At 47.2% G+C, this 230,686-nt stretch carries 181 protein-coding genes, 2 tRNA genes and 3 pseudogenes (2 of these 186 only partly in view); 76 read left to right on the top strand and 110 right to left on the bottom strand.

All coding sequences use genetic code 11. The features are described 5' to 3' along the window. Together gcvP and FHS56_RS01160 are read right to left on the bottom strand one after the other, a co-directional pair. Positions 1-1,554: the 5' portion of an aminomethyl-transferring glycine dehydrogenase gene (gene gcvP / locus FHS56_RS01165; RefSeq protein ID WP_166918055.1), read on the bottom strand. It extends 1,317 nt beyond the left edge of the window; the window shows 1,554 of its 2,871 coding nt (coding positions 1-1,554); the start codon lies at positions 1,552-1,554; the stop codon falls past the left edge of the window. Between the two features lie 141 nt (positions 1,555-1,695). Then, positions 1,696-2,367 (bottom strand): hypothetical protein, encoded by a 672-nt coding sequence (locus FHS56_RS01160; protein ID WP_166918054.1) that lies wholly within the window; start codon positions 2,365-2,367, stop codon positions 1,696-1,698. Positions 2,368-2,734: 367 nt separating this feature from the next. Between FHS56_RS01160 and uvrA the strand changes: the two genes are divergently transcribed. Then, entirely contained in the window at positions 2,735-5,554 is a 2,820-nt protein-coding gene (gene uvrA / locus FHS56_RS01155; protein ID WP_166918053.1) for an excinuclease ABC subunit UvrA, read from the top strand. Between the two features lie 263 nt (positions 5,555-5,817). Here the strand turns inward: uvrA and FHS56_RS01150 are convergent, their stop codons facing one another. After that, positions 5,818-6,702 (bottom strand): cell division protein FtsX, encoded by an 885-nt coding sequence (locus tag FHS56_RS01150; RefSeq protein ID WP_166918052.1) that lies wholly within the window; start codon positions 6,700-6,702, stop codon positions 5,818-5,820. A gap of 197 nt (positions 6,703-6,899) precedes the next feature. Here FHS56_RS01150 and FHS56_RS01145 point away from each other — a divergent pair. Together FHS56_RS01145 and FHS56_RS01140 are read left to right on the top strand one after the other, a co-directional pair. Then, a tRNA-Asp gene (locus FHS56_RS01145) sits at positions 6,900-6,976 on the top strand. 440 nt (positions 6,977-7,416) lie between these two features. Further along, positions 7,417-7,493: transfer RNA gene (locus FHS56_RS01140), tRNA-Asp, on the top strand. 36 nt (positions 7,494-7,529) lie between these two features. Here FHS56_RS01140 and FHS56_RS01135 read toward each other — a convergent pair. From FHS56_RS01135 to FHS56_RS01125, 3 genes are read right to left on the bottom strand one after another with little or no spacing between them, the layout of a single operon-like run. Further along, positions 7,530-8,018 carry a DUF2214 family protein gene (locus FHS56_RS01135; protein ID WP_243844119.1) on the bottom strand — a complete coding sequence of 163 codons (489 nt, stop codon included), beginning with the start codon at positions 8,016-8,018 and terminating at the stop codon, positions 7,530-7,532. Further along, complete coding sequence (locus tag FHS56_RS01130) at positions 7,996-8,754, bottom strand: SDR family NAD(P)-dependent oxidoreductase (protein ID WP_166918051.1); 759 nt, start codon at positions 8,752-8,754, stop codon at positions 7,996-7,998. The genes FHS56_RS01135 and FHS56_RS01130 overlap by 23 nt, the downstream gene beginning before the upstream one ends. A 16-nt stretch (positions 8,755-8,770) precedes the next feature. Continuing rightward, positions 8,771-9,547 carry a hypothetical protein gene (locus tag FHS56_RS01125; RefSeq protein WP_166918050.1) on the bottom strand — a complete coding sequence of 259 codons (777 nt, stop codon included), beginning with the start codon at positions 9,545-9,547 and terminating at the stop codon, positions 8,771-8,773. Between the two features lie 58 nt (positions 9,548-9,605). On the opposite strand from FHS56_RS01125, the gene murI reads away from it, so the two are divergent. After that, a complete protein-coding gene (gene murI, locus FHS56_RS01120; protein ID WP_166918049.1) occupies positions 9,606-10,415 on the top strand; it encodes a glutamate racemase in 810 nt (269 codons plus the stop codon). Positions 10,416-10,432: 17 nt separating this feature from the next. Here the strand turns inward: murI and FHS56_RS01115 are convergent, their stop codons facing one another. The 3 genes from FHS56_RS01115 to FHS56_RS01105 all read right to left on the bottom strand — a co-directional run bounded on the left by FHS56_RS01115 (position 10,433) and on the right by FHS56_RS01105 (position 16,661). Continuing rightward, positions 10,433-11,242, bottom strand: a complete 810-nt coding sequence (locus FHS56_RS01115) for a hypothetical protein (protein WP_166918048.1) — start codon at positions 11,240-11,242, stop codon at positions 10,433-10,435. Between the two features lie 17 nt (positions 11,243-11,259). After that, the gene (locus FHS56_RS01110) at positions 11,260-13,233 is read right to left on the bottom strand and encodes a coiled-coil domain-containing protein (RefSeq protein ID WP_208409606.1); all 1,974 of its coding nucleotides are present in this window, start codon (positions 13,231-13,233) and stop codon (positions 11,260-11,262) included. Between the two features lie 62 nt (positions 13,234-13,295). Further along, positions 13,296-16,661, bottom strand: coding sequence for a PD-(D/E)XK nuclease family protein (locus FHS56_RS01105; protein ID WP_166918046.1), 3,366 nt, complete (start codon positions 16,659-16,661; stop codon positions 13,296-13,298). A gap of 76 nt (positions 16,662-16,737) precedes the next feature. Here FHS56_RS01105 and FHS56_RS01100 point away from each other — a divergent pair, with 76 nt between their 5' ends. Genes FHS56_RS01100 through FHS56_RS01090 form a run of 3 tightly spaced genes read left to right on the top strand, consistent with a single transcriptional unit; the run spans position 16,738 to position 21,663 of the window. After that, positions 16,738-17,799, top strand: coding sequence for an NAD(P)/FAD-dependent oxidoreductase (locus FHS56_RS01100; RefSeq protein ID WP_166918045.1), 1,062 nt, complete (start codon positions 16,738-16,740; stop codon positions 17,797-17,799). Further along, positions 17,796-21,065, top strand: a complete 3,270-nt coding sequence (locus FHS56_RS01095) for a hypothetical protein (protein WP_166918044.1) — start codon at positions 17,796-17,798, stop codon at positions 21,063-21,065. Before FHS56_RS01100 ends, FHS56_RS01095 begins: the two co-directional genes overlap by 4 nt. A gap of 28 nt (positions 21,066-21,093) precedes the next feature. Then, positions 21,094-21,663, top strand: a complete 570-nt coding sequence (locus FHS56_RS01090; RefSeq protein WP_166918043.1) for a hypothetical protein — start codon at positions 21,094-21,096, stop codon at positions 21,661-21,663. Here the strand turns inward: FHS56_RS01090 and yidD are convergent. From yidD to FHS56_RS01070, 4 genes are all read right to left on the bottom strand, one after another. Beyond that, positions 21,660-21,902 carry a membrane protein insertion efficiency factor YidD gene (gene yidD, locus FHS56_RS01085; protein WP_166918042.1) on the bottom strand — a complete coding sequence of 81 codons (243 nt, stop codon included), beginning with the start codon at positions 21,900-21,902 and terminating at the stop codon, positions 21,660-21,662. The two genes, FHS56_RS01090 and yidD, sit on opposite strands and share 4 nt — an antisense overlap. Before the next feature lie 188 nt (positions 21,903-22,090). Then, positions 22,091-22,729: an HmuY family protein gene (locus FHS56_RS01080; RefSeq protein ID WP_166918041.1), complete on the bottom strand. Its 639-nt coding sequence runs from the start codon at positions 22,727-22,729 to the stop codon at positions 22,091-22,093. A gap of 36 nt (positions 22,730-22,765) precedes the next feature. Then, entirely contained in the window at positions 22,766-23,257 is a 492-nt protein-coding gene (locus tag FHS56_RS01075) for a DoxX family membrane protein (RefSeq protein ID WP_208409605.1), read from the bottom strand. Positions 23,258-23,263: 6 nt separating this feature from the next. Continuing rightward, a complete protein-coding gene (locus FHS56_RS01070; protein WP_166918040.1) occupies positions 23,264-25,333 on the bottom strand; it encodes a TonB-dependent receptor plug domain-containing protein in 2,070 nt (689 codons plus the stop codon). Between the two features lie 156 nt (positions 25,334-25,489). On the opposite strand from FHS56_RS01070, the gene FHS56_RS01065 reads away from it, so the two are divergent. Beyond that, a complete protein-coding gene (locus FHS56_RS01065; protein ID WP_166918039.1) occupies positions 25,490-26,407 on the top strand; it encodes a DUF6607 family protein in 918 nt (305 codons plus the stop codon). Positions 26,408-26,515: 108 nt separating this feature from the next. Here FHS56_RS01065 and FHS56_RS01060 read toward each other — a convergent pair whose 3' ends face one another. Beyond that, positions 26,516-27,613, bottom strand: coding sequence for a hypothetical protein (locus FHS56_RS01060; RefSeq protein ID WP_166918038.1), 1,098 nt, complete (start codon positions 27,611-27,613; stop codon positions 26,516-26,518). Between the two features lie 46 nt (positions 27,614-27,659). On the opposite strand from FHS56_RS01060, the gene FHS56_RS01055 reads away from it, so the two are divergent. The 3 genes from FHS56_RS01055 (at position 27,660) to FHS56_RS01045 (ending at position 29,079) form a co-directional block, all read left to right on the top strand. Then, on the top strand, positions 27,660-27,989 hold the full coding sequence (locus FHS56_RS01055; protein ID WP_166918037.1) for a 2Fe-2S iron-sulfur cluster-binding protein: 330 nt from the start codon (positions 27,660-27,662) through the stop codon (positions 27,987-27,989). A 105-nt stretch (positions 27,990-28,094) separates the two neighbouring features. After that, positions 28,095-28,643: a SiaB family protein kinase gene (locus FHS56_RS01050; protein WP_166918036.1), complete on the top strand. Its 549-nt coding sequence runs from the start codon at positions 28,095-28,097 to the stop codon at positions 28,641-28,643. A 43-nt stretch (positions 28,644-28,686) separates the two neighbouring features. After that, positions 28,687-29,079, top strand: a complete 393-nt coding sequence (locus tag FHS56_RS01045; RefSeq protein ID WP_166918035.1) for a DUF1987 domain-containing protein — start codon at positions 28,687-28,689, stop codon at positions 29,077-29,079. On the opposite strand, the gene FHS56_RS01040 is transcribed toward FHS56_RS01045, so the two are convergent. The 3 genes from FHS56_RS01040 to tsaD are packed head-to-tail and all read right to left on the bottom strand — an operon-like array spanning position 29,057 to position 31,938. Then, positions 29,057-29,929: an MBL fold metallo-hydrolase gene (locus tag FHS56_RS01040; protein WP_166918034.1), complete on the bottom strand. Its 873-nt coding sequence runs from the start codon at positions 29,927-29,929 to the stop codon at positions 29,057-29,059. The genes FHS56_RS01045 and FHS56_RS01040 overlap by 23 nt on opposite strands. A gap of 12 nt (positions 29,930-29,941) precedes the next feature. Continuing rightward, positions 29,942-30,904 (bottom strand): AAA family ATPase, encoded by a 963-nt coding sequence (locus tag FHS56_RS01035; RefSeq protein WP_166918033.1) that lies wholly within the window; start codon positions 30,902-30,904, stop codon positions 29,942-29,944. A gap of 26 nt (positions 30,905-30,930) precedes the next feature. After that, positions 30,931-31,938 carry a tRNA (adenosine(37)-N6)-threonylcarbamoyltransferase complex transferase subunit TsaD gene (tsaD, locus tag FHS56_RS01030; protein ID WP_208409604.1) on the bottom strand — a complete coding sequence of 336 codons (1,008 nt, stop codon included), beginning with the start codon at positions 31,936-31,938 and terminating at the stop codon, positions 30,931-30,933. A gap of 5 nt (positions 31,939-31,943) precedes the next feature. On the opposite strand from tsaD, the gene FHS56_RS01025 reads away from it, so the two are divergent. Beyond that, on the top strand, positions 31,944-36,575 hold the full coding sequence (locus FHS56_RS01025) for a translocation/assembly module TamB domain-containing protein (RefSeq protein WP_166918032.1): 4,632 nt from the start codon (positions 31,944-31,946) through the stop codon (positions 36,573-36,575). A gap of 68 nt (positions 36,576-36,643) precedes the next feature. Here the strand turns inward: FHS56_RS01025 and fahA are convergent, their stop codons facing one another. After that, positions 36,644-37,918 carry a fumarylacetoacetase gene (gene fahA / locus FHS56_RS01020; protein WP_166918031.1) on the bottom strand — a complete coding sequence of 425 codons (1,275 nt, stop codon included), beginning with the start codon at positions 37,916-37,918 and terminating at the stop codon, positions 36,644-36,646. A 146-nt stretch (positions 37,919-38,064) separates the two neighbouring features. On the opposite strand from fahA, the gene FHS56_RS01015 reads away from it, so the two are divergent. From FHS56_RS01015 to FHS56_RS01010, 3 genes and pseudogenes are all read left to right on the top strand, one after another. After that, positions 38,065-39,210 (top strand): FtsW/RodA/SpoVE family cell cycle protein, encoded by a 1,146-nt coding sequence (locus FHS56_RS01015; RefSeq protein ID WP_166918030.1) that lies wholly within the window; start codon positions 38,065-38,067, stop codon positions 39,208-39,210. Positions 39,211-39,214: 4 nt separating this feature from the next. Continuing rightward, entirely contained in the window at positions 39,215-39,376 is a 162-nt protein-coding gene (locus tag FHS56_RS11910) for a hypothetical protein (protein WP_243844118.1), read from the top strand. Positions 39,377-39,393: 17 nt separating this feature from the next. Next, positions 39,394-39,897: pseudogene (locus FHS56_RS01010) on the top strand (YceI family protein); the annotation flags it as partial. Positions 39,898-39,974: 77 nt separating this feature from the next. Here the strand turns inward: FHS56_RS01010 and FHS56_RS01005 are convergent. Next, positions 39,975-40,730, bottom strand: a complete 756-nt coding sequence (locus FHS56_RS01005; RefSeq protein WP_166918029.1) for a 5'-nucleotidase C-terminal domain-containing protein — start codon at positions 40,728-40,730, stop codon at positions 39,975-39,977. Positions 40,731-41,084: 354 nt separating this feature from the next. Between FHS56_RS01005 and FHS56_RS01000 the strand changes: the two genes are divergently transcribed. Then, positions 41,085-41,405 (top strand): zinc finger Ran-binding domain-containing protein, encoded by a 321-nt coding sequence (locus tag FHS56_RS01000; protein WP_166918028.1) that lies wholly within the window; start codon positions 41,085-41,087, stop codon positions 41,403-41,405. A 10-nt stretch (positions 41,406-41,415) separates the two neighbouring features. Here FHS56_RS01000 and FHS56_RS00995 read toward each other — a convergent pair whose 3' ends face one another. The 5 genes from FHS56_RS00995 to FHS56_RS00975 all read right to left on the bottom strand — a co-directional run bounded on the left by FHS56_RS00995 (position 41,416) and on the right by FHS56_RS00975 (position 49,560). Continuing rightward, the gene (locus tag FHS56_RS00995) at positions 41,416-43,089 is read right to left on the bottom strand and encodes an amidohydrolase (protein WP_166918027.1); all 1,674 of its coding nucleotides are present in this window, start codon (positions 43,087-43,089) and stop codon (positions 41,416-41,418) included. 146 nt (positions 43,090-43,235) lie between these two features. Then, a complete protein-coding gene (locus FHS56_RS00990; RefSeq protein WP_166918026.1) occupies positions 43,236-44,669 on the bottom strand; it encodes an MATE family efflux transporter in 1,434 nt (477 codons plus the stop codon). Then, complete coding sequence (locus FHS56_RS00985) at positions 44,666-45,154, bottom strand: hypothetical protein (RefSeq protein WP_166918025.1); 489 nt, start codon at positions 45,152-45,154, stop codon at positions 44,666-44,668. The genes FHS56_RS00990 and FHS56_RS00985 overlap by 4 nt, the downstream gene beginning before the upstream one ends. A gap of 19 nt (positions 45,155-45,173) precedes the next feature. Then, positions 45,174-47,372 (bottom strand): reprolysin-like metallopeptidase, encoded by a 2,199-nt coding sequence (locus FHS56_RS00980; RefSeq protein WP_166918024.1) that lies wholly within the window; start codon positions 47,370-47,372, stop codon positions 45,174-45,176. Positions 47,373-47,430: 58 nt separating this feature from the next. Beyond that, positions 47,431-49,560 carry an OmpA family protein gene (locus FHS56_RS00975; RefSeq protein WP_166918023.1) on the bottom strand — a complete coding sequence of 710 codons (2,130 nt, stop codon included), beginning with the start codon at positions 49,558-49,560 and terminating at the stop codon, positions 47,431-47,433. A 98-nt stretch (positions 49,561-49,658) separates the two neighbouring features. Between FHS56_RS00975 and aat the strand changes: the two genes are divergently transcribed. Together aat and FHS56_RS00965 are read left to right on the top strand one after the other, a co-directional pair. Next, the gene (gene aat / locus FHS56_RS00970; RefSeq protein ID WP_166918022.1) at positions 49,659-50,360 is read left to right on the top strand and encodes a leucyl/phenylalanyl-tRNA--protein transferase; all 702 of its coding nucleotides are present in this window, start codon (positions 49,659-49,661) and stop codon (positions 50,358-50,360) included. Between the two features lie 97 nt (positions 50,361-50,457). Continuing rightward, the gene (locus tag FHS56_RS00965) at positions 50,458-51,816 is read left to right on the top strand and encodes a PD40 domain-containing protein (protein ID WP_166918021.1); all 1,359 of its coding nucleotides are present in this window, start codon (positions 50,458-50,460) and stop codon (positions 51,814-51,816) included. Here the strand turns inward: FHS56_RS00965 and FHS56_RS00960 are convergent. The 12 genes from FHS56_RS00960 to FHS56_RS00905 form a co-directional block, all read right to left on the bottom strand. Continuing rightward, positions 51,809-54,730 carry a DEAD/DEAH box helicase gene (locus FHS56_RS00960; RefSeq protein WP_166918020.1) on the bottom strand — a complete coding sequence of 974 codons (2,922 nt, stop codon included), beginning with the start codon at positions 54,728-54,730 and terminating at the stop codon, positions 51,809-51,811. The genes FHS56_RS00965 and FHS56_RS00960 overlap by 8 nt on opposite strands. Positions 54,731-54,855: 125 nt before the next feature. Further along, positions 54,856-55,113, bottom strand: a complete 258-nt coding sequence (locus FHS56_RS00955) for a hypothetical protein (protein ID WP_166918019.1) — start codon at positions 55,111-55,113, stop codon at positions 54,856-54,858. Positions 55,114-55,189: 76 nt separating this feature from the next. After that, positions 55,190-56,086 (bottom strand): hypothetical protein, encoded by an 897-nt coding sequence (locus FHS56_RS00950; protein ID WP_166918018.1) that lies wholly within the window; start codon positions 56,084-56,086, stop codon positions 55,190-55,192. Beyond that, positions 56,083-56,511, bottom strand: coding sequence for a hypothetical protein (locus tag FHS56_RS00945; RefSeq protein ID WP_166918017.1), 429 nt, complete (start codon positions 56,509-56,511; stop codon positions 56,083-56,085). Before FHS56_RS00945 ends, FHS56_RS00950 begins: the two co-directional genes overlap by 4 nt. Positions 56,512-56,568: 57 nt before the next feature. Beyond that, a complete protein-coding gene (locus tag FHS56_RS12060) occupies positions 56,569-56,910 on the bottom strand; it encodes an IS1 family transposase (RefSeq protein WP_394352665.1) in 342 nt (113 codons plus the stop codon). Next, the gene (locus FHS56_RS11905) at positions 56,820-57,035 is read right to left on the bottom strand and encodes a hypothetical protein (protein ID WP_166918016.1); all 216 of its coding nucleotides are present in this window, start codon (positions 57,033-57,035) and stop codon (positions 56,820-56,822) included. Before FHS56_RS11905 ends, FHS56_RS12060 begins: the two co-directional genes overlap by 91 nt. A gap of 61 nt (positions 57,036-57,096) precedes the next feature. Next, a complete protein-coding gene (locus FHS56_RS00930) occupies positions 57,097-58,035 on the bottom strand; it encodes a glycosyltransferase family 8 protein (protein WP_166918015.1) in 939 nt (312 codons plus the stop codon). Positions 58,036-58,049: 14 nt separating this feature from the next. Then, positions 58,050-58,928: a glycosyltransferase family 2 protein gene (locus tag FHS56_RS00925; RefSeq protein WP_166918014.1), complete on the bottom strand. Its 879-nt coding sequence runs from the start codon at positions 58,926-58,928 to the stop codon at positions 58,050-58,052. Beyond that, the gene (locus FHS56_RS00920) at positions 58,925-60,208 is read right to left on the bottom strand and encodes a glycosyltransferase (protein WP_166918013.1); all 1,284 of its coding nucleotides are present in this window, start codon (positions 60,206-60,208) and stop codon (positions 58,925-58,927) included. Before FHS56_RS00920 ends, FHS56_RS00925 begins: the two co-directional genes overlap by 4 nt. Next, positions 60,205-61,080: a class I SAM-dependent methyltransferase gene (locus FHS56_RS00915; RefSeq protein ID WP_166918012.1), complete on the bottom strand. Its 876-nt coding sequence runs from the start codon at positions 61,078-61,080 to the stop codon at positions 60,205-60,207. Before FHS56_RS00915 ends, FHS56_RS00920 begins: the two co-directional genes overlap by 4 nt. A gap of 9 nt (positions 61,081-61,089) precedes the next feature. Beyond that, positions 61,090-62,034: a class I SAM-dependent methyltransferase gene (locus FHS56_RS00910; protein WP_166918011.1), complete on the bottom strand. Its 945-nt coding sequence runs from the start codon at positions 62,032-62,034 to the stop codon at positions 61,090-61,092. A 339-nt stretch (positions 62,035-62,373) separates the two neighbouring features. Beyond that, entirely contained in the window at positions 62,374-63,066 is a 693-nt protein-coding gene (locus FHS56_RS00905) for a hypothetical protein (protein WP_166918010.1), read from the bottom strand. A gap of 77 nt (positions 63,067-63,143) precedes the next feature. Between FHS56_RS00905 and FHS56_RS00900 the strand changes: the two genes are divergently transcribed. The 4 genes from FHS56_RS00900 to hpf all read left to right on the top strand — a co-directional run bounded on the left by FHS56_RS00900 (position 63,144) and on the right by hpf (position 65,239). Continuing rightward, complete coding sequence (locus FHS56_RS00900) at positions 63,144-63,617, top strand: DUF4293 domain-containing protein (RefSeq protein WP_166918009.1); 474 nt, start codon at positions 63,144-63,146, stop codon at positions 63,615-63,617. A gap of 104 nt (positions 63,618-63,721) precedes the next feature. Beyond that, positions 63,722-63,919 (top strand): 30S ribosomal protein S21, encoded by a 198-nt coding sequence (gene rpsU, locus FHS56_RS00895; protein ID WP_166918008.1) that lies wholly within the window; start codon positions 63,722-63,724, stop codon positions 63,917-63,919. Positions 63,920-64,009: 90 nt separating this feature from the next. Further along, positions 64,010-64,894 carry a tyrosine-type recombinase/integrase gene (locus FHS56_RS00890; RefSeq protein WP_208409603.1) on the top strand — a complete coding sequence of 295 codons (885 nt, stop codon included), beginning with the start codon at positions 64,010-64,012 and terminating at the stop codon, positions 64,892-64,894. A gap of 42 nt (positions 64,895-64,936) precedes the next feature. After that, entirely contained in the window at positions 64,937-65,239 is a 303-nt protein-coding gene (hpf, locus tag FHS56_RS00885) for a ribosome hibernation-promoting factor, HPF/YfiA family (protein WP_166918007.1), read from the top strand. 92 nt (positions 65,240-65,331) lie between these two features. On the opposite strand, the gene FHS56_RS00880 is transcribed toward hpf, so the two are convergent. The 3 genes from FHS56_RS00880 to FHS56_RS00870 form a co-directional block, all read right to left on the bottom strand. Next, positions 65,332-66,795 (bottom strand): UDP-N-acetylmuramoyl-L-alanyl-D-glutamate--2,6-diaminopimelate ligase, encoded by a 1,464-nt coding sequence (locus FHS56_RS00880; RefSeq protein WP_166918006.1) that lies wholly within the window; start codon positions 66,793-66,795, stop codon positions 65,332-65,334. A gap of 99 nt (positions 66,796-66,894) precedes the next feature. Then, positions 66,895-69,861 (bottom strand): T9SS-dependent M36 family metallopeptidase, encoded by a 2,967-nt coding sequence (locus FHS56_RS00875; protein ID WP_166918005.1) that lies wholly within the window; start codon positions 69,859-69,861, stop codon positions 66,895-66,897. A gap of 70 nt (positions 69,862-69,931) precedes the next feature. Beyond that, positions 69,932-72,277, bottom strand: coding sequence for an ADOP family protein (locus tag FHS56_RS00870; RefSeq protein ID WP_166918004.1), 2,346 nt, complete (start codon positions 72,275-72,277; stop codon positions 69,932-69,934). A 98-nt stretch (positions 72,278-72,375) separates the two neighbouring features. On the opposite strand from FHS56_RS00870, the gene FHS56_RS00865 reads away from it, so the two are divergent. The 4 genes from FHS56_RS00865 to FHS56_RS00850 all read left to right on the top strand — a co-directional run bounded on the left by FHS56_RS00865 (position 72,376) and on the right by FHS56_RS00850 (position 76,774). Next, a complete protein-coding gene (locus FHS56_RS00865) occupies positions 72,376-73,668 on the top strand; it encodes a M16 family metallopeptidase (RefSeq protein WP_166918003.1) in 1,293 nt (430 codons plus the stop codon). A 48-nt stretch (positions 73,669-73,716) separates the two neighbouring features. After that, positions 73,717-75,024 (top strand): LysM peptidoglycan-binding domain-containing protein, encoded by a 1,308-nt coding sequence (locus tag FHS56_RS00860; protein ID WP_166918002.1) that lies wholly within the window; start codon positions 73,717-73,719, stop codon positions 75,022-75,024. 135 nt (positions 75,025-75,159) lie between these two features. Beyond that, positions 75,160-75,786, top strand: coding sequence for a hypothetical protein (locus tag FHS56_RS00855; RefSeq protein ID WP_166918001.1), 627 nt, complete (start codon positions 75,160-75,162; stop codon positions 75,784-75,786). Between the two features lie 100 nt (positions 75,787-75,886). After that, positions 75,887-76,774 (top strand): DUF3822 family protein, encoded by an 888-nt coding sequence (locus FHS56_RS00850; RefSeq protein WP_166918000.1) that lies wholly within the window; start codon positions 75,887-75,889, stop codon positions 76,772-76,774. Positions 76,775-76,781: 7 nt separating this feature from the next. Here FHS56_RS00850 and hemN read toward each other — a convergent pair whose 3' ends face one another. Further along, positions 76,782-78,161: an oxygen-independent coproporphyrinogen III oxidase gene (hemN, locus tag FHS56_RS00845; protein ID WP_166917999.1), complete on the bottom strand. Its 1,380-nt coding sequence runs from the start codon at positions 78,159-78,161 to the stop codon at positions 76,782-76,784. 110 nt (positions 78,162-78,271) lie between these two features. Here hemN and ispF point away from each other — a divergent pair, with 110 nt between their 5' ends. Beyond that, positions 78,272-78,760, top strand: coding sequence for a 2-C-methyl-D-erythritol 2,4-cyclodiphosphate synthase (gene ispF / locus FHS56_RS00840; protein ID WP_166917998.1), 489 nt, complete (start codon positions 78,272-78,274; stop codon positions 78,758-78,760). Continuing rightward, on the top strand, positions 78,757-79,758 hold the full coding sequence (locus tag FHS56_RS00835) for an ABC transporter ATP-binding protein (RefSeq protein ID WP_166917997.1): 1,002 nt from the start codon (positions 78,757-78,759) through the stop codon (positions 79,756-79,758). The genes ispF and FHS56_RS00835 overlap by 4 nt, the downstream gene beginning before the upstream one ends. Here the strand turns inward: FHS56_RS00835 and FHS56_RS00830 are convergent. Continuing rightward, on the bottom strand, positions 79,755-80,633 hold the full coding sequence (locus FHS56_RS00830; RefSeq protein WP_166917996.1) for a DUF2279 domain-containing protein: 879 nt from the start codon (positions 80,631-80,633) through the stop codon (positions 79,755-79,757). The genes FHS56_RS00835 and FHS56_RS00830 overlap by 4 nt on opposite strands. A 100-nt stretch (positions 80,634-80,733) precedes the next feature. Here FHS56_RS00830 and FHS56_RS00825 point away from each other — a divergent pair, with 100 nt between their 5' ends. The 4 genes from FHS56_RS00825 (at position 80,734) to FHS56_RS00810 (ending at position 86,647) form a co-directional block, all read left to right on the top strand. Continuing rightward, entirely contained in the window at positions 80,734-81,879 is a 1,146-nt protein-coding gene (locus tag FHS56_RS00825) for a hypothetical protein (RefSeq protein ID WP_166917995.1), read from the top strand. Between the two features lie 94 nt (positions 81,880-81,973). Further along, positions 81,974-82,882: a hypothetical protein gene (locus FHS56_RS00820; protein WP_166917994.1), complete on the top strand. Its 909-nt coding sequence runs from the start codon at positions 81,974-81,976 to the stop codon at positions 82,880-82,882. Beyond that, entirely contained in the window at positions 82,879-86,034 is a 3,156-nt protein-coding gene (locus tag FHS56_RS00815; RefSeq protein ID WP_166917993.1) for a two-component regulator propeller domain-containing protein, read from the top strand. Before FHS56_RS00820 ends, FHS56_RS00815 begins: the two co-directional genes overlap by 4 nt. A gap of 19 nt (positions 86,035-86,053) precedes the next feature. Next, positions 86,054-86,647: an IMPACT family protein gene (locus FHS56_RS00810; protein WP_166917992.1), complete on the top strand. Its 594-nt coding sequence runs from the start codon at positions 86,054-86,056 to the stop codon at positions 86,645-86,647. Here the strand turns inward: FHS56_RS00810 and cyoE are convergent. From cyoE to FHS56_RS00760, 10 genes are all read right to left on the bottom strand, one after another. Further along, a complete protein-coding gene (cyoE, locus tag FHS56_RS00805; RefSeq protein WP_166917991.1) occupies positions 86,640-87,539 on the bottom strand; it encodes a heme o synthase in 900 nt (299 codons plus the stop codon). The genes FHS56_RS00810 and cyoE overlap by 8 nt on opposite strands. Positions 87,540-87,561: 22 nt before the next feature. After that, the gene (locus tag FHS56_RS00800; RefSeq protein WP_166917990.1) at positions 87,562-88,635 is read right to left on the bottom strand and encodes a COX15/CtaA family protein; all 1,074 of its coding nucleotides are present in this window, start codon (positions 88,633-88,635) and stop codon (positions 87,562-87,564) included. A 106-nt stretch (positions 88,636-88,741) separates the two neighbouring features. Continuing rightward, positions 88,742-90,634, bottom strand: a complete 1,893-nt coding sequence (locus FHS56_RS00795; protein WP_166917989.1) for a cytochrome c oxidase subunit I — start codon at positions 90,632-90,634, stop codon at positions 88,742-88,744. Between the two features lie 37 nt (positions 90,635-90,671). Continuing rightward, a complete protein-coding gene (locus FHS56_RS00790) occupies positions 90,672-91,826 on the bottom strand; it encodes a cytochrome c oxidase subunit II (protein ID WP_166917988.1) in 1,155 nt (384 codons plus the stop codon). 125 nt (positions 91,827-91,951) lie between these two features. Then, entirely contained in the window at positions 91,952-93,292 is a 1,341-nt protein-coding gene (locus FHS56_RS00785; protein WP_166917987.1) for a quinol:cytochrome C oxidoreductase, read from the bottom strand. A 20-nt stretch (positions 93,293-93,312) separates the two neighbouring features. Then, complete coding sequence (locus FHS56_RS00780) at positions 93,313-93,984, bottom strand: c-type cytochrome (protein WP_317165648.1); 672 nt, start codon at positions 93,982-93,984, stop codon at positions 93,313-93,315. A 16-nt stretch (positions 93,985-94,000) separates the two neighbouring features. Beyond that, complete coding sequence (locus FHS56_RS00775) at positions 94,001-94,552, bottom strand: DUF3341 domain-containing protein (RefSeq protein WP_166917986.1); 552 nt, start codon at positions 94,550-94,552, stop codon at positions 94,001-94,003. 11 nt (positions 94,553-94,563) lie between these two features. Then, positions 94,564-96,075 carry an NrfD/PsrC family molybdoenzyme membrane anchor subunit gene (gene nrfD, locus FHS56_RS00770; RefSeq protein ID WP_166917985.1) on the bottom strand — a complete coding sequence of 504 codons (1,512 nt, stop codon included), beginning with the start codon at positions 96,073-96,075 and terminating at the stop codon, positions 94,564-94,566. An 18-nt stretch (positions 96,076-96,093) separates the two neighbouring features. After that, entirely contained in the window at positions 96,094-99,222 is a 3,129-nt protein-coding gene (locus tag FHS56_RS00765) for a TAT-variant-translocated molybdopterin oxidoreductase (RefSeq protein WP_166917984.1), read from the bottom strand. Positions 99,223-99,264: 42 nt separating this feature from the next. Then, positions 99,265-100,566: a c-type cytochrome gene (locus tag FHS56_RS00760; RefSeq protein WP_243844117.1), complete on the bottom strand. Its 1,302-nt coding sequence runs from the start codon at positions 100,564-100,566 to the stop codon at positions 99,265-99,267. A gap of 319 nt (positions 100,567-100,885) precedes the next feature. Here FHS56_RS00760 and FHS56_RS00755 point away from each other — a divergent pair, with 319 nt between their 5' ends. Continuing rightward, positions 100,886-102,520: a complex I subunit 4 family protein gene (locus tag FHS56_RS00755; protein ID WP_166917982.1), complete on the top strand. Its 1,635-nt coding sequence runs from the start codon at positions 100,886-100,888 to the stop codon at positions 102,518-102,520. 116 nt (positions 102,521-102,636) lie between these two features. Here FHS56_RS00755 and FHS56_RS00750 read toward each other — a convergent pair whose 3' ends face one another. From FHS56_RS00750 to FHS56_RS00740, 3 genes are all read right to left on the bottom strand, one after another. Further along, the gene (locus FHS56_RS00750; protein WP_208409602.1) at positions 102,637-102,828 is read right to left on the bottom strand and encodes a DUF6728 family protein; all 192 of its coding nucleotides are present in this window, start codon (positions 102,826-102,828) and stop codon (positions 102,637-102,639) included. Positions 102,829-102,891: 63 nt separating this feature from the next. Continuing rightward, positions 102,892-104,880, bottom strand: coding sequence for a (E)-4-hydroxy-3-methylbut-2-enyl-diphosphate synthase (gene ispG, locus FHS56_RS00745; RefSeq protein WP_208409601.1), 1,989 nt, complete (start codon positions 104,878-104,880; stop codon positions 102,892-102,894). 78 nt (positions 104,881-104,958) lie between these two features. Further along, entirely contained in the window at positions 104,959-106,761 is a 1,803-nt protein-coding gene (locus FHS56_RS00740) for a chloride channel protein (protein ID WP_166917981.1), read from the bottom strand. Positions 106,762-106,863: 102 nt separating this feature from the next. Between FHS56_RS00740 and FHS56_RS00735 the strand changes: the two genes are divergently transcribed. After that, complete coding sequence (locus FHS56_RS00735; protein WP_166917980.1) at positions 106,864-107,247, top strand: co-chaperone GroES; 384 nt, start codon at positions 106,864-106,866, stop codon at positions 107,245-107,247. Positions 107,248-107,350: 103 nt separating this feature from the next. After that, a complete protein-coding gene (gene fbp, locus FHS56_RS00730; RefSeq protein ID WP_166917979.1) occupies positions 107,351-108,364 on the top strand; it encodes a class 1 fructose-bisphosphatase in 1,014 nt (337 codons plus the stop codon). Between the two features lie 335 nt (positions 108,365-108,699). Here the strand turns inward: fbp and FHS56_RS00725 are convergent, their stop codons facing one another. Next, positions 108,700-109,473, bottom strand: coding sequence for an NRDE family protein (locus FHS56_RS00725; protein ID WP_166917978.1), 774 nt, complete (start codon positions 109,471-109,473; stop codon positions 108,700-108,702). Between the two features lie 125 nt (positions 109,474-109,598). Here FHS56_RS00725 and FHS56_RS00720 point away from each other — a divergent pair, with 125 nt between their 5' ends. Together FHS56_RS00720 and FHS56_RS00715 are read left to right on the top strand one after the other, a co-directional pair. Beyond that, complete coding sequence (locus FHS56_RS00720) at positions 109,599-110,657, top strand: peroxiredoxin family protein (protein ID WP_166917977.1); 1,059 nt, start codon at positions 109,599-109,601, stop codon at positions 110,655-110,657. Then, positions 110,654-111,883, top strand: coding sequence for a PP2C family protein-serine/threonine phosphatase (locus FHS56_RS00715; RefSeq protein ID WP_166917976.1), 1,230 nt, complete (start codon positions 110,654-110,656; stop codon positions 111,881-111,883). Before FHS56_RS00720 ends, FHS56_RS00715 begins: the two co-directional genes overlap by 4 nt. Before the next feature lie 72 nt (positions 111,884-111,955). On the opposite strand, the gene FHS56_RS00710 is transcribed toward FHS56_RS00715, so the two are convergent. The 3 genes from FHS56_RS00710 to cmk form a co-directional block, all read right to left on the bottom strand. Then, positions 111,956-112,363 carry a hypothetical protein gene (locus tag FHS56_RS00710; RefSeq protein WP_166917975.1) on the bottom strand — a complete coding sequence of 136 codons (408 nt, stop codon included), beginning with the start codon at positions 112,361-112,363 and terminating at the stop codon, positions 111,956-111,958. Beyond that, positions 112,347-113,246: a 4-hydroxy-3-methylbut-2-enyl diphosphate reductase gene (locus FHS56_RS00705; RefSeq protein WP_166917974.1), complete on the bottom strand. Its 900-nt coding sequence runs from the start codon at positions 113,244-113,246 to the stop codon at positions 112,347-112,349. The genes FHS56_RS00710 and FHS56_RS00705 overlap by 17 nt, the downstream gene beginning before the upstream one ends. 61 nt (positions 113,247-113,307) lie before the next feature. After that, on the bottom strand, positions 113,308-114,015 hold the full coding sequence (cmk, locus tag FHS56_RS00700; RefSeq protein ID WP_166917973.1) for a (d)CMP kinase: 708 nt from the start codon (positions 114,013-114,015) through the stop codon (positions 113,308-113,310). A 547-nt stretch (positions 114,016-114,562) separates the two neighbouring features. Here cmk and FHS56_RS00695 point away from each other — a divergent pair. From FHS56_RS00695 to FHS56_RS00685, 3 genes are all read left to right on the top strand, one after another. Next, on the top strand, positions 114,563-115,705 hold the full coding sequence (locus FHS56_RS00695) for a CaiB/BaiF CoA transferase family protein (RefSeq protein WP_166917972.1): 1,143 nt from the start codon (positions 114,563-114,565) through the stop codon (positions 115,703-115,705). 78 nt (positions 115,706-115,783) lie between these two features. Further along, positions 115,784-118,204, top strand: a complete 2,421-nt coding sequence (locus tag FHS56_RS00690) for a caspase family protein (protein ID WP_166917971.1) — start codon at positions 115,784-115,786, stop codon at positions 118,202-118,204. A 9-nt stretch (positions 118,205-118,213) separates the two neighbouring features. After that, a complete protein-coding gene (locus tag FHS56_RS00685) occupies positions 118,214-120,217 on the top strand; it encodes a sensor histidine kinase (RefSeq protein ID WP_166917970.1) in 2,004 nt (667 codons plus the stop codon). Here FHS56_RS00685 and FHS56_RS00680 read toward each other — a convergent pair. Further along, positions 120,174-121,379, bottom strand: a complete 1,206-nt coding sequence (locus FHS56_RS00680; protein ID WP_166917969.1) for a hybrid sensor histidine kinase/response regulator — start codon at positions 121,377-121,379, stop codon at positions 120,174-120,176. The genes FHS56_RS00685 and FHS56_RS00680 overlap by 44 nt on opposite strands. A gap of 63 nt (positions 121,380-121,442) precedes the next feature. Continuing rightward, the gene (locus tag FHS56_RS00675) at positions 121,443-122,834 is read right to left on the bottom strand and encodes an amidohydrolase family protein (RefSeq protein WP_166917968.1); all 1,392 of its coding nucleotides are present in this window, start codon (positions 122,832-122,834) and stop codon (positions 121,443-121,445) included. Positions 122,835-122,992: 158 nt separating this feature from the next. Between FHS56_RS00675 and FHS56_RS00670 the strand changes: the two genes are divergently transcribed. From FHS56_RS00670 to FHS56_RS00655, 4 genes are all read left to right on the top strand, one after another. Next, a complete protein-coding gene (locus FHS56_RS00670; protein WP_166917967.1) occupies positions 122,993-123,418 on the top strand; it encodes a Fur family transcriptional regulator in 426 nt (141 codons plus the stop codon). A 493-nt stretch (positions 123,419-123,911) separates the two neighbouring features. Continuing rightward, complete coding sequence (locus FHS56_RS00665) at positions 123,912-124,661, top strand: glycosyltransferase family 2 protein (RefSeq protein ID WP_166917966.1); 750 nt, start codon at positions 123,912-123,914, stop codon at positions 124,659-124,661. A 28-nt stretch (positions 124,662-124,689) separates the two neighbouring features. Then, positions 124,690-124,935 (top strand): hypothetical protein, encoded by a 246-nt coding sequence (locus tag FHS56_RS00660; RefSeq protein ID WP_166917965.1) that lies wholly within the window; start codon positions 124,690-124,692, stop codon positions 124,933-124,935. 25 nt (positions 124,936-124,960) lie between these two features. Continuing rightward, complete coding sequence (locus FHS56_RS00655) at positions 124,961-126,085, top strand: hypothetical protein (RefSeq protein WP_166917964.1); 1,125 nt, start codon at positions 124,961-124,963, stop codon at positions 126,083-126,085. Here FHS56_RS00655 and FHS56_RS00650 read toward each other — a convergent pair. Both FHS56_RS00650 and FHS56_RS00645 read right to left on the bottom strand, forming a co-directional pair. After that, on the bottom strand, positions 126,054-127,130 hold the full coding sequence (locus tag FHS56_RS00650; RefSeq protein ID WP_166917963.1) for a VWA domain-containing protein: 1,077 nt from the start codon (positions 127,128-127,130) through the stop codon (positions 126,054-126,056). The genes FHS56_RS00655 and FHS56_RS00650 overlap by 32 nt on opposite strands. Beyond that, positions 127,093-128,055, bottom strand: coding sequence for a hypothetical protein (locus tag FHS56_RS00645; protein ID WP_166917962.1), 963 nt, complete (start codon positions 128,053-128,055; stop codon positions 127,093-127,095). Before FHS56_RS00645 ends, FHS56_RS00650 begins: the two co-directional genes overlap by 38 nt. A 176-nt stretch (positions 128,056-128,231) precedes the next feature. Between FHS56_RS00645 and FHS56_RS00640 the strand changes: the two genes are divergently transcribed. Then, positions 128,232-128,561: a hypothetical protein gene (locus FHS56_RS00640; protein ID WP_166917961.1), complete on the top strand. Its 330-nt coding sequence runs from the start codon at positions 128,232-128,234 to the stop codon at positions 128,559-128,561. Positions 128,562-128,916: 355 nt separating this feature from the next. Here FHS56_RS00640 and metF read toward each other — a convergent pair whose 3' ends face one another. Beyond that, positions 128,917-129,870 (bottom strand): methylenetetrahydrofolate reductase [NAD(P)H], encoded by a 954-nt coding sequence (gene metF, locus FHS56_RS00635; RefSeq protein WP_166917960.1) that lies wholly within the window; start codon positions 129,868-129,870, stop codon positions 128,917-128,919. A gap of 109 nt (positions 129,871-129,979) precedes the next feature. On the opposite strand from metF, the gene ychF reads away from it, so the two are divergent. After that, entirely contained in the window at positions 129,980-131,080 is a 1,101-nt protein-coding gene (ychF, locus tag FHS56_RS00630; RefSeq protein WP_166917959.1) for a redox-regulated ATPase YchF, read from the top strand. A 164-nt stretch (positions 131,081-131,244) separates the two neighbouring features. After that, positions 131,245-132,027 carry a CRISPR-associated endoribonuclease Cas6 gene (locus FHS56_RS00625; RefSeq protein WP_166917958.1) on the top strand — a complete coding sequence of 261 codons (783 nt, stop codon included), beginning with the start codon at positions 131,245-131,247 and terminating at the stop codon, positions 132,025-132,027. 277 nt (positions 132,028-132,304) lie between these two features. On the opposite strand, the gene FHS56_RS00620 is transcribed toward FHS56_RS00625, so the two are convergent. After that, on the bottom strand, positions 132,305-133,159 hold the full coding sequence (locus tag FHS56_RS00620) for an anti-sigma factor family protein (protein WP_166917957.1): 855 nt from the start codon (positions 133,157-133,159) through the stop codon (positions 132,305-132,307). Positions 133,160-133,173: 14 nt separating this feature from the next. Next, entirely contained in the window at positions 133,174-133,710 is a 537-nt protein-coding gene (locus FHS56_RS00615) for an RNA polymerase sigma factor (protein WP_166917956.1), read from the bottom strand. A 285-nt stretch (positions 133,711-133,995) separates the two neighbouring features. On the opposite strand from FHS56_RS00615, the gene FHS56_RS00610 reads away from it, so the two are divergent. Together FHS56_RS00610 and FHS56_RS00605 are read left to right on the top strand one after the other, a co-directional pair. Continuing rightward, a complete protein-coding gene (locus FHS56_RS00610; RefSeq protein ID WP_166917955.1) occupies positions 133,996-134,862 on the top strand; it encodes a lysophospholipid acyltransferase family protein in 867 nt (288 codons plus the stop codon). 73 nt (positions 134,863-134,935) lie between these two features. Next, a complete protein-coding gene (locus tag FHS56_RS00605; protein WP_166917954.1) occupies positions 134,936-135,328 on the top strand; it encodes a DUF1573 domain-containing protein in 393 nt (130 codons plus the stop codon). 14 nt (positions 135,329-135,342) lie between these two features. On the opposite strand, the gene FHS56_RS00600 is transcribed toward FHS56_RS00605, so the two are convergent. Then, positions 135,343-136,194: a hypothetical protein gene (locus tag FHS56_RS00600; protein ID WP_166917953.1), complete on the bottom strand. Its 852-nt coding sequence runs from the start codon at positions 136,192-136,194 to the stop codon at positions 135,343-135,345. Between the two features lie 13 nt (positions 136,195-136,207). Then, positions 136,208-137,401 carry a tetratricopeptide repeat protein gene (locus FHS56_RS00595; RefSeq protein ID WP_166917952.1) on the bottom strand — a complete coding sequence of 398 codons (1,194 nt, stop codon included), beginning with the start codon at positions 137,399-137,401 and terminating at the stop codon, positions 136,208-136,210. 141 nt (positions 137,402-137,542) lie between these two features. Between FHS56_RS00595 and nadE the strand changes: the two genes are divergently transcribed. Then, entirely contained in the window at positions 137,543-139,522 is a 1,980-nt protein-coding gene (gene nadE, locus FHS56_RS00590; RefSeq protein WP_166917951.1) for an NAD(+) synthase, read from the top strand. A gap of 206 nt (positions 139,523-139,728) precedes the next feature. Here nadE and FHS56_RS00585 read toward each other — a convergent pair whose 3' ends face one another. Continuing rightward, a complete protein-coding gene (locus FHS56_RS00585) occupies positions 139,729-141,612 on the bottom strand; it encodes a putative porin (protein WP_166917950.1) in 1,884 nt (627 codons plus the stop codon). Between the two features lie 105 nt (positions 141,613-141,717). On the opposite strand from FHS56_RS00585, the gene FHS56_RS00580 reads away from it, so the two are divergent. Both FHS56_RS00580 and FHS56_RS00575 read left to right on the top strand, forming a co-directional pair. Further along, positions 141,718-144,177: a PAS domain S-box protein gene (locus FHS56_RS00580; RefSeq protein WP_166917949.1), complete on the top strand. Its 2,460-nt coding sequence runs from the start codon at positions 141,718-141,720 to the stop codon at positions 144,175-144,177. Continuing rightward, complete coding sequence (locus FHS56_RS00575) at positions 144,155-145,591, top strand: pyridoxal phosphate-dependent decarboxylase family protein (protein WP_166917948.1); 1,437 nt, start codon at positions 144,155-144,157, stop codon at positions 145,589-145,591. Before FHS56_RS00580 ends, FHS56_RS00575 begins: the two co-directional genes overlap by 23 nt. Before the next feature lie 18 nt (positions 145,592-145,609). On the opposite strand, the gene murB is transcribed toward FHS56_RS00575, so the two are convergent. Beyond that, positions 145,610-146,653, bottom strand: coding sequence for a UDP-N-acetylmuramate dehydrogenase (gene murB / locus FHS56_RS00570; RefSeq protein WP_166917947.1), 1,044 nt, complete (start codon positions 146,651-146,653; stop codon positions 145,610-145,612). Between the two features lie 4 nt (positions 146,654-146,657). Then, positions 146,658-149,297 carry a putative LPS assembly protein LptD gene (locus FHS56_RS00565; protein WP_166917946.1) on the bottom strand — a complete coding sequence of 880 codons (2,640 nt, stop codon included), beginning with the start codon at positions 149,295-149,297 and terminating at the stop codon, positions 146,658-146,660. 75 nt (positions 149,298-149,372) lie between these two features. Between FHS56_RS00565 and FHS56_RS00560 the strand changes: the two genes are divergently transcribed. The 6 genes from FHS56_RS00560 (at position 149,373) to FHS56_RS00535 (ending at position 156,562) form a co-directional block, all read left to right on the top strand. After that, on the top strand, positions 149,373-150,182 hold the full coding sequence (locus FHS56_RS00560) for an N-acetylmuramoyl-L-alanine amidase family protein (protein ID WP_166917945.1): 810 nt from the start codon (positions 149,373-149,375) through the stop codon (positions 150,180-150,182). Between the two features lie 35 nt (positions 150,183-150,217). After that, complete coding sequence (locus tag FHS56_RS00555; RefSeq protein ID WP_166917944.1) at positions 150,218-151,132, top strand: MlaD family protein; 915 nt, start codon at positions 150,218-150,220, stop codon at positions 151,130-151,132. A gap of 165 nt (positions 151,133-151,297) precedes the next feature. Then, a complete protein-coding gene (locus FHS56_RS00550) occupies positions 151,298-152,947 on the top strand; it encodes a peptide MFS transporter (protein ID WP_166917943.1) in 1,650 nt (549 codons plus the stop codon). Positions 152,948-153,160: 213 nt separating this feature from the next. Continuing rightward, entirely contained in the window at positions 153,161-154,687 is a 1,527-nt protein-coding gene (locus FHS56_RS00545; protein WP_166917942.1) for a peptide MFS transporter, read from the top strand. A 105-nt stretch (positions 154,688-154,792) separates the two neighbouring features. Beyond that, positions 154,793-155,299 (top strand): DUF4199 domain-containing protein, encoded by a 507-nt coding sequence (locus FHS56_RS00540; RefSeq protein ID WP_166917941.1) that lies wholly within the window; start codon positions 154,793-154,795, stop codon positions 155,297-155,299. A 288-nt stretch (positions 155,300-155,587) separates the two neighbouring features. Beyond that, the gene (locus FHS56_RS00535; protein ID WP_166917940.1) at positions 155,588-156,562 is read left to right on the top strand and encodes a glycosyltransferase family 2 protein; all 975 of its coding nucleotides are present in this window, start codon (positions 155,588-155,590) and stop codon (positions 156,560-156,562) included. A 162-nt stretch (positions 156,563-156,724) separates the two neighbouring features. Here the strand turns inward: FHS56_RS00535 and scpB are convergent, their stop codons facing one another. From scpB to FHS56_RS00510, 5 genes are all read right to left on the bottom strand, one after another. Further along, positions 156,725-157,297, bottom strand: coding sequence for an SMC-Scp complex subunit ScpB (gene scpB / locus FHS56_RS00530; protein WP_166917939.1), 573 nt, complete (start codon positions 157,295-157,297; stop codon positions 156,725-156,727). A 122-nt stretch (positions 157,298-157,419) separates the two neighbouring features. Further along, positions 157,420-157,809 carry a TraR/DksA family transcriptional regulator gene (locus FHS56_RS00525; protein WP_166917938.1) on the bottom strand — a complete coding sequence of 130 codons (390 nt, stop codon included), beginning with the start codon at positions 157,807-157,809 and terminating at the stop codon, positions 157,420-157,422. A 433-nt stretch (positions 157,810-158,242) separates the two neighbouring features. After that, a complete protein-coding gene (gene rpmA / locus FHS56_RS00520) occupies positions 158,243-158,515 on the bottom strand; it encodes a 50S ribosomal protein L27 (RefSeq protein ID WP_166917937.1) in 273 nt (90 codons plus the stop codon). Positions 158,516-158,533: 18 nt separating this feature from the next. Next, entirely contained in the window at positions 158,534-158,845 is a 312-nt protein-coding gene (rplU, locus tag FHS56_RS00515; protein WP_166917936.1) for a 50S ribosomal protein L21, read from the bottom strand. A 122-nt stretch (positions 158,846-158,967) separates the two neighbouring features. Next, the gene (locus FHS56_RS00510; RefSeq protein WP_317165647.1) at positions 158,968-162,483 is read right to left on the bottom strand and encodes a methylmalonyl-CoA mutase family protein; all 3,516 of its coding nucleotides are present in this window, start codon (positions 162,481-162,483) and stop codon (positions 158,968-158,970) included. A 176-nt stretch (positions 162,484-162,659) separates the two neighbouring features. On the opposite strand from FHS56_RS00510, the gene FHS56_RS00505 reads away from it, so the two are divergent. The 3 genes from FHS56_RS00505 (at position 162,660) to FHS56_RS00495 (ending at position 166,701) form a co-directional block, all read left to right on the top strand. Beyond that, positions 162,660-163,655: a sugar phosphate nucleotidyltransferase gene (locus FHS56_RS00505; protein ID WP_166917935.1), complete on the top strand. Its 996-nt coding sequence runs from the start codon at positions 162,660-162,662 to the stop codon at positions 163,653-163,655. Between the two features lie 31 nt (positions 163,656-163,686). Beyond that, a complete protein-coding gene (locus tag FHS56_RS00500) occupies positions 163,687-165,363 on the top strand; it encodes a M3 family oligoendopeptidase (protein ID WP_166917934.1) in 1,677 nt (558 codons plus the stop codon). A 441-nt stretch (positions 165,364-165,804) separates the two neighbouring features. Then, positions 165,805-166,701: a DNA-methyltransferase gene (locus tag FHS56_RS00495; RefSeq protein WP_166917933.1), complete on the top strand. Its 897-nt coding sequence runs from the start codon at positions 165,805-165,807 to the stop codon at positions 166,699-166,701. Between the two features lie 117 nt (positions 166,702-166,818). Here the strand turns inward: FHS56_RS00495 and FHS56_RS00490 are convergent, their stop codons facing one another. The 4 genes from FHS56_RS00490 to FHS56_RS00475 all read right to left on the bottom strand — a co-directional run bounded on the left by FHS56_RS00490 (position 166,819) and on the right by FHS56_RS00475 (position 173,245). Beyond that, entirely contained in the window at positions 166,819-168,150 is a 1,332-nt protein-coding gene (locus tag FHS56_RS00490) for a bifunctional folylpolyglutamate synthase/dihydrofolate synthase (protein WP_166917932.1), read from the bottom strand. Beyond that, entirely contained in the window at positions 168,138-169,499 is a 1,362-nt protein-coding gene (locus FHS56_RS00485) for an NAD-dependent succinate-semialdehyde dehydrogenase (protein WP_166917931.1), read from the bottom strand. The genes FHS56_RS00490 and FHS56_RS00485 overlap by 13 nt, the downstream gene beginning before the upstream one ends. Positions 169,500-169,647: 148 nt before the next feature. Beyond that, on the bottom strand, positions 169,648-172,680 hold the full coding sequence (locus tag FHS56_RS00480) for an amidohydrolase family protein (protein ID WP_166917930.1): 3,033 nt from the start codon (positions 172,678-172,680) through the stop codon (positions 169,648-169,650). Positions 172,681-172,711: 31 nt separating this feature from the next. Then, positions 172,712-173,245 (bottom strand): DinB family protein, encoded by a 534-nt coding sequence (locus FHS56_RS00475; RefSeq protein WP_166917929.1) that lies wholly within the window; start codon positions 173,243-173,245, stop codon positions 172,712-172,714. A 343-nt stretch (positions 173,246-173,588) separates the two neighbouring features. Here FHS56_RS00475 and dnaE point away from each other — a divergent pair, with 343 nt between their 5' ends. The 3 genes from dnaE to FHS56_RS00460 all read left to right on the top strand — a co-directional run bounded on the left by dnaE (position 173,589) and on the right by FHS56_RS00460 (position 177,929). After that, entirely contained in the window at positions 173,589-177,110 is a 3,522-nt protein-coding gene (gene dnaE / locus FHS56_RS00470) for a DNA polymerase III subunit alpha (RefSeq protein ID WP_166917928.1), read from the top strand. 133 nt (positions 177,111-177,243) lie between these two features. Then, the gene (gene trxA / locus FHS56_RS00465; RefSeq protein ID WP_166917927.1) at positions 177,244-177,573 is read left to right on the top strand and encodes a thioredoxin; all 330 of its coding nucleotides are present in this window, start codon (positions 177,244-177,246) and stop codon (positions 177,571-177,573) included. 164 nt (positions 177,574-177,737) lie between these two features. Continuing rightward, a complete protein-coding gene (locus FHS56_RS00460) occupies positions 177,738-177,929 on the top strand; it encodes a cold-shock protein (protein WP_166917926.1) in 192 nt (63 codons plus the stop codon). Between the two features lie 420 nt (positions 177,930-178,349). Here FHS56_RS00460 and acpP read toward each other — a convergent pair whose 3' ends face one another. Continuing rightward, the gene (gene acpP, locus FHS56_RS00455; protein WP_166917925.1) at positions 178,350-178,598 is read right to left on the bottom strand and encodes an acyl carrier protein; all 249 of its coding nucleotides are present in this window, start codon (positions 178,596-178,598) and stop codon (positions 178,350-178,352) included. A 116-nt stretch (positions 178,599-178,714) separates the two neighbouring features. Between acpP and FHS56_RS00450 the strand changes: the two genes are divergently transcribed. Both FHS56_RS00450 and FHS56_RS00445 read left to right on the top strand, forming a co-directional pair. Further along, positions 178,715-179,092: a response regulator gene (locus FHS56_RS00450; RefSeq protein ID WP_208409600.1), complete on the top strand. Its 378-nt coding sequence runs from the start codon at positions 178,715-178,717 to the stop codon at positions 179,090-179,092. 4 nt (positions 179,093-179,096) lie between these two features. Continuing rightward, positions 179,097-179,369 (top strand): hypothetical protein, encoded by a 273-nt coding sequence (locus FHS56_RS00445; RefSeq protein WP_166917924.1) that lies wholly within the window; start codon positions 179,097-179,099, stop codon positions 179,367-179,369. On the opposite strand, the gene FHS56_RS00440 is transcribed toward FHS56_RS00445, so the two are convergent. Next, entirely contained in the window at positions 179,356-180,105 is a 750-nt protein-coding gene (locus tag FHS56_RS00440) for an anti-sigma factor (RefSeq protein WP_166917923.1), read from the bottom strand. The genes FHS56_RS00445 and FHS56_RS00440 overlap by 14 nt on opposite strands. Before the next feature lie 178 nt (positions 180,106-180,283). Here FHS56_RS00440 and FHS56_RS00435 point away from each other — a divergent pair, with 178 nt between their 5' ends. Next, complete coding sequence (locus FHS56_RS00435; protein ID WP_166917922.1) at positions 180,284-181,693, top strand: tetratricopeptide repeat protein; 1,410 nt, start codon at positions 180,284-180,286, stop codon at positions 181,691-181,693. Between the two features lie 4 nt (positions 181,694-181,697). Here the strand turns inward: FHS56_RS00435 and FHS56_RS00430 are convergent, their stop codons facing one another. Continuing rightward, on the bottom strand, positions 181,698-182,447 hold the full coding sequence (locus FHS56_RS00430; RefSeq protein WP_166917921.1) for a shikimate dehydrogenase family protein: 750 nt from the start codon (positions 182,445-182,447) through the stop codon (positions 181,698-181,700). A gap of 78 nt (positions 182,448-182,525) precedes the next feature. Between FHS56_RS00430 and FHS56_RS00425 the strand changes: the two genes are divergently transcribed. Beyond that, positions 182,526-183,473, top strand: a complete 948-nt coding sequence (locus tag FHS56_RS00425) for an alpha/beta hydrolase (RefSeq protein WP_166917920.1) — start codon at positions 182,526-182,528, stop codon at positions 183,471-183,473. Between the two features lie 82 nt (positions 183,474-183,555). Further along, positions 183,556-185,724: a protein-disulfide reductase DsbD family protein gene (locus FHS56_RS00420; protein WP_166917919.1), complete on the top strand. Its 2,169-nt coding sequence runs from the start codon at positions 183,556-183,558 to the stop codon at positions 185,722-185,724. 167 nt (positions 185,725-185,891) lie between these two features. Here FHS56_RS00420 and FHS56_RS00415 read toward each other — a convergent pair whose 3' ends face one another. The 3 genes from FHS56_RS00415 to FHS56_RS00405 are packed head-to-tail and all read right to left on the bottom strand — an operon-like array spanning position 185,892 to position 189,317. Next, a complete protein-coding gene (locus FHS56_RS00415) occupies positions 185,892-188,012 on the bottom strand; it encodes a helix-hairpin-helix domain-containing protein (RefSeq protein ID WP_166917918.1) in 2,121 nt (706 codons plus the stop codon). Then, complete coding sequence (locus FHS56_RS00410) at positions 187,999-188,835, bottom strand: PorV/PorQ family protein (protein ID WP_166917917.1); 837 nt, start codon at positions 188,833-188,835, stop codon at positions 187,999-188,001. The genes FHS56_RS00415 and FHS56_RS00410 overlap by 14 nt, the downstream gene beginning before the upstream one ends. A gap of 56 nt (positions 188,836-188,891) precedes the next feature. Further along, the gene (locus tag FHS56_RS00405; protein ID WP_166917916.1) at positions 188,892-189,317 is read right to left on the bottom strand and encodes a hypothetical protein; all 426 of its coding nucleotides are present in this window, start codon (positions 189,315-189,317) and stop codon (positions 188,892-188,894) included. A 241-nt stretch (positions 189,318-189,558) separates the two neighbouring features. Between FHS56_RS00405 and FHS56_RS00400 the strand changes: the two genes are divergently transcribed. Continuing rightward, the gene (locus FHS56_RS00400) at positions 189,559-192,504 is read left to right on the top strand and encodes a M16 family metallopeptidase (RefSeq protein ID WP_166917915.1); all 2,946 of its coding nucleotides are present in this window, start codon (positions 189,559-189,561) and stop codon (positions 192,502-192,504) included. A 333-nt stretch (positions 192,505-192,837) separates the two neighbouring features. On the opposite strand, the gene lpdA is transcribed toward FHS56_RS00400, so the two are convergent. Then, complete coding sequence (lpdA, locus tag FHS56_RS00395; protein ID WP_166917914.1) at positions 192,838-194,232, bottom strand: dihydrolipoyl dehydrogenase; 1,395 nt, start codon at positions 194,230-194,232, stop codon at positions 192,838-192,840. A gap of 99 nt (positions 194,233-194,331) precedes the next feature. On the opposite strand from lpdA, the gene FHS56_RS00390 reads away from it, so the two are divergent. Together FHS56_RS00390 and FHS56_RS00385 are read left to right on the top strand one after the other, a co-directional pair. Further along, complete coding sequence (locus FHS56_RS00390; RefSeq protein ID WP_166917913.1) at positions 194,332-195,621, top strand: DUF2851 family protein; 1,290 nt, start codon at positions 194,332-194,334, stop codon at positions 195,619-195,621. After that, complete coding sequence (locus tag FHS56_RS00385; RefSeq protein WP_166917912.1) at positions 195,570-196,769, top strand: hypothetical protein; 1,200 nt, start codon at positions 195,570-195,572, stop codon at positions 196,767-196,769. The genes FHS56_RS00390 and FHS56_RS00385 overlap by 52 nt, the downstream gene beginning before the upstream one ends. Here FHS56_RS00385 and ytxJ read toward each other — a convergent pair. The 12 genes and pseudogenes from ytxJ to FHS56_RS00325 form a co-directional block, all read right to left on the bottom strand. Then, positions 196,753-197,151 (bottom strand): bacillithiol system redox-active protein YtxJ, encoded by a 399-nt coding sequence (gene ytxJ / locus FHS56_RS00380; RefSeq protein ID WP_166917911.1) that lies wholly within the window; start codon positions 197,149-197,151, stop codon positions 196,753-196,755. The two genes, FHS56_RS00385 and ytxJ, sit on opposite strands and share 17 nt — an antisense overlap. 332 nt (positions 197,152-197,483) lie before the next feature. Then, the gene (locus FHS56_RS00375; RefSeq protein WP_166917910.1) at positions 197,484-198,182 is read right to left on the bottom strand and encodes a hypothetical protein; all 699 of its coding nucleotides are present in this window, start codon (positions 198,180-198,182) and stop codon (positions 197,484-197,486) included. A gap of 3 nt (positions 198,183-198,185) precedes the next feature. Then, positions 198,186-198,569, bottom strand: coding sequence for a hypothetical protein (locus tag FHS56_RS00370; RefSeq protein WP_166917909.1), 384 nt, complete (start codon positions 198,567-198,569; stop codon positions 198,186-198,188). A gap of 19 nt (positions 198,570-198,588) precedes the next feature. Beyond that, the gene (locus tag FHS56_RS00365) at positions 198,589-200,598 is read right to left on the bottom strand and encodes an alpha-ketoacid dehydrogenase subunit alpha/beta (protein WP_166917908.1); all 2,010 of its coding nucleotides are present in this window, start codon (positions 200,596-200,598) and stop codon (positions 198,589-198,591) included. Positions 200,599-200,707: 109 nt separating this feature from the next. After that, entirely contained in the window at positions 200,708-203,278 is a 2,571-nt protein-coding gene (locus FHS56_RS00360) for an OmpA family protein (protein WP_166917907.1), read from the bottom strand. Positions 203,279-203,373: 95 nt separating this feature from the next. Next, a pseudogene (locus FHS56_RS11900) lies at positions 203,374-203,544 on the bottom strand (YeeE/YedE family protein); the annotation flags it as partial. Positions 203,545-203,614: 70 nt separating this feature from the next. Continuing rightward, positions 203,615-205,012, bottom strand: a complete 1,398-nt coding sequence (locus FHS56_RS00350; protein WP_166917906.1) for an OprD family outer membrane porin — start codon at positions 205,010-205,012, stop codon at positions 203,615-203,617. 21 nt (positions 205,013-205,033) lie between these two features. Then, on the bottom strand, positions 205,034-205,459 hold the full coding sequence (locus FHS56_RS00345; protein WP_166917905.1) for a DsrE family protein: 426 nt from the start codon (positions 205,457-205,459) through the stop codon (positions 205,034-205,036). 84 nt (positions 205,460-205,543) lie between these two features. Then, positions 205,544-207,244, bottom strand: a complete 1,701-nt coding sequence (locus FHS56_RS00340; protein WP_166917904.1) for a bifunctional metallophosphatase/5'-nucleotidase — start codon at positions 207,242-207,244, stop codon at positions 205,544-205,546. A gap of 78 nt (positions 207,245-207,322) precedes the next feature. Then, positions 207,323-208,300, bottom strand: a pseudogene (locus FHS56_RS00335) (IS30 family transposase). Between the two features lie 210 nt (positions 208,301-208,510). Continuing rightward, complete coding sequence (locus FHS56_RS00330) at positions 208,511-209,098, bottom strand: TlpA family protein disulfide reductase (RefSeq protein ID WP_166917903.1); 588 nt, start codon at positions 209,096-209,098, stop codon at positions 208,511-208,513. After that, positions 209,082-209,906 carry an SDR family NAD(P)-dependent oxidoreductase gene (locus FHS56_RS00325; RefSeq protein WP_166917902.1) on the bottom strand — a complete coding sequence of 275 codons (825 nt, stop codon included), beginning with the start codon at positions 209,904-209,906 and terminating at the stop codon, positions 209,082-209,084. Before FHS56_RS00325 ends, FHS56_RS00330 begins: the two co-directional genes overlap by 17 nt. A 44-nt stretch (positions 209,907-209,950) precedes the next feature. Here FHS56_RS00325 and FHS56_RS00320 point away from each other — a divergent pair, with 44 nt between their 5' ends. Beyond that, the gene (locus tag FHS56_RS00320; protein WP_166917901.1) at positions 209,951-211,174 is read left to right on the top strand and encodes an RsmB/NOP family class I SAM-dependent RNA methyltransferase; all 1,224 of its coding nucleotides are present in this window, start codon (positions 209,951-209,953) and stop codon (positions 211,172-211,174) included. Positions 211,175-211,184: 10 nt separating this feature from the next. On the opposite strand, the gene dnaG is transcribed toward FHS56_RS00320, so the two are convergent. The 3 genes from dnaG to FHS56_RS00305 form a co-directional block, all read right to left on the bottom strand. Next, positions 211,185-213,128, bottom strand: a complete 1,944-nt coding sequence (gene dnaG, locus FHS56_RS00315) for a DNA primase (protein WP_166917900.1) — start codon at positions 213,126-213,128, stop codon at positions 211,185-211,187. Positions 213,129-213,230: 102 nt separating this feature from the next. Then, the gene (locus tag FHS56_RS00310; RefSeq protein WP_166917899.1) at positions 213,231-214,028 is read right to left on the bottom strand and encodes a hypothetical protein; all 798 of its coding nucleotides are present in this window, start codon (positions 214,026-214,028) and stop codon (positions 213,231-213,233) included. 21 nt (positions 214,029-214,049) lie between these two features. Next, positions 214,050-214,421 carry a DUF423 domain-containing protein gene (locus FHS56_RS00305; RefSeq protein ID WP_166917898.1) on the bottom strand — a complete coding sequence of 124 codons (372 nt, stop codon included), beginning with the start codon at positions 214,419-214,421 and terminating at the stop codon, positions 214,050-214,052. 106 nt (positions 214,422-214,527) lie between these two features. Here FHS56_RS00305 and FHS56_RS00300 point away from each other — a divergent pair, with 106 nt between their 5' ends. Both FHS56_RS00300 and FHS56_RS00295 read left to right on the top strand, forming a co-directional pair. Continuing rightward, positions 214,528-218,319 (top strand): sensor histidine kinase, encoded by a 3,792-nt coding sequence (locus FHS56_RS00300; RefSeq protein ID WP_208409598.1) that lies wholly within the window; start codon positions 214,528-214,530, stop codon positions 218,317-218,319. Next, the gene (locus FHS56_RS00295) at positions 218,286-221,711 is read left to right on the top strand and encodes a hypothetical protein (protein WP_166917896.1); all 3,426 of its coding nucleotides are present in this window, start codon (positions 218,286-218,288) and stop codon (positions 221,709-221,711) included. The genes FHS56_RS00300 and FHS56_RS00295 overlap by 34 nt, the downstream gene beginning before the upstream one ends. On the opposite strand, the gene FHS56_RS00290 is transcribed toward FHS56_RS00295, so the two are convergent. From FHS56_RS00290 to FHS56_RS00270, 5 genes are all read right to left on the bottom strand, one after another. Further along, entirely contained in the window at positions 221,700-222,188 is a 489-nt protein-coding gene (locus FHS56_RS00290; RefSeq protein ID WP_166917895.1) for a sterol desaturase family protein, read from the bottom strand. The two genes, FHS56_RS00295 and FHS56_RS00290, sit on opposite strands and share 12 nt — an antisense overlap. Before the next feature lie 35 nt (positions 222,189-222,223). Next, positions 222,224-223,072 (bottom strand): 4-hydroxy-3-methylbut-2-enyl diphosphate reductase, encoded by an 849-nt coding sequence (locus tag FHS56_RS00285; protein ID WP_166917894.1) that lies wholly within the window; start codon positions 223,070-223,072, stop codon positions 222,224-222,226. A 201-nt stretch (positions 223,073-223,273) separates the two neighbouring features. Next, positions 223,274-225,979, bottom strand: coding sequence for a valine--tRNA ligase (locus FHS56_RS00280; protein WP_166917893.1), 2,706 nt, complete (start codon positions 225,977-225,979; stop codon positions 223,274-223,276). A 118-nt stretch (positions 225,980-226,097) separates the two neighbouring features. After that, the gene (locus FHS56_RS00275; RefSeq protein ID WP_166917892.1) at positions 226,098-226,508 is read right to left on the bottom strand and encodes a hypothetical protein; all 411 of its coding nucleotides are present in this window, start codon (positions 226,506-226,508) and stop codon (positions 226,098-226,100) included. Positions 226,509-226,526: 18 nt separating this feature from the next. Further along, positions 226,527-227,303 (bottom strand): Rossmann-like and DUF2520 domain-containing protein, encoded by a 777-nt coding sequence (locus FHS56_RS00270; protein WP_166917891.1) that lies wholly within the window; start codon positions 227,301-227,303, stop codon positions 226,527-226,529. A gap of 56 nt (positions 227,304-227,359) precedes the next feature. On the opposite strand from FHS56_RS00270, the gene FHS56_RS00265 reads away from it, so the two are divergent. Further along, on the top strand, positions 227,360-228,271 hold the full coding sequence (locus FHS56_RS00265) for a CorA family divalent cation transporter (RefSeq protein ID WP_166917890.1): 912 nt from the start codon (positions 227,360-227,362) through the stop codon (positions 228,269-228,271). 4 nt (positions 228,272-228,275) lie between these two features. Here FHS56_RS00265 and FHS56_RS00260 read toward each other — a convergent pair whose 3' ends face one another. From FHS56_RS00260 to rfaE2, 4 genes are all read right to left on the bottom strand, one after another. Then, a complete protein-coding gene (locus FHS56_RS00260) occupies positions 228,276-228,695 on the bottom strand; it encodes a hypothetical protein (protein ID WP_166917889.1) in 420 nt (139 codons plus the stop codon). A 32-nt stretch (positions 228,696-228,727) separates the two neighbouring features. Then, positions 228,728-229,507 carry a cyclase family protein gene (locus FHS56_RS00255; RefSeq protein WP_243844116.1) on the bottom strand — a complete coding sequence of 260 codons (780 nt, stop codon included), beginning with the start codon at positions 229,505-229,507 and terminating at the stop codon, positions 228,728-228,730. Positions 229,508-229,592: 85 nt separating this feature from the next. Further along, complete coding sequence (locus FHS56_RS00250; protein ID WP_166917888.1) at positions 229,593-230,291, bottom strand: zinc metallopeptidase; 699 nt, start codon at positions 230,289-230,291, stop codon at positions 229,593-229,595. 3 nt (positions 230,292-230,294) lie between these two features. Beyond that, positions 230,295-230,686 carry the 3' portion of a D-glycero-beta-D-manno-heptose 1-phosphate adenylyltransferase gene (rfaE2, locus tag FHS56_RS00245; protein ID WP_166917887.1) on the bottom strand. The gene runs 109 nt beyond the window's last position, so the window shows 392 of its 501 coding nt (coding positions 110-501); its start codon lies off the right edge, out of view — the gene reads right to left on this strand; the stop codon is at positions 230,295-230,297.

Here is a 230,686-nt window from a genome sequence, read left to right as displayed (position 1 = left end):
CATCTCGGTAGTGGCATTCAGCTTCATGGTACAACTGCCCAGCGAAATCATGGAATGCACTAAAGAGAGGTCTTTTTCTTCAAGAGAGCGGATATAACGCAGCATCTCATGCTCGGTATGGTGAGTATTGAATACCGGATGCTGAAGGTAATCTACCGAACGCAGCAGAGCGGGGGGCACAGTACAAGGGGGCGTGTCGGGTAAAGACAAAGCCAGCGAGGCTGCACCTGCCTCAGCAAACACAGCCAGCAAGTCTTCAAGGTCTTGTGGTCTTACGGTTTCATCTATCGACAAACGGACGTAATCTTCTCCGTAATACAAGTTGATTTGACGTTTCTCGGCGGCAGCACGTACCGCATCGGGATTGTTGCAAGCGATGGTCAGCGTGTCGAAATAGGTTTTGTTGCGCAAGCTGAAGCCCGCTTTTTGTAAGGTATCTGCCAAAAGCGCCGTCATACCATGCACACGCTCTGCTATGCGACGCAAGCCCTGTGGTCCATGATAAACGGCATACATGCTTGCCATGACTGCCAGCAGTACCTGCGATGTGCAGATGTTGGAAGTAGCGCGCTCGCGGCGAATGTGCTGCTCACGGGTTTGCAATGCCATACGCAGGGCAGGTTTGCCCTCGGCATCTTTCGAAACGCCAATGATGCGCCCCGGAATGTGGCGCTTATACTCCTCTTTCGTGGCAAAATAAGCTGCATGAGGTCCGCCAAAGCCCATAGGCACCCCAAAACGCTGAGTGGAACCCACAGCTACTTCAGCACCCATGGCAGCAGGCGACTTTAGCAGGCACAAACTCAAGAGGTCGGCAGCTACCACGCAACGAGTGCCTCGGGCATGGGCTTTTTCAAAGAGAGCGGTATAGTCTATCACCTCTCCTTCCACGTTCGGGTACTGCACCAGCACGCCAAAAAAGGACTCTTGTTCCCAATTGATGCTATTTTCATCCCCTACCACAAGCTCTATTCCTAAAGGTTCAGCACGGGTAAGCAGCACATCTATAGTTTGCGGAAAACAATATTTCGACACAAAAAAGCGGTGGCAGTCTTCTTGCTCTTTGGGGCGAGTCTGATAAAGCATGTTCATGGCTTCTGCTGCTGCAGTAGCTTCATCGAGCAGCGAAGCGTTTGCCAGCTCCATGCCGGTGAGGTCGGCAATCATGGTTTGGAAATTCAGCAAAGCCTCGAGGCGTCCTTGAGCAATTTCCGCTTGGTAGGGCGTATAAGCCGTGTACCAAGCGGGATTTTCAAGTATATTTCGCAGGATAACCGACGGGGTTACTGTGCCATAATACCCCATGCCGATGTAGGAGCGATATACCTTGTTTTTTTGCGCCAGTGCTTTGAACTCTTCCAAGAAGTGGCGCTCATCCACAGCATCGGGCAATGCCATGGGCTGTTGCAAACGTATCGAGGCGGGAATGGTTTGGGCAATCAGCTCTTCGATGGATTCTACTCCGATGGTACGAAGCATCTCCTTTTGCTCTGCCGCGTCGGAGCCTATATGGCGCTCCACAAAGGGGACAGGGCGGTACCAGTCTTGTTTCATATTCTTTGGATTATAAAAAAGCTTTTTGGCAAATATGACCCAAAGTTAAGGAGTTTTGTTCAAAAAAAAGATGTGCATTCCTATGGATTGTTTCCTTTTGCCCTGTCCATATTAAAGACCAAGCAGCTGTGTTTATTGCACCTAAAAATGGAGTTCTTTTTGCGGTAAACCGGATGGAATTTGAAATAAATCGGCAGCTAAGTTACGCTCCTCCACCTCTTCTGCTTCCATAATGACCCGGTAATGGCGCTGAAGCACCACCACACGCAGGGGAATCGCCTGCATGATAGACATCACGCGGTCCTGTGAGTTGGTTTTATGGTGCGCAAAAGCAGCCGCATTAACTTTCAACTCCGGTGCAAAGAAATACATCTTGCCCAAAATTTCGGGATGGCTGCCCTTTGTTTTTACTTTCATCATCAATAAGTGGCAAGTATAACCCAACAGATAATCTTTCTCTTTTTTCACCGGATAGACTTCTACGACTTCTTCGGTAGGTATGGTAGCAGAGTGCCAATAGATGGTGTCGCGCTTAGTGAACTTAAAATAAATACGAGCTTTTGCAGGGTCATATATCTGCCACTCCACAGGGGTGCCTTTAGGCTCTATGCGATACGCCCCGTTTTTGTTTATGTAGAAATCGGCGCCTGAACCATAAAGGTTCATCGCTTCCCACTCATTGGCTAAGCTGTCTTTCACCTCAATAAAATGACGATAGCGAACGAGACCTTCAAAAAAATCGCTTTGAGCCCAAGCAGGCGCACAAGCAAGGCTAACAAACACAAAAATCAATAAAATCAGCGTTCTCTTCATAATACAAGCAGTTTTTACACAGTACGCAAGATAAGTATATGAAGTTATTTGTCTGCACTGTATTAAAATGTTTGCTGCACCGTGTAATGATTTCTGTTTCTGCCGCAGCATGTACCACCTCATGCTGTTCTCGGACATATATATGCCTTCCCGCGCAAAAAAGCGGGAGTTGTCTATGGTAGGGGCTACTACCTTGCGCTCCTTGCCAATACCGATGAATGAGTAAGAGTTTTGATGAAGGGCTCTGTCTTCATTTTTGCATGAATACATCCTGAAAGGCAGCAAAAAAAGCGCCGATGGCATGCCTATCGTTCAACATTCGATATCTTTGTTTAGTTAAATACCATGAACTGCTTAGAAAAAAGGTATGGACGTTTTAGAAAAACATTTGCAACAAGATATCATTGTAAAAGGGGCTGCCGAACATAACCTCAAAAGCGTTGACGTACGCATTCCGCGCAACAGCTTCACCGTCATCAGTGGCTTGTCGGGCTCGGGCAAATCGTCGCTTGCTTTCGATACGCTTTTTGCCGAAGGGCAACGCATGTACGTAGAAAGTCTAAGCGCTTATGTGCGTCAATTTTTAGGACGTATGGAAAAACCACAAGTGGAAGCCATTTACGGCTTATCGCCAGCTATTGCTATAGAACAAAAAACCGGCAGCCGCAACAGCCGCTCCACGGTGGGTACCGTCACCGAAATTTACGATTACCTCAAGCTGCTCTTTGCTCGCATCGGACGCACCTTCTCCCCTATTTCGGGGCGTGAGGTCAAACGTCATACTGTACAAGATGTGGTGGACTTTATTTTGAGCCAAGCAGAAGGCACTAAGCTATGCATACTGGCACCCATCCACAAAGCCAATGAGCGCAGCTGGGAAGAAGAACTGCGTATTATTCTTCAGAAGGGCTTCTCCCGCATTTTCTATGAAAACGAAATCAAAGATATCAGCCAGTTGCTGGAGGACCCAAAGAAAATCAAGTTCAAAAAAAGCCATCTGGTGTATTTGCTCATCGACCGATTGGCACTGCGCAATCGCGACGACGAAACACTCTATTACAGGCTCAGCGACTCGGTACAAACTGCCTTTTTTGAAGGGCACGATGAGTGTTATGTCTTGCTCCTGCCCGATGACATGCACCACTTTTCTGACAAATTCGAACTGGATGGCATGACTTTCGAAGAACCGAGCGTGGCTTTGTTCAGCTTCAACAATCCTTACGGTGCCTGCCCTACCTGCGAAGGCTTTGGCACTACACTGGGCATTTCCGAAGAGTTGGTCATCCCCGACCCCTCGCTTTCGGTCTATTCCGATGCCGTAGCTCCTTGGCGCACGCCCCGCATGAACGAATGGAAGCAAGCTTTTATCAAACAGGCGCACCGCTACGGTTTCCCCATTCACAAACCATATGAAGACCTCTCTGCACAAGAAAAAGAGCTGCTGTGGTATGGCAAGGAGGAGCTGCAAGGCATCTACGCCTTCTTTGACTACATCGCTTCCCAAGCGCACAAGATACAATACCGCGTGTTTTTGTCGCGCTATCGCGGGCGCACGCTTTGCCCCGACTGCCGAGGCACGCGCATCCGCAAGGAAGCAAGCTATGTAAAAATACAAGGAGTTTCCATCCAAGAACTAGTGCTGATGCCCATAGACAAATTAGCCGCTTTCTTCGGCTCGCTGCAGCTCAATGAACACGAACAACAAGTGGCACGACGGCTGCTCATAGAAATCAAAAACCGTCTGCACTACATGCAGGAAGTAGGCTTAGGTTACCTGACCCTCAACCGTGCCGCCAATACCCTTTCAGGGGGCGAGTATCAGCGCATGCGCCTGACTACTTCACTGGGTAGTGCTTTGGTAGGCTCCATGTATATACTCGACGAGCCAAGCATTGGGCTTCACCCGCGAGACACTCACCGTCTGGTGAGCGTGCTCAAGAAACTGCGCGACATAGGCAATACGGTCATTGTGGTAGAGCATGAAGAAGAAGTGATTCGCTCTGCCGATTACCTCATTGACATAGGACCTGAAGCCGGCAGTGGCGGTGGCGAAATAGTCTTTCAAGGTAAAATAGAAGAAGCAGATGAAGCCGCCATAGCGCGTTCTTACACCCTACGCTACCTCAACGGACAACTGCAAATACCTACCCCCACCCTACGACGCCCATGGACCCAAAAGCTGCGCATTACGGGAGCTGCCCAACACAACCTCAAAAAAATCGACGTTACCATCCCCTTGGGTGTGCTCACGGTCATTGCAGGTGTTTCCGGCTCGGGAAAATCGACCTTGGTCAAGCGCATTTTGTACCCTGCCTTGGCACGTCGCCTCGACATAAAAGTGGAGGAAGAAAGCGGTAAGTTCAAAGCCTTGGAAGGAGATGTAGCCGTAATCAAAGACGTACAATTCATAGACCAACGTCCTATGGGGCGCTCTTCGCGTTCCAATCCCGTAACCTACATCAAAGCGTACGACGCCATCCGTGAGTTGTATGCCTCACAGCCTTTGGCAAAAGCAAGGGGCTACAAACCGGGCACTTTTTCTTTCAACATAGAGGGCGGGCGCTGCGAAAACTGTCAGGGCGAAGGCGAAATATGCATTGAAATGCAATTTATGGCAGATATACACATCACCTGTGAGGTATGTGGCGGGAAGCGCTTCAAGCCCGAGGTGCTCGAAGTAGAATATAAAGGCAAGAGCATCGCCGATGTGCTCGACATGACCGTGGAGGAAGCCCTGCGTTTCTTTGAGGAAGAAAAGAAAATAGCACAGAAGCTGCAGCTGCTTCATGAAGTAGGCTTAGGGTATGTGCGTTTGGGGCAGTCGGCATCTACCCTGTCGGGCGGTGAAGCACAGCGCCTCAAGCTGGCTACTTTCCTCGATGGTGGCGGCAGCCATAAAGGGCACACGCTGTTTATTTTTGACGAACCCACCACAGGACTGCACATACACGACATACACAAGCTGCTCAAAGCACTGCAGGCGCTCATTGAGCAAGGCAACAGCGTTTTGATTATAGAACACAACGTAGAAGTCATCAAATCGGCAGACTGGCTCATAGAGCTGGGTCCCGAAGGAGGCGAAGCGGGTGGCTACCTGCTCTACGAAGGCATTCCCGAAGGGCTTTTGCAAGTAAAGGAAAGCCCCACCGCTCCCTTTTTGAAAAATCATCTATCAAATGCAAAATGAGTAGTCCTCACAGCATCTACCTCTCGGGGCTCCCCTGTCAGGAAGCCCCTACTTTTTCAATCAATCCGATATTTCGGCATTTATGCTTTGTGAAACGGTGTTGCCGATAGCTCGGAAGCCGCTCTCTGCGGCATGGAAGCAAGCAAGCTACAAGCCCAAGAAATTACCCATCTGAAAGCAGCTCCAGAAAAAAGTGCTTGGGCACCACTGGCAGCAGGCTTTGGAGCGGGACTCCCTCGTTGAAAGCGCCTTTTGCGGCTGCTTTAATACAACTCATCCAAAGTGCTGTAGAGGTATTTGTTTACGGCATGATAACAACTGAAACCACACAAGAGCGCACCGAAAAGCACAATGCTGCCCCCGAGAATCCCTAAGAGGCGATAATCCATGAGCATTTCTATTTCCGGCACTTGACCTATGAAATATTGCAAAAGGGCATAAACCAAAGCGCAGGCAAGCACTCCGCCTACTGCCCCTATGAGCATGGCATTGCGCACAAAAGGACGGCGTACGAAGGCGTCGGTGGCGCCTACCAGTTGCATGCTGCGAATCAGCAAGCGCTGCGAAAACAAAGCCAAACGAATGGTGCTGTGTATCAATATCACTACTGTGATAGTCAGAAAAAGCGCCAGCGAGGAGAGTACAAAACTGATGGTGGCAATATTACGGTTGATGATAGCAGCAATGGACTGTGGATACGATACGTCAAATACCCCGTTTATTTTCTTGAGGTCTTCGGCTATCTTTTTAAGCTTTCGCTCGTCGTAAAAGCCAGACTTGATGCGAAGCGCATAGGAGTCTTTCAGTGGATTTTCGCCCAGTATTTCCGTAAAGTCTTCCCCCAGCTCTTTGATAAGCTCTTTGGCAGCTTCTTCTTTGGAAATAAAACGAAGGCTATTGGCATCTACATAATTTTTTGCTGCAATGATTTTTTCTATTTTTTGCCTTTCTGCCTCATCCACACCACTGTTCAAAAACACCTGCACCTCTATGTTTTGTGCTACCAGTTCAGCCAAGCGTTTTGCCTGCAAAATAAGTGCCCCCAGCAGCCCCAAAACAAAAAGAGCAATGGTAACACTCAACAGCACATTGAGGAAAGGAAAGCTTCCCAAGCGCTTCTTTTTGTATTTTATTTCCTTTACTGCCATAGAGCAATCAAATATGTCCTCAAAGATAAAAATATATTGCTTTGTACAGACCTTCTGCCTGCAAGGCACACAAAATATTTCACCCTTCAACTTCTTTTTGTTTAAAAATCAAGGGCTTGGAGAATTATTTTATTTTTTAGCTTTCAAAAATTTGCAGAGCTCAAAACACCATTCTATATTTGCATCGCCAAAACGGAGGAGCGGTAGTTCAGCTGGTTAGAACGCCGGCCTGTCACGCCGGAGGTCGCGGGTTCGAGTCCCGTCCGTTCCGCCAAAATACCAAAGCCGGACTTTTGTCCGGCTTTTTTTTTTAACTGCCTGTAGGTGCGCCATCTTTCATGGTCTCAAAACATAGCAGCACTTTTAAGTTAGCCTTCCAATATCGTGGAAAAACTTGCTACATGCTTGCCTGTGCTTTTGGGTAATTTCCTGTCAACGGCAAGCGTAAGACCGCTCCGAGCACAAAACGCACAAGGCAGACACTGCCTGCATGTCGTCTGCTTCGGAAACTGCTCTACCCTTTCCGTTCCTACCTAAACGGCATTCGTTCGTTTTCCAGAGCTTGGCGAGCAACTGCATTCGCCATCTTAGCCCAATAAAAAACGCTAACCAATAGCACTCATAATCAAGGCACTGAATCGGGCGACACAAAAAAGTGCTTCATCGTTTTGGTGGTATCAAAGAAATGCTGTTATTTTGCATCACCCAAACGGAGGAGCGGTAGTTCAGTTGGTTAGAACGCCGGCCTGTCACGCCGGAGGTCGCGGGTTCGAGCCCCGTCCGTTCCGCCAAAATACCAAAGCCGGACTTTTGTCCGGCTTTTTTGTTTATGGGACAAGGTAGCCAATGCCCTGCGCCATCAGCACCGCCAGCAAAGGAATCACCAACAAAAGAAGCAGCTCCATATAAACACACCAACGCAGCGCTCGGGGAACAACAACCTCCTCCTCTTGTGCACCTTTGCGCTGTTTTATGAAAAACACGGTGGGATATAAGGAAAGCACCCCCATAAGCGCAAACAAGCCTATTTTGAGCAGAAACAAATAATTGTTACTGTAATAGGCAGCCGGCTTGCCCACCTTCCACCAGAGCATCATGCCAGCAAAAAGCAATAAGATGGCACCTGCGCCGTAGATGGCATCTATAAGAGCCAAGCGGCGCAAACAGGCACGTGTCATGACGGCTTTCACCGCAAAAGCTTCTATGCCCAAGGCTGCCACTATCATAAATACTGCCACAAAGTGCAGGTATTTGTAAAGTAAGTATTCGTATATCATCACCGTAAAGTCATCATTAGCGAATATAACTGCCTGCATTCACGTCGATGGTGGCGCCGGTGGCGTGGTCGGCATGACCGCTAAGCAGCCACGGCACCCACAGCGCCACATCCCGCGGCTGTGTGATGTGCTCCAAAGCAATGTCGTTTTTCACATAATCTTCACCATAGGCGTCTATAAAGTCTTGCGCCATGTCGGTCATGGTGAAGCCAGGCGCCAAAGCAAAAGAGCGTATGCCCTCTTTACCATGAAAACGGGCAATAGAGCGACTCACGCCCAACATAGCGCTTTTAGAAGCTGCATAAGCCCAGTATTCGGGTGTATCGCCACGGAAAGCAGCACGCGAAGCAATCCACACAAAACGCCCTTTGCGCTGCAGACGGAAATAGGCTAAAACCTCTTTTGCCAAAGCAGCCGCTGCAGTTACATTCACCCGCAAGGTTTGCTGCCAAGCATCGAGCCACTGCCCATAGGGCATGTCCAGCGGGGCACTCAAAGCCACCGCAGCATTCAACACAAGCCCTTGTATGGAAGGCATGCGGTGTTGTTGCTGCAGCTCGAGACAGGCATTCCAGAAAGCTGGGATTTCTTCTATCTGGTTTAGGTTAAAAGATAAGGTACAGAGTTTGGGGTGTTCAAAGTCAATGGGGGTGCGGTGGTAGTGAGCAATTACCCAAGCACCAGCATCAAGCAGTGCATCCACGATAGCCCTGCCGATGCCACGCCCCGCACCGGTAAGCAGCACTGTTTGTGTGGACAAATCTATGGTAAACATAGCGCCATCGGTTGTTTTATTCTGCCCTTTGCAGGCGTAAACCTACCACAAAGGTTTGGACTTCGGGCGCTCCGTGTCCGGACTCAAATACTGGCTGCAGATGATAACGGGCAAACAGCTGCCAATCGCCTTTGCCGAAGGATGCAGCCACTCCATAACGCAACGCCTTGGTAAAATATTCGCCCGTACGCTTCTCTTTCCGTTTGTAACCGTTGGTGTCTTCATATACTACTTTGGTGTAGTCGGCAAGCCCATAGCCTACGAAGCCCCCCACAGAAAAATTCCATCCCCGGCGGTTATTGTTTTTGTCTATACCATGCCACTGATAACTGAAAGGAAGGCTTCCTTGAAACATGGTAAACTTGCTGCGTTTCAGAGGCAAACCCAAGGGCTGCATGAGCAGCGTTTCGTTTTGCACTTCCATGCGCAGGTCTTTCTCAAAGACATGATTGTACCAAGCCGCTTCTATGCCCAGTGAAACCATATGATGAGCCTCTTCGCCGCCCAAGCGCCAACGGCTATGCCAGCCTAGGGCATAAAAGCCCGAATTGAGCGGCTTAATTGAGAAGTCGGCAGGAAGCGAAGCGCCTGTCCAAGCGATTGCGCCTACGTCGAAAGTGAGATAAAATTCTTGTTTTGGGATACGAAAAGGTTCACCGGCATAAAACTCGCAAACTACACTGTCTTTACTGTATTTGCGCCATATGGTATCGGCGGGCATTTTTTGGGCAGCAACATGCCCCCCGCACAAAGTGCTTATGAACAAACACACAGCCCATGCGTTTTTTAACATATTTTTGCTTAGTTTACGTCCTGTTATTTTATTAGCATAAAGGTAAGCTTAAATCTACATGCAAGCAAACGCACCCATTGGCATTTTTGACAGCGGCATTGGCGGTTTAACGGTTACCCGTGCCATCCGTCGCCTGCTGCCCCAAGAAGATATTATTTACTTCGGCGACACTGCGCATATGCCCTATGGGGACAAGTCCACCGAAGCCATTCAAGCATATTCCATCAAAATAGTCAACTTTTTGTTGAGTCAAGAGTGCAAAGCCATAGTAATTGCCTGCAATTCGGCTTCTTCGGCAGCATATAAACTCCTTCGCGAATATGTGGGCAATCGGGCATTGGTAATCAACGTGATTGACCCCATGGTAGAGTATGTGGCAACGCATTATGCAGGAAAAAAAGTAGGGCTCATAGGCACCAAACAGACGGTGCGCTCCAACGTGTACAAAAAGAAAATAGACGACCTGCGCAAAGGCATTCAACTGCAGGCTATGGCAACCCCGCTGTTGGCACCCATGATAGAAGAAGGCTACGCAGGGCACCCCATCATGGCACAAGTCATTGGCGATTATCTACAAAAAGCTGCTTTTGAAGACATCGAAGCCCTCATCTTAGGATGCACGCATTATCCGCTCATCAAAGAGATGATAAGCAACTATTTTGAAAACAAAGTAGCCATCTTGGACTCTTCGGAAATCGTAGCCAAGACCGTAAAGCAGAAGCTCGCCAGCTTCGGTCTGGAGAAAACAGGGGCTTTGAGCGGAGAAGCGCAATTTTTTGTATCGGACTATACGCCTGCCTTCGAAGAGATGACCGACATTTTCTTTGGCGAGCATGCCAAGCTCAAGCTTTATCCGCTGTGGGAATAGTGCAAAATCATTTTTGATTACGGCAGCTGCGCTTCTTCTTCCAGTTCGGCAAATTCCTCTACATCCAAGCCCTGAAAGATGGTCTCCCAGTAGGCTATCATCCATGGGTTGCTTTGTGTAGCCGATGTAGTAGGTGAAAAGGGAAGTACATAGTACACTTCTACACCAGAGAGGTCTAAATCGGCAAAGTGCTGCAAGTCCTCTTTTGCATACTGAATGGCTTGCATTTGTGAGTACGGTGGCTTTTTGAAGAAGTCGCGACGCCCATTCCCCGGCATGCTTTCCACCATATCGCTTAAATAACAGACGCGCACGCGGGCATCGTGTGGCAGGCGCGCACGCCGCTTGTCTATGATATGCAGGCTTGTCCACAAATCGGTGTATAACTTGCTGTAATTCTCGTTGGGCGTAGCCAAGGCTTCTAAGCAGCGCTTCAGTACTTTATCTTGCTCCTTACGCAACAGAAGGTGGTAGTTGGTCTTTGCCATTGCAGCGTCGGTGGGGTTCATAGTGGTGGTATCGGGCATGGCTGTCCGGCAGGTGTAAGAAAAGACTTTCCCACGGATGGTATTTTCATGCAGGAAATAGACATCTATCTTGTCGCCCTGCTTCTGTATGCCGCGACGAACCAGCAACTCCAATGCTTTTTCATACTTATTTTTCACGAAGTCGTCGTCGGTATTGACCGATACAGTCTTATCGATAAACACCAGGGTATAGTTCACTGGTGGCGGCGAAGGGGGGGTTTGCGGGGCTTGCGCACCGCCACAAGCCGCAAGCAAGTACAACAACACGCCAAAGATATAAGCATCGCAAAGATTCCTCATAAATGCAGTTTGTTTTTCTAATTGGTTTCTTCGTTAGTCAAGTCCGGGTTCTGCTCTGCTGTATTGGGTGTTTTTTTAATGTTCCGGCGTTTGCGAGTTGTTTTCTTTTCCGGGACTTCTTTCGTTTCTTGTTGTGCTGCCGGCGGTTCTTGTGTAACCTGTGTTTGCAGTTTGTTTTTACGGCTGCGCTGGCTTGGTTTTTTAGGTGTTTGGGGCTGCTGTCCGTTTTGCAGGCGTTCTGCGTCTTCTCTTGCCTTCTCGGCAACGGCATGGGCATAGCGCAACTCTTTTCGCATACTGTTCAGTTGCTCTTCCAGCCTGTAGATTGTTTCCTCACGTGTTGTAAGAGAAGCTTCCAAGATTTGCTTTTTTTCTTCCATAGCAAACAGCGCGGTTTCCAACTGCTTGATACGTGCTTTGAGAGCCTCGCTTTCCTCCTGGTGTTGCCGGTCGGCTGCTTCCCATGCTTGCTCTTTTTGCTCCCACTGACGCAAAAGCGCTTGGGTATTGCGTAGCTCCTGCTCGCGCTGTTTTATTTTATCTTCCAGCTCAGCGATTTGCTTATGCAGGTGGTTTATTTTGAATTGAACACGCTGATTATCTTGCTTCAACGACACCTGCCCCTGCTCATAGCCATGCCCCAAACGATAGATGCGCTCTTCGAGGCGGTGGCGGTGTAGTTCTTCTTCGATAAGCGCCAAACGCCCTTCTATATCCTTGATTTCCTTTAACAGTTGTTCGGGGCGGTCAGTCATTTGTAGCTGTTGCTGCAAAGCATCCAACTGAGAACGGGTTTGGCTCACGGTCTGTTCCATCTGCTCTACTACTGCCTGCTTTTCTTGTTTGGCTTTTTGCAACTTTTTCAAACGCCATGGAATCTGAAACCAAAGGCGTGCATAACCTACCAAGACCGGGAAGCTAATACCTAAACACACCGCAGCGGCAATAGCAAAAAGTACTCCCGAGAAGACGAAAGACAAAAGCCCCATTTCGCTGTTTACCAGCCGGTTGTCCAGCTCGCCGGCTTGTGCCGACAAGGCGTCGAGCGCTTGCAGCTGCTCGGGTGTCAACTCATCCGAGGCTTGCAGTTGCAGGATGCGCTGTGCTAAACTTTGTTTTAGGCGGTCGGTTTTGTAGGCTTCGTAACGAAAGAAGCCCAATACAAGCAGGGTAACCACCGTAAAAGCTACCATCAACAGTTTGAATACTACATAAATGGTTTTGGCGCTTTTGCTTTTGCTTTGGTTGTAGGGGATTTCAATCAAGCGGTCGTAGGCGGGCTTCAACAGCACAGAAACCATAGCCAAGCCTACAGCAAAGCTCCATGCTTCCAGACTGTTTTTGATGTTGAGCGCATAGGCTACAATCTCGTGCGAAATGATGAGGTCGCCGGCAATGAATATGAAACCGGCAATAAAAAACAGGATGCCAGCAAGTAAAGAATATCTATGGCGTAAGCTTGCCCGTTCCTTCAGATACTCTTCTTCTTCTTCGCACACACGCTCATAGGCTTGCTTACGGCGCTCAAACTGCTTTTGCTCGTACTCCAGCCGGTGTTTTATTCCGTTTATTTCTGTTTGCAGCTTCAGGCAAGCCTCTTTGGCTTGTGGCAGCTGTTGCTGCAGTTGTTGTAGGCGTTGCTGCAGTTGTTCTTGCTCTTTTTCAAGGGCGGCGATGCGCATCTGCTCAGTAAACCACCCCTCGTAGTTCTGCTTGTCGAGCTGCAAATAGCCTATCCAAAAACCTTGTTTGTATTCGTCGGTGGCAGGCAAGGGGGATTGCTCCGGTACCTCCATAGGCGGAAAACCGGGCACGGGCTCCGAAGGTTCATCGCCGATTCCGGTTGCATGTGTGTTTGATGCTTCTTTTTCCAACCAAGGGTCCTCTTCCATGAAGGGCTCCACATTTTCTACATGGGCATTCTCTGCTACGGTATCTGCCCCTCCAGACAGCTTCTCAACGGGCAATTGAGCCCCTTCTTTTTCTTTCATGTCCATTTTGCACTCATCTTAACACTTTGCAAAATAAGAACAAAGACCAAACATGACAACGGCTAATAACTGCTTTCTTTTATCTTTCTTTGACAGATTACCTTGTAGTCGCAGTATTTGCAATGACGCTCGTCCTCTACTTTCTTAATTTTTTTACTCGTATCCAACATGTCTTTAACTACTGCCTCAAGAGACTCTTTGAGCTCTTTTTCTTCTTGCTGTATATCCCAGACAGATTGCTTTTTCAGCAGCAGCAGTCCTTCTGTCATATTTCGGAATGAGTAAATACCGGCATATACTCGTGCAGGTAGTTCTTCCCTCCCCTCGTGGTTGCGCAAGTGATGAAGGTAAAGATAGGTATAGATGAGTAGTTGACGGATTTTAGAGTAGTCAATGTTTGACTTTTCCTCTTGATAGGAAAAAATATCTCTTAATGACAATGGCTTGTTCTTGGGAATTTCTAACTTCTCAGCTTTTACCTGTCCTGACTTGTAATCTATCACGTAGTAAGCATCTTCTTTGGTGAGAAGGTCGGTGCGCTTGTCCACTCGGTCTATGGTTCCCTTGATGCGCGCCTTTACATGCCCCACACCCGGTACATCTACCGGCAACACAATGCTATTTTCATTCTCCATGCTTACTTCCAGCGCCTCTATCTTCCACTGTTGGTTGTTCATCTCCTGTATTTGCAGTTTCAAGAAACGCTCAATCAAAGCTTCCAGTGCCACCTTTGCCAATAAGCCACTGCCTTCGTTGTTTTGCCCTCTTTTGTGTAGTTCCTCTTCAACGAAGCTGGCGATGATAGGCTTTCCTTTACCACCTTCTGACTCGTCTTCTATTGTCGGGCTTAGCCATTTGTGCAGCTCTGCCTGAGTTACTTCTTTGCCTTTGTAGTAGCCAAAAATGCGCTCAAGCACAGCGTGCAATACCGTTCCGAATTCGTTGTCTTCCAGCTCATCGTTTATTTCCTCTTCCCTGCGAAAACCTAAAACATAAGAAAAGTAAAAACGAAGATTGCAAGACAAATAAGCATCGAGCGCTGTAGGCGAAAGCCCCTTGTTTTCGAGGTAGTTTTTGATGCTGTGGATGATAGCCTCATGCTTCTCGATGATTAGCTGTTCTTCAGGCTTTGCCTTGGCAACAGGTGGCGCAACTCTTATTTTGGTCAACTGAATATTCTTGTTATAGACCTGCAGTTCGTCTTCTATCTGATAGAGGTAGCGGCTGGGTTCATAGTTTTCGTCATCTACATATATCATAACCACTTTGCGCGCATGGTGCAGCAAGCGATAGGTATCTTGTGTAGTTTTAAGGATTTGCTCTTCGGGAAGGGGCAAAGCGCTGCTTGCATGAAAACTATAAGGCAGCAGAGAATGGAATTTTGTCTCTGCCGGCAGGTAACCTTCATTGGCAGTTACAAATATCAACTGGTCGAAACTGAGCAGGCGAGATTCAGATAAGCCCAGCAAATGGATTTTGGTGTTGCTATCGGGCGAAATATCGGAATAAATGAAACGGTCATAAGTCATTTGTTGAAACAAACCACGGAAGAAGCCCAGCGAGACGGCTACCGTATCTTCAGGTACCTCTTCGAGAAGGTATTCCATTTCTTCCAATATCTTTTGTATTTCTTCGAGGTGGCTTGCATTCAATTGAGCCAAGGTGCTTTCCTCCTGTTTCATCACCTCAAGCAGCTGTGTTGTCAGCGACTTGAGCATTTGCAGTGCCCGTTCGGTGCCTGTGCCTTGTTTCCAATAGTCGAACAATTCGTTGATAAGCGTAGTAAATATGTCTTTTGTTTTTTCGCACTCTGCGTCAGACAGCTGTTGTTTATTTGCCTTGACAGCTTCAATGGCTGCCTCTGCAAACCTCGTCAGCTCGGTTTTGCTGATATAGGCATGGCGCGCGGCTGTCATTTGTTTCAAAAACAGCTGTATGAGGTCTTGCGCATGAACATGAGTGCTTACCCCTTCGGTTGCGAGGCGTGTATTCAAAAGGCTGTATATGTAGGGATGCGTGAGCACAGCGCTGACGTCGGCATAGTAATAGCAGAGCACACGGCGCTCTTTTGGTTCTTTGGCGTTCATCTCTTCTGCTCCGATGTCTGACACTGCTGACGACGCTTGGCTGCTCAGTGGCTGCTGGCTTTCGTCGGTTTGCTTTTGCATTTCTATTTTGTGTACTCGCCACTGCTCGTTGAAATGCAGCTGAAATATCGCCTGCATAAGCTGGTAGGCGGGGGTACTGGTAAGGGCTATCCCCATCGATATCGAAGGATTTTCTTGTGCCAAAGCTCTGGCAAAAACAGGCAGTAAATAGGTATCGACCAACACAATGCCCGTTGTCAGGGAAGGGTCCAAGCCCAAGGCGTGGGCAATTTCATCTTTTCCCCGCAAACAATTGCACACCAAATGGGCTTGCATAGAAGCCATAGGCACAGACACAAAGTAAAAGTCTTTGGTACCTTGTGCCAAGCTGTTGCCGAGGATGAGAGCTTCTTCACCGGCGCCGGTGCTGTTGCAGAAGTGCCTCAGACGCTCACCAATCGGATGCCAATCTTTGTAGGCAGGTAGTTTTCTTTCTGGCTCGGGCTCGTGATAATAGACGTCCGACTCCCAGTATATCTGCAATTTTTGGGCTTTTTGCAGCTTTCTCAACACCTCTATTTCTGCGCGGCTCAATTCACTCAAGCCGGCTACTATCCAGTAATCGCCGGGGGCAGCCTCGAACCATTCCAAGGCATTTTCTGCCCATGCACGCCACAGCTGCCCTTTATGGGCGATTTTTCTTGCTTCACACTGCTTGCGAAATTGTTCATATACCTCAGGCAAGCTACGATAGAGCAGTACTTGCCGCCGCACCGAAGGGGGCGCCTCTTTCAACTTGGCGGGGTCGTTCCATGCAAGCGACAAATATTCGAGGTTTTTAATATCTTTCAGATTGTCCAAGACGGAATGGACATCCATCAGGGCTTCGTCGAGTGCGATGAGGTCTTTCAAGAGAAGCGCAAGGAAAGCCGCAATACGCTCGTTCAAAACCTGTTGCACTTCTTGCTGCGCTTCTTCTTCGGTTGCCTGTGTCTTTTCCTCCTCGTCATGCCATAGTTCAGACACCTGCTCTTTCAGCTGATTTTTTAGACAACTATACAGCAAAATGAGCAGTTGCGGCTCTGGGGCAGGTCCCGGCACACCGCCTGCCTGTGTGGTTTTTACGCCCAACTTTTTGGCGGCTTGTTGCAACATAAAATCTTCCCATGCATAGGCTTCTATGTCGTCGCCTGCTATTTTTTTCATTTCAATCACGGCGCGCTTGGTAGGCAGCAAGAAAATCACCTCATCCCCTTTGGCTTTTTGTTGGGCTTGTTTCTCCAAAAGTTTTTTAACCAGTGCCTTGTCAAGGCAGTTATCAATAGCAGCTATTTGTTTCATCACGAATCCATGCTTTGCTTGAATATAAGACAAGAAAGTAAAATTTGTAACTTCACCTTCGAAAAAGCAGCGCTTTATGGCAAATGCATACGACTTTCTGATTGTAGGGCAAGGGATTGCAGGCACGGTACTTTCTTACACACTCCTCCAAAAAGGCAAACGCGTGTTGGTCATAGCAAGCCCCCGGCATTCGGCTGCCACACGAGTAGCGGCAGGTTTGTTCAATCCTATTACGGGCAAACAACTCAAAAAAACATGGCTAGCAGAAGAGCTATTTCCTTTTTTACAGCGTTTTTATCCGGAAATGGAAAAAACCTTAGGCATGCGCTTCTTCTATCCTACGGTGATTTACCGTCCCTACCGCAGCGTGCAGGAACAAAACGACTGGATGGCACGCAGCACGACTCTGGAAACGTGGCTGCGCACCGATACGGATGATACTTTTTACCGTCGTTATACGCCGGCGCCTTACGGTGGGCTCGAGACCCTGCACGCTGGCTACGTAGATACCAATTTATTGCTTGACCGTTATGCCGACTATCTGCGCCAAAGGGAAGCGCTGCGCGACGAGGTGTTCGATTATAGCCGCTTGGAAATCTTAGCTGAAGGGCAAGGGGTGCGTTATGGGCAGTACCGAGCGCGCTACCTTATCTTTTGCGAAGGAGCACACGGACGGTTCAATCCTTTCTTCCAAAAGCTGCCTTTCAATTGCGTGAAAGGCGAAATTTTGGACATCGCCTTAGCCGAACCCCTACCTTTCATCATCAACCAAGGGGTGTCGGTGATTCCTGCTGCCAAAGAAGGGCACGCCCGCGTAGCAGCTACCTATCAATGGAACCCTCTGGATGAAATACCTACCGCACAAGCACGCGAAGAGCTATGTCAAAAGACGCAAAATCTGCTTACTGTATCCTTTCAAATCACAGGGCAGAAAGCCGGCATACGCCCAGCGACACGTCCCCGCCGCCCTTTTGTGGGGCTGCATCCGCAATATCCTGCCTTGGGCATTTTCAATGGCATGGGCAGCAAAGGAATTTCACTTGCACCTTTTTTTGCTCAAAAATTTTATGAGTATATTGAAAATCGAAAACCTTTGCACGAAGAAGTAAACATATCCAAATATTTTTCAAAGCAATGAAGCGTACAAGCATCACTTATCCTTTGCTTATCATTTGCCTTACCCTTTGTTTGTTTTGCCCAATGTGGCACAGCCAAGCGCAGTTTATCGAAGGCATGACCCAACGCCCTTTCAATAAAAATCGTGTGCAGTTCAAGGACTTCGAATGGCGCTTCAAGACCTCGCCCAATCTCGAGTTTTATTATTACGAATATGGCAGCCGTCTTTCCGACTTCGCCATTCTATACGCAGAGGAAGAGTTCAATCGCATTGCCGACCTAATAGGCTATAGTCCCACGCAAAAAATACGGCTCTTTATCTACAACTCGGTTACCGACCTGATGCAAAGCAATGTGGGACTGAATACCGAGCTGCTGTCTATAGGTGGGCAAGTCAATTTTATACGTCCTATCATAGAAGTACCCTTTACGGGCAGTCTCTACGCTTTCAAACAAGAGATATCGAAGGGCATCGCCCAAGTGCTGCTCAATGAGATGATGTACGGCACCGGTTTCCGCGAAATGCTGCAATCGGCACAGATTTTCAACCTGCCCGAATGGTATTTGAGCGGCATGAGTGCCTATGCTGCCTACGGCTGGAGTCAAGAAATGGATGATTACATGCGTACGGCTATCCGCAGCAACAAAATAAGGCACCCCAACCGCAGCGTGGGCGATGACGCTACCTTGGTGGGGCAGTCGTTTTGGAATTTTATAGCACAAAAATACGGCGAGCACCACATCGCAAGCATCTTAAACCTGACACGCATCACTCGCGACGAGGAACTGGCGTTTCAAAACACTTTGGGCAAACCCTTTCGCGACTTGGTCAAAGAGTGGCGCAACTTCTACACCGAAATAAGCGACAAAGCCCGCAAGCAATACGAGCCCATAAAATACGATAAGGTGCTCAATGGCAACCGCAACAACAAATATGCCTTATGGCAAGTGAAACTTAGCCCCGACGGGCGCTATGTAGCCTACACACTCAACCAACGCGGACGCTATAAGGTAGTGGTGCGCGACCTGCGCCGCCAACGCAAAAAAGTAATCATGCGGGGTGGTTTTCAAGTATATACTCAACGTTTCAACAAACAAATCCCCCTCATTGCGTGGTCCGACAACCACAAGCTGGGAGTGGCTTTCATGAAAAAAGGCAAGTCGCGTATTGAGGTCTTTCATTTAGACAAACGCCGCAAAAAGAAACCCGTGTATGCGCAAACGTTCGAGTTCTTCAACCAAATCGTGGGCTTTGACATCTCTGCCGATGCCACCCACTTTGCCATCAGCGCCGACCGCCGCGGGGTTGCCAACATAGAATCGGGGGTAAACGACGTGTATATTTACAACACTAAGGAACAGTTTTTGAAAAAAGTAACTCCAAGCGACCTTTACGACGACCGTGACCCCGTATTTGTAGGCAACTCCAACGACATCATCATCTTTTCTTCGAACCGCCCCAACGATACGCTCAATCTGCCGCCCGCTACTTACAAAGACCTAAACGACGACTACAATCTTTTCCTCTACAACCCCAAGATATCGGAAGAACTGCTTACGCAACTTACCTATTCCAATGCCCAAGAAACACAACCAGAATGCCACGACTTGGAATGGGTATATTATTTAAGCAATGAGAATGGCATCAACAATCTGTACAGGCTCAATCTGCAAAATGGCAAACAAGAAATATTGACCAACAGCCTGCACGACCTGCGTGCTTTCAGTGTGGCGCAAGGCAATCTTGCTATCCGCTATTTCGGCAGTCGTAAACTCAAAGAGCGCTTGGTGTTGGACCGTAATGCCGAACTCTCGCCCAAAGCAGCTGCTCCCGAGACCTACCGCCTACAGTTGCTCCGAAGCAAAGGCTACCGTGCCAGCACGCCCCAAAAGAAAAAAGACGCGCCCCCTGTCAATAACTTCTCCGCCGATAGTCTTCAAAAAATCGCGCAAGACACGCTACCTGCTTATGACCCAGAAAACTGGTCCTTCGACAATTATGTGTTTGACCCACAGATTGTCAAAGAATTCAAACAAAGCAACCGTCAAAATGAACAAAATCAAATCAGCCGCCTCATAAAGAAAGCACAAAGCTCCAAAAAAGAGGTTACCATTAAAGGGGTATTTCCCTATGAGCCACGCTTTACGGCAGAACAAACCGTAACCACCCCTCTTATAGACCCTCTGCGGGGCTTCGGGCTGTTGTTTGAGGTGCGCCTTGCCGATATGCTCGAAAACCACAACTTCCACGCGGGCATTCTGGGCATCACCGACCTGAAAAGCAGCAACTATTTTGCTGAATACAACTATTTGGGCAAACGCATAGATGTAGGCGCCCGCTACGACAGAAAAAGCATTTTTGTATCGAACAGCGACCTGATTCACCGCTATTCTTTAAATAAAATCGTGGGACGCATCGCCCTACCCTTTACCAATGCGCTGCGCATGGAAGGTTTTGCCGGATACATGAACACGCGTTTTACCGACATAGGCGTATTGTCTAACCCCGATGTGCGCGACGATTACGTACACCTGAAAGGACAATTGGTGTTCGACAATACCGTTTCATCCGGCATGAACATGTTGCAAGGAAGCCGCGCCATGGTAAGCTACGAGCAGAACTTGGGTATGGGAGGCAACATAGAAAAAAGCTTCGATAAGTTGTTTGTAGACCTGCGCCACTATCAGTCTCTGGACCGTGAAATTGTCTTGGCTACCCGCTTTGCTTATGGGCATTTTGGCGGCAAAGCACCGAAACAATTCATGCTGGGCGGCATGGACAACTGGATGGGAGCACAAACCGGTGGCGGTAGCCTAAGCGGCAACCCACTAAGGGTCGAACCCGGCATAGGCAATTCCGACCTGCTTTTCCATGAGTTCGCTACCAACCTGCGCGGTTTCGACTATAACGCCGCCTCTGGCAGGCAGTTCTTCGTATTCAATGCTGAGTTGCGCCTGCCTTTGATAAAATATATCTTCCGCGAAACGGTGAAGTCCAGATTTTTCCGCAACCTGCAGTTCATAGGCTTTTATGATGCTGGTGCCACATGGAACGACAGAGGTCCATGGGAGCGCAACAACGACATCAACACCTATATTGTACGCGACGGACAAACCTTTGAGGTCATTGTACGCAACTACAAAAACCCCTATCTCATGGGCTTCGGCTGGGGAGTGCGCACCTATTTACTGGGATACTATTTAAAAGTAGATGCCGCGTGGAGTGTAAACGATTTCATTGTATCGGATAAGCCTCGCTATTATTTCACTTTGGGCTATGATTTTTAAACCTTTATTTATATAAGGTATTAAGGCTATGCAAAAAAGTGCCCTCGGATACTATGCGCTGAACATATTTTTATTCGCTGTCGCCTATTTGTTTTTGCGCTATGGCTACACACACATAACCAATCCATTCTTGCAGGAGTTCATCCTCATCATTTTGGGCACACTGGCAACAGTTTCCATCACGGCACTGCTGTTAAACAAACAAACAGAGCTTGAGTTGTCCAAAGAGCAGCAGACAAAATACCTGGAGATGAAGTCGGAGGTGTATAAAGAAATCATCCACACACTGGAAAAGTACTCTATACAAGAGCATCTTTCTGCTCAAGACTTAAAACGCCTCGAGTTCATTACTCATAAGTTATCTATTGTTGCCTCTTTGCCTGTACTGAAGGCTTACAATTCTTTTCTAAAAAATGTAGCCTTTATATTCAAAGACCAAAACATAAGCAGCATAGAGGCAGACAAGCTATCAGAAGAGCTGGCAAAACTCACTATATCCATGCGACAAGACTTATTGGGCAACACTGATAAGGGTACTAGTCCTGATATCGCATTTTATATTGATGACAACAGCCGGCACTCCATCCAAAACTTTTAGCCTTTTCCGCTGCCTGTCTTGTCTTCTTTTTCGGGCACAGGGTCATAACCATACCCTCCCCAAGGATGGCAGCGCCCGATGCGCTTCAACCCAAGCCATACGCCACGCCATGCACCATGTTTTTGAATTGCTTCTACCATGTATTGTGAACAGGTGGGCGTATAGCGGCATGCCGCCGGGAACCAAGGCGAAATAGCCACCTGATAAAAACGGACTATCCCAATCAACAGTGTGCGCATAACTATTAAGTAGCTTTCTTGAGGAAAAATATCAGCCATTCAATATACATAACTTCCAAAAAATGACCAACCAAGAGCATGTGGCGTGGGGTGAAATGAAGTGTATTTGTACAGCATACAGCATAAAGGATAAAAAAGAGCAGCCCAAGAGGCTGCCCCTTTTGTATTTACTTCTTCATCATTAAGCCTTATTCAAACTGTACCCCTGCAGGCTGATATACATATCTGAATGTATAATAAGCCGACTCGTTTTGGAAAGGGTTAGGATTGGCAGGCGCATCTTTGTAGTAACTCAAAATCTCCACCTTGGCATATCCTTTGCCCGCCGCATCTCTAAACAATAAGACACGCCCAGGGATAGGGCTAATCACATAGGTTTGGGGGTTATAGTTATACCAACCGTTGCCACCCCCCCTGGGTATGGCGTAATTCTCATTGCTGTCTTGCTTCCACTCAGTCGCTTCGGGTACTGCTTTCACCTCATCGAAGACAGCGGTTAATATAGCGGCAGCAGCTTGCCCGTTTCTTGTTACCTCATCCAAGGTGGTGCTGCCACCATTTACGATGATGGTGGTTCCCTTAAAAGCAATATCCCATGCCTCACCGTCGGCAACGGCTTGCCCTTTGGCAAAAGAGAACTTTACAAAGGGCTTCTTCTCTACCACCTGCCCCGTCTGGCGATCTATCACGTCATTGGGGGCATGTAAATTGGTAATGGTCTTTGCCTCGGCTTTGCTGACAGGTGCCGGGGCGTCGTCTTTTTTGCAGGCAGTGAGCGCAACGGCTACCAGCACAATCCCTGCAATTTTTGTGATGTTTGTAGTCATAGTACTTACGTTTATTTTTGGTTGAAATTCAAAAGCCTAAACTTTTACCTCCTGCTTTTCATTTGCTGACTTCCATGGCTTAATCCAAAGCAAGTGCTTCCACTGCTTGTAATGTATGCCTATAAACAGGAGGTTTGCTAAGAAGTAAAGCCCGGACATCAGCACCTCACCCGGCTCATCTGGCTCCAGGAACAGATGGAACAAAAAGATATGCAAGGTAATAGGCAAGAGCACGGCACTCCCCAACAAAGCGGTGCCTTGCAAGCAAAGCAGGACGCCCCCTATAAGTTCAGCCAACCCCAAAAGTTGCCAAGCAAAGCCGCTTTGCTTCATGCCATAGATATAAAGCATCAGTGAGCTTTTGTCCGGATGCTTTTGGCTTACTTCCATGATACGCTGCAAAGCTTCCTGAGCGGTAGGCTGTGGCTCAAACTTATGCAAGCCGCCCCAAATCATCAGGGCACCTAGGGCAAAGCGCGCCCCCCACAATAAAAGCGTGGGCAAATCGAAACGTTGTTTTAACATCATAGAGAACTACTTTTTATGGTTGGTAATGTCAAATTGAAAAGCAAACCAGAAAGTGCGTGGTGCTAAGGCAGGCACAAAAGCCTCATTACGGAAATCAGTAGCATTGTCTATTCCTGCCTGCAAAGTATAGCGCCGCAGGTGGTACATAAAACTCATGTTGCAAAGCACATAAGCATCTACATACTCCGACTTGTCGTCCAAAATCAAATTGCCGTTGGCATCGCCCCAGCCGTAGCGCCCGCGGTAAATCAAACGCATAGTAGCCTCCCACCGAGGATGCGTGTAAAACACTTTTAAATTGGCACTGTGCCGTGAACGATTGAACAAACCCCCATACTCTTCGGGTTTTACGCGTCGTGAAACCAGCGTTTGAGCATCACGCTTATATATCTCGCCGGCACGAATGCGCTCCTTTACCGAAGGCTCAAAAGCATCGAGATACTGATAGCCTGCACTCAAGCGCCAATAGGTGCTTAGTTTATATGTAACGTTGAGTTCCACGCCTTGTGTGATTACCTCTTGCAAATTGCGGTAGCTGTAAACGAACTGCCCATTATTTCTTCTTGCCACAGGCTGCGTGTCTATCATGTCTTGTAACATGTTTCGGAAAAGATTGACATCCACTTTCATCTTTTGCAGAGGTCTCCACTCCCCTCCTACATTCAACGCCCAAGAGCGCTCGGGCTTCAAGCTTGCCACCTGTGAAGGAGGCAATAGTATTTCAGCAATCAAGCCTTGCGCCAATAGTCGCTCCATTCCTTGGCGCACCTCTTCGGTGCCCAACACCGTGTAACCGGCTGCATTATTTGTAAAGTTCAAATACAGCTGCCTGAAATCAGGTGCTTTATAGCCCCGCCCCACAGACGCACGCAGGCTCCAGCGGTCTTGATTGTAGCGAATCCCCCACTTGGGCGACAACTGCCCTGCATAAATGCTATGATGGTCGAAGCGCGCCCCCGTATGCATATGCCACCGACCTCGGCTCCATTCGTGCTGTGCATAAGCGTAGAGGTTATACAAACGACGAGTTCCCTCGTAACGCGTGGCACTTACCTGCTCACGGTTGGTACCTACCCCACCGGAAAGCGTGTGCTCCTGTGCTAAGTCGTATTTAGCAAACAGCTCAGGACGCCAATACAGCTGTCGAAAGAAAGAATGGTCTGTTTCCTCCCCACTGTCTTTCTGCCAATATGAGGCGCTGGTGTGGTAGGTCGTAAAATAGTTTCTGAATTGCCAAAAGGCGCGCCCGGTAGGCGTCCACTCTACGGCAGTATATACATTTTTATCTGCCACGTAACCCTTGCCATCGAAGCGCTCTCCGAAAGACTCGTAAGCGTCTTTTACAAAGTCTTCGTAGAGACGCACCCGCGTGTGCACACGCCATGCCGGCGAAAGGTCGTAAGCTACTCCGCCCCTAAGCGTATAGTTCATGAAAGGGGGGGCGGTTTGTCCATAAGTTTCCGGCGTAAAGTCATAACCAGCACTACCGTAGTAGTTGGCAGACCATGAAGTACTCAGCTTGGTGGATGTAGTGGTAGCTTTCAGCTGAAAATTGCTTGTATTTCGACTGCCATAACGAGCCATACCCGACAATCGCCAAGGCAGCGCTTCCTCTTCTTCCGTAATGATGTTAATCACACCCGCTAATGCCTCCGAGCCATAAACTGCCGACGAAGGTCCACGCATGATTTCTATGCGTTTGATGTCGGTAATATTCAAGCGCGAGAGGTCGAAGGTGCCGGCGGTACGTCCAATCAGAGGCTCGCCATCTATCATAATGAGCGTATAATCGGCATCCAAGCCTTGCATTTGCAAGCCTACCCCATGGTCGTAAACAAGCTGTAAGCCGGTTTGCTCCTGCAGGGCATCTTGCAAGCGCAAATAGCCCGCACGAAGAATATCTTCTGCGTTTATAGTTTGTATGGGTACCGATACAGTGTGAAGCTCTCGCTGCAAACGACTAGCAGAAACTACCACTTCTTGCAGCTCATATTCTTTTATGAGAGAATCGAGCTGCTGCGCTTGCGTAACATGAGTAGCTACAAGCATGCCTACCACCCATAATCTTTCTTTCATCTTTTTACAGTTAAGTTGAGCGATGTTTGTGTCGTGAGTGACGATGCAAAGATAAGACTATTTTTATTTAGTCCAAATAAATTTTAAAAATTATTTGGATTAAGTCTAAATTAAGATTAACTTTGCCTTTGTAAACCCATCAAAAACAATAGGACTATGCTAAAATCATGGCTACAAACATCACTAGCGGCTGCCTGTGTATTGTATGGCAGCAGCGCGCTCGCACAAAAAAAAGAAGACATCGAAGCTATCAAAAGCATGTGCGGCTGCTATGAAGTAACCTTCAATTTTGCAGAAACCTTTTCTCCTGACAAAAACTATCAGTTCCACGACAACTATCAAAGTGGTGGTTTAGAATGGGTGCAGGTCATAGAAGAAAGCAAAGGCAAGATAGTACTGCAGCATCTGCTCATTGTCGGCGATAGCATGATTGTCAAACACTGGCGGCAAGACTGGCTCTACGAACCTTCGGAGCTTCTCAGTTATGAAGGCGCACAGCAGTTCCGCAAACAAAACATAAGCCCTCTCAAAGGGCAGTGGGTACAGTTGGTGACACAAATCGACGACGCCCCCCGCTACGCAGGTATTGCCAGCTGGGTACATCTTGACGGGCGTCACTATTGGGAAAGCCAAGCCTACGCTCCCTTACCACGCCGCGAGTTCACCAAGCGCAAGGATTACAATATCATGTTGCGACGCAATCGCCACGAAATTACCCCCTATGGCTGGGTACATGAACAAGACAACCACAAAATTTTGCGCACCGAAGCCGGCGACCGCCTCATTGCCCAAGAAAAAGGATGGAACGAATACAGAAAGGTGAGCGATGAACGCTGCCGCCTTGCCCAAGAGTGGTGGAAAAAGCACCAAGCGTACTGGCAGATGGTGCGCCAAAGCTGGGAACGGCACCTCAAAGACAAAAGGGTGTTTAAAATAGTAGAAACACATCAAGGTGAGCCCTTGTATAAACATTTTCTCGAGATAGAGAAAGCATACACTACCGGCGAAATAGACTTTGACACTGCCCGACAGCGCGCAGATGGTCTCATTCTTGCCGTTGTAAAAGCTCTTTAAGCCAGCTAATGAACTCTGCCAACGTTCATTCAGAAACAGCAAAGACGGGTAAAGGCTTCCTTTGCCCGTCTTTTTATTTGAGGAGCACCACTTGCCCAATGGCGACATTCACCCAAAAGCCCGCTTCACTGCCGCTTCCAGCGCATCGAGGGCTTCGGATGGCTTCCAGTTTTTTTCTTGAGCACAGCGGCGCAGTAGCTTCATGGCAGACTGCAAGTCATCTACCTTTTCTATCTCTTGAATCAATTGTTGATAAGCATGGTAACTTCCTGCAAACAACTGCTCGACAAACATAAAGCGCTCGTGGAGGCTGATGATGTCGCGAAGGCTGCGGTGCTGCGTCTGAGGTAGTTTCAAATTGATGTTATGCGAAACCCTTTGTTTGAAGCGCTCATTCAGACCGCCATAATAATCATCTTCCTCTTCTGCTCCGGCATCATGCTGCTCATCTTCGTTTAGTTGTATGGGTGCTGGCTCTTCCTGCCTCTCTTTTACGGCTTCTCGGTCTGCCTCCATTGTCTGCTTTGTCTCCGGACTGTATAGTTTTTCAGTTGTAGGCTGCTCCATGCCGGGTTTTTCTTGTAGTGCTTGTTCGTCGGTATATCCTATCATATCCAAAAAGGCGGCTATAGCTTCGGAATCTAAGACTAGCCGGTTGCCCAATTGTTCATACACCACTTTGAACAAGCCCAAAAGGGCGATGGGAGGCAATGCCTGCATACGCTGCTGCTCCATGCGCTCGATGAGTGCCTGCAACAAAAAATCATAGTGTTTGATATACTTCAGCTGCTTTTTCAGTTCTTCTACCCCCAGAATAGGCACGGGGTTGTGTTCGAAGAAGTGGACAAAGAAATGGTAGGGCGAAAACAAAAGCATCACATAGAGCGGCAGTGTGCGGTGCAAGAGGCGACGCATGGCTTCCGCATCTATTTTGATATGGTAAGACAGTACATTGGCATACTCTTGCAGAGCAGCTTTTACTCTTGGGTGTTCATAGTCGAAATAAGCACTTTTGCTTTGCTCTATGGCTTGGCGCCACTCGTCAAACAGTTGCTTGATGAGCAGCTTATTGAGTGCTTCTATGGGGGTGAGCCGCAGCAACTCTTCTCCCTCCACGTACTCTTTGCGGCTATAAACCTCTTTTATAAAGGATGCTATCCATGCCTCCCAGTAAGGCTGTAGTTGTTTTACACGCTCCTCGCTCATAACTTTGTTTGAGTTCTTAAAATTTGTTTTTAAAGATAAAAAATTCATGCCAAAACTGGTGATAGAAAACTTGGGCGGCTTGAGTGTAGAAATACAAGAAGGCAAAACACTTTTGCAGAACATACAAGCCGCCTACGTCGATTGGATGCACCCTTGTGGTGGAAAGGGGCGATGCACCGGCTGTAAAATACAAATTGTGTCAGGAGGCGAACAGCTGAGCCCACCCAGCCCACAGGAACAGCGCTTTATGACTCAAGGACGCCTGCGCAGCAACGAACGGCTGGCTTGTCAGTGCATACTGACCCAAGGAGAGCTGCGCGTGCTTGTTCCCCATGAATGCCAGCTACCTCATTTGCACTACCATTTCAAAAAATAAACATTTGGCTTGAAATTTTATATTTTTTTTTAAATTGCTTACAAACAATTAACCACCATGCAAGCTGTTTCGTAAAAGCAGCCAAGAATATTTCGAAAAAGGATTATGAATTGTGCATCCATGACATTCCCCGAACATCAAACGTTGTTTTGCTTTGAAGGGCAAATCGATGAAGAAACCATCGACCAGATATTGGAAACTGTTGAAAAGAAGCTCAGCGAAGTAGAGCTCAACAAAAAAATAAGAAAGCGCATTTTCTCCATATTCGTGGAGTGTTTGCAAAACATTTACTTGCACGCCTACCGCAATAGCCTCAACCCTGCCGAAGAGGAGCAAGAGGTTCAACACAAGATGCGCCTTGTTCGCTTGCAGGAAGGCTATCTGATTGAAACAACCAACCCTATAAACCGCATGAAGGTGGCACGCATCAAAGATCAAATAGAACGCATCAATAGTTTATCGAAAATTGACTTAGATGCACTATATTTGCAAGCGTGGCAGCGCGCCCGCTTCATGCCCGACAAAGGCGCTGGCTTGGGTTTTATAGATATAGCCCGCCGTTCAGGTGCTAAACTAGAATGCGACTTCAAACCTTTGAACAGTAAAAGTGCTTTTTTTACATTAAAGGTAAAAGTCTTAGAACAAGCTGTCTGATTTTGTTGTTTTGCTTCAAAGTTCCCATTTATGAAAACGACCTATGGAAAACCTCAGTATTGAACGTACCAACCGCACCCCAAAAGTTTACTTTGATGCCCGTACCGGCGTGCTCGAAATAGCCGGACGTTCCATTCCGGAAAACTCTGCTGAATTTTACCAACCTATCTTGGATTGGCTGGATAAAGCTGCCAATTCCGACATTTTGACATTCAACCTGATACTAAAGCTTGAATACTTTAATACCAGTTCTTCCAAATTTATTCTTGACATATTGAAAAAGCTCGAAAAGATTCACCAAGACACGGGCAAACCCGTGTTTGTCAAGTGGTATTACGATGAAAAAGATGAGGACATGGAAGAGGCGGGGCACGACTTCCGCGACATCATCAAGCTCGATTTCGAACTGATACCTACGCAGTTATCGACTCGCTAAGCTCCTTTTTCCGTTCGTTTCGAATCACAGAGCGAACCATATATACCAAACCCACATCGCCAAAGGTTACGAGACGGATGAAAGCGCTCTCTTCGAGCGGCAACCGTCTTATGATTTCTTTTTCGTCCAAGCCTTTATGATACCATGCAGCCACCTTCCCATAGAAATCTTCTAAGTATTGTAATTTGCGCAGTATAGCCTGCTTCCCATGGGTAAACTGCGGGTTGTGGGCACAAAACAAAGTATCAAAATCTAAGGTAGCCACCTTGCGCAAAGAATCTATTTGTTGAGCTATGTCTTCGCCGTGGTGAAAAAATTTAATTTTCTCTGCAACGAACAAATCACCCGAAAACAGCCAACCACGCTCCGGCACATAGTAGGCAGTGTGGTCGTCGCTGTGCCCGGGAGTATGCATCGGTAAAAAGGTCAAGCGGCGCGAGGGGATTTTATCAGGCAATGGCAATATTTCTTTTTTAAAGGGGGTTGTATTGCCCAGCATCAAATATTCGTACGGTAGAATGGAAAACCCCCGACGTACAATACGCGCAGTCAGCGGATGGGCATAAACAGCTTGTGGGCGGTGCTGTTTGTAAATGGCAACCAAGTTGCCACTATGGTCTTCGTGCCAGTGTGTCAACAGCACTTTTTCTATATCATAAGGGCGCAAGGTACGCAACACCAAACTTTCTGCATTGCTTTGTGCCGTATCTATCAACACCCCATCTACATAAAACAGGTGGACAGTCAAAAATGTGCGTCCAATCAGGCGAAAATCAAACTCATAAGCTGTTACTTCTTCGTGCGTTTTCTTTTTTACAAACGGCTTTCCTACTAAGGACAACACGCTCATGACCTTTCCCTTTTACGAAATGGGTACTTGATTGAGAATAGCCCGAATCACCTCATAAGCAGACACACGGTCCGCTTCGGCTTCATAGTTCAATATCAGGCGATGATTAAGCACATCCGGGGCAATCGCCTTGATATCGTCGGGCAGCACAAAATTACGTTTTTGAAGAAAAGCATAAGCACGTGCTGCCACATTGAGCGCAATGGTAGCGCGCGGTGAAGCTCCGTACTCTATGTATTTCCCTTCTTCTATGCCGTAATCTTTGGGATAACGCGTAGCAAAGACCAACTCTACGATATAACGCTCCAGGCTTTCGGAAAGTGTCACTTCATTGAGCAGCTCTCTTATGGCAAAGATATCTTCCGGACCCAAAACGCTCTCGGGTGAGGGCAGTGGGCGAAACGAAGCCATCCGGCGCATGACCTCCAACTCCTCTTCTTTTGACAAGTAGCCCACTTGCACACGCATCATAAAGCGGTCTAATTGCGCTTCGGGCAAAGGGTAGGTGCCTTCATGCTCCAAAGGGTTTTGGGTTGCCAAGACGAAAAAAGGACGCTCCAAAGGAAATGACTCTTCGCCTATGGTTACCTGTTTCTCCTGCATGGCTTCGAGCAAGGCAGATTGTACTTTAGCCGGTGCCCGGTTGATTTCATCAGCCAATATCACATTGGCAAACACAGGTCCCTTGCGCACAAAGAACTGTGCTTCTTTTTGGTTATATACCATGGTACCTATGATGTCGGCAGGCAGCAAGTCGGGCGTAAACTGAATGCGATGAAAACGCAACCGCAAAGTAGATGCCAATACGCTGATAGTTTTGGTCTTGGCAAGCCCGGGGCTTCCTTCCAGCAGGATATGCCCACCGGTGAAAATACCAATCAACAGGCGGTTGATAAGCAGGCGCTGCCCCACTATCACCTTGCCTACCTCTTCATAGAGTCGTTCTATTTTCTCGTGATATTCCTCTGGATTCATAAATAAGTTTGTTACTTAGGCATAACTCAGGAAATACTCCAACGTGCCGTGGCATGCATCTGCAATGAAGCGAATTTGCCTTCCATATATTGATAATGAGCCGCCATGGCAATCATAGCAGCGTTGTCGGTGCAGTACTGCATAGCCGGAATAAAAACACGCCACCCGGCTTGTTCTGCTTTTTGCTGCAGGGCGGCACGCAAAGCACTGTTGGCAGACACCCCACCGGCAATGCCAACCTCTGTGATGCCCGTTTGCTTTACGGCTTGTTCCAACTTTTGTATAAGTATCTGCACAAAAGTATGCTGTACGCTGGCACAAATATCTGGCAGGTGTTTTTCAATAAATTGTCTGTCCTGTCGGCTCTGCTTCTGCAGAAAATGCAGGATAGAAGTTTTCAATCCACTGAAAGAGAAATGCAGCCCTTCTACCTGTGGTATGGGAAAACTAAACGCCTGTGGATTGCCTTGGCGGGCATAGCGGTCAATGAGCGGACCACCCGGATAAGGCAAGCCCAACAGCTTGGCAGTTTTGTCGAATGCCTCCCCCACAGCATCGTCAAGCGTTTCACCCAAGACGGTCATTTGCAAGGGAGCATCTACCCGCAGCAGCTGAGTATGCCCCCCACTCACCGTCAGGCATAAAAAGGGAAATGAAGGCACAGGGGGCTCAATAAAATGTGCCAAGATATGGGCTTTCATGTGGTGAACGTCTATGAGCGGTATATCCAACGCCAACGCCATGGCTTTGGCAAAAGAAACTCCCACCAACAGCGAGCCCAGCAAACCGGGTCCGCGGGTGCAGGCGATGGCACTCAACTCATCAGGACGCACCCCTGCCACCTTCAGAGCTTGGTCCACCACCGGTATAATATGCTGCTGATGGGCTCGCGATGCCAACTCGGGCACCACCCCCCCATATTCTTTGTGAACCTCTTGATTGGCAACTATATTTGAACGAATTTTGCTATCTTGAATAACGGCTGCCGATGTATCGTCGCAAGAAGACTCAATGGCTAAAATCGTAATCTGCATACGCCTTGGCATTCAATAAGAGAGAAAAAGTAGAAAAAGAATACGTTTCAGAAAACGAAAGTACGCCTTTTTCGAGGATTTTCAAAAGGCTACTGCATCGGTGGTTTACTCTTCCTCTTTTTTATGCTTTGCTTTTTTTCTTTACACTGGCAGCAGTCTTGGCATTGCCCATAGTGCAAAGTTTCTTGGCAAAGCAGGCAGTCAACTATCTCTTCCAAGACAGCCACTATAACGCCGAAATCGAGCGACTGCTTATCAACCTGCCAAACCAAAGCGTACATTTGCGCAAGCTACACGTATATGACGAACACTTCGTAGATTTAGTGGAAGTTGAAGAACTACGACTCACCTTCAGCCTGCCTCATCTGCTTGAAGGCGAGGTGCGTATCAAAGAAGCCTACTTGGCAAACGGCTTTTTCAATATGCACTACGACATTCAGCATGAAGATTTCAATATCAATTTACTCGTCGCAGAAATCAACGAGCGCTTCGGCGGACAGAGTAGTAGCCAACAACCAGCTCCCTTCGTCATCGACAAAGCCTACTTGAACAACATGCAGTTCCTTTATCATGACGACAGGCAAGCCCCCTTACCCAAAGGACTCTTTGACTACGCCCACTTCCAGCTGCACAACATCTACGGCACGGTGCTGAATTTCCGCGCCATTGCCGACACCATACAACTCAGCACCCAGCAACTTCAGTTTCACGAACCCAAGAGTGCACTGCATGTAAAAAGCCTCGACACCGACTTCCACCTCGATGCCCAGCACATGTATTTTGACCGCCTGCATCTTTATTTAAACAATTCTTATGTGGGCAACCAAGTGCGCTTTTCCTATGAAAGCATAGACGCTATGAGCGCATTTGTTGATTCTGTGCTGCTTGATATACACTTCGAAGACACGCGCATCCACCCCGCCGATTTGGCTGCATTCGACGAGGCTTTTGCCCAATGGCAAGATGAGTGGCAAATCAACGGACAAATCAGTGGCACTGTCAGAGAGCTATTGTGGGAAGACGCTCATCTACGCTTCGGAAACGACAGCTACTTACAAGGAGTCATCAGCATACAGGGACTGCCCGACATAGAAGAGGCTGTTGTAGAAGCAGACCTCCCCTCGCTCTCGATTAAAACACAAGACCTCCTGCAGTATGTGCCGCCATCCTTGCATCCATGGCTCTCAAAGATAGATTTTATCGACGGCGAACTGCGCCTCGACGGCTACGTCAAAGACTTCAGCTACAGCACCCACCTTTATACAGGCTTGGGCGAAATAAAAAGTCAAGGAAATTATTTCTACAAAGAAGAAGCGCCTGATGTACCACACTATAACTTTCAAGTTGACTTGTCGGGCTTTCGCTTAGGTTATCTTTTGGAGCAAAGTATACTGGGGTACCTGACAGGCAGCATGAAGCTGGCAGGTCAGGGCTTGGAACTGTACCGGCACGACCTTAGTTTCTCTGCTAAGATTAAAGAACTTGTCATCAACCAATACCCTTACCGCCAACTGACGCTTTCAAGCAATTCCACCAATGCCCTACTCAACTGCACCTTGCATTCCGAAGACCCCAATGCCCAACTGCATCTGCTTTTAGAAGGCACTTTTGGGGAAGATAGCTTGCGCTTTGCCAAGTTGAAAGGGAGCATTGACTATATAGACCTTCAAGCAACCTACTGGACAGACACCACCGCCCGACTGTCTACACAGATAGAAGGTGAATACACAGAATACCAAAGTACAGACGCACGTCTGGATTTTCGCAAAATCTATTTTTTATACGGAACACATACTCTAACCCCTCAAACCCTCGGCATTTCTTACCAACAGCAAGAAACCGGCGGCGAAGAAAAAATACATCTTACTTCCGATTATGTAGATGTAACCCTTTCTGGGCACTATAGCAGTGCTCAACTGATTCGTTATTTGCAAGAAGTGCCCTATGAACTATGGCTTGCATTGAGCAAACAACCACAAGAACAAAAAGAGTATTATGCCAATAAAAAACAACAAGCCAGCGCCGACAGCCTGCACATACAAATAGCTGCGGTGTTCACCAATCTAAACCCTTTATTGCAGCTATTTGCCCCCAATGCTTACCTAAGCCACAACACCCGTCTTAAGGGGAATTTTATGCAGTCTATCGACTCTACTGTGTGTAAAATAGAAACCCAAACTCCCATAGACACTCTACTATGGGGCAGCGAGCGATTCTATGAATCCGCTTTGGATATAGAAATACACAAAGCCCGTTATGAACCGGAGGTACTGGCACAGCTCGACTTCGCCTCTGCGCGGCAAGAGATAGTCGGCATCCCTACCCGAAAACTACAAATCCATGCCTCTTGGTATAATGATGCCATAGAATTCACCCAGTACTTGCAAGCAGACAACGATACGCTACTTTCGGAATTGAAGTTGCAAGGAGCATTGGAACTAGACGAAGCCCAGCAGAAACTTTACTTCTATGATTCGCATATTACCTTAGGCGGGGCTGAGTGGAATATTGAACCCTTCCGCCAAATACTGTTCGATACGGGCAACAGCCGACAAATCAGCTTCGACCGATTCATGCTCTCTCATCGCGGGCAATCTATTGTCATTGATGGCAATATGACGGAGGCTACCTACCCACACCAACTACTGGTAGACTTCAACATGGTTGACTTACGCCCACTCACGGCTTTGGCAAGCGTACCTATAGGAGGCACCCTCGTGGGAAGCTTCGCTTTGCGTAATCTCTATACAGACTTGCCCATTATTGAAGGCGAAGCTGAAATCGAAGACCTTACCTTTCAGAATATATATGTGGGATACCTGAGTAGTATGGTTGGGTGGGACGCCCAAACAGAGAGTGTCCTCTTCAACCTCGACCTATACAACCGCGTAGATTATGTGTTCTTCGCCAGTGGACACTACCGGTACCGCACGGAGCAGGTGCATGTGGTAGCAGAAATGAAAGAAACAGAGTTAAAAGTACTTACCCCCTTTTTACAGGATTATTTGTCGAACATCGGTGGAACAGTATCCGGCAAGCTGGCGCTGCGGGGCAGTCTCGGAAAACCACTCCTTGCCGGCATCCTTGATTTCAAACAAGCAAGTTTCAAGGTCAACTACTTAGGCACAACCTACAGTTTCAGCGACAAGCTGTATATCACCCCCGATGCCATCCGCATGCGGCGCCTGCACCTGACTGACGACCGCAAAGGAAATGCTGTCTTTACCGGCGACATTTATCATCGCTACTTTCAAGATTTTTATTTAGACATACAAGGCGAGCTTAAAAATTTTTTGGTGCTGAATGTGCCCCCACGGGAAGGCGAACTCTACTATGGCGATGCCTTGGTAAGCGGCAATGCCCGCATCAGTGGCACCCCAGAAAATCTATACCTGCAAGCCAATGCACGCACAGCGTACGGTACCAAGCTCTACATCCCTCTTTATGGTAGTCAGCAGGTAGCCCAAAAAGATTATATCGTTTTCAAGGACTTCGACAAAGAAGCAGGCAACAAGAGTGAAGTAAAGGAAGTGAAGCTGCAAAACCTGCGCATGGACTTCAACTTGGAAATCACCCCCGATGCCTACTTTGAAATCATCTTTGACCCGCGGGCAGGCGACATTATGCGAGGAAACGGGGAAGGAAAAGTACAGATGAACATCGACTCCCGCGGCGAGTTTAGTATATGGGGCGATTTCTATATCAAAGAAGGAAGCTATAACTTCACCATGATGAACCTCGTAAACAAGCAGTTCAAAGTGCGGCAAGGCAGCGCCATTTACTTCATCGGTGATGTGTACAGTGCAGAATTGGATATCAAAGCCTACTACGAAACCATCACCCCTTTGCTGCCCCTCCTCAGCAGCAGCAATCAAGAGCTGAACTCTCCGGAATACACGCGCCGCTATCCGGTGCAAGTATTGTTGCACCTGACCGGTCCCATGCTTGCCCCGGACATTCGCTTCGACATTGACTTCAGCGAAGTGGAGCGCAGCATTACCAACCCCACCCTGCGTTCTGTTTTATATAGTTTCAAAGGACGCATTGCAGGCGACGAGCAAGAGCGTAACCGCCAAGTATTCAGCTTGATTTTATTCAAGAAATTTTCTGCCGAAAACTCATTCAGCGGCATCAGCGGTGCCGGTGGCAACACGGTGAGTGAATTGCTTTCCAATCAATTGAGCCATTGGATGTCGCAAGTGGACGAAAACCTTCAAATAGACGTTGACCTGTCCGGATGGGACCGGCAAACCAACAATGTATTTCATGTAAGACTAAGTTACACCTTCATGAACGGGCGTCTGCGTGTGACGCGCAACGGGCTGATAGATACCCAAAATCAAAGTGCCACTGCCAATATTGTAGGTGAATGGACAGTAGAATACATACTCACGCCCGACGGACGTTATCGCTTGAAGATGTACAATAAAAATCTGAACAACGGAGTGGTTACAGCGCTCAGCAACAGTACCAACACTGCCGCGGGCTTCAGCATCCTATACACCCGGGATTTCAGCTCATTTTTAGAGTTGTTTTCCCGCAAGAAAAAGAGCAAATCAAAACCAAAGGACCCTACCGTAATTGAAGAACAAGAGCCCACACAACAAGAGGAAGCATCCGACGAGAAGGAGCTATAAAATAAAAATAAGCCAAAAGGCGGAGAGTTGCCTCTCTCCGCCCATGAAGTTTTTATTTTGTCTCTGCTTTACAGCTTAGCAGGCAGTACTTGCCCGACGCATTCGCCGAAGCCTACCCGGTAGCCTTCGCCTTGTGCATATCCCTTCATAATCACAGTATCGTAGTCTTCAATAAATTTGCGCTCAATGCCCCCTTGGAGCTTCACCGCATTTTTGCCACCCCAACTCAGTTCAAGCATAGAACCGAAGCTGTCGGGGGTAGGTCCACTGATGGTTCCCGACGCACACATGTCGCCCACTCGCATGGGGCAACCGTTCACTGTATGATGTGCCAACTGTTGGCTCATGTTCCAATACATGTATTTGAAGTTGCTGCGGCACACCAAAGAGGCTTCGGCATCTTTGGGTTGAATATATACCTCCAAGTGTATGTCAAAGCTTTTCTTTCCTTCAAACTTGAGGTAATCGAGTACCTCGGGGTCTTGTTTGGGCGACTCCACACGGAAAGGCTCCAAGGCATCGAGGGTAACTATCCATGGAGAGATGGTAGAAGCGAAATTTTTACCTAAGAACGGTCCCAAAGGCACGTACTCCCACTGCTGTATATCACGCGCCGACCAATCATTGAAGAGCACCAAACCAAAGATATAATCTTCGGCTTGGGCAGTGCTGATGCTATCTCCCATTTGGGTGTCTTTGCCTACAATAAAGGCTACTTCCAGTTCAAAGTCGAGGCGCTGGGTAGCAGAGAAAATGGGCTTGTCGGCACCCGCAGGCATAATTTGCCCTTTGGGACGGATGACCGGATGACCGGAAACTACAATGGAAGACGAACGCCCATGATACCCAACAGGCAGGTGTTTCCAATTGGGCAGCAGAGGGTTGTCAGGACGAAACATCTTACCCACATTGGTGGCGTGCTCTAAGCTGGAGTAAAAGTCGGTGTAGTCGCCTACCTCTACAGGCATGTGCATATACACACGGCGAGCATCAAAGAGCACCTGCTCTTTGTGCTCTGTTTGCTCACGCAAAGTGGGATTATCGGCAGCGAAAAGCTCGGCAAGGCGGTTACGTACCTGACGGGTGGTCTCCTTTCCCAAACGGATGAAGTCGTTCAGTGTATCGTTGTAAAAAACCGAGAGGTCAGGAATCTGCAGATTATCGAAATAACCCAGCTCTGCCAGCGCACTCAGGTCTATCACATAGTCCCCGATGCGGCTGGCAGCGCGTTTGGTACGTCCGTCGTGAGAAAAAATGCCAAAAGGTATGTTTTGAATGGGAAAGTCGCTATCGGCAGGAATGTCTATCCACGAACGGAGTTTCGGGTCGTTGGCTTGTATCATTGGTTTAAGTGTTTTTGGTTTCTGCCACGAAATTATGGGATATTTCTAAAAACACAAGTATTGTTTGCCGCAAACTCCTCTGTGTTTTCGTTTGTTTGTATCCATGCCACAGGATTTTTTATCTTTGATACAAAGAAATCAGGATTATGAGTTTTTTGAATTCTCAAGCAGATGCATTAAACAAAAAAGAGCACCCTCTTTTTAAAGGTGACCCAGTCATATGGTATATTGTGGCTGCCCTCTCACTCATCAGTATTTTGGTAGTGTATAGCGCCACGCAGTCATTGGCATTTAAGTACTTGGAAGGAGATACGGAGTATTATCTACTCAAGCATGCCCGTTTGGTTTTGTTGGCACTATTGGTCATGTGGATAGCCCACCGCATCGACTACCGCTATTATGCGCGTCTGTCGTTGTTTGCTTTGTGGGTATCGGTGCCCTTACTCCTCATTGCGCAACTGTATGGCACCAGCATCAACGAAGCCAGCCGGTGGATTACCATCCCTTTCATTAATCAATCCTTTCAGCCATCCGACTTGGCTAAGTTGGCACTCATTTCGCATTTGGCTGCCATGCTTTCTAAACGGCAACATCGCATCGACGATATCCAAGAGGGATTATTGCCCATGCTTTTTTGGGTAGGCTTAATCTGCGGGCTCATAGGGCTCAGCAATTTCTCCAACGCCTTGATTTTGTTCATGACCAGCCTGCTCATTATGTTCATCGGGCGGGTGCCCTTACGTTACTTCTTCACCGTTTTGCTGATTGGTGCCGCAGCTTTGTTTATAGCCCTTTCCTTCGGTGAGCGAGCCGCTACCGTAAAGAGTCGTATAGAAAGCTATTTAAATAAAGAAGAGGTGCCCTTTCAGGCGGAGCAATCTTATATAGCCATTGCCACGGGAGGGCTTACCGGCAAAGGACCCGGCAACAGCACGCAGCGTAACATATTGCCCAACCCCTTCTCTGATTTCATCTTTGCCATCATTGTAGAAGAATATGGTTTAGTGGGCGGGGCTTTCGTTGTATTTCTGTACTTGGGTCTCCTTTATCGTGGTATGATGATTCTTTCGCGCAGTCATCGGGCTTTTGGCGGGCTGCTCGCTGCCGGGCTTTCTTTTAGCTTGGTAGTACAAGCCATGGCAAACATGGCGGTAGCCGTAGGCTTGGTGCCAATTACCGGCTTGCCGCTTCCATTGGTAAGCATGGGGGGAACCTCCCTCCTTTTTACCGGCTTGGCAATAGGCATTATACTAAGTGTCAGCCGGGGCGATATTGTCGAACAAAACAATTAATCAAATGTTTTTTCAATCAAAAAAACAAACCTATGAAAAGTCATCTTATCCATTGGACTGCTTGGGCTGTTATGGAGCTGCGGTTCGCAAGAAGAAAAACAAGAAAGCAGCACCACCGACAGCACTCAAACCACCCAAACAGCCACTGATTGCCGCTACAGCTTAGGCGAGACTACCCTCACATGGACTGCCTATAAGTTCACCGAGAAAGCCGCTGTAAGTGGCAGCTTCAAAAAATATACGGTGCAGTTGGCACAAGAAAAAGCGTCTTCTCTGCAAGCATTGTTGAAAGGAGCGAGCATAAGCATCCCAACCAATAGCGTAGATACCCAAAATCCTGAACGTGACGCCAAGATAGCCCAGTACTTCTTTGGCTCTTTTGCCAAGACGGAAGGCGATCAGGTAGTGCTGAAAGCCCGCGTGGACTCTATCATCAATGACAGCCAAGCCCTGTTGAGCATAGAAATGAACGGTATCACCAAGCAAGTCCCTGTTAACCTTTCTCTAAGCGAAGAGAAGGTAAGCCTCCATGCCACGATCAACGTGGAAGAATGGAATGCAGGCAGCGGCATCAAAGCGCTCAATGAAGTCTGCAAAGAGCTGCATACTGGTCCCGACGGCAAGTCGGTGCTGTGGTCCGAGGTGAGCCTGTATGCCGAAGCAAGCGTCAACAAAGATTGCCAATAAAAACGTAGGCATCACTCAAAAAGCAAAGGCTACCTGCAAAAGGCAGCCTTTTTTGGCAATAAACTTTTGCGACGGCACTACTCCAGCAACTTCACTCGACCATCCAGATGTAGATGAATGGCATTGTGCTTACCTGCTTTTTCTACTCCTTCGATAAGTATATCCCTGATTTTCAAGCCCGTTTCTTCACGCTTCTTGGCTTCTTTCCAGAAGTCCATCTCATCGCCACCGTTTGCCAGATAGTCAGAAATAGCCACCAGATAGGTATGCTTGGGATTCCATGCTTCTCCGGCAATCCATGCATTGCGCACCTTGCCGTCAGCTATTTCAAGGCGTATGCCCCCCAAAGCTGTATTTTTTTTACGAATCATATAATCAAAAAGCTTGGCAAGGGTTTTACCCTCGACGGTAAGTATCACCAGCTCGTTCTCAAAAGGCATCAGTTCAAACATATCGCCCACGGTAACAGCCCCTGCCGGAAAGCCCGTGCGTAATCCTCCGAAGGTGATGACACTGATAGATGCTTGTGGCTGCAGTGCCTGCGCTTTTTGTAACATCAGGTCGGCAGTAAAATTTCCTAAGGGGTGCTCGTAGCTGCTTTTGGGTCTGTCCACCGCTGTATCTGAATAAGCAAGGACACGACTAATCTCTGCTGTCAATCGCTGCTTATAGGGTGCTATGATGCTATCGATATGCGCATCGGCAAGCAGTTCGCTGTTTATAGGTATAAATTCTACTTTGCTTTGATACTGCAAGCGCTTTTGACAAGCCCCCAACAACAAAGCCACGACCATGGCATAAGCCATGTAGCGAACCATCGCATACTTTTTCATGATTGAGATAGTTTTACTTACGTAGGGTGCAAAAATATAAACTTTTCGACAACTGCTGGTACTCCACCTTGTAGTTAGCGCTATTGTCAAATATTTGTATTTCAAGCTCCTTGACTACCTCACCGCCATGTGGCATGTCCTACGGTTGAGCTGTTGCAGTTGATTTCATCAGCAGCAACAAAAGTCTTTTGGCGTATATTATTGACTACATACACTTTATGAAGTTTTTCGTTTAGTCAAGCTATCATTTATCAGAACAAGGCTCTCCCGAAAGTTTGCGACAAACGGCAAGCATATCTGTTTCCATGCAAGAAAATATTTATTGTATTTTTGATGTCAGGCGTAATCATGCTTATGGGTTGGATTTGCATTCACTGTGAAACGTATAACTTCGACAACGACCAGCGTTGTATCGTATGCAACGAAGAGCGCTACTATTCGCATAGCGCCTTTATGGCTGCTGTAAAAGAAGCTACCGATGCTCATGAGTGGGAAGCCCTTTACCGACGCAGCGAAGCCAAATATAAACGTCTTAAAACACGCCACGAAAAGCTGAAGGAAGAACACAAAGCCCTGTTGGCAGAGGTGGAAGAAATGCGCCTGCTGCTGTCTCGTCAAACACAACATGCGCCATTCAAACGGTGGTGGCAACGCTTGCGGTCTTTACTCTCCTGACTACAAGTCTTTATTTTTTTCCCTTAGCATCATACACTTGCTCACCGGCAATAAAAGTAGCCAGCACCTTTGCTTCCGGGATAGCCGCTACTTCTACCTTCATCAAATCACGGTCCACCACGATAAAATCGGCTTGTTTTCCGGCTTCCAAACTCCCTCTTTCTTTCTCTTCAAAATTGGCATAGGCAGCCCAGATGGTCATTCCTTTCAGTATGTCGCGACGGCTCAATGCCTGCTCGGGCAAAAAGCCTTCGGGCGGGAAGCCGTTCAAGTCTTTACGACTCAAAGCCGCGTAAAAAGTCAAGAAAGGGCTGATTTGCTCAACGGGGAAGTCGGTGCCCAGTGCCAGCAAACCGGCGGCTTCGAGCAGGTTCTTATAGGCGTAGGCATAGGCAATTCGCTCTTTTCCGAGGCGATTCTCTGCCCAATACATATCGGAAGTGGCATGCGTAGGCTGCACCGAAGGGATGATGCCATGGGTACGAAAATAAGACAGGTCTTGGGGCTGCACCACTTGGGCATGTTCTATGCGCCAGCGTTCCCCCCCTTTCAAATATTTGGCATACAGGCGCAAGACCGTACGGTTGGCAGCATCGCCAATGCAGTGTGTGTTGGCTTGGAAGTCCATAGCTGCTATCTGGGAATAGAGGCTGTCGAGTGCCGCCTCGCTCTTTAGTAAAAAGCCCCGTTCGGTAGGTGCATCGTGGTAAGGCTCCAACAAAAAGGCGCCCCGCGAGCCCAAAGCACCGTCTGCATAAATCTTAAAACTACGCACATGCAGGCGGTCCGTCTTTATGCGTCCGTTTTTTTGAAAGAAAGCCAAGTTTTCTGGCGTGGCACTTGCCATCACATACAAACGCATACGCAGGCTACCTGCCTTATGCAGGCTGTCTAACAGAAGAATATGCTCCAAAGGCAAACCGGCATCACTCAGAGTAGTAAGTCCTACCGAAAAGCAATTTTGCTCTGCCTTCATAAGCAACTTAGTAAGCGACTCGCGGCTCATGGGGGGAATTTGGCGCTTTACCAAGTCCATGGCATTGTCTATCAAAATGCCGGATGGGCTGCCATCGGGGCGTAAGCGCACACTTCCCCCTTCCACTTTCTTGGCTTGCAGCAAACCAGCTTCTTGCAGCGCTTTGGTATTGACCCAAGCCGCATGCCCGTCAATACGGGTCAGAAATACAGGTATATCTGGAAAAGCCTCATCCAACAAACGACGGTCGGGAAAAGCTTTGCTTTCCCAATCGTTTTGGTCCCAGCCCCGCCCCAGCAACCAAGACAAACCGGAGTTTTGCTCTCTGAAGGCTTTCAGGCGTGCAATGACCTCGTCCGGCGAAGTGGTACCTACCAAGTCGGCTTGTGCAAGTGTTTGAGCATAGCCTACAAAATGACAGTGGGCATCATAAAAGCCCGGAAAGATAAAATGTCCTCCAGCATCATAAACATTTTGCGCATCATAGCGTTGCTCCAAATCTTTTCGGCTGCCCGTAGCCACAATCAAACCGTTTTTAACAGCCATCGCCTCTGCCACTGCAAAAGCCGAATCGACCGTGTAAATAGTGGCATTCACCACCAGCATATCTACCTTCTCACGACGTGTGTCTTGATGTTTTTTTTCACAAGACATCATCACCATGGCAACAAGCAACAATAAGGGCAAAAGAAGTAAACGATGTATCATAAGCGCAGCTTTTGTATGTGCATTTTGTGTGATGCCATAATTTCTAAAAAAAGCAAGCAGGAATCAAGCCGCGCCAAAGACAATAGTGTAAGATTTTATGGCATAACTAAAAATCAAGGTTCTCGGGTTGCTTACTTCCGATGCATTCAAACGGTCTTTTTTTCTATCAACGGTAGGTAATCTTCACGCGTCAGCAGATAAAAGCGGGCGGTCAGTAGAGTAGCCGAAACCCCCAAGCCGGCGGTAAGCCCAATCCAAAGCCCCATCAGGCGGTACTTATTGACCTCAGCAGGTGGAAGGATTTCGCCCGCCCATGAAAGCACTGTTATCCAATCTATTTTATTGGCTAACAAGCAAGCTACCGGCAAGCAAACTACCCAATAAGCAAAAATAGTAATAAAAGTAGGCACATTTACATCAAAAATTCCCCGTAAAATGCCGACCCCTACCGCCTGAATGCCATCGAACAGCTGATAAAACATAAATATGAAAATAACAGCCGAAGCAAACTCTACTACTTCTTGCTCATGCGTGTAGAGTCTGATGACTGGTTCTGCAAACAATATAAGCAGTGAAGCACTCACCAGCATCAGTATACTCACCAGCAATATGCTGGCAAAGCCGGCAACCCGTACTTTATAATAGGATTGTTTTCCTGCCTGAATGCCCACACGTATGGCACCGGCAAACGAAACTCCTGCAGCCACCATATAAGTAAAGGTAGCGATGCTAAAAATTACGTTATGGGCAGCCAAAGAGGTAACCCCAATCCAGCCGGCTAAGATGGCAGCACCGGTAAAAGCTCCCAATTCAAAGAAATATTGCATGCCGCTGGGCAAGCCCAAGCGCAAAATACGACGGCTCCACTCGCGGGTGGGCACGGGCTTCAATATATTGGGTATATAGTCGCGGAAGTGTTTTGATTCAAGTACATACACTATCATGAGGCAAGCCATGAGTACCCGCGCTATAAGGGTGGACAAGCCCGAACCATACAAGCCCATAGGCGAGAAACCCAAGTTGCCATAAATAAGCACCCAATTGCCAAATACGTTGGCTACCAACCCCACAATGGTAATAATCATGGCAGGCCATACAATGGAAAGCCCGTCGCTAAAATGCTTTACTGCCAAAAAGAACATCATGGGTACTGCAGAGGTAGCTATCACCTGCAGGTAAGGGCGAGCTTCTATCTCTACCTCTTTACTTTGACGGAAAATATCGAAGTTGGCAGCAATCAGCAGCAGAGCAGCAGTAATCAATGCCCCCACCACAATAGACAACTTCATGCCGGCAAAAAGGATATACCCACATTTCTTTTTGCTGCCGGTTTCGCTGTATTCCTTCGCTACCAAAGGCGAAATGGCAGAAAAAATGCCGATACCTATGCTGGCAAGCAAGAAAAAAATAGGATTGGCTACTCCGGCGGCTGCTAATGGCACTTCCCCCAAGTCACCAACCATCATATTGTCAATGATGCCCATAAACACACTGCCTATTTGCGCAATGATGATGGGCATACTCAATGAAACCATCTTGCGAAGTTCGACGAGTAACTCTTGCCAAGTGTTACGGTTCAAAGCAAATCCAATTTTTTTGCATTTATTTTATCATTTAAGGAAGGTAAAACGTGGTGGAAATCATATACAACAAATCCTTTGTCGCTTACTTTTATCTCATTGAAGCCCTTGCTGTGCAATTTCATCAAACGCTCTTCGGCTTCTTCTACAGTCAGCGAGGTTTCCAAGGCAAGCTCGGCAGGTGTAATTACGCCTCCCTTTATACGGGCAAAGCGCACAATTTGTTCATCGGAAAGTACTCCTTTTTTCAATTTATTGAGGTTAAAGCCCAAATCACGGCGCTGCTTCTTCACCCAGCGAAAGCGTCTTTTTATGAGCCCTCCCACAATAAGCATTGAAATCCATATACCCGGGTAAGAGCTAAGCAAAAATATGCTACAAATGCCGGCAATGAGCAGTGCGTTGCCAAGTTCGTACTTAGTTTCGGGCGAAAGCCTTTTTAAGCCTTGAAAAAAGTTCTCCGTTTTGTCTATCCAACTTGCCATAGATTTAGCTGTTAATTTTTTAACGTTCTTTAATCAAGCGTTTTTGTATTTGTGCGCGCTCTGTTTGAATAGTTAGCACATATACCCCCGCCGGCAAGTGTTGCAAATCAAGTTCCACGCTTTCTTGGGCTATCACCGAAACTGTTACCTCCTTGCCCAGAGCACTAAACACACGCGCCCGGGCGCCTTTTAATTCTGCCGGCACTTTGATAACATAAATTCCATGGCTTGGATTCGGATAAACGGCTATTTCCTCTTGCAGTTTTTCATCTGGCGCCGTCACCACATTCGAAAATATGGTAAAGTTGTTATCGCTTATGTCGAAAAAGATATTGTCGGCTGCCACCACCATGATGCGCGCTTGCGACGTGCTTACTGCAGGGCAAGTAAAGGTATAACTACCTGTATTGGGCACAGCAGATGCCAACTTCAAGGTGCTGGGGAAGGTAGCCCCTCCATCTTTAGACAAATAGATATCTACGGCTTGACAATTCACCGGGCTAAGGTTAGTATTGGCAACGTCCCAAGTAACCGTTACCGCTTGCCCTTCGTTCCAAGTAACAGAAGCAGAATTGGGGTAAGTAACGCGAAAAGGACCCGCAGTAGCGGTTACATTCACCCTCAGGTCTTTATAGCTAACCCCACCAGCCCCAGGATGATTGTCGCGCACAGTGAGGCGGAAGTTCATGGCTCTGCTTGTTGAAGGCAGCAGCTCTGGCTCTTGGTTTGTGTTACTTAAAATGCGATTCCAAGCCGGAAACACACGGGCGCCAACGGTAGTGGGCGGGTAGCTTCTAAACAAAGGTGGAAGTCCGTTTTTTTCAAGGTCGTATTCCTCCCAGCAGTAAGTCAAACCTCTGTCTTCGTTGTCGGTAGCAGTACCAGTCAAAAAGAAAGGAGTAGAACGGGGTATGGTGTAGGTAATGGTGGACACACTCACTACCGGGGCTGTGTTGTTCACCGTTTGGACAGTAGCACAAGAAGAACTTGCAATGGTTGATTGAATCTCTTGTATGCTGTGCACATGGAAGTACGGGTCAGAGTTGGGTTGAATGTTGAAGGGGGCACAAATACCCGCATAAGCCATGATGGTAGAACCACTCCAAGGCTCATAAGCAGCATTATCGACCTTGTTACCTGCACAGGAGCCCACCTCTGCATTGAAAGTATGGTTTGCCCCGAACTGGTGTCCAATCTCATGGCATACGTAGTCTATATCAAAAGGGTCTCCTTGGGGCGGAAAGCTGCCGGTTACGCCACGGGCTTTTCGTCCAGAACGGCAAATGACTCCCAAGCCGGCAATGCCTCCCCCGCCGGTGCTAAACACATGCCCTATGTCGTAGTTGGCATTGCCTATGACAGCATCTATGTTGCTTTGGTTTTGACTAAGCATTGCCAATCCGTCATCGTTAGAGTAAGGGTCGGTGTTTGGGTTGGTATAAATCAGCTGGTCGGTATTTCCAATCAACACCAAACGTACTGCTAAGTCTTGCTCATAAATTTCGTTGACTCGGTTGATGGTAGTAACCATAGCATCGAGGGCTCCCTGCACACTTCCTCCATGGTGTTGTGTGTATTCGCCAGTGGCTGCCAAGGCCAAACGATAGGTGCGCAATTTATCGCCGGACACCAGCCGCTCTGCACGCTCCTGCTGTAGGTCTTCCGTATGTTTTTTAAAACCTTCCACTTCACAAGAGAAGTTCTTAGTAAGAAGCAGCTTGCTACGATAATAAGCCATGTAGTACTCTTTCTGCCCTTGCGCATAAGGGTCAATATAAACAGTTCCCTTTGCCGAGCGAATAATGGCATGAAAGCCTTTGGTAGGAGTCCAGCCCAAACGAGCGGTGGCAGTGGGGTCATCTATTCCTTTTGCTACGTAGGTTTTAATAGCAGGATATTTGTTAGCCAAAGCAGGCTCCATCACTGGCGACTCATATACACGGAAGCGTTGCAGACTCCCGTCGGGCATGGGTAAAACAAGGATAGCCCCCTGCGATGCCGTCCGGGCTACCTCTTGAGGCACTTTTTGGGCTTCGTTCAAGAAACGAGATGTATCCAGTTTGAACAGGGCGTACTCTTCGGGGTAAAGCACGCGCTGCGCCGAAGCGGGCAAATCAAGTGTTCTCGCCTGTATCTGATGCCAATAGGGCGTTTGTGCATAAGCAGCGCCGACACTCATGCATAGTATCCCAAACAGAAGCTTTACAATATTTTTCATAACATTTTTGATTCATATCCTAAATCACTTGGTATTCTACATCAAAAATGATACCCAGCTACTGTCTGACATTGATAACCCCCGTGATAATGATTTCAGTGCGGCGGTTCAGCTGATGCAGCAGCTCCCGTGTTTCTTCATCGGGGAAGCTGTAAATGAATTCATCGTTCAGTACATCCCCTTCTTTAAGGAAAGGATAACGTGCTGCCAAGTCTGCATCTATCACACGGGGTTCCCGCTCTCCATAACCACTGGGTTTGAGGCGCTCTCGGTCTATGCCCTTCGATACGATATAATCCACAGCAGCCTGTGCACGGTTTTGTGCCAATATTTCATTGTCGGCATAGGTGCCACGCGAGTCGGTGTGCGAGCGTAGTTCTACGGTTACGTCGGGGTTGTCGCGCAAGAAGGTAACGATGCGGTCCAATACAGCTGCAGCATCGGGACGTATGTTCCATTTGTTATAGTCGTACAGGATATTGTACACAAAACGGGTTTTGTTTATCTCGAAAGCTTTGAGCCTCACCTCGAAGACCAGAACGGTATCGGTTTCGGGTTTTTCGAGCAGTTCTTGGGGTATTTTCCGCCCTGCCATGGTGAAAAATTCCCGTGCGGTGAGGTATTGCTTTTTGCTTTCCAACTGGTCTGCCAATACAATAAATTCAGCATTTTCGGGGATGGGCAGGGTGTCGGTCCAGCCCTTGCTGTTGGTGTACATCTGGCGAATCAACTGCTCGTTTTTGTCGAGCAGACGCAGACGTGTATTGGGCAGGGGGATTTCGGTGCCGTTGAGCTCAACGCCCAAAGTGCGTATTGCCAAATAGTAACGTACTATTTTGGTTTTTGGGGTGCGGTCTATAAAGCGATAGATGTCATCACTGCCTTTGCCTTCTGGGCGGTTCGAGCTAAAGTAGCCGGTAGTATCGGTATCGAAAACCATTCCAAAGTCATCGTAGGGCGAATTGATTGGCGTTCCCAAGTTGCGCACCGTAATTTTACCTTTTGAGCGGGTAGCTACAAATACATCGAGTTGTCCAAAGCCGGGTTGCCCGTCAGAGGCGAAATAAAGTTTTCCATCGGCAGAAACCATAGGAAACATCTCATTGCCGGGCGTATTGATTTCATCACCCAGATGGCGTACTTTACCCCAACTGCCATCGGGCAGGCGAACAGCATAAAACAGGTCGCTACCACCTAAGTTGCGGTTGCCGAAATCGTCGTATTCGCGAGTGGAAGCAAAGTAGAGGCGTTCACCATCGGGCGAGAAAGCCGGGGACGAGTCCCACGCATAAGCCTGGGGCTTGGAATCTGGCAGCTGCTTGCCATAGTAGCGTTCTTCGTCGTTGCTGCTGACCCCTTCCAGCAGGCGCGGGGTAGTCCACTCGCCATTCACTTTTTCCGATATAAACAGTTTGACATTCTTTTGCCCTTTGGCATTCTTTTTTTGCTGCGGGTTACCCCGTGCAAAAATCAGGGTTTTGCCATCGGGTGAAAGAGTGGCTGTAGCCTCATTGATGCCCTCGGTAAATAAATTAGGACTAAACACTTGATACTCGCCTTGACAGGTATCGGTCAACACCACCTTGTATAAGCCGGTAAAAGGCTGCCCATTGGCAGCATAGATATTTTTTTTGCGTGCGGCACTCACAAGCAATTCCCGGCTTGCGAGCGGCAAAACCGAGAACTCGGCAGCTGGCGAATTCAAGCCACTGCAGTTCTCTATTTCGTAATACGATTTTTCCTTCATGAGGCGCTGCAGACGCTCTATATTTGCTATTTCAGTCTGTGCACGCTTTACATATTCTACTTTCTTGCCTTTGCGCACATAAGATTCAAATTGCCGCTTGGCTTCTTCGTACTTACCTGCATTTTTCAGCGCCAAGGCATAGTAAAAAATGGGGTCGTCGGGGTGGTCATCAGGGTCTATGAGCTTGGGAATATCTTTGCTGTATATCTTTTCGTAGTAGGGCAAGGCTTCATGCAGGCGGTTGGATTTGCGGTAAGACTGTGCCAAGTAGAAATTGCGTAGGACTGCCTTCTTACCGTCAATTGCCTTTGTTTTCTTCAGTTGCTCAATAGCTGGCTCATACTGCCCCTTTACATATAGGCTTTCAGCTTTTTTTAGTGAGCTACAAGCTGTCATGAAAAACACAGCTAATAAGCATAAACTTACAAGGTATTTCATCATATATTTTCCTTTATACAGCGAATTTAGTATTTTCAGCGGAAAAAAAACACTTACAGAAAAGTAAGGTAACAGAAAGCAGAAGCACTGGAAAGCAGAAGATGAAAAAAATATATTTTTTGGACGAACGTTTGTGTTTCCCTCCGGTAGAATATGCAAGCGAAGAAGGCATTGTTGCTCTTGGAGGGGATTTGTCGCCCGAAAGGTTGCTTTTGGCTTATCGTAGCGGTATTTTTCCTTGGTATAATCCGGGGGAGCCCATCATTTGGTGGTCGCCCGACCCTCGTTTTGTGCTGTATCCGTCGAAGCTCAAGGTATCGAAAAGCAGCCGTCAGATACTCAAAAAAGGGCTTTTTGAAGTCAGCTACGACAGGGCATTCGAAGAGGTCATAGCACACTGCCAGCAGGTACCACGCAAAGGGCAACACGGCACATGGATTACCAACGAGATGCGGGAGGCTTATGTTCAAATGCACCACATAGGATACGCCCATTCGGTAGAGGTTTGGCAAGAAGGCAAGCTGGTAGGTGGCTTATACGGCTTATCGTTGGGGCGCGTCTTTTTTGGTGAATCGATGTTTTCGCTTGTAAGCAATGCTTCCAAGATAGGCTTTATTACTTTGTGCCGGCGCTTGGAAAACGAAGGCTTCTACCTCATCGACTGCCAAGTATATACACAGTACTTGGAAAGTTTAGGCGCCGAACTCATCCCTCGCAAACAGTTCATAAGCGAGCTGCAAGAAGCACTCAAGCATCCCACGTTAAAAGGCAACTGGGGTGAATTCTTCAAAAATTCAATTTAAAAGGCTCCCATTGGCAGCCCTTCTGTTGTTTAAACCCTCTTTTTTTTGTAACTTCTTAATCAAAAGGCTTAAAATCAACCTCAAGCTGTTTACACCGATGAAACGTCTGTCATCTGCATGTAGCCTTTCTTTGTTTTTGTTGCTATGCGTTACTTTTTATGGCATGGCGCAAAAACCTGCGCGTATTCTCTCCCACCCGCAGCACGTGCGTATAGAACGCCTGTATCGGCTCAATTCTCCCTTCCGAGAAACCAACCCGAGCATCACCCCAGACGGGCGTTATCTCTATTTCATGTCCACTCGAGGTGGGAAACCGTGGTCTGAGGCTCGTCGCCGCCCAGATGGCAGCTATGAATACGACGGCGATATTTATTATTCGCTCAAAGAAAATGGCACTTGGAGCGCGCCGGTTTGTCTTCCTCCTCCTATCAATACATGGAATGGAGAAGATGAACCAGTGGTAACGCCCGACGGCAACAGTGTGTATTTTCAAAGCTGGGAAGGGTGGGAAATCAAGAAAGGTCCTTACCAAATGGCACAAATCATCAATGGCAAATGGATAAACCCCGTAGGGCTTGGCGATGGCATAACAAAGTATTTTTTAGACCAAGCAGCCATGGGACGAGAGCTGGCTACCGACGGCATGACCGTCTCGCCTGATGGCAATCTGTTCATCGTTGCCACGGGTCCTTATTATGGCAACATGGACCTGTATTACAGCCGGCGCGACGCCCGCGGTAAGTGGTCTTACCTGCGTAAGCTGCCCATCAGCACACCGGGCAACGACAGACACCCCTTTATTGCCGGCGATGGTAAAACCCTCTTTTTCTCTTCGGACGGTTATGGCGGTTTTGGCGGGCTCGATATATTCAAGGTGGTTATGTACAGCGAAGAGCAATTTGGTGAAGTAGTCAATATAGGAAGTCCTTTCAACACCGCCGGCGATGATGAATGTTTTATCATCACTGCTGATGGCACAGAAGCTTATTTCACGCGCAATGGCGATTTGTTCTATGCCAATGTAGAGAAAGCCAATCCGGCACTAAAACCCCAACCCACGGTGCTGCTTGCCGGTAAGCTCATAGACGCACACACGCAGGCAGCCATTGAGGGCAGTGTGGTGGTAACCAATGCCAAAGGGGAAGTACTTGCCCAAGGACGCTCTACAAACAAAGGAGAGTTCAGTTTGGTAATCAATGACTTATCGGGAAGCTATTTTGTAAAAGGTACAGCAACGAATTATCAGCCCAACTCGATACGCATAGAGGTGGGAGCAATTAAAAGCACCGTCCGTTTGAATGCAATAGTCCCCTTGACATCGAAGGCAAGGCTTGCCCAGATAGAGGAAGAAAGGCGTCGTATTGAAGAAGAAGAGCGCCTCCGCATTTGGAAGATGTATGAAGAGGCGCAGGCAGCAGTTACCACCGGCATTATGGCTCTCGAACGCATCAATTGAGCAACATCATAATGTCTTCGGGAGAAAGCGATTTCATAAAGCCTTCTTCCACAGTAATTAGCTCTTCGGCAAGCCGGCTCTTGGATTGTTGAAGAGCCAGTATTTTTTCTTCTACGGTGTTTTTAGATATGAAGCGATAGGTAATGACGGTGCTTTTCTGCCCGATACGATGAGCCCGGTCTATGGCTTGGGCTTCCACAGCGGGATTCCACCAAGGGTCTAAAAGCAAGACATACTCTGCTGCCGTGAGGTTCAGCCCCAAGCCTCCAGCCTTCAATGAGATAAGAAACAGCTTCACCTGCTCATCATTCTGGAAGCGTTCTACCTCTGCCTGCCGGTCTTTGGTTTCCCCATCGAGGTAAGCATAATCCCACTCTACCAAATCCAGATATTCTTTCACTATTTGCAGATGGCTTACAAATTGGCTAAACACCAACACCTTTGCGCCTTCTTGCACAATCATCGCCAACTTATCGAGCACTTCTTCCAATTTGCCCGAATTGCCGCGGTAGTCCGGGAAAGCCAAACGGGGATGGTTGGCTATTTGTCGCAGTCTTGTAAGTCCTTGCAGCAGGAAGAACTGGGTTTTTCCTAAACCTTCTTTTTCAAGGCGCTTTAGAATTTCATTTCTGTATTTCGACTTTTCCTGCTCATAGACCTTAGCTTGCATTTCGCTCATGTCGCAATAAATAATTTGCTCTATTTTTTCGGGTAATTCTTTGGCTACTTGTGCTTTGTTGCGGCGCAGCACAAAAGGCTTAATGAGGTAGTAGAGCTTTTCTTTCTTGGCTTCATTGCCATCCCTCTCGATGGGGTAAAGGAAATGGCGTTTAAAGTAGGCTTGGTTGCCCAGCAAGCCGGGGTTCACGAAGTTCATCTGTGACCACAGGTCAAGAATAGAGTTTTCGATGGGCGTGCCTGTCAAAATAAGACGGTGCTTGGCTTTCAGTTTATTGACTGCCTTCGATATGTTGGATGAAGGGTTTTTGATAGCTTGTGCTTCATCTAAAATCACGTAATGAAAAGGGAAGTCTTTGAGCAGGTCGATGTCGAGGCGCACAATGCCATAAGAGGTAAGTATGACGTCATATCCCTGAAACTGAGCGGTATCCTTGTTGCGATAGGTACCTGTGTAAACGAATATTTTCAAGTCAGGGGTAAATTTCTCTGCTTCCAGCTGCCAGTTGTAAATCAAAGAAGTGGGCACGACCACCAGGGAAGGCATATTAGCCCCTTTTTCTTTTTCGGCTTGCAACAGTGCCAGCGTCTGAATGGTTTTGCCCAAGCCCATATGGTCAGCCAAGCAGCCGCCCAGCTGATAATCGTTCAAAAAGCGCAGCCAGTTGTAACCCGCTTTCTGGTAAGGGCGTAGCTCGCCACGAAAGCCTTTAGGCAGTGGGTAGTCCTCTATTCTTTCGAAAGAGCGCAGGCGCTCCAGCCGCTCTGACAAGCGCACTTCTGCCAGGCGGTGTTTATGCAGGTGTTCTATCAGTTGCACGTGATGAGCTCGCAAAGCGGCGGCATCGCCTTTGGGTTGTGCATAGTGAAACAGGTCATAGTAACGCTCAAACCACTCTTCGGGAATTACGGCTATTTGCCCATTGGGCAAAAGAAATTCCCGTTTCCCGGATAGTATGTACTCTCGAAGTTTAAGGAAAGGAATTTCGTACTCGCCAAAAAACACTTTTGCCTTCACATCGAACCAGTCGTGTGCCTCTTCTATGGCAATGGAAATGGAAGGCTTTCCTAAGAAGTAGGCTTTTCCTTCGCCTGTCTTTTGCTCCAGCACAAAGCCTTCGTCAAGCAATGCTTCGCGGTGGGTGTCTATCCAAGCGAGGGCAGCTCCCGCCTCCCAAATAGCCCTGCCTTTTTTGAGCACTAAGCCCTTTTCGCGTAAACTACGGAGTATGGCTTCCTCTTTTGCCAAGTTGCGTATGGTCTTGTAAAAGGTGTAATTGTCGTTGTGGCGTCTTAGCTCTACCAACGTACTGCCTTCCTCATGAGGGGCACAGCGTTGCCTTCCGTAGTCAAACTGCAGCTGAAAGAGTATCTGCCCGCTTTGTTCGGACAATTCTTCTTGTCCTGCCGGTATTAAGCTGGCTTGTGCCGCTACGCTGCTGAACCACAAAAGAGGACGTGGCTCTGGGCGTTCTTCTACAATATCGAAGCCTTTGGCAACCACGTGATAGCGGGCAATCAGCGGTGCCACGAATTTGCGATAATAGGTTTCCTCTATCTCTTTTTTGACAGCTATAAAAGGGCGTTTTAAAAAAGGGCTTAACTTCTGCCCTTCTACCTCATCAGCAAAGTGATATAATTTATCTTCGACCAAAAGCCACGCAGGTTGGCGGCATATTAAGATGCTTTCTTTTTTACAAAAATGCACTTTTTGTCCGGCATGCTTGATGGTAGGGAAATAGTGCGTTTCATGCTCGTGACGGCGAAAATGAAACAGAACGGTAGCAGGCTCCTGCATGATTTCTACCTGTCGCCAGGTGGGATTTCCGTCATTGCCCATAATATAAAGCGGACGGGCGTGGTCGCGCAACAAGGCAAGAATCTTGGCTCTACGTTCTTCTATGTAGCTGGCAATAGCTTCTTGTAATATTTTATCGCCTTTTTCAGGGTCATATACCTTTAAAAAGAAGTCTGCCTGCGATATTTTCTTATTGTAGAATTTGCGTACTATCTGCTCTGCCTGGATGCTATCCATGAGGCGTGTGAGCTCATAATCCACCTCCGACGCCTCTTTGGCAAACTCATGAATGTTTTTAGCCGATATGTTTTGGTATCGAAGAGTAAGCTCTCCTTTTGAATTGAGTTGAATAGCAAAGGACTCCAGAAGGTATCCCAAATACTCATGAGCAAAAAGAGAGTACACTATGCGGAAAGGCTGTGTGGTAGCTACCTTCATAGCTTGTGATGCTTAAAAACAAATTGAGTAAATAGAGCAATAATATACAAAAAACAATTTGTTTAAGGTAGCCCCACAGCAGCCTCCAGTTGGTTTTGTTTATGTAAGATTTCAAAAAAACATACTCATTCGTTGTGGGGTAACCCTTGCCAAAAGACTCGCCCATACATCCGACCTAATGCCACAAATTCGGGCTGCCGAAGACTAAAGTATTTCAGTGCGCGCACCCCCATTAAAACGCGTGCATACCACTCGCCCCGCTCTTTTTTCCAAAAAACATATTCGTTGTTTAGACTTAACTGCAACTTGTGGTTAGGGGTTCTATGGTCTTTGCTGCTTGCTGACACATGATGCACCGCCTTTACTATGGGGTTGTAAACCACCTTGTAGCCTGCTTTTTTGATTTTGATATGGTAGCACCTCCCAATTATGAATTTTATTTGATATTTTTGATATTCTTTATGAGTTCCATAAGTTTCGCACCTTATGCCAAAGGTGTTTTATACGAGCTATATTTCGGTTGTTTTTTAATCTCAGCTGCCACGTCCCCAAGGGGAAAGGCATCGCAGAAAAGCGTTCGAAAAGTTCCTCAATGGTAGAGGCTTCAATGAATTCCAAGCGATGCCAAACAGAAGGCTCCAGTGGGTGGAAGTCTCTTACTGTATGATAGTTAGTGCTGTTCAGCTCTTTCCAAAAGTTAAAATAAGACACAGCGTCAAAATCATCTCTATGCCCCCAGTTGGTAATTTTTTGCCACAACTCCTCCTCCGGTCTTGCCCAAGTGTCGTGTAATACAAAGAAGGGGGCTATTTTATTAAAATAACCATTTCTTCGAGCGTAATGATAACAAGGCTTGTTGGTAGCTACTGGTGCAAGCTCGGGGCTCCCCCCAGTAATATACAGATACCCATCTGGAAGTTTTTTAAACAAGTTAATCAATAAAACGGAGTAATTCACCTCTTTTTGATGAAGGTCTTGTTTTCTCAAGAAGCTACAAAAATCATCAAAGTTCAAAAAATATTCATCTGCATCGATCTGAACATGCCACCCTCCTTCTCCCATTGCTTTTGCAAGCAAATTGCGCTCGCGCCCATCACACTCTATAGGTGTTAAGCCCGGTACAAAAAAATCGTCTTCATAAAGGTGCACCTTGCCATCAAAGTCTATTGATTTTAACAAGTCGCCAAAAACATCTTCATCAAAAGCGAAAGGTTTCCCCGCCCAAGTAAGCCGCTTTCTGTCCAATGCCAGATAGATTTCGTCTGCGCCATTGTAAACCAGAGGAAGAGAATAACGCAACAATGGCCAGTCATAAGAGACCAAAAAACCGACTTTTATCTTTGGAGTTTCCTTCATTTGCATAATAACATTCTTTTAGTATGGTAAGCTATATCCTTAAAGAAAGTCAAATCTTGCCGAGGCGCTGCTGCCAGGGTTCTCATTGCCAAGTAATAACCTTTGGCAAACTGCCTTTCTTGGAAAGCAATCATAGCGCTATAGCGCAACCAATAAGGATGATTGGGTATGCTTTTCAAAAGGAAACGACACCATTTGCCGGCATGTTCTGTTTTAAGCTGCAGAGGAAGCCCTGCAAATTCTTTAGTGAATTTTCTTTGTAAAAACTCATCCACAATCTGTTTTTCAATGCGATGCCAGTAATGCCGATTGCAGTGCTCACAGGAAAGCAGCTCTGTGCGTTTCTGCAAAATATAAGAAAAAGCATACTGCTCACAGGCGTGATTACGGGCAGATTCATACAGTTGGTCTGTTAGTTCGTACACTTCATGCAGCCAAGCGGCATTGCTTACGTTTCAAGTATCTCATTGCTTTTTCAGGAATTAGTAACCAAATATAGATAAATTTCCATTCCTTTTTGCGATAAATAAGGCAATGGTTATTCTCAACATCTCTTCACTTTTTGAATAACATCTCGTTTTCCTCCTCAACCTTGCAATGTGATGCCTTAATAAACCATTATAGCTCTCTACTGTATATGTCTCTCGTTTCGTCTGTTCTAACTTATCCGCTTCTATCATCTCTTTATATACCTTCCAATAATCTGTCATTACTTTCTGCCTTACTTTATCCTTTACTTTTTCCCATAACTGCTTCCCTGTTTCTGTCCCTCTTGTCCCAATAACGAAATCAAGGTATTTCCTCCTTTTTCTATCAACAGCAATCCATATCCATTGATAGTTTTTTTTTCCCTAACATAGGTATGCATTTCATCCATTTCAACAACTTCTACGGGTTCGTCATTTTTTACTTCTTCAACTTGGCTGCCAAACTTCTTTATCCATTTCATTACTGATACGTGTGATACCTTTAATACTCTGGCAATAGAACGAAAGCCTAATCCTCTATATTTAGTTAGCAAGTCCCTTTTTCATTTTCATTTTCAATGTTCTCCAAAACTTAACTAAAACGGGAGTACTTAGGTACCATTCTAACAACTTTATGTAAATATAAGCAGGAAGCTTAGCTATTGAAAAGTCCGTAATTACACGTGCTCCCTTCTTAGGCGACATTTTTAGATAATGGCGATATAAATGCCGATAAGGGTGTGTAGATAGGTAATGCCAGGGTTTTGGGAAAGTAAAGTGCAAAATTGTTTGCCCTTTCAAAAATTCATCATAGAACTGCCTTGAAGCGCTTTGCGGAATATAAGCATGAATCAAATTATATTTTTCCGGTAAAAGCAAATGACGCCCAGCTACCGCTGCATTTAAAGCATCTTGGTCTACATAATAAATCTTATCGGGATTGTCCCGGGCAAATGCAATAGCCTGCTCCGATATTTTGAGTTTATTCCATCGTTCTACATCGATAAGCATCATGCCAGAATTAAAGTAGTCTTCTCTTAGGTGTAAATCCCAATAAGCATTGCAGCACGAAATACCGCTATCTTTTACTGCTCCAAGCGGATGGTCTCCCAAATCCCAATTGTACAATTCGTCAAGACCATTGACCACCAGCATGTCAACATCTAATACAAGCAGTCTATCTACTTTTTCACTGAGCAGCAAAGGAAAGAACATCTTCACATAAGGCATTGCACTCCAATTCCAGGGACTCATCATAGGAAGGGTGCTTAGAAGCCTGTCGTCCAAAGTATAACAATACAACCTGCTTCCGTTGTGTTTACAAATATAGTCACGCAGCTGTTGCTGTTCTTGCTCATCAATTCCTTGTAAAACCACATGAAAAGTAAAAATCGCTTTAGGATTGTGCTTAAAGATAGAAGCAAGCAAGGCATAAGCAGGTATGAGGTAATTATTGTCAAAAGCTAAGGCAATATGCATCATGGTTTATCTATGCGTTAGACATATTTCTCTTTAAGCCTTTTACGAAGCCAATACAATGTATTTTTTATGTAAAAACTCCATTCCCCAGTTTTTATAGCCAAGCGTAGTATCCATCTCAACCCTTCTATGCAATTGTGTCGATACAACATATGAAAAGGGTATTTGGAAACCCAACGATAATATAATTTTTCATCAATGGATACCCCTAAATGCTTCTTTGCCAATATTGGAAAATCAAATAATATGTTCGAGTCAGCATTTTGAGCACTCACGCCTTGGTCACTAAAAAAAGCAATTTCTTCATCCACAAAAGTAGTGCGTACATCTGTATGGTTGATAATCTTCATAAAAAAGTAGACATCGGCGCTGATAGGATAGCGAAGTTCATATTTCCCAAAGCGCTCAAACAAGCTTTTTTTTATAAAACTCCCTTGGTGGTGGACAAAAAAATGTATAAAGGGTCTTACACATAGGTCAGGCGTTAGAGCTTCTTGGGTAAACGCCCTTCCATATACACCCACAGGACAGCGTGCCTTGCCATAAATTAAATCATATTGCTCCCAGTCAAGTTTATCTACTAAGCGGTTGACAACACCAGGCAACAACACATCATCTGCCCCCAAAAAATAAAGGAAGTCTCCCTTAGCCAAATCAATGCCTTTGTTCATGGCATCATAAATGCCCTTGTCTTTTTCAGAAATATAGCGGATATGCGGATACTGACGGGCGTAGTCCTTTACGATGTCCATAGTATCATCGGTAGAAAGCCCATCGATTATCCAATGTTCTAAATGAGGATAATTTTGTTGCGCTACGCTTTCCAAGCAAGCTCGTATGGTCTTCGATGCATTGAAGGTAGGAGTGATGACTGATATGAACGGAAGTTTGCTCATATAGTTTTATTTAAAAGTTCTTCATAGACTTCGATATATGCCTGAGCTTGCTTCTGCAAATTGTATTTTTTGGCTGCCTCTGCTGCTATTTGAAGCCTATTCATCTTCTCTCTCTCTCTCTTTGCTCGCTCTATGGTGGAAGACAGAGCTTCCACGCTTATTTCAGGACAAAGCCAACCATTCTGCCCGTCTTGCACTACCTCGACGATGCCTCCAGTAGGGAAAGCAATAACTGGTGTTCCGCAAAGTAACGACTCAATCATGGTATTGGGCAAGTTATCTTCAAGCGAAGGAATCACAAACACATCGGCGGCAGCATAAACCATCGCCATGAGACGCTCATCGTGAATAGCTCCCAGCTCAATGAGTTCAGAAGAAGATGAGAAAGTCAAAGCATGCTTCCTGCCTACTGCACAAAGTGTCCAATCGTCTTCTTTACCATTACTCAAAGCAGCTTTCAAAAAAGCAAAACCTTTTCTCTTATTTTCCAATGAATCAGAAACAAAAAGCAATACTTTCCTGTCTTTTGGCAAGCCTAATACCTCCCTGCAAAAGTTCTTGTCAAGAGGCTTAAATATATTTGTAGGAAAACCATTAGGGATATGCCTACTTCTATATTTTCCGAAAAGTTTACTATTCTGAGCCTCTCTCATCATCCACACAGATGGAGACACTATAAGCAAATCGCTTTTTGCTTGTGCAAGCATTTGTTGCTTGTATTCTTGCATTTTTTGTTCTTCGGCTTGTTCTTGCGGGGCATACACTCGCGGGATGGGCTTGCCGTTGCTGTCCATTCCTTGGAAACGCTCTGCATAGTGCTCTATTCCCAAAAAAGGATTTTGATCGTGAAGCGTCCACACAACTGGCTTAGTATTTTTTCTAAAAAATGATTTCCAATCCAAAAAATTAGCAACCCAATGCAAGTGAATAATATCAGCCTCTTGATACAAGGCACTTGTAGTTATATCGGTATTTGAAAAAGGATAGCTAATCAGCTCTAATCCTTCCCTATATTTCTCTAAAGCAATAGCACGCCGCTCATAATGCGGAATCCATGACAACAGCTTTAACTCTCGCCCTATTCTCAGTAGTTTATTTTTAATCTTTTTGTCCCACGAGGCTTCAGGCGGGTTGTATGCGTGAGTGGCTTCTATTTGCCTGGTGTTGTGTTTTAATAGTACTTTTGATTTTACACCTAAACTACGCAAACCCATATGTAAGCGCAAACAAGCATTGGCTGCTCCACCGGTATCGTAAGTATTGACATGAAGAATCTTCATTGTTGCATTGGTTTGTAAGCTTCCATGAATAAAGAGTCTGGCTTAAAAACCACGCCATTCTTTGTTTCCAATTCAAAACTATTCCATTCTGGTATATCACTATCAAAGGGATTTTTGAGCTGCACTTTGCAAAACCCACTCTGCTCTAATAGGCTTTTCAAAGAGTAACGATCATACATCCAGTAGTGTACCTCGCCACTTAGGCGAAACTTACCAATACGATAAGCCTCATAATTTTCAGGGCTGTAGATACTTTCTGTTTTAAAAAATACATTTCTTATTAACCGTTTCACTCCACTTAAAAAAGGTCTCCATAAAAGAGACAATTTTTTTTGTTCCACTTGCCTATCACGCTCGCCTTCCCGCTTTTTATGGCGTGCCAAAAAAGCCTGTCTGATGGCACGCCCTTCTTCTCCTATGCGCTCATATACGTATTCTTCATTGGGCAAATAATCCCGACAAAGATACTTTACCATCTCTCCACCCGATTCATTGCGCACAGTTTGGTCATACATTTCCAACATAATCCACTCATAGTTATACATCGCCTCCCTATCTCCCTGCCATGCTGCTTCCAGATGACGTAAATACTCTCGTACTATCTGCTCCAAGTCGGGAACAACCACGCGCAAAATACCACCGGTTTTCAGCACACGATAGCACTCACGAATAAAGCCGGCAGCTTCTTGTTTAGGGAAGTGCTCCAATACATGGGAATGATAAACCACATCAAAGTGATTATCGGGGAAAGGAATACCTTTTCGCAAGTCATAAGCCAACACACCCGGACCGGTTGAAACAAAATCTATATTAACCCAATCGGGATGATAACGATACCCACAGCCAAGGTTCAAATACTGATGCTTATACATTTTGTAAAATTACACTTTAGAGTATTCTGCAATCACTGTAAAGTTTTTGAGCGTAGGATACTGCCTCTCTATTTCATTCATAAACTTGCGGCGAAACAGTCGATAAAAAATTTTTCCCAAGATACCATACTTTTGGTATAAGGACTTAGCATACGTTCCATATAGATGGAAATCCATTGTCTTCTTATAATAGGCTTGATGATAAGGCTGAAGTGGCTCAAAATACATATTTTCTATTTTGAGGCTCCAAAAAGATGCCAAAGCCTGCAAAGAACGAGCATTCCACAACCCCATATGATGCGGTGGCATGTTGAGTACATTCATATCCAAGCTTAAAAAAGAATCGTTATTAGGTACACTGATAAAAAGCCTACCACCTGGTTTCAAAACACTCAATGAAGCATCAATAACCTCTCCGATATTAGCAATGTGCTCCATCACTTGAAAAGAGCAAACCACATCGTAAGTATGGATATGCTGCTGAGCATGCTCTTCAATGCTTTCAGGCAAGACCCTCACCCCCTTCCGTTGTGCTTCTTGCGCTGCCGTACGATTCAATTCTAAACCTGTTGTAGAGTGACCTTCCGACTGCATTCTACTTAAAAAGTCCCCTCGCGCACAACCAATTTCAAGAATTTTCAAATTATCTTTTTTCAGCGCCTCGATACACTCCTTTACTTTTTGATGCTCCCATTTCCATGGCATATAATACCAATCAAACTTCTGCAAATCTTCATAAAAGGAAGCATCTCCCAAAATATGGAAGGGATAGTAAAAGCGATAGCCGGTGTTTAAGCATTCATGAATATAGACTTGGTCTATTCCCCGAAAAAAACGCGCTACGTTTACGTTCAATGCATCCCGGTAAGTATGAACGATAAAATCAACATCTATAGCTTTCACGCGTTTACTTTTCCATCCCTTTCTAAGTGGATTGATGTCGTATTGTTTCATCGTAACAAAGTAGATTACATGGTAAACAAAGTCTTCAAATCCTATACTTCCAAAACCATCTCTCTTAGGATAATCAATCGCACCAAGCTACAAGTTGGTGCTATTTTTTTGAAAATATTGTTCACACGCACATCTTACAGCTTCTTAACGGGTATAGTTCTCATACTAAGAGGCACTATGAACAAGTGTAAGATAAAGAGGTAGCAGCTCGTGATAGATGGTGCCATCTTCTTGCTCATTTCTTTCTCTATATCGAAAAGTTAGAAAGGTAATAAATCGCCTTGCTCTTGTCTTATCAAATTATATGCAGTCTATGCATTTTTAAGCATTTTCCAAAAATCACCCATGTTCCAAGCGGCAATGCAGCCAATAATGCTCCACTGCCAGCAAGTACTTCCCCAAAAACCAAGCACCTACTGCCGACATCAAATGCCACAAGAAGTGGGTGCCCATAGGTAGCCACTCGATGGTTATTTTATCCAAAAGGCGGAAGCCTAAACTCAAAGATAAAAAGAAGGCAGCAATAGCCAAAGCACGCCATGCTATAAAACGTGTTTTTTGAAGTATGCCCCAAGCGGGCAACAACAAGAAAAGCCCTCGTATCAAATATTGCACATTCACATACCAGCTACCTTGCAATGCCCATCTGCTTGCCAACACGAGCAGCAAAAAGCCCCCCATGGTAAGCCACCATGTCTTTGTGTCTTGCAGATACACACGCCAAAAATACCCCGCCAATACAAGGTTAAGCAACAGGGCAGGCAACACATCCATCCACAGTAGCCACTCTGACACACGAAACGCATGAAAAAGTGTACTACCTACCCCATTGAGTAACAACAAGACAGAGCAACTCAACAAAACTGGTGCTTTTGTCAGGTTCTCTTTAATACACAAGAACCAATAAACGGCAGGCACACACAACGCCAGCGAAGAGAGCGCATTCCAAGGCTCTACCGGCAACTGACCGGCAGTAGCCATAAGAGTCTCCCGATATACCGGTCCGCCGTCTGCTATCACTTGAAGCAACATAGGCTTTTTCTCTCTTTTAATGAAAATGTATTAATATTGCAAATTCAATTTAGTATTTGTTAAATGAATCGCAAGCTATGATACAACGGATTCAATCTATATTTTTAGCATTGGCAGGCATCAGCATTTTGCTGCTTTTTTACATCCCCCTTTGGACCAAAGCCAGCCCACAAGGCGACCAAGAAGCGACGCTTTATTTGTGGAAGTTTGTGCATATAAAAGACGGAGAAGCAATAAGCCGCGAAACCATTTATTATTTTGTGCCCTTGGCGCTGGCGTCAGTGGCACTTTCCTTTGGCTCGCTATTTAGCTATACCAATCGCCTTAAGCAAATCCAACTCAATGCTATCAACTCATTGATATTGATGGTGTTTACCCTGTGGTCTGTGTATCACGTGGTCACCAACTATGAGAAACTGTTTCTGCCTGAGCAACGTGGTCATTATTACGGCTTCTTTGTAATCATTGCTGCCATGCTGTTTATCACCCTTGCCAATCGTTTTATTCGTCGCGATGAGAAGTTGGTACGCTCTGCTGACCGGCTTCGCTAAAAACACATCAACTACATTTGTTTTTTTATTTAACAATCTGTACTTTTGCAGCCGCATCATTACGATGCGGTTAAACTAAAAAGAAAGGGGGTGTTTAAGCAAATATGATTAGCGTAACTGTAAAAGAAAACGAATCTATCGACAAGGCGCTCAAGCGTTTCAAAAAGAAGCTTGACAAAGCAGGTGTATTGCGCGAATATCGTGCCCGCACTTTTTATGAAAAGCCTTCTGTAAAGAAAAAACGTGAGCTGGCACGTGCCATCTACCGTCAGAAAAAAGAACAAAGCGAAATGCAAGGCTAAGCATTGGTTTTGCCAGCAATCTATTGCTTTTCGCTTTAATTTTTTATATTGGGGTTATAAGCCAATCAAAGCTTGTAACCCCTTTTTTTTATGCATTTGATTGATAGGTTTTTACAATATCTGGAATACGAAAAACGCCGAAGCCCCCACACCATCGCTTCCTATGCACACGACTTAGCGCAGTTTCAAAATTACATAGAAGAAATATACGAAACTGGCGACCTCAGCCAAGTAGACCACAATGGTCTGCGCTCTTGGGTAGTGCGCCTTTCTGAACAAGGACTGAAGGCAACTTCCATCAACCGAAAGATAGCCACCCTCAAGTCTTTTTATAAATTTCTGTTGAAACAAGGCATTATCAAGGTAAATCCGGCGCTGCGCATCAAACCCATGAAAACGCCCAAGCGTACGCCCACTTTTGTGGAAGAAAGCACCATGCAAATGCTGCTCGACGAACTACCTTTCCCGGATACCTTTGCCGGCAAACGAGACCGCTTGGTGCTGGAACTCCTCTACCAAACCGGCATGCGTGAGTCTGAACTCATTCAACTGAAAGAGCAAGATATCGATTTCCAGCAAGGAACTCTCAAAGTAAGCGGTAAAGGCAACAAAGAACGCATCATCCCTCTCCAAAAGCCCTTGATGGATTTGCTTAAAAGTTATCTTGTTTTTAAGAAAAAGAAGTTTGAAAATTCACTTCCATATGTTATCTTAAGCAATAAAGGTCAGCAAGCCTACCCACTGCTTCTATACCGAATCGTACAACGATACTTAAGTATGGTCAACCACAGAGAGAAAAAGAGCCCACACGTTTTACGGCACACATTTGCCACTCACCTACTCAACCGTGGTGCCGACCTAAACGCCATCAAAGATATCCTGGGGCACAGTAGCCTCAGTGCTACCCAGATTTATACACACAACTCTTTGGAACGCCTCAAAGATATTTTTGAACAGGCGCATCCCAAAGCCTAACTTTTTTCAAATGCTATGTTTCACTCTTAAACAGTCAGACCTATGAAAGTCAACTTCCAATCCGTTCACTTCAAAGCCGACCAAAAGCTGTTGGACTTTGTACAGGAAAAACTCAACAAGCTGGACCGTTTTTACGACCGCATCGTAGATGGAGAGGTGATATTTCGCTTAGACAAAGGCGAGCACGGAAGAGAAAATAAAGTAGTAGAAATTAAACTCAATGCCCCGGGACATTCACTCTTTTCTAAAAGCATCAATACCAGTTTTGAAGCGGCTGCTGTAGAGGTGGTAGAAAATCTACGACGCCAGATATTGAAACTGAAAGAAAAAGAGACCAGCCATTAAAAAGCATACATTCCTATGTAGGAAAAACCACAAAGGCGGGCACACAAGCCCGCCTTCGCTTTTAGTTGTCTTTTTCAACCTTTGAGGCATTCTCATGCTTTTATATCAAGCAAGGCAGCTTGCACCTCTTGCCTGTCATCAAAAGGATGTTTTACGCCGGCTATTTCTTGATAAGTTTCATGCCCTTTTCCTGCTACCAACACAATATCGCCTGCTTGTGCCATTTGTATTGCTTCGCGTATGGCTGCCCGGCGGTCTTCTATCACCACTACTTTCTTTCTGTCGCTTATGCTCACTCCTTGCAGCATGTCTTGGATGATGTCCAAAGGCTGTTCATTGCGCGGATTATCAGAGGTAAAGACAGCATAATCACTCATGCGGGCAGCAATATCGCCCATCAAGGGGCGCTTGCCTTTGTCGCGATTTCCTCCACAGCCCACTACCGTGATGATGCGCTGTCCGGGCACACGCAAGCCTTCTATTGTCTGCAGCACATTGGCAAGGGCATCCGGGGTGTGGGCATAGTCCACAATGACTGTGATGTCTCCACCTTTAAAAGCCTCGAAACGTCCGGGCGCCCCTCTCAAGGCTGAAAGTGTCTCTACCACTGCTTCTATAGGCTCTCCTAACGCCGTAGCAGCCCCCACCACAGCGGTTAGATTGTAGGCATTGAAAGTACCAGTCAGACGGAACCACGCTTCTATTCCGTTGATTTCCATGTGCAACCCTTCAATCGTGTTTTCCAAGATGCGCCCTTTGAAGTCGGCAGGGCGCTTCAGCGCAAAATAGAGCCGACGGGCACGGCTGTTCTGCAGCATGTATTCCCCCCGTTTGTCATCTCTGTTGCTCAAAGCGAAGGCACTGGCTGGCAACTCATTGAAAAGACGTTGCTTGGCATGAATGTATGCCTCAAAAGTCTTGTGATAGTCTAAGTGGTCACGGCTGATGTTGGTAAAAACGCCTCCGGCAAACTGTAAGCCTGCTACTCGTCGTTGGTCTAAGGCATGTGAGCTTACTTCCATAAATACATGAGTGCAACCTGCCTGGTGCATCTCAGCCAGCAAAGACTGAATAGCAAGGGCATCGGGCGTGGTGTGTGTAGCTGGCAATTCTTTCTCTCCAATGCGGTTTACTACTGTTGAAATAAGCCCTGTACGATAGCCCATAGCCATGAACAGACGATACAGAAGCGTAGCGGTAGTGGTCTTGCCGTTGGTGCCGGTTATTCCTACTACTTTCAACTTTTCAGAAGGACGCCCGTAGTAGTTGGCTGCCAATATACCTAACGCTTCTGCCGAATTCTCCACCTGAATACAAGTAACAGAGGCATCGATGCCAGAAGGCATAGACTCACATACTACCGCCCGCGCCCCCGCTGCCAACGCCTGTTCTATATAGTGGTGCCCATCGGTTTGAGTGCCACGCACTGCTACAAACAGACTGCCGGGCAACACCTTTCTTGAGTCAAAGGTCAAAGACTCTACAGGCAGGTGCATATCACCTGCTGCCGATATTATCTTTACTCCATAGAGGAGTTCACTGAGTGTATGTGCCATGCTACTGCCTTCGTTTTTGTATTGAAACCGAAGGTAAAGTTATAGAAAAAAAGAATGAGGGCAGATATAACTCTGCCCTCACACAGTTCAATGCTTAGATTATTGCACAATCAACTTCAGCACGCTGTACTCGCCCTTTTCGTTCTCTACTCTAAGCACATAAATTCCTTGCTGAACGGTCACTGGCAGTTGAAGGCTTTCTGTTTTAGCGGCACGGCGTGTGTCGCTCCACAGCAGCTTACCGTCCATACCCCACAAACGTGTTTGAATGGTTTGTCCTGCGGCTTGTCCCGTATTCATACGAATCGTACCATTTTTTACGGGGTTGGGATACACCGCTATGCCCAATTGATTTACCTCTTCTACTCCCAAGGGGTCTTTCATCTCTATGACTACCACCTGCCCGCTTCTGTTTTTGTTCGATAGGTGGGCACATACCACCGAGTTATCAATATCTGCTTGGATGCTGCTCACGTTGCTCTTGCCTGAAAGATAAGTTTCGATGGTCTGCGCATTAGCATTGTAGTAAGATAACCCCCATACCATGTACCTACCTTTGGGTAAGCCAGTCCAATCAAAATCGCCGGTAGGCGCTACTGCCAGTATTTCATAAGGCGCTTCTGCGGTACTCAGCAAATAGGTGTAGCTGTAAGCTGTGCCGGGATTGCTGTTGGCAGCAGACGTACCCAAGTAATTGTGTTGAAAAGCGGGTAAGTCGCCCCCTAAGTATAGGCTGTTGCTTCCAGCAGGCGGAACAATATAACCTGCATTGGCACGACAAGCCGGCGGCACATCAAAGGCAGCAGTGCCATCGCTACGGCTGTTGCTACTGCCTTGTGAGGCACTCCAACCCAAGCCCCTGCGGGCAAATGCTTCCCATATGATTTGCTCGTGCGCCCCATTGTAGAGCACTTTGTCTGCTGCTAAGATTGCATCGCGTCCATCTACAAAACCGGGGTTGCAAGGCTGCATTTTGAGCGCTTCAACCACCAGTTTCAACACTTTATTGTTGCCTTTGTTGCCGTTAATCCAATCGGGGTCAAAGCCGTATAGGTCTATAAACTTCCAAGTCAAATCCCAAAGCATGGTTGCCCATACAAAACCTACCCCATGCGGCACGGAAAGTGCCGGACTCGGTAAGTTGGCATAAGTGAAAACGTTCACGCTCATGTTGGTGGTGTATGGTGCCGGGCGAATACCTAAACCAGTAGTAGGCTGCCCCAAAACAAAAGTGCCAATGCCTCGCGGGTCGGTAGCAGCGTCTCCGGCTTGCATAGTCAACATCAGGGCAAACCAGTCGCTCCATCCTTCGCCCATCTGTTCTTCATTGTTCAGACAGGAAGAGACGGCAGCCCCACCTGTCAAGCGGATAGAAATACCATGCCCATATTCATGCACAATGATGCCGTTGTCAAGGTCGCTGTCCAGTGCACGAGCGTCATAGCGTATGGTAGCTGTTACAGTTTGGTTGTTGCTTAAAGCTGCTTTGATGGCGTCAGCATCTGATTTTTTTATCATGACCACAGGGATAGTAATCGAGGCATCCTCCCCGCCCATGGTAAGTAATGCATCTTCGTAGTTGGCTATAATCACAGCCACAGCACCTGCGTTCTGGGCATTTTTTACCTTCGTAACGAAAGTACAAGCACCACGGTCAATCAGTACTATCTTGCCGCTTACACTGCCCACCAAAGGACTGCAGGCGTTTGTGGTGGTATCCACGCCGTCATTTGCAAGCACCACCTCGGCGGTAATAGGTGCCGTGAGGGTTTGCAGTTGTCTGCCAAACTGGGCGCGTGAGGTTTGTTTTTCCCCGGCAATAGAAGCAGGGGCGGTGATTTCTACATCATATACATTGCCTACCCACAAATACATTTGCATGCGGGGTTTGTTTCCATCGGGTGGGGTGGCAAAGTTAGCATTGTTGGTGCCTGAGCCATCTTGAGCTTCTGCATTCACGGCATCATTGCCTATCCCTCCCCGTCCATAGTTATTTTGCTGAAAGTTACCACTTACTTCGTCAAAGCCGTAATGATAAAAAACATCGTGTATGATATTGTTCCAATAGAAAAGGTTGGTAATCACAGCGTCTTGGAACAAGTCGGGACGCTGTTGTCCTACATCCAGAGGGAAGTCGAAATTCAAAGAAGCTCCTCCATTAGGGCTGTATCCCGGGACATTGTCTGCATTTGTATCTTCATAGGCATATACATTGTTGCCACGCGTAATGGTATATTCGGCACCGGGGGCACCGTTTACATCATGCCACCCGTAAGGCGAAGCAACGGGGTCTGCTGGGTCAATCACCACTGAACGCGCACCATGGTTGGGGCTTTCCAGAGGCAAGGCAAACACATTATAGCGGGCACCGTCAGCTTTTTTCTTTGTAATAGTAGAAGTCTCGTGTTTTCTTGGCAGCATGGCAGGGACATTGCTGTCTTCCAAACACAGGTCCCAGTGGTCGTGCGCCGCCCAATCGAAGCGCTGCACCATGTTGCCAGTAGAAGCATCCACCAGAACTTCCCACCAGTGCGTATCATCAGCAGAAGGCGCTGCACCTGCCCACACCATACGCAGGCTGCCGTCTTCCTCCTGCCACCAAAAGCGACGCAATGTGGTCTCTATATCTGTTTTTTCTTGGCGATAAACAATAGCTGCCCCATTGCCACGTGCCTGCTCACCGACTATGTTCCACCCAATGGGGGCGGCATCTGCATACTGCAATATTTTCGAAAAAGCAGCGGCAGCATCAAGGCTACCTTCTTTTGCAGCCTGGGCGGCTGTAATGTCACCCGGTGTGCCAGCAGCATGCACCAAAGTTCCTTTACGATAAACAGCCGTCACCAGCCTGTTGAATACAGGAATGCCGCGGTACATGCGGCGCAGATACCAATACTCTACATCCCCTTTTACAAAGTGGTGGGTCACTTCCCATTCCTGAGAAGTAGTAGCAATTCGGAAGTGCTTATTTAGCTGCTCAAGTCTTGCCTCGGGCAATTGCTGTGTAAGCCCCGAAAGTGAACAAAAGAGCAGAAACACAAATGATAACAGTATAGAGTTTCTCATGTATCTATTTCTTTAAAATGATGTTTGCCATGACAAAAATAAAATTTCAAATTCAATTGTTTCAAATTCACTATACACGAAATTCTTCAGGTAAGAAAATGCTGCGCCACAGAACAAATACAAAAAAACAAAATATTGTTATACAAGCCATAAGCAAGGCAAGGGGGGTAAAAAAGGCGTGATACCAAACAGGCGAAAAATAGGCAAAATACTGCTGAACCCAGCTTTTCTCTATGCTATATTGCACCCACCAGACCAAAGGCAGTGATAAGCCAGAAAAAGCAAAATAAATACTCATTTCCTGCCAAAGGAAATCATACACCGATGCCCCAAGCAAACGATAAATAGCCATACTACGCCGCCGCATGCCTATCCACTGACGCACAGCTATCCAAGCCGTCAGTAGAAATCCCGGCACCAGCGCTACCCACGCCAAACCCAAAAGCCGCAACAGCACGCGCTCATAATCATACTGGCGAAATACCAGCTCGCTCTGCTTCTCTACGACCACCGGCACGTTTGAAAGTTTTTGCATACATACTTTCCGGACCATGTCCAAGTCTTTTTTTTGCACTTCCCCATGCAGGCGTACCAAAATACTGCCTACCCGCCCTTCTCCTTTGAGCCATACCATAGGTGCTACGGGACGATGCAGACTCTCGAAGTGAAAGTTACGCAGCACTCCCACTACTTGTGCTGGCAAAGGCGTGCCAGTGCTGTCAGTAACAAAAGCCAGAGCCGCGCCACCAAGCTGCTTGTAAGCTTCTTCATTCAGCATCACACTTGTCCGTATGTTGTCTGTTTCTTTAAAATAGCGCCCCTGGCATAGTGTTACTCCCAGAGCTTGCGGAGCATTTTCCATGACCATCATACGCCCCCACAACAGGGGCTGCCATCCTGCATGCTTTTGCTCTTGTTTATATACAATTAGTTGGGGCAAAAGCAGGTCAGAGGGTACTTCCAGCACCCGCCCTACAGCACGCACCGGCGGCTGCTGCGCTAATATTTTCTGCAGTTCCTTTAATTGAGCAGCCTGCACCCCGTATTGAGGCAAACGTACTAATACCAAAGAAGGGGAATCGTATCCTAAGGAACGCCGCTCTACATAGTTAAGCTGCTGAATGAGCAAAGCCAGAATACCCCCTACCGCCAACAGTAGCAGGAGCTGCCCCCACAGAGGCAACCACAAAACGGCTGCCATGCGACGTAGCAAAAGCGGGCGTTGTTGCTGCCAAGACAAAAGCAGGGAATGCAAGTTTTGCCTTACTCCTATCCATAAGCTCAAAGCAGATGCCCCGACACACACCCACCCTATCCAAGGCATGGCAATCTGCCCAAAAGATGCAGTAGGCAGCATAAACCACCGCTCATAAGGCACCCATTCGTGCAGTACGCCGGTAAGTCCAAGCACGCCCCCCCAAGCTGCCAATACGTACAAAGCATAACGTCCATAAAGAAGCATAGGCATTTCGCCGGATACCCACCGCACAAACCACTCTTTGCGGCGTGCCATCCAGCGCATTCTAAGCCAAAGTGCATAGTAGAAGGCAGTAACCAAAAACAAAAACGAAGCGACTGCCAACACTGCTCGGGGTACAATCAAAGGCAGCGCATCTCCCATAGCCAGCTCCTGTTCGGGCGCTCCCCATGCTTTGAGATGCAAGCGCTCAATGGGTGTCAACTCAAACCGAAGAGCTTTATACTCCTCATAGTAGGCACGCAAAGAGTCGGTGATGCGCTCTTCCCAGTACTGTTTGGCAGCTTCAGATAACGGAACCCGCATCTTCACATATACATAGCGCCACGAGAGCTGTTGCCGGCGGGTAAGCGGCGCCTCCAGCAAAAGGGCATCTATTTGCAGATGGGTGCGATGCGGCAGCGGCAGTACGCCTTGGTAAGCATACGAAGCATCAAAAAAAAGAGCCGAAGTAGAACGTACATCAAGCGTGCCTCCCTCATCATGCAAGCCCAATGAGCGGGCGAGCGAGTCACTCAGCCATACAGCAGGCGTACCACTAAGCGAGCGCGTCTCTTCGGATAGGCTGAATACATCAAAGAAAGAAGGGTCGGAAAGAAACACATACTTGGAAAAATGATGCCTGTCTGCATAAGTCAGTATAGCGCCTTCGGTAGGCAGCAAGTAAGTACATGCTTCCAAAGAGTCATCGAAGAAAAACTGTAACCACTCGTTGCTGCCAGGCGGAGCCGCCGCCAAATAACGCCGCCCTTGGTCTGTATCGAAAGAAGCACTCAAGCGGTAAATACGGTCATAGCCCAAAAAATCATGCTCATATTGATGATGATATTGCCAGAAATATACCGCCGCCGTAAGCAACAAAAGGTGAAAAGCAAGCAAGAAGGAAGGCAACCACCAAGAAGCAGAAAACGGAAACACAAAAGACCCTATACGTATCATGCAACCAAAGCCCTTTACTAAAAATGGCACTCTACAAATTAACAACTTCCTTATATCTTTGCCTATTATAGCCTAACAGCAGCAAAAAAGAAATCTTTATGACAAGCATAGACAGAACTCAAGCCCCACCGGTTTACGAGATAGACCACATAGATATTCCTTTTCCTGAGAAAAAATACCTGTCCAATGGCATTCCTGTTTATTTGATTATTGACAAAAGCAGCGAACTTACTTATTTCCAGCTGATTGTAAAAGGCGGAAACAGCGCCGGCATGCACGCGGCACAAGCGCAACTCCACAGCCGCCTGCTGCTGGAAGGAAGCCGCGAATACAATGCCGAGCAAATCAATGAAATCATCGACTATCATGGTGCAGAAGTAGGCTACAGCAGCTATACCGCTTACAGCCTGCTGTCGGTGAGCGTACTTGAAGAATATCTTCCAGCATTGATTCCCATGCTGCGCGACGCACTGCTTTATCCCCGCTTCCCCGAAGAACGATTCGACCTCCAGAAAAAGCGCCTTAAACAAGCACTAATCAATGCCTTACAAAAAAACGACTATGTAGCGGCAAGAGCTTTCAAAAAAGCCGTATTGGGCGAAAAACACCCTTATACAGGTCTTACAGAAATAAATGAGCTAGAACAAACCGGCATCGAGCACCTGCAAGAATATCACGCGCAACAAATCCATGCCAGCAATATGACGGTAGTAGCCGCCGGTAGCAATGCCTCGTTCATCATGGAGCAGCTCGAAATGCTACTCGGTCATTTGCCTACAAAAACCCCTTTCCGTTACGAAGCCTTAGAAACGACAGAAACGCCTGTTTGTTGGCATCTGCCCGGACCTCAACAGCTGCAATCAAGCCTTTATGCAGGGCGCATCTTGCCCGAAACTAACCACCCCGACTACTACAAACTAATAGTTACCGACACCCTGCTGGGAGGATATTTCGGCTCTCGGCTCATGCAAAACCTGCGGGAAGACAAGGGATATACTTATGGCATCCACAGTTACATACAAGAACTGCCGGGCTTAAGTATCCACGTCATCACAACAGAAGTAGGCGCCACTCATACCCATGACGCCCTCAATGAAATACGCCGTGAGCTTGTACGCTTGGCAGAGACCCCGCCCCCCATAGAAGAAGTGCACACGGTGCAACTCAATCTTATCAGCCAGTTCATCAATAGCCTTTCGAACATGTTCCGGCGTGTAGATACTTTTAGCCGTCTGCTTAAACAAGGCGACACCTTCGACGCCCTGCCCCATTATATACAACACATACGGGAAGTAAGCCCCGAAGATATACAGCAAACGGCTGCCAATTATTTTCTGCCGGATATGCTTCACTGGATAAGCGTAGGACCTCATGCCCAAACACCAAAGTAGTAGGGCATTATTTTATAGAATGGCAACCCACGCAAATAATTGCTCAATATGATTTCTTTGCCAACTTTATCTATTCAGTCGCAGCAGTTTTGCTTTAAATGTCTGCTTTGGGTGCTTTTACCCAGCCTTTTGGCAGCCCAACACAGCGCTACCCCAGCTGTGCCCGCCGAGGTGCAGCTGATGGGCATGAGTATAAAGCTCGACCAAGAAGCCCAACAAAAGGTGCAACACGAAGTCAACAAACTATGGCAGAACCATAACGCTTTGATGAAACTGGCAAACAAGGCAGGCATGCACTTCCCTATCATCGAAGACATACTCTCCGAAGAGCAAGTACCCTCCGATTTAAAGTATCTGGCAGTACAAGAAAGCAGCCTCCGAGGGCACGCCGTCTCTTCGTCACAAGCCGTAGGCTATTGGCAAATGAAAGAAGCCGCAGCACGGGAAGTAGGCTTGCGCATCGATGAGCAAGTGGACGAGCGCATGCACTTGGTGCACGCCACACGAGGAGCCGCCCGTTACCTGAAAAAACACTACGCCTTGTATCGCAATTGGGCATATGCTGTCATTGCTTACTACACCGGTGCCTCTGGTGCAAAAGATTACACCGATGCCCTTTATTATGGAGCAACCAGCATGGAAATTAAAGGCAACGCCCATTGGTACCTGCTTCGCTTCATTGCGCACAAGATAGCTTTGGAAGAGGTTGTCAAAATTCAATTGCCCGACCCCATCTTGGCTGCTGTACCTTGGTCGCCTACACAAGCTGAACGGCAATGGGAGGAGATTGCTCCTTACTTTCAAACCGACCCCGCCGCCCTTGCTCAACATAACCCTTGGCTGAAACAAAATAGACTGCCTACCGACGATACCTACCTACTGATTATGCCCCTGCGCAATGAACAAATTGCACAAGTGAACATCAGCTATCCGCGCCTCGAAACGGCAGCTACGCCCACCCTCCCCACCGAAAGCCGCCTTACTTCCCGCAAGATGGTTACTATCAACGGCATGAGAGCTGTCATTGCAAACGCCCAAGACACTGCCGACTCGCTTGCCCGCTTGGGAGGCATCTCTGTTGAAGATTTTTACAAGTACAACGACCTGCCGGCAGGTGCTTCCATTCAAGCTGGGGTTCCTTACTTTTTTACCAAAAAACGAAAGAAAACAGAACAGCTGTATCACATAGTACAAAAGGGGGAAACCCTCTGGAGCATATCACAGCAGTATGGGGTGCGCTACAAAAAGCTACTGAAACGCAACCGGATGCAACAAGATGAATCTCTTCAAAAAGGGCGTGTCATCTGGCTGCGCTACAAACGCCCCCGTCATGTACCAATAGAAGTACGAGAGTAAAAAAAGCATCCGCACACTGCTTGCCAAAGAAAGATATATAATCACTGCTCTATGCAAAAGAGTTCACCCCCCTCTTTTGCTATTTCTTATTTTTTGTATTTTTGAAGCAGATAAACCAGTTAAACAACAAAAGCAATGAACAAAACGACTATCTGGATACTCACAAGCGTTTTATTTGTAGTTGCCTTCTTCCTTTCTTTTCAAATCTACAACACTGTGCGTAAACCTATAGAAGAAAAACGCAACATAGAACGCACCGAAGAAGTTATTATCAAGAAGCTAGAAGTCATACGTAAATTACAACAAGCCTACTATGCCAAATATGGCTGCTACGCTACCTCTTGGGAAAAACTGCTTAAGTTTGCATTGGAAGATTCACTCTATAACATATCCAAGCGTGAAGAAGACTTGGGCAATGACTCTGTAATTGTTACCTACGACACCTTGTCGGTGATGGCTGTGCGTGACTCTCTGCTCAAAGGGATGAGCAAGGAAGAAATCGCTCGCCTGCCCCTGCGTCCGACTATTCAAGAGGTAACAGGCTACGTTCCGGACGAAGAAACAACAGCTACCAATCAAGCAGCCAAAGCCGATAGCTTCTTTCTCTACGTAGGTCAAACCGAAAACTTCGGCAACATCATTTGCTTGATATACGTGGCAGACCCCAATCCTGAAAACCCCACACGTAAAAAAGGTACAAAACCGGTCTTGGCTTTTGGTTCACAAAGCGAGTTGACCACCAAAGGTACTTGGGAATTCTAAAACCAAAGCAATCATAACTCCCTGCCCCTTCACTTGGAAGGGGCTTACTTATTTGTTATTATGCTATTTGCTTATTATCTTTTTCCATAAAAAAGCATCCATGATTTTCGACAAACCAGCTCACAAAATACAAGATGCAGAATTAGACATCAACCGGCTGTCAGAATATACACTATCTATCATGGTGAGCCGGCGTACTATACGCTTTTGCGCTGTCGATGTCCATAAGTCGAGATGCCTGTTATTGGAAGACTACCGGGGCTCAAACATTTACACAGAGGACGAACTGCTCAAAGCGATTCAAGAACTCTACGAAAGGCACAACTTATTAAAAGCTGGCTACTGGGCGAAAGTGCAGCTGGCATTTCGTGCCACTCCTTTCACATGGGTTCCTGCCGGATTATTCGATATGTATCGCTGCGACGAATACCTTCAGCATGCTATCGATACCGAAGCTCTTCTGGAAAATGATACCACACGTTTTGCAGAATCTAACGCATTGGGGGCATTTTGTATCTTCAAAGCCTCCAGTGACGTAGCCAGCTATCTGCAAAATAACTACCTGAACCAAAGTGTAAGCATCTATCATCAAGCTCATGTATTTGCAGAAGCCATCATGCGCGATACAGCCTTAGGCAATTTGCCCGAAAACGGCTTGCATGTGTACGGTGAAACCAAGTACTTGCTCATCATAGCCGTCAAGGGAGGGCAAGTAAAGCTTATCAATCAGTTTCCGATATTTACGCCTGAGGATTTCGTGTATTTCACCCTCTTTGCCTTAGACGAACTACAAATGCCCCCCCACGGAACGCCCATCCTCCTGTATGGCGAGATAAGCCCCTCTGCCAAGTCGATAGAGATATTACGCAAATACGTCAAAGATTTGCGTTTCAGTGGGCGCCCGCCTCATCTGCTCTTCAGCTATCAATTCGAAGAAGTGCTTGACCATCGTTATTACGATTTGCTCAATATGCACCTTCTGGATTAAACAGCTGCTATACCGTAGAAGAAAAGAGATGCTCTTTCTGCTGCTTGCGGTGTAAGCGCAAGTCAAAAGCCATACATATGTTCCGAATGAAGGGCTTCCCGCTTGGCTTCACTTCTATGGTTGTCCTATGAGCATCATGTAGCTTTATTTCTACTAAGCCATCGGCAAGAAGCGGCTGCATTGCCTCCATGATGGTGTGGCTATCGGCTTCTCCCAGCGCTTCTTTGTCTATGATAGTGCGGTAGCGGCACATTAAGTCCAAAATGTTTTGCCTAATCAACAAGTCTTTTGCCGTCAGCCGATGACCACGCACTATAGGCAGGTTGCCTGCCTCCACTGCCTTTTTGTAATCTTCTACTTTCTTTTCATTTTGAGCAAAAGCCCCCCAAGCATCTCCAATAGAAGAAGCTCCCAAGCCTATCAATAAACGCGTGTCTACTGCTGTATAACCCATAAAGTTGCGATGCAGCTGCCCGCTTTCGTAGGCTTTGAATAGCGCATCGTGAGGCAGCGCAAAGTGGTCCATGCCTATGTCGTGATAGCCGGCTTCCGCTAAGCGCTGCTTTCCAAACTCATAAAATGACAATTTTTCTTCTGGCGAAGGCAGCCACTGCTCGAAGCTTCGTTGCGAGGGCATCATCCAAGGTACATGGGCATAGGCATACCAAGCGATGCGGTCGGGCTTCAGCTGTTCTACTTGTTCAATGGTGCGCGCAATCGAATGCAAAGTCTGCTTGGGCAAGCCGTAAATCAAATCGAAGTTAATGGATTCATAACCGATGCCTCGGGCTTGCTGTACTACCTTTTCCACTTGTTCATAGGACTGTATGCGGTGGATTGTCTTTTGTACTTCCGCCTCGAAGTCCTGAATGCCTAAACTCAAACGTCGAAATCCCAAAGCATACAGCTCAAGCAGATGTTCAAGCGTGGTGCTGGCAGGGTGCGCCTCAAAGCTCAATACGGCATCGGGCATCAAGCGGGTAGAAGATAAGATGCCCTCGATGAGCATGCGCAAATGAGCAGGGCTAAAGAACGTGGGCGTGCCGCCTCCCAAATGTATTTCCCTTACTTTCGGGGTTGATTGAAACAAATCTACATACAACGCCCATTCTTTGAGCAGTGCCTCTATGTAAGGGCGCTCTACCCTGTGATTTTTGGTAATGCGTTTGTTGCACCCACAGTAAGTACACAGGCTTTCGCAATAAGGCAAGTGAATATAGATGCTTATGCCCCGTTTTTCATTTTCTTCAAGGAAGCGCTGTCCTACTGCCTCTTTCCACTGCGTTTTATTCAAGTTGTTCTCCCAAAAAGGCACAGTAGGATAGCTCGTATAACGAGGTCCGGGAACAGCATATTTGCGAATCAGTGAAGAAGCTACTTGTGTCATAAGACTTACTACGCAATGACTCATTAGTAAAAGCAAAAAAAGAAATTAGCTCATAGGCATACAATGATATTGCTCATCATTCATTAGTTTTGCTGCAAAACTCATTTGCTATGATAAACATCCGGATAGGTCAAGGCTATGACGTTCACCGCCTGAAGGAAGGCTACCCTTTGATGATTGGTGGTATTGAAGTACCTCACCACGTAGGCTCTGAGGGGCACTCCGATGCCGATGTACTCATTCATGCCATTTGTGATGCACTGCTGGGCGCCGCCGCTTTGGGTGATATAGGCACGCATTTTCCTGATACTGACCCCGCTTACAAAGGTATAGACAGCAAAAAGCTATTGAAAGTTGTAGTAGAGCTTTTACAAAACGAAGGCTACGCCATTGGCAATGTGGACGCTACCGTATGCCTGCAACGCCCCAAGATAAAACCGTATATTCCTGCTATGCGCGAGTGTCTGGCACAAGTCATGGGTATAGACATATCGCAGGTGTCTGTGAAAGCAACAACTACCGAAAAACTGGGCTTCGTCGGACGCGAAGAGGGTATCAGTGCCTTGGCAGTAGCACTCATACATAAAAAACAAGCATGATTGAAGCACATGACCTGAGCATTGGTTACAATAAAAAAAATGTTCTTTTTAAAGGGCTTCGTTTTCAATTGCCCAAAGGCAAACTAATAGGACTCATCTCGCCCAATGGTGGCGGTAAATCTACACTCATCAAGACGTTGGGGGGCTTACTGCCGCCGCTTGCTGGTGAAATTAGCATACAGGGGCGCCCACTCAGCAGTATGCATGCCCGTGAACGCGCCCGCTACATCAGCATTATATTGACCCATCACCCTTCTACGCCCTACTTGCGTGTATGGGAGCTGGTGAGCTTCGGTTTGTACCCTCACTCCTCCTTCATGGATATGTGGCAGCTTTCGTCTCATCAGCGCAGCCAAATAGAGCGTGCCTTGGCTCAGTGTGGAGCGCTCTCGCTCAAAGACAAGTATTTCGAGCAGTTGAGCGACGGGCAACAACAAAAGGTGATGCTTGCCCGCACCTTAGTACAGGCTACCCCTTTCATCCTTCTAGACGAGCCCACTACCTACTTGGACTTGCCCGCTCGCCATAGCTTACTCAAGCTATTGAAAGAACTTTGCAGGCAACAGCAAAAAGGTATTTTGTTTTCTACCCATGAGCTATCTATGGCTATGCAGTTTTGTGATGTTTTGTGGCTGCTTCTGCCCGACGGACGCTTGGTCAGCGGCATAGCCGAAGAACTGGGCGCTCATGGCTATTTCGATATGCTCTTTGCAGAATCAGGGCAGCAGCTTGACCCGATTGGCATGCGCTATATTCCGCAAGCAGCATGCGGCACTTACTTTCTACACGGCAGCGAGCACCCCTACAAAGCATGGACCCGCCACCTGCTGGAGCGCTTGGGTTGGCAGGCTGCTACTTCTCCGTCAGGTGCTGACATACAAATTTACTGCTCGACCGACAGTTGCTGGCAAATAGAAACGCGCGAAAAACGTACACAGTATTACGACTGGCTTTCACTCCACGAAGCACTCAAGAACATGGGTTGCAGCACTCACTAAAAGTAAAGCCAATGCCATTGCCACCCATGCCGCTCATCCCAAGCCAGTGCCGGTGCCGGGATTTTTATCATGTTCAAAAAACGAAACGCAGTACGCAACCAAGGCTTTGAAGTAGGCACACGACTCCACTCCATGTCTATACTAAAATACAATTGGGCATATGGACGGAAGCCTGCTCGCAGGTTCTCCTCCCTGCGGGCATATACCATTTCTTCGGCACCATAGCCCGCCGCTAAGGTTATGGGCAAAGGCAAAGGGCGACGCAAAAACACAGCCTGCCAATCAAACGAAAGCCAATAGGTTTGTCCATTGTAGTCTTTCAACCATTGCTCACTTATGCTGTTGCCTAAGACCTCCGGACGCAAGGCAGCATAAGGCGAAGGGTGAAATGAATATTTTGGACGTACAACGACCTGCCCCTGTCTGCTTTGCAGCCAATAAAGGAATGCGCCGGACAAGTTAGCCCCCGCATCTGCCCACGAGAAACCGTATGCCGGTGAGAAGCCATCCAGTATTTCTATAGGCAACATGGCTGCCCAAGAAAGCAAAGCTGACCTATTACGGACTTCTTGCGGAGAATAGCACAACTGCCGCAAAGCTACTGCTGCATTTTCTGCCAAGTAAAAAGCTGTAAAGGCGTGCCCAGCTTTATCCATGCCCATCCACTGGGGAGCATCGTTGAAGAAGGAAAAGCCTACCATGCCTTGCTGCCTATACCATGCATAACCCAAAGTACTCATGCCGGCAGCATAGCCCCCGCCAGCAAGTAATAAAAAAGTCTTTCGTCTTTTTGCGCAGCTATCCGGCAGGCTTGCTGCTTTTTGTGCAAAAACAAGATGAGGTATCACTAAAAAAAGAAGCAGGCGATAAAGCATAAGCAGAAGGTGTAAAGAAAAAACTGAATCACGAAAGCCACGGCAATGCCGGTTTGAATAGTCCGCAAAATCTGAGTAATATTGCATAAATTTTGCTCGTATGCAAGTGCACAATTTAGAATCTTCCATCCCAACTTCCCGTTCGACAACTGACATGGCGCGTGCCCGCCGGGCAGTCCGTTTACGCAAAGCGTGGCGCCGTGAACGTATCTTCATCTTGGTATGCGTTCTGTTATTTGCCTTGGCTTATGTGTTGCATCCTCATCCTGTAGCCGCCGCATGGTTCGGCTTTTTTATTGCTGCCTATTCTGCTGTTGCCAATGATAGCATACAAACCATAGGAACATTCATTGCCTCTAATAAAGAACGCCCCTGGTGGATACTTTGGCTTTACATAGGGGGGATTTTTTTGATTACCATGACCATAGGCTGGCTCATTTATGATGGCGACGTGTCTTATCAACGCTTAATGTCGGTAGATAAGAAAACAGGCGAGTTGTTGTTTCCACAGCCCACAGCTTTCTCTTTCGTTCAACTGGCAGCCCCTATCTTCTTGCTTATACTCACACGCATGAAAATGCCAGTATCGACTACCTTCTTGCTGCTGAGTGCCTTTACCGCCAGCAGTTCGGGCATCAGCGAAGTGTTTATTAAGAGTGTGGGCGGTTATCTGCTGGCTTTTGGCATTGCCATTGTCGTGTGGATGGTCATCCACCGCCAAACTAAGAAGTGGTTCACAGGGCACCCACATCCAGTATGGGTGGTGGCGCAATGGCTCACCAGCGGTGCGCTTTGGGCTGTATGGCTCATGCAGGATGCCGCCAATATAGCGGTGTATTTGCCGAGACACTTAAACTTTAGCGAGTTTTTATTGTTTGCCGGAATTATCTTCGGAGGGTTAGGCTTGTTGTTCTACCTGCGCGGCGACCGCATCCAAGAGATTGTAGATGAAAAAACAGAAATAGCCGATACACGTGCTGCCACTTTGGTTGACTTGGTTTATGCCGGCATTTTGTTGTACAAACTTACGGCAAGCACCATACCCATGAGTACGACTTGGGTATTCTTGGGTCTGTTGGCAGGTCGTGAACTTGCTATCAAGATTTCGGAGAAAAAAACTCTGGCAAAGACATGGAAACTCATCGGCAAAGATTTACTTTTTGCCTTTATAGGATTGTTCGTTTCTTTGATTATTGCCATGATAGTCAATTCAAGTTTGTGGGCAGAAGTCAAAACATTTTTTTAAAAAGCAAAGCCTAAGTATATTTTAAAATTTTTCCGCGCAGCGTAGATGTTCAAAATAGAGCATCTACGTTTTTTATCGATGAAAGGGAAAACCTATGATTGATTTTCTATTAAGCGTAAGCCTTACTGCCTGCTTGTTTCTTATATTTAAAGCTTTTGAAAAGCAGAGGGTACACCTGCTGGGTGGTATTGTGGTCAATTATTGGGTGTGCACGCTCAGCGGCATTCTCTTGTTGCCAGATGTCAGCATGCCTGCATCAACAGAAGTGCTGTTGCCATGGCTTCCTTTTGCTCTTTTTTTGGGCTTTTGCTTCATCTCCACCTTTTATATGATGGCTTACAGTACCCAAAAGGTAGGGGTAAGTGCGGCTTCGGTAGCGTCCAAGCTATCATTGGTTATCCCCGTGATTTTCAGCCTACTGTTTTTGTCAATTGAACAACGCAAACAATGGGACGCATTCAACATCGCGGGCATGTTCCTAGTCTTTGTTGCGATTGTACTCAGCTCGCTGCGCCCGCGCTACACTCCCCAAAGTGTAGAGTGGCGTGGGCTGGCATTGTTGTTTGCTGTTTTCTTTATGAGTGGTACCATCGACACCACACTCAATTATGTGAATGCTCATAAATTGAACGCCCAAACACAGCCGCTTTTTACCATAGGGGTATTTGCAACCGCCGGCATCCTTGGCTTACTGGTTGTACAATACAAACAGTGGACACAAAAAGAGCGTGTCATCGGGATGCGTGAGCTCATCGGGGGCATTGTATTGGGGCTTCCCAATATTTTCTCGCTTTATTTCATGCTCCGTAGCTTGGATTTCTTCAAGCAAGACGGTGCTTTTATGTTTCCTATTTTCAATATATTGGTTATCTTGCTATCTACGGCGGGCAGCGTCCTCTTCTTTCGAGAAAGGCTATCCATTGTCAATCAATCGGGTATATTCATCTCTTTACTTGCGCTCTTTTTGCTGGCTTATCAGGAATTACTAAGTGTTTTTGCATGAAACAAACAAGAAGAATCTGTATATGGCTTGTTCTCTGGCTTCCATTCATAGGACAAACCCAATCTTTTTCTCCTTCTATTCCTTTGGAATGTTTGCTACTAGAACACTGGAACACTGACAAGGGGCTTCCCTCTTCTCATACTTCGCGTGTGGTGCAGTCAGAAGAAGGGTTCTTATGGATAAGCAGCTACGACGGTCTTTCACGCTTCGACGGGGAGCGGTTTGATGTGTTTAACAAAAAAAATATCCCTGAGCTACGCTCAAACATTGTCAATGCGATAGCTGCCGGCATGGGCTACCTATGGATTGGCACCAACGAAGATGGGCTTTATTCCTACAAAAACGGTCAATTTGTTTATCACGGACTCAGAGGCAGGCGCATCACGGCTATTCATTATCACAATCAAAAAGTTTATATAGGTACCCAAAACGGACAGCTATCTGTCTTTAACATAAAACAAGAGACCTTTTCCTTAGATACCTCTTTTGCAGACGGCAATGGAGCTATTTACGGTATATTGGTTGACAGTAACCAAAACCTATGGGTAAGCCAAAACGGGCAAGGCGTGTGGTGCAAAAGTCGCGATAGATGGCAACACTATACCGAGAAGGAAGGGCTTCCTACCAATCTCACCCTACGACTCTATGAGACCGGCGACGGACGCATTTGGTGTGGCAGTACGCAAGGCATTGCCTACTGGAATGGACAACAGTTCCAACCACTTCCGTTAGGCAGCAGTTGTATAGTGCACGCCGTCGTGGAAGACGATGCCGGCAACCTTTGGTTTGGCACCTCTGTAGGCTTGTTTCGTCAGCGTACCCACACCGGCAAAATAGAGCTCTTCTCTTTCAAAGACAAAAACCCTTTGCTTAATATTACGGACCTTTGCTACGACAGAGAAGGCAGCCTATGGATAAGCACCTATCGCGATGGGCTCTTCCGTTTGAGAGAACCCAAGTTCATTACCTACACCCAAGAAAATGGGTTCAGCCAAGAAGGGGCAGGCGCTGTATGTGCGCTTGCCGATGGCAGCATATTGGCAGGTAGCAACGACGGCAAACTGTATCTCATTAAAGACTTAAAGGTAAAGCCTTTCCCTACACGCACACCCTTGCCACACCTGCGTATTTTTCATCTTCTCCAAGACAGCCAAAAGCGCATCTTCGTAGCCACATTTTATGGCTTGCTTGTTATCCACCCGAATGGAGTCGAACAATTTCTAGACAAAAAGACCGGGCTTTCGGACAACGCCGTACGTATGTTGATGGAGGACCGTCAAGGCAACTTATGGGTAGGTACCCGCTGGGGAGGCATCACCGTCTTGGACCCCCAGCTGCGCCCCATACGGCGCATCAACCGACAAGAAGGCGCTCTCCCCTCCAACTTCATCATGAGCCTTGAACAAGCCCCCAACGGCGACATTTTTATAGGCACCAACGACTCAGGACTGGTAATCCTACACCCGGACAACAGCCTGCAAATACTCACTACTGACCAAGGACTGGGTAGTAACACGGTCTTCAGTACCTTACTGGAAGGCGACCGCCACCTGTGGGTATGCACCACCGGCGGACTCAGCTATGTGAACCTTCAAAATGCCAAGGTCAAAAATTATTCATCACGCGAGGGCTTGCCTCACGACAGTCCTTTCGACATAGCCATAGACGCCAACAAAAAAGTATGGTTATTTACAGCAAAAGGCATCGTGCAAGGTAATTACCGCAAGCTACTTGAATATATGAACACAGGCTCTGGCGCTCTCTCTTGGCAGATTTATTACAAAGACGACGGCATAAAAACAGATGAATGCACAGGAGCAGCCCATAGCCTTCGTGCGCCCGACGGCAGCCTATGGGTACCCGCTCATGAAGGTTTGATACATATTGAAGCAAGCAATATACCTACACTTAAAGTGCCGCCTTTGATGCATATCACAGAAATAGAAGTGGATGGAAAGTCGTGGCTTCCCAACGAACAACAACCCATAGAACTTGCCCCCAATCCCCAAAGAATCACTTTGTATTTCACTGCCTGTTCATTTGTAGCCCCGCAAAAAATCACTTTCAAATACCGCCTGCAAGGCTTTGATGAGGAGTGGCAGTTACAAAACCATCCACGCATGGTAAGCTATACCAATCTACCGCCGGGCAACTACCGCTTAGAGGTGTATGCTGCCAATGCCGACGGACAATGGAGCCTCCAAGCCGCTACTGTTTCGTTTCGTATCCAAGCTGCCTTCTACGAAACCATCTGGTTTTATATTGCCATCCCACTTGCCTTTGTTTTCTTCGTAGGCGGATTTTACGCCTGGCGCATTCAAAACATAGAACGGCAAAAAGAAGAACTGCAAGAGATAGTAAGGCAACGCACTGCTGCTCTCGAAGACGAACTGAACACCACCTTGTCCAGCATTCAGTATGCACGCCTGTTGCAGGAGTCGTCCTTGCCTGACGTGAACACCGTCCGCCAGCACTTCCCCGACTTATGGCGCTTCCATCAACCCAAAAATATCATCTCGGGCGACTTCTACTGGTTTTCGGACGTAGCAACGCTGCCTACGCTGGCAGTAGCCGACTGCACCGGACATGGGGTCCCCGGTGCTTTCATGAGCATCATCGGGCAGTTTCTACTCAACGAAGTGCTCAACCTTACAAAAGCACACCCCCTACCCTGTACCATGAAAGCATTGCACGACGGCTTATCATCTATCATAGAAAAAAATGGACTGCAAGACGGCATGGAAATAGGCATCTGCCAATGGGATGTTTCCCGTAAAATACTTTATTTTTCCGGCGCGCGCCATCACCTCATAGCTGTCAATAGCCGAGGCTTGCATGTATATAAAGGCGCTGCGGTGGCTATCAGCGCACTCTGGAGTCAAACCGTGGAAGAAGAAGAATTTCCGCTCTATGCCATCAACATAGACGAGCCCACTTGGTTCTATCTTTTTTCTGACGGCTATAAAGACCAGTTTGGCAGTCCTACGGGGCGAAAGCTCGGTGCAAGGTCCTTTTATGCTTTGTTGCAACGTATTGCCCGCCTCAGCCCCGAAGCCCAACAAAAGCAAATTGAAGAATTCTTTTTCAACTGGAAGCGTGAGCGCCCCCAAGTAGATGACGTATTGGTGGTAGGCTTCCGTTTAACTCCATAAAAAGGATTGGTCAAAGATTATGGTAAATACAGACACTTACCGCACCTTGGCGCGTCCGGGCGAAGGCGTCTATCGAGAAAAAGGAAGTAAGTTTTTGGGCTTTGCCTATCCGGTAAACTCCGAAGCCGAAGTAAAAGCATACATAGAAGCTATTAAAAAGCAATATCATGATGCAAGGCATCATTGCTATGCCTATGTACTGGATGCTGCTGTCGAGCCCTTCATGCGCGCCAATGATGATGGAGAGCCTGCTCACTCTGCAGGTACTCCCATACTCAATCAAATACGCTCACTGGAGTTGCTCAATGTGCTAGTAATAGTTGTCCGTTATTTTGGAGGCATCAAGCTGGGCGTGCCCGGACTCATTCATGCTTATCGAACAGCTGCCCAAGCAGCTCTTGTCGATGGCGGTATAACAGAGCGCCTGCGAGAAGTTTTCTTTACCATAGAATACGATTATCAAGAGACGTCACAGGTCATGCGGCTACTCAATCAACTACATGCCCGCCTTGTTGAACAAGACTTTCAAAGTCGCTGCAGGGCGCGTATAGCCGTACCGCTTTCCCGTCAGGTAGAAGCCAGCGCACAGCTGCAAGCTTGGCTTGTCAGTTAGAAAGCAGAAAGCGGTCTGTCAATATCATCAACTGAGCTAAGGGCAGGTATCCAAAAGAAGCAAACATCAATTGCAAGGCACTCTTGCGGTCTGTGCGGCGCCATAGTCTGAGAGCCTTGCTCCAAAACCACAAACCCAGCAAGCCAAGCATACAGGTAGTAGCCACATGAAGCAAGCCATAATACCACAATGCCCATGGTAAGAAAACAATCAAAGCAGTTACCCACATGATATAGCGCGCCGTATCGCGGGTGCATTGCCCACCGCGTGGCAGCAAACGATACCCCACCCGCTTGTAGTCCTCGTCTGCCACCCAAGCAATAGCCCAAAAATGAGGCATCTGCCAAACAAACTGCAAAATAAACAACAGCATGGCAGCCATAGTAAAGCGCCCTTCATAAGCAAGCACACCCAGCAAAGGCGGCAGTGCCCCGGGAATAGCGCCTATCCATACGGCTATTTCACCTGCCCGCTTCAAGGGAGTGTATAAAATAGCATATGCCAATAATGACAACAAAGCGACATAGGCAGTCAAGGGATTGGTAAACGACAACAAAAGCAAATACCCTAACGCCCCCACTATCAGCGCAAAACTAAGTGCCGCATCGGTCGATACTTCTCTGGCTGCCAAAGGGCGGTTCTGTGTGCGCTTCATGCGGGCGTCTATGTCTTGTTCAATCACTTGGTTGATAATCACCGACGCACCGGTAATAAAAAATCCCCCTATGCAAAGCGCAAACAAAGTATGCCATTGCCACCCTTCCCGGGCTGCGAAAAAATAGCCGAAAGCCGAAGAAAAGATAACCAAAAACGAAAGGCGAGGCTTCAATAAACGCCAATAAGGCGATAGTCTCGCCCTCCAATTTACTTTACTTTCGGTTGCCGCATTCATAGACGTAAATTTAAAATAAAGCTCAGGCAGTCTTGGATGTTTTCCATAACAAACTTACAGCTGCAAAGCCCCAAGCCCATGCTACAATCGCCACAAGCAAATGTAAAGGCTGCCAATAAAAAGGCATGGCATTCCAAGCCAAGCTCATGCCCATTCCCGCCTCCCATGCAAGCAAAGCCGGAATACCTGCCGCTGCTTTCTTTAAAAACAAGGGTGAAGGTGCCATAAAAGTCAAAGCTGCCACTACACAAGCCGTCAGCACTACCCCTATCGACAGCAAACGATGCAGCGGGAGTACTTCCTGCAAGCCCTCCACCCAATAGGCACGAGCAGAAGCACCCATTTGCTGTGCTACCACATCCACAACTTCACGCACACCAGTTCCTTCTATTATTTGCCAAGTAAGTAAGAGCAAGAAGAAAGCATAAGCAGCTGAGAGCCCCCATGACCTACCGGCTGTCATCTTCTGCTCGGATGCCTCTATGCCTATGAACGTCTTCACGTCTGCCCACACCCAGAGCATCCAAGCTATCAAAGCCATAGCAAGCAACATATGAAACGTAATCATTCCCGGTAATAAGTTGGTAGAGACCACAATAGAGCCTATCCATGCCTGAAAAAGCAGCAGCACCAGTGCTCCCACACATTGCCAAAACCAGCGCTTGCGTACTTTTCGCAGACGAAACGCCCACACGGTGGTCAGCAACATCACCAAGCCCGACAGTGCCCCCACCAAACGGTTAATGTATTCAGTCCATGTTTTGGCGGCATTAAAAGGCTGCTCCACATAAACCGAAGGGTCATGCAAGATGCGAGCTGCTAACTCTTCTTTACCCAGCCAATGCAAATAACGGGCAAAACGTTCGTTTTTCTCTTTGCGCTTGGCAGCATACAACTCACGATAATTCTGCGGCAGCTCATCAGCAGAAGTAGGCGGTACATATTGCCCGAAGCACTTAGGCCAATCGGGGCACCCCATACCGGCACCCACACTACGCACAACACCCCCTGCCAATACCACCAAAAAGAAGGCTATCACACATGCCATGACAGCCACGGCAAAAGCCCGTAGGTGAGAAATCTGTATATCACTCATGCGCAATCAATATACGATGGTTTTACAATTATGCTGAAAATGTACCAATGATAGAAGCGAAAAGGGCTACCAAAGGCAGCCCTTTTGCATTATGTCAACACACGAATTATGCCTTTGCTTTCTCCAAAGTAGTATCCTCCGGAATCATGAAATCCTTCTCAAATGCCACTTGTTCGTTTTCATGAGGCAAGTTGGAGTTCGGAGTGAAGGCATAAGGCACAGTCTGAGGGATGAAATCGCCAAAGCCGTCTTTTTCAGCATTTGGTTTGCTGTAATCATAGGGCCAGCGATACACATAAGGAATTTGACCGGGCCAGTTGCCATGACCGGGCTCAATCGGGGTAGTCCACTCCAAAGTATTAGAGCCCCACGGATTGGCAGGTGCTCTTCTGCCTCTGAACATAGAATAGAAGAAGTTGAAAGCGAAAATCAGCTGTGCCGAGAAAGTGATGATGGCAGCTACGCTGATGAAACTGTTCAAGTCAGCAAAGATGTTGAAAGCGTCGAAAGAAGTAAAGGTATAATAACGACGCGGGAAGCCGGCAATCCCTAAATAGTGCATGGGGAAGAAGACCAAATACACCCCAATAAAGGTCATCCAGAAGTGAATGTAGCCCAAGCGCTCATCCATCATACGCCCAAACATCTTGGGGAACCAGTGATAAACCCCTGCCATCATGCCAAAGAAAGAAGCACTACCCATTACTAAGTGGAAGTGAGCCACCACAAAGTAGGTATCGTGCAGCTGAATATCCAGCGCATTGTTACCCAACACAATGCCTGTTACCCCACCAGAGATAAACAAAGAAACCAAACCGATGGAGAAGAGCATTGCCGGTGTAAAACGGATGCTACCCCGCCACAAAGTAGTAATATAGTTAAACGCCTTTACAGCTGAAGGAATGGCAATAATTAAGGTAAGGAACATAAAGATAGTTCCCAAGAAGGGATTCATACCCGATACGAACATGTGGTGTGCCCACACAACAAACGACAAAACAGCAATGCCCAACATAGACCCAATCATGGCACGATAGCCAAAGATGGGCTTGCGTGAGTTGGTAGCCACAATTTCGGAAGTAATACCTAAAGCAGGCAGCAATACAATGTACACCTCGGGGTGCCCTAAGAACCAGAACAAGTGCTGATACAAGATGGCACTACCACCGGTATGGTGCAAAGCTTCACCGTTGATGAATATATCAGACAGATAAAAGCTGGTACCAAAGCTGCGGTCGAAAATCAACAACAAAGCTGCCGACAACAACACAGGGAACGACAGCAGACCAATAATAGCTGTAATGAAGAAAGCCCAAATAGTCAACGGTAAACGCGAGAAGGACATTCCCTTCGTACGCATGTTAATAACGGTAGCGATGTAGTTGATACCCCCCAAGAGTGTAGAAACAATAAAGAGTGCCATGGCAATCAGCCAGTAAGTCATGCCATCACCCGAGCCAGGCGATGCCTGCTTCAAAGCACTCAAAGGCGGATATACAACCCATCCTCCTTCGGCAGGTCCTGTTTCCAAAAATAGTGATTTGAACATGATCACACTGGCAAGGAAAAAGAACCAGTATGAGAGCATATTTATAAAGCCCGAAGCCATGTCGCGGGCTCCAATTTGCAAGGGAATCAAGAAGTTACTGAAAGTACCACTCAAGCCGGCAGTCAACACAAAGAATACCATGATGGTACCATGCATAGTTACCAGCTGAAGGTAAAAGTCGGGGTCCAATTGACCGGTACCGTCTTTTTGAATCACAATCCACTTGCCCAGTAGGGGTTGCAAGAAAGACAGGTCCATGCCCGGGAAGCCCAACTGCAAGCGGAACAGAATTGAGAGCAAGCCGCCAATGAATGCCCAAATCAAACCGGTTACCAAGAACTGCTTGGCAATCATCTTGTGGTCCTGCGAGAAGATATACTTCGTCAGGAACGTTTCTTTGTGATGCTCATGCTCGTGGGCATGCACATCGTGTACGTGTGCCGTAGCCATATCTATACCTTTTATTAGTTAGTTTTCAACATAACATTTATTTCAAAGAAGCAGTTTGCTTATGCAGGTTTTCTAATTTCTGCATAACCACTGCATCTTCCACATCGTTTACAGAGTGGTATTTACCCTCTTTCACCAGTGCTTGACGAACACGTGCTTTTTGCACATAATCTTCACCTACCAATTGAGTCCAAGGCTGTTGTTTTGCCATCCATTCTTTAAACTCTTCTTCGGTTTCTACCACAACTACCAGGCGCATGCCAAAGTGTCCACGTCCGCACACTTCGGTACAGGCTATTTCATAGTTAAAGCTTTCATAGCGCGGCTTGCCTGTTTTGGGGTCTATACGCTGCCAGTTGGGTAGTTGGCTCAACTCTTGACGCATCTCGGCTGTGGTCTTGGTAGGTGTAAACCAGAACTGCGTAGGCATGCCGGGTACTGCATCCATTTTCAAGCGGAAATGGGGTGCAAAGACACTATGAAGCACGTCACGAGCACGTATTTTGAACAGTACGGGCTTGCCTTTTACCAAGTGAATTTCTGGTGGTAAGATGTCATCTTCGGTTCTCTTGTCGGTGAGGTCTATGCCCATTTCGTTGGTAGCATCCATAAAACGGAAGCTATAATCCCCCAGCTCCCCGTCTTTACCGGGATAGCGCACCTTCCATGCAAATTGGTGTCCCATGATTTCCACCACTTGGGCTTCTTTGGGCGGCTCGCTCATCACCTTCGACCATACCAGCCAGCCATTCAACACCAGCAACAACATGATGATAGCGGGTACTGCAGTCCAGATAGCCTCTAAGGTGTTGTTGTGAGGGTAGAAATGAGCTTTTTGTCCCCGTTTGTAACGATACAAGTAAGAGAAAGCAAACAAACCAGCGTTGGTTACCACAAACATGGCAATGATGATAGCCATGGTAACCCAGAACAAACGGTCGGTAGCTTCTCCATGCTCAGAAGCCAAAGGAAGGTACATGTCATCGGCCGAGTTGGTGTACCATATCACTGCGGCGGCGCCAATCAAAGGAAGCAACACAAAAAGCGTAGCATGCAAGTTATTGGTCGATACATCTACGGGGTCTTTGCGGTCCTTATTTTTGGCGATAGCCACCAGTCGTGCCACGCGAAATACGGTAAACGCGATGGCTACAACCAGTACCGCTGCTAATATCAAGATAAGCTTCAACATAATTTTTGCCTTTTGGTTAGCTTATAGCTTAAGAATGTGTTTTTTAAAATTGTTTGCAAGCCCAATAAGGTAAACATGAAAGAACGTTTATTTGTTCAATCATGCTTACCTTTTTAGCATGCTTCCTATATAGAATGATGCAATGATTCTTCCAACATCGGGTGGTTCTTAGCTATCAAGGGCGCCTTGGAAAGGGTACGGTAGAACAACCACACAAACAAGCTGGCAAATAAAATGATAGCCCCAATTTCCATCAAGCCAAAGCCACCATACTGCTTGGCAGTCCCTGGCATTACCATTAGGTAGAAATCCAAGTAATGCCCAACCAAGATAGCAAAAGCCGTAATCTTCAAGAAGATAGGATGACGTTTTGAATCACGCGGCATCAAGAACAGGAAGGGGAAGGCAAAGTTGATAAGTGCCAAGATAATCATCACTGGCGAATAAACGCCCCCCAAACCATGCAGACGCTCCTTAAAGTAGAATGTTTCCTCAGGTATGTTGGCATAGTAAATCAGCAAGAACTGGCAAAACCAAACATAGGTCCAGAAGATGCTAAAAGCAAACATGAATTTACCCAAGTCGTGCAGGTGGTTTTCGTTGACGGCTTTCAAGTATCCCTGCTCTTTCAAATAAACCACCGCTAAGGTGATAGTAGCTAAAGCTGATACAAACCAGCTGGCAAATACATACCATCCAAACATGGTACTAAACCAGTGGGTATCGATACTCAACAACCAGTCCCATGCAGAAGTAGAAGAAGTAACAGCAAAGATGACAATGAAGACAATAGACCACACCACCTGCTTATCGTAGTAACGAAAGTCGAGACGGTTCTGCAATTGGTCTTCTGCCAAGGAAGCCTTACGAATCACGGTGTAAACCAAAAACCAGAGGGCGAAGTAAAGCACCAAACGCAGCAACCAAAAGAAGGGGAAGCCTCCTTCAGGCGACAGAGGCCAATAGAAGAAAGGAGCCTTGCCGTTGATAATGGCATCGAACTCAGGACCTCCTTTTTCGTAAAGTCCTGTGTGCGTCCAGTGGAACAAATCGTGGTGCCCCAAGAAATAGACCACCAACATAATGACACCCCCTACCGGCAAAAAGCCTCCAAAAGCTTCAGGCACTCGCTTGATAATAGCAGACCAGCCGGCTTTTGCCGCATACTGGGTAGCCAAAAAGAAAACACCTGCTACAGCAATACCTACAAAGAAGACGCTGTTGAGCCACAAGTTTGCCCACACACGCGCCATGGGGTTAAAGTGTTCGCCCCCACCCCCGCCGTGTGCTGCGGCATGCCCCGCACCGTGTGCAGCTTCACTGCCAAAGCCGGTCACAAACCAGAAAGCGCCGGCAATGAAGAGAATCAATCCTACTGCCAGCCACAGCCATATTTTTCTCTGCATAGTGGCAGTAAGTGTATATTTTTCGTTTACGTCAATGGTTACAGTGTGTTCTGCTGCCATAATTTCTTTTTGTTTAAAATTTAGTTAGCCATTGCTACATCCGAAGACTGCCCGTTAGCAGATTCTTCTTGCCCAGGCACTATACCGCTTTCAGGCAAATCGCCGGAAAGTACATGCACATAGTGCACGATTTTCCAACGCTCCAGCGGGTCGAGCTGAGAAGCATGGGGCCACATGCGCCCTTTTCCATGAGTAATCACATGGAAGATATGCCCGTCGTTAAATTTGTTAGCGGCTATGTTGGCAACCCCTTTGTACTTCTCCCCTACCAAGCCATCACCCTGCCCTTTGGCACCATGACACGGCTGACAAAAACGCTCATACAATACCTTGCCTTCGGCAATTACTTGCTTGGTAGCAGGCAAAGGATTCTTCAGTGTCTTTTCAGCCACTTCTATGCTGTCGGGATGGGTGCGATACACCATCAAACCCAAGTCATATTCATTGCCGTATTCGTCTACGTATTTTGTAGAATAATTACGGCGTGAGATGGTGCCGGGTACCGGCGGCAACACATTGGCACCATCAGGAGTCACCTTATTTTCTTCTACTTGTGTTAATGGCTCGTAGGGAACTGACACATACATATTGGGAGCATATTCGGTACCGGGGTCGTTGTAATCACGCTGGCAAGAAGTCAGCACAAACAGCCCGGCTACCACAGCCATAGTATATTGTTTGAAGCGCATCATGCTTTTGTTTTTCGGTTTAACGTTCTACAATACGGGGAAGTGGGTCGGTCTCTGCGCCATACTTCACCATCAAATCACGGATTTGCTCTTCGCCTAAGGTATTGGCATCTAAGTCCACTACCAACGCATATTTGTCGTCGGTAGTACGACGGTCAAACATAAATTCCTTCTTGCCGGGTCCCATATTGTTCGACACCAAGAAGGTGGCTACCATACCCAATGCCGAAATGAGCACTGTCAATTCGAAAGTAACAGGCACCATGGTCGGAATGGCTACAAAGTTCTTACCCCCGATAATCATGGGCCAATCAATACCCATGGTGTAGATGATAAGCGTAATTGCAGAGAGCGTACCCAAAGCACCAAACAAAAAAGCGGCGATAGGAATGCGTGTACGCGGATGCCCTATGTAGGTGTCGATGTGGTGAATGGGATGGGGCGAGTACACCTCATATATTTTCACCCCATCGTTTTTCAGTTTTTTCACAGCATTCACCACTTTGTCTTCGTGGTCATAAATGCCCACTATGAAGCGCTCTTTGGTATGTCCTAAACGAGTATCTGCCATAATTTTTTTCGTTATAAGTCTTTCCCTTTATCGTACATAGGTGAAGCAGCTGCCACGACCCCTCCTTCTTTAAGATATTCGGTAGCCTTCGCTTTAGCTTTGATATCCGAAGAATTCAAGATGGTCTTCACCTCTGCCATATTGACAACCGGCAGGTACTTGGCAAACAAAAAGAAGCAAGTAAAGAAGATGCCAAAAGTGAAAAGGTAGTCACCCATGTCATAAAGTGTGGGGGAGAACATAGCCCAGCTCGAGGGAAGGAAATCACGGTGCAGCGAGGTAACAATAATCACAAAGCGCTCGAACCACATCCCGATATTCACCACGATAGACAGGAAGAAAGACCAAGCGATGCTCTGACGTATTTTCTTGAACCAGAACAATTGCGGTGAAATCACGTTGCAGGTCATCATCGACCAGTAAGCCCACCAATAAGGACCAAAAGCACGGTTCAAGAAAGCATAACGCTCGTATTCCACACCCGAATACCAAGCCATGAAAAACTCGGTAACGTAGGCAATCCCCACAATAGAGCCTGTCAAGATGATAATCTTGTTCATGTAGTCGATGTGGGTGATGGTAATATAATCTTCGAGCTTATACACTTTGCGGGTAATGAGCATCAGGGTTTGCACCATGGCAAAGCCCGAGAAGATAGCCCCTGCAACGAAGTAGGGCGGGAAGATGGTAGTATGCCAGCCGGGAATGAGCGAAGTGGCGAAGTCAAAACTCACGATGGTGTGTACAGAAAGCACCAGTGGTGTAGAAAGACCTGCCAGAATCAAGGCAACGTATTCGTAGCGCGCCCACACCTTGGCACCGCCTTCCCAGCCGAAAGCCAACAAGCCGTAGATGAAGGCAGCAATAGGACGGCGTTTTTTGCGTTTTTCACGACGCTCTTCGGGTGTATCGGTATCCAAGAGAGGATACTTTTCTAAAGTCAACTTGGCACGGTCACGAATGGTCGCTAAGTCAGGAATCAAGCCCACATACCAGAACACCAACGATACGGTCAAATAAGTAGAGATGGCGAACACGTCCCACACCAGCGGTGAGTGAAAGTTCACCCACAACGAACCATAGGTGTTGGGCAAAGGAAGCGCCCAGTGTGCCAGCCATGTGCGCCCCATGTGCATCAAGATAAAAGTACCAGCACAAATAACGGCAAAGATGGTCATGGCTTCGGCAGCACGGTTAATTGATGTTCTCCATTTCTGACGGAACAGCAGCAAAATGGCGGAAATCAACGTACCAGCGTGACCAATACCTACCCACCAGACGAAGTTGGTGATATCCCAAGCCCATCCGACGGTTTTGTTCAAGCCCCACATACCGATGCCGTACCACCAAGTGGAGGCAGCAGCATAGCCGCCTACTATAAGCATCATCAGCGACACACCGAAGGCAGCCAACCATGCTTTAGAGGGCTTCTCTTCCACCCGACGACAAATGTCCTCGGTGATGTCGTGCATGGTTTTGTGACCGGTTACCAACGGTTCACGAATTGGCGATGTTACCTGCATGGTTATTCTCAGTTTAAGTTAGTCTTTGTTACGAATTTTAGTTAAGTAAGTCACGTTCGGACGCACATTGTACTCTTCCAATACTTGGAAAGCACGCGGCTCGGTAATTTTAATGTCGCCGTTATCAAACTCTTTCAAGTTCAAGAGTTTGTAGATACGGCTTTCGGGGTCGTTCATATCACCGAAGACGATGGCGTCGGTAGGACAAGCCTGCTGGCAAGCGGTTTTGGCTTCGCCGTCACGCAGCTTGCGTCCTTCACGCTTGGCTTCCAGCTTAGCCAACTGGATACGCTGCACACAAAGCGAGCATTTTTCCATCACACCACGAGAGCGCACGGTTACATCGGGGTTCAACACCATGCGACCCAAGTCGGTTTGCGACATATAGTTCACCTCTTGGAAACGCTCGTCGTTGGTGTAGTTGAACCAGTTGAAGCGGCGCACTTTGTACGGACAGTTGTTGGCGCAATAGCGCGTACCGATGCAACGGTTGTAAGTCATCTGGTTGAGACCTTCCGAGCTGTGCGTAGTAGCCACTACCGGACACACCGTCTCGCAGGGCGCGTTGTTGCAATGCTGACACATCATAGGCTGGAAGACCACTTCTGGATCGTCTGCTGGGTCTTCCATCTTTTGATAGTTGGCATAGCTTTTATCTTCGGTATCGATGCTTTCATCGAAGCTGTAATAGCGGTCTATACGAATCCAGTGCATCTCGCGGCGGTTGATGATTTCATCCTTGCCCACCACCGGCACGTTGTTTTCGGTTTGGCAGCCAATCAAGCAGGCACTACAACCAATGCAGGAGTTGAGGTCGATGACCATACCCCACCAGTGATTCTTGCGGTAGGCAGTCTTTTCATGCCCTTTCCACAAAGTGATAAGGCGGGGGTTCAATTCTTCTGCTTTGTTTTCGGGAATGGTGCGGTTCACATTGACTTTCTCCCCTTCTATAGTAATAGCCGGGAAGAAGCGACCAGCTGCTGGGTCTTTTTGGTATTCTTTCAAGGTAGCCTCTTGCACAATCGGACGCGCCATAATGGTGTGGTGCGTTTGCGTTTGTGCAATCTGGTAAGTAGCACCAGTTTTTTCAATCGTCACTTGACGCTGCGCATAAACCAAAGCCCCTTCGACAACCCCCACAAAAGGATAAGCATTCTTACCGATGTTGTTGGCACAATTACCTGCTTTGGTGCGTCCATAACCCAAAGCGATGGCGATGGTACCGGGGGCTTGTCCGGGCTGAATCAATACAGGCAGTTCTACGCTATAACCATTGGCAGTTACCTTCACCACATCGCCCTGTTTCAGATTCTCTTGCTCGGCATAGCTCTTCGATACACACACGTAGTTATCCCACGTAGCTTTGGTGATGGGGTCAGGCAGTTCTTGCAACCAAGGGTTGTTTGCCATGGCACCACTGCCTATACCTACTTTTTGGTAAAGTACCAGCTCTACATTCTTGTTGTTGGCAATATAGCGGCGAGCTACGCTACTTCCGATTTCTTGCACATCGGCAGCAAAAGCGATTTTTTCGGCAACAGGCTCTTTAGCAGGCTCATACACACCGTCGTGTACGACCTTAGTCCAGAAGTCTTCGAAAGAGCCTTCGCCTTTGAACATATTTTTGCGCCAGTAGCCGCGCAGGAATTCGTAGAAGGAGATGCCCTCTTCTGCCCAAGTCAAGAAGCTGTCTTGTGCCTGACGGGTCTTAAAGAGCGGCATGATGGTAGGCTGAGCCAAGCTATAGAAGCCGGCACGCGGTTCTGCGTCGTTCCATGCTTCCAGATAATGATGGTCGGGGGTGATGAAACGACACAAAGAAGCGGTTTCATCTTCACGGTCAGCCGTTGATACAGTCAAAGCAATTTGGGGCAATGCTTTTGCCAGCTCGGCTCCCTTTGCATGGTCATATACGGGATTGGCATTGTAGAAGATGACTGCCGAAACATTGCCTTTCTTGGCATCTTCTACAAAACGCAGGAAGTCCTCGTCGTTGCCTTGTCTCACAAAAGAAGGACGGCTCAGGTCGAGGGTGTTTCCGTAGTTTTCTAATAAATAGTTGATAGCATTCACCAGCACTTGCACATCCGGGTCATTGGAGCCGGCTACCACCAAAGACTTGCCTTTGGCAGACAAGAGGTCTTTGACGGCTTTGTCGATATGCGGCACATTGATAGCAGGAGCCGCTACGGTGGGTGCCCCTACGGCTTTGGCTACGCCATTGTAAAGAGCTGCTACTACCAAGCCTTCTTGTGAAGGACGGATGCGACTGCGATAGTCGGCATTGGCGCCAGTCAGCGACAGAATAGTTTCAAACTGATAATGGCGCGACATGGTTTTCTTGTCGCCTCCCAGCTTACGGGTTTGCGCATATTGGCGTGCGTGCTCAATAGGCGACAACCAAGTGCCCAAGAAGTCAGCACCTACGCTTACAATTACTTCTGCTTTGCTGAAGTCGTAAGCAGGAAGCGCATATTTGCCAAATGAGCGCTCGTTGGCTTTCAGAATACCATAAGCCGACACGGCATCGTAGCTCACATGGCGGAAGAAAGGATACTTCTCAATGAACTTGGCAATCACGGCTTTGGTTGAGGGGCTCATCACGGTGTTGCTTACGATGTAAGCAGGCTTGCCGCTTTGAGCTGCCTGTTTCAAAGCGTCGATGATTTTTCGGTCTACGGCAGCCATGTCGGCATCTTTGCCGTTTTCCTTAAAGCCCTTCAAACGGGCAAGGTCATATAAACCCAGTACAGAAGCTTGCACACGGGCGCTGGTTCCTCCCTTAGTGATGGAGGAAAGCTCGTTGCCTTCGATTTTGATGGGGCGCCCCTCGCGAGTCTTCACCAAGATGCTGCAGTATTCGCCATCTTGCGCATAAGTCGATGCGTAGTAGTTAGGAATGCTGGGGTCAATCTCTTCGGGTTTATTCAAATAAGGAATGGCTTTTTTCACGGGCGCTTCGCAAGCAGCCAAAGAGGCAGCTGCTAAACTAAATCCCATGAATTTCAGAAAGTCGCGGCGGCTGGTAGTCAGTTCTTCGGCAGTAGGGAACTCAGGGAATTCGTCCTGCGACTTCTTCACGAAGTCGGTGTCGTTGGTCAACTCTTCCAGCCCTTTCCAATATATCTTTTGTTTTTCTTTCATATGTCTGTTGAGTTATGAAGACTTGATTGAAGAAAGAAGATTTTAATAGTGACACTTAGAGCATTCAAGACCGCCAATATCTTCTACGGTCATCGGCTTTTTGCCTGCATTGTTCTTGTGGAATTGCAGTAGGCGGTCATAGTAATCGTTGCCTTCGGCTTTCACTACAGTCTTGCGATGACAATCGATACACCAGCCCATAGTCAAGGGGGAACGCTGTTGCACTACTTCCATTTTCTCAACTTCGCCATGGCACTGCTGACATTCGATTTGTCCTACTTGCACGTGCTGAGCGTGGTTGAAGTAAACGAAATCCTGCAAGTTGTGCACGCGCACCCACTTGATAGGCTCGTTCTTCTCAATAGCGGCGTATATTTTTTGTATTTCAGGCGAACCACGCTTGATTTCGCCATGACAATTCATGCAAATGTTGGCAGAAGGGATATTGGCAGACTTACCTTTCCGCACGCCTGTATGACAATATTGGCAATCGATTTGGTACTTGCCAGCGTGCAATTTATGCGAGAAGGCAATGGGTTGAGTGGGTGCATAACCGGTTTGCACGCCTACATCCATAAGGCTGTCTATGCCTGCTTTGGCAACCACCAATAAGAAAAATACACCTACCATAGTAAGGAATGCCTTGCTGCGGAAAGGTGCGGTTAGGTCTATTTTCTCATTGACTACCTCTAAGTCTTCCTCGGGCAAGTTTTGGCTTTTCAAGAAACGGGTCAGTAGCGAAACAATCAACAACAGTACCGCCAGCACCAAAACCAAAACAATCACCAAACCTATCAAAATAGCTACCAGGTAAGACTGATTGATGCCGCTGCTTGCCTGTGCTGCTTCGCTTCCACCGGTTTGAGCAGTAACCTCGGCAGCCGCTTGCTGTTGTTGATTCTCAGCCGACTTCACATAAGCCAAGATGGCTTTGATGTCGTCGTCGCTGAGGTCCAGAAAAGAAGTCATCTGGGTTTGGTTGTACTCATTATAAACCTGCACGGCTATGGGGTCACCACTTTGAATAAGCGCCTGCGAGTTGCGAATCCATTTCAACAACCAAGGTAATTCTCGACGTTCCAAAACGCCTTTCAAACCGGGACCAATGACTACTTGTTCGGTAACGGCGTGGCATGATTGACAACGACCGACAAAGAGTTCTTTCCCTTTGGCAATCGTCGCCTCGCTCATATCCAAACCGGGTACTGCTTGTGGAGAGGCATTGTCCTGCGGGGCGGCTTCCTGAGCCCAAGCGGGACTCGAAAAAAGCATCACTATTAAGAAGATGCTTGCATAACAGATGCCTTTGAGCATCAGTCTGTTAGGTTTGTTCAGTAAGCGCATAACCTTTTGCTTATAAGTTAACGTTGCTTTCATCTGATTCTTCATCTCTGCAAAGTTAATATGGCTTTTTTTATTCACAAATGCCCTTTACGATTCAAATCGAGTGCTAAGTTCGCTTTTTTCTAAGTAATTTTCAATAAATCAAAAGCTTATATAAGTTTTCTTAAAATATTTAGATTCCTTCTAAATAAATAACTTTCAAAAACATCCCAAAGAGGATGCCACAGTAGCGCAGCCATGAATTCATGCGTTCAAAATTGTGAGTGCAGAAGGTTTTTTGGATTTTTGTAAAAATAACATAGTTGAAACCTGTTTGTTTATGCTCACGATACTTTTACTTATTCCGTTGGTAGTTTTGATTCTTTTGGGTGTTACCAGTCGCGAGCACTACCGTCTGCAACGCCTCTTGGTGCTCGTAGGGGTACTTATGCAAATGAGCGTTGCTCTTTTTTTATATGTTCATTACCCAGCATCAGGCAATGGCAAAACGCTCGCCTTTGAAGAACAATATGAATGGTTTCGAATGCAAGCTGGTGATTGGGGGATTATCCGCGCCGACTACCACGTAGGGCTCGACGGACTGAGCCTCAGCATGCTTATACTCACTGCAGTAGTGTTTTTGCTGGCATCGGTAGCCTCTTGGCAGGTGAAGGAAAAAAGCAAAGGATACTATGCCCTGTTTGCATTGCTGATGCTGAGCGTGCCGGCATGCTTCGTAGTACGTGATTATCTGGTGTTTTACGTCTTTTTTGAGTTCATGCTGCTGCCCATGTATTTTCTTATTGGGCTTTGGGGGGGGGAAAGGCGTGAGTATGCCGCTATCAAATTTTTTATTTACACACTCATAGGCTCTTTATTTATTCTCATTGTGTTTATCGGTGGCTTGGTTTATACCTTTGACCCAGTAGCTACCGCCATGGAAGCAGGACTTATTACCTCACCCGACGATTACAGTCCGTCGTTGCTTGACAAAGTGCAGGCGGTCGTGCGGCAGCAGCCCGAAGCCGTGGTGCATCGTTTCGACATTGCGCTGTTGTCCATGCCAGAGGCTTACATTGAAGGTAGTGTGTTGTCGGTGGGGCACTCCCTTCGTTTGTGGGCTTTTTGGCTACTGGTTATCGGTTTTTTGATTAAGCTACCGGCAGTTCCTTTTCACACTTGGCTGCCCGATGCACACGTAGAAGCACCCACTCCTATCTCTGTCATATTGGCGGGGGTGTTGTTGAAAGTGGGCGGTTATGGTCTTTTTCGATTTGCCATACCGATGTTTCCGGACTTGTGGCAGGCAAACAGTGAGTGGATGGCAGGCATTGCGGCAGTATCCATCATTTATGGTGCTATGAACGCCTTGGCTATGGATGATTTGAAGAAAATGATTGCTTATGCCTCGGTGTCTCATATGGGGTATGTGTTGTTGGGCGCCGCCTCGATGACCGAAGAGGGTTTGCAAGGGGCTATCTTTCAAATGATGAGCCATGGCGTGCTCTCTTCCGGTTTGTTTTTGTTGGCAGGTGTATTGTATGACCGCACCCATGACCGTCTTATTTCTCACTATGGGGGCTTGTGGCAACGCATGCCGCGCTTTAGTGTGTTTAGTTTCCTTGTTATGTTTGCTTCTTTGGGAATGCCTCTGTTTTCGGCTTTCATAGGCGAAGTATTCACCCTGCTGGGAGGGTTACGTTCGGCATGGGTGCACAAAGGCTGGGTAGCCGCAGCTGCCTTAGGTATCGTCCTTAGTGCAGCCTACTTTTTATGGTGCCTGCGCCGTATGTTTATGGGAGAATATTGGCTCGCACGTCCGGAGTACGACAAGCAACTGACAGACCTGAGCAAGCGGGAGTTTTTTCTATTGGGCTTGTGTGTAGTGCTTAGTGTATTTTGGGGGATTTATCCGGCTGTGCTGTTCGATATGGCGCAAGACAGTGTAGAGATGTTGCTGCGGCTCATAGGTTAAGTGGAAATAAAGGGTACAAAGGAAGTTTTATCCAATATCATTTCACAACAACTCTAACACAAATGCCCCTCACTTAAAAAGTAAGGGGCATTTGCGTAGGTATGACTACTTGACTTTTACAACACGCATTTGCGCAGAAAAATCACCACCAAACAAACCAAAAACATGATGATAGAAATACGGTTGATGCCGTGCATCATGCGTAGGTTAAAGCTGGTAGGGTATTTAGGGTCATGAGGGCGAAATACACGAATGAAATAGGCGGCTACCTCTCCGAGTTGAAAGAAATGCTTTAATTTACTCCACATAATTGTTTTTTTTTGAAGTTGCTATTTTAAGCAAAGTATTTCTCATCAAAAGATTTTGCTTCGCTACTCTACAGGTGCTGGGGGCTCTATCCAACGTCCATCTTCGCGTATGAGCTCAATAAGTGCTTCCACTGCTTGCTCGGAAGGCACGTTACGACGTACCACTTCTTTGCCTCGATACAGTGTTATCTTACCTTTGCCCGAGCCTACATAACCATAATCGGCGTCTGCCATCTCTCCCGGTCCGTTCACTATGCACCCCATGATACCTATCTTTACCCCCTTTAAGTGCTCGGTATGGCGGCGAATCATGGCGGTGGTCTCTTGCAGGTCAAAGAGGGTGCGCCCGCAGGAAGGGCAAGCAATGTATTCGGTTTTGGTGGTACGGGTTCGGCTTGCCTGCAAAATACCAAATGCCAGCTGGTTGAGTTGCTTCAACTCAAGCAACAGTGCCGCTTTGTCTTTATTTCCTGCTGGAGGGCGCAAAAATACTCCATCGCCCATGCCATCGAGCAATAAGCCACCCACATCTGTAGAAGCATAAAGGATAAGCTCCTCCCATGATTCTGTGTATTGGCGCTCCACGATAACCGGCACTTCTATGCCCCACTCCATCAGACGCAGAAAAGCACGGCGCAAGGCGGGCATAGCGTGCGTCCGCTCTGTGTAAAGCACCAGCACTATATTTTCATCTTGCAAGCGTCCGGGAGGGGTATCTACCTGCATAAGTTCATCGACCGACAAGCGCACGAAATTGCAAGTTGAATGCAAACGGCAATCTGCTTGCAGCCACTGGCTGAAAGGTATCAAAGGGAAGACATGGGGTGTTTCTGGCTCTTTTATCCATATCTCATGGTCTTGTATGGCTTTCAGCCCGTTGGGCAGCATGAAAGGCACCGCTTGTTTGCCTAAATAAACAAAGTCGGCACCGTCGTCTTTCATATGCCATTTGTCGGTAGCCGGCAGGTAGTAATGCCCTATAGACTTCAAATCAACAGGTTCTACGGCAACAAGGTGGCTGTAGTCGGCAATCACACGCGGCACTTGCTCGCCTCCTATGGAGCCAAGGCGGCGACTGCTGCGACGCTGATAAGCAAAGGGGTCATAAGAAAGCCGTATGACTTCGGGCAGGCTTGTTTCCTGCATGTTTGCACGCTTATGGTAGCGCTCCGCCAGTGCTTTTGCTACAGGTATTTCTTCCACAGGGTCTTCTGTAAGCGATACCCGTATAGTATCGCCCAGTCCGTCTTCGAGCAAAGCACCAATGCCCATGGCAGATTTGATGCGCCCATCTTCGCCATCGCCTGCCTCGGTTACACCCAAATGCAAGGGATAAGGTTGCATGCCTTCTTCTTCCATCTTTTGCACCAGCAAACGATAGGCTTGCACCATCACCTGCGGGTTGCTTGCCTTCATCGACAAGACGATATTATGGTAGTCGAACTCCTCGCAGATGCGTAAAAACTCCAACGCCGATTCCACCATACCCAAAGGGGTATCGCCATAGCGGCTCATGATGCGGTCAGACAAAGAACCGTGATTGGTACCTATGCGCATCGCTGTGCCGTATTCTTTGCATATTTTCACCAAAGGGATGAATTTCTTACGGATACGCTCCAGCTCTGCTTCATAGGCAGCATCGGTATAGTCTATGATTTCAAAGCGCTTTTTGTCGGCATAGTTGCCGGGGTTGATGCGCACCTTTTCCACAATACGCGCGGCTACTTCGGCAGCATTAGGGGTAAAATGTATGTCGGCAATCAAAGGGGTGGCATAGCCCCTGCGCTTAAGCTCCTTTTTTATGTTGGCTAAATTTTCTGCCTCTTTGATGCTGGGTGCGGTAATGCGCACATATTCACAGCCTGCTTCTATGAGACGTATGCACTCCTCCACCACTGCCCGGGTGTCCATGGTGTCGGCAGTAGTCATCGACTGCACCCGTATAGGATGCATGCTGCCCAAAGGGATATCCCCAATATGGACTTCCACGGTAGTACGACGCCGATAAGTGGTCATTGAAGGGCAATAGTATTTGGCGATGCTCAATTCCATAAGAAGCAGGATTTGGTATTTTTTTCTCTAACTACAAATTTAGAGAAAAGTTTTATAGTCGCTTTGCGTGGGCATAAGTTACCCAAAATGTTGTATTTGCCAACGCAGTTTTTTGCGATAAACCGACAAAATATTGGACTTGGATAAAAAACCTCTGTATTTGCCTGCTTCTGTCACTGGCAGATTCCATGCACCGGTAATATCAAACTTATCCATCACCTCCTCCATGCTTTCGCGTATATCTACGACTGCCGGTGGGGCATGCACCAAGTCAGCAATGAGCACTTTGTCGTAGATTTCCGGTTTAAATATGATGCCCCGCACATCATCCAACAAGATGAGCCCTTTCAAATAACCTTCTTTATCGACTACCGGAAATATATTGCGACGGCTTCTTGTAATGGCATCAACCAACTCACGCAGAGTCCCCTCATAAGGCACTGGCACACAGTCTCGCTCCAGCACTTGCCTGATAGCGATGCTATTCAAAATGGCTTTGTCCTTATCGGCAGGCAAATAAGCTCCTATCTTTTGAGCTTCCGACTGTATAGGCGACTCAGGCTGAAAAATGACTTTAGTAGCATAGGCAATGGCTGTAATCAACATCAAGGGTACGAAGTAACGGTAACCACCACTCAGCTCGGCTATCATGAAAATAGCTGTCAAAGGGGCATGAAAATACGCAGCCATAGAAGCAGCCATACCTATGAGTGTGAACATGACAACGGGCAGTTCTACCGGAAAATGCAACACATGATTGGCAAGATAAGCCATCAGGTAACCGGTGGTGCCTCCCAAAAAAAGCGTGGGGGCAAAAGCCCCCCCATTTCCCCCCGAGGCAATGGTCAACCAGGTAGCCAGTGGCTTTAGCAAAAGTACCAAAAACACAAGCAGGGCAATACCCCATCCGGGCGGCAGCCATTGCCCCCACCAACTGCGTTGCAAATATTCCATTTCATGGCGGTTAATCATGGCATCCAGCCATTCGAAGCCCTCACCATAGAGGGGTGGTAAGAACAGAATCAAAGCCCCCAAAAGAAAGATTTCTTCTAAGAAGAGTCGGTCTTTATACTGCTTTTTGCGCAATTCCCATTGCGTCATCTTTTTGGACATCCACATAAAATAGGCAGCCACCATACCACAAAAAATCCCTAAAATTACCAAAAAAGGGAGATGCACATAATCGAAGAGGGGCAGCCCTCCGCGGGGCGTCAACAATTCGTGTTCTACCAGTATCTTAGAAATGAGCGTGCTGGCAGTGGCAGAGATGAGCAAGGGCACTATAAAATTGGCATGCACATTAGCCATCAGCACCTCAAGGGCAAAAACTACCCCGCCGATAGGCGTTCCGAAAACCGCCGCAATGCCGGCAGCTGCACCACAAGCCGCCAATATGACGCGATAGGCGCTGTCTAAGTGAAACAGTCGGGCGAAAAAGCCTCCCCAGCTTGCGCCTGTCAATACGGTAGGCGCTTCCAATCCTGCCGAGCCCCCCAAGCCCACGGTCACAGCGCTGGTCAGTACATGAGCATAGCGGTGATAGCCCTCAAAGTCGCCCTTTCGTTTGCTGATGCCATACAGCACATAAGCCATTCCCTTTTGAAATTTACCATGAAACCACAGCCTCACATAAGTGCGTACCAATAAAATACCGATGATGGGAAAAATAAAATAAAGCGAGCTCATCCAACCGAAAGGTGCCTCTGCCAACAAGCTACTAATCCAGCGCGTGGTAAAGAGCAAAAAAGAAGCTACTAAACCCACCCCCAGCCCCAAAAGCACGCTCACGCCAATGACCAGCTGTCGGTCGCTGATATGCTGCAAGCGCCATTGCAGAAAGCGACGAAACAGCCAACGGACGCGCAAACGCCACTTTCTCAACCATTTGGAAGTTTTCGGCATGGTTTTCAGCTTTTATTTCGTAAATTTGCGCAACAAAACCACGAGGCGTGTTCTTGTGAGCTCAAATGTAAGGACAAAAAGATGATTCTGACAAAAGACAACAAGCTAAAAAACATCATCATGGTGGGCGACCGGGTGCTTATCAAACCCAAGGTCACTCAAGAACGCACCGAGAGTGGTCTGTATTTGCCACCCGGAGTGCAGGAAAAAGAAAAAGTACAAAGTGGCTATGTCATTAAAGTAGGTCCTGGCTATCCGGTGCCCCTACCCCCAGACATCGAAGACGAGCCATGGAAAGAAGTGGACGAACGTGTACGCTACATTCCACTGCAAGTAAAGGAAGGAGACTTTGTGCTCTTCTTACAAAAAGGTGCCGTGGAAATACAATATGAGGGCGAGCGTTATTATATCGTGCCACAGCATTCCATTCTCATGATTGAGCGCGACGAAGACCTCTTCAATTAAAACGAAGCTACCCCTTGGGGGTAGCTTTTTTTAGTACAGAAAAAACGCCTACCAAGGCACTATTTTTGAGACTTCTAAGAGCAACACAAATTCAGGCAGACCTATGACCCAAGCAGACAAACTAACCCCTTCCATCGGCATCACCCTTGACCGTTTCATCAAACAAAAGCAAGATGAATTTCCCTTTGCTACGGGTGAGCTATCGCAGCTGCTGCGTGACATAGCCCTCGCCGGTAAAATCATTCACTGGGAAGTAAATCGTGCCGGTTTGGCAAACATTACGGGCAGCTATGGCAACTACAACGTACAGGGCGAAGAGCAGCAAAAGCTGGATGTAGTTGCCAATGTGCGCTTTATCCGTGCCCTTCGTAACGGCGGTGAAGTATGCGGCATCATATCGGAAGAAGAAGACAGTTTTATAGACACCGGTAACCATCAAGGCAAATATGTAGTTGCTATTGACCCACTGGACGGCTCTTCCAATATCGATGTGAATGTGTCCATAGGTACTATTTTCTCCATATACCGCCGAGTGAGCCCGGTGGGCAGCCCGCCCATCATAGAGGACTTCTTACAGCCGGGCAATCGGCAAGTAGCCGCCGGCTATATCGTTTACGGCTCATCTACCATGCTCGTTTACACTACCGGCAAAGGCGTAAATGGCTTCACCTACGAGCAATCTATAGGGGAGTTTATCTTATCGCATCCCAGTATTAAAGTCCCCCAAGAAGGCAAGATATATTCTTGCAACGAAGGCAACTTGCTTGACTTCTCTGCGGGGGTGCAACATTTCATAGAGCAATGCCGTGAACAGCGTCTTTCGGCACGCTACATAGGTTCTTTGGTAGCCGACTTTCATCGCAACCTACTGAAAGGGGGTATTTTCTTGTATCCCTCTACCCAAAAAGCCCCCAACGGGAAATTGCGCCTGTTGTTTGAATGTAACCCTATGGCATTTCTCATGGAGCAAGCCGGTGGTATGGCTACCGACGGCAAGCGGCGCATCTTGGACATAGAGCCTAAGGAGATACACCAACGCACCCCTTTCTTCGTTGGTCCTCAAAACCTAATGGAGCGCTTAAATCAATGCTTTCAACAAGAGGAAGTAAACGCATAAAAAAACCGCGCTGTAAGCCACCCAAAGCCGCCTCAAAGAAAGGCGGCTTTGGGTTTTTCTTTTATTTGAGAGAAAATAGTACCGACGATTTCTCCATTTCAGCAGCACATCGAGTAGCAAGAGAAGCAGTTTCTGAGCAGTTGCCATCACCTCCTCTATTGAGTTAGCCCCGTACTTCTCCATTCGGCTTGAGACTCCGAAAAACCATTGGGTTCTGTTTCAATCAAATGCAACACTTTCTCAGCTCTACAAACATGCCATGAAGTTTTTTTACCTATCGGGTTTTTTATATAGCACAGCAAAAGCTGCGAAAGCTCAGCTCTCTGGCGAGGGCGCTATTCGTACAAGTGCATTTTTATCTCAAATGTTCGGATACCCGGCTTTTGACACGGAGTAGCGTGCCACTTCTCGACAAACTGCACGCGGTCGTGCTTATCCCAGAGAATCACAGAAGTGAGACGTGTGCCGTAAGTAGAAGTGCATATAAAAGGCGAAGCTAAAGCTCGCTCCCACTCCCGAGGCACGCCTGTATCTGGCAGCAGCTCATCGGGCGGGCGCCAAGTGTCTTCCATGATGGCAAAAAGAGCCTCAAGAGAAATATTATGTTGTTCTATTTGCCGGCTTAGGGCTTGTTTACATCGCTCCAACTTGGGCCAAGGGGTATTAAGCAGCGCATTGCTCAAGCCGTGTATTCCCTTATCTACTTTTTTGATGATGCGTTCTATGTTGGAATAATACATCATGTCGCGTCCATCAAACAAAAGCAGGTTGAAGCCATTATAGTCGGTTGATTTGGGGTGTAGGCGTACCAAATAGTTGAGGCTGCTTTGTTGAGAAAGGAAATATTGCACAGGCAAGACGCCCCGCGAAGGTGCCTGCTCTTTGATAAGCTTAGGGTTACGATAATTGGTGAGTGCTGCTATTCCCTTGCAGGGGTGTATGCCCAGCCAAGTGCCGCCAGCTTGCAAGTCTTTACCGGCAATTACGCCCGCCGGATGCTGCCACTCGTGCGCAGGCTGTGCCGGACGTTCATAAAACTCATCTCTGTTTGCCAAGAAAATCAGCTTATATTGAGGATGGACGTCTTGTGCCCATACAATCAAACACATGGATTTTGGGTTAAATAAGCAGTTTGCAATATACAATTTTCTGCGTTGTCATTCACCCAATGTATGAACATTGATTTTCCATGCTATTTTTTTACTTTTACCGTCATGAACAGATGTCAATATTTATGAAACAATTCATTTTTCGTTTCCCTTTTACAATCACCGTCATACTAATAATTTTATCGGGTATTGCCATGTATCTTGTCGGCAATGAGTTTGTCGCCCTCCATGTATTGGGGCTTAGCTGTACGCTTGCCTTTGGCGCCGCCCTTTCCGAGACTAAGTACAACCCTCCCCTAATGTATGGCATTACTTATGTCAGTTGCTTCATAGCCGGGCTTTTGGCAGATTTGCACCTCGAAAATACGCTACCTTATTACAGTATTTCCATGCTTTTTTGGATAAACTCTGCCATGTTTCGGCATGTGTATTTGGTGCGCTTAGGGCTGCTTACACACCGCTGGATAGAGTTTACCAGCTGGTTGATAGGTGCAGCTTTCTTTCTTATAGCACCTGCCTCCCGGGATATATTAGAAAAAGGCATCTTCTATTTCTCGAATTCAATAAGCAACTGGATATACAGCCATGAAGCTGTCTTATTCAACTTTAGCCTGTTCGGCATGCTCATGCTGGGTTATGCTTTTTTCAAACACTATTACGATTACGTGCAATCAAAGCCTTATTATGCAAACGAAGGGGCGATGGTAGGTAAAGAAGCGCCCAACTTTCAACTGCCCGACGAAGAAGGGCGATTGGTAAATTTGCATCGTGATTATAAGGGGAAAAAGCCAGTGCTGCTCTTTTTCACCCGTGGCGACTGGTGCCCCTACTGTCATATTATGCTGCGTGCCTATGAACGAGCGCACGCACTTTTCAACGAAAGAGGTATAGAGGTGCTTTCTATCAATCCCGACCCGGAAGCTAACAACCGTTACAAAAAAGAGACACTAAGACTTCACTATCGCCTGCTCTACGACCCGAATTTATCGACAGCTGAACTGTATGGTTTCTTTTTGCCCAAAGTAAACCCTGCTGCCAAGGCAGTAAGCAACTTAGACCGAGGAGTACCTTTGCCTGCTGCTATCTTGATAGACAAGCAGGGAATCATTCGCTATATTTCGCGTTCTGACAAGGTGGATACCCTGAATCCCGAATTCATCCTCAAAATTGTAGAAACCTTATGAGTATTTCTATTTTCTGGCTTGTTGTCTTTTTTATCTTTGCCTCGCTGCTTATCTTATGGATAAATGTTCGCTATCAGAGCCGCCTGCGCGAGAGAGAGGAAACCATCGAGCGGTACCGCCAGTTGGTCGATGAAGCAAATGATGCCATCGTGGTAGTAGATATGCTCGACAGCAGCTTGCTGTGGTCCAATGCTGCCTTCCATCGCTTGACGCAAAACAAAGAGGGAAAATATCTCTACCATTTTGTTCCACCCGAGTTGGTCGATACATTAAGCCGGCGCATTGCCCGCACTTATGAAGAAGGGGGGTTGGTATTTCAAGATATCCCCTTGATGGTAGGCGATAATTTGCTGGATGTAGAATTCAGCGGCAAGGTGGTGCCTTTCGAAGCCAATCGCCCTGCGGTTACATTCTATATACGCGACATACGTGAACGCGTACGTTTAACTAAACAAATAGAGCTGCAAAACAAGAAACTACTCGAAAGTATTCGCTACGCCCAGCGCATACAAATAGCCACGCTTCCCTCCGAAAGCTTATTCAAAGAGATGTTTCCCAACTCTTTCATTTTGTACAAGCCCAAAGACATTGTTTGTGGTGATTTTTATTATTACCAGCAAACTCGGCAATACCGCTACGTCATTGCTGCTGACGCCACAGGGCACGGCGTACCGGGCGCATTGCTTTCTATGCTGGGCATTACCTTCTTGGTGCAACTGCTGCACGAAGACGCCAACCATACTCCGGCAGAGTTGCTAAATTTGCTACGAGAAAATATTGTTCAGGCACTCAGCCGCTCCGAAGAGGATAAAAACCAGCTGCGCGACGGCATGGACATGGCTGTCATCAGAGTTGGGGGCGGCAGTATTGTCTTTGCTGGTGCACACAACGGCGCGCTCATCATTCAAAGGTCGGAAATACATGATTTCAAAGGCGACCGCATGCCCATCGGCTATGTGGAGCAAAAGATGGAAGAATCATTTACCAATCACACAATTCCTCTTCTGGGAGGCGAAAAGGTATATATCTTTTCTGACGGCTTTGCCGACCAATTTGGAGGACCTAAAAAACAAAAACTAAGCAGCAGACGATTCAAAGAACTACTGCTCGAAAAAGCTGCCCTTCCTTTTGACCAGCAAAAACAGTCTCTTGAGGTTTTCTTTGAGCAGTGGCGTGGCAACCAAGCCCAAATCGATGATGTACTGGTCATGGGGTTTGAGGTATAAAAGTGCTTCAAACAGCAAGAGACATACTTAGGGGGCAGCAGGCGAAAAAAGACCTCCGAGACGGCTCTCCTGTTATTTTTTGCCTGTGCCCAAGCATACTTTACAAATGAGGCGCCCGGCGCCCTGGCAGGTAGCACACAAAGTGTTGCCAAGGCAACGGCTACATACCCCGTCCTCACAACGCAGACAATCGACCTTTTTGCCCCCTTGCTTTACTGAACCCTTGCCATAACAATAGGCGCAATGCCCCGTTCCTTTGCAAGCCAGGCATTTTCCTTGATAGCAATTCACATCAGGGCATGTTTCGTAATAGCCTGTGCCTTTGCATTGCCCGCACAACAAGGAGTCGGGCAGTTCTTGTGAAAGGTAAAACTTTTTATCGACCCATGATTTACGCACTTGCGCTGTGGCGCTGCTTGCGTAACAGATACCAAGCAGCACAAAGGCAAAAAGCAACAGTTGCTTATATCTCTGTTTCATGGGCAGTTTGCATTGATTCAAGATGACGGGCTACGCGTTCCATCAACCACATGGGGGTAGAAGTGGCGCCGCAAATACCTACACTACGAGCCCCCTCCAACCATTCTTCTTGAATTTCTGCTTCATCTTCTATAAAATAGCTGTGCGGATTTTCGCTGCGGCATACTTCAAACAGGGAGCGCCCATTGGAGCTTTTTTTGCCAGCTACAAAAAGAATCACATCATGTTGTCGGGCAAACACACGCAATTGAGGCTCCCGGTTCGATACCTGCCGGCAAATGCTGTCATTGACACGTAAATACTCTTCCGGCGACAAACCGTTGGCACGAAGACGCTCTTCAATGGCTTCCCTCAAGGCATAAAAGCCTGCGGTGGGTTTAGTCGTTTGACTGAATAAAGTAATGGGCTTGGTGAAGTCAACACCCTGGTCCAAGTCTTCAATGCAAGACACCACAATTGCTTTTTGCTGCGTTTGCCCTGTCAATCCTATGACTTCGGCATGCCCCGGTTTGCCGTAAATCACCACTTGACCGCCCTCTTCCATGCTTTTATCAAAGGCGGTCTTCACCCGGTGCTGCAACTTCAGCACTACCGGACAAGAAGCGTCAATCAATTCTATGTTGTTGCGCAGAGCTATTTCATAGGTTTCGGGGGGTTCTCCATGAGCACGAATCAGCACTTTGCAGTCGTGCAGGTCTTTGAGTTGTTCACGGTCAATAATACGCAAGCCCTTGGCATGCAAACGCTCCACCTCGCGGTCATTATGCACAATGTCGCCCAAGCAATACACTACCTCTGCCTCTTGCAATGCATCTTCTGCCATTTGTATGGCATACTCTACCCCAAAGCAATAACCGGAATTTTTATCTATGCGAATGTCCATAGGTACTTTCTTGAAAAGGTTAAAAATTATGAGAAAAGCCCTATGCCCTTCTCCTCTGTCTTCAACAAGTGGTGATAGTGGTTTTGTTTTTTTCTATGATTTTGGAAGTAGCCAACTGAAGCACATACTCCACCTGCTCGTCGATGGTAAGAAAAGAAGTATCGAGGAAATATGCATCGGGCGCTTGAACCAAGGGGCTTTCAGAGCGGTGAGTGTCAATATAATCTCTGGATTTGAGGTTCTCTATGATTTCATCCAAGTCGAACATTTCCCCCTTCTCGAGCAACTCCTGTTGGCGGCGGTATGCTCTTATGGTTATGTCAGCGGTCATGAACACCTTTACTTCGGCATCGGGGAAAACCGCAGTACCAATATCCCTTCCATCCATGACGATGCCGCGCTGCTTGCCCATCCGTTGTTGTTGAGCCACCATGGCGCGACGCACCGCCGGCAGGGCACTCACTTGGCTGACTATCTGCGACACCCGCATCGTGCGGATTTCATCCTCCACATTCAGTCCATTGAGATATGTGTCGCTTCTGCCCTTTTTTTCATTGAAACGAAAGTCTATTTCTATATTTTTAAGTGCATCTTCTACGGCTTTGGGATTGGTCAATTCCACGAATTGGTCAAGGAAATAGAGCGTAACCGCCCGATACATAGCTCCGGAGTCAATGTAACGATAGTTGAGCGCTGCCGCTACCTTCTTGGCTGTGGTGCTTTTGCCACAGGCTGAGTATCCATCGATGGCTATGATTATCTTTTTCATAATATAGGTTCAATCGGCGCAAAGATACAAGCTTTCCCACAGAATAGAAACCCCCGACCTTTAACAGTCCTTAATAGGACAAGGAATTTTCCCATTCTTGGGTATCTTTCCATGACGCTTGTATTTGGTGTGTCTTTGTGATTGGCAACTACTTACGCTTACAGCACCCATACTCAGCAGCAGCAACAGCGCAAGCCATCGAGTCCATCGTTTCATAGACGCTTATCTTCTTTTACCTCTCTCCCGGGGATAACCAGTGAAAGCACGAAAATTTATTTGTTTATGTTCGCGAGGAACCCACCGTTGACTATCATAACCGTAACGCGGACGTTTGGGAGCACAAGAAGAAATTGCTGCTGTCAGTAAAAGGCTGAGTCCACCCAGCAACATGCATGTTAAAAGGAAACGCTTCATGGACCAATAGATTTTTAACCGGTAAGAAATATACGACTTTGCAATGTAACAGTTAAGGTACATTTTTTCAAAAGCATTAGCAAATATCGTACTTATTTATCTACCGCACTTATTTTTGTAAAAAAGAAAAAGCATGCAGAGTATCTTCAGGGGACTTAAGGTCATAGAACTTGCCAATGTGCTGGCAGGACCTTCCGTAGGGCAGTTTTTTGCAGAGCTGGGCGCACAAGTATTAAAAGTAGAAAATGCCCATTCCAACGGCGACGTTACCCGCGGCTGGCTAAGTAAAAATGAGCAAGAAAACCCTGAGGGCATTTCCGCTTATTTTTGTTGTGCCAACTTTGGCAAGCAATCTATCACTCTCGATTTAAAGCAACAAAGAGACAAAGAAATACTTTATACCCACGTCAAAGAAGCCGACTTGGTATTGGCAAGTTACAAAGCCGGCGATGCCCAAAAGCTGGGCGTAGATTACGCTACTCTTTGCCAATTCAATCCTTCTTTAATTTACGGACACATCACCGGTTACGGAAAAGACGATGCCCGTGTAGGCTATGATGCCATCATACAAGCCGAAGCGGGCTTTACTTACCTAAACGGCGAGCCCGACGGGCGCCCCGTCAAAATGCCTGTCGCTTTGATTGATGTGCTTGCTGCCCATCAATTAAAAGAAGCGCTGCTGCTTGCCCTGTGGCAGCGCGAACGCACAGGCAAAGGCAGCTATGTGCATGTATCTTTATTTGATGCAGCGGTGGCATCGCTTGCCAACCAAGCGACCAATTACCTGAATACGGGCAGTATTCCCCAACGCCTCGGCTCAGACCACCCTAACATTGTGCCTTACGGTACAGTATTTAGCACTGCCGATGGCAGGGAAATCGTACTGGCAGTAGGTACTGACAAGCAATTTCAGGCACTGTGCCGAGTGCTGGGCATTGCCTCAATAGCCGAAGACGTCCGTTTCAGCACCAATGCCGCGCGTGTGCGGCACCGTCATGAGCTGCTTCCCTATTTGAAAGAGGCAATAGCTCGCCGAAAGCGAGACGAGTTGCTCCATACGCTTCAAGAGCACAAGGTGCCAGCTGGGGCTGTCAATCGCATGGATGAAGTATTTCAAAATCCACAAGCACAAAAGCTTGTCCTTTGCCACCCACATAGCCCTTACAAAGGGCTGCGACAATTGGTGGCAGAAATAGAAGGTTATGCATGGCACCTGCCTGCTCCGCCACCGCCGTACAAAGCACCCACAAGCTCGCAGAAAACAGACAATTCATAAGCTTCTCATATTCGGGACCGAAAAGAGGTTTTTTCCAATAAGTTTTGTATTTTTTGCTACCATGATGATATCTTTGCTATGATTCACAAAAGGCAACTGTTTTTATTTATTTGCGTAGCCGGACTGCTGCTAAGTCTCCGTTTCCCTCTTTTTTCGCAAGACATCACCCCCTCACAAGGCATTGAGTTTTATTCACGAGGGCAGTACCGCCAAGCTCTCAACTGCTGGAATGCGCTGCTTCAGCGTCGGGCTCATGACTCCCTCTATGCTTGGCGGGCACGCACACTGCTGGACATGCACCTGCTTACCGAAGCACAAAAAGACGCCACCGAAGCCTTGCGTTTAGCTCCCGAAAACGCCGCTTATCATGCACTTTTGGGCGATATACAACTGGCAGCAGGGCTTTGGCAAGAGGCAAGCCACAGCTATGAAAAAGCGCTCATTCTTACCCCCTACAGCGAAGAATGGAGCGCTAAAAGGGCTTATGCCCTTTATATGAGTGGCGAAAAGGAAAGAGCATTGCAGCAGCTGCAGGAGCTCCAAAACACCGCCAATCTTTCCTTGTGGCTATCGCGAATTCATGCACGCATAGCCCTGCAAGAAAAAAACTATATGCGTGCCATAGAGCTTTACAGCAGCTGTATCAAGCAAAGCCAAAATATTTTCTTTTTTGACTTAACAGAACGCGGCGTCGCTTATCTTGCCTTAGGACAGTATCATAAAGCTTTGGAAGACTTTCGCTTGGCGGCGGCATTACGCCCCTCCTCTCCTTTGGCTTTTTATCAGCAAGCCCTTTGTTACTACCGTATGGGCAGCTATCACACAGCCATGCAACAAATAGAGTACTGCCTGCAACAGGCGCCCTCTTTCACCGAAGGACTTTTGTTGCGTGCTACCATTGCCCAGAAGCTGCAAGAAAGTAAATCCGTTGAAGCCTGCTACCGTCAATTGCTCAAGGACGCCCCCCATCACTTGAGTGCTTATGTAGGTTTGGCACAGTATTACCTTTCTAACAATAGAATAGAACAGGCTGACAGCCTGATTCAGGCTTGTCTTGCTTTAAACAGAGACCACCTGCCCGCCTTGGCACTGCAGTATGTGTTGTATAAAAAGCAACAAGAAGACGCCAAAGCCCAAATGCTATTGTCTTACTACCTGCAGTTGTGCCGCAGTGGAAGCGACTACTATTATCTTGCCAAAGCGTGCTTCGACTTCCTACCCCAAGAGAGATGGAACCCCGAAGGATTGCAATGGGCAAAAAAGGCTGCAAATCAACAAGATACATACGCCCATAATTTATTATGGGCGCAGATGCTTTACAAAGCGGGGCATCCCCTGCGTGCCTATTCTGTATGTGTAAAAGCCATTGCTTTGGCACAAAAAGAGCACCTACCCGCTGAGGAAGCCTTACAGCTAAAGCACACCTTGGACAGCTTAGGATTGGACGACACTCCCCCTGTTATTGAGCTTGTCTCGCCCCAAGCAGACGAACGAGGGCACTTGCTGGTAACTTCTGCTACCTTCACCATCGCCGGACGCATCACTGACGAAAGCAGCATTCGGCAGTTGCATATCAACGGCATCCCTTTGGCTCTAAGCAAAGGGGGCGAATTCCTTTATACGCACAGCCTGCATCAGCCTCATGATACGCTATACATTGAAGCTTGCGACATTCATGGCAATTGCGACAGCAAGCGTTTTATTTTGGATGCTTCCCCCCTGTTAAGCAGGCAAGCCCCTACACATCAAAAGAGGCGCTATTATGCACTCCTATTCGCTACCAACCAATATGAACATTGGAACGACTTAGTGAACCCCGTGCCCGATGCGCAAGCCATTGCCCACACGCTTCGAACGCTCTACGGCTTCGAAATCGATTTAGTCATCAATCCAAGCAAAGAGCAAGTGCTTTTGAAAATCAAAGAGTATCTGTTGAAAGAATATCAAGCCGAAGACGAACTGTTTATCTTCTTTGCAGGGCACGGTCAGTATGACGAACTATTTGGCGAAGGATATTTGGTTACTGCCGACTCCCGCACCGACGACGAAACAAAGTCCAGTTATTTATCTTATTCGAGTTTACGCACCTATATCAACAATATTCCCTGTCGCCACATTTTGCTGATGATGGATGTCTGCTTTGGAGGCACTTTCGACCCCGCCATTGCCAAAACTGTTCAGCAGAGAGGTATAAGCGAGCTTAATGCCGAAGAGCGTGAAGCCTTCATCAAAGAAAAGCTATCGGTCATGACACGCAAATACATCACCTCCGGCGGGAAAGAGTACGTATCGGACGGCACCCCGGGCAAGCACTCTCCCTTTGTTAGGCGCTTCTTGGAAGCCCTGCGCAGCATGGGCGGAGACGACCGCATCCTTACCATCGCCGAGCTGATGACTTACTTGGAAGTCATCAAGCCGCAACCAAGGCTGGGAGAGTTCGGCGACAATGAACCGGGAAGTGATTTCTTGTTTATTATGCCCCTACACAACCATAAATAAGCGCTACACATGAATTGGAAAACATGGTTCGATAGGTATCGAAAACTGGGCATCGCTCAGGACTTAAGCTTTGACTTGGCACAACGCATAGAGCTGCTCAACTTGGGCGTTCTTTTTTTGATATGTATCAACTTGCTCAATGCACTTTTCTTTGCCAATGTGGTACGCAGCCCGGAAGTGTATAACTATTTTTTTGCCACCATACTGATGTATTTGGCTTTTCCAATGCTCAACCATTGGCACATGCATCGTGTTGCCCGCTTCGGTTTTAGCATATACATCCATTTAAACATTCTGCTGTTTGTATATCTGTTTGGTAAAGAAACACTCTTTCAGTACTACTACACCACCACTATCATGGTTTCGGTTTTGTTGTTTACCAAAGAAGAGACGGGGTTGCGGCTGTTGGCAGTGGCTATGCCTTTTGCTTGTACTCTATTTCTATATAAGGGACAATTTGCACCCCAATTTCCTTTATCCGAGGCAGTAGTTGGCATGGTTCGCTTCAATACACTGCTAAGCCTTGCCCTCATCAACCTGTTTGTCGTATGGGTCTCTGACTGGCAATTGCGTAGGAACAGTCACATACTTGACAAACTGACCAAGCAAACAGAAGCGCAAAAAGAACTGCTACGCAAACGCGAAGAAATACTACGCAAGGAAAGAGAAAAAATCATTGTTCACCAGCAAAACCTCGAGAACATCATCCACCAGCGTACAAAAGCATTGATTGAGAAGCAGGAGGAACTGCAAACTTTACTGAAAGACCATCAGCGTAAAATCTTTGAGCTGGAAGAAACCAAAGAAAAGCTGAGCAAGGCACAGCAAGAAGCGCTCAAGTTTGTGCAAACGGTGGCATACAGTGCCGACTGCATCATATTGTCGAACTTGGAAGGTGATGTCATATATATCAATCCGGCAGGTCAAGAGCTGTTGAGACTCAAAGAAAACGCAAGCATCAATCTTAAGGAACTGTTGGAAGCCAACAGCCGCGAGAGCTTCGAAAGAATAGCCCCACTACTCTATGAACAAAAACACTGGCGTGGTGAATTGAACCTTATAGGACAGGGCAGCGGCGTGCCAATCGTCTGTGATGCTCTGCTCTTTCTGGTTCAAGATAAGAACAAGGAACACACTATCTGTCTGGCAGGCATTTTTCGTGACATAAGGGAACAGAAAGCAGCACAGCAGCAAATGCAGCAAATGCAACTGCACTTAGCTGAAAAAGAGAAGATGGCTTCTATTGGTTTGCTTACTGCCGGCATAGCCCACGAGCTCAAAAACCCCATCAACTTTATTCTGGGGAGCACAGCGCCTTTCCGGCGTTATGTAGATTACCTGCAAAGCATCATGGAATGTGTAGAAGAGGTAGTAGCGTCGCCCGGAAAACAATCCATTGAAAAATTAAAAATGCTAGCCAGGCAAGCCTCCGGCGACCAGATATTACAAGATATTAAAGACTTATCGGATAGCATAGAAGAGGGTGCCCGCCGGATAAACACTATCATCTCCGAGCTGTTGACTTTTGCACGAACCGAAGACCAAATGCAGTTTTGTAACCTCAATGCCTTAATTGAGCAAAGTTTGCGTTTTATTAAACCTGAGCTAAGCAAACGAAAAATTGAACTCGACTGGCAGGGCAGCCAACACTTGCCTGCTATTGAAGCTTTCCCTGCACGTTTGCAGCAGGTCATCATTAACTTATGCACCAACGCCATCCATGCCATGCCTCATGGTGGCAAACTGCGTATTCGCACTTGGCACATGAAAGAGCGCGAAGTGATGATTACTGTAGAAGACACAGGCAGCGGCATGCCCGAGCATGTGCGGCGCCACATCTTCGAACCTTTTTATACCACCAAAAAAACCGGAGAAGGCACAGGACTGGGCTTATTCATTGTGTATGGTATTGTTGAGCAGCACGGCGGCAGCATTACCGTGGAAAGCCAAGAAGGGAAAGGCAGCGTTTTCAAGATTCAACTTCCGATTCAACATGCAAGGGAAGACGAATGAGCACGCGTGTTCCTTCACCTTCTTCACTTTCTATTTGCATGCTTCCGTTCATACGTTTCACAAATTCGTGGCAGAGTGCCAAGCCCAAACCAGTGCCACGTTCTCCTCTAGTCCCCGGGCGGCTTACTCCCTTCCCTTGCAGGATTTGAGCAATCATGTAGGGCGACATGCCCACCCCCGAATCTTCTACCATGATGTAGCAATGTCCATTGCCTTTGTAAACAGCCGATAGGGAAACTGTGCCTCCTTCGGGAGTGAACTTCAGAGCATTGTATAATAGGTTGCGTAACACAAAACTAAGCATCTCGCGATTGGCAAGCACCTTCAATTCATTGGGAGGGGCTACATGCAGGCTTATCTGCTTCTCTATAGCCGTTTGGCGTACTAAAGCAGTGTTTTCGTCAAAGAGCGTTTTCAAAGGCACGACAGTCAGTGAGTAGTCCACCTCTTGGAGCTGCAGTTTTGCCCATTGAATCAGGTTGTCGAGCAGCTGCTGTATATTCTGCAGGTGGGCATGGATATCTTGGGCTATATGTACCAGCTCTTCCACCGTAAAGCCCCGCTCAGCATAATTGATAAATACTTGTAAAAAATTGGACAAGGTATTTAGAGGCGAGCGCAAATCATGTGAAATAATAGAAAAAAGTCTATTCTGCAAAGCAGTCAGTTGCTCCAGCTGGCGGTTTCTTTCTGCCAGTTCGCGCGTACGTGCTTCTATACGTTCTTCCAGCTTAGCATTCGCATCTTGCAACTCCTGCAGCAGTTGCTCGTTTTTTCTCAACAGACGATAATGCTCTATTGCTTTGTCTATCTTGAGGCGCAAGTCCACCTCATTCCATGGTTTGCTCACAAAGGCATAGACATGCCCTTCATTGATAGCCCGCATCAAAGATTCCTTATCGCCATAAGCTGTCAGCATCATGGTTACTATGTGCGGATGGTTTTCTGCTACCCTTTTGAGCAGCTCGATTCCATCCATATCTGGCATGCGGCGGTCGGTGATAAGTACTGCCACCGGCTGAGCAGAAAGCACTTGCAATGCCTCTTCGCCGCTTTCTGCTGTAGCAATACGATATAGAGGCTTAAAAGCATGATAAAATGCCTTCAGGTTGTAGGGTTCATCATCTACGTAAAGGATAGTGTAATGATTATGGTCATGCATTGCAATGAGTCTTACGCTGCTGTAATATACGAAGTTAAAACTATAAAAGTCAATATTTGTTGGTTAATAGCGAATTGCCTGCCCGTTTTGTTTGCGCAACAAACCACCTTCATAAGCGACCTCTCCGTTCACTATCACCATCTCTATGCCTTTAGAAAAGCGGTTGGGGTTTTTCACTGTGGCTGTGCCCTCTATGGTTTGAGGGTCAAAAACCGTAAGATCTGCTATTTGCCCTTGCTCTATGGCAGCACGGGGTTGCAATAGTGAAGGAGCCAAAGAAGCAGGCAAAAGGGTTATCTTTTCAAGGATTTTTTCTAATGACATTCCTATATCCAAAGCATGACGTATAGCCGTGGCAAAACAACCTGCACCACGAGGGTGCGAGTTGGCTTGGGGCTCGCTCTCAATGCCTCCATCCGACCCTATCATGCAGAAGTCGGTTTGCAATGCTAGGTCTACTGTTTTGTCTAAAGGCATGGTGCCTTCGGGCACTGCTACCAAGACTCCCGGTGTCCGACGCAATTGTTCGAAACGGGCAGGTGTGAGGCGTTCGCCGGTGCCAACTACTGTCAAGTCGTCGTAATCCAGACCGTAGTACTCTCTCCATCCGGGGTCAAAACGTTTGGAATGCAAATAAGTAGCCCAATAGCTGTAAGGATACACACAGGTAGTAATGCGCAAACCACGGGCACGGGCTTCGGCTATCAAATCCAAAGCCTTAGGCATGTTGTAAGTGCCACCGGTAGAATGTAAGTGAGCAATATGCAAATGTACGTCTGCATCGGCAGCCAAACGAATAGCTTCTTTTACTCCTTCTAATTCTTTTTCAGGCGAAGAATAGCGCAGATGCAAGACCAACGGGCGCTCATATCGTGAAGCCAAGCGTGCATAAGCCAACACTTCTTCATAAGGAGTGGGTTGGTACTCAAGGCTGTGCGATACTCCCAAAGCCCCTGCTTCCAAAGCCCGCTCTACGGCTTTTAAACGGGCGGCTGCAGTATTGTATTGATAGCGTATGCTCATGACTTTGGTCGAAACGCCGTAATTGACGTAGTGCGGCTTCCGGCTGAAATAATCATAAAAAGCGGCAGGGTCACCACTGCCTCCGTGCATCTGCAGCACCGTGCTCAAACCGTCTGTTACCTTGTATTTTTCAAAGATATGGTACGTACGCTCTGGGTTCGAGGAGTTGTCGCCCAAAATGTCGATAAAGCCGGGGCTAACCACTTTTCCATGCACTTCATAGAGCACCTCGGAAGGCAAAGCCACATCCGATACCACCAAGCGATTTTCTTGGTCTATGCCCACAAAAAGGCTTTTCAGCTTGCCACGGTAATAGACCTTCCCCCCAACAATGCCTATCTTCAAAGCCCTGCTTCGCAGCTTAGTGAAAGAAGGCAAAAGCAGGGAAGCCGTAGCCGTAGCCATGAGATGAAGTGCTTCTCTTCTGTTCATGCAATCGTTTTTTCAAAAACTTAGAGTACTGTACAAAAATAAAAATAGACTTTTGCTGCAAATCTCCAACTCAAACGCTCCAAAAATAGTACACCGGGAAGAAAAAGGCAGTCGTTCAAGTCGTTAAAAACAGGAAATATTTTGTATTTTTGCTTTCTATGAAAAGTGTAGAGCAAATATTGGCATCACGGCGATTGCGGCGCACTACAGTACGCAAACGGGTATTGCTTTGCTTTTTGTCGAGTGAATTTGCGCTATCGCAACATGATTTAGAGCAAGCACTGCCCTCCTTTGACCGGGTAACTCTTTACCGTACGCTCAAGACTTTCACCGAAGAAGGTATTTTACACAAAATACCGGACGATAGCGGTACGCCGCGCTATGCGCTATGTCATGACTGTGAACCCCATGCCCATCAGCACCACCATGTGCATTTTAAATGCATCCGCTGTGAGCATACCGAATGCTTCGAGCGCTTGTATGTACCCAACATATCACTGCCCAAAGGCTATGAAGCAGAAGAGTTCAGTTTGTTGGTGCAGGGAATATGTCCGCGATGCAGCGCTCATTCAAACAGTAAGTAATTCAGCAAAATTGTTGCGAAATAATAGCGGTAACATTCTTGGGGCTTTTGTTCATCTTTTGGACGACTAATAAGTCGTTCTGTCTTGTCAATGATTAACTCCTCTACTTCATGAAATCTTTCCTCGCACAAAACCTATTCAACGTTTTAATTTGTAACCTACCTACACCAGAGATAAATGCGGCAACATCATATGCACAATATCATTTCACATAAAACAAAATGAAAAATAGTTTTTGTGTTGCATTTGTGTGCTTTCTATCTGCCGTTGGCTCGCGTTTTCTTTGTTCCTTTAGCCAATGGTTCAAATTATGAGAAATAGTTAAAAAAATTCTTTTTTACTCATCCCTATGACTGCTCGTAATAGTCGCTCGTTTTGTATGGCTTTTGGAATATTCATGGTTTTTAATTTAACTTGCTGCAAAAAATGGATATTTACGCTTCTAATTTTAGACCTTTGGAAATTTTTATTAACATAATTTGAATCAAAAAAGATGAGACAAGCAGTCAGTGCGGTGCTCATCACCTACAACGAAGCCGAGGTGATAGAGCGTTGTTTACGCAGTATTGAGTGGTGCGATGAGGTGGTGGTGGTTGACTCGGGCAGCACCGACGGCACAGTAGAGATATGCCAGCGCATGGGCGCAAAAGTCATACATCGCCCATTTACTAATTTCGGAGACCAAAAACGTTTTGCCGTAGCACAAGCAAGTCATTCGTGGGTACTCTCCCTCGATGCCGACGAGTATTTGTCTGCTAGTTTGCAGAGGGAAATTCAAAAAGAGCTGGAAGCCCCCCGCCATCATGGATACTTTTTGCCACGCAGCTTGATATTCATGGGAAAGAAAATACGCTCAGAACAACGAAAGCCTATCTTGCGACTTTTCGACAAGCGATACGGCAATTTTGTAAACATAAGCGTGCATGAATATGTGAAAGTGCAAGGCAGTACAGGAAAGTTGCGAGGAATACTATGGCATGAAAGCTATAGAAGCTTGGAAGATTACTTTCAAAAGTTCAACCGCTATACAAGCCTCATGGCAGAGCGCATTGTAGAAAAAGGGAAAGTCAAACCACCGACTTATGCTTTTCTTCGCTTTGCGCTTGGCTTTTTGGAGCAGTTTTTCTTGAAAGGGTGTTGGCTCAACGGCTCTATAGGCATGGTTTGGTCTTTGCTGACAGCTTACTACAGCGCCGTCAAGTACTTAAAAGCCTACGAAATAAGCCTTCAAAAGTCCCAATAGGTGTTTTCATTCAAAAAACACAATGTTCATGAAAGAAAAACTGCAAGCATACAAACCTATTGCCTGTCATCTACACGACCAGATAGAGAGTAGCATTGTAAAAAAACAAAGCGTACGCATTAGCTTTGAAGAGCCCGGCAGCGGCAAGGTAATAAGCTGCCAAACCATTCTATCTGATTGGTATGTAAAAGAGGGGGGCGAGTACATTGTCCTTGGCAATGGGCAACACCTGCGATTAGACTATCTGCGTTCTTTCGAAATCGTTAGCAATTGATTTTTTCAAATTTTGCAAAAGAAAAATGCCTAACGCCATCCTACTCATCGAATTTACTTCTTCTCACACTGAATGCTTGCACGCCGCCATTGCATATATAAGCCACGCAATGCCCGGGTGTAAAATATACATTGCCGCCCACCATCAACGTTGTGCTCCTTTTGAGCAAATGCCGGAGGTAACCGATGTATTTCCCTGCCATACGCGAGGCGAAAAATTATTGCCCAACCTATCGATGTTTCGGTCTTTAAGGAAGTACATCAAAGACCGAAGCATTCGCCATGTTTACTTCAACACTGCTCATGGTTCACTGTGCCGCAATTTCAGTTATATGCTTTTAGGCAGCGGCATCCGGCAATATGGACTCATTCACAACGGAGACAAGTTCCTGCGCAAAAGTGGCACCCAACGCATGATAAGCCGAAACATGACCCACTACTTCACCCTTGCAAATTACATCACAGACACCATACACCCCCACTGCCCAAAGCCAGTGAGTAGCTATTATGCTATTCATCTTCCCACTTCCTTGCACCGACAGCTACCCCCTATTGAAAAACCTGCCCACGAGCTGTGGATTGCCATTCCCGGTAGCATAGAACTCAAAAGGCGCTCCTATGATGCTCTCATAGAGGTGCTCAATCGCCATGCACTCCCTTCAAATGTACGTTTTTTACTTTTGGGAAATGCTGCGCACCGCAATAGTGAGCTTTCAAAGCTGGAGGCTATGGCAAATTTTCCATTCGAAAAATACTTTCGCGTTTTTCAACGCTATTTGCCCACAGAAGAATATTACGCCTATCTGAAAAGCTCCGATGTGGTACTGCCTTTGATACATCCCGACACTGCCTTAGCTCAGAAATACAAAAGCGCTCAAATCAGTGGCACCTTTAATATGGCTTGGACCTTCCGCAAACCACTGCTTATGCACAACATGTTTCGGCATATTGACGATTTTCAAGATACAGCCTTTTTCTACGACGAAAATAATTTGATAGACGTGCTTCGCAAGCTTCCTGAGCTGATGAGCCAGCAAGACCAACTTTACAGGCTCCATAAATGGGCATTTGACTATCAAGCAGAGCAGTTTTGTAAAGCGCTTTTTCTGACTACAGCCACTAATCCGACAACCAAGAGCGCCACGGGCTAAAACGCAAAGCGTACCACAGTAGCAAAAATACCAACGCCCAACGCAAATAAATGGCGTAGTATTCTACCACTACTTTGACCTGTTTTAGCTTGATGGGTGATTTTTCCAGCCGGTTGATTTCGCGAAATACTTGAGAAAGTGCCCGGCGGTCTTCGGCACGATAATATTTGCCACCGGTCAGGCGGGCAATCGCCTCCATAACAGCTGGGTCCACAGTATTGTTGACATACACTGGTTGCCCAAAAGCGTCGTTCCCTTTCAAAACAGCCCCCTCTTTTCCTATCAAGATGCTGTATATCTTGACCCCATATTCCTTGGCAATCAAAGCAGCCGCTTCGGGCTCCAAAGTACCTGCTGTATTGTCTCCATCACTCAAAATAAGCAGCACTTTACTCTTGGTTTTTGCCTGCTCGAGGCGATTGACGCCCACCGCTATGGCGGTACCCACTGCTGTACCTCTCTGCATAAGGATAGAAAAATCTATTTCATCGATGCGCTGCATCAAGTGGGCATAGTCCGTAGTAAGGGGCGACAGGGTAAGAGCATCGCCAGCAAAGACCACTATACCTATCTCGTCGCTTTGACGCCCTTTCAGAAAATCTTTGGCAACGGCTTTCATGACAGCCAAGCGATTGGGTGAGAAGTCTTTTAGATTCATTGAAGGAGACACATCCAATAACAAGACAATACTAACACCTTCACTCTCCTGCTCTGTGAGTATCTTCTCCTGCTGCGGACGAGCCAATGCCAGCAATAACATGATGATTGCGGGCAACAACAAGAATGGAATTGCTTTGGCAGCAAGGCGCATCGCCAAGGATTCTTTTGGTGTGCCTACGTGGTAGGTATGCCCAGGCAAGACATAAGTGTATTTCTCCTCTCGAAAAAGAGAGTAAAACACAGCACTACACAAGAAAGCTGCCACTACCCACCACCAGGTCCCCAGCTGTGCCCATTCCACCTGACGCAAAAAGTGGGGCGCCAACCACTGCCACAACTTCCACCAATCATCGGTGTAAAGCCAATCGGATTGCCTTAATAGCATCTTTGTCTTTTTTCAGTTTGTCAATGAGCAGTTCGTACTTCCGCGCTGCCAAGCGGTGCAGGGTCATCCACGCTTCGGGCAGCTCCTGCTCAAAATGCCCTCCATAAATAGCCTTGTCTATACAGGCAAGCGCCTGCTTGAGTGTTTCATCTTGCCAGAGCGCTGCCAACTCTGCCGATGTAAGGCTTTTGAGCGGCTGACCCTGTAACAACTCCATAAAGTCCAGCCATTGACGACGCAACTGCTCCATGGCTGTGCCATCTGCCTGCCGAATAGCCTCTTGCCCTCGCTCAAATACCTGCTCTTCGTAATCCTGCCAACGCTTGTCCCATTGATAAAGCAACCACAACTTCATGAGATAACGCCACAGAGGCACCAACAAACGCCACAGCAAAAGCAAAGCCGCAACAGCACCCAACCCCCACCACAAATACAAGGGACGGTCGACAAGTGAAGGTAGGGCTACTTCCACACGCAGTTCCAGCGTGTCGGCTTGCGCACGAGGGGGCAACCAAGTGTTCAAGTACAGCACTCGGGCAGGTGTAAGAAAACGCAAGGTGTCGGGTGCAACCCATGCATAAACGGGCAGTTGTAATTGCACCGAGTCTATACGGTCGAGCAAAGTAAGCTCATAAGCCACACTGTCTTTCACCTGCTTGCCTGAAATACGCACGGAAGGTGATACGTACACTTCCAACAGTGTAAGCGGCTTGAAAGCCCGCTCCAAAGCAGGCGGGAAAAATAGCTGTAGCGAGTCTGGGCGGTGCACCACCACCGAATAAAATAAGCGTTCACCTATGCGCACCGAGTCGGTACTGATATAGGCTTTCAAATGCACCCCGTAGTTTTGTGCCCGGGCAGCGGGCAGATAGCCCCCCCCGAGGAAAGTTCCGGCAATCCACATAAAAAAAAGAAATCGCCACATCAGCACGTTTATTCAACTAAAAAGCAAGGTAATGAAGCCGACGCATCATTACAAGCCTTCGAGCGGGTTGTTTGCTATCTTTCGTTTCCTTTGGAGCAGGAAAAGAACATTTTTTGACTTTTACCTTCAGATTTTTTTTCTATCTTTACACGCAAAAATGAAAACGTAAACAGATTATGCAAAATCTACGCTGGTTGTTCGTACTCATGCTTGCAGTTGGTTTACAAGCCTGTAACTTAGACCAATACAATAACTCTGACCCGAAAACCCTGACTGACCGCCGCGCGGGCGACCCCTATGTATATGGCGACCCCGATGGCGAACCGCGTCAAGCACTGACAGAGTATCCTGACCCTGTCGACGGCGCTGCCCGCACCAAGAAAATCCGCGAGAAACTTTATGCTCCCATGAGCCCCGTCGATTTTTATCGTCAATACATTACCATTCAGGAAAAAAAGGACACACAAGCAGCAAAAGAAAGCAAAGAAGCAGACAAGCAGTCCTAAACTGCACACCTCCCTATCGAACCAAGGCGGGCTTCATTGTCCGCCTTGGTTTTTTATTCTAATCGTTTATTCGTATCTCCCCGCCTGTCCTTTCACTTCTCCCTTCGTTATTTTGCCTCTCGCTCTATGTCATTTTGGCTACTCTCGGTTTGTTCTTATGGGCATAAGCGAGCAATTGCCTTTGTTTTTTGTAGCTTGGTCTGATGAGAAAATGACATGCTGCGCTCATATTTCATGCGAAATGACAAGAAAGTGCCCTACTTCTTCGAAATAGAAAGGCAAGCTCATGGAATAGAAGTATTTCAAAGGGCAAAAAAGCAAGCCACATTTTGCAACAAGATATCTTTCTTCTTCGCTAAAAAAGTGCCTCTGCCACTTTGCGCACAGAAGCCGCCTTACTCATAGAATAATAGTGCAAGCAAGGCACTTTGTGCTGCATCAGCTCTTTAGATTGAGCAATACACCACTCCACCCCTACTTCCTTTACTTGCTCGTCGCTGCTGCATTTCTCTACCTCTTTGACCAGCTCTTCTGGCAACTCTACATGAAACACCCGCGGAATCATGGTCAGCTGCCGCTTCGAGGTCAGCGGCTTCAAACCAGGCACTATGGGCACATTGATGCCTATGGCGCGGCATTTTTCTACAAAGTCGAAGTATTTGCGGTTGTCAAAAAACATCTGTGTAACGATATAATCAGCCCCTTTGTCCACTTTCATTTTCAGATAGCGCAGGTCAGACTGCAGATTGGGCGCTTCATAGTGTTTTTCGGGATAGCCTGCCACACCGATGCAAAAATCGGTAGGCACGGCATTTTCTATTTCTTCTTCCAAGTAAATACCACGATTCATATTGACCACCTGCTCGAGCAGCTCCACAGCATAGCGGTGCCCACCCGGTTCAGGTGTAAACACCTTTTCCGTAGGGATAGGGTCCCCCCGCAGCACCAAAAGGTTGTGAATGCCTAAGTAATGCAAATCAATCAAGGCGTTCTCGGTTTCCTCTTTGGTAAAACCTCCACAAATCAGATGGGGCACCGGTTCTACTCCATAACGGTGTAAGATGGCAGCACAAATGCCTACCGTACCCGGGCGCTTGCGGGTGGTCTTACGCTCAAGTAACCCATCGGGGCGTTTTTTGTAAACGAACTCCTCACGGTGGTAGGTTACATTCACAAACTTGGGACCAAACTCCATAAGTTGGTCTATGGTATCAAATAACTCTTGAATGCTTTGCCCCTTCATGGGCGGTAGTACTTCAAATGAAAACAAGGTCTTTTCCGGATTACGCAAATAATCTACAATCTTCATAGCTGCTTGTTGTTGTGATTGAATAAAGCACAAAAGTACAAGGCTTTGCCGAATTCACTATATTTGTGCACCTTTTCAAAAAAACAAAAATTTTTAAAAGCCAAGACTCATGGGATTACAATGTGGAATTGTAGGCTTACCCAATGTAGGGAAATCCACTTTATTCAATGCTTTAGCCAACAATAAAGCAGAAGCCGCCAATTATCCTTTCTGCACCATAGAGCCCAACGTGGGCATCATTACTGTGCCTGACCCCCGCCTTGACCTCTTAGCTGAGCTGGTCAAGCCACAACGTACGGTACCTACTATCATCGAATTTGTGGACATTGCCGGCTTGGTCAAAGGTGCTAGCAAAGGCGAAGGACTGGGCAACCAGTTTTTAGCCAACATACGTGAAGTGGATGCCATTGCTCACGTGGTACGTTGTTTTGACGACCCCAACATTGTGCATGTACATGGCAAGGTGGACCCCGTAGGCGACAAAGAGGTCATAGACACCGAGCTGCAGCTCAAAGACTTAGAGACCGTAGAAAAGCGCATAGCCAAGACCGAGCGGGCAGCTAAATCAGGCGACAAAAAAGCCAAAGAGGAAATAGAAGTACTTGCCCTGCTCAAAAGCACACTTGAAAGCGGCAAGAACATACGCTCGGTAAGCATAGACGACAATTACCAATATCTGATGAAAGAGCTGCAACTGCTCACAGCCAAGCCCGTGATGTACGTCGCCAATGTAGATGAAAAAAGCCTTGCCGCTGGCACCAACGAGTTTGTAGAAGCCCTCAAGGAGTCAGTAGCTCACGAAAAAGCAGAGGTAGTTGTCATCTGTGCTGCTCTTGAAGCCCAAATTGCTGAACTGCAAAATCCCGAGGAGCGCAAAATGTTTTTGGAAGAATATGGTTTGAAAGAGCCCGGTTTGAACCGTGTGATACGCACTGCCTACCGCCTGCTTGACCTAATTACCTACTTCACAGCAGGCGAAAAAGAAGTACGAGCTTGGACCATCCGCCGTGGCTGGAAAGCCCCCCAAGCCGCCGGTGTCATCCATTCCGATTTTGAGCGGGGTTTCATCCGTGCCGAAGTTATCAAATTCAACGATTTTGTGCATTATAAAAGCGAAGCTGCCTGTAAAGAAGCCGGCAAGTTATCCATAGAGGGGAAAGATTATGTGGTAGAAGACGGCGATATCATGCACTTCCGGTTCAACGTATAGGATACTTAACCATTCTTTCAGTTTTTTCACCGCAAAGAAGGCATGTTTTTTTGTAGTTATGCCTTCTTTTTTTATATCTTAATAAACATTCAAAAGCTAACAGAAAACATTGCTGGCTTTTCAGTCGTTTTTTCGTTATTGGTCGTTTTTACTGATATTTTTATATGCGTGTAAGAATCATTTTTTCGATGCTGGGCAAAGCCATTGTACCTTTTCATCACCAGCCGCTGATTGCCCAGATGATTAAAGTCTTGCGACAGCAACTGCCTGCCGAAGATGCAAGTTATACGCACTACCATTTCTCGAGTCTGAAAGGACAAATCAAAGTACAAAAAAACGGCTTGTTGTATCAATCAAAGCATGTAACTTTGGTATTTGCTGCCCTTTCGCCCAGTTTTGTGCAAAAGATATTGAAGGCGCTGTTTGCACAGCCCAAAGTATGCATCGGCAACTTATGGCTCAAAGCCGAGTATGTGGAAGAAGAAGTAGTGCCAGAGTTACCCTTCGAATCGAAGATGCTTTGTTTGTCGCCCTTGTTGCTCATTGCTCCTCAGGAAGATGCCTACAATGCCAAGCGGTTGATTCCCCCCACCGAAAACCTCTTTTCTGATTTGGTGTATGAATCTACCATTCTGCGCGCAGAAGCATCAGGACTCTACGACGAAGCCACCCTTAACGAGTTTCACCGCTTTCAAATAGTACCCGATGAAAATTATTTAAAACAGCTGGCAGCCCAAGACAAAAAGTATGCGCGCCTCTATGAAGTGGGGCAAGACAAAAGCCGTTTGGTTGTACGCGGTTATAGCTTTCCTTTCACTTTGTATGCCCACCCTCTGCTTAAACGCTTCATTATGCTCACGGGCTTGGGGGCTTTACCACATTTAGGTTATGGCATGCTCGACCTTGCGAGTGGTCCTATGCCCAAGCACCGTATCGATATTCTTTAGAAAACCGAATGCCAGCGAAGCTTGTTATTGCTGAATAAAGCGTAAGCATAGCTTGTGATTTCGAACGAGCAAAGCCAGTGAAAAATTTCAATCAAACCAAGCCAAAAGAGGTAAAAGAGATTTATCATTTGCGCTTGAAATGAGAAAGAAAGGAAAGCGAAAAGAACAAAGAAGCAAAGTAGTCAAAAGAAAAAAACCGTTCACGAGCTGAAGAAACAAAGAACCACCCGAAACGGGTGGCTTTTTGGTGGTTTAACTTAAAACTCATCGGGTTTAGTTAAGGTTTTAGATATTTTTGGAGCAGTTGAATCTTCATCGAATCGGTAATGCGGCAATTTTCAAAGTTTTCGATGGCATCGCCTGTTTCTTTCATTTCATAGAAATGATTGTTTACAAAGATATAGTCTTTCACGCCATCTCCCAAATCTATGTTTTGCAATAAGCGATAGTTCACCTCTTTGAAAAGTACCAACACACGGTTATTGTATTGATAGAACAGAGTCTGTTCAAATTCCTGCAATGCCTTTTCTTCTTCACTCACAAGCGGCTCTTCCAATGGTAGCACATGCCCGGTAGCTTCCGACACGTTTGACTGCACCTGCTCTTGCACGGGCAACTCTTGCTGTGCTTCCTGAGCCGTTGGTGTGGAGTGTATCTCTAATTGCAAAAGTTCTTTGCGCGAGCGCAAAGGCGTCAGACGTTCGGTATTCTTTGCTTCGGTCATCTCTTCACGGCTTTCTTCGGATGCTTGCTTTTCGGTAACGGGTGCCGGCGGTTCTGCTACGAACGCCGTCGCTGCTGGAGACCGCATTTGCTCCACTTCCCGATGGTGATTGCTCCAGATAACCAACCCAAGCGCTCCCCCCACGGCAACGACGCCTGCTCCCCAACGCCACCACTGTGCAGACAACCAGTCGAAAGTATGCCCCTGCGGCACGGGTGTATTGTCAAGCAAACGTTTCAATGCGGCTTTTCGCTCTGCACAAATGGCTTCTACCATTAAGCGGTGCATTTCCACTTCTTCACGCAAATCAGCACTTGTCTGTAGTAGTTTTTCAAAATGCTGCTTTTCTTCTTCCGGCAGGCTTCCCTGCAAGTAAGCGTCTATTTGTTCTTGCCATTGCATGTTCATAACAGGGCATTGATTTAGATTAAGTCACTCTTTTTAAAGTTGGCTCGCACGATGCGCTCCAGTTCCTGCATACATTTATATTTTTTGGACTTTGCCACATCGGCAGAGGCAAAGCCCAGCTGTTCGGCTATTTCTTTCATATTCATTCGGTCGAAGTAATAAAAAGTAAGCACTTTTTGGCAAGTATCGCCCAGTTGTTTCAAACAGCGGCGCACCAATTCTATGCGTTCTTTCTCTTCCCAGTTCTGCTCTACAATGTCATCTTTTTCTTCGCTACTGAGGCGTCGCTTGCGCTCCAACTCTTTGCGCCATAGATTCTGGCACACACTGTACAGATAGGTGCTCAACTTGGATGTAAGCATGAAGTTGCCTGCCCGCACCTTCTGCCACAGTACAATGAGCGCTTCTTGAAAGATGTCGCGTGCCTCTTCTTCGGTTCCACTGTTTTTGAGCACCAAACGCGACATCATGCGATAATGCTTTTTATACAGATATTGAAGCGCCGACTCATCACCATTTTTTAAACGTTTCAGAATTTCTTCATCTTTCATTCAAAAGCGTGCCTTTGTTGTTACATACCTTTTTTCTTGAGAAAGGTAAGCATTCATGTAGGTTTTAGCAAGCGATTCATCAAAAAGGTAAAAAGGCTTTTGTAAAAACAAAACAGTAAGCGCACGACAGCCAAGGCGCCTTGTATATGTTATGTGTTACACACATTTGGCACAGGAATAAACCGCTGTACTGCCTTTTTTCAGCTGCCAGCATCCCCCGAGTCTGCACAATTTAAGTATTTTAGCGCCTGATTCAAATCAAAGTAAGCATCAAGTACAGCTCCTATGTGGTTTCTTAAATTACTTTCGTTTCTTCCTTGGCGCGTGTTGTATGCACTGTCCGACATACTTAGCTTTGTAGCGTTTCGTATAATACGCTACCGAGTAGAGGTAGTGAAAGACAATGTTCGCAGGGCATTTCCCCAACTGAGTGAAGGAGAGATAAAACAGCTCAGCAAGCAGTTCTATCGCAATTTAAGTGATATACTGGTAGAAACGTTGAAGCTCTTCCGTATGAAAGAGGCGGACATCCTCGACAGGGTGCATATAGAAAACATAAAACTGCTGTGCGATGCCCTCCAAATGCAGCGTCCTGTGGTGATTTTAACTACCCACCAAGGCAATTGGGAATGGCTGCAACATGCCGTGCAGCTTCAACTGCCTGAAACGCCCGTCTATTTTGTTTACCAACAGCTAAGCAACGCTTTCTTTGACCGCTTGATGCTGCAACTGCGCAGCCGTTTTGGCGCACAAGGTATTGAAATGAAGCAGGTATTTCGCAAGGCGCTGGCTATGAGTAAGCAGGCGACAGTAGTGGCATTGCTGGCAGACCAAAGCCCCCGCCGTGATTCTTCCTATGAATGGGTATCGTTTTTTGGCGAGAGGGTGGCTTTCTTCAATGGTGGTGCCAAATTGGCAGCTAAGCTACAAAGTCCCGTGATTTTGGGCATCAGCTACCGTCAAAGCCGTGGGCGTTATAGGCTGGTGTTTAGCTATCTGGGGCAACCTCCTTATGAAAAAGAAGCGGTTAGTGTCATTACGCAGGCTTATGCCCAGAAACTGGAAGAGAGCCTGCGTCGCCAAGCCCACAACTGGTTGTGGTCGCACAAAAGGTGGAAGCTGTCAGCACCGGCAGAAAAGAATGCTACATAAAAACTATGGAACAATTTTTGCTTTTTTTGTAGATTTGTAAAACGTGTTATCACAGATAAAACCTAAAAAAACGATGTATAAGAAAGCATTTTTCCTCTTTTTCACCCTCTTAGCAGGCGTGATGTTTGCACAAGCCCAAAGCGAGAAGGTCGAAAGCGCCTTGAAATTCGAAAAAACAGAGCATAACTTCGGGGAAATTCCGCAAAATGTGCCAGCAGTGCATGAATTCAAGTTCGAAAATAAAGGCAAGCGCCCCATTCAAATCACCGACGTAAAAACCAGCTGTGGTTGTACCACCCCCTTTTATACCAAAGAACCGGTAGCTCCTAAAAAAAGTGGCGTAGTGAAGGTAAGCTACAATGCTGCCCAAATGGGAGCATTTACCAAGACCATCACAGTAACCACCAGCGAAGGAGCTACCATTTATCTGACCATCCGTGGCACTGTAGTTGCCAACAAGCAATAGTCCATAAAAAGCATTTACATCATCTTTAAAATCCCTTTCATCTTGCTGAAAGGGATTTTTATTTCGGGAAAGCCGGTTTGCTCTGTGGCGCCGTCATCATTTGAATAAAAAGCCACAAAGAATTCTCCCTGCCCCATGACAGACACATAGCCCATCTGCTTGGGCAAGGGCGGTAAGGGCTCCTTAAAGCGAAAGCCCACTTTCGACAAAGGTTCATCAGCGGACAGATTGTAGGTTTTTCGCAATTCGGCTGCCAGTAAGCGACGCAGCTCCTCCTCTTGGTCTTCCCTCAGCCACTCGCGGCGTTCCAAACGGTGTCCGTCTTGCATATCCAGCATAAGATAATGCAAGCTATCGAAGATAGAATAGCCTACACACAAGAGCTTAGGGCTGGAGTAGGTTACCTCTGCACCGATATACATTTCTATGGGTGGTCTCTTGCCTTCTGCCAGCAATGCTTCGTACAATGAAGGCAAGAGCTTATCTATGTCGGTGTCTGATACTTTCAGCCGCTTACTCAGTTGCTCTGCTGGATATTGGCGGATATGCCGGTTGAGCAGGTCGCCCACTGCTCTTTGCGAACAGATAAGAGAGGGCAAAAAAAGCTCAAGAACCAAGCAAGGGGCTACGTTCTCACATTTTGCATGCTCATAGCGATGTCCATACGGTTCCACTTTCAATATTTCGTTTGGGGGGGCATCGGCAGGCAATTGTACCCTGTCAGGAGTGCTACCGTCGGACACAAAGGGGGCATTGTCGTTTTTCTGTGCAATTGTTTTTTGCTCACCTCCACTTGTTTTGCTTTCACAGGCGGTCAGCAGGTATAGAAAAGCAAGCGCCGCAGTTGTCATTATAGTCTTCATCATAAGCCTTCCCTTTTTAGTCTTCTTCTATTTTACGCAGCTTTCTGCCTTTTTTGCGCGCCTCACGCCGCTTTCCTCGGTCACCATATTTAGCAAGCTTGGCATAACATGCTTTTGCTAATTTGTAATTTTTTTTGCTTTCAGCCCAGCGGGCTACTTCCTGTAAGGCGGATTGGTAATAGCCCGAATCATAGGCTTTTACGGCTTCGGCATAGGCTATGGTTTTCTGGTAGAGCTCGATTGCCTTCTCCATGTTGTGTTCATAATGCTGTGCCTTGTAAGCCAAAAAGTAGGTAGCATATCGCCCACTGATTTCTTCATAGCCGGCTTGCCCGTTTTCTACGCGCCGCAGCAGTTCTTGTGCAGGCTTTTCCATCTCATGTATGCGCCCCAGCAAAAAAAGCAACATTGTGTAAAAGCGGTGAAAGTAAGGGTTGTTTGGATAGCGTTCGTATAAATATTGTGCATATTGGGTAGCTTTGTGGGGTTGGTTTTCTTCAAGCGCATAAATACGCATCAAGAAGTAGTAGGCTTCCAAACGAGTATAAAAGGCATTCTTCGCCACTTCTTCGAGCTGCTCTATGCCCTTCTTTTTGTCGCCTTTTTCAAAGAAAATAAGCAAAGGGCGCAAAGAGGGATAGTTTTCGGGTATCCAAATCGAATAAAAATTGTAAAGCCCATCACCAAAAAGGAACTCTACACTCAGCGAAGTTATTTCTTTTTCGCGGCGCAGATATTTGATGGCTTGCTTACCGTTCCATGCCGCCTTGACCCAAGATTCACGTTCGGCATAGAGGCGCCCCTTATAGCCATAGGCAGCTGCCAAATAGAATTGGTACTCCGGATTGCCGGGCTCTTTCTTGAGGCGCTCTTCTGCCAGCTCTATGGTTTTGTCCAAGGCGTCGAGCAGTTCCTCGTCATAGCGGTATTTGTCGATGTTGGGCATCATCTTCCACCATATCATCAGACCTTTTACCAGATAAGGCAAAGGATGGGTGCGATAGCGGTGGTGCAGCCACAACCACTCCTTTTCTGCTTTGGCAAAATCGTAATTGTAGGTGTAATCGATGAGGTCGGCGAGCTCTACCTGCAGCAAAGGGTCGTAAATCAAGCCGGTATCGAGGCGGGCGGCTTCGGCAGGCAGTTCCTGTGCTTGCACTGTCACTGGCACACACAACCACAGCGCCCACAGCAAGCGCATCCAATTCATAGAGCGCATCCTCATTGTTTCAAGTTTGAACATAAAAATAGTTCGTTTTTTCTGCAAAATGGCTGTTTGTTTTTAGTTCATCAAAATTCGTACTTTTATTTTTCTTGTAGAAAAACAGCCAAAAACTAAACTTTATTTCACATGAAACTCATCAAAGTAGGGGCAGGCATTGTCAATCAAACCCCCTTGGATTGGGAAGGCAACTTCCAACGCCTTGTAGGTGCCATAGAGCAGGCGCGCACACAGGGCGTCAGTTTGCTTTGCCTGCCCGAGCTGTGCATTTCAGGCTACGGCTGCGAAGATGCCTTTTTTGCTCCGAACACCTTCAGCCAGTCGCTCAAATATCTGCTGGCACTGCGTCCCTATACACGGGGCATGGTGGTGTCGGTGGGCTTGCCGCTGCTGGTGCAAAACAAAGCCTTCAACTGTGCTTGTCTGTTGGTAGACGGCGAAATTGCCGGTTTTGTAGCCAAGAAGTTTCTTGCTGGCAACGGCATTCACTACGAGCCGCGCTGGTTTACCCCTTGGACCCAAGAGGGCTACACCACCGTGCGCATCGAAGGCAAAGACTACAAAGTAGGCGATATTTACTTTCGGGTAGATGATGTTAAAATAGGTTTTGAAATATGCGAAGATGCCTGGGTCGCCAACCGTCCGGGACGTCAACTCTACCTACACGGCATTGATGTTATCTTGAATCCCAGTGCCAGCCATTTTGCTTTTGGTAAATTGGAAGTGCGTAAGCGCTTTATCTTAGATGGCTCGCGGGCTTTTGGGGTTACTTATGTGTACAGCAACTTACTGGGTAACGAAGCCGGACGTGTCATCTACGACGGCGGCGGCATCATTGCCTGCAATGGGCAGCTCGTTGCCGCAGGCGAGCGCCTCTCTTTCGACGACTACAACGTTACCTCTGCTGTCGTAGATATAGAGCTCTCCCGCTTGGCTCAGGTACAAATGCAAACACAGTTTGCCATAGACAAAGACTTTGGGCATGTGGTAGAAGTAGATTTTCACTTCCCTAACATTCACCCCGAAGCATGGCACCCCCAAGAAGCTGACTGGGAACACAGCCCCTTCCTCAAAGAGGAAGAGTTTGCACGTGCCATGATGCTTGGGCTATTTGACTATATGCGCAAGAGCCGTTCCCGTGGTTTTGTGATTTCGCTGAGTGGTGGTGCCGACTCCTCAGCTATCAGCGTGCTCTGCCGCATGCTCATTGACGAAGGCATACGCCGGCTGGGTATGGAAGGGTTTAAGCAAAAGCTTGCCTATTTTAAGGAAATACAGGACTGCAAAAGTGCAGATGAAATCGCACAAAAAATGATTACGGTGGCTTATCAAGCCACACGCAACAGCTCTGAAACCACACGCCGCGCCGCCGAAGAGCTGGCGAAAGCCATCCACGCCGAGTACCATCATTTGGATATAGACGCCATCATTCAACAATACATCGCCCTCATCAGCGAGAGCATTGGGCGCCCGCTTACTTGGGAAAAAGACGACCTCACCCTACAAAACATACAGGCACGCGGCAGAGCGCCAAGCATCTGGATGCTTGCCAACCTAAAAAATGCACTGCTGCTTTCCACCAGCAACCGCTCAGAAGCCGCTGTAGGCTACGCCACAATGGATGGCGACACCGCCGGGGGGCTAAGTCCTATTGCAGGCATAGACAAAGCCTATTTGCGGCGTTGGTTGCGTTGGATGGAAACCGAAGGCTTAGGCGGGCATTACCGCATTCCAGCCCTGCGCTATGTAAATGAGCAACAGCCTACTGCCGAACTGCGTCCGCCCGACAGCAAACAGACCGACGAAGCCGACCTCATGCCTTATGAAATATTGGATGACATAGAAGAGGCTGCCATCCGCGACAAGCGCGCCCCAGTAGATTGCTATTTGCTGTTGCGGCAGAAATACCCACAGTACGAAGCCGACACACTCAAAGCATGGGTAAAAAAGTTTTTCCGTCTGTGGTGCCGCAATCAGTGGAAACGCGAACGCTACGCGCCTTCTTTCCACTTAGACGACGCCAACCTTGACCCCAAAACGTGGTGCCGTTTTCCCATTCTTTCGGGTGGCTTCGAGGAAGAGTTACGCGCCCTCGACGAGATAACATAACCTTGTGTGCGCTCGTAATGGTCTCAAGCTGGGGTATGAACTACCACACCTCATTCGGTTTATCAGTTCATACCCCAAAAGCATACTACTATACAAGCGTTAAACCTTCGCTCTTTTCGCACTTAGCATCGCTTCCAGATAAAAGAGACAAACACCCAATGAACGGCAAGCACTTCTAAGCAGAACATAAGAGCGCCCTGTTGTGCCTAATCAAAAAACATCCAACTGAACACCAATGAGAGGGTGCGGCGCATGCCGGCATAATAGGGCGTTACTTGATAACCGTTAAAGGGAGGCGGTGCCAAGTTTTGATTCAAATGTGTAAGCTGTATGGCAGCCCGCAATTGCTTCACCTTGATGTTGGCATACAGGTCAGCCACAAAGTAAGGACGAAGAGCATATACATCTGCTAAGTAAAACACCTTGTGCAGTGGCGAATAGGCATAAGCTTGGTAGGCACTCTGATAACGCCCATCTATACCAATACATAATTGCATGTTGCCTTTGAACAAATCGCGCTCATAAAAGAGAGATGTAAACCCAAAAACCTCGGGGAAACGCCACACGCTCTGCTCTCCTAAATCTCTCGACAAATACCATTCATTTTCCCAGTGAACAAAACGCCACTGCCAGTGGGCTTTCAGCCCCAACTGCCCCATAGCTTGCACGGCATCGGTTTGGCGAGAGTGCACCCTGCCTTCACTGTCTTTTTGAAAATAGACCCACGAAGACGCCTGCACCAGACGCACAAAAGGATGCAGTCTTTGTGCTTTCAAGCGCAACGGTATGCCTGCCTCCAAGCTGTTGGCAAACACGGGGGAAAAGTCATTACGCCAATAGCCGGTGCTTCCCCAGTAGTATTGTTGCTGCCAAGTGGGCGACACATAGCTGCTCTGTACCGAGGCTTCGAACCAAGGCAGACGCAGCGACGCCTGCAGCAGGTAGTCGCTGCCCAGACGGTAAGCCCCTTCGGCATACACATCCAGACGCTCTTTGCGCAGGCGCAGTGCGCCCCCTATATGGTGCTCTGTGCGTGGCTTCAGTGTCAAAGTACCTTGCGTGGTGGTGTTATCCCAGCCAAAACGTAGGTCATAGAGGCGATGGCGATAATACAGACGATAGCGAAACGCCTTGGCAGCCCCTTTAATGCCCGCCTCATTGTAGAGTTCTCGATAGACCACATCGTCCGATATTTTATCGGAAAGCAGGTTGCCATAAAAATCGGCTTGGGGGTTGTCCGACACCTTGTCATCGTGGTAGCGGTCACGCCGACGCAGGTAATACCCCCGGTGATAGAAACTAAAAAGCGAATCGAGGCGATAATCATGGTAAAGATAGTAGCGGTTTTGTGTCTGCCAGCTACTTGCCCCCAGCAACTGCGCACCCTCTTCAGCATATTGATACAGGCTGTCGGGCGTATCGTCTGCATCCATCAGGATGCCTCCATATTCTTTCATAGGTGCATTGAAATGCGCATAGTGAGTCAACAAGCGGTAGCGCCCGTCTTTTGAGCGCCGGCTCATATGAAACACGAAATTGTATTGCTCCAAAATGGCGTCTTCGTTGCGATTGCCAGTAGCAGCAAACTGCCGAAAAGCATTGGTACGCCGGTATAGAAAGCCGAAGTTCCACAAAGGCGTGATATTGCGGCTAAATTCCAATTCGGCAATCTGCTGTCCCCTCCCCCCCAAAGCATAGTAAAAGTGTGTAAAAGGCGACTTGGTATCGAAATACTTCACATCGCCGGGCTGTATCGTATAAGGGACATAAACATCCCAGCCATAGCGGCGCCCTATCTGTGTAGGCAGCTGTGGAAACAATGGCTGACAAGCAGTACCCAGATTATGCCCCAAGTCTTGTAAGAGATAGTGTTGGCGGCGCACCGGGTGATAGCGGTGAAAAGTACGCAGCGTAGTATCGAGTGCGCGCCAAGCAACAGAGTCTCCCACCAAGTCTTGTTCAGTAATAAAACGTGTGGTTGCCGTGCTGTACACCTGCTTGGTGCTGTCGTCTAATATTTGAGCCCACGCCCCAAACGAAAAGCTCACAAGAAAAAGTGAAAAAACAAAAAGCAGAGTCTTTTTTTGCATGAATCTGGCTACTTCTCGCACACAAAGATAAGAAGCTTCATGAAACGAATCATGAAAAAACGTATCTTTTAGAAAGAAGTGAGTGCATCTAACTTTTTTCGATTTATGACCCATAACACACCTATTTTATCCCAGCAAATCAAGGAACAGAAAGAGCGGCTCCGCAAAGCGATAGAAGAGCGGAAACACTCTTTGTTGGGGCATTTTTGGCAAAGAACTATGCTGTGTTATGTCGGCTTGATTTTAGGATTTTCTTTCATAAAACAATCCTTCGAAGCTCCCGCCCTTTATGCGCTGATAGTGCTTTTGTTGCTCGGCGTCGCCCTTTGGCTGATGTTGCGCAGGCTTTCGGGCTCATGGGCTACATATATAAGCTATGCCTGCGCGCATACTGGCTTTATTTTGCTTGCCGCCTGGCTGGTTACACACCTCCACCACAAACTGCACATAGCCGCCTTCCTGCTGTTGGGTATCACCTGTTACATCCCGCTGCTTATCAACACGTGGTGGCAAGATAGCTTTCATATAGTCTCCGGTTTGCTGTTGCTGATTGCTCTGTCGATGCCCCTCTTTCCACTAAACGACCAAACCTCACTGATGGCATTGGCATGCAGTCTTGTCTTGTGGGGCATTGCTCTGCTGCTTCAGCGGCAGAAGCGCAAAGTCATGAGCGAAATGACCAAGGCACATCTTATCTTTCAGGGAGTACAACGGCGCCTTTTTGAAAAGGAAGCCGCTTTGAACAAGCAAAGTGCCCGCTTGCGCGCCATATTGGACACCCCCCACGATATATCGGTGTGGGTAGTTGACCGTCACTATCATCTGGTAGAATGCAACGAAACCTTTCGTATGGCGCTTGCTGCCTACCACCAGAAAGAAGTGCCTATAGGGACGAACCTGCTGTCGCTGCCCCGCGATAGGCAAGAGCGCGAGAAGTGGAAATCTTATTACGACCGTGCACTACGTGGCGAAACACATACAGTTTATGAGAGGTACAATCGGCAATGCTTCGAAATCACCTTCCGCCCGGTTTACGAGGGCGAGCAAGCAACAGGGGTAGTTGTCTTCTCAAAAGACATTACAGCAATCAAAGAGTCGGAGCGTCTACTGCAAACCATCATCGAAAGCACCCAAGATGGTCTTATGGTCTTGGATACCCAAGGCAATTACCTGCTTTTCAACCGTCGGCACCGCGAGCGCATGCAGGCTCTTTTGGGGGTAAGCCCACAAATAGGCATCTCTTTCTTCTCACTACTTCCGAAAGACAGCCACGAAGAGAAACGCATCAAACAGCTCATAGAAATGGCAATGCAAGGCAACCACCTGCGTGTGGAAATACGCCTTAATTGGAAACAAAAAGTATCGTTAGAGGTATCACTCAACCCTCTATTCGATGAACAGGGCAAAGTGATGGGCGTAGCAGCTTTCATTCGTGACATCACCGAAGACAAAGTCCGCCAAGAGTTGCTACAAAGCATCAACGAGCATCTGCAAGAAGGCATTTACCGCACAACCCTCGAAGGCGATATTCTTTATGCCAATCGAGCCGCAGCACATATGTTAGGCTTCAGCTCAATAGAAGAACTTAAAAAGATACGGGTACAAGATATCTATGCCGACCCCGAAGCCGCTCGGCAAATCATCAAGGAAATCCTCAATACGGGGCGGATATCCAATACAGAAGTGCTTCTCAAACGCAAAGATGGCTCCACTTTCTGGGCAATGTTAAACGCTTCTTATCATCGCGACACTGACGGGCAGGTTATTTTCGACGGTTCTATGCATGATATCAGCCTGCTCAAAGCAATACAAGAAAAGCTCGTTCAGCAGAACGAAGAGCTCAAAAAAATCAACGCTGAACTGGATCGCTTCGTATATAGTGCCTCTCACGACTTGAAAGCCCCGCTGGCTTCTATTCAGGGCATTGTGCAGGTAGCGCGCCTGGAGAAAGACCCCAACCAGATATACCAATACTTAGACATGATAGAGCGCAGCATCATACGCCTTGAACGCTTTGTCAAAGAAATCATACAGTACTCACGCAACACACGCACCCAAGTAGAGCCGGAACCTATTAACTTCCGACAACTCATCGAAGAGGTCTTTGAAGACATGAGGTACCTGCCACAGAGTCAACACATAACAAAAATTATAGAGGTGGAAGAAAAAGCGCCCTTCTACAGCGATGCCCGCCGTCTAAACATCATTTTAAACAACCTCGTCGCCAATGCAATCAGTTACTACAACCCCTACGAAGCACGCCCTTATGTGCGCCTTAAGGTAACAACAGATGAGCACAAAGCCGTCATTCAATGCGAAGACAATGGCTTGGGCATAGCCCCTGAACATCAAGACAAGGTATTCCGCATGTTTTACCGTGCCTCTCCCGACAGCAAAGGGTCCGGTTTAGGCTTATACATCGTGAAGGAAACCGTAGATAAGCTGCAAGGAAGCATAGAATTGCAATCCACCTTGGGCAAAGGCACTACTTTCATCGTAAAAATCCCTAATTTGGCAGACAAAACTAGTAAAGTAGAACCCCATGAAGACAGAAGCGTTTCGTAAACACGCCCACCAACTGGTTGACTGGATGGCAGACTACCTCGAACAGATAGAACGTTATCCGGTGAAGTCTCAAAGCAAGCCCGGCGACTTACTCGCACAGCTACCTGCACAAGCCCCACAAAAGGGCGAAGCTTTTGAAGACATATTTCGTGATTTTGAGCATAAGATACTGCCCGGCATCACCCACTGGCAACACCCTTCTTTCTTTGCCTATTTTCCCGCCAACTCAAGCCCAGCTTCGGTGCTTGCCGAGATGTTGATGGCTACGTTGGGCGTGCAGGGCATGGTATGGGAAACTTCACCGGCTGCCACCGAGCTCGAAGAACGGATGATGCAATGGCTGCGAGATGCTTGCGGGCTTCCCGCTCACTGGCATGGGGTCATTCAAGATACCGCCTCTACCGCCTCGCTTTGTGCCATCCTGAGTGCGCGCGAACGGGCAACTGGCTTTCAATCCAATGAATCAGGTTTATATGAGCAAGCCCGCCTGCGCATATACGCCTCAGAGCAAACCCACTCTTCCATAGAAAAAGACGTAAAGATTGCCGGACTGGGCAAAGAGAATCTTGTGTATATAGACACCGATGCGTGCTATGCGCTGCGTCCCGAAGCACTACGCCAAGCCATAGAAGAAGACTTGCGCCGGGGCTACCATCCCATGATGGTAGTTGCCAACATAGGCACTACGGGTTCGACCGCCATAGACCCCTTGCCTGCCATCGCTGCTATTGCCAAGGAATACGGCTTATGGCTGCATGTGGATGCCGCTTATGCAGGTACCGCCTGTCTCTTGCCTGAGTACCGTCATATAATAGAAGGCATTGAGCATGCCGACAGTTATGTATTCAACCCCCACAAGTGGATGCTTACCAATTTCGACTGTTCGGCATATTACGTAAGCGACAAAGAAACCCTATTGCGCACCTTTTCCATTTTGCCCGAGTATTTAAAAACCGGACTGGAAGGGCAAGTAAATAACTACCGCGACTGGGGCATTGCCTTGGGGCGTCGCTTCCGTGCCTTGAAGTTGTGGTTTGTACTGCGCAGCTACGGCATCGAAGGGCTGCAAAAGATACTACGCCGCCACTTGGCTTTGGCGCAGTGGTTCAAGCAACAAGTAGAAAGCCATCCCGACTTTGAGCTGATGGCACCGGTTCCTTTGAATCTCGTTTGCTTTCGTTATCACCCGCAAAATATTGACGACCCCAACAGGCTCAATGAGTTGAATGAAGCTCTCCTGCGCCGCCTGAATGCCAGCGGCAAGCTCTACATGTCGCATACCAAGCTGCACGGGCAATATGTGCTTCGTTTGGTGTGTGGACAAACCTATGTGCAAGAGCGCCACGTGCAGCAGGCTTGGCAACTCATCGAGGCAGAAAGCCAACGACTTAGTAGGTTGCTAAGCTTGGTGTAAACAAAGAACAAACGACGGTCAATCCCCCCCCAACACGTTCACTTCGGGCTGCAGAGCGATGCCGAAGCGGCTGAGTACGTCTTTTTGTATGTCTTGCGCCAATTGCCATAATTCACTGCCAGAACCACCACCATAGTGCACCAGCACTAAGGCTTGGTGCTCATGTACTCCCACTGCGCCGCGACGCTTGCCCTTCCAACCGCATTGCTCAATGAGCCATGCCGCCGGTATTTTCACCTGCTGTTCGTCCACTTCAAAAAAAGGCATAGAAGGATACTGCGCACGCAGACGTTCAAACTGCTGCCTTTCGACTACTGGGTTTTTAAAGAAACTGCCCGCATTGCCTATTTGAGCCGGGTCAGGCAGTTTTGAGCGGCGTATGTCAATGACTGCTTGTGCCACTTCTGCAATGGTGGGGGCAACTATGCCCTTTTCTTCAAAATACTGCTTCAGCGCATAGTATGAAAGATTAGGACGCTTCTGCTTCTGAAGACGCAGGCGTATGCTCAAAACAAGATAATCGCCGCGTGCCATCTGCTTAAAGATACTGTCGCGATAACCCAAAGCGCAATCTTCGTTTTTAAGCCACACGATGCCCTCTCCGGCAATCCACACACACACTTGCTCCAGGACATCTTTGAGTTCTACACCATAGGCACCAATATTCTGAATAGGAGCAGCCCCCACCGTACCGGGAATGAGCGCTAAGTTTTCGATACCGCCCCATCCTTGCGACACTGCCCACATGACCAAAGCATGCCAGTTTTCGCCAGCAGCCGCTTCTATGAGCACTTCGCTTTCGGTTTCTTGCAGCAGCTTTTTGCCTGCTGTGTGCACGTGTAGTACCAGCCCCTGCCAGTCGCCGACAAAGAGGATGTTGCTGCCTCCCCCCAGCACCAAAACAGGCAGGGCGGCAGCATGCGCCCGCTCCATCGCTTCGATGGCTTGAACATCGCTACAGGCTGCAAGATAATAACGCGCACGCGCTTCCAGCCCCAAAGTATTCCACGCTTTGAGCGACACGTCTTCAGTTATATTCAAGTCGGAAGAAAAAAGCTTCATAGGCTTACTGGTTGTCGTACCATGTGCGTTTGCGTTCGAGGCGCAGGTCGCGTAATGTAGAGGCTTTCACTCGTATGGTGAAAGAATAGGATTGAAACTGCCCGAAAGGACGCCAGTTGAAAAGCATTTCCCAGCAGTGTAAGTCACGGTAGAAATCGAGGCTGCTCGTGCTCAAGCTTCCCTGCGTAAAATCAAAACCAGAACTAAAACCAATGCGCCATTTGGGCGTAAGACTCATGTCGCCCGAAAAAGAAAGGCTTTGCGTTATCGGGCGCTGTGTACTTAAAAAGTTGTAGGTAAACTTATAGTTTAAACTCAGATTCCATGGGACATCGAAAGCCACATATTGGTCGGGGCTGGCTTGATAGTAGGCTGCATAAGAGGTTTCAGGTGCCTGCAAAGGGTTGGTAATGGCGGCACTGGCATCGCGGGAACTGCCCGGAACGCCACCTCGCGAAGTGTTTGTACTTTGCTTGCCTCGCAACACGCTGGGGTTGAGCGAAGCACTCACCGACAGGTCGAAGTTGGTAAAGCGACCGATACCCTGCCCGGCATTCCAAGCGTAGGTAAACGATTTGATGCGCGAGACTCTGTCGCCTATTAAAGTATCTCGAAAAGCGTAAGGTGCCAGCGTAGCACCCAAGTTCAAATCAAACAAACTGCCAATACGAGTACGTGCCCGAAACAGCAAATCAGAAAGCGGGTACTGTCTCTTGTTAGTGTCTGCCAGCAAGTTGTAGCTCCCCACCACCGACAGTTCATCCAGCAGTTTTACTTTCTCTGCCTTTTTGGCGGCAGCCGTATCGGATTTGGCGCGCAGCTTGGCTTCCAACGTATTGCGCACCCCAAACGAGATATTGGCAGAAGCCCCTGGCGCACTCACCCCCGCAAAGGTAGGCAACAGCTGATACACGGGCTCACCGTTGGTGTTGATGCCGATTTGCGTGCGTTGGTAGAAGCCGTATTTCTCCCCCGAGAAGTCGGGCGCATAACCCAAGCCAATGCTTGGCTGCACCAAATGGCGGATAGCAGCAAATCGCCCCCGTTTGAGGTAAAAGGTACCATAAATGTTGGTAGAAACTCCCGACGACAACGAATACTGATAACTGCTGCCCCACTCTTTAAGGGTGTCTACCTGCACTGCCTGCTTGCTGTCAAGCCATGTATAGCGGTATTTTTCAGGATAAAAACGCTGCGAGAAGTTGACGCCCACGCTGGCATTGAAGTATCTCAGCACTTTAAAAGGCAAAGTAAGCGGTATGTTATGTTGGAGATTCATTCTGCCCCGGGCTATGAAAAGGTCGAAATTCTCGGGGCGGAAAGCATATACCGAATCGATGCGCTTGCCAGCATTGGCTACTCTGAAATTATAGGAAGGCGAGGTGATGCGGTTGGTGATGTCGAACGAGCCATTCAAGGTATAAGCCACGTTCAGCTGAGAAAAGAAACCACGATTGTTGCCACTTTTGCTTTTAAATGGATAGATGGGGGTCATGCCCAAAGTGAAAGTGGGCAAATTGAGGTTGACTACCCCCGTGTTGTTCTCTTGGTTGTGGCGGGCGCTGAGTGTCAAAGAAAAAGGCGTGCCTCGGAGGCGGCGCGAATAAGACACATTGGATTGAAATGTGTTGGTCAGCTGGTTTGCCAAATCAAAAGACACGCGCCGGTTGAACTGCGAGCTACCAAAGCTAAGCGAGGCGGTAAAACGCCCGTCGCCGCGGCTTTCGGGCGTAAAGCTCCCGTTTACCCAAAACAGTTTGCTTTCGCTCGGCAAAATGCTTTCGGGGCTTTCGTCGTAACGCACATTGTAAGACACCGACAGGTTGCCTGAATATTGATAGCGTTTCTTGAAGTTGCTTACTGCCTGTATGCCCCAGTTGCCATAGGTGTACACTTCCCCCAGCAGCTTCAAGTCCATATACTCGCTGATTGCCCAATAATAGCCCCCATTTCGTAGGAAAAAGCCGTTTTGTTGCGACTCACCATAAATCGGCACGATAATGCCCGATTTCTTTTGTTTTGGCTTAGGAAAAATACCGAAAGCAAAACCCAAAGGGGTAGGAATGTCGGCGAATTCTATATGGAAAGGACCGCAAATTACATTTTGATTCTTAGTCAGCTTGATTTTGCCTGCCTTGATACGGTAGTGCGGATGCGCCAAATTGCAGGTAGTATAATACCCACCGGCTATATAAAATTCGTTTTCGGGACTTCTCTTTACTTTTGCCCCGCCTACAAAACCCTCTGCCTGCTCTGATACGATATTGAAAATTATCCCGCGCTTGCTCTCTAAGTTATAGTCCATCGAGTCTGCCACAAACTGCTCTTTGCCTTCGGAAAAGAGCGGACGCCCGATAAGCTTACCAGTGCTGTCGGGCAAAGGGCGCGCCTGCACCAAGTTGCGCTCTAAGTCGATGCGTATGACGGCTGCCCGCAAGCGGCTGTCAATATAATCTATTTGTGCCTCGCTATAAAGCCAGCCCTTACGCGCACCTATTTCAAATACAGCCGAATCTTTGGCACTAAATGTGATAACATCTTGAATATCGCTCTTTGCTTTGGGCGTATAGCGCAAGGTATCGGGCGGCGTAGTACGCAAACTATCGGTTTGCTGTGCCTGCAAGGCAAAGCTTATGCACAGCAAAAAAAGACTGTATTGAGCTTTTAACAAAAAATGCACAAATTTGTAAAAACAAACCTTAACCGAACTTTTAAACATATGTGGAAGCGCGTCATTTCTTTGATGGCTATTGTTTCTTTGTTCTTGATTTGTGCGCCCATCAGTGCACTCAATACCCATAAGTTTGTACAATATAAGCTCAAAACCGTTGTCATCGATGCCGGGCACGGCGGACATGACCCGGGCACTTCGGGCAAATTTACAAAAGAAAAGGACATCACCTTAGCCGTGGCTTTAAAACTGGGCAAAACCATCCAAGAGCACCTGCCCGACGTGAAGGTGATTTACACCCGCACCAAAGACGAATTTGTGGAGTTGCACAAGCGGGCATCTATTGCTAACGAAAACAAAGCTGACCTGTTTATTTCTATTCACTGCAACGCCATCGACGCTTCGCCTGCCAAGCGCGCAGAGGTGAGCGGCACCGAGGTGTATGTAATGGGGGTTCACAAAACCGAAGAAAACTTAGCGGTAGCCAAACGTGAAAACGCCGTAATTTATCTGGAAGAAGGCTATGAAGAGATATATGAAGGCTTTGACCCCAATTCGCCACAATCGCACATTATGATGTCCATCTATTCTACGGCTTATTTGGAAAATAGCCTGCGTTTTGCCCAGCTGCTCGACTACCAGTTTCGCGAGCGAGCCAATCGCCCCAGCCGCGGCATCAAGCAAGCGGGCTTTATGGTGCTGCACCGCAGTGCCATGCCCAGTGTGCTGATAGAGATAGGCTATCTGTCGAACCCCGAAGAAGAAAAATTTCTTAATGACCCTTGGGGGCAAACGCTCATTGCTTCTGCCATTTTTCGGGCTTTCCGAGACTATAAAAAAGAGCTTGAATCACTATAATTTTTTTAGCTTGCACCTAAACAACATCAAAAACTATGAGGCTAAAACTATCGAAAGAAGCCAAAGTAGGACTACTGGCTATCGTTTCCCTAAGCATGCTCTACTTTGGATTTAACTTTTTAAAAGGACGCGGCTTTTTTAGCAACAACAATACTTACTACATCTCCTACGACAATACCAACGGCTTGATAGTGTCGAACCCCGTAACCATTCATGGGGTAACTGTGGGCATGGTTACCAACATGCGGCTGAACAAAGAGAAGTCGAAAGTGGTGGTGGAGGTGGAAGTGGACGCTAATGTGGCAATACCCAAAGGCAGTGTAGCACTACTACGTGAAAACGGATTGTTAGGTGGCATGCAGATAGAACTCTTACTGAGCAATTCGCAAGACATGCACCAAGAAGGAGACACACTGCTTAGTAACAAAGAAGACGGCATGCTCACTGCCATAGAAAAAAGAACCAAACCCATCGTAGAGAAGCTGGATAGCACACTCACTTTGGTGAACAATATACTTATCAGCTTTAAAGGAGTGGGTGAGGTGTCGAAAAATACGCTGCAGCGTTTTTCGTCGAGCGCAGCAGAACTGCAAGCTATGGTGCAAGAGAATCGCCCGCTGCTGTACGGCACTCTGCAAAATGTGCAACAGATAAGCAATAACTTAAACCGAGCAACGACACCACTGCCCCAAACTATGCAAAAGCTGAGTGCCGTAGCCGATAGCCTGCAACATTTGCCCTTGCAGCAAACCATAGAGCAAACCCGCCAAAGCCTGGCAGCCTTGCAACAGGTGCTCGAGCAAGCCAACGACCCGACGGGAAGCATGGGCGCCCTGCTGCACGACAAGGCACTTTACCAAAACTTGGTAGAGCTATCTGCTGACTTGGACAAGCTGCTCATCGATTTGCGCAAAAACCCCCGACGGTATATCAAAGTGTCTGTTTTTTAATCTTTTGTTTCACTTCAACAGGATGCCTGGGCGCTCATTTCAAGCCGTGTGCCCGGGCATTTTTTATGATGTAGTGCTTCTATTTGCTACACTTTTATTTTTAACTTTTCAAATCCTTTTCATTATCATTGTGCAGATTACAACAAACACAAAACATAATTGCGTATGAACAACTCTACTTCTGCCCGACATCCGAAGGGGCTGTACGTGCTCTTTTTCACCGAAATGTGGGAGCGTTTCGGCTATTACCTCATGCTGGGGATTCTTTATCTCTACATGACCGATAAAAAATCGGGGCTGGCTTTCAGTGAAGCTTTTGCCAATGATGTTTATGGCACATACATCGCCCTGGTTTACCTGACGCCCTTCTTGGGGGGCTTACTGGCTGACCGCATCTTTGGCTACCGCTCTACCATCATTGCAGGCGGCTTGCTCATGGCTGGCGGTTATCTGACTTTGTCGCTACCGGGGGTAACCCCTTTTTACACTGCCCTACTGCTCGTTATCTTGGGCAACGGTTTCTTCAAACCCAACATTTCTACCTTGCTGGGCAACCTGTACAACTCTTCTCAAAATGCCTCTTTGAAAGATAAAGGCTACAACATCTTTTACATGGGCATCAATATTGGGGCGTTCATTTGCAACTTCGTGGCTGCCTATATGCGCAACAACTACGGCTGGGGATACGCCTTTGCCGCCGCCGGCGCAGGGATGTTACTTGGTTTGGTTATATTCATTGCTGGTCAAAAACATGTAAAAGAAGCAGACGTAATCCAACCTACACAAGCTGAAGACATGCCTTTGGGGCAGGTTCTAGGTTATATATTTGTACCTGCCCTCCTTGCTGGTGCTTTAGGCTATTTTCTGCCGCGTCTCGTGGGTGTGGATAGTTTCTTTGGTTCTACCACCAACGATATCTTCCTTTTTGCCTGCCTGCCCATTGTTATCTTCTACGTGTCGCTGTATGTCAAAGCCTCTGCTTCTGATAAAGGAGCCATAGGTGCCCTGCTCTACATTTTCTTTGTAGTGATTATTTTCTGGATGATTTTCCACCAAAACGGCAATGTATTGACCGAGTGGGCAAAAAGCTATACTGACCGCAGCGTGAGCAAAGAGATGCAGGCAACGCTAAAGCCCTTTGGTTTCTTGGAAGAGATAAAGATGCCTCAAGATATAGAAATACCGAAAGCGCCGGATGCCGCAGCCATTGCTCAAAGCATGCAAGAAAACTTGCCTTATTATTTCAAAAACGTGCCACCACAAGCATTGCCTGCCCCCGGAAGCTCCATTTATTTAATTTCTACGGAGCTGTTTCAATCGCTCAACCCATTCTTTATCATCCTCTTCACCCCCTTAGTCATTGCCTTCTTCAACTTCCTTCAGGCACGGGGTGTCATCCTCTCAACACCTGCCAAGATAGCTTGGGGCTTGTTTATCACCGGACTTTCTACTTTGGTGATGGTGGCAGCTGTATTTGCAAGCCAAAATGGCGCCGTAAAAGTAAGTGCTTGGTGGCTGGTAGGTACCTATGCAGTTATTACGGTGGGTGAACTGTTCCTCAGTCCCATGGGGTTGTCGCTGGTGTCAAAGCTCAGCCCGCAACGTCTGACTGCCGTCATGATGGGCGGTTGGTTCTTAGCCACTGCCATAGGCAATAAATTGAGTGGCGTGGTGGGGCACGTGGGCGCCGAAAGCAGCAACCTTGCCCTTCCGTTCTATATCAACTTTGCAGGTGCCATACTGGCAGCAGTCCTGCTGTTTGTGAAAGTAGGCTCCATAGCCAAGGTAGTGCAAGATAAAACGGGGCAATATTAAAGCCCTCCTTTCACGCTCGTCCGGGCGGCTCTCTTTTGAGAGAGCCGCCTTTTGTTTGATTTTCATGTAAAGGCGCAAAAATACGCTGACCTACACCATGTGTTTTTACGTTCATTTTTTCAAATAGAAAAACGAACTTGCATTATTCCGTTATTTCTTTGAAAGCTTTTTATTATCATTGCGCAGTTTAGTGTAAACCAAAAAATATTGCAGATGACTATTTCTACCCAAAAAACGAAACACCCCTCGGGCTTATATGTGCTCTTTACCACTGAAATGTGGGAGCGCTTTTCTTATTATGGCATGCGTGCCCTACTGGTGCTTTATTTGGTAGCCAATCTCGACAACTTCGGTTTCAATATGGCGCGCGAAGAAGCGCTCAGCATTTACGCCATATTCACAGGTTTGGTGTACCTAACTCCCATCATAGGCGGCTGGGCTGCCGACCGCTTTTTGGGCAAAAGGAAAGCCGTGTACACTGGCGCCATCATCATGGCTGCCGGTCAGTTTTTGCTGGCTGCCTCTGCCTTCATGGCACACAGCCTGGCACCCGATTTTCGTTTTTTCATCTTCTCTTACGGATTGGGCTGCTTAATTTTGGGAAACGGCTTTTTCAAGCCCAATATCTCTACCATCGTAGGAGACTTGTATGACGACAACGACCCACGCAAAGACTCGGCATTCAATATTTTTTACATGGGTATCAACTTAGGAGCTACGCTGGGTCCCCTTCTTGCTGGTGCTCTGGGTGAACAGGTGCATTGGGGCTGGGGTTTCTTCTCTGCTGGTGTGGGCATGCTCATCAGCATGTTGATTCTCTTTACCAAAGAGACCTCACTCAATGGTTTTGGTTTGCCGCCACATGCCAAAGCAGGACAAAACCGCCTAAGCAAACAAGATTGGATAGAGCTGATGGCTTTAGCCTGTGTGCTTATCTTGCTGACTGGTGCTATCATTTGGGGCTGGCGACAAATGCCCGATGCCGTTACCGACAGCATCATGAAAGTAGGCTTTGGCGCTCTCGTCTTAGGGCTTATCTGGGTGATGGTGAGCAATACCAAAGGAGCTACCGAATGGAGCCGAATGGGCGTTATATTGGTGCTGGCATTCTTCAACGTAGCCTTTTGGGCAGGTTTTGAACAAGCAGGTGGCACTTTCAATCTTTTTGCTGCCGAAAAAACCAACCGTTTCATCGAAGCATTGAACTGGGAAATACCCACCACCTGGTTTCAGAACATCAACCCGATAGCCATCTTGATATTTGCCCCGCTCTTTTCGGTCATGTGGTTGAAGCTGGACCAGCATAAACTCAATCCACGCACTCCTATCAAGTTTGCCTTGGGGCTGCTGCTGGGCGCACTGGCTTTTGCCCTTATGACCCAAGCCGACGCTTTGGCAGAACACGGCAAAGTGTCGCCGATGTGGTTGGTAGCTGTCTATGTCATCCTTACTTTGGGTGAGCTGATGCTCTCGCCTATCGGACTTTCTATGATTACCAAGCTGGCACCTCGCAAACTGGTGAGTGTGGTCATGGGATTGTGGATGGCAAGCTTTGCTGCTGGCAACTATCTTGCGGGCATGCTCGAAACCATCCTTCATAAACTGAATGCCCAACAAGCCGGAACACAAGGTTTTGCGCTTGAGTTATACCCCTTCATCACCTACTGGATGTTGGGCAGCGGCATCGTGCTGATTCTGCTTTCTCCCTTACTCAACAAAGCAATGAAAGGGATTCACTAAGCATTCACTATCACCCTTTGTAAAAAAAGACAGCCTTTATGTAAATGTATAAGGTTGTCTTTTTTCTGTATATTAGAAGCAAATACAACCAACTATTGTTTCCTTATGAGCGAAAAACACAACACAAACCCCGTTTCTCCGGCTATGATAGGCACCCAATACGGTGCTTACGCAGGATTAGCTTCTATCATTTACAGCCTGACAGCCATGACGCTGAGCCTACATGAAAACACGTTGTTGGGCATTCTGGGGACGGCTGTTCCCATCATCTTCATGGTACTGGGTGTGCGTGCCTACCGGCAAAGCAATGAAAACATAGCGTCCTTTGGACAGGCATATCTTGTTTGCATTATGGTAGCACTGCTGACGGCACTCCTTACTGCTGTCTTCACTTATGTGTATTTCTCTTTTCTCAACCCTGAGTTTTATGAAGCAACGATAGAAAAAGCCATCTTGCAAATGGAAGAGCGAGGCACCCCTGATGAAGCCATCGAAGCTGCCAAACGATTCATGTCGCCCGCTTACTCTGCTGTCTTCGGTTTCATCGGAAATGTTATCATTTTAGGACTTGTCGGCTTGATAGTAGCTGCCATTTTGAAAAAGTCGGAATAGCAATAGCTGCCTCACAGGGGGTGTTTGTCCGCCCCCATTTTTTTCTGCTTTATCATTCTGGATTATTCCCTTAGCCTTTCATGTTCTCCCCTATTGCGTGCGCATTATTTAACTATTTTCGTTGTAAAAACGGAAGTAGCTTTTCATCTTGGCGGCTTATGCGCAAAAAACTGCCTATGAAAGCAATGCGGTATACACCTCTTTGCTTCAAAAGTACTCTGTGCGCTTGTATTCCGCTGGCAGCTTTTTATTTTTGTTTTTCAAGAAAAGTGCATGCAAAATAAATTTATGAGTTCGATACCTCAAGCATCTTTAGACCTTTCCATTGTAATACCAGCCTATAATGAAGCGGAATCCCTCCCCGAGTTGATAGAGTGGATTAGTCGCGTGCTGAGTGCCTATAACTGGAAATATGAAATTATTGTAATAGATGACGGCAGCGAAGACCAAACAGCTCAGGTATTACACACCCTCAAAAAGCAATATCCTGCCTTACGTGCCATCCGTTTCTTACGAAACTACGGTAAGTCGGCGGCGCTTCAAAGCGGCTTTGAAGCAGCGCGTGGCGCCGTGGTCATCACCATGGATGCCGATTTGCAAGATGACCCCGAAGAAATCCCCGCTTTGTATCGTATGATACGCCAAGAAGGCTACGATTTAGTATCGGGATGGAAATACAAACGCTACGACCCCCTAAGCAAAACGCTGCCCTCCAAGCTGTTCAATGCTGTTACGCGCAAGCTTTCAGGCATTCCGCTTCATGATTTCAACTGTGGGCTGAAGGCGTATCGTTTTGAGGTAGTGAAAAGTATAGAGGTGTACGGCGAAATGCATCGTTACCTACCGGTCATTGCCAAGTGGGCAGGCTTCAAGCGTATTGGTGAAAAGAAAGTAAAGCACCATCCGCGACGCTACGGAAAAACCAAGTTTGGTATCGAGCGTTTTCTGTTTGGCTTCCTTGACCTGCTGTCCATTCAATTTGTGTCGCGCTTCCGCAAGCGTCCTATGCACTTCTTCGGCGGTTTGGGTGTACTTAGTTTCACCATTGGGGCATTCATCACTTTATGGCTCATCGTATACAAGCTATGGGCGCTGGCACACGGACTTCCCTACCGCGAGGTAAGCGAACAACCACTCTTCTACTTGGCATTGACCAGCATCATCATCGGTTTTCAGCTTTTCCTAACCGGCTTTTTGGGCGAAATGGTGGTAAGCACTGTCCCCAAGCGCCACGATTACATCATCGCCGAAACCATAGATTAGCAGGCTGCATCTTTACAAATAAGAAAAGAGATTTTTGGTGAAGCGCTAAAGCATTTTATCAAAGCGAAAAAAGCAGAGGTATTATGACCGAAAAGCTTATTTTAAGATGAGGAGTATTGCCTTTTCTTTTACAAGGAATACAGCAGTATCTGCTCAGTCGTTTTAGTCTTCCTGCACTTTGCCTATTTCCAATCCTTCGGCTTCCTCCGGCTTTATGTCTTTGGGCTGAGGCAGGTCTTTCAGGCTGTTGATGCCAAAATAATCCATAAATTTATCACTAGTACCGTAAAGCAGCGGACGCCCCACCGTGTCGGCTTTGCCTTTGATAACAATTAGTTCTTTTTCCAAGAGCTTCTGAATAGCATAATCACAGTTCACGCCTCTAATCTGCTCTATTTCGCTTTTAGTTACTGGCTGGCGGTAAGCAATAATAGCCAACGTTTCCAATGCCGATTTGGAAAGGCGCTTCTTGGACTGTTGCTTCAGTAAGATGCCAATAGATGCCTGGTAAGCAGGCTTTGTCAGAAACTGGTATCCTCCCCCACTCTTGTACACCCCAAAGGGGTAAATATCGGCATTGTATTTTTCTACGATGCGCTGCAGCGTCTGTTCTATGACCTCTGGCTCTATTTCTGCATCGAACATCTCAATCATGCATTGCCTGATTTCCTCTTCGGTTATAGGCGAAGGGGCGCAAAAGATGAGTGCTTCGATGTGGTTCTGTAAAAAGTCCATGCTCTTGTAGCTTTGAGTGGACAAGCAAAATAAAGCAAAAATCACAAAAGCAAAAGCCACTGCTCCTTCTACCCGCAGAAGCAAGCAGTGGCTTAATAAAGTATGGCTAATAAGCGTATGTTTTAGTCTTTGTTCAGTTTGGCTTCAATAGAGTGCTGCGTATGAGGCACAATGCGCAGCCTTTCTTTGGGAATTAGCTTGCCCGTATCGACACAAATGCCATATGTACCATTTTTGATACGCACCAATGCCATTTTCAATTGATTGATGAACTTTTGTTGGCGGGCTGCCAACTGGTTGATGCTCTCTTTTTCCAAAGTATCGGAGCCATCTTCCAGCAGATTCAAATTGCCCCCTTCGGTATCGCTGGTGCCTGAATCGTCTAACTTCATCATCGAGCGCTTGAGCTCTTCCAATTCTGCCTCTGCCTGGCGCAGCTTTTGCAAAATCAGCTCTTCAAACTCTTTCAATTCTTCAGGCGAGTAGCGTGTTTTCTCCTTTTGATCAGCCATAAACTGTGTATGTTTGTATTCTTGACTGCAAATATAAAACAACTTTTTGTTTAAAAAACCATTTCATCTGCAAAATAAATCCAAAGTAAATTTTAACATACGATTTAAAAAGAAAATCCAAATGCAATTTTTAAGGTACAACAAAAAAACATTTTCTTAAATCAAAGTTAAACACGCTCACTCAATAGATGTTATATTTTTGTAAAAAATATAAAAAATCATTGCGCTTTTCAACGTTCTACTGTCTGTCAGAGTTTACGGGAAGGCTTCTCCCACAAATTTCCTCCTTGTCATTGGTGGTTTACGAAAAAGAGTCGCAAAAAGTTGAATCGCTTGTTCTTTTCTTTATTTTCAATTCACATTTTGACAATAAAAAAAGCCGCTATTTTAAGCGGCTTTTTTATGTGCAAAGTCCTGCTTAACAGTTTTTTAGTTAGTTGACATTTTTGGAAACAGGTTCCACATATACATAAGACTTCTGGGCGAAGCCTTTGCGCTTGAAATGCACGATGCCGTCAACCAAAGCAAACAGGGTATGGTCTTTGCCCATGCCCACGTTTTGACCCGGGTGATGCTTGGTGCCGCGCTGACGCACAATGATGTTGCCAGCTTTAGCAAATTGACCGCCATATATCTTCACACCCAAGCGTTTGCTTTCTGATTCACGACCGTTCTTCGAACTACCGACACCTTTCTTGTGAGCCATAATTCTTTCGTTTTAAAATTATTTTACAATATCTACAATTTGCAGTTTCGTCAAATATTGACGATGACCTTTTTTGCGTCTGTAACCTTTACGACGCTTTTTCTTGAAGACGATGATTTTTTCGCCTTTCAAATGTTCTAATACTTTGGCTTTTACCTGAGCGCCTTCTACTGTGGGGGCTCCTACGGATACAGCGCCGTTATCATCTACAAGCAGCACCCGGTCGATGGTCAACTCTTCGCCCTCGGCATTGGGCAAGCGGTGCACGTAGATATAACGGTCTTTTTCTACTTTGAATTGCTGTCCCGCTACTTCAATGATTGCGTACATGTTCGTTTCGTTTTTTAGACCATTACAGGGTCGCAAATATACAATCTATTTCACTCTGAACCAAACAAGCAGCCCTATTTTTTAAAAAGCGGAAGGGAAGAAGCTCCTTCCGCTTTTTTATTTTACATGTTACGGCGATACTGCCCACCCACTTCATAGAGGGCATGAGTCATCTGCCCCAGCGAACACACTTTGGCAGCCTCCATCAATGCTTCGAAGATGTTGCGGTTTTCCACAGCTGTATCTTGCAGCATTTTCAGGGCTTGAGGTGCAACCTCTTGGTTTCGCTCATGGAAGGCACGCAAGCTGCTGATAGCGAATTCTTTCTCTTCCTTGCTTGCGCGCACCACTTTGTCGGGGATGTCCGTAGGCGAGCCTTCAGGGTCAAGGAAAGTATTCACTCCTACGATGGGCAACTCACCGCTGTGTTTTTTCATTTCGTAATGCATAGACTCTTCCTGTATCTTGGCACGCTGATACATGCGTTCCATAGCGCCCAACACGCCGCCGCGCTCCGAAATAGATACAAACTCTTTCAAGACGGCTTGTTCCACCAAATCGGTGAGCTGCTCTATAATGAAAGACCCTTGCAAGGGGTTTTCGTTTTTTGCCAAGCCCAACTCAAGATTGATAATCAGCTGAATAGCCACTGCCCGGCGCACACTTTCTTCCGTAGGTGTGGTAATGGCTTCATCATAGGCATTGGTATGCAGCGAGTTGCAGTTGTCGTAAATGGCATAAAGCGCCTGCAAAGTGGTGCGTATGTCGTTAAAGGCTATTTCTTGGGCGTGCAAAGAGCGCCCCGAAGTCTGAATATGATATTTCAACTTTTGACTGCGCTCGTTGCCTCCGTATTTGTACTTGATGGCTTTTGCCCAGATGCGGCGCGCCACCCGTCCCAAAACGGAATACTCGGGGTCCATACCGTTCGAGAAGAAGAAAGAGAGGTTAGGTGCAAAGTCGTCGATGTGCATGCCGCGGCTGAGGTAATACTCCACATAAGTAAAAGCATTGGAAAGGGTCAGCGCCAGCTGAGTGATGGGGTTGGCACCTGCCTCCGCAATATGGTAGCCGCTAATGGATACCGAGTAGAAGTTGCGCACTCGGTGGTCAATAAAGTACTGTTGGATATCGCCCATCATGCGCAGGGCAAATTCGGTAGAAAAAATACAGGTGTTTTGTGCTTGGTCTTCTTTGAGAATGTCGGCTTGCACAGTGCCCCGCACTTTCGAAAGTGTATCTGCTTTGATTTTTTCATACACTTCACGCGGCAGCACCTCATCGCCGCTTACACCCAACAGCATCAAACCCAAACCGTCATGCCCATCGGGCAATTTACCGTTGTAATAAGGGCGCGGCACTCCTTTCTTGCGATAAATATCATCTATTTTCTTTTGCACCTCCTCTTCCAAACCGTGTTGTTTGATATACAGTTCGCACTGCTGGTCGATGGCTGTATTCATAAAGAAAGCCAGCATCATGGGTGCCGGTCCGTTGATGGTCATCGAGACGGAGGTTTTGGGGTCTGCCAGATTGAAACCCGAATAGAGTTTCTTGGCGTCGTCGAGGGTAGCCACACTCACTCCCGAGTTGCCTATCTTGCCGTAAATGTCGGGGCGATAGTCGGGGTCTTCGCCGTAAAGCGTTACACTGTCGAAGGCGGTAGAGAGGCGGTGTGCTGGCATGCCCTCACACAAGAAATGGAAGCGCTTATTGGTGCGTTCAGGTCCTCCTTCGCCGGCAAACATGCGGGTAGGCAACTCGCCGGTGCGCTTGAGCGGAAATACTCCTGACGTGTAAGGGAAGAAACCCGGAACATTTTCGGTAAGCAGCCACTTGAGGATGTCGCCCCAATCCTTGTATTTGGGCAAAGCCACTTTGGGTATGCGTGTGCCCGCCAGAGAAGTAGTATAAAGGTCTTGTTCTATGACTTTGTCACGTACCCGGAATTGGTATTTGTCTGCTTGATAAAGCTTCACCATTTCGGGCCACTCTTGCAGCAGACGCTTGCACTCGGGGTCCAGCTTTCCTTCCAACTCCCGGTACATCTCTATCAAATCTTTCAGGTATTCGGGCTCTCCTTGTTCGTATTGTATTGCCTGCACCACGCCCTCGTTTTCTTCTACCTCTATGACCTTCTTGCCTATATTGGCACGCAACTGCTCTATGGTGCCTTTCAGCTGGTACATGCGGCGGGCTATTTCCGACTGCTCTTGTACGAAACGGTCATAGCGCTCGCTGGTTTCGCATATCTCGGCAAGGTAACGCACGCGGTCGGGCGGTATGATGTACACCTTCTTCGACATGCCTTCGGTTATCTCGAAATCGGAACGCAGATGCTCTGCCCCCGTTTTTTCTACTATCTTATCCATCAGTTTGCGATACAACACGTTCGTACCGGGGTCGTTGAACTGCGAAGCAATGGTACCATAAATGGGCAACTCCTCGTCGGGCACATCAAAAAGCATATGGTTGCGCTTGTATTGCTTGCGCACATCGCGCAAGGCATCGAGCGAGCCGGGCTTGTCGAATTTGTTGATGGCAATCACATCGGCGAACTCGAGCATGTCTATTTTTTCAAGCTGCGTGGCTGCCCCATATTCAGAAGTCATTACATACAAAGAGACATCGGAATGGTCTACTATTTCGGTGTCGGACTGCCCGATGCCTGAGGTCTCTACTATCACCAAATCGTAGCCCGCCGCCTTGCATATGTCGATGGCATGCTGCACGTGTTGACTAAGCGCCAAATTGGCTTGACGGGTAGCCATCGAACGCATATACACACGTGGGTTGTGGATGGAATTCATGCGGATGCGGTCGCCCAACAAAGCGCCGCCGCTCTTTTTCTTAGAGGGGTCCACCGAAATGATGGCAATGGTGTGCTCTTCAAAGTCGAGCAGATAACGGCGCACCAGCTCATCCACCAAAGAGGATTTACCGGCTCCGCCTGTACCCGTAATACCCAAAACAGGTATTTTCTTTTGAGCCGCTTTCCGCCGTATGCTTTCTTGTATCTGGCTGTAATCTTCAGGGGCATTTTCTGCCACGGTAATCAGGCGGGCAATTACCCGAGCATCTTTGGTTTCTACGTTTTCTACCAAATATTCCAAGTCTTGAAAACGTGCCGAAGGGTCGTCATGTTCTTCGGTCTCAGCGCCACCGGCAGTTGCCAATTGCTGGCGTTTAGCTTTAGGTATATAGGTAGGGAAATCAGATTTTCTGAGCACATCGTTAATCATGCCTTGCAGCCCCATGGCGCGCCCGTCATCGGGGTGGTAGATGCGCGCGATGCCATAGCGGTGCAGCTCTTCTATTTCCGAAGGCAGAATGGTGCCTCCCCCTCCGCCAAAAATCTTGATATTTACTTCACGCTCTTTGAGCAGGTCGTACATATACTGAAAGAACTCCATGTGCCCGCCTTGGTAAGAGGTGACGGCAATGCCCTGCACATCTTCTTGGATGGCACACTCCACGATTTCCTGCACCGAGCGGTTGTGTCCCAAGTGAATGACCTCTGCTCCCGACGCCTGCATGATGCGGCGCATGAGGTTGATGGCAGCATCGTGCCCGTCGAAAAGGGATGCCGCCGTTACTAAACGCACGTGATTTTGCGGTTTATAGGGTTTGGTTTCCACAGGTTTACACTTTTAGAATAACTACACTAAACACTTTTAGAATAGTACAAAGTTAAGTTTTTTTTATACAATATGAATACAAAACACAAAACAAAGCCGTTCTGTTTAGCGACATTTCACCAACTGCACCAGAATAGTTATTATATTGCCTATTGTTAATCATTTCCTGAAAATCTATGAAAGTAGTGATACCTGTAGCGGGCATAGGCTCGCGGCTTCGTCCACACACCCACACTCAACCAAAATCTTTGGTGCCGGTTGCTGGCAAACCTCTACTCGGGCACATCATCGACAGCCTGCTGGAACAAGGACTGCAAGACTTCGTCTTTATCATAGGCTACTTGGGCGACAAGGTGGAATTATTTATTCGAGAAAACTATGAAGGGAAACTAAATATGACTTTCGTGGTGCAAGAACCACGCGAAGGGCTTGCCCATGCCTTATGGGTAGCCAAAGAGCAGCTAATCAATGAAGAGCAAATATTGGTAGTACTGGGAGACACCATCGCCCACCTCAACTGGAAAGCCCTGCTGAGCATGCGCACTTCTGCCGTGGGCGTAAAGAAGGTATCGCAGCCTGTCTTGTTCGGCATTGCCGAAACCGACCCCAACGGGCGCATTCTTCGGTTAGAAGAGAAACCCAAAATACCCAAATCTAACTTAGCACTGGTGGGTATTTACAAACTCAACAACCTCCCCCGCCTCTTCGATTCGATTCGATATTTAATAGACAACCAACTTAAGAATCGTGGGGAATATCACCTGACCGACGCACTACAACGTATGATAGAGCAAGGCGAAGAGATTTATGCCCTGCCTGTACGGCACTGGTACGACTGCGGCAAAAAGGAAACCATTCTCGAAGCCAACGCCATCTTGCTGAACCAAAGTAAATACAAGACAGACTTGCCACATTTTCCCAATACTATCATCATTCCGCCCGTAAGTATTGGACAGAACTGCAAAATCAGCAATTCCATCATCGGACCCAACGTAGCCATCGGCAACGATGCCATCGTGCATTCGTCCATTATTTCCAACTCTATCATTGGCTCTTTCAGTCATCTGGACTATGTAGTTTTGCATGACTCTATCATCGGCAACGACAGCGCCCTCAAAGGGCTACGCCAAAGCCTCAATATAGGCGACAATACCGAAATTAATTTTCAATAAACCTCTTTAACCGAAAGGAAACGACAACGCTATGGCTTCATTTGTGGACAATACAGACATCCGCTCTGCTGCCGACATCATTCCCTACTATGAAGAGTTGCTCAAGCGCCCCATCAACGACCTTGAAGGTCTGAAACGATGGTTCAGGCATCGCGACGAGCTGGAAGCTCAAATCGCCGAAAGTTTGGGATGGACATACATACGCTACACCTGCAACACCGCCGACCCAGAAGCTAAACGGGCTTTTGAGCACTTTGTAGAAGAAATACAGCCTGTCAGCTTACGCTATACCCAAAAGCTTAACCGTAAGGCTTTCGACTCGCCTTTTGTGAACCTGCTGGCGCAAGAGCCCGGCTATCATATTTACCTCAAGCGCCTGCGCAAACAAATAGACCTCTTTCAAGAAAAAAACATACCACTCATCACGAGAGTACAGGTGCTGCAGCAGGAATACAGCAAAATAGCCGGTGCCATGACCGTGTCTATCGATGGCAAGGAGCTCACTTTGCAACAAGCCCAAGATTTGTTGTTTGACCCCAACCGCAACAAGCGCGAAGAAGCTTATGTGAAAATTGCCGAGAGGCGCCTAAAAGACTGTAAAGAACTGAACGAACTGCTGGATGAGCTCATCGCCCTGCGCCACCAGATAGCTACTCAAGCCGGCTATGCCAACTACCGAGACTACATCTGGGATGAGCTCTGCCGCTTCGATTATACCCCCAGCGACTGCCTGCAGATGCACCGGGCAGTAGCGCAGCATGCAGTGCCTCTCCTCGATGACTTAGCCAATGAGCGTCAGCGACAAATGGGCGTGCGCACCCTGAAACCTTGGGACTGGAAAACTGACCCCTTGGGGCGCCCCCCTCTGTATCCGTTTAGCGATGAGAAAGACTTGATTGAAAAAACCAAAGTCTGCCTCGAACAAATACATCCTTTCTTTGCCGAATGCCTGAACAGGCTCCATGAAGCTGGGCGCTTAGACCTCTCTTCCCGAAAAAACAAAGCCCCCGGCGGCTACAACTATCCACTGCCTGTGTCGAATTTACCTTTCATCTTTATGAATGCCAGCGGCAGCCTGCGCGATGTTACCACGCTGCTTCATGAGATGGGGCATGCCGTGCATTCCATCTTAATGGCAGACCTCCCCTTGGCTGCCTTCAAAGAAGTACCCTCCGAAGTGGCAGAGCTGGCATCTATGAGCATGGAACTGATTACCATGCCTGCATGGGAAGCGTACCTTCCGCAGCAAGAAGAACTCCAGCGTGCCTATGCTTTTCAAAAACAGGAAATCATAGAAACACTGCCATGGGTTGCCTGCATCGATGCCTTTCAGCACTGGCTTTACACCAACCCCAAACACAATCATGAACAGCGGCGCAAAGCATGGCACGACATATACAGCCGCTTTCACGATAAGCTCACCGACTGGCACGACCTCGAAGAATATCACGACTACTTATGGCAGAAACAGCTGCATATTTATGAAGTTCCTTTCTACTACATAGAATACGGCATTGCGCAACTGGGAGCTTTGGCTTTGTGGCAAAACTACCGCAAAGCGCCCGCCACTACCTTGCAAAGCTATCTCGACGCCTTGAAAATAGGCTACACCCACTCCATCCCAGATATTTATGCCACGGCAGGTATTCGCTTCGACTTCTCCGAAGCATACATACAAAAAACATTGCAAGCAGTCGAAGAGATTTAAAAACTGCAAAAAAGCTGCTTGTAAGCATAGGAAACGCTTTGGAGCGTTTCCTGTTGTTTTTCAGTGCTGTGCCTGTACATCGATTTTTGTTTTTGTACTAAATTTGATTTGATAAAAATTCCTTACCACTCACTCTTTCTCATACAACATTCAAATGAAAGCTCCATAAGCCACAAGAATGAGCCAGTGGTTCAAATTGGAGAAATAATTCACAAAATTCTTTCTTGTTCGTTCTTGTTACTGCTTGCAATTACAGCCTTCTAATTTTTCTGAACCAAGAGCAACTTTTCAACAATTGCAAAGAACTGGTAACCAATGACATGAATTACTTTTCTTCCATGATTTCAAAAATGAAACTTGGAGAAATCATTAGAATTGCCAGTAAAGAAACCACAGATATTGCTAAGGCAGAGAAATTTTTAACACTAATCCGAAGCTAAAATGAAAAAATCAAAAGGAACAGAAACCAGCTCTTTTGGAACAAGTGGAAGAATCAACCACGATAGCTCAAAGTTTTACAATTCTAAACTCTACAAAGAGCTCGTGGACAAAAAAGAAGTTAGCAAGGTTGAAAACAAATTACCACCGGAATTAGAAAATAAGTTTATTCTTGGTTCTGCAGAAAACATGAAAGAGTTGCCTGATAACTCTGTGCACTTAATGATAACATCGCCTCCGTATAATGTTTCGAAAGAGTATGACCAAGACTTATCGTTAAAAGAATATTTACAACTTTTAGAAAACTCATTTAAAGAAACTTACAGAGTTTTGGTCAATGGCGGTCGTGCTTGCATCAATGTTGCTAACCTTGGTAGAAAGCCATATATACCTCTTTCCGACTATATTTCCCAGATGATGATAAATATTGGTTTTAAGATGCGTGGCGAAATTATCTGGAACAAAGCTGCAAGTGCCAGTCCATCCACAGCTTGGGGCAGCTGGCAAAGTGCTGCAAATCCAATTTTAAGAGATGTCCATGAATACATTTTAGTTTTCTCAAAAGGCGACTATAAAAGAGAAAAAGGTGATAAGTCAGACACTATAACCAAAGAACAATTCATCGAATGGACAAAGTCTATTTGGGCAATGAATGCTGAAAGCGCAAAGCGAATCGGACACCCGGCACCTTTTCCTGAAGAATTACCATACAGACTAATTCAGCTTTATTCATTCAAAGGTGATGTGATACTTGACCCGTTTATGGGTAGCGGTACAACTGCGATTGCAGCCGTAAAATCAGAAAGAAAATTTGTTGGATACGAGATTTCTCAAGAATACATTGAGCTCGCTCAAAAGCGATTAGAACCATACATTAAACAAAAATCTTTAGATTTTTAGGTAGTTGAAAAGAAGGAAAATACTAACAAGGCAAATAGGGTGTTGAGAGTTATTTTCCTTGGCTTTCAAGCGCTTTACAAAAGTAAATTGCCCCCCACACGTGGGTAACTCCGTTTTTCATTCAAAGAGCTCTTCGGGCAATTCTGCCAAAACAAAGTGACTGCCTGCCACCACTACGCCCTCACCTTCTTCGCAGTCGCGCAGCGCTGCTTCAAAAGCCTCTTTTACCGAATTGTATGCCTGCGCATGCAAGCCCGCCTCTTTCAAAGAAGCAGTCAGTTGTGCTGCCGACAACGCACGCGGCGAAGCAGCAGCACAGCAGTAATAAGAGACGCCCACCGAAGGCAGGCAGGCAATGAGCGCACGCAAGTCTTTGTCGGCAGCAACGCCCAACACCCAGCGGCAATGCTTTAAGCAAAGGGCTTGTATTTGCTTGCTTACAGCCTCAAAACCTTCTTGATTGTGTGCGACATCTGCAAAAGCAAGCACATTCACCTTGAGGCGCTGCCACCGCCCTTTTAGGCGAAATACTGTTAAACGCGCCCCTTGCTTAAAGGCAGATGTTGCCTCTGTGATGCGCCCTTGCTTTTGCATCCATGTCTTAAAAGCCACCCATGCAGTCAATATATTGGCGGCTTGATAATCTGCTGTGAGCGGGGTGCTTAGCTCTATGCTCTTGCTTCCTTCTTGAATAATAGCACAGCGGTAGCCATCTGGCAAGAGATTCCCCCACGTAACAACTGCCTCATCTTCTGCCCACAGCAATTGCGCCTGCTGCTCTTTTGCTTTCTGCAGATACACAGCGGTGGTTTCAGTTTGGCGACGCCCTATAACTACCTGCATGCCTTGCTTCATGATGCCTGCCTTTTCGGCTGCTATTTGTGGCAAGGTATCGCCCAAAAACTGCTTGTGGTCAAAGGCAATGCGCGTAATTACTCCCAAGTCGGGCATCAAGATGTTGGTAGCATCCAGCCTTCCCCCCATGCCCACCTCTACAACTGCCACTTCCACTTGTCGGCAGGCAAAAAACTCAAAAGCCATGAGGGTTGTCCACTCAAAGAAAGTGGGACGAAAGCGCTCTACCAAATGATGATAGCGATTCACAAAATCGAGCACGAAGGCAGCGGGCAACTCTTCGCCATGGACTTTAATTCTTTCAGTAAAGCGGTGAATGTGAGGCGAGGTGAAAAGTCCTACCTTGTAACCGGCAGCATGCAAAGCATTGGCTAACAGATGCGCTACACTGCCTTTCCCATTGGTGCCTGCGATGTGAATGGCACGAAACCGGCGCTCGGGATGCCCAAGCAGCGCTGCCATCGCTTCCATACGCTCCAAGCCCGGTTTATAGGCAGCCGCCCCTTGTTTTTCGAAAAGCGGCAGTTGCCTGTAGAGCCAAGCCACTGCTGCCTCATAGTGTTCAAAAGGTGGTTGCTGCGTCAAGCTATCCATACAGTTTGTATGTTCACAAATTCACGGATGCCAAAAATAGACAATTCTCTACCATAGCCCGAATGCTTGACACCACCAAAGGGAAGGCGCGGGTCTGACTTCACGATGCCATTTACAAAAGCGCAACCCACCTCCAGCTGTTGCGCCAGCCGCTCTCCTTTCAGTGTGTCGGCAGTCCAAACAGAGCCGCCCAAGCCGTAAGATGAACGGTTGGCAAGTGCAAGTGCTTCTTCTGTAGAAGACGCTTTGATGAGTGCCGCCACCGGTCCAAACAACTCTTCATCGAAAGCAGGCATACCGGGCACAACTCCCGCTAAGACGGTAGGTTCGTAACAAGCCCCAGCGTGTTGTATGGGCTTGCCACCCAACAAACACATAGCTCCTGCCTTTATGCTGCGCGTTACTTGCTCGTGCAGTTCATCGCGCAGGTCGTGTCGTGCCATAGCAGCATAGTCAGTGTGCTCATCTTCGGGATTACCAAAACGCAGTTTGTGCATATGTGCAATAAAAGCCTCCGTGAAGTCATCGTAAACATCTGCATGAATGATGAAGCGCTTGGCGGCAATACAAGACTGCCCGTTGTTAATCATGCGTGCCTGTACCGCCTTGGCTGCTACGGATTCTATGTCCACATCGGGCAATACAATGAAGGGGTCGCTTCCCCCAAGCTCCAGCACTGTTTTTTTCAGGGACTCGCCAGCGATGGCTGCCACCTTACGCCCTGCGGCTTCACTGCCGGTAAGCGTTACTGCCCGCACGCGGTCGTGGCGGATGACTGCTTCCACCGCTTGCGAACCTATGAGGAGGGTTTGAAAGACTCCTGCGGGGCAACCAGCATCCAAAAAGAGTTTTTCTATTGCCAGTGCACACTGTGGCACATTAGACGCATGCTTGAGCAAAGCCGTATTGCCTGCCATCAAAGCAGGGGCTGCAAAGCGAAAGACCTGCCAAAAGGGAAAGTTCCAAGGCATCACTGCCAGCACCACACCCAAAGGGGCAAAACGCACATAGCTGCGCGAAGCATCGGTATGCACCATTTCTTCGGTCAAAAACAAGCCGGCATAAGTGGCATAATATTCACATACCCACGCACATTTTTCCACTTCGGCAAGTGCTTCACGCCGCACTTTGCCCATTTCCTGCGTCATCAGCTGGGCAAGCGACTCTTTGCGCTCACGCAATAAAGCAGCTACCCTTTGCATTAAGGCGGCACGCTCGTCTAAGGGGCGCCGGCGCCACTCGATGAAAGCGGCATGGGCTTGTTGTATTTTTTCTTCTATACGATAGGCTTTTTCCTCTTCGTAACTATTCAGCAATTCCGCTGTATATGGATTGCGCGATTGAATCATGCTACTTTTTTTTGAAGAAAGCTACATGCTTTTTCATGAAAAATCAAACGGGCATCTCTTGTCAAGGCAACTGCATTGGCTTTAAAAACAAAACAACCACCCTGCGAAGGCAACAGGGTGGTTGGGTAAAACCATTGGCAAAGCGCTCTTAAAAGTCCAAGAAGTTCTCTTCTAGGTCTTCACAGTGGAAGTCTTTGTGCGGTCGATGCCCTGCTTTCTGCGTAGCAGCACCGCCATTTTTGGCTTCTATCATTTTTTGAATCAAGCGGGCACGCTCTTTGGCTACATATTGCTGTAGTCGCTTGTCTTCGTCTATGTCATACATCAGGCGACCATCTACGAAAGTCTTCTCGGCTTTGGCATAAATAGAAAGCGGGTGGTCTGACCAAATCACCAGGTCGGCATCTTTTCCTACCTTGATGCTTCCCATGCGCTGGTCAAGGTGCAAGAGCTTGGCGGGGTTCAAAGTAACCATCTTCAAGGCGTCCTCTTCGCTTACGCCTCCATATTTTACGACCTTAGCTGCTTCCTGATTGAGGCGGCGCCCCATCTCGGCGTCATCGGAATTGATGGCTACGGTCAATCCTACTTTGTGCATGATGGCTGCATTGTAAGGGATGGCATCTTTTACTTCGTTTTTGTATGCCCACCAGTCAGAGAAGGTAGAAGCACCCGCAGCGTGCGCTTTCATTTTGTCTGCCACCTTGTAGCCTTCCAAGATGTGAGTAAAGGTATTGACACGGAAGCCAAAACGTTCTGCTACACGCATGAGCATGGTAATTTCCGAAGCTACATAAGAGTGGCAGGTGATGAAGCGTTTTTTGTTGAGAATTTCGAGCAGTGTTTCCAGCTCCAAGTCGGTACGTACCACCTTTTTGCCTTTGCTCTTAGCGGCTTCTTCTTTTTCTTTGGCATACTGCAAGGCGCGGGTGAAGGCATCGACCATCACCTGCTCCACTCCCATACGGGTTTGGGGGAAACGGACACGATACGCGTCGCCCCAGTTACTTTGCTTTACGTTTTCGCCTAAGGCAAACTTGATGAATCCGTCGGCGCCTTCTATGAGCATTTGTGCGGGCGACATCCCCCAACGCAGCTTCACAATTGCCGACTGCCCACCGATGGGGTTGGCTGAGCCGTGCAGCAGTTGTGCGGCGGTTACTCCCCCTGCCAGCTGACGGTAAATATTCACGTCTTCGGAATTGATGGCATCAGCCATGCGCACTTCTGCCGAGATGGCTTGTCCTGCTTCGTTTACACTGAACAGAGCTATATGAGAGTGCTCATCTATGATACCGGGGGTAAGGTGCTTACCCGAAGCATCGATGACCTTGGCGCCCTTGGGGGCTTTCAGGTCTTTGCCTACAGCAGCTATTTTACCGTTTTGTATCAATACGTCCCCTTCTTGGATAATACCCTCTGCTTCGTTGGTCCAGACTACGGCGTCCTTGATGAGCACAGTTTCTTGTGGGGGCAGCTGGGGGCGTCCGTAAGCCACAAAGGGATAAATCACCTCACCGGTAGTTTCTTCTTTCTGCTTTTGTTCTGCTTTCTTATCCGTTTTTTCTTCTTTCTTCTCTACCTCTCCTTGATAACGAGCAGTCCACTCAAACCATTTGCCTTCTGAGTTTTGACCTTTGCCTTCCAGATTTTTGTCTTTCACCCAGCCGGTGAGGCGGTACAGTTTCGATGAATTTTCGCTACCTAAAGTAAAGTGCAGGCTCAGCAAGTCGCCTTGGCGCTGTACATTCACTTTGGTATCTACAGTGTCGCCCTCGGCACGCAAGCTCATTTGCGGGGCATGGGGCTTGCCTTCTACTGTAAGGCTCAGCTTGTTGCCTTCTATTTCTAACTCATATTTGCCGGCAATGGGCTTTAGCTTCATATCCAATAGCACATAACGCTTGCCCTGCACCCAGTTTTCGTAGATGACGGTTTCTTTGTCGAATATGTTCCCTGAAGTAATGAGGAAGTTAGCCCATGCACCGGGTTTCAATACTCCCAGTTCGTTCTCCATCCCCAACAGGCGGGCAGGGCGGTAGGTCAAAGCATTCAGAGCTTCTTCGGGCGAGAGTCCTGCCTCTATGGCTTTTTGCACCTGCGCAATGAGGTCTTCGGCTTTGTCGAGCCCCGCTGCTGTGAAAACAAAAGGGATGCCGGCTTGTGCCAAACGGGCGGCATTCGAAGGTGCCAACTCCCAGTGTTTCATTTGTGCCAAAGTAACCAATTGCGCATCGGCAGGGTCGCTTACATCGTAAGGTTTGGGGAAATTGAGCGGCAAGATAAAAGTAGCGCCGGTACGCTTCAATTCTTCTATGCGCATGTATTCATCGCCGGCTCCTTTGATGATATATTGCACACCGAACTCATCGCCTATTTTGTCGGCGGTCAATGCCTGCAAGCGATGCTCCACTTCAAAGATGGCAGGCAAAGAGCGCTGGCGGATGAAGGCTTCCAAAGTGAGGTTATGTTCTTTGTTGGGGTCTTGGTTTTTGGCATACCAATCGGCGTCGTAATACACTTGGCGTATAAGTGCTACCATTCCCATAAGAGAGGTGGGGTAGTCTTGCCGGCTGCTGCCCCGCTGGAAGGCAAAGTGGGTAGAAGCACGCTCTTTGAGAAGGGTACTGTGCTCTTCGCTCTGCCCTGCCAAGCTCACCAAAGCGCCGCTTCCACGCACTATGCCATCGGGGTAGTGCGTAAGCACGGCGCCAAAGCCGGCTTTTTTCAGGCTTTCGGCTTCTTGTTCTTTGTTTACGAACATAGAAGCTGCTTCTTGCTCGGCACGTACGGCTTCATTCCAATAATAAGCGCCCTGTTTCGAGGACTCCATTTGGGGTCCGCTGCGCCAGGGTTTTTCTTCGACCTTGGGCATGCCGTAGTGTGAATACAGGTCAATAAAAGAGGGATAGACATGCTTGCCGCCCAAGTCAATGACCACAGCTTGGTCTGGGATGCTCACTTTCTTACCAGCAGCCACTATACGCCCCTGACGAATCAGCAAGGTAGCATCTTCTATTTTAGTCCGATAATCGAGCCAGAGTGTGGCATGGGTAAAGGCGTAGAGTCCTTCCCTTGGCTCTGCTACACCATTGCGTGGCTTGGTCTGTTGTGCCCAGCTATGTTGTGTGGCTACTGCCCAAAAGCACACAAGCAGGCAATAAGTAAAAATTTTCTTCATGAGCTTCTACGTTATGTTTAACAATCAAACGTTATAGGAAGGGTAAATATTTTTCTTTGAGTACGTGCACATGATGTATGGCATGTCCCGCTACAATAGCGCAAAGTGCCAACACACTCACTTCTATGCCATTGGCAATGCCCTTGCGTGCGAGGGCAGTTTCATCAAAACTTTCAAACAAAACTATGTTGGCATTGCGTAGGTGGTTGAACTCATCGAGCAGCGAACGCATAGAGCGCCGCGAGAAATGTGCCTGTCTCACATATTCGTTCTCATCGAAGCCGGGCAGGCTTTGTTTTTCGCCACGGGCAAGGCTCATAGCCCTGTAACTCATAACACGCTCGGCGTCCACGATATGCCCCAGCACTTCCTTGATAGACCACTTACCGGGTGCATAAGCATAGCTTGCCTGTGCTTCTGTGAGCGGCTCGAGCAAGCGGTTGATTTCCTCTTGATTACGGTGCAGACTCAATAGCAAGTCGTCGTCCAAGAGTTGTACATAATGATGATATTGCTGCCCCCAGTCGGTAATGCGTATATTCGAAGTACGAAGTGCTGATTGCATAAGTTGTAAAATATTTTTGGAGTTTGGTTCGTTAAAATAACGAAAGTCGCACAATCTGCAAGCATGAAACTTTCAGCATTTGCATTTCGTTAAAAAGAACGAATCTAAAATAGAAGCAGTGCATCAACTGTTTCATTTTTCAGTTGGTTTTTCATAATTTTTTTTGAAAAAAGCCCTCTGCCCTGCGGAGGGCTTTTTTGTTTGACTGCCTTTTGAGAAAAACTTCGGCTTCAACCCAAAATTTCGTACTTTTGTACGATTTGACATCGGCACCACCGCTGCTGCTTCTGTTAAACTTTTGCATAAACATTCATTTCACCCAAAAAGCATAAGCGCACAAGCCATGCCCGATATTATACCATTCATTCACCTGCACTGCCATACTCAGTTCTCGCTGCTCGACGGTGCCACACGCATCGAAGACATGATGCGCAAAGCCAAAGAAGATGGCATGAAAGCCGTGGCACTTACCGACCACGGCAATATGTTCGGGGCGTTCAAATTTGTGGCAGAAGCTCACAAACAAGGCGTGAAGCCCATCGTGGGCTGCGAATTTTATTTGGTTGAAGACCGATTCAAAAAGCAATTTTCCAGAGAGGAGAAAGATGTGCGCTACCATCAATTGTTGTTAGCCAAAAATCCAGAAGGTTACAAAAACCTGTCGAAGCTCTGCTCTTTAGGATTTATTGAAGGTTACTACTCGAAGTATCCACGCATAGACAAAGAACTGATACGTAAATATCACAAAGGGCTCATTGCCACTTCTTGCTGTATCGGTGCCGAAATTCCCCAAACCATCTTACGCCAAGGCGAAGCAGCCGCCGAAGAAAAGCTCAAATGGTGGATTGACGTATTTGGCGACGATTTCTATATAGAACTACAGCGCCACCACTTGGAAAACATCGACGGCACAGGCATTTCACAAGAAGACATCAATCAGACCTTGTTGCGGTGGGCAAAAAAATATAACCTCAAGGTTATCGCTACCAACGACTCGCACTACCTCGACCAAGACGATTGGAACGCCCACGATATTTTGCTTTGCATCAACACTGGCGCCAAGCAAAGCGACCCCAAGGGCGAAGGCAAGGGTATGCGCTTTGCCTTCCCCAACAACGAATTTTATTTTAAAACCCAAGCCGAAATGAACCGGCTGTTTGCCGACGTGCCGCAAGCCCTCGACTTCACCAATGAAATTTACGATAAGGTAGAGACCCTGCAGCTCAAGCGCGACATACTCATGCCGCACTTCCCCATTCCACCCGGTTTTAAAAACCAAGATGAGTATTTGCGGCATCTGACTTTTGAGGGAGCCAAACGCCGCTATGACACCATCACGCCCGAGATAGAAGAGCGCATCAATTACGAGCTGAATGTCATTCAAAACATGGGCTTTTCGGGCTATTTCCTCATTGTACAAGACTTTATTGCTGCCGCCCGAAAATTAGGTGTCTCCGTAGGACCCGGACGGGGGTCAGCAGCCGGCTCGGTGGTTGCCTATTGCACAGGCATCACCAACATAGACCCTATACGCTACAACCTTCTTTTTGAGCGTTTCCTGAATCCGGAACGTGTGTCTATGCCCGATATCGACGTGGACTTCGACGACGAAGGACGCCAGCGGGTCATCGACTATGTAGTGGAAAAGTACGGTAGGAATCAAGTAGCACACATCATTACCTATGGCACCATGGCTGCCAAGATGGCGGTGCGCGACGTAGGACGTGTGTTGGAGTTGCCACTGCAAGAAACCGATGCTTTGGCAAAACTCATCCCCGACAAGCCGGGCACCAAGCTACAACAAGCCATAGAAGAAACGCCCGAACTAAAAGAGATATATCAAAGCAATGACCTCAAAGCCAAGGTGCTGCGCGAAGCTTTGGTACTCGAAGGCTCGGTGCGCTCGCGCGGCGTGCATGCCGCGGGTATCATCATTGCCCCCGGCGACCTAACCGACTACATCCCCGTATGCACAGCCCAAGATACCGACTTGCTGGTTACCCAATTCGATGGCAAGGTGATTGAAGATGCCGGCATGCTGAAAATGGACTTTCTGGGACTCAAAACCCTGACCATCATCAAAGATGCCCTTGCCATGATTAAGAAAAACAAAGGCATAGACATAGACATTGACCACATCCCCTTAGACGATGCCAAGACCTTTGAACTATATCAGCGAGGCGAGACCATCGGCACCTTCCAGTTCGAATCCGAAGGCATGCAAATGTATTTGCGGCAGTTGAAGCCCACCAACATAGAAGACCTCATCGCTATGAACGCCCTCTACCGCCCCGGACCGCTGCAGTTCATTCCTGTTTACATACGCCGCAAACACGGCAAAGAAGCTGTAGAATACCCCCACCCTTTGCTGGAACCCATCTTGCGCGATACCTTCGGCATCATGGTTTACCAAGAACAAATCATGCAAGCAGCGCAGGTCCTCGCTGGCTATACCTTGGGCGGTGCCGACCTGCTGCGGCGCGCCATGGGTAAGAAGAAAAAAGAAGAGATGGACAAGCAGCGCGCCACCTTTGTGAAAGGGTGTAAAGAAAAAAACAACATACCCGAAGACAAAGCCAATGAAATTTTCGATATCATGGCGAAATTTGCCGAGTATGGTTTCAACCGCTCTCACTCGGCAGCATATTCGGTGGTTGCTTATCAAACAGCCTATTTAAAAGCCAACTACCCGGCAGAATACATGGCGGCAGTGCTCACCCACAACATGAGCAATATCGATAAAATAAACTTCTTCCTTGCCGAATGTCGTCGTATGGGACTGGACGTGCTGGGTCCCGATGTCAATCAAAGTGATGTGCATTTTGTGGCTGTCAACGACAAAGAAATTCGTTTCGGCTTGGCAGCCATCAAGGGGGTAGGCGAAGCCGCTGTGCGTTCCATCATCGAAGAGCGTAACCAAAATGGCGCTTTCAGCGACATCTTCGATTTTGTGCGCCGGGTCAACCTCTCACAAGTAAACAAAAAAATCATGGAAGGTTTGGCATTAGCCGGTGCTTTTGACTGTTTCGGCTTAGACCGCAGCCAGTATTTCCACGAAGAAGAGGGGCAGATTTATATAGAAAAGCTGTTGCGCTATGCCAGCGCCTACCAAGCAGAAAAACTTAAGGCACAGCAGTCTATCTTTGGCAATATGCAAGGCGACGTGGCGCTACCGCCCCCCAAAGCACCTCGCTGTGAGCCTTGGGGCGCCGTTCATAAGCTAAAGAAGGAAAAAGAGGTGGTAGGCTTTTATCTGTCGGGGCACCCACTCGACATGTACGAAATGGAAGTCAAGCATTTGTGCAACAAACGTCTGGATGAACTGGCAGATTACCGTCCCACCAATGGGCAACACAGCGAATTGATTCGCATTGCCGGAGTGGTTACCGAAGTTACCCGCCGGCAAGCCAAAAATGGCAACCCCTTTATGATTTTCACCATAGAAGACTTCCACGGAAGCTTGCAAATAGCCCTCTTTGGCAAAGATTACGCCCAATTCATGCCTTATGTGGACAGCGGTCAGTTGCTTTACATAGAAGGTGAAATGCGTCTGCGCTACAATAGCCAAGACCAGTGGGAGTTCCGTCCCAAAAAAATGGAATTTCTCAGCGAACTGCGCAAGCAAGCATGGAAAGGCGTCCGTCTGCTCATTGACTTAGAAAATTTTGACCCAGATACTCTGCCCGAGCTGGAAAAACTGGCACAAGACTACGCTGGCGACAAGTGGATGGAGGTACATCTCTTCGACCCCAAAAAACAAATTAGCGTGGGAACCCTGTCCCAAAAATACAAATTGTCAGTGAGCAAACGCCTGTTAGAATCACTCAACCGCCTGCCGGGCATCAAAGCACAGCCTGTGCATTGAAAATAGTCAGCCAACTGACGGTTCGTCATGGCATTTGTGCTTATATTTGAAACATAAAAACAAAAATTAAACTCTTTTCATGTATTCTGTGTTTTAAAAAACGTTTAGCAACCATATTAAATGTTTTATTGTCATGGGAAAAGCCTTAGAAATTACCGAAGCAAACTTCAACGAAATCATCAACAGCGACAAACCCGTATTGATTGACTTCTGGGCTGCATGGTGTGGTCCTTGTCTGATGCTGGCACCCACCATCGAAGAGCTTGCCGGCGAATATGAGGGGAAAGCTGTCATCGGTAAAGTGGATGTGGACGCCAACCCCAACTTGGCTGTTCAATTTGGTATCCGCAGCATCCCTACCTTGCTTCTGTTTAAGGGAGGCAAAGTAGTAGATAAACAAGTGGGAGTAGTTCCCAAAATCGTGCTGACGCAAAAATTAGATGCCATAGCCGAAAAAGTATAAGCAGCATCCATCCAATGAATGCTATTTGTAAGCCACGAGTAGCCGCTCGTGGCTTTTTTCATCTAACACCGGAAAATGATAATTAAAAATTTTTGGTCCAAAATTTGGCAAGTCCAAGAAAAAGCACTACCTTTGATTTTCTTAATTCATAATTATTATCAATCATGCACAAAGGTATTGTCAAATTCTTCAATGAAACCAAAGGTTATGGTTTCATTCGCGACATCGAAAGCGGTCAAGAGTATTTCGTTCACGTTAGCGGTTTAATCGACGAAATCAAGTCGGACGATGAAGTTACCTTCGACTTACAAGAAGGTCGTAAGGGAATGAATGCTGTGAATGTTCAACTGGTGTAACACATAAAGAACACGGCACCCAAAGCCCGGCATCTGCCGGGCTTTTTTATTGTTTGTGCCTACTGCTCAACAACAAATTCCACATCAAAAGCACACCGCTACTTGCTGTCATCTCGAACGGAGCGTGAGCGCAATAAGAAATCTGCCCCCCCTCCCTCCATCAAAGCAAACGCCAAGAAGCAAAAGAGAGATTTCTCGCTTTTCTTCGAAACAACCAAAAGAGTAGAGTCGAGATGACGAAGAAGAATCCTTCAAAAAAGACAAAGCCCCATCGGCTTTTCAGCTTATCCCCACTTTCATTTCTTTTCCTCTTCTTTCCCCACCCAACAACAAAGGCACCTCTCGCGCAAACCGACGACAAGAGGTGCCCGACGCATGCAAGCAAAGTAGTTCCTAATGAGCGTAAAAGGTAATGGAAAGTTAGGCAGTTTTTTTCAGTTCTTTGTCATAGACATAGAGCATGACGTCCTCCACTGTTCTGAAGTGCTCCGAATCAGTTTCGGGAATAGATATGTTATACACCTGCTCCAGCTCCATGATAATTTCAATATAATCTAAGGAGTCAATCCCCAAATCTTTCACCAAATGGGCTTCGGGAACTACCAATGAGGGCTGGATACCCAATTTTTCAGACAGGATGTCTCGCAATTTTTGTAAAATTTCGTCCATGATTCCTCTTGATTTTCTGTTATTGTTTTTATTTTAGCAAAAATCAAGCCCAATCTTGTATTTTCCTAATACTAATTTCGCATAAATTTTACATTAACGTTTTAACGTTTTCAATCATGAATAGCAAAAGTATTTTGATTGGCGAGGACAGTTCTGTGATACAAAACCTTGTAAAGCGAGTATTTGAGCTGAAGAACTATCGCATGCTCAGCGCCAAAAACGGGCAACAAGTATTGGATATATTACAAAAAGAAGAGGTGGACTTAATCTTATTGGATTTGAATATGCCTATCTTAGACGGCATAGATTGCCTGAAAAAAATCCGGCAATTACCCACGCCCAAAGGTCAAGTGCCAGTCATCGCCATCACCGGCAATGCCCCCAACTATTCCGAAGAAGAATTTAAGGCACTGGGCTTTCAGGATGTTGTGCTCAAGCCCATCAACTTCGACACGCTCTTTCAGAAAGTAGAATCATTGCTCAACCAGAAATAAAAGCATGAGTATTCGTTATACCAAATCTTTTCTTCAAGGGTTAGAAGAATTAGTCGGCGAAGCTGGCTATATATTGCGCTATGAAAAAGGCAATTTCCAAGCGGGCTACTGCATTTTGAAATCCCGTCGCATCATTGTCGTCAATAAGTTTTTTACCTTAGAGGGCAAAATTAACTGCCTTATTGACATCATACGAGACCTGAACATAGACGAAGAGCAGCTAAGCAATGCGAGCCGAAAGCTGCTCATACAGATACGGCAGCTCAGCCTTTCATAAAAGCTTGTGCTATTAGCTTTTGATTGTTGCCCGATTGCTTTTCTAAGGTAAGCATCCACCGGCTGACCTGCTGTTTTACTTTCGTGTGGCAAACAGTATGCAGCTTCAGCTCAGTTACTTCGTGTACCTTACCTCCGCTATCTACTGCCCACAGACGGTAGCAATAGCCTTCGGGTGGTGCTCCAAGCCATGCACTGAACACAACAACTTCACCCGTTTGGGGATTCCATACTACCACTGCCTTCTGCTGGGTGTCGCCGGTTTTTTGATATAAAGGCACAAAGTGGGCGTGGGTATGCAAGAATGCGCTGTATTCGTCCTGCATTTGCACTTGCTGTGCCAAAAAACGCTGCTCTATAGTGTGCATTTGCGCAAGCAGCGATTCCTTTTCTTTGCGCTCCTGAAAATAATAAAAAAGCAAAAACGCGTTAAATATCACACTAATCAAGCTGGCAGCCACCCAAAAGCGACTCCCAACGAGGAAACTACTGCTTTCTATTGTCTGTTTTTGGGTAGCATCTAAAGGCAACAACTTTTCCTCTGCTTCAAAGTATTCGTAAAGTTGCTTGTCAGCATAATTGTCAAGGGCATTTTTCATTTCAAAATAAACAAACTGCAGCTCAGGGTATCTATTCAACATATCTTCTACTTCCCTGCTCTGCTGCTCGTCGAGCAGGTTCAAAACATAAAGCTCCAGCTTTCCGGATTCCAAAAACTGTTTAAGTTCATCTTTCATTGCTGCGTACATTTTCAATTTTGCAAAGAAACCAAATGAAGCGTCCGATTGTTTGGTCTGTTTGCTTAATGAGCACCAAAATAAGGTAAATATAACATCACCTCTGGGTAATGAAAAAAACATCAAATTTGTTTTAGATTTGCAAGACCCTTATCTTAAGGTAAAATTACTGTAATAAATGGCTCAAAATTTCAAAAACAATCATAACGACTCTTCTTCATGGGTGCAGCGTTTCGAAGAAATGTTGCTCAACCAAGAGCAATTCTTCTTTGAGGTAGAAGCCTATGAAGCCATCATTGACCACTACTCTGCCATAGGCAAATGGGACGAGGCGCTGCATGCCTGCGAAATAGGTATCCAGCAGCACCCTTTCTCTTCTGATTTGCTGCTCGACAAAGCAGACTTGTTAGCTCGTTTGGGACACTATGACGATGCCCTTGCACTGATTGAGCAAGTGTTGATGCTGCATCCTTCCGAAACAGATGCTTTGTTACTCAAAAGCAACATCCTTTCCATTCTTGGTCGTTTTGAAGAAGCCATAGATACCCTACGCACTGCCTTGCATTGGACACAAGACGATACAGACATATGGTTTCAAATGGCTTGGGCTTATCAACACTGGGGAAAGCCCCAAAAGGCTATTGCCTTATATGAAAAGGTATTCCGGAAAAATCCGGCACACGACCTCGTGCATTATGAATATCTTCATTGCTTAGACCAACGGAATCAAATAGAGCGAGGTATTGCCTTTTACAAAGAAGAGATAGAACGCAATCCCTACAATGCGTATGCATGGTTTTACTTAGGCGACACCTATGCCCACATAGAGCGCTTCGAAGATGCCCTGCATGCCTTGGAATATGCTACCCTCATTGACGACAACCTCGGAGAAGCTCTCTTCAAGATGGGTAGTACCTATATGAACCTGAAGCAGTACGCCCAAGCCCGAGAGTGCTTTGAGCGTCTCATTGAAAAAGAAGAAGAACCAGCCGCCGAATTGTATTGCTACTTGGGCGCCTGCTATGAAAAAGAGCACAAGCTGTCGCAAGCCCTTCATTACTACAGGGAAGCCCTGCGCATAGACGATGCCTGCGACGAAGCATGGTATGGCATTGCTTGCTGCCTCGAAGCTTCTGAAAGATGGTTTGAAGCCATCCATCATTATGAAAAAGCCTGCAAGCTAGACCCCTTCAACGGCAACTACTACCTACGCTTGGCAAATCTCGAGTTCAAAGTAGGGCACGTCGTTTCAGCGCTTGAGCACTATCAATACGCTGCCGAGCTTATGCCCTTCGAAGCCGAATGCTGGCTGCAATGGTCCTATGTATATTACGACCAAGGCGACTACGAAAAAGCTATTGACATCTTGCAGGAAGGTATCGATGCCAACCCCGAAGAAGCTATGTTGCTTTACCGTATGGTAGCCTATTTGCTGCGTGATGCACGCTTTCAAGAGGCTATCCATTATTTGGAACGCGCCCTCTTGCTTGACTTCGACAAGCACGAAGTGCTCTACAGCTTCTTCGAAGACCTACAAACGCAAAAGGTGATATTCCGGATGGTGGAAATGTACCGTCCTCAGGCATAAAATATCAGGTGCTCCATATATCCCATGCTGCTTCGGCTTGGAGGTACAGCATCTCCAAGCCGTTTTGTATTTTGGCACCGCGCACGATTCCTTCTTCCAAGAAGCGACTCAAAGGAGGGTTGTAAACCAAGTCGTAGAGGTAAAAAGAAGTGTCGAGCAGATGATACGGCAGTGGCGGTGTGCTGTCTGTATGGGGGCTCATTCCCAAAGGCGTGGTATTGATAATCAAACGGGCATTGCCCCAGCCTTTTTGTGATAGGTCTGTATAAGTCAAGCCGGTTTTGGCAGCCTCGCGCGATACCCTCCAGAAAGGTATTTGCAGCTGCTGTAAAACGTAGCTTACCGCCTTTGAAGCCCCTCCTGTACCCAATACCAAAGCTTCAAATCCCTGTTTATGGAAGTAGTTCAGGGGCAGCCACCGCAACAACGCCTGCTCAAAGCCTCGCACGTCGGTATTGTAGCCTATCAGGCGACCGTCTGGCATCTTCTTAATGGTATTGACCGCTCCCACCTCCCGAGCGGTTTCGTCCAAAGCATCCAGATAGGGAATTACAGCCTGTTTGTGGGGAATGGTTACATTCAAGCCTTTCAAATCAGGGTGTTTTTGCCAGAGGTCAGGAAAAAAACGGATGTCGGGCAGCTCAAAAAGGTCATATCGGTGGTCTTTCAGCCCCAAACGCTCAAACTTCTCGGAAAAATAACGTTTGGAAAACGAATGCGACAAAGGATAGCCTATCAAACCAAAAAGCGGCATATCAACGTTTTTTGAATACAAAGCCAAAATAATGTAGTTTCAAAAGTACAAAAAATAAATACAGACCCTCTATAAACGATGAACAGCCCTACCCCAACCCTTAGCATGCGGCACATACGCCGTCAAAGCTGGCAATCAGTGGTTGCCCCTGTAGCCCTGCAGTTTTACAAGTTGTGGCGCCACAACCGCCCTACTTCCTTAGAAAAAGAGCGTAAAACCTTTGCTTCACTCTGTGCCCGCATTCCTTTGATAGAAGGCATAGAATATCTGCGCACCGCTGCCAACGGTGTTCCCTGTGAATGGCAACAGCCGGCAGGCAAGCAAGCGCCACCTCTGATATTGTATGTACATGGTGGCGGTTTTGTGATGGGTAGTGTGGCAACTTACCGCCCCCTCACCGGGCGTATAGTACAAGCCACCGAGCTGCCTCTGCTCGCTGTAGATTACTCTTTAGCTCCCGAACATCCTTTTCCCACCCCACCTGACCAAGTACTGCAGGTCTATGGCTGGTTGATAGCACATTATGCACCCAAGCAAATCATTGTCATGGGCGACTCTGCAGGTGCCAACTTGGCGTTGGCAGCCCTGCTGCAAGCAAAAAAAGAAGGTAAGCCAATGCCCGCCGCTCTGGTATTGATTTCGCCTTGGGTGGACTTAACCTCATCGATGCCAAGCATTCGCAAGAAAGCATGGCTTGATGGCATTCTCAACCCCAGCCGCTTGGCTATAGCTGCCAAGCTGTATGCTGCCGAACACGACCTGAAAAACCCTTTCCTTTCACCTCTTTTTTCTGAAGAATACGAAGGCTTTCCACCTACGCTGATTCAAGTAGGCACCTACGATATCCTCTTCGATGAGGGCAAAGCGCTTGCTGAAAAGATGGCGGCACAAGGTGTGAAAGTAGAACTGGAAGTATGGCATGGCATGCCGCATGTGTGGCACCTGTTTGCCCACCGCATGCCCGAAGGTAAAAAAGCCTATCGACATATTGCAGACTTCATTCGCCGCCGCTTGTCATTTTTCTGACGTCTTCACCCTTCGATAACATTTAATTTTGATTTTATTCACAACGAATCACCTATCTTCACAACAAAAAAGAAAAGCAAGCATGATACGGAGACTTTATTTTTTAATGAACCTTTGCCTTTGGCTTAGCGCTATGGGCGTTCATGCGCAAATAGAAAAGCATGCACACTGGAGCCATAGCCTTCGTGCCCCCAAAGCACCCCAAGTGGGCGATACCATAGAGGTGGTGTTTAAAGCAAAAATAGACCCGGATTGGTATTTATATGCCTCAGATTTTGACCCGGAAGTAGGTCCTATGGTTACCGAGATAGAGCTGACACAGCTGCGGGGCGCCAAAGCCATAGGGCAACTCCTCTCGGTCAATTCCATCAAAAAATACGATGAGGTGTTTGAAGGGCAGGTAGCCATTTTCAAGAAAGAAGGCACTTTTATCCAAAAGTTTATCATCACGGACACGCGTGTAAGCATAAAAGGAAGCATCCATTTTCAAGTATGTTCCGATATAACAGGCATGTGCGTGCCGGGAAGTTATGATTTTTCGGTAAGTGTAGAAGCCCAAGCAAAGGGAAGCGGGCATAAAGAAGAAAGCACGGTAAATACTCCGACAGATAACCGCCCGCAAGCCATCGATAGTGTGGTAAGCAGCGATGCCCAGGTGATGAAAAACATTCAAGACGGAACAGAAAGTACACAAGCGCGCTTTCCTGCCACCCCTACCTACCCCGAGAAGAAACAAAGCCTTTGGCTTTTTGCACTTACTGCTTTTCTGGCAGGCTTGGCAGCTATCTTCACTCCCTGTGTGTTCCCCATGATTCCTATGACCGTTTCTTACTTCATGAAAGGCAACATAGCCCAAAGAGAAGGGGAAGACCAAGAAAGCTACCGCCAACGGCTGCAGAAAGCCCGCCGCCAAGGCGTCAGCCGAGCGCTCTTCTATGGCTTTTCCATCATTGGTATTTATGTGTTGGTGGGCACACTGGCAGCGGTATTCCTGGGGGCTGAATTTGCCAATGAGATAAGTACCCATTGGCTGTCCAATCTCATCTTTTTTGCTGTCTTTATCATCTTTGCACTTTCTTTCTTGGGCATGTTCGACATCACCTTGCCCACTTCTTTTCTGACCAAAGTAGATAAACAAGCAGACAAAGGGGGCTTGGTGGGTATCTTCTTCATGGCGCTCACCTTGGTGCTGGTATCTTTCTCTTGTACGGTGCCCATTGCTGGCAGCTTGTTGATAGCTTCGGCGGGGGGCGAAGTGCTCAAGCCCATTGTGGGTATGCTGGCTTTCTCTCTGGCGTTTGCCATCCCGTTTACCTTTTTTGCCGCTTTTCCCACAGCGCTGAATAAGCTGCCGCGCTCTGGTGGGTGGCTCAACTCTGTAAAAGTAGTATTGGGTTTCATAGAACTGGCGTTTGCATTCAAGTTTTTGAGCGTGGCAGACCAAGTCTATCACTGGCGCCTATTAGACCGTGAAGTATATCTGGCTATATGGATAGCCATAGGCATCGCGCTGACCCTCTACCTGTTGGGCAAGATACAATTGCCCCACGACAGCCCCGTAGAACGCTTGTCGGTACCCCGTTTATTGCTTGCATTGCTTAGTCTCAGCTTTGTGATTTACTTGATTCCCGGCATGTTTGGTGCTCCCCTCGAGGCGCTATCGGGCTATTTGCCGCCTATGTCCACTTTCAATAAGATAGAGGTAAAAGGCAGCGATGCCGGTAATCAAGCCGCTACAAATACAGAATTTCCTGCCAAAGTCAAATACGGGGATTTGTTTGAACTACCTCACAACCTGCGTGGCTTCTTTGATTATGAAGAAGCTGTGGCTTATGCACGCAAGGTAAACAAACCTCTTTTCATTGACTTTACTGGGCACGGCTGTGTGAACTGTCGCGAGATGGAAGCCAAAGTATGGAGCGACCCACGTGTGTTGAAACTCCTACGCGACCAATACGTAGTGGTTGCCCTCTATGTAGATGACAAGACGCCATTACCTCAAAGCGAGCAATATGTATCGCCCTATGATGGCAAAGTAAAGAATACCATCGGGCGTAAGTTCTTCGACTTCCAAATCACGGAATTCGGTGCCAATGCCCAACCCTACTATTCGCTGCTGGATACCGACCCGAACAAAAACCCCAGAGAGAATTTGCTGCTGCCGCCCAAAGGCTATGACCTCAATGCAGATGCGTTTGTAGAATTCTTGGAAAAAGGATTGGAAGAATACCGCAAGCGGCATCAAGAGTAAAAAAGCAGAAAGCCCCGCAAGTAACGGGGCTTTTTCATTGCCGGGCTCAGGCATCAAATCGAACAAAAGGTAGCGTACTTTAAAGCTCTCTTCTGCATCTACCGTGAAAGGGAGGTCTATGGGCAAATATGATTTAGTTTTGGTTTCTGCCGCCAGACGTTGATAGTTTAAAAGCGATAGCGCACTTGCACACGCACTTCCGAGCGGCGGTTACCTTGAATTTCTTCCAAGCCGCTGCCAATAGTATCGAGATACAAGTAGCGAGTTTGTGCATAGCGTATCCAAAGATGCAGCTGACGGGTAACGTTATAGCGCAGCATCATAAAATAGCGATATCCTTGGTCTTGATATGCTGGAATGGAAAAGGTATAAAGCACATTGCGTTCATACATGTATTGCCGGTTTTGAAAATCGTCTGTATCGAACACTACAAAGCGGCTTGCCAGCTCCCACTGCTTATAGCTTAAGTTGATGTCTTGTGCCAGTGCCAAGCCCTGCGTGGTTTTTTGGTTTTGAGTAAAAGTAGAAAACTGCAAGCGGCTTTGAAGCTCGATGTATTTTTCGGCGGCATAGCGCACCACCAGCCAGTAGTTGCGGCGAATACGCGCCCCCAGAAAGTTTATGTTGGCGTTCTTATCCGATATATTCTCTTCTTTGTTTTCTTCACGATACTGCGCATACATCAAGATACGCCGTATGGGGGCATAAGTTACCCGTAACAAATATTCATAGCCTTGCGAAGGAGCATTCACTCTATACTTCAACCAAGGGAAAGCGAATTTATCGTAATAGGCGGCAAAGCTTAGCTTAGTGAAAGGGGTAAATTTCAGACCCCAATAGAGCCCCCTTTCGTTGATGGGACGTCTGTTTTCTGCCAAAGCCGTACCGTAAAAAGAATGAAAATGGCGGTCGTAACTACGATAGAGTAGTGCCATGTCGAGTGTAGATGCCAAGCTGCCCAGCACCCCACTCACGATGCCCATGCCACCACTCTGCGAGCGGGCTGCCTCACCAAAAAAGTTAAAATTCTGCCAGTTGTAAGAATAATGCAAGCCTATATTGTAGTTCTGCTTCCCGCTGAATTCAAATTGATTGTAAACTGTGGGGGTACGCTTCAGGGGCACGTCAAAGTGAGTATAAATCCCGGTAAGCCCTACTTCCAAACGAGCATCTTTTGTTTTGTAAGTCAGGTTGGCACCGCCTGCCTGTTCAGCGATGGCACCCTTGGCTGCCAACTCGGTGGGGGTGCGGTGAAAGCCTGTCGTTTGTATACTGGTAACGAAGGTTTCAATTTGCTCGTCCAGAGTGTCGCTGAGTGTCTGCACATTGGCATCTTGGCGCCGCCACGAAGCAAAGGCAGTGAGATTGATATTGCCTTGCGCTAAACGAAACAATTCGTAAGTAGCAGCCGCCCCACGAAAAAAGCGCGTTTCGATTACTGAAGTAAAAGGAAGAATGCCCCTGCTGCTACGACGAACAGTCTGCACAGTTTCGGCACCCTTGCCTACATAAAATCCGGCACCTAACAAAAGCCCTTGTCCTATTTGAATCTGGTAATCGCCCAAAGCAATGGCTTTGAAGCGTCTTTTATTCCACAAAACCAGATGATAAGAATAAAAATCCATGCCGTACTGGCGCTTTGCTGGCTGCCAAGTAAAAGCTTCTCCTGCATCTTTCTCTACGGTCAAACCCAAGCTAAAATCGCGTATATGGCTCACGCGAAAGCGCGCATATATATTGAAAGGTGAACCGAGGTAGCGTTGTGTATAGGTACTGTCGCTTTTGAGAGTAGGCGGCGTATAGCCTTTTTGTGTTTCTAAGGTGCGGGTGATGCGCCACACCAAATAATTGTTTTCTTCGTGTAGAATCCTCCACAACAAGTTCCCGCTGCCTTCATTGATACTCTTCTCCTCCACTGTTACGAAAGGCAATAGCTTTTGAATGGTTTCGACATCGAAGCCAGGGATTGCCTGCAGCTCATAAATGGAAATCAATTTGCCGTACTGCTCTCTGTACTTCAAAAAGTTGTTGATTTGATACTCCTTCAACATGGAAAGAGAAGCGAGGTCTTCGCGTCCAGCGGCATTTAAATCAAGCGGCTCCAGATATAGTTGATACAAAGCCTCGTAGATGTCTTCGTAATTGGCATCTGACTCAGGGTCTTGGAAAGCGAAATTGCTTTCTATGAACTGCTGCAAGTCTATTTCGCGGGTGGGGCGCTGCTGAGCTGTTGCCTGCCGCATCAACAGGCAAAAAAACAGCAAGAGCACTATGTTAACGGAACGCATAAGACACCGAAATATGATGAACCAAACCCAAGGGGTTATGAATCATTAGACCGTAATCTACCGCCATTTTTTTCGGACGAACGCCTATGCCAAAGGTATTCACGAAAGGCTGTGTTTGTACACCCGTACGCACATAAAAAGGCTTGGCTACACGGTACTCAAAGCCTGCTTTCACACGCGTAGGGTGCGCTGTGTCTTTCTCGGCTTCTATGTTCAACCACAGGTTTTCAGTGGGGTGGTAACCTATGCCTGTTTTCAAGACCACAGGAAGGTATTCTTCACGGTAGTCCGAAACCATGCGGGCTTGTCCCAAATTATAGGCATGCATGCCCCAATAGAGTGCGGGCAACAGCTGTGCAATGCCTCCTATTTCAAATATAAAAGCCCCTTGTGTGCGAGAACTTACGCCTGTGGGGTCTTGTACTGCCTGCTGAAAATACGAAGCCTTCACGCCTATGCTCACCATACTAATCTTATGAGCAAAAGCAAGCCCAAAAGCCTGTTCACTAAACAACTTACTACCGAAACGCATGGCAGATATGCCCAAAGCCCCACCTCTTGGCAGCGGCGTACTCGCTCCCGCATAAATTGTTTGCAAGGCGGTGAACCCATAGGGCTGTTGGACTGCCACAGCTGCCTCTACGTTTTGCTGCGAAGCAAGCCCCGCTACATTATTGAACGTAGCCCAAACATCAGAAGAAACCACTATGGCATTGCCCATGGCAAAAGCGCGCCCCCCTACAGCCGCAGGATACTGTTGTGCCCAAGCCTTGCTGCCCCCCAGCAACACAAAAAGCAGAGTGAGGTAAAAACTTGCATTCATCATCAAAGCTTCAAGTAAAATTGCCTTGAAGATACAAAATCTATGTTATTTAGATGTTACCTCAGTAATTTTTCACCCTTTAAAAGTCGGTACACCTCTTCTGGCGGAAGCCCGGCACGCACACAGTCAAGCAAATGCCGCACCAGCAACAAAGGGGCATCGGTCAAGCGAAAGTGCTCTGCCAAGCGAGCACAGTACTCTATTTCTTTGGGATGCACTACATGGTCTGCTAATATCAGCAAAGCCACTTCATGCAGATGGTGGAACCGCTTCTTGATAGATAGATACCCAAAGGTGCTTTCGCTTTCCTCTTGATTTTCCAACATACGATGCAGCAAAACCTCATCGATGTTTTCTTTGTAAGCCCACGCCAACAAGTATTCATATTCAGCACTGGCAAGCTCGCCATCCACCAGCGCCATGCGCACCATGCTCAGCAGCTTCTGCCGATGATTTCCTTTCAGTCGCTCAAAAAAATTCATATTCGTTTGCATCCACTTTATTGAAATATATGAAAACACTTTCAGACCAACAAAAAAACTCCTCATGCCGCCATGCATGCTTTCTTCTTGAAAAAGCAGCAAGTTCATAAGACATTGGCAGCATCAAACAGAACTTACATAGATTCAAAAGCGACATTTGAAGCCTTTCTTTACGATGCACGTACAATAGGCAAGCCCTTATGGTCGTTTAACAAAGTAGTTATACCAAAAGCATACTCCAATGAAACGCACGTTTTTACTCCTTACTGCCCTGATATGTGGGGCTTTCTACCTACGTGCACAAACACGTCTGGTAGAGAAAGTAACCAAGAAAGAGGGAGAGCTCATCATCCCTTACGAAAAATACGTATTAAGTAATGGCTTGACCCTCATCATTCACGAAGACCATTCCGACCCACTCGTGCATGTGGACGTTACCTATCACGTGGGTTCGGCAAGAGAAGAAATAGGCAAATCGGGCTTTGCTCACTTCTTCGAGCACATGATGTTTCAGGGCTCGAAACATGTAGCCGATGAAGAGCATTTCAAAATCGTAACCGAATCGGGGGGCACCCTCAACGGTACCACCAACCGCGACCGCACCAACTACTTTGAAACACTGCCTTCCAATCAGCTGGAAGTAGCCCTATGGCTGGAAGCCGACCGTATGGGTTTTCTGCTTCCGGCAGTTACCCAAGAAAAATTTGAAGTACAGCGTGCCACCGTGAAAAACGAGCGAGGACAAAACTACGACAACCGCCCCTACGGCTTGGTACGCGAATACAAAGACAAAACACTCTACCCTTACGGGCATCCCTACTCGTGGCTCACCATCGGTTATGTAGAAGACCTCGACCGTGTCGATGTCAATGACCTGAAAAACTTCTTCCTGCGCTGGTATGGACCCAACAACGCCACCTTGACGGTGGGCGGCGATGTGGACCCCAAAGAAGTCGTTCGTTTAGTGGAAAAATACTTCGGTTCTATTCCGCGCGGTCCGGAAGTGAAAGACATGCCCAAGCAGATTCCTTCGCTTGAGCAAAACCGCTATGTATCCTACGAAGACCCTTACATTCAACTACCTTTGCTTTCTATTACCTACCCTACTGCCCCACGCTATACTTACGACGAGCTGGCACTCGACTGCGTGGCAGACCTCTTAGGAGGCGGTAAAAACTCCATCCTCTATCAAAAACTGGTGAAAACACAAAAAGCCGTTCAAGTAAGCACTTCTAATGTAGGCGATGAGCTGAGCGGCGAATTTTCTACTTACATCCTACCGTTCCCCGGGCTTTCGCTCGCCGACATGGCGAAGCTCTACCAAGAAGCACTCGCAGAGTTCGAAGCCAAAGGCATTACCGATGAAGACGTAGAGCGCTTCAAGGCGCAGCGCGAAGCCGAGCTGATTTACGGACTGGAAAGCGTACGCGGGCGTGTAACCCGTCTGGCTGCTTATCAAACCTTTTTGAAAAATCCCAACTTCTTATCCGAAGAGTTGAAGATGCTGCGCCGCCTCACCAAAGAGGACGTCATGAACGCTTACCGAAAGTATATTCAAAACAAACCGGCAGTGTATGTAAGTGTTTGCCCCAAAGGAAAGTTGAATTTACGCGCTGCCGAAGACAACTACACCATCGATACCACACAATACAAAGCCCCCAACTACGGCTACGAAGGCTTGCGCTACCGTGAACCCAAAGACAACTTCGACCGCAGCCGCCGCCCTCAACCCAAGCCGGCAAAGCTCATAGAAGTGCCTCCCTACTGGAAAGCGACTTTGGGCAATGGGATTCCTGCCATTGGCACCCGCAACGACGAAATACCCACAGTGAACATACTCATGAGCATAGAAGGCGGACAGCTGCTATTGCATGCTAACAAAGACAAAGTAGGTTTAGTAGGACTCACCGCTGACCTACTGAACGAAGACACCCAAAACTACAGTGCAGAGGCATTCGAAAACGAACTCAAGCGCTTGGGCAGCAGCATCAGCATTTATGCAAACGAAACGGGCTTCTATGTGCAGGTGCGTTGCCTTAAGAAGAACCTGTACCCCACCATGCAGCTGCTCGAAGAGCGCTTGCTGCGACCCAAGTTTGAAGAAGAAGACTTCTTACGCATCCAAAAACAACAAATAGAAGGCATCAAAAATGCCAAAACACAAGCCCGCTATCTGGCTTCGAGCATCTTCAATAAGTTGGTCTATGGCTTGGACGACGTGCGCGCCTACGACACCGACGGTACCGAAAGCAACGTAGCTGCCCTCACCCTTGCCGACGTGGAAGCATTCTACAAGCAAGCCATCCATCCGGCTTATGCCAATGTAGTAGTAGTAGGCGACCTTAGTAAAGAAGAAGCACAGCAAGCCCTCTCTTTCTTGAATCAATGGCAAGGTGAAAAACAGCAAACGCGCATCCCTGACCTACACAAAGGCATTCAACCGGAAAAAACTCGTCTTTTCTTGGTCAACATACCCAATGCCGCACAATCAGAAATACGTGTGGGGCATCCTGCTATGCCCTATCATCCTTTGGGGGAATATTATCATGCCTACCTGATGAGCTATCCTTTGGGGGGAGCTTTCAACAGCCGCATCAACTTGAACTTGCGTGAAGACAAAGGCTGGACCTACGGTGCCCGTGCCAGCTTCGAAAGCAACCGTTACAGCGGCTATTTCGTAGCTTCGGCAGGGGTGAAAGCAGCTGCTACCGACAGCGCCGTTTATGAAATCGTGCGCGAAATCAAGGAATACAAAGAAAACGGTCCTACCGAAGAGGAAATCTCCTTCACCAAAATGTCGATAGGGCAGCGCGATGCGCTCAATTATGAAACAGGTTTGCAGAAAGCCATCTTCCTGCGACGCTTGCTTGAATACAATTTAGAAGGCGATTATGTGAAGAAGCAGGGCGAAATATTGCAGCAGCTCACCGCAGCCAAAGCGCACGAATATGCCCAAAAATACCTCGACCCTGAACATGCTTTCATTGTGGTGGTGGGCGACAAAGACCGCATCCTCGACGGCTTGAAGCGTCTGGGCTACGACATCGTAGAGCTGGACAAAGACGGCAAGCCGGTGGTGTCGGAAGAGGTAAAAGAAGCGCCCGCTGCCAGCGCTCCGCAAAAGCAAGCAGTAGAAGAGAAAAGCAAAAAAGGGAAAGAGAAGAAGGAAAGAAAGAAGCGCAAATAAGCCTCTGTTTGTAAGCGAAGCAGAAACAGCTCCCGCCTTCTGCGCGGGGGCTGTTTCTTTTTTCAAAGACATCTCACTTTTTTTCTTTGTCGAGGATTTCCTATTCATCTCTTTGCGCTCCCTTTTGCCGTTTCGAGTGCAAGCAGGAAATCCACCTGTTTAATCCACCTGTTTCTTGCTACGCGCTGCATTTGAGCTTTATCACCTCACTGCGTGAGGGAATAAAAAAGCCCTCTCTGTGCCGACAGACAAAACACAAGCACAAGGGTGCATAATAAAAATAAGCCCTTGTGGAAGTGCACAAGGGCTTATGGACTTGTATTGTGGGACCGCTTACAGGTGAATCACCTCACCGTAGGCAGCTGCCACTGCTTCCATGATAGCTTCCGACATGGTGGGGTGCGGATGCACCGACTTGATGATTTCGTGTCCGGTGGTCTCCAGATTACGGGCAACCACTACTTCGGCTATCATTTCAGTAACATTGGCACCAATCATATGTGCCCCCAACCATTCGCCGTATTTGGCATCGAAGATGACCTTTACAAAACCGTCTTTGGCGCCGGCAGCGCTGGCTTTGCCCGAAGCTGTATAAGGAAACTTGCCTACCTTGATTTCATAGCCGGCTTCGCGTGCCTGCTGCTCGGTCATACCCACCGAGGCAATCTCGGGCTGACAGTAGGTACAGCCGGGAATGTTGCCATAGTTGAGCGGATGGGGATTTAAACCGGCTATTTTCTCCACACAGATGATGCCTTCGGCAGAAGCCACGTGTGCCAAAGCAGGACCCGGTGTTACGTCCCCGATGGCATACACCCCGGGCACATTGGTGCGATAAAATTCATCTACCACTATTTTACCCTTTTCTACTTTCACGCCGGCATCTTCCAGACCTATATTTTCTATGTTGGCAACCACGCCTACTGCCGACAGAAGCACATCACACTCAAGCACCTCCTCACCATTGGGAGTTTTTACCGTTACTTTGCAGCCTTTGCCTTGGGTGTCAACGGCAATTACTTCCGAAGAAGTGTAAATCTTCATACCTTTCTTCTTGTATATCTTTTCCAGCTGTTTCGACACTTCTTCGTCTTCGTTAGGCACGATGCGCGGCAGGTATTCCACAATAGTTACTTCCGTGCCTATGGAATGATAGAAGTAGGCAAACTCCACGCCAATGGCGCCCGAGCCCATAATCACCATTTTCTTGGGCTGCTTTTCCAGCGTCATTGCCTTGCGGTAGCCAATCACCTTTTCGTTATCTATCTTGATATGAGGCAGCTCACGAGCACGCCCGCCGGTGGCTATGATAATGTGCTTGGCTTCATATACTTTTTTCTTTCCTTCTTTATCAGTTACTTCCACCTTACGGTCTTTGGTCAGCTTGCCCCAGCCTTGAATCAGGTCTATTTTATTTTTTCTGAACAAAAACTGAATGCCTTTGCTCATGCCATTGGCTACCTCCCGACTGCGTTGAATCATGGCTTCAAAGTCGTGCTTTGCGGAACTTACTTTAATGCCATACTCTTCGGCATGTTGAATATATTCGAATACTTGTGCGCTTTTGAGCAGGGCTTTGGTAGGAATACAACCCCAATTGAGGCATATCCCCCCTAATTCGGCGGCTTCCACCACTGCCACTTTCATATTGAGTTGCGAGGCACGGATAGCTGCTACATATCCTCCGGGACCACTGCCTATTACAATCACGTCATAGTTCTGACTCATAGTATTGCTATTTTGGTTGAGTTTTGATACCTTCACTAAGGGTTGGCACAAAAATAGTTGAAAAAGTGCAACAAAAAATATTTTTTACCACAAAATGCCATGCAAGAAAGCCTGCTGCACCACATATGGCATCACCGCTATTTTCGCTCCCCTGCTTTGTTTTTGGTTGACGGGCGTCCGCTGCACGTCCTGCATGTGGGCACACACAACCCCCATCAAGGGGCTGACTTCAAGCAGGCACGCCTGCAAATAGGTGATACACAGGTAGAAGGGGATGTAGAAATACACGTCTGCACCTCCGACTGGTTCAAACATCAGCATCATCAGCAGGCTCACTACCAACAAGTGGTGCTTCATGTGGTGTGGCAGCACGACCTCGACGGGCTCCACACCGAAGGCATTCCGATATTGGAATTGCGCCATTATGTGAATCCGCAGGTGCTCAACACTTACCGGCAATTGGTGTTGTCGCCCATTCACCAGCGCCCGCTGTGTGCACCGCAATGGCAAGCGCTCGGCAGGCTTCATAAAATAGACTTGCTCGAAAAAGCTGTGATGCGGCGCATGGAAGAGAAAGCGCAGCGCATACTGCAAGAATATGCCCAATGTGGTTTATGGGAGGAAGTTGCCTACCGTATGCTTGCCTACGCGTGGGGGCTGGGACAAAATGCAGAAGCTTTTTTGAAGTTAAGCCGCCTCACTCCCTTGAAGATGCTACAAAAACACCGCAACAGCCAGCAGGCGATAGAAGCCATCCTATTCGGGCAAAGTGGGCTATTGCCTCTACCCGGCACCGATGACTACAGCCGCACACTTGCCCAAGAATACGCCTTCTATAAACACAAGTTTTCTTTGCAATCGCTGTCGGCTACTGAGTGGAAGTTCCTGCGGATGCGTCCAAGCAATTTCCCTACTTTCCGCTTAGCACAATGGGCTTATTTTCTTAGCATGCACGACTTGCTACACAACCTACTGCTCTATAGCCCAATGGAAGAGCTACAAAAAACGTTCACGACGGTGCAGGTGAGCGACTACTGGAAAGCACGCTACCGTTTCGGCGACCAACGCACAAAACGAGCAACCCCCACCAGCATAGGCAGGCAGATGGTTTACACCTTGTTAATCAATGCCGTAGTCCCCTATCGGGTGGCTTATGGCTTGCATAACGGCAATAAATCGTATATTCAAAGCGCTATGGATTTGTTGCAGGCACTGCCGCCTGAGAACAACCGCATTACCCGTTTTTGGTCGGGATTCATAGAGCCGCAAAGCGCTTATGATTCGCAGGCACTCATTGGGCAGTATAAACAAGCCTGCTTGAAAAAAGAATGTCTTTCATGCGTGATTGGAAATCATTTGTTGCGCAAGAGCGCACGCTCTTCTTCCTGAGTTGGGCTTACCGCTATGGTGTAGCCATGCTTGTGATTGCTTACTACAAACAGCTGCAAGAAGGCGACATCTTAGCCTACTTTCATGACTTAGAACTATGGCAAACGTATCTGCTGAAAGGGATGGTGAAGCCGCAGGCGTTGTGGCAAGCTGCCTCTCTGCCTACCGAACTGAAGGCATCGTTGTGGCTGTGTACCCAACCCAGAGCCCACGCCTTCGTTTTGTGCCTACTTCCGTTTTGGTTGCTTTGCGGGGGCGTAGAGGCGCTGTTTGTAGCAGTGGTAACCGGCGCGGGGCATCTTTTGCTGTGGTACTTTTTTCGATGCATCCGGGACTATTATCCTTCCCTGAAGGGGGCAGCCTTCGTGGCACTGTTTCTGTTGCCTTCCATGAGCATATGGACTACCCCACCGCTCAAAGAAAGTTTACTTATCCCAGCTGTTTACTATGTTTATGCCTGTTTGCTGTATGCCCATCGGCACAAAAGGCTGTCATTCGTGCAGCTTGTAGCAATGGGGGGCATCTTTCTGCTGCTGTGGGTAACCAAATACTACTACTTCGCCGCTCTGTTGCCTTGTGCGCTCATCTGGCTGCTACTCTGTTTTTATCCTACTACGCAACATCTGTCTTTTTTCAAGCTTTTGCTTCTTAGCATAAGTGCTGCCCTTGCTTTTGTGTATTGGCTACCGTATGTCCATCCTAACCTTTCCCCGGGCATGCTCATAGAAGCGCTGTGGCAAAATCACCGAGACATTGTACGCCTAAGCAATCCGGACAATGTGTTTTGGCTGCCTTTCAAGGGCAGTTTTTCCTCTCTGCTTTTGAGTGTACCTCTGGCGGTAGTCAGCGGTTTGTTTCGTCCTTTCCTGTGGGATGCCACTCCAGCGGTTGCCTTCATTTTCGGAACGGAGTGCCTCGTACCGGCTGCCAGTTTGATTGTCTGGATAAAACGGAAAGCACAGCGCCCTGCGCTCTCGCTGCATATGCGCCTACTGCTGGGTTTTATTATCATCAATGCAGCTTTTTTGGCAATAGCGGCGCCCAACATAAGCGCCCTAAGCCGCTACCGACTCATTTATTGGGCGCTATGGTGTTTAATTTGTGCATCGGTGCTCCCCGGTGCCCAGAGTCTCACAAGAAGACTTTGAGGCTTTCGGCATCAATGGCTAAGTGGGAACTGTGATACACACACTTGCCGTCTTTGAACAGAAGCAACTGTGGCGACTGATGCTCTACATCTGCCATGCGCGCAACGGCATTCGACAACGGGCGCTCCTCTATGACAAGCAGCAAATACGGGATAAAAGCATGCTGCAGGCTCTCGTCCCAAGCACGCTCGAAACGTGCCAAAGCAGTGGCACTAATAGAACAACGGCTACTGTGCTTAAAGATAAGCACCGGCTTTTCGTATGATTCCTGCTCTATGGCTTGTACAAGTGCCTCTTCATTGGGAAAACGCCGCCATACAGGATTCTTTTGACTATTTTTTACTTCCTCTTCTCTGCCCAAAATCTTTTTGAACAATCCCATAAATTTGTTTTTAGAGTAAATCGCGAAGGAAGAACACCTCCTGCCCCCAAAGGGTTCAAGCTGCCCCTCTTTCGGCTGCCCTTTGTAAGACTTTAAACTCAGCTTTTACACAGCAAAGCCACAAAAACCATGCCTCATCCCAAAGGGAAAGTCAATCAAAATCAAGCAAAAAAGCAAATGGATTTCTTGCCTGCGCTCGAAATGATAAGAAGGGTTCTCAAAAAAACAAAATAAAAGAAGCCTGAAAACGACAGAGGAAAGTAGACGGCAAGACAAGCAAAAAAGAAAAGCCAAACGACCCAAGCCCGTCCGGTCTGGAACGGGCTTGGGTTTTACTCTCCACCCTCTTGTGGCACAGAGCGCTGCTCTTTGGGTTTGGGGTTTGGCATGGGGCGTGGTTTTGCCCATATTTTGTTCTCTTGACGGTCGTAGCGCAATTTGGGCGGCTTTTCGCGCTGCCAGTTGGGCAAATCTTTGCGCTGCCAAGGCAACAACAGCCGTCCCTTGCGCGTGTAACGTGGGTCGCGATACCGGCTCAAAGTAACACTTTTGGGCATGCCGCTATAACGGTCGGCATAAGATTGAGCCCTGCTCCGCTTCACCTTGATGGTGCCGCGATAGGCAGCCATACGCTCGTTGTTACGCAGCCGACTACGCTCGAAGGCATAGTTTCGCTTGATGGTACCCCGGTAGCTTGCGCTTGCCTTGCTTGCTGCAGCAGCCCGTTCGCGTATTTTCTTCAGCACACGATAAGGGATGCGCTGCGGATATTTTGTCGTGAGGTCTTGCTTATCGCCTTCCTTAGGGATGATGCCCACAGGTCCGCGGAATTGTGAAATCATAGTAGGGGGTGCCATACGATGTGGTTTATGGTCGCCACGCCATTTACTTCCTTTGAAAGGACCGTACTCTTGCTGTGCATGCTTTTGAGGTTCTTTATCCTTTTTCGATAGCTTTTGGGCATATCCTGCCGACGCAGATAGCAAACACACACAGCAAAAAAGGCATAGAATATTGAACAATGACTTCATACTTTACTTTCTTCCTTGTGGGCAGGGTGGGTCAAGACAATCTTCTTTCTTTGTTTTTTTACTTTTTGTTTTTTTGCGCTTTACGTTCTTGTCTTTTTTATCATAAAACAAGCCGGGGTCTTTCTTATATCCTTTGTCGGTTTGCATTTGCTTGCTACGCTTGGCTTTCTTTTTCGACAGTTTTTTCTCTTTCACCAAGTTAGTAGCATTGCTGCGCTTCACTCGCAGATAACCGTTGGCTGTGGGGTCATAATTTCCCTCTGCTACACTCACCGTCTCTACCTCTCGATAGGTAGCGCACTGCAGGCGCTTGTTGCAAGCAAACAGCAGCAGCATGCAACAAAGCCCTACAAATGCGCTCCATAGTTTCTGCTTGGTTAATTTCACCGGATTCTATGGTTTAGTTTCAATAGGCAATCAGCTCTTCTATTTTTTCTTTCATACGGGAATAGGGCAGGAACTGTTGCTCCAAAGGTTTAACAAAAGGCACGGGCGTATCGAGGGCTCCTACACGCATCACTGGGGCATCGAGCCACTCAAAACAGTGCTCTGTTATCCATGCTGCAATTTCTGCGCCAATTCCACCGGTCAGGCAGTCTTCATGGGCTACGAGCACCTTGCCCGTTTTGCGTACAGCAGCCGCCACGGCTTCTTTATCCCAAGGCAGCAGGGTGCGCAAGTCTAAGATTTCGGCAGTAACGCCCTCTATCTGTTGCATGATTTCCACTGCCCAGTGCACACACAAACCGTAGGTGATGATGGTGAGGTCGTTGCCGCTTTGCACTGTGCGTGCTTTGCCTATTTCGACCGTGTAGTAATCGTCCGGAATATCTTCTGCCAAAGAGCGATAGAGGTATTTGTGCTCGAAATACATCACGGGGTTGGGGTCTTCGATGGCAGCATTGAGCAAGCCCTTGGCGTCATAAGGGGAGGAAGGGTAAACGATTTTCAAGCCGGGTGTATGGAAAAACCATGCTTCGGTCGATTGTGAGTGGTAAGGTCCTGCCTGTGTGTTGGCACCGGTAGGCATGCGCACCACCACGTCGGCGTTTTGCCCCCAGCGATAGTGCAGTTTTGCCAAGTTGTTTACAATTTGGTTAAAAGCACAGGTAACAAAATCGCCGAACTGCATCTCTACCATGGCTTTGTATCCTTTGATAGAAAGCCCTAAGCCTGCCCCTACGATTGCTGACTCGCAAAGAGGGGTATTGCGCACGCGCTCTTTGCCGAATTGCTCTACAAAGCCTTCCGTAATTTTAAATACGCCCCCATACTCGGCGATGTCTTGCCCCATAAGGATGAGATTGGGATAACGCTCCATACTTTGACGCAGGGCATCGGAAATGGCATCTACAAAACGGCGGCGGCTCTTGGCACTGCTTTTGGGTTGAACTACCTGCTGTGAAAAGGGGGCATACACATCTGCTAGCTCATGCTCTATCGACGGCTCGGGATAAGGAGCTGCTTCGGCTTTTTTCCATGCGCTGTCAATTTCTTTCTTTATTGCCTTACGCAGGGCTTCTGCCTCTTCTTTGGTTAGGATTGACTCTTCGAGCAGCCAGGCTTCGTAATTGAGCACAGGGTCGCGCTGAGCCCACTCTTCCATCAATGCTTGGGGCACGTATTTGGTACCGGAAGCTTCTTCATGCCCACGCATACGGAAGGTCATGGCTTCAATCAATACAGGGCGCGGGTTTTTACGTATTTCTTGCGCATAATGGCTAATAGTACGATACACCTCCAATATATTGTTGCCGTCGATTTGCACGGCTTCCATACCATAACCTATTCCTCGGTCGGCAAGGCGCTCACAACGGTATTGCTCATTCACAGGGGTAGAAAGTCCATAGCCGTTGTTTTCGATAAGGAAGATAACGGGCAGGTCCCATACGGCTGCTACATTCAAGGCTTCGTGGAAATCACCTTCGCTGGTAGCCCCTTCGCCGGTGAATGCCACCGTCACTTTGCCTTCTTTTGCTAGTTTACTTGCCAAAGCGATGCCATCAGCTACCGCAAGCTGCGGACCCAAGTGCGATATCATCCCTACGATATGGTGCTCTATGCTGCCGAAGTGAAACGAGCGGTCGCGCCCCTTGGTGAAACCACCAGCTTTGCCCTGAAATTGCTCAAACAGGCGTTCCAAAGGCACCTGTCGCGTGGTGAATACCCCCAAATTGCGGTGCATGGGTAGTATAAACTCATCGGGATGCAGTGCCGATGCCACCCCCACGGCAATGGCTTCTTGCCCTATGCCCGAAAACCATTTCGATATTTTGCCTTGTCGCAGCAAAAGCAGCATCTTTTCTTCAATCATGCGAGGCTTGAGCAGTCGCTTGTATAACTCTACAAGCAACGACTTATCGAATCCTTCTTTGTTGTAATTGATGACAGGCGTCTGTATGTTTGCTTTTGTCATAAGACCATTCTGTTGTTTGCTTTGAGGCTACAAAGCAACGGTAAATTTTGAAATTTTAGAACTTCATCGAGCGTTTTTTGGGCAATATAGCGGCTAAGGCAACACATGCTCAACGCAGCAGCACTATTTCGACCCGTCGGTTTTCGGCTGCCTGCCATGGCTCTACTTCTTCCTCCCACACAGGATGCGCTTTGCCAAATCCCTTGTAGCGAATGCGGTCGGGGTGTATGCCCTTTTGTACCAAATAATCATAAACAGCTTTAGCACGTTGCTCGCTCAACTTGATTTGCTCTTGGTCGTTGCCTTTCAGGTCGGTATAGCCATACAGCTCAACTGCCACCAAAGGGTCTTTTTTCAGATATTCCACGTAGCTGTCCAAAGCAGGCAAGGCTTGGGGCAACAAACGACTGGATTTGTAATCGAAATGGACGATGGCTTGCGGTGGCACAATCACTTGTTTTCCGGGGAAAAGGTGTGCAGTCTTCGACTGGGAAGGGACATATTCTTGCTCTTGTGCCCGGAAATCATCCAGCCTTGCCAGTTTGTCCAATGGTATAGTTGCCACACTACGGCGCAACTTTTGGGTATTTACTTGGTTCCACACTTCAAATTGAAACTCGCGCCAATCGTCTTTACGCTGTGGTTTGAAAGACACCAAGTAATAGCGGCGCAACAAACGAGGTACATTTTGATAAGCCTCTTTCAGCTGTGAATAATTATTCATCACAGGGAAAAAAGTGCCGTCGAGTAATTCGGCAAGATGCGAGAGTGCAAAGAAATTAGCCCCCTCTCCTATGGGAAAAATCAAGAGTTTCACTCCTACTTTTTCGGCATGTATAGCCAGCTGCTTGAGGTCAAAGGCGTGGGTACGCCAATAGGCGAAAGAGCTGTTTTCATAGCCGTCGGTGAGCAGTACAATATATTTTTCAGCTTTTTTTGCCAAGGGACTTTCTTCCAGCATTTTCACAGCCTCGTCTATGGCGGCATAAAGCGCCGTGGCTCCCCCAAATTCCTTCAAACCCACAAAGCGGTAGGTCTGCAAGACGGTATCTTTGCTTTGCGTGAGGGTAGTAGTACGGCGCAAACGGTCGTCGAATTGAATAAAGCCCACATAGTCGGCATCCAGTTTAGACTGCATAAAAGCCCTAATGGCTTGCTCTTGGGTAACAATGGGCTGCCCAGACATGGAACCGCTGTAGTCGGCAACGGTTACAAATATTTTAGGGCGAGCAAGTTCTTCTTCCACTTCCTTTACCGACAATATGTCATACTCGACTTTTTTGCCCTGCCACTCTTCTATTACCTTTTTAAAGTATTTGCTGGACACGATGTCCAAACCACTCACAAAACGCCCGACCGAGTCGGTAACTGCTACTTTGAATGATATTTGTTCCGGATAGCGGCTTTTGTCTGTTTCTATGATTTGAAAGTGCAAGCGGTGCTGCTTGGGCAACTCTTCTATTTTCACTATACCACCGCTTGCAAAAGGCTTGCTTACACGCAAAAAATCCACTGCGTTGGCATTCTTTTCTTCGTCATAAAAAACAAAGTGATAGATGCCCGATTCGGTAGGCAAAAAGGTATAATTCCCTTGGGTAGGCAATTTGGGTTCTATGGGATTCCAACCTGGGTCGAATAAAGCAGCACGCGCATATCCTTTTGCCTCCCACTGGATACGTACCACGTCGCCACTAAAAGCTTCCACCTTCTTTGGCTTTTGAGCTGGCTGCCCATTGACCCACACCATGAGTTTCCATTCTTTGGTCGTGTCCTTGTAGGTTTGAATCACCTCGCCTTTGGCATACAGATAATGGGCATACTGCAGGGAGGGAATGCGGGTCTCCAGCATGTAATAAATCACTTGACGCTTGGTAGGCGTATCGACAGGCAAGCTGCCTGCTGCAGGCAGAGTAGCCGCTATCAAAGTGGTATCTCTATGGGGCATGCCTGCCCGCAAATAACCATAATTGATGCGTTCATTGACGCGATAGAGATTTACCTGCAGGCTGCTGTCCACGTCCCAACGTGCTACGTAAGGACGGTTGAGTAGGTCGAGCGGCGAGCGTAAATACACGGGTTCTATCGTAAAAGAAGGTTTGCGCAGTACTCGCACCGACACCGTGCTGATAAGTTTATGATGCGGGTATTCGTCGTTCCAGCACTCAAGGCGCAACTCATGGGCGCCTACTGGCAACTTCAACTTGTTGCGATAGGAATTGGGCAGCTCGTTGGCAATTACCACCTCGTCGCCCATATATAAACGGCAGCGGCGGAAGTAGGGCTGATACCACTGGTACTGCACTTCTTCATCTTCCAACAGCAATTGTTTCTCTAACTGCAAGGCTTGTGAGGTAGTATCTATCAAGCGCGGCTGAATAGGATAACGTTTCAATGCATCCTTGCCTGCATTTAAGACTATATAATAGCCATTTTTACCGTCGAAATACAGTTTTTTGGTACCCTCTAAAGGTAAGTCTTCTATCTTTTGCCTTTTGGCATCTTCGAGCCATAGTTTCACTTTTTTTAGCTTTTCTCCACGCGTACGCCAACTGATAAGCTCTTCGGAAGGACGCACCAAAGCCTGAGGGGCTTCTATACTTACTCCATAGCTTTGAGCCGAAGCTTTTCCACAAGTAATAAAAACGAGAGAGAACAACAGCAAAAAATGCAGATTTTTCATTTCAACTGTGGTTTTTATTTGTGAAATAAGAAATTACACCCGTTCCTGAGGGAAGGATGTAAATATACGAAATGCATTTGTTTGTTGAATTTATGTCCTATTAAAATACCTGCCACAAAAAATAAGTTCCAAACTTCTTTTTTCCAGTCGTATTTAAAAAATGGAATATTGGCAGGTACACATGCAGCACATATGTGCCGCAATGATGATGAAATTCCAAATGATTTATTTCCGATTAATAACAGTGTAGGAACTGTTAATCCGATTAGCGGCCCTGCAACATACCAAGGTCAGGGTTGTAAAAGTACTTCTTTCACTTATTTTTAATTTTAGAGGTTAAAAATGATAATTGATAATTAAATTATAGTTTGACATATTTACTTTGTTTGCTATGTAACGACCTTCGTTGTAGGTGTTACCTAAAGCGCCTTTATATACGTATAAAAGCTGTACATCAAATCCTTTTAAATAACCATCAAACTCATAATTGAAAAATACATTGAGCTGGTTAAATGATGGCATAGTGTATTTATTTTGTGCTACATGTTTTTTTACATCTGGCATGTAAAAATGTCCGTAAGCAATACCTGAACGTAAATGTTTTTTCAATTTAAAAACTGATTTAAAAACCAGTGCTCTACTGTTTGCAGAACCTTCCATACGCTCTCTTGAAAGAAAGGTATAAAAAGGTTCAGTTCCCCATTCGCGTGGCATTAGAAAGCGGTCTTTATCCGCAATGTGTGTGTAGTTTAGTGTAAACTCAAATTGCGAAGTTTTGTATCCAACCCGCGAGCTGTAAAATTGTGATTTGCTGTTTTTGGGCAAATAAGATTTAAGGCTATCTTCGTTTCCGCCGTTGTTTAATGCGTTTTGATATCCGCCCTGCAAACCTAATACAATGGCTTTTTCCTTTTCTTTATTGATTGGAATTTGCGCATCAATTTGTGCAAAGGTTGTATTAAAAATATTTTCTACATAATAATTCCAAATATTTATGTCAATTTCTTTTAAGGGTTTATAAGCAATGTTTGCAATAGCAATTCCTTTGCTGCTTAGTTGATTTCTATATCCGGATGGATTTCCATAAATATCGCGTCCTGTAGGATAGGTTCCGATGCTTTTCCCAACACTAAACCATTTTACGGTTGAGCGAGGGCTAATTCCATAAATCCATCCTCCATGAAATTGTAATTTTTCCCATTCTTTTATTTCTATCCATAATCCGTCTTCAAGTGTAGGACGCATACGTCCATCCTGAGGATTGATAAAGGGTGTTTTTAAATTTTGTCGACCAAATACTATTTTCGATTTTCCGAAAAAATATTTAAGATTTAAATTCTCTAATCTATCTAAATCATTATGATTTTCTGGGTCGAGAATATCAAAGTTTCCTAATTCGTATCGGCTTCTTGTACCGCTCTTTGGATCGATTGCACCTAAATTATTTGACCATACATTAAAAATAAAAAAGCCACTCATTTCAAACTGAAAACCATAAAACTTTGCACTTTCATAACCTATACCAGCACCTACAGCCAAGGCATAATAATCTATTAGTCCGGGAGCATTATCTGTTGCCATAAAATAATTTCGTGAATGACCATGAAAATGGCCACTCATCATAAAATCTTTTAAGGTTTTTGTATTGGTACTATCATGTTCGCTATTTTCAGCTAATACTATATTAGTAAGCAATATCAAAATTGATAGTGCAATAATATTTTTGATAAACATTTTGCAGTGTTTATTAACTAATTAAAATCCTGCTTTTAAATAGGAGTAGCCTTCTTCTTGTTTTGTTACAATGGCAATTAATCCATAAGGAGTGTAAAAGGCGTCATCTAGTATATCTTTTTTTTCTAATTTTAATTGCTGCATGGTAAATTCACATACTACAAAACGAACTCCTTTTTTGGTAAGTGTTGCAATTTCTTCAGCAACATTACTGCTTTCTTTTTTCATCATAGCAATACCTTTGTTGTGAATTATAACTTCAATTTTTGCATTAGGCCATATTTTAGTCATATTGCCCAATTGTTTTACAAGAGCTCTGTAAGCTAATGTATCACCGGTAGTTAGTTGTATTACTACTTTGTGTTCTTTTGTATCCGTTTGTTGAGCATAACTTGTATTACTCAATAAGCTAATAAATAGCACTATAATTAGCATGATGTTTTTCATATCGTTTTTCTCTTTTTTAATTATTACAACTCAGAATTTATGGTGTATAAAAATTGCTAATTGTATGTTGCCAATTGCATATTGTTATCTGAATTCATAATCCACTCCAAACACTTGGGTTAATAGCGTTTGTGGTGCATCTAAAATTTTTGCTGCCTGAGGTGGAACAGGTGTTACAGGAGAATTATTTTGTAAATACTCTTTCATTACTGAATGAAGTGTATATGGTGTGTTTTTTACATTTTTTACACCTTTAATTCGGCACAACATATCTTCAGGATCGCCATCGCGTTCGCATGCGGCAATACGATATGTTTTACTTTCATCTAAAGGCTGACCTGCAACTTTAACTTCCTGTACACGCTTACCATATTCTTCAAATGCTTTAAACGACATTTCCATGCCTTTAAATTTAATAACCCAACCGCCAAAACGTTCTGATGCTTTTTTTGCAAATACATTATTTAATTCTTTTTCTAGCCAGTCTTTTATTTGTTTACCTGTTACACTGCCTGTTCTTATGGTGCTGTCAACCGGTAGCATATCAAAAATATATCCTTCTGTTATCGGAATATTTCCTGTTTTATCTCTGGTAGTTCTTGGCGGACAAAAACGGAATCCGTTTGAAAGAACTATATCTATATCATTTCCTAATTTCCATTTTAGAGCATCCAAAATCATTGTATCAATGGGATTTTCTACAACAAAATAGCGGTATAATGGAATTGTACTGTACCCAATTACATTGTAAATGTTTTTTTCAAACGGGCTTTCGTTTTCTTTTATAATCTTTAAAATGTTTTTGTCTGCCTCAATTTTATCTGCATTAATTTCTACCAATTCATAAGTATCAGAAATAACTTTTCCGTTTTGAATTTTTAATTCCAATTTGCCAACAAACGAACCAAAAGCTCCGGGCTCAACTACTTTGGCATACTTACCTTGTATTGGTTTTCTTACTCTTTCGTGTGTATCGCCACCTAATATATAATCTACTCCCTGGCATTCTGGAAGGTTTGATAAATGTATTTGTTGCGATAACCCTAAATGCGCAATAATTATTACATAAGCACATTGCTCTTGATTGCGTAATACATCAACATAGTGTGCAAGATTTTCTTCTGGTGCAGTATAAATAATTCCTTTACTGTAATTGGGTGATTGACGTATTGGTACAAGCGGATCTGTATAACCAATGAATCCTATTTTTACTCCTGCTACATGCCAAATATAATAAGGCTGAAATATTAATTCTCCTTTTTTCCCGTTACCTAAATCGTGATACATATTTGCACAAATTTTTGGTGCGTTTAGAGCGCCCATCAATTTTTGCATGTTTTGTTTATAATAAACTACTTCCCAGTTTCCTGGCAGGAACAAATCGTAATTCAAGGCATTTAATATTGGGATCATTGCTTTACCTGTTGTTTTTACAGATAATTCACTCCCCTGAAACATATCACCTGTATCGATAATAAAGGTGTTTTTGTTTTTCTTTCTTTCTTTTTTAAAATAGGTAGCAAGATGTGCATATCCTCCTGTTTTTCTAAATACAGCCTGATTGTTTTCCCAGAATAATTCATCATGAGGATGAATTTGACAATGAACATCAGTTGTTTGCAATATATTTAATGTTACAACATTATTCGGGTCTTTGTTTTCTTCAACCGAAATATCTTCATTTTCATTATTTATAGCTGCTAAAATGGGATTAGCTGATAGTACTCCTGCTCCAACTGCAAGAGTACCCAATTGTTTTAAAAATGTTCTACGTTGCTTTGTCATCACTAATCTTCTTTGGTTACTACTCAGAAGAGAATATAAGTAACAAAATTGATATTTCCAAATTTTCAAAAACTGAATTCAAGTTATAAATGCAACTTTTTGTTTAGACAATTTTAAGGATAAAAATTCAGTAGGAGATAAAAATCCTAATTTTTTTCTTGGTCTGTTGTTTAGCTTGTGTTGAACATATTGTATGTCATTATTTGTAATGGATTCAAAAGAAGAACTTTTTGGGAAGTATTGTCGAATAAGTCCATTGGTATTTTCATTAGCGCCTCTTTCCCAAGAATGGTATGGTTTAGCAAAATAAAAATCAATGCCGATTTGCTGGGCAATTTTCTTATGGTCTGCAAACTCCTTTCCATTATCTGCTGTAATAGTATGTATCCAGTGTGCATGTGGTCGCAAAATTTCGACTGCTTTCATGGCTAATCCATCTGCATTTTTGCCACTTAGTTTTGCCATCCAAACATAACTGCTTACCCTGTCATTAATGGTAAGTATTGCTCCACGATGGTTTTTGCCAATAATGGTATCTATTTCCAAATCACCCAAGCGTATCTTCTCATTGACAATAGCAGGGCGTTGTGAAATATCAACCCTGTCTTTTATGATACCTCTGCTATCCTTAGCCGAACCACGTTTTCGATACTTTCGCCCTTTCCTTCTTAGGTGGGTAAATAATGAACCTTTGGCTTTTTTGTCAGCCCAAACATATTGATAAATGCGTTCATGGCTAACACATTCCACGTTTTCTAATTTGGCTCTTCCTGCAATTTGCTCAGGACTGAAATCATTCTTAAGCCAAGTATCAACGTATGCTTTTACTTGCTCTGTAAAACGAATTTTTTTAGGTTTAGTTTGGTGTCTCTTTTCGCACTTCCGTTGGGCAAGCTAGTAGCGATACGCTCCGTTACGAGCATCACAATTACGCCGAATTTCTCGGCTAACAGTGCTTTTGTGCTTCCCGATGGCTTCTGCTATCTGTTTTTGTGTATAGCCCTTTTGTAACATTACAGAAATGGTGTACCTTTGTTTTACGGTTAAATGTTTCATTAGCAACTCTTTTTTGGCGAGGAGAGGGCTAAATTAAACTTTATCCATCAGGGCAAAGAGGGGAAGAGCTTTCTTCCTCCTTTGTCTTGAAAAATTTAATCTTTTCTCCTCTAAAAAAGTTGCATTTATGTAATAAAAAATCGTTTTTTTAAAAAAAGAAATTCCATGGCATGGCTGTCATGGAAGCCGCACAGGTCGCTGCCTTTAGGCTTATTCCAACGACAGCAAAAACTCCCAAAATGCTTGATTGTCGTAATTTGCCATTCCTTCCCTGCGGTAAACCAACTGCCCTGAGGGCGAGAACACAAAAGTGGCGGGAATTGCCTTCGACTGCAACAAAGCTGGTATGGGCGAAAGAGGGAAGTAAGTAATTGAATAGATGTCTTTTTTCTTCGCAAAACGCAGCACTTTGTCCTTGTGCTTTTGCTCTTCTATGTTGACCAACAGGAGATGGATGTTTTCTTTTCCTTCCTGCTCGATGCGTGCCTGCAAACGCCGCAAACCTGGCAACTCTGCCACACAAGGCGGACACCACGTAGCCCACAGGTTGATGACAAGCACCTTGCCCTTGAGTGTTTGCAGGGCAAGCTGCCTGCCGTCGGCGGTCTGAAGTTGCCAGTGTTCCTGCAAAACGGGAGCTGCTTCCATTTTTTGGGGGCGAGCATCCATAAGACCCGTCCATAAAATGAGGCGTTGCATGCCGCCTATAAAAGAGGGCAAAGTGCCTGTAGAATACAAGACCAGCAGCAGCAAGACAGCAAACAGCCAAGAAGGAATTTTTTTAAACCAGTTTTTCATAAGTTGCATTGGATTGAACAGCAAATTTCCTTCTGAATACCCATCCCAGAGCACGGCGAACCCAGCTTTTCGGCAACAGGTGGCGCAGTTTCGCATATAGCGACACCCAGAAGCCGGGCACATGTTCGCTCTTGCGCCGCAGCATAGCCTTTACTGCACTGCGCGCCACTACCTGCGGTTCCAGCGAGAAAGCAGCCCCCAAGCGTCCTAAGTGTTCGATGGTTTGGCGTACTTCGGGATTGGTCAACACCCCGCCCGGACACACCACCGTTACCGATACACCACTGCCACGCAGTTCCTCTCTCAAAGACAAAGAAAAATGATAAACAAAAGCTTTGGAAGAAGAGTAAATCACCTTATAGGGCATTTGAAAATAAGCCGCCATGCTCGCCATGTTCAGGATATAAGCCGGTGCGTGCTTGCGCAGCAAAGGCAGCAACAAACGCGTAAGGCGGGCTGTTGCCATCACATTCAATTGCAGCACTTTTTCGTAAAACTCATAACTGTAAGACTCATACGTTCCGGTGAAGCCCATACCCGCATTGTTGATAAGATAGCGCAATGCCCATCCTTCTTGATAACAGCGCGCGGCTATTGCCCGGATGTCTTCTTCTCGTGTGAGGTCAGCTGGCAAGGCATGTACCTCTATTTCGGGGAAAAGGCTCTGCAAACGGCTGCAAGTTTGTTCCAGATGGCTGTCGGGCAAAGCCACCAACAACAGCGACACGCCCCGCTGTGCCAACTCATAAGCAATGGCTTGCCCTATGCCTTGGCTGGCGCCGGTAATGAGTGCATACGTTTTTTCCATTCTTTTTTGAATGCTTACTTTTGCCAAAGGTAAAAAATTATCCAGTGAGACTGCACAGAAACCTCATTGAAGGGATTATCGAAGTACTTCAAAGCGTATTTCAAGACCGGATATATAGCGATAAAGCCATAGAGAGTATTTTCAAACGCAATAAGCAATGGGGCGTCCGAGACCGGGCTTTCGTAGCCGAGCACAGCTACAACATCATCAGAAATCACAAACGTCTGCGCTATGCTTTGGGCATGAATACCCGCGACGAATTGCAAGAAACCCACACTGATGCACTGCGGCGTATGACTGGTGCTTATTTTATGCTTTTGCTAAAAGAATTGCCCGCTTGGGATTTATTTGGCAATTTGCCTTCCTATGAGCAGTTGCACCGGCGCTATGAAGCCCCGCCCCATCCTTCTATTGCCTACAGTGTGTCTGACTGGCTGTGGCAGTATGGTTGTCGCCAAATGGGCGAAGCCAGCTGGCAACGCGAATTGGATGCCATGAACCGGCAGGCGGATGTTTTTTTGCGCGTCAATTCGCTTAAAACAAGCATGGAAGAGCTGCGCGAGCGCCTGCTTCAAGAAGGCTTTGCCACAGAAGCAGTAGAAGGAGTACCCTCGGCATTGAAGCTTGCGGCACGCGGCAATGTCTTTCGCACCAAAGCCTTTCAAGAAGGGCTCTTCGAGGTACAAGATGCAGGTTCACAGCGCATCGCCCCGTTTCTGGAGGCTGCCCCGGGCATGCGGGTCATCGATGCCTGTGCTGGCGGTGGCGGCAAAACCTTGCATTTGGCAGCACTCATGCAGAACAAAGGACACATCATTGCGATGGATGTGGAATCATGGAAGCTCAAGGAGCTACGGAAGCGTGCCCGACGCAATGGGGTCTTCAATGTAGAAACTCGCTTGATTGAAAGTAAAACTTTGAAACGGCTGTACAACAGCGCCGACCGCCTGCTGCTGGATGTACCTTGCAGCGGTTCAGGGGTGCTGCGCCGCAATCCCGATGCCAAGTGGCGCATCACAGACTCGTTTATGGAAGAGGTGAAAGCCAAACAGCAAATGATACTGGAACACTATCCGCAAATGCTCAAAGTGGGGGGCAAGATGGTATATGCCACTTGCAGTGTGTTTGCCGAAGAGAACCGCAAGCAGATAGAAGAATTTTTGGCGCTCAACCCTCATTTTGAATTGGAAGCCGAAGAGCTCCTATTGCCCTCTTTCCACGGATGGGATGGTTTTTATATGGCACGCTTGCGCAAGAAAAGCCGCTAAGTGTGTTGATTCAACCCGTAACGTTTTTCAAGATATCTGACAAGCGGCTCAACAGTGCTTTATTTTCTTGCATTTGCTTGAGCAGCAGCATCTGTTGCTCCATGTCATTGGCTTTGGCGGCTTCCTTCATGGCATCGAGTAGTTTTTTTTCTTTTTTCTTCAGGAATCGGTGCTTCAAGCGCAAAATGTTTTTGTAGGCATTGTCGGTAAAGGTATCTTCCGGCTTTTTTATGAATATTTCATAGCGTTCCCATCCGGCGGAGGGTTCTCCCAGCGCTGTGAGCATGTCTATTACTGCCTGTTTGAAAGCCTCCTGCGGATGATGCAGGAAGTAGTCCAAAGAGAGGATTTCGCCTTTTTCGAGGGCATGGCAAAACTCCGCAAGCATGCTCTTGAAAGGTTCATGCTCAATGGTGATGTCGGAAATTTCTTCGAGTATATATTCTGCAAAAAAGCGTTCATCTTCGAGCTGCTCTCCGGCAAAAGAGAGTAAGAGGAAAAGTAGGTCGCGTTCTTGGCGGTACTGCGCCATGTCGATGAAAGCTGAGGTCAGAGGGCTTACGACAGAGTCAGACACCTCTGGTACTTCTTTGGCTGCTTCACGCTGCAAGGGCAAACCTCTTTTCTCTCGGAAGAGGATGGTGTTCACCTCATCGATGACCCACTCTTCCTCTACGTTCAGGTCTTGACTAAGCTGCCGTATGTACATGCGGCGCTTGAGTCTATCGCCCATGCGGGCAATAGAAGCAGCCAGTTCCCGTATGGCTTGGGCTTTGGCAAGCGGGTCTGCGGTGCCGGGCGGTAGAAGATGACGTGCCTTGAAATGTAAAAAGTCTTCTTCTTTTTGAGAGAGGTAGTCCACAAAAGCAGATGCCCCGACCTTAAGCAGATAACTGTCAGGGTCTTCGCCCGGCGGCATGAGCACCAAGCGCACGTTTACGTTTTCTTCCAACAGCAGGTCGATACCCCGCAAAGCAGCCTTGATGCCGGCTTCATCGCCATCATAAAGGATGGTTATGTTTTCGGTGAAGCGGCGCAGCAGGCGCACTTGTTCTACGGTGAGCGAGGTGCCCGAAGTAGCCACCACATTTTCAATGCCTGCTTGATGCAGGCTCATCACGTCCATGTAGCCTTCTACTATATAGCATTTGTCTTGCTGCCGAATGCTTTGTTTGGCAAGATGCAGCCCATACAGCACCTTGCTTTTGTCATATACTGGGGTATCGGCAGAGTTGATGTATTTGGCTACTTTCTTATCGGTGCTGAAGGTGCGTCCAGCAAAGGCAATCACCTTGCCGGAGGAATTGTGAATAGGGAAGATAGCACGATTGCGAAAGCGGTCGTAGAGGTTTTGTGTTTTGTCGGAGCAGTATGTGAGGTCAGCCGCCTGCAATATGTCGGCTTGATAGCCAGCTTTCAAAGCGGCTTGTGTGAAGGCGTCCCATGTGTCGGGGGCATACCCCAGCTCAAACTTGCGTATGGTGGCTTCGCGCAATCCTCTTTGTTTGAAGTAAGATAGCCCAACTGCCTGCCCCTCTTCTGTTTCCCACAAAAACCGGCTGTAAGTCTGTTGTGCAAACTGCAAGGCAATAAGGATGCTTTCTTTCCGGCGGCTTGCTTCTTCGGCTGCCTCTAATGCTTCCTTGCTGGTATGTTCTGCTTCTTCGGGCAGTGGTATTTTATAGCGCTCTGCCAGGCGGCGTACAGCTTCCACAAAACTGATGCCTTCTATCTCCATGACAAAAGAGATAGCATCGCCCCCTTTGCCGCATCCAAAGCACTTGTAGATTTGCTTTGCAGGTGAAACAGTAAATGAAGGGGTCTTTTCATGATGGAAAGGGCACAAGGCTACATAGTCTTTGCCTTTTTTCTTCAGGCTGAGGTAGTCTTGAATGACCTCCACGACGTCGGCGGCTTCTTGTATCTGTCGTATGACGTTTTCGGGAATAGACATGCTGCCCTTTGTGTTCGCACTTTATACAAAGATACGCTTGTTTTCCAAAACCAAACAGCCGGAGTGCGAAGGCTGCCAGCTGTATTATCCATATGCGTATGTTTACTTCAGCACTAAATTGCCATTCACATAATTGAGTGTGAAAGCCTGTTCCTTATCTCCGCTTACGCTAAAGGGGCTCATGAGATGCGCCACGGTCTTTCTGGAATAAGGCGGCTGGGTATTCTCTTGCAGAGTAGCCGAAAGTACATGGTCGCCGGGCAGCAGGTCCATAGTTAAGCTGCTTTTTTTACCTTCTTTTTCGCTGTTATAGTTCACCCCTCCACGCACAAACACACCAAGAATGTAATCGGTGGATGTAATGGAAGAGGCGATATGGATTTGTACGCGCACTTTTTCCTGCCGCAGGGCTTCGTCGGTCATTTCCTTGATGACAGTAACGATTTCATAGAACTGCTTTCTCCATTCATCTTTCAACACGTAGCTACCCACGTCATATAGTTTTGTCTTTTTACCGTTGTGTTGAACAAATAGGCTTATACCGCCGCGGTCAGCTATATTGTGTTTTTCAGACTCGATGTGCTCAAAGGCATTGTTTTGTAAGGTCTGCCATATACGATGCAGCTGTTCCGGGCTCAGCTTAAACGCATTACGCCGATGCGCCATATACTCGTATTCTTCGAAATAACACTCTTCTGCCGAAATGAAGATGGTAGAATACACCGGCAGCATACCTTGGTTTTCGATGAGCGTAATGCTAAAATCTGCGGGTAAAGTTGCATTCATGGAAGAGGTTCCGTTTTTGAGGGCTGCTCCTTGCCCTTTGGCATGCCGGGTGCTTTGGCATGAGAGCAACAAAGCCGCTATGAAGGTGAAGCAAAAAGAAAACGTGCGTAACATAACTTCTTAGTTTTGAATGGTTTAGTTTTTCCAAACATAAAAAGCAAGCAAAAGCCAGCCTGCTATAAAGAGCGTGCCCCCCAAGGGTGCCACCGCCCCCCATGCACTCACTCCCGTAAAGCAAATGACATACAAAGACCCACAGAATAAAAGGACTCCCAAGCTAAAGCAGGCAGCCACCCACTGCAAGCGACGCCAAGGCAAATGGCTCTGCAACAAGTACAACACGAATAATGCCAAAGCATGATAGAATTGATACCGCACGGCTGTTTCGTAAGTATCGAAACGACCGGCTTGCTGAAGGCTTTCTCTCAGAGCATGGGCACCAAAGGCTCCTAAAGCCACAGCGGTGCCTGCCAGTAAAGCGGCTACCACTCCTATCCATTTTTTCATATCTTAGGCTTGTTTTTTTTGATAGACCACAGCAATATATTAAAATCCCACAACTACTTCACAGCTTTTCATTAAATTGAACTTTCGCTCGCACAACGCCAAAAAAATGATGCATCCTTTTGCAAAGAAGATACGGCTTCGCATGTTGGTTTTATGCGCAGTGGGTATACTGATGCTACTTTTGGCATGGCTGCTTCCGTCGGAAGCGACACGCCGCTCTTTAATAGATGCGGGCATAGACCGCCAGATTCAGAACAATGTATTGCATGCCTTTGAAAAAGCACAGGCAGAAGCTGACCGCATAAGACTCACTTTTCAAAACAACAATCAAGCGGCATTGGCTCAAATCATTGAAGAACAACCCTACCCTTTTTACGTGTTCAAAAACCGGACACTCTTCTTCTGGTCTGATTTCAGCTTTGTACCTACCTACGAACACCTCAAAGGGCAATACCGCTACCGTCTGCTTAGTTTGAGCAGAGGGCTTTTTCTTGCCTATCACGACGAATTTTTGACCGGGGGCAAAGCCCACATAGAAACTTATGTTCTGATTCCGCTTTACAGGCGTTACCCCGTAGAAAACAACTACCTGCATTCAGGACTCAATACCGACATCATACCCATAAGCCGGTGGGAAGACGTGCGCATCAACCCGCCCTTAACGAGCGATGTGGTAGAGGTAAAAGCACCCAATGGTCAAGTGGTATTCAATTATGTGATTATGCCCAGCACCCGTGAGATGTTGAATAAAGTCTTGGTGCAACGCATCGCCATTGGCATTGCCTGTGTGGGCTTAGTTTTGCTGACTTGGGGGCTGTGGCTGAGCCGTTTCTACTGGATACGAAAACAGCTGTTTGAGTTTTTTTGGGCTGCTTTCGTGCTGTATCTGCTGCTTTGCCGCGGTGTGATGACGCATTATCGTTGGTTGAGTACACTCACCGGCTGGGAACTGTTCGACTCCAAGCTATACGCTTCTTCTATGCTTACCCCCTCGCTGGGCGACCTGCTGGTAAACGCCCTGCTGCTGGCATGGCTGGTGCTTTCGCTGCGAGTGCACATACCTCACACTTTCTTTATTCACCGAATACACCGGACTCATCGCCTCTTTGCCTTTGTATGGGCGACCTGCCTTGCCTTGTTGTCTTATGTATCCATCGGCTTAGTTGTGTACTTTGTTAGCACGCTGTATTTGGACGCTACCATCTCTCTGGACATAAGCACACAACTCAACTTTTCATGGGTACGCTTCATTGCCTTGTTTATTTTCTTGCTGTTTAGCTTCATTTATTTTTTGATAACCAATCTCTGTGCGCGGGTGTTTTCCCGCCTGTTGGGGCAGCACCCGCTCCTGATGATGCTTTCGTTTAGTGCTGCCACACTACTTACCATCTCTTTGAGCTATCAAGTGTCGTTTTATCATCCTTGGGTGGTTTTTGTTCATGGTGTATTCTTTTTGTTGAGTATTTTCACCAAGCTACCCAACTATTTATTTCATCTGCGCTACCGCACTACCCTCTATTTGTTCATAGGGGCTGTGGTGTGTGCTTTCACGGGGGCTTACGTCATAAGGCTTTACAGCCAAGAACGTATGCTCACCAACAAGTTGAGTTATGCCGAATCGCTACTAGCAGAACGAGACTTTTACACCGAATTTCTCCTGAAAGAAGTATATGAGAAAATCAGGAAAGACTACAATATACAAGAGTATTTGCGTTCCCCTTTCCTACCCAAGCAGCTTATCAAACAAAGAATACGGCGCATTCACCTCAACAACCAATTCGATAATTATCAAGTGCGCATACTGCTGTTCGATACCCATGGCAATACACTGGACAAAAGTTTTTCAGGTAAGATAAATGACTATCTGCAACGGTACGCCCAAAAGCAATTTCAAACGGAAGTGCCTTTTCTATATTTCATCAATGAACAACAAGCCGTAGAGTATAAAATCAGTCCTAACTTGCTGCGCGCTTATATACTGAAAATACCAGTCAAGTATCAAGGGATGCTGGTGGGCTATGTTATCCTTGAACTCAAGCAGAAAAAAGACCTGCCTTACAATGTGTATCCCGAATTGATGGTGGACAGCCGTTTTCGCATGCCGCAGGAAGCTCAAAATTACAGCTATTCGGTGTGGATGGGGCGACGCCTTTTGTACAGCTACGGACAATATAACTACGAAAAAGATTTCAACTCTCGCCTATTGAGCCAAGCAGCACTCTATCAAAATGGCATCGAGAGCAATGGCTTCCACCATATAGCCGTCTTGGAAAGAGCTAAGCAAAACCGCGACATGCCTCCCAAAATAGTGGTGGTGTCGTCGCCTGCCTACCAACTGAGTCGCAGTTTTACGAACTTTTCTTTTCTGCTGCTAATGCTGATTCTTTTCAGCGGCTCTTTGTTTGTGCTGCTCAGCAGAAAACGTCTTACTTTTCAGCGCCTGTCCTTCACTGCCAAAATACAGCTTTATCTCAACTTTGCCTTTTTCGTGCCACTGCTCATAGTAAGCGTCTTCACGCTCAGCTTCATGAAAAACTCTTACGAAGAAGACCTGCGGCGCTCCTTCCTGCAGCAAGCCAACAACGCCATGCTCAGCCTCAGCGGCAGCCTTCAACTGTTCGACAACGAAGAGCTGCAACTCAATGCTTTGCAACAAGAATTGGCTATATTGAGTCGCTACGGACAGGTGGACATCAACTTGTTTCATCCAGAGGGCAGCCTGATTGCCTCCAGTCAGCCCAATATCTTTGAAAATGGGCTTATTTCGCCTCTCATCAATCCCAAAGCTTTGGTGGCTATTCGTGACCTACGCTTCAAAAATATATTGCTGGAAGAACAAATCGGGAAGCTGCGTTATCAATCAGTATATGTAGCCATCAAATCGTTCGAAGACGGTAAATTGCTGGGTATTTTAAGCATTCCCTTCTTCGAAGCGCAAGACGAGCAAAGTCAGAAGCTCAGCGACTTACTGGCTATCATCATCAATATTTTCACCATTACCTTCAGTGTGTTTTTATTGTTATCGCAAGTAGTCTCGCGTAGCCTCACCAAGCCACTGGAGATGATAGCTCAAAAGCTAAGAAAAACCACTTTCCAAGATTACAATGAACCCCTCGAATGGGATTCAGATGATGAAATAGGGCTGTTGGTGAGTGAATACAACCGCATGCTACTCAATTTGGAAAGCAGTAAGAAAGCGCTGGCACAAAGTGAAAAAGAATCGGCTTGGCGTGAGATGGCTAAACAAGTAGCCCACGAAATCAAAAACCCACTTACTCCCATGAAATTAACTCTTCAGCAGCTCGAAAGACGCATGCAGAGCGACCACATAAGCAAGGAAAATCTGCAACGTATGCTGCAACGCACCATTTCGAGCTTATTGCAACAAATAGACACCCTCAGCGATATCGCCACTTCATTTTCCACTTTCGCCAAAATGCCTTCGCCGCGCTTGGCTCCTTTCGATATTGCCAACACTCTGCGCAACATCGTAGAACTGCACCGCAGCCAAAACAAAAAGGTATTCTTTTTGACCAACATAGCCCCTGGTACTTTCAAGGTGATGGGCGACGACCGACTGACAGGACGTATCTTGACCAACCTGATACTGAATGCCATCCAAGCAGTGCCCGAAGAGCGCACCCCACAAATTATGGTGTCGCTTTATCGCACCGAAAATAACATGATTCGCATAGAGGTGCGCGACAACGGAAGCGGCATCCCCGAAGAAATTCGAAAACGCATTTTTACCCCCAGCTTCACCACCAAAGCCAGCGGCTCGGGTATTGGCTTAGCAGTTGCCAAACGGGGTATAGAACAGATGAACGGGCGCATATGGTTTGAAAGCAAAGAAGGAGAAGGCACATGTTTTTTCATAGAATTGCCACCGCTCTCCTAATCAGCCTATGGATGCTTTTGTACTCTGCCACGCTAAGCTGGGCACAAGAGCGCTGTCGGTGGGTTGCTACCCGTGATACACTCACCCTCGACAGCCTGCCGGTGCTTCCGCAAAGCATACGCCTCGATACGCCTGTTGAAGGACTGTCTTTTCACTTCGATAGCCATAGCCGTAAGCTCTATTTCCTGCAGGTGCCCCCCCATCTCGATTCCGTACGGATATGCTACCGGGTTGTATTGTTGCCTTTGTATGAAAGCTATGCCAAACGCCCTTCTACACTCATAGACTCAATCGGTTTCTTTCGCCCCTTGACAGAAACCCCCTCATTGCCTGCCAACAGCCTTGCGCTGCTTGGTGGCGACAGCCTCTACACCTCGGGCGTAATAGCCCGAGGCATCAGTGTAGGCAGCAACAACATCGCCCAATTCAATTCTACACTCAACCTGCAAATAGAAGGTAAACTAAGCGAGCAGGTACAGCTGCGCGCTTCCATTACCGACCGCCAACTACCCTATGAACCTGACGGCAACACACAACAAATACAAGACTTCGACAACATACTCATTGAGTTCATTCATCAAAACGGAAGCCTGCAGCTGGGCGATGTGGTGCTTAGTGAAAACGAAGATTATTTCCTTCGCTTCAAGCGCAACGTGCAAGGGGGCTACCTGCAAGCCAACTACTCTATAGACAAACACCACACAAAAACCAAAGCAGCCTTTTCCATTGCCAAGGGCAAATTCCACTCGGCATTCCTGCAACCTATCGAGGGGGTACTGGGTCCTTACCGCCTGCGGGGCGCACAAAACGAACGTTTCATTCTCATACTGGCAGGCTCGGAAAAGGTGTACTTGGATGGCAAGTTGCTGGAAAGAGGCTTCGACCGCGATTATGTAATTGACTACAACCAAGCCGAAATCACCTTCAACCCACACATTGTCATTACCCGCTTCAGCCGCATACGCATAGATTACCAATATACCGACCGCACCTACAGCCGCCTGACCGGCTTTGTCCAACAATCGTGGCAAAGCCCACGCAGCCACACGCGTCTGAGCTATTACATAGAAACAGACAACCCCAACCAACCCCTTCTGTTCAATTTGCGCCCCCAAGACAAAGAACTGCTTTCGATGATTGGCGACCAAAGTGAACGTGCCTTCATAAGCACTGCCGACACAGTTGAGTTCTCGCCTGAGCTTGTGCTTTACAAAAAAATAGATACACTCACCGCTTCCGGCTTATATGAAGGTGTATTTGTGTACACCACCGAAGCCACCTCACCGGTCTATAGGGTGCGTTTTAGTGAAGTAGGTCCCAACCAAGGCAATTACGTACTGAGCACCACCTTAGCCAACGGGCAGGTATTCCGCTGGGTAGAGCCCAAAGATGGCATCCCGCAGGGCAATTACGCCCCTGTTACACTTGTGCGACTGCCCGAAAAGCGCAGCATGTGGCACCTGCACCACAGTCAGCAACTAAGCGAGCGCCATCACCTCGACATAGACCTTGCGCATTCACTCACAGACCGCAACCTCTATTCCTCTTTGGATGACGACGACAACACGGGGCATGCCATGCGCCTACACTACCGGATAGAACACCCCGTTGCTGACAGCCTGCGCCGGCATGTCAGCGGTTTTACCTATGAATACAACAGCCCTTCTTTTTCCTTTATTGACCGCTTTCGCCCTGTGGAATTCAACCGAGATTGGTCTTTGCCCTATGATACCACCCGCCTCAATCAACAATTAGAGCACATTGTGGGCGGATATAGCCGCTTCGAGGGGCAGCATAGCAACTACTACGCCGAACTAAACTACCGCCGCCGCGGCAAGCAACTGGAAGGTTGGCAGAGCCGTGCACGCTGGCAAAGTGAATGGAAAAAGTGGACGTTCGAACAACAGCTGTTTGGCTTATATGCCCTGCTTTATGCCGACAGCACCGAAGCGGAGCGCCTCAGTCGTTGGTGGCGCAGCTACAGCCGCCTGCAATACAAAGGCAAACATCTGCAGCCTGCCCTCATTGCCGACCTTGACCACAACCAAGTGGTGCAGAGCCGCAACGACAGCGTGATTTTCTCTGCCATGTATTATCAAGCCTTCAGTGGGCTTTTGCAATCACCCGACAACAGTCGCTACCACTGGCAGCTGATGCATACCTACAGGGAAGACTACCGCCCGACAGCCGGTCAAATGCGCCCCTTCACCTATGCCAACACTACCCAAGCCGACATACGCCTGCGGGGCGAGCGGCAGGAAATAGAAGCGCTGCTCACCTACCGCCATCTGCTCTATGCCGACAGCCTTCAAGATGAAAAGAACTGGGCTGTGCGTTTGAGAGGCGAAAGCCGCAGCCGCCAAAAAAACATACAGCAGCGGCTGGTTTATCAGCACGGCAGTGGGCGTGAGCTCAAACGTATCTTCGCCTTCATACAAGTACCTACCGGGCAAGGTACTCATACTTGGCGCGATGACAACGGCGACGGCATCGCCCAACTCAATGAGTTTTACCTTGCCTTCAATCCCGACGAAAAAAACTATATCAAGGTGTTCACACCCACCGATGAATACGTAACCGCCTACAGCTCGGATTGGTTTTATCGCCTGCAATGGCAGTTTCCCGCAAACAGTCGCCTGCAAGCGCTTTCGGGGCTCAGCAACTGGCAGCTCAATCAAAAAGTAACACAAAACGACGGTCTTTCGCGCTGGCTCCCTTTCTTGAGCCCTGCCGAAGAAGCACTGCTTTCGCGCCGCGAGCTGCTGCGCAATACCTTGTTTTGGCATCGTAGCCACCCGGTTTATGGCTTCACCTTGAACCAGTGGCAAAGCAACCAAAGACAGTTGCTTACACAAGGTTATGAAAAACGCCGCGAAGACAACTACGAAGCAAGCATCCGCTGGCAATGGCACCCCCACTGGCAGCTGGTGCTATCGGGGGCGCTGAAAGAGGTAGACAACCGCTCAGATGTATTTGTCAACCGAAATTTTTCATACAGCGTGCGCAGAGTAGAGATAGAAAACACTTGGCAGCCGAGTGCAAAGTGGCGCCTACGCCCTTTGTTTATCTACCAGCAAAAAGAGGGCAGCGAACACACACAAGCGCGCTGGTATGAAGCCAAGCTGGATATGCAGTGGTCTAACTACCCCTATTTTAACTTGCAGGGGCAAATCAGCTTCATCAGCTTGGCATTCTGGGGCACAAAAGAAAACACCCCCTTAGCCTACGAGTTGCTGGAGTCGCTGACTGCCGGCAATAATTGGCGCTGGCAGTTGCAATGGCAACAAAAGTTAAGCAACGGCTTGCAGCTTACATTCAGTTATCAAGGCAGAAAAGTAGCCGACAGCCGGGTTATTCATTTTGGCAATGTGCGGGCTGCTTTATTGTTTTAGGCTGCTGTCGTGCAATTTCTTTTCACTCGTTCCGAAAGGGTCGTATTTTTTCGGTGCATAAAGGAAGCCGAACGCTTCTGCCCCTTCTTTCTCCAAATGCTTATGGTGTATTTTGTGGGCACGTATCATGCGCTGCAAATAGCGATTCTTTGCTACAAACTTGATTTTCACACGCCGATGCACAATAATATCATGAAAGGTAATGTAAAAAATACCATAAGCAGTGATGCCCACACCTATGGCGGTTAGCCACGACCAGTTCATAGCATAGCCGAAGTAAAAAGCAGCTAATGCCGGCATGCTGAACAGAATAAAAAACAGGTCGTTCTTCTCCCAGAATCCTTTGTGTGGCTTGTGGTGTGATTCGTGCCATACCCACAAAATGCCATGCATGATGTATTTGTGGGTAAACCAAGCAACTCCTTCCATAAAGAAAAACGTAGCGATGGCAATGAGCGCAAAGGTCAGATATTCCATTTCTACTCTTTGTTTTTAGGTTCTTTCAAATTTATTCAAAAAGACTCAATTTTAGCTTTTACTTCCTCCATCAGCCACATGGGGGTAGAAGTAGCCCCACAAATGCCCACCCTGTCACTGGGTGCAAACCATTCGGGGCGCACCTCGTCGGGCAAAGATACAAAATAGGTGTTGGGATTTTGACTCTTGCACACTTCGTACAATACCTTGCCGTTTGACGACTTGGTGCCAGCCACAAATACCACCTTATCGAATTGGCGGGCAAATGCGCGCAGTTCTTGGTCGCGGTTTGACACCTGCCGGCAGATGGTATCGTTGGCATTCACCTCATAGCCCATCTCCTCCAAGGCTGCTTTGATTTCATAGAATTTATCAGTGCTCTTAGTCGTTTGGCTATAAAGCGTGATTTGCTTGGGTAAGGGCTTGCCTTTCAACTCATCCAATGACTGAAATATGACAGCTTGCCCTTGCGTCTGCCCTAACAGCCCCACCACTTCTGCATGCCCGTGCTTGCCGTAGATGAAAATGTGTTCGCCTTTATCAAAAGAGTTTTTGATTCTGTGTTGCAGTTTGAGTACCACCGGACAAGAGGCATCTATCAACTCAAGGTTGTTTTTCAGAGCTATCTCATAAGTAGAGGGCGGTTCACCATGAGCACGTATCAGCACTTTGGCATCGCGTATGTTTTTCAGGTCTTCGTGTGTAATGATACGCAAGCCTTTCTTCTGCAGGCGTTCCACTTCGGCATCGTTATGCACGATGTCGCCCAAGCAGTAAAGAAGCCCCTCTTCGTCCAAGATGTCTTCCGCCATAGCAATGGCATACACTACACCAAAGCAAAAGCCGGACTGACGGTCGATGGTTACCTGTAGATTTAACGTCATAAATTAGTAAGTTGACGACATTCAAAGGGAATAAACGCAATAAAGCAAATTTTGTTTGCAGAAAGCCGGGGCTATCTAAAACTGTGAGAATATAACTCTTTTTCAGGAAGCTTCCAAGTATCAGGGAAGCTTTGTTTTTAATTAAAAAAGCACCACTCCTTTACACGAAGTGGTGCTTTTCTTTGTTTACCGACAGGTGTTTTATTTACTTACGGCATGTCCTATTTTTGCCAATCCCTCTTCAATAGCTGCTATTTTGGCTTCTGCATCTGCCAGCTTTTTGCGTTCTTTTTCTACCACGGCGGCAGGGGCATTCTGCACAAAACGCTCATTGGATAGCTTCCTTTCCACGCTCTGCTTAAAGCCCTTGTAATATTCGAGCTCTTTGAGCAGGTCGGCTTTTAGTTGCTCCGTATCCACACTTCCCTCTACTAGCAGGAAGCACTCGTCTTCTTTTAAAACGAACGGAATGGCATTTTGTCCTTCGGCTGGCTCTCCAAAGTCTATTTGCGAAAGATTAGCCATCTTTTTCACTACGTCGGCATAGCGCTCGTAGATTGCTTGGCGATTCGTCTTGATGAGCAGAGGCAGGCTGTCTTTGTTAGGTATTTGGCGCTCGGCACGCACATTGCGCACTTGGGCTATCAATTCCATCATGCGCTCCATCTCTTCGATGAGTGCAGTGTTGGGGCTTTGCTGCACCTGCGGATAAGGCGCCCGGCAGATGGTTTCGCCTGCTTGACGTTCCATCAGGTGTTGCCATAGCTCTTCGGTGATGAAAGGCATGAAAGGATGCAGCAAACGAAGTATCTCATCGAAGAAAGCTACAGTTTGCGCATAGGTAGGGGCATCGATGGGCTGCCCAAACGCCGGCTTTATCATTTCGAGGTACCAAGAGCAGAAGTCGTCCCAAATGAACTTATACAGGGTTACGAGGGCTTCCGACAAGCGGTATTGAGCAAACTGCTCTTCCAGGGCTTGCTTCACGGTTTCGAGGCGCGCCCGTAGCCATGCCGTAGCCCATTGGTTGCCTGTGGGTGCTGTAGCGTCTTCTTTTACGCTCCACCCCTTCACCAAACGGAAAGCGTTCCATATTTTGTTGGCGAAATTGCGCCCTTGCTCGCACAGCTTTTCGTCGAATAGCAGGTCGTTGCCAGCAGGCGAAGAGAACAACATGCCGATACGTACGCCGTCGGCGCCATATTTTGCTATGAGCTCCAAGGGGTCGGGCGAGTTGCCCAAGGATTTGGACATTTTGCGCCCCAGTTTGTCGCGCACAATGCCGGTCAAATAAACGTGCTCGAAAGGACGTTCACCCAAATATTCATAGCCGGCGATAATCATGCGTGCCACCCAGAAGAAAAGGATTTCGGGGGCTGTAACCAATACCTGCGTGGGATAGAAATAGTTCAGCTCAGGGTTTTTCTCTTTGTGTATTTTGCCAGTCTCTTTATCGAAATATTCATCTTCGAACCCATCGAATACAGCAATAGGCCACAGCCAAGAGGAAGCCCAAGTATCAAGCACGTCTTCATCTTGACGCAGGTCGTTTGCTTGCAATTGAGGATTGCCACTCTGCTTGCGTGCCAGCTCCACGGCTTCCTCGAGCGTTTCGGCTACCACAAAGTCGTTTTCGCCCTCTCCATAGTAGTAGGCAGGAATGCGATGCCCCCACCACAACTGACGCGAGATGCACCAGTCGCGCACGTTTTCCATCCAATGGCGGTAAATGTTCTTGAACTTGGTAGGCACCAACTGCACCTCATCGTTTTCGACGGCTTCGAGTGCCCGCTTCGATATGTCTTTCATTTTGATGAACCACTGCAAGGAAAGGCGGGGCTCCACCACGGCGCCCGTACGCTCCGAACGTCCTACTTTGTTCGTAATTTCTTCTACTTTCACCAGTAGCCCTGCCTCTTCTAAGTCTTTGGCTATCATCTTACGCACTTCAAAGCGGTCTTTGCCCACATATTTCTCCACGCCACAGGCTTGATTGAGGGTGCCGTCTTCGTTAAGGATATCTATCACCTCTAATTGGTGGCGCAAGCCAATCTCATAGTCGTTGGGGTCGTGCGCGGGGGTTACTTTCAGACAGCCAGTACCGAAAGCGGTATCTACGTAATCATCGGCAATGATAGGAATGGGACGATTCACAAAAGGAACTAAAGCCTGTTTGCCTATCAAGGCGGTATAGCGCTCATCGTTGGGGTTGACGGCAATGGCGGTATCTGCCAAGATGGTCTCCGGGCGGGTAGTGGCTATAACCACATGCCCCGAGCCGTCTGCCAGCGGGTAGCGCACGTGGTATAGCTTTGAAATTTCGCCCTCTTCTTTGTAAATCACCTCTTCGTTGGAAAGGGCTGTTTTAGCTTCGGGGTCCCAGTTAATCATGCGCAAGCCACGATAGATGTAGCCTTTTCTGTAGAGGTCTACAAATACACGGATGACCGCCTTGTAGTATTTGTCGTCCATAGTAAAGCGGGTGCGGTCCCAGTCGCAGGAAGCCCCCAGTTTTTTCAGCTGCTCGAGGATGATACCGCCGTATTTTTCTTTCCACTCCCAAGCATATGTCAAAAATTCTTCGCGGCTCAGTTCGTGTTTGCTAATCCCTCGTTCGCGCAGCATGCGCACCACTTTGGCTTCGGTAGCGATGGAAGCGTGGTCAGTACCGGGCACCCAACAAGCTTCTTTGCCCTGCATGCGTGCGCGCCGGATGAGTACGTCTTGAATGGTGTTATTGAGCATATGCCCCATATGCAATACACCCGTTACATTGGGTGGCGGTATCACAATACAGTAAGGTGCTTTCTTGGGATTGGGCTTGGCTGCAAACACTTTATTCTCGAGCCAATACCGATACCACTTGTCTTCTACCTCAGCGGGGTTGTACTTTTTTGCTAATTCCATAATAGCTATAAAATTTCTGCTTTTCAGGGAATGAAGAAATGCTTTGGAAGCCTCAAAGTTATGAAAAATGAGCGTTTGGGAATGAAAAAAAGTAAACAGAAAAAGTGAAGAAGGCAAGTCAGGGTAAGCGCTCTTTAAGTGCATTCAGCAACTCGTACTCCTCTGCTTCAATGAGTGCTTCTTTCAAAGTGCGGAGCACAGCCTGCATCTGCACGCGTGGCGGCTCGTCAGGGGCAAACTGAAAACGCGAAAAACGTATGCGCTTGCCTTCCACGTCCGCCATTTCCACCACTATACGCCCGTCTTCGAAGAGGTCGGCTTCTTCGAAACGCACCCCCACCGCCTGTTCATATTGTGCCACGAAGTTGGCGGCATTGGCGACACCCACCCAACGCAAGCCATTTACCAAGCCTTCCACAAGCGCCGGCAAAAATGAGTATTCTGCCTCTTCGGAAGTGGTATATACTTCCCGGAAGGCATCCACCACACGATGCTTAGGTATGTTCAAGATGGCAATATAAACGGGCATGAATATGTTTTTTGTGTGTCAGCCTTGATAATTCAAAATACTTTCACTTAACAGACGGTAGATGCGTTGCTTGTCTGGGTCTTGCGACAGCAGGTGCAGATGCTGCTCTATGAGCTCCACATCGCCACGGGCTGCCGGTCCGGTTTGTGCCTGCCGCGCGCCTACACGCAAGGCTTTCTCAAAAGTTTCTGCCAGCAGAGGATGCAATATTTCAAAGTCCAGCTCATATTGCTCACACAAATCTTCTGCCAAAGCCAGCATATGATTGGTAAAGTTACAAGCAAAAACAGCCGCCACATGCAAATAACGCCTGCGCTCCGAATTGATTTGATACACGCGCCCGCTCACCGCCCGTGCCAACTGCATCAGACGTTCTTCGACTTGCGGGGTATTGCCTTCCACACAAATGGGCAAGCGCCGCCAATCTACCTCCTTGTTTTTGGAAAAAGTTTGTAAGGGGTAAAAGACACCATGGGGCACTTCCAGCACACGCAATATCTCTAATGGACGACTGCCCGAGGTGTGCACGACTGTCAAGGGATGCTCTGGCAAAATGAGGCGGTCTATGACTTGCGGCAGGGCATCGTCGCTGACCGAAAGCACAAACAAATCGGCAGGGACAGCCGAAAAATCCAAGGAATCGACAGCTCTCGCCTCGTAAAGTCGGCTGCAAAGCGCTTCGGCATGATGTAGGCGCCTACTGTAAACGGTAGTTACTAAGTGCCCACACTGCTCCAAGGCAGGTGCCAAATGCCACGCCACATTGCCAGCACCAATCATCGCAACTTTGTACATTGCTTTTGTTGTCCTTATCTTGCTTGGGTTTTTAAAGCAAAAAACAAAGATTTTCCGTGATTCGCAAATTCATAAGTCCCACTCAAGGGCAAGAACTCTGTTGGATAGACGTAGAGGCGCCCACTCCGCAGGAATTCGAACAGCTGCATCAAAGCTATGATTTAAGTCTTGAACACATACAAGACTGCTTGGACCCTGAGCATCTGCCCAAAGCGGAGCCTTTCGAAGAAGGATACTTCTGCATCTTGCGGGCTTATCAGCAGGATAGCCACGCCGATGCGCACACAATGCAAGATTTGACCACCAAAATAGCTATTTACACCAAAAAAGACTTGCTCATTAGCATCCACAGAATGCCTTTGGGTTTTATTGACCCAATAGCCCATCGATTTAACACATGCCAAAAGACCTTCGACACACGGCAGATTATCGTTCATTTGATTCACGGATGCCTTGAAAGCTACCGCCCCATTGTGGTGGAACTCATCAAGCAAATAGATGATTACGAAGCTCGCTTGTTTCAACAGGAAAGCCTGCAACTACAGATGCAAAAGACATTGTATCTCCTAAAAAGGAAAGCCGGAGTACTGCGTAATGTGGTGTTTTTGATGCAGGAAGTACTGAATACTTTTCGTGCTCAAAAAAAGCATCAGAGTTTTTATTGGCAGGACACCCTCGACTTGGCACAACACCTACAAAATAGCTTCCGACAAGCAGAAGAAGATAGCAGCAACTTATTGAACTTTTACTTGTCGATGGCAGCACACCGAACCAATGAAATCATGCGCATCCTGACCATCTTTTCTGTATTTTTCCTGCCCCTGACCTTTATCGTGGGCGTATATGGCATGAACTTCGAATATATGCCCGAACTAAAAATGCGTGATGGTTACTTTGGTGTATGGGTAGTGATGCTGCTGTTGACCATGAGTATTTATATCCTTTTCAAAAAGAAAAAGTGGCTCTAAAAGCTCAGCGTTTCTGCCTTACATATTCGACGAAGCCCCGCTGCACGCCCAGCTCCTTAGCTACCTTAAGCATAGCAATCGCTTCTATTTCAGTTACGTAACCTTTTGCCTTATTGGCATTCCATACTTGTATCACATATTCGAGGCGACGTTCTTCGGGAAGCTGAGCAAATACTTCCTTGATTCGCCTCAGAGTTGCTTCGAAAACTGCTACTTCGCTTTGATTGGTTTTCTGCAGGATATCATCCACAAAAGCATAAACCTTTTCCAGTTGGGCTTGTGCGTGCATGGCGGCAGCATCATTTTCGAGGCGTTCCCGCTCGTTGTCGTCAAAGCCATGATAACGAAAAATAGCGTACTCGAGCAACAATAAGACTTCTTTCTCTTCGGGAGTCATACAGACGGTTAGATTCTCGGGGTACATACAAAAATAGCTTTTTTAATGAAATCTCCTAATTACGTTTCCAATTCTTTCATGGGAAAAAGCAGCGGTGTGGAAGGCACTGCGTCTATTTCCCAAAAAGGCGCCATCAGTTGCAAGACATATAAACCATCAGCCAAAGCATCGGGCACATAAATTAGTTCAGTTACGGTAGCGTGGCGCCGTATTGCCTGCGGGTACTGCCAAAAGGCTTTGTGTGCTGCCAGCTTGCCGCCGTCCTCCTCACGGTCAAGTGAGGGCAGGTCTACCAGCAGATGGCACACCTCATGGCGAGCACACCATTCAGCAAGCGCAGGCTCTATGTAGGGCGGGTTAGTGGCATTGTAATTTTTTGTCAGCTTAGCAGTAGTGTTTGGCAAAGTGCGAATTACAAGTGCTTCAAAGGGAACATCGGGCAGCTTTTTCATTGATTCCTTTAAAGCGCGTAAAGTAAGCAACTGGTCGCCGGATGTTTGTTTTTCGGGCTCGAGGCTCACGAGCAAGGCTACCCACCAGCCGGCTTGAAGACAGTGGGCAATGGTTGCTTGCGGCTCGTCACATATGTGCCCATAACATTCAGTATGTGTACCATTGCCATGAGGGGTCAGGGTTACTTTTTGATAGTTACAGCTCCCCCCCTCCGACACGCTGCCCACAAAATCGCCGACACGTATGGTTTCGAAACGGGGTGGCTCTGCCCAATAACAATTGGGGTTTTGGTGCCCGGCGCGTAAAGGGATGCCCACCGGGGTTGCTTCCTGCATATTCAAGCGGTAGTTTTTACCGTGCCAATGTATTGTAATGTCTTTGTTCATGCTTTTGTTTGCGTTTTTTGTGGTTTAACAAAAAAAGCGCCACAACAGGCGCTTCGAAGCTCAAAAGGAAAAGAACTTCAAGTTTTTAATCATCAGATGAAGCAGTCATAAATTGCAGCACATAATACAACAGCATGGTGAGTGCACTCAACGCAGCTACCACATAGGTGTAGGCTGCCCATTGAAGGGCATCGCGCGCCATAGGGGCTTCTGCCGAAGTTACTACTCCACGCGACTCTATCCAGCGGATGGCACGCCGGCTGGCATCTATTTCCACAGGCAAGGTAACAAAGCTGAACAAAGTCATCACGCCATAGGCTGCAATGATGATAAGCAGCACCGTTTCGATAGGAATGAGCCGGAAAAACATGTAGCCACCCAAGAAACTCACCCACATGATGACATTGAGAATGGTAGCACTCACGTTTTGAATGGGCACCAACGCTGAGCGCAGTTGCAACATGCTATAGGCTTCGGCGTGTTGCACGGCATGTCCACACTCATGCGCCGCTACGGCTGCTGCCGCTGCAGAGCGCCCGTAGTAAACATCTTCACTCAAATTTACCGTCTTGTCTATGGGATTGTAATGGTCTGTGAGCTGCCCCGGCACAGAAATTACTTCCACATCATAAATACCATAATCACGCAACATTTGGCGTGCCACTTCTGCACCACTCATGCCCGAAGCCAACGGGATGCGGCTGTATTTGGCAAACTTGCTGCGCAAACGCCATTGCACAATGCCGCCAACAATCATCAAAAAGATAACAAGTACAAAATACATAGGCTATTCTTGGTTTTGACAGTGCAATTTTACGATTTTTTCAATGATGTTGGAAGTGGAAAAGCCATTCAAAAAAGGAATGACTTCCACACGTCCACCATTGCCTTTTACAAAATCTGCACCAACGATAGTAGCTTCGGTATAGTCCCCTCCTTTTACCAAAATGTCAGGACAAAGTGTCTGTATCAATGCCAGAGGGGTGTCTTCGTCGAAGCAAACGACCATATCGACAGCCTGTAGGGCAGCCAGCAAACGTGCCCGTGCTGCCTGTGGCACTATGGGGCGTCTTGCGCCTTTCAAACGGCGCACCGAAGCATCGGTATTTAGTCCTATCACCAGGCGGTTACCCAAAGAACGGGCTTGTTCGAGATAGGTTACATGACCGGCATGCAAGA

It is taken from the genome of Thermonema lapsum (assembly GCF_011761635.1).
Lineage (GTDB): Bacteria > Bacteroidota > Bacteroidia > Cytophagales > Thermonemataceae > Thermonema > Thermonema lapsum.
This window is presented reverse-complemented; position numbering and strand designations above follow the sequence as displayed.

Bases quoted from the DNA above. Each gene is read 5' to 3' on its own strand.
- FHS56_RS11910 (WP_243844118.1), top strand. From the start codon at position 39,215: ATGTTTTTTCAATCAAAAAAACAAACCTATGAAAAGTCATCTTATCCA.
- FHS56_RS00340 (WP_166917904.1), bottom strand. From the start codon at position 207,244: ATGACAAAGCAACGTAGAACATTTTTAAAACAATTGGGTACTCTTGCA.
- FHS56_RS00800 (WP_166917990.1), bottom strand. From the start codon at position 88,635: ATGAGTGATATACAGATTTCTCACCTACGGGCTTTTGCCGTGGCTGTC.
- FHS56_RS00615 (WP_166917956.1), bottom strand. From the start codon at position 133,710: ATGAAAGATGAAGAAATTCTGAAACGTTTAAAAAATGGTGATGAGTCG.
- FHS56_RS00965 (WP_166918021.1), top strand. From the start codon at position 50,458: ATGAAACGTCTGTCATCTGCATGTAGCCTTTCTTTGTTTTTGTTGCTA.
- FHS56_RS01150 (WP_166918052.1), bottom strand. From the start codon at position 6,702: ATGGCAGTAAAGGAAATAAAATACAAAAAGAAGCGCTTGGGAAGCTTT.
- FHS56_RS00660 (WP_166917965.1), top strand. From the start codon at position 124,690: ATGAAAGAAAAACTGCAAGCATACAAACCTATTGCCTGTCATCTACAC.
- FHS56_RS00610 (WP_166917955.1), top strand. From the start codon at position 133,996: ATGTGGTTTCTTAAATTACTTTCGTTTCTTCCTTGGCGCGTGTTGTAT.
- FHS56_RS00505 (WP_166917935.1), top strand. From the start codon at position 162,660: ATGAAAGTAGTGATACCTGTAGCGGGCATAGGCTCGCGGCTTCGTCCA.
- FHS56_RS00915 (WP_166918012.1), bottom strand. From the start codon at position 61,080: ATGTATAAGCATCAGTATTTGAACCTTGGCTGTGGGTATCGTTATCAT.
- FHS56_RS00290 (WP_166917895.1), bottom strand. From the start codon at position 222,188: ATGGAATATCTGACCTTTGCGCTCATTGCCATCGCTACGTTTTTCTTT.
- FHS56_RS01130 (WP_166918051.1), bottom strand. From the start codon at position 8,754: ATGTTTACCATAGATTTGTCCACACAAACAGTGCTGCTTACCGGTGCG.
- FHS56_RS00490 (WP_166917932.1), bottom strand. From the start codon at position 168,150: ATGGATAGCTTGACGCAGCAACCACCTTTTGAACACTATGAGGCAGCA.
- FHS56_RS01090 (WP_166918043.1), top strand. From the start codon at position 21,094: ATGCAAAAAAGTGCCCTCGGATACTATGCGCTGAACATATTTTTATTC.
- FHS56_RS00310 (WP_166917899.1), bottom strand. From the start codon at position 214,028: ATGTTACGCACGTTTTCTTTTTGCTTCACCTTCATAGCGGCTTTGTTG.
- trxA (WP_166917927.1), top strand. From the start codon at position 177,244: ATGGGAAAAGCCTTAGAAATTACCGAAGCAAACTTCAACGAAATCATC.
- FHS56_RS00975 (WP_166918023.1), bottom strand. From the start codon at position 49,560: ATGATGAAATACCTTGTAAGTTTATGCTTATTAGCTGTGTTTTTCATG.
- FHS56_RS00415 (WP_166917918.1), bottom strand. From the start codon at position 188,012: ATGCGTTCCGTTAACATAGTGCTCTTGCTGTTTTTTTGCCTGTTGATG.
- FHS56_RS01040 (WP_166918034.1), bottom strand. From the start codon at position 29,929: ATGAGCGTGTTGTCCTTAGTAGGAAAGCCGTTTGTAAAAAAGAAAACG.
- FHS56_RS00595 (WP_166917952.1), bottom strand. From the start codon at position 137,401: ATGAATTGGATGCGCTTGCTGTGGGCGCTGTGGTTGTGTGTGCCAGTG.
- FHS56_RS01045 (WP_166918035.1), top strand. From the start codon at position 28,687: ATGGAAAACCTCAGTATTGAACGTACCAACCGCACCCCAAAAGTTTAC.
- FHS56_RS00685 (WP_166917970.1), top strand. From the start codon at position 118,214: ATGAATTGGAAAACATGGTTCGATAGGTATCGAAAACTGGGCATCGCT.
- FHS56_RS00480 (WP_166917930.1), bottom strand. From the start codon at position 172,680: ATGAAGAAAATTTTTACTTATTGCCTGCTTGTGTGCTTTTGGGCAGTA.
- metF (WP_166917960.1), bottom strand. From the start codon at position 129,870: ATGAAGATTGTAGATTATTTGCGTAATCCGGAAAAGACCTTGTTTTCA.
- ispG (WP_208409601.1), bottom strand. From the start codon at position 104,880: ATGGAATTGAGCATCGCCAAATACTATTGCCCTTCAATGACCACTTAT.
- FHS56_RS00430 (WP_166917921.1), bottom strand. From the start codon at position 182,447: ATGCCGCTTTTTGGTTTGATAGGCTATCCTTTGTCGCATTCGTTTTCC.
- FHS56_RS00930 (WP_166918015.1), bottom strand. From the start codon at position 58,035: ATGATGCATATTGCCTTAGCTTTTGACAATAATTACCTCATACCTGCT.
- FHS56_RS00855 (WP_166918001.1), top strand. From the start codon at position 75,160: ATGAACAAAACGACTATCTGGATACTCACAAGCGTTTTATTTGTAGTT.
- FHS56_RS00980 (WP_166918024.1), bottom strand. From the start codon at position 47,372: ATGAAAAATATTGTAAAGCTTCTGTTTGGGATACTATGCATGAGTGTC.
- FHS56_RS00795 (WP_166917989.1), bottom strand. From the start codon at position 90,634: ATGGCTACGGCACACGTACACGATGTGCATGCCCACGAGCATGAGCAT.
- FHS56_RS00705 (WP_166917974.1), bottom strand. From the start codon at position 113,246: ATGGACATTCGCATAGATAAAAATTCCGGTTATTGCTTTGGGGTAGAG.
- FHS56_RS01060 (WP_166918038.1), bottom strand. From the start codon at position 27,613: ATGAGCGAGGAGCGTGTAAAACAACTACAGCCTTACTGGGAGGCATGG.
- FHS56_RS00350 (WP_166917906.1), bottom strand. From the start codon at position 205,012: ATGTTTATCAAAAATATTATTGCACTATCAATTTTGATATTGCTTACT.
- FHS56_RS00720 (WP_166917977.1), top strand. From the start codon at position 109,599: ATGAAACAATTCATTTTTCGTTTCCCTTTTACAATCACCGTCATACTA.
- FHS56_RS00875 (WP_166918005.1), bottom strand. From the start codon at position 69,861: ATGAGAAACTCTATACTGTTATCATTTGTGTTTCTGCTCTTTTGTTCA.
- FHS56_RS00780 (WP_317165648.1), bottom strand. From the start codon at position 93,984: ATGATGCGCTTCAAACAATATACTATGGCTGTGGTAGCCGGGCTGTTT.
- FHS56_RS00950 (WP_166918018.1), bottom strand. From the start codon at position 56,086: ATGAAGGAAACTCCAAAGATAAAAGTCGGTTTTTTGGTCTCTTATGAC.
- FHS56_RS00495 (WP_166917933.1), top strand. From the start codon at position 165,805: ATGAAAAAATCAAAAGGAACAGAAACCAGCTCTTTTGGAACAAGTGGA.
- FHS56_RS00815 (WP_166917993.1), top strand. From the start codon at position 82,879: ATGAAACAAACAAGAAGAATCTGTATATGGCTTGTTCTCTGGCTTCCA.
- FHS56_RS00270 (WP_166917891.1), bottom strand. From the start codon at position 227,303: ATGTACAAAGTTGCGATGATTGGTGCTGGCAATGTGGCGTGGCATTTG.
- FHS56_RS00400 (WP_166917915.1), top strand. From the start codon at position 189,559: ATGAAACGCACGTTTTTACTCCTTACTGCCCTGATATGTGGGGCTTTC.
- FHS56_RS00715 (WP_166917976.1), top strand. From the start codon at position 110,654: ATGAGTATTTCTATTTTCTGGCTTGTTGTCTTTTTTATCTTTGCCTCG.
- aat (WP_166918022.1), top strand. From the start codon at position 49,659: ATGAAAAAAATATATTTTTTGGACGAACGTTTGTGTTTCCCTCCGGTA.
- FHS56_RS00550 (WP_166917943.1), top strand. From the start codon at position 151,298: ATGAACAACTCTACTTCTGCCCGACATCCGAAGGGGCTGTACGTGCTC.
- FHS56_RS00785 (WP_166917987.1), bottom strand. From the start codon at position 93,292: ATGGCAGCAGAACACACTGTAACCATTGACGTAAACGAAAAATATACA.
- FHS56_RS01105 (WP_166918046.1), bottom strand. From the start codon at position 16,661: ATGAAACAAATAGCTGCTATTGATAACTGCCTTGACAAGGCACTGGTT.
- FHS56_RS00905 (WP_166918010.1), bottom strand. From the start codon at position 63,066: ATGTTGCTTCAAGTGATAGCAGACGGCGGACCGGTATATCGGGAGACT.
- FHS56_RS00425 (WP_166917920.1), top strand. From the start codon at position 182,526: ATGAACAGCCCTACCCCAACCCTTAGCATGCGGCACATACGCCGTCAA.
- FHS56_RS00755 (WP_166917982.1), top strand. From the start codon at position 100,886: ATGCTCACGATACTTTTACTTATTCCGTTGGTAGTTTTGATTCTTTTG.
- FHS56_RS00575 (WP_166917948.1), top strand. From the start codon at position 144,155: ATGAAGACAGAAGCGTTTCGTAAACACGCCCACCAACTGGTTGACTGG.
- FHS56_RS01135 (WP_243844119.1), bottom strand. From the start codon at position 8,018: ATGCAGGCAGTTATATTCGCTAATGATGACTTTACGGTGATGATATAC.
- FHS56_RS00250 (WP_166917888.1), bottom strand. From the start codon at position 230,291: ATGTATTTTGTACTTGTTATCTTTTTGATGATTGTTGGCGGCATTGTG.
- FHS56_RS01080 (WP_166918041.1), bottom strand. From the start codon at position 22,729: ATGACTACAAACATCACAAAAATTGCAGGGATTGTGCTGGTAGCCGTT.
- FHS56_RS01000 (WP_166918028.1), top strand. From the start codon at position 41,085: ATGGGTTGGATTTGCATTCACTGTGAAACGTATAACTTCGACAACGAC.
- FHS56_RS00435 (WP_166917922.1), top strand. From the start codon at position 180,284: ATGGCTCAAAATTTCAAAAACAATCATAACGACTCTTCTTCATGGGTG.
- FHS56_RS00330 (WP_166917903.1), bottom strand. From the start codon at position 209,098: ATGAAAAACTGGTTTAAAAAAATTCCTTCTTGGCTGTTTGCTGTCTTG.
- murB (WP_166917947.1), bottom strand. From the start codon at position 146,653: ATGAAGCTTTTTTCTTCCGACTTGAATATAACTGAAGACGTGTCGCTC.
- FHS56_RS00560 (WP_166917945.1), top strand. From the start codon at position 149,373: ATGTGGAAGCGCGTCATTTCTTTGATGGCTATTGTTTCTTTGTTCTTG.
- FHS56_RS00690 (WP_166917971.1), top strand. From the start codon at position 115,784: ATGATTCACAAAAGGCAACTGTTTTTATTTATTTGCGTAGCCGGACTG.
- FHS56_RS01065 (WP_166918039.1), top strand. From the start codon at position 25,490: ATGCTAAAATCATGGCTACAAACATCACTAGCGGCTGCCTGTGTATTG.
- FHS56_RS00420 (WP_166917919.1), top strand. From the start codon at position 183,556: ATGATACGGAGACTTTATTTTTTAATGAACCTTTGCCTTTGGCTTAGC.
- nrfD (WP_166917985.1), bottom strand. From the start codon at position 96,075: ATGCAGGTAACATCGCCAATTCGTGAACCGTTGGTAACCGGTCACAAA.
- FHS56_RS00775 (WP_166917986.1), bottom strand. From the start codon at position 94,552: ATGGCAGATACTCGTTTAGGACATACCAAAGAGCGCTTCATAGTGGGC.
- FHS56_RS00535 (WP_166917940.1), top strand. From the start codon at position 155,588: ATGAGTTCGATACCTCAAGCATCTTTAGACCTTTCCATTGTAATACCA.
- tsaD (WP_208409604.1), bottom strand. From the start codon at position 31,938: ATGCAGATTACGATTTTAGCCATTGAGTCTTCTTGCGACGATACATCG.
- cyoE (WP_166917991.1), bottom strand. From the start codon at position 87,539: ATGAATGCGGCAACCGAAAGTAAAGTAAATTGGAGGGCGAGACTATCG.
- FHS56_RS00600 (WP_166917953.1), bottom strand. From the start codon at position 136,194: ATGATGAAGACTATAATGACAACTGCGGCGCTTGCTTTTCTATACCTG.
- FHS56_RS00880 (WP_166918006.1), bottom strand. From the start codon at position 66,795: ATGGCACATACACTCAGTGAACTCCTCTATGGAGTAAAGATAATATCG.
- FHS56_RS00810 (WP_166917992.1), top strand. From the start codon at position 86,054: ATGGTAAATACAGACACTTACCGCACCTTGGCGCGTCCGGGCGAAGGC.
- FHS56_RS00735 (WP_166917980.1), top strand. From the start codon at position 106,864: ATGATTCTGACAAAAGACAACAAGCTAAAAAACATCATCATGGTGGGC.
- uvrA (WP_166918053.1), top strand. From the start codon at position 2,735: ATGGACGTTTTAGAAAAACATTTGCAACAAGATATCATTGTAAAAGGG.
- hemN (WP_166917999.1), bottom strand. From the start codon at position 78,161: ATGACACAAGTAGCTTCTTCACTGATTCGCAAATATGCTGTTCCCGGA.
- FHS56_RS00440 (WP_166917923.1), bottom strand. From the start codon at position 180,105: ATGAAAGATGAACTTAAACAGTTTTTGGAATCCGGAAAGCTGGAGCTT.
- scpB (WP_166917939.1), bottom strand. From the start codon at position 157,297: ATGGACTTTTTACAGAACCACATCGAAGCACTCATCTTTTGCGCCCCT.
- FHS56_RS00485 (WP_166917931.1), bottom strand. From the start codon at position 169,499: ATGATTCAATCGCGCAATCCATATACAGCGGAATTGCTGAATAGTTAC.
- FHS56_RS00670 (WP_166917967.1), top strand. From the start codon at position 122,993: ATGAAAAGTGTAGAGCAAATATTGGCATCACGGCGATTGCGGCGCACT.
- FHS56_RS00680 (WP_166917969.1), bottom strand. From the start codon at position 121,379: ATGCATGACCATAATCATTACACTATCCTTTACGTAGATGATGAACCC.
- FHS56_RS01110 (WP_208409606.1), bottom strand. From the start codon at position 13,233: ATGAAAGAAAAAGAAGGGGCTCAATTGCCCGTTGAGAAGCTGTCTGGA.
- FHS56_RS00275 (WP_166917892.1), bottom strand. From the start codon at position 226,508: ATGCCCGTTTATATTGCCATCTTGAACATACCTAAGCATCGTGTGGTG.
- FHS56_RS00995 (WP_166918027.1), bottom strand. From the start codon at position 43,089: ATGATACATCGTTTACTTCTTTTGCCCTTATTGTTGCTTGTTGCCATG.
- FHS56_RS00365 (WP_166917908.1), bottom strand. From the start codon at position 200,598: ATGACAAAAGCAAACATACAGACGCCTGTCATCAATTACAACAAAGAA.
- FHS56_RS00620 (WP_166917957.1), bottom strand. From the start codon at position 133,159: ATGAACATGCAATGGCAAGAACAAATAGACGCTTACTTGCAGGGAAGC.
- FHS56_RS01160 (WP_166918054.1), bottom strand. From the start codon at position 2,367: ATGAAGAGAACGCTGATTTTATTGATTTTTGTGTTTGTTAGCCTTGCT.
- murI (WP_166918049.1), top strand. From the start codon at position 9,606: ATGCAAGCAAACGCACCCATTGGCATTTTTGACAGCGGCATTGGCGGT.
- FHS56_RS00675 (WP_166917968.1), bottom strand. From the start codon at position 122,834: ATGAACAGAAGAGAAGCACTTCATCTCATGGCTACGGCTACGGCTTCC.
- FHS56_RS01005 (WP_166918029.1), bottom strand. From the start codon at position 40,730: ATGAAAAAGTATGCGATGGTTCGCTACATGGCTTATGCCATGGTCGTG.
- FHS56_RS00900 (WP_166918009.1), top strand. From the start codon at position 63,144: ATGATACAACGGATTCAATCTATATTTTTAGCATTGGCAGGCATCAGC.
- FHS56_RS00545 (WP_166917942.1), top strand. From the start codon at position 153,161: ATGACTATTTCTACCCAAAAAACGAAACACCCCTCGGGCTTATATGTG.
- FHS56_RS00385 (WP_166917912.1), top strand. From the start codon at position 195,570: ATGCGTGATTGGAAATCATTTGTTGCGCAAGAGCGCACGCTCTTCTTC.
- FHS56_RS00790 (WP_166917988.1), bottom strand. From the start codon at position 91,826: ATGTTGAAGCTTATCTTGATATTAGCAGCGGTACTGGTTGTAGCCATC.
- FHS56_RS00460 (WP_166917926.1), top strand. From the start codon at position 177,738: ATGCACAAAGGTATTGTCAAATTCTTCAATGAAACCAAAGGTTATGGT.
- FHS56_RS00750 (WP_208409602.1), bottom strand. From the start codon at position 102,828: ATGTGGAGTAAATTAAAGCATTTCTTTCAACTCGGAGAGGTAGCCGCC.
- FHS56_RS00765 (WP_166917984.1), bottom strand. From the start codon at position 99,222: ATGAAAGAAAAACAAAAGATATATTGGAAAGGGCTGGAAGAGTTGACC.
- FHS56_RS00475 (WP_166917929.1), bottom strand. From the start codon at position 173,245: ATGCAATCAGCACTTCGTACTTCGAATATACGCATTACCGACTGGGGG.
- FHS56_RS00410 (WP_166917917.1), bottom strand. From the start codon at position 188,835: ATGAATGCAAGTTTTTACCTCACTCTGCTTTTTGTGTTGCTGGGGGGC.
- FHS56_RS00890 (WP_208409603.1), top strand. From the start codon at position 64,010: ATGCATTTGATTGATAGGTTTTTACAATATCTGGAATACGAAAAACGC.
- FHS56_RS00650 (WP_166917963.1), bottom strand. From the start codon at position 127,130: ATGCTATTAAGGCAATCCGATTGGCTTTACACCGATGATTGGTGGAAG.
- FHS56_RS00450 (WP_208409600.1), top strand. From the start codon at position 178,715: ATGAATAGCAAAAGTATTTTGATTGGCGAGGACAGTTCTGTGATACAA.
- FHS56_RS01115 (WP_166918048.1), bottom strand. From the start codon at position 11,242: ATGAGGAATCTTTGCGATGCTTATATCTTTGGCGTGTTGTTGTACTTG.
- FHS56_RS00830 (WP_166917996.1), bottom strand. From the start codon at position 80,633: ATGCTTTATCGCCTGCTTCTTTTTTTAGTGATACCTCATCTTGTTTTT.
- FHS56_RS00580 (WP_166917949.1), top strand. From the start codon at position 141,718: ATGACCCATAACACACCTATTTTATCCCAGCAAATCAAGGAACAGAAA.
- FHS56_RS00760 (WP_243844117.1), bottom strand. From the start codon at position 100,566: ATGCGCTTACTGAACAAACCTAACAGACTGATGCTCAAAGGCATCTGT.
- fahA (WP_166918031.1), bottom strand. From the start codon at position 37,918: ATGATACAAGCCAACGACCCGAAACTCCGTTCGTGGATAGACATTCCT.
- FHS56_RS00920 (WP_166918013.1), bottom strand. From the start codon at position 60,208: ATGAAGATTCTTCATGTCAATACTTACGATACCGGTGGAGCAGCCAAT.
- FHS56_RS00405 (WP_166917916.1), bottom strand. From the start codon at position 189,317: ATGAATTTTTTTGAGCGACTGAAAGGAAATCATCGGCAGAAGCTGCTG.
- rpmA (WP_166917937.1), bottom strand. From the start codon at position 158,515: ATGGCTCACAAGAAAGGTGTCGGTAGTTCGAAGAACGGTCGTGAATCA.
- yidD (WP_166918042.1), bottom strand. From the start codon at position 21,902: ATGCGCACACTGTTGATTGGGATAGTCCGTTTTTATCAGGTGGCTATT.
- FHS56_RS00325 (WP_166917902.1), bottom strand. From the start codon at position 209,906: ATGGAAAAAACGTATGCACTCATTACCGGCGCCAGCCAAGGCATAGGG.
- cmk (WP_166917973.1), bottom strand. From the start codon at position 114,015: ATGAAAAAGATAATCATAGCCATCGATGGATACTCAGCCTGTGGCAAA.
- FHS56_RS01050 (WP_166918036.1), top strand. From the start codon at position 28,095: ATGAATTGTGCATCCATGACATTCCCCGAACATCAAACGTTGTTTTGC.
- FHS56_RS01070 (WP_166918040.1), bottom strand. From the start codon at position 25,333: ATGAAAGAAAGATTATGGGTGGTAGGCATGCTTGTAGCTACTCATGTT.
- FHS56_RS00960 (WP_166918020.1), bottom strand. From the start codon at position 54,730: ATGAAGGTAGCTACCACACAGCCTTTCCGCATAGTGTACTCTCTTTTT.
- FHS56_RS00645 (WP_166917962.1), bottom strand. From the start codon at position 128,055: ATGTGGCGATTTCTTTTTTTTATGTGGATTGCCGGAACTTTCCTCGGG.
- FHS56_RS00925 (WP_166918014.1), bottom strand. From the start codon at position 58,928: ATGAGCAAACTTCCGTTCATATCAGTCATCACTCCTACCTTCAATGCA.
- FHS56_RS01075 (WP_208409605.1), bottom strand. From the start codon at position 23,257: ATGATGTTAAAACAACGTTTCGATTTGCCCACGCTTTTATTGTGGGGG.
- FHS56_RS00255 (WP_243844116.1), bottom strand. From the start codon at position 229,507: ATGAACAAAGACATTACAATACATTGGCACGGTAAAAACTACCGCTTG.
- FHS56_RS00300 (WP_208409598.1), top strand. From the start codon at position 214,528: ATGATGCATCCTTTTGCAAAGAAGATACGGCTTCGCATGTTGGTTTTA.
- FHS56_RS00345 (WP_166917905.1), bottom strand. From the start codon at position 205,459: ATGAAAAACATCATGCTAATTATAGTGCTATTTATTAGCTTATTGAGT.
- FHS56_RS00850 (WP_166918000.1), top strand. From the start codon at position 75,887: ATGATTTTCGACAAACCAGCTCACAAAATACAAGATGCAGAATTAGAC.
- lpdA (WP_166917914.1), bottom strand. From the start codon at position 194,232: ATGAGTCAGAACTATGACGTGATTGTAATAGGCAGTGGTCCCGGAGGA.
- FHS56_RS01125 (WP_166918050.1), bottom strand. From the start codon at position 9,547: ATGTTAAAAAACGCATGGGCTGTGTGTTTGTTCATAAGCACTTTGTGC.
- FHS56_RS00835 (WP_166917997.1), top strand. From the start codon at position 78,757: ATGATTGAAGCACATGACCTGAGCATTGGTTACAATAAAAAAAATGTT.
- ispF (WP_166917998.1), top strand. From the start codon at position 78,272: ATGATAAACATCCGGATAGGTCAAGGCTATGACGTTCACCGCCTGAAG.
- FHS56_RS00375 (WP_166917910.1), bottom strand. From the start codon at position 198,182: ATGAAGTCATTGTTCAATATTCTATGCCTTTTTTGCTGTGTGTGTTTG.
- FHS56_RS00725 (WP_166917978.1), bottom strand. From the start codon at position 109,473: ATGTGTTTGATTGTATGGGCACAAGACGTCCATCCTCAATATAAGCTG.
- FHS56_RS00710 (WP_166917975.1), bottom strand. From the start codon at position 112,363: ATGAAACAGAGATATAAGCAACTGTTGCTTTTTGCCTTTGTGCTGCTT.
- FHS56_RS00390 (WP_166917913.1), top strand. From the start codon at position 194,332: ATGCAAGAAAGCCTGCTGCACCACATATGGCATCACCGCTATTTTCGC.
- FHS56_RS00640 (WP_166917961.1), top strand. From the start codon at position 128,232: ATGCAAAATCTACGCTGGTTGTTCGTACTCATGCTTGCAGTTGGTTTA.
- ytxJ (WP_166917911.1), bottom strand. From the start codon at position 197,151: ATGGGATTGTTCAAAAAGATTTTGGGCAGAGAAGAGGAAGTAAAAAAT.
- FHS56_RS00360 (WP_166917907.1), bottom strand. From the start codon at position 203,278: ATGAAAAATCTGCATTTTTTGCTGTTGTTCTCTCTCGTTTTTATTACT.
- FHS56_RS01015 (WP_166918030.1), top strand. From the start codon at position 38,065: ATGAGTTTTTTGAATTCTCAAGCAGATGCATTAAACAAAAAAGAGCAC.
- FHS56_RS00280 (WP_166917893.1), bottom strand. From the start codon at position 225,979: ATGGAATTAGCAAAAAAGTACAACCCCGCTGAGGTAGAAGACAAGTGG.
- ychF (WP_166917959.1), top strand. From the start codon at position 129,980: ATGGGATTACAATGTGGAATTGTAGGCTTACCCAATGTAGGGAAATCC.
- FHS56_RS00540 (WP_166917941.1), top strand. From the start codon at position 154,793: ATGAGCGAAAAACACAACACAAACCCCGTTTCTCCGGCTATGATAGGC.
- FHS56_RS00695 (WP_166917972.1), top strand. From the start codon at position 114,563: ATGCAGAGTATCTTCAGGGGACTTAAGGTCATAGAACTTGCCAATGTG.
- FHS56_RS00625 (WP_166917958.1), top strand. From the start codon at position 131,245: ATGCGTGTAAGAATCATTTTTTCGATGCTGGGCAAAGCCATTGTACCT.
- fbp (WP_166917979.1), top strand. From the start codon at position 107,351: ATGACCCAAGCAGACAAACTAACCCCTTCCATCGGCATCACCCTTGAC.
- FHS56_RS00655 (WP_166917964.1), top strand. From the start codon at position 124,961: ATGCCTAACGCCATCCTACTCATCGAATTTACTTCTTCTCACACTGAA.
- FHS56_RS11905 (WP_166918016.1), bottom strand. From the start codon at position 57,035: ATGAAATGGATAAAGAAGTTTGGCAGCCAAGTTGAAGAAGTAAAAAAT.
- FHS56_RS00865 (WP_166918003.1), top strand. From the start codon at position 72,376: ATGACAAGCATAGACAGAACTCAAGCCCCACCGGTTTACGAGATAGAC.
- FHS56_RS00585 (WP_166917950.1), bottom strand. From the start codon at position 141,612: ATGCAAAAAAAGACTCTGCTTTTTGTTTTTTCACTTTTTCTTGTGAGC.
- FHS56_RS00870 (WP_166918004.1), bottom strand. From the start codon at position 72,277: ATGATACGTATAGGGTCTTTTGTGTTTCCGTTTTCTGCTTCTTGGTGG.
- rpsU (WP_166918008.1), top strand. From the start codon at position 63,722: ATGATTAGCGTAACTGTAAAAGAAAACGAATCTATCGACAAGGCGCTC.
- FHS56_RS01100 (WP_166918045.1), top strand. From the start codon at position 16,738: ATGGCAAATGCATACGACTTTCTGATTGTAGGGCAAGGGATTGCAGGC.
- FHS56_RS00665 (WP_166917966.1), top strand. From the start codon at position 123,912: ATGAGACAAGCAGTCAGTGCGGTGCTCATCACCTACAACGAAGCCGAG.
- FHS56_RS01035 (WP_166918033.1), bottom strand. From the start codon at position 30,904: ATGAATCCAGAGGAATATCACGAGAAAATAGAACGACTCTATGAAGAG.
- FHS56_RS00445 (WP_166917924.1), top strand. From the start codon at position 179,097: ATGAGTATTCGTTATACCAAATCTTTTCTTCAAGGGTTAGAAGAATTA.
- FHS56_RS00525 (WP_166917938.1), bottom strand. From the start codon at position 157,809: ATGGCTGATCAAAAGGAGAAAACACGCTACTCGCCTGAAGAATTGAAA.
- nadE (WP_166917951.1), top strand. From the start codon at position 137,543: ATGAAACTCATCAAAGTAGGGGCAGGCATTGTCAATCAAACCCCCTTG.
- FHS56_RS00285 (WP_166917894.1), bottom strand. From the start codon at position 223,072: ATGACGTTAAATCTACAGGTAACCATCGACCGTCAGTCCGGCTTTTGC.
- FHS56_RS00820 (WP_166917994.1), top strand. From the start codon at position 81,974: ATGATTGATTTTCTATTAAGCGTAAGCCTTACTGCCTGCTTGTTTCTT.
- FHS56_RS00260 (WP_166917889.1), bottom strand. From the start codon at position 228,695: ATGTACCCCGAGAATCTAACCGTCTGTATGACTCCCGAAGAGAAAGAA.
- hpf (WP_166918007.1), top strand. From the start codon at position 64,937: ATGAAAGTCAACTTCCAATCCGTTCACTTCAAAGCCGACCAAAAGCTG.
- FHS56_RS00825 (WP_166917995.1), top strand. From the start codon at position 80,734: ATGCAAGTGCACAATTTAGAATCTTCCATCCCAACTTCCCGTTCGACA.
- FHS56_RS00985 (WP_166918025.1), bottom strand. From the start codon at position 45,154: ATGGCAAGTTGGATAGACAAAACGGAGAACTTTTTTCAAGGCTTAAAA.
- acpP (WP_166917925.1), bottom strand. From the start codon at position 178,598: ATGGACGAAATTTTACAAAAATTGCGAGACATCCTGTCTGAAAAATTG.
- FHS56_RS00295 (WP_166917896.1), top strand. From the start codon at position 218,286: ATGTTTTTTCATAGAATTGCCACCGCTCTCCTAATCAGCCTATGGATG.
- FHS56_RS00555 (WP_166917944.1), top strand. From the start codon at position 150,218: ATGAGGCTAAAACTATCGAAAGAAGCCAAAGTAGGACTACTGGCTATC.
- FHS56_RS00860 (WP_166918002.1), top strand. From the start codon at position 73,717: ATGATTTCTTTGCCAACTTTATCTATTCAGTCGCAGCAGTTTTGCTTT.
- FHS56_RS00605 (WP_166917954.1), top strand. From the start codon at position 134,936: ATGTATAAGAAAGCATTTTTCCTCTTTTTCACCCTCTTAGCAGGCGTG.
- FHS56_RS00305 (WP_166917898.1), bottom strand. From the start codon at position 214,421: ATGAAAAAATGGATAGGAGTGGTAGCCGCTTTACTGGCAGGCACCGCT.
- FHS56_RS01095 (WP_166918044.1), top strand. From the start codon at position 17,796: ATGAAGCGTACAAGCATCACTTATCCTTTGCTTATCATTTGCCTTACC.
- rplU (WP_166917936.1), bottom strand. From the start codon at position 158,845: ATGTACGCAATCATTGAAGTAGCGGGACAGCAATTCAAAGTAGAAAAA.
- FHS56_RS01055 (WP_166918037.1), top strand. From the start codon at position 27,660: ATGCCAAAACTGGTGATAGAAAACTTGGGCGGCTTGAGTGTAGAAATA.
- FHS56_RS00910 (WP_166918011.1), bottom strand. From the start codon at position 62,034: ATGAAACAATACGACATCAATCCACTTAGAAAGGGATGGAAAAGTAAA.
- FHS56_RS00500 (WP_166917934.1), top strand. From the start codon at position 163,687: ATGGCTTCATTTGTGGACAATACAGACATCCGCTCTGCTGCCGACATC.
- dnaE (WP_166917928.1), top strand. From the start codon at position 173,589: ATGCCCGATATTATACCATTCATTCACCTGCACTGCCATACTCAGTTC.
- dnaG (WP_166917900.1), bottom strand. From the start codon at position 213,128: ATGTCTATTCCCGAAAACGTCATACGACAGATACAAGAAGCCGCCGAC.